At 61.0% G+C, this 229,991-nt stretch carries 203 protein-coding genes, 3 tRNA genes, 1 pseudogene, 2 riboswitches and 1 other annotated feature (1 of these 210 running past the window's edge); of the genes and pseudogenes, 85 read left to right on the top strand and 122 right to left on the bottom strand.

The window, feature by feature from the left end:
- Both pyrB and U0L91_RS02740 read left to right on the top strand, forming a co-directional pair.
- Positions 1–639, top strand: partial view of an aspartate carbamoyltransferase gene (gene pyrB, locus U0L91_RS02745; protein WP_330044687.1) — the 3' portion only. It extends 309 nt beyond the left edge of the window; only the last 639 of its 948 coding nucleotides appear in the window; the start codon falls outside the window, past its left edge; it ends in the stop codon at positions 637–639.
- Positions 633–1,061: an aspartate carbamoyltransferase regulatory subunit gene (locus U0L91_RS02740; protein ID WP_330044686.1), complete on the top strand. Its 429-nt coding sequence runs from the start codon at positions 633–635 to the stop codon at positions 1,059–1,061. Before pyrB ends, U0L91_RS02740 begins: the two co-directional genes overlap by 7 nt.
- 45 nt (positions 1,062–1,106) lie before the next feature.
- Here the strand turns inward: U0L91_RS02740 and U0L91_RS02735 are convergent, their stop codons facing one another.
- The 15 genes from U0L91_RS02735 to U0L91_RS02665 all read right to left on the bottom strand — a co-directional run bounded on the left by U0L91_RS02735 (position 1,107) and on the right by U0L91_RS02665 (position 18,676).
- Entirely contained in the window at positions 1,107–1,931 is an 825-nt protein-coding gene (locus tag U0L91_RS02735) for a C40 family peptidase (protein WP_330044683.1), read from the bottom strand.
- Positions 1,928–2,908, bottom strand: coding sequence for an ABC transporter ATP-binding protein (locus tag U0L91_RS02730; protein ID WP_330044682.1), 981 nt, complete (start codon positions 2,906–2,908; stop codon positions 1,928–1,930). The genes U0L91_RS02735 and U0L91_RS02730 overlap by 4 nt, the downstream gene beginning before the upstream one ends.
- Positions 2,905–3,888, bottom strand: a complete 984-nt coding sequence (locus tag U0L91_RS02725) for an ABC transporter ATP-binding protein (RefSeq protein WP_330044680.1) — start codon at positions 3,886–3,888, stop codon at positions 2,905–2,907. Before U0L91_RS02725 ends, U0L91_RS02730 begins: the two co-directional genes overlap by 4 nt.
- Before the next feature lie 13 nt (positions 3,889–3,901).
- Positions 3,902–4,810 carry an ABC transporter permease gene (locus U0L91_RS02720; protein ID WP_330044678.1) on the bottom strand — a complete coding sequence of 303 codons (909 nt, stop codon included), beginning with the start codon at positions 4,808–4,810 and terminating at the stop codon, positions 3,902–3,904.
- A gap of 3 nt (positions 4,811–4,813) precedes the next feature.
- A complete protein-coding gene (locus U0L91_RS02715) occupies positions 4,814–5,734 on the bottom strand; it encodes an ABC transporter permease (protein WP_330044676.1) in 921 nt (306 codons plus the stop codon).
- A gap of 187 nt (positions 5,735–5,921) precedes the next feature.
- Complete coding sequence (locus tag U0L91_RS02710; protein WP_330044674.1) at positions 5,922–7,589, bottom strand: ABC transporter substrate-binding protein; 1,668 nt, start codon at positions 7,587–7,589, stop codon at positions 5,922–5,924.
- Positions 7,590–7,779: 190 nt separating this feature from the next.
- A complete protein-coding gene (locus U0L91_RS02705; protein WP_330044673.1) occupies positions 7,780–9,282 on the bottom strand; it encodes an IMP dehydrogenase in 1,503 nt (500 codons plus the stop codon).
- Positions 9,283–9,462: 180 nt separating this feature from the next.
- Positions 9,463–10,551, bottom strand: a complete 1,089-nt coding sequence (locus tag U0L91_RS02700; protein WP_330044672.1) for an HAAS signaling domain-containing protein — start codon at positions 10,549–10,551, stop codon at positions 9,463–9,465.
- The gene (locus U0L91_RS02695; protein WP_330044671.1) at positions 10,544–10,867 is read right to left on the bottom strand and encodes a PadR family transcriptional regulator; all 324 of its coding nucleotides are present in this window, start codon (positions 10,865–10,867) and stop codon (positions 10,544–10,546) included. The genes U0L91_RS02700 and U0L91_RS02695 overlap by 8 nt, the downstream gene beginning before the upstream one ends.
- A 241-nt stretch (positions 10,868–11,108) precedes the next feature.
- A complete protein-coding gene (locus U0L91_RS02690; RefSeq protein ID WP_330044669.1) occupies positions 11,109–12,116 on the bottom strand; it encodes an ATPase P in 1,008 nt (335 codons plus the stop codon).
- 109 nt (positions 12,117–12,225) lie between these two features.
- A complete protein-coding gene (locus U0L91_RS02685) occupies positions 12,226–13,710 on the bottom strand; it encodes a carbon starvation CstA family protein (RefSeq protein WP_330044668.1) in 1,485 nt (494 codons plus the stop codon).
- Positions 13,711–13,935: 225 nt separating this feature from the next.
- On the bottom strand, positions 13,936–14,202 hold the full coding sequence (locus U0L91_RS02680; protein ID WP_330044666.1) for a hypothetical protein: 267 nt from the start codon (positions 14,200–14,202) through the stop codon (positions 13,936–13,938).
- Positions 14,203–14,224: 22 nt separating this feature from the next.
- Positions 14,225–15,928 (bottom strand): M3 family oligoendopeptidase, encoded by a 1,704-nt coding sequence (locus tag U0L91_RS02675; RefSeq protein WP_330044663.1) that lies wholly within the window; start codon positions 15,926–15,928, stop codon positions 14,225–14,227.
- Positions 15,929–15,994: 66 nt separating this feature from the next.
- Positions 15,995–17,749: a vWA domain-containing protein gene (locus U0L91_RS02670; RefSeq protein ID WP_330044662.1), complete on the bottom strand. Its 1,755-nt coding sequence runs from the start codon at positions 17,747–17,749 to the stop codon at positions 15,995–15,997.
- Positions 17,750–17,752: 3 nt separating this feature from the next.
- Complete coding sequence (locus U0L91_RS02665; RefSeq protein ID WP_330044661.1) at positions 17,753–18,676, bottom strand: MoxR family ATPase; 924 nt, start codon at positions 18,674–18,676, stop codon at positions 17,753–17,755.
- A 196-nt stretch (positions 18,677–18,872) separates the two neighbouring features.
- Here U0L91_RS02665 and U0L91_RS02660 point away from each other — a divergent pair, with 196 nt between their 5' ends.
- Positions 18,873–19,892, top strand: a complete 1,020-nt coding sequence (locus tag U0L91_RS02660; protein WP_330044658.1) for an alpha-hydroxy-acid oxidizing protein — start codon at positions 18,873–18,875, stop codon at positions 19,890–19,892.
- 71 nt (positions 19,893–19,963) lie between these two features.
- On the opposite strand, the gene U0L91_RS02655 is transcribed toward U0L91_RS02660, so the two are convergent.
- The 11 genes from U0L91_RS02655 to U0L91_RS02605 form a co-directional block, all read right to left on the bottom strand.
- On the bottom strand, positions 19,964–20,782 hold the full coding sequence (locus tag U0L91_RS02655; protein ID WP_330044656.1) for a class B sortase: 819 nt from the start codon (positions 20,780–20,782) through the stop codon (positions 19,964–19,966).
- On the bottom strand, positions 20,772–22,694 hold the full coding sequence (locus tag U0L91_RS02650) for an MSCRAMM family protein (protein ID WP_330044654.1): 1,923 nt from the start codon (positions 22,692–22,694) through the stop codon (positions 20,772–20,774). Before U0L91_RS02650 ends, U0L91_RS02655 begins: the two co-directional genes overlap by 11 nt.
- 340 nt (positions 22,695–23,034) lie before the next feature.
- Positions 23,035–23,463 carry a hypothetical protein gene (locus U0L91_RS02645; protein ID WP_330044652.1) on the bottom strand — a complete coding sequence of 143 codons (429 nt, stop codon included), beginning with the start codon at positions 23,461–23,463 and terminating at the stop codon, positions 23,035–23,037.
- 58 nt (positions 23,464–23,521) lie between these two features.
- Positions 23,522–23,605 (bottom strand) — tRNA-Leu (locus U0L91_RS02640).
- Between the two features lie 52 nt (positions 23,606–23,657).
- A complete protein-coding gene (locus U0L91_RS02635) occupies positions 23,658–24,212 on the bottom strand; it encodes a Fe-S-containing hydro-lyase (RefSeq protein WP_330044651.1) in 555 nt (184 codons plus the stop codon).
- Positions 24,213–24,215: 3 nt separating this feature from the next.
- Positions 24,216–24,434, bottom strand: a complete 219-nt coding sequence (locus tag U0L91_RS02630; protein WP_330044649.1) for a hypothetical protein — start codon at positions 24,432–24,434, stop codon at positions 24,216–24,218.
- Positions 24,435–24,454: 20 nt separating this feature from the next.
- Positions 24,455–25,306 (bottom strand): fumarate hydratase, encoded by an 852-nt coding sequence (locus U0L91_RS02625; RefSeq protein WP_330044647.1) that lies wholly within the window; start codon positions 25,304–25,306, stop codon positions 24,455–24,457.
- Positions 25,303–26,478, bottom strand: a complete 1,176-nt coding sequence (locus tag U0L91_RS02620) for an NAD(P)-dependent malic enzyme (RefSeq protein ID WP_330044645.1) — start codon at positions 26,476–26,478, stop codon at positions 25,303–25,305. The genes U0L91_RS02625 and U0L91_RS02620 overlap by 4 nt, the downstream gene beginning before the upstream one ends.
- Positions 26,479–26,537: 59 nt before the next feature.
- Positions 26,538–27,728, bottom strand: a complete 1,191-nt coding sequence (locus tag U0L91_RS02615; RefSeq protein WP_330044643.1) for a cation diffusion facilitator family transporter — start codon at positions 27,726–27,728, stop codon at positions 26,538–26,540.
- Between the two features lie 140 nt (positions 27,729–27,868).
- The gene (locus U0L91_RS02610; RefSeq protein ID WP_330044642.1) at positions 27,869–29,161 is read right to left on the bottom strand and encodes an adenylosuccinate synthase; all 1,293 of its coding nucleotides are present in this window, start codon (positions 29,159–29,161) and stop codon (positions 27,869–27,871) included.
- A gap of 154 nt (positions 29,162–29,315) precedes the next feature.
- Entirely contained in the window at positions 29,316–29,519 is a 204-nt protein-coding gene (locus U0L91_RS02605; RefSeq protein ID WP_330044639.1) for a DUF896 domain-containing protein, read from the bottom strand.
- A gap of 138 nt (positions 29,520–29,657) precedes the next feature.
- On the opposite strand from U0L91_RS02605, the gene U0L91_RS02600 reads away from it, so the two are divergent.
- From U0L91_RS02600 to U0L91_RS02590, 3 genes are all read left to right on the top strand, one after another.
- The gene (locus tag U0L91_RS02600) at positions 29,658–30,830 is read left to right on the top strand and encodes a trigger factor (protein WP_330044638.1); all 1,173 of its coding nucleotides are present in this window, start codon (positions 29,658–29,660) and stop codon (positions 30,828–30,830) included.
- A gap of 128 nt (positions 30,831–30,958) precedes the next feature.
- Positions 30,959–31,243 (top strand): autorepressor SdpR family transcription factor, encoded by a 285-nt coding sequence (locus tag U0L91_RS02595; RefSeq protein ID WP_330044636.1) that lies wholly within the window; start codon positions 30,959–30,961, stop codon positions 31,241–31,243.
- Positions 31,233–31,895, top strand: a complete 663-nt coding sequence (locus U0L91_RS02590; RefSeq protein ID WP_330044635.1) for an SdpI family protein — start codon at positions 31,233–31,235, stop codon at positions 31,893–31,895. The genes U0L91_RS02595 and U0L91_RS02590 overlap by 11 nt, the downstream gene beginning before the upstream one ends.
- A 56-nt stretch (positions 31,896–31,951) precedes the next feature.
- Here U0L91_RS02590 and clpB read toward each other — a convergent pair whose 3' ends face one another.
- A complete protein-coding gene (clpB, locus tag U0L91_RS02585) occupies positions 31,952–34,561 on the bottom strand; it encodes an ATP-dependent chaperone ClpB (RefSeq protein ID WP_330044634.1) in 2,610 nt (869 codons plus the stop codon).
- A 412-nt stretch (positions 34,562–34,973) separates the two neighbouring features.
- On the opposite strand from clpB, the gene U0L91_RS02580 reads away from it, so the two are divergent.
- The 4 genes from U0L91_RS02580 to U0L91_RS02565 all read left to right on the top strand — a co-directional run bounded on the left by U0L91_RS02580 (position 34,974) and on the right by U0L91_RS02565 (position 39,879).
- On the top strand, positions 34,974–36,263 hold the full coding sequence (locus tag U0L91_RS02580) for an O-acetylhomoserine aminocarboxypropyltransferase/cysteine synthase family protein (protein ID WP_330044633.1): 1,290 nt from the start codon (positions 34,974–34,976) through the stop codon (positions 36,261–36,263).
- 16 nt (positions 36,264–36,279) lie between these two features.
- Entirely contained in the window at positions 36,280–37,221 is a 942-nt protein-coding gene (gene metA / locus U0L91_RS02575) for a homoserine O-acetyltransferase MetA (RefSeq protein ID WP_330044631.1), read from the top strand.
- Positions 37,222–37,230: 9 nt separating this feature from the next.
- Positions 37,231–38,025 carry a glycosyltransferase family 2 protein gene (locus U0L91_RS02570; RefSeq protein ID WP_330044630.1) on the top strand — a complete coding sequence of 265 codons (795 nt, stop codon included), beginning with the start codon at positions 37,231–37,233 and terminating at the stop codon, positions 38,023–38,025.
- Positions 38,026–38,066: 41 nt separating this feature from the next.
- Positions 38,067–38,156, top strand: a riboswitch (ZMP/ZTP riboswitch).
- A 55-nt stretch (positions 38,157–38,211) separates the two neighbouring features.
- Positions 38,212–39,879 carry a formate--tetrahydrofolate ligase gene (locus tag U0L91_RS02565; RefSeq protein ID WP_330044628.1) on the top strand — a complete coding sequence of 556 codons (1,668 nt, stop codon included), beginning with the start codon at positions 38,212–38,214 and terminating at the stop codon, positions 39,877–39,879.
- Positions 39,880–39,968: 89 nt separating this feature from the next.
- On the opposite strand, the gene U0L91_RS02560 is transcribed toward U0L91_RS02565, so the two are convergent.
- A complete protein-coding gene (locus tag U0L91_RS02560; RefSeq protein ID WP_330044626.1) occupies positions 39,969–40,472 on the bottom strand; it encodes a transporter in 504 nt (167 codons plus the stop codon).
- Between the two features lie 243 nt (positions 40,473–40,715).
- Between U0L91_RS02560 and U0L91_RS02555 the strand changes: the two genes are divergently transcribed.
- From U0L91_RS02555 to U0L91_RS02540, 4 genes are read left to right on the top strand one after another with little or no spacing between them, the layout of a single operon-like run.
- Entirely contained in the window at positions 40,716–42,071 is a 1,356-nt protein-coding gene (locus U0L91_RS02555) for a TrkH family potassium uptake protein (protein ID WP_330044624.1), read from the top strand.
- 25 nt (positions 42,072–42,096) lie between these two features.
- A complete protein-coding gene (locus U0L91_RS02550) occupies positions 42,097–42,741 on the top strand; it encodes a potassium channel family protein (RefSeq protein ID WP_330044622.1) in 645 nt (214 codons plus the stop codon).
- Between the two features lie 40 nt (positions 42,742–42,781).
- On the top strand, positions 42,782–44,059 hold the full coding sequence (locus tag U0L91_RS02545; protein ID WP_330044621.1) for an O-antigen ligase family protein: 1,278 nt from the start codon (positions 42,782–42,784) through the stop codon (positions 44,057–44,059).
- A complete protein-coding gene (locus U0L91_RS02540) occupies positions 44,037–44,234 on the top strand; it encodes a ferredoxin-thioredoxin reductase catalytic domain-containing protein (protein ID WP_330044620.1) in 198 nt (65 codons plus the stop codon). Before U0L91_RS02545 ends, U0L91_RS02540 begins: the two co-directional genes overlap by 23 nt.
- Positions 44,235–44,307: 73 nt before the next feature.
- Here the strand turns inward: U0L91_RS02540 and U0L91_RS02535 are convergent, their stop codons facing one another.
- A complete protein-coding gene (locus U0L91_RS02535; RefSeq protein ID WP_330044618.1) occupies positions 44,308–45,588 on the bottom strand; it encodes an NAD(P)-dependent oxidoreductase in 1,281 nt (426 codons plus the stop codon).
- 96 nt (positions 45,589–45,684) lie between these two features.
- Entirely contained in the window at positions 45,685–46,872 is a 1,188-nt protein-coding gene (locus U0L91_RS02530; protein WP_330044616.1) for a nucleotidyltransferase family protein, read from the bottom strand.
- A 138-nt stretch (positions 46,873–47,010) separates the two neighbouring features.
- Between U0L91_RS02530 and U0L91_RS02525 the strand changes: the two genes are divergently transcribed.
- Complete coding sequence (locus U0L91_RS02525; RefSeq protein ID WP_330044614.1) at positions 47,011–48,219, top strand: acetate/propionate family kinase; 1,209 nt, start codon at positions 47,011–47,013, stop codon at positions 48,217–48,219.
- Positions 48,220–48,311: 92 nt separating this feature from the next.
- On the opposite strand, the gene U0L91_RS02520 is transcribed toward U0L91_RS02525, so the two are convergent.
- A complete protein-coding gene (locus tag U0L91_RS02520; RefSeq protein ID WP_330044613.1) occupies positions 48,312–48,950 on the bottom strand; it encodes a type I phosphoribosyltransferase in 639 nt (212 codons plus the stop codon).
- A gap of 239 nt (positions 48,951–49,189) precedes the next feature.
- Between U0L91_RS02520 and U0L91_RS02515 the strand changes: the two genes are divergently transcribed.
- Complete coding sequence (locus U0L91_RS02515; protein ID WP_330044611.1) at positions 49,190–50,089, top strand: DnaD domain-containing protein; 900 nt, start codon at positions 49,190–49,192, stop codon at positions 50,087–50,089.
- Between the two features lie 3 nt (positions 50,090–50,092).
- Positions 50,093–51,064, top strand: coding sequence for an ATP-binding protein (locus U0L91_RS02510; protein ID WP_330044609.1), 972 nt, complete (start codon positions 50,093–50,095; stop codon positions 51,062–51,064).
- A 44-nt stretch (positions 51,065–51,108) separates the two neighbouring features.
- Here the strand turns inward: U0L91_RS02510 and U0L91_RS02505 are convergent, their stop codons facing one another.
- Positions 51,109–53,565: an HAD-IC family P-type ATPase gene (locus U0L91_RS02505; protein WP_330044607.1), complete on the bottom strand. Its 2,457-nt coding sequence runs from the start codon at positions 53,563–53,565 to the stop codon at positions 51,109–51,111.
- A gap of 175 nt (positions 53,566–53,740) precedes the next feature.
- On the opposite strand from U0L91_RS02505, the gene U0L91_RS02500 reads away from it, so the two are divergent.
- Positions 53,741–53,817 (top strand) — tRNA-Val (locus U0L91_RS02500).
- Between the two features lie 216 nt (positions 53,818–54,033).
- Here U0L91_RS02500 and U0L91_RS02495 read toward each other — a convergent pair.
- The 3 genes from U0L91_RS02495 to U0L91_RS02485 all read right to left on the bottom strand — a co-directional run bounded on the left by U0L91_RS02495 (position 54,034) and on the right by U0L91_RS02485 (position 56,390).
- The gene (locus U0L91_RS02495; protein WP_330044605.1) at positions 54,034–54,480 is read right to left on the bottom strand and encodes an Hsp20/alpha crystallin family protein; all 447 of its coding nucleotides are present in this window, start codon (positions 54,478–54,480) and stop codon (positions 54,034–54,036) included.
- A gap of 418 nt (positions 54,481–54,898) precedes the next feature.
- Positions 54,899–55,462, bottom strand: a complete 564-nt coding sequence (locus tag U0L91_RS02490; protein ID WP_330044604.1) for a DUF4830 domain-containing protein — start codon at positions 55,460–55,462, stop codon at positions 54,899–54,901.
- A 79-nt stretch (positions 55,463–55,541) separates the two neighbouring features.
- A complete protein-coding gene (locus U0L91_RS02485; protein WP_330044602.1) occupies positions 55,542–56,390 on the bottom strand; it encodes a glycerophosphodiester phosphodiesterase family protein in 849 nt (282 codons plus the stop codon).
- 184 nt (positions 56,391–56,574) lie between these two features.
- Here U0L91_RS02485 and U0L91_RS02480 point away from each other — a divergent pair, with 184 nt between their 5' ends.
- From U0L91_RS02480 to U0L91_RS02470, 3 genes are read left to right on the top strand one after another with little or no spacing between them, the layout of a single operon-like run.
- On the top strand, positions 56,575–57,264 hold the full coding sequence (locus U0L91_RS02480) for a response regulator transcription factor (protein ID WP_330044601.1): 690 nt from the start codon (positions 56,575–56,577) through the stop codon (positions 57,262–57,264).
- A gap of 17 nt (positions 57,265–57,281) precedes the next feature.
- Positions 57,282–58,796 carry a sensor histidine kinase gene (locus tag U0L91_RS02475; RefSeq protein ID WP_330044599.1) on the top strand — a complete coding sequence of 505 codons (1,515 nt, stop codon included), beginning with the start codon at positions 57,282–57,284 and terminating at the stop codon, positions 58,794–58,796.
- 25 nt (positions 58,797–58,821) lie between these two features.
- Complete coding sequence (locus U0L91_RS02470; RefSeq protein ID WP_330044597.1) at positions 58,822–59,361, top strand: AI-2E family transporter; 540 nt, start codon at positions 58,822–58,824, stop codon at positions 59,359–59,361.
- A gap of 85 nt (positions 59,362–59,446) precedes the next feature.
- Here U0L91_RS02470 and U0L91_RS02465 read toward each other — a convergent pair whose 3' ends face one another.
- The 31 genes from U0L91_RS02465 to U0L91_RS02315 all read right to left on the bottom strand — a co-directional run bounded on the left by U0L91_RS02465 (position 59,447) and on the right by U0L91_RS02315 (position 95,142).
- Complete coding sequence (locus U0L91_RS02465; RefSeq protein ID WP_330044595.1) at positions 59,447–59,920, bottom strand: peptidylprolyl isomerase; 474 nt, start codon at positions 59,918–59,920, stop codon at positions 59,447–59,449.
- The gene (locus tag U0L91_RS02460; protein WP_330044594.1) at positions 59,917–60,858 is read right to left on the bottom strand and encodes a zinc dependent phospholipase C family protein; all 942 of its coding nucleotides are present in this window, start codon (positions 60,856–60,858) and stop codon (positions 59,917–59,919) included. Before U0L91_RS02460 ends, U0L91_RS02465 begins: the two co-directional genes overlap by 4 nt.
- A 113-nt stretch (positions 60,859–60,971) precedes the next feature.
- Positions 60,972–62,324, bottom strand: coding sequence for an MFS transporter (locus U0L91_RS02455; protein ID WP_330044593.1), 1,353 nt, complete (start codon positions 62,322–62,324; stop codon positions 60,972–60,974).
- Positions 62,325–62,447: 123 nt separating this feature from the next.
- A complete protein-coding gene (locus U0L91_RS02450; protein WP_330044591.1) occupies positions 62,448–63,386 on the bottom strand; it encodes a hypothetical protein in 939 nt (312 codons plus the stop codon).
- Between the two features lie 36 nt (positions 63,387–63,422).
- Positions 63,423–63,959 carry a hypothetical protein gene (locus tag U0L91_RS02445; RefSeq protein WP_330044589.1) on the bottom strand — a complete coding sequence of 179 codons (537 nt, stop codon included), beginning with the start codon at positions 63,957–63,959 and terminating at the stop codon, positions 63,423–63,425.
- A gap of 5 nt (positions 63,960–63,964) precedes the next feature.
- On the bottom strand, positions 63,965–64,531 hold the full coding sequence (locus U0L91_RS02440) for a hypothetical protein (protein ID WP_330044587.1): 567 nt from the start codon (positions 64,529–64,531) through the stop codon (positions 63,965–63,967).
- A complete protein-coding gene (locus tag U0L91_RS02435) occupies positions 64,528–65,040 on the bottom strand; it encodes an RNA polymerase sigma factor (protein ID WP_330044586.1) in 513 nt (170 codons plus the stop codon). Before U0L91_RS02435 ends, U0L91_RS02440 begins: the two co-directional genes overlap by 4 nt.
- A gap of 122 nt (positions 65,041–65,162) precedes the next feature.
- Positions 65,163–65,912, bottom strand: coding sequence for an exodeoxyribonuclease III (locus tag U0L91_RS02430; protein ID WP_330044585.1), 750 nt, complete (start codon positions 65,910–65,912; stop codon positions 65,163–65,165).
- A 21-nt stretch (positions 65,913–65,933) separates the two neighbouring features.
- On the bottom strand, positions 65,934–67,280 hold the full coding sequence (locus U0L91_RS02425; RefSeq protein ID WP_330044584.1) for an MATE family efflux transporter: 1,347 nt from the start codon (positions 67,278–67,280) through the stop codon (positions 65,934–65,936).
- Between the two features lie 161 nt (positions 67,281–67,441).
- Positions 67,442–68,743 (bottom strand): ABC transporter permease, encoded by a 1,302-nt coding sequence (locus U0L91_RS02420; RefSeq protein ID WP_330044583.1) that lies wholly within the window; start codon positions 68,741–68,743, stop codon positions 67,442–67,444.
- Positions 68,730–69,422 (bottom strand): ABC transporter ATP-binding protein, encoded by a 693-nt coding sequence (locus U0L91_RS02415; protein WP_330044730.1) that lies wholly within the window; start codon positions 69,420–69,422, stop codon positions 68,730–68,732. Before U0L91_RS02415 ends, U0L91_RS02420 begins: the two co-directional genes overlap by 14 nt.
- An 88-nt stretch (positions 69,423–69,510) precedes the next feature.
- On the bottom strand, positions 69,511–71,436 hold the full coding sequence (locus tag U0L91_RS02410) for an HlyD family efflux transporter periplasmic adaptor subunit (RefSeq protein WP_330044580.1): 1,926 nt from the start codon (positions 71,434–71,436) through the stop codon (positions 69,511–69,513).
- Positions 71,437–71,575: 139 nt separating this feature from the next.
- Positions 71,576–72,565: an ABC transporter permease gene (locus U0L91_RS02405; RefSeq protein ID WP_330044579.1), complete on the bottom strand. Its 990-nt coding sequence runs from the start codon at positions 72,563–72,565 to the stop codon at positions 71,576–71,578.
- Between the two features lies 1 nt (position 72,566).
- On the bottom strand, positions 72,567–73,673 hold the full coding sequence (locus U0L91_RS02400) for an ABC transporter permease (protein ID WP_330044578.1): 1,107 nt from the start codon (positions 73,671–73,673) through the stop codon (positions 72,567–72,569).
- Entirely contained in the window at positions 73,670–75,220 is a 1,551-nt protein-coding gene (locus tag U0L91_RS02395; protein WP_330044576.1) for an ABC transporter ATP-binding protein, read from the bottom strand. The genes U0L91_RS02400 and U0L91_RS02395 overlap by 4 nt, the downstream gene beginning before the upstream one ends.
- Before the next feature lie 102 nt (positions 75,221–75,322).
- Positions 75,323–76,651, bottom strand: coding sequence for a BMP family ABC transporter substrate-binding protein (locus U0L91_RS02390; protein WP_330044575.1), 1,329 nt, complete (start codon positions 76,649–76,651; stop codon positions 75,323–75,325).
- 245 nt (positions 76,652–76,896) lie between these two features.
- Positions 76,897–77,511, bottom strand: coding sequence for a TetR/AcrR family transcriptional regulator (locus U0L91_RS02385; protein WP_330044573.1), 615 nt, complete (start codon positions 77,509–77,511; stop codon positions 76,897–76,899).
- Positions 77,501–81,937 (bottom strand): efflux RND transporter permease subunit, encoded by a 4,437-nt coding sequence (locus U0L91_RS02380; RefSeq protein WP_330044571.1) that lies wholly within the window; start codon positions 81,935–81,937, stop codon positions 77,501–77,503. Before U0L91_RS02380 ends, U0L91_RS02385 begins: the two co-directional genes overlap by 11 nt.
- A gap of 162 nt (positions 81,938–82,099) precedes the next feature.
- Positions 82,100–82,702 carry a folate family ECF transporter S component gene (locus U0L91_RS02375; RefSeq protein ID WP_330044570.1) on the bottom strand — a complete coding sequence of 201 codons (603 nt, stop codon included), beginning with the start codon at positions 82,700–82,702 and terminating at the stop codon, positions 82,100–82,102.
- Positions 82,703–82,790: 88 nt separating this feature from the next.
- A riboswitch (THF riboswitch) is annotated at positions 82,791–82,932 on the bottom strand.
- Between the two features lie 161 nt (positions 82,933–83,093).
- Positions 83,094–83,369: an HU family DNA-binding protein gene (locus tag U0L91_RS02370; RefSeq protein ID WP_330044568.1), complete on the bottom strand. Its 276-nt coding sequence runs from the start codon at positions 83,367–83,369 to the stop codon at positions 83,094–83,096.
- Positions 83,370–83,579: 210 nt separating this feature from the next.
- Positions 83,580–86,819, bottom strand: coding sequence for a carbamoyl-phosphate synthase large subunit (gene carB / locus U0L91_RS02365; protein WP_330044567.1), 3,240 nt, complete (start codon positions 86,817–86,819; stop codon positions 83,580–83,582).
- 1 nt (position 86,820) lies between these two features.
- Positions 86,821–87,951, bottom strand: coding sequence for a glutamine-hydrolyzing carbamoyl-phosphate synthase small subunit (gene carA, locus U0L91_RS02360; RefSeq protein WP_330044566.1), 1,131 nt, complete (start codon positions 87,949–87,951; stop codon positions 86,821–86,823).
- A gap of 61 nt (positions 87,952–88,012) precedes the next feature.
- Positions 88,013–88,609, bottom strand: a complete 597-nt coding sequence (pyrE, locus tag U0L91_RS02355) for an orotate phosphoribosyltransferase (protein WP_330044564.1) — start codon at positions 88,607–88,609, stop codon at positions 88,013–88,015.
- A gap of 74 nt (positions 88,610–88,683) precedes the next feature.
- Positions 88,684–89,592 (bottom strand): dihydroorotate dehydrogenase, encoded by a 909-nt coding sequence (locus tag U0L91_RS02350; protein WP_330044562.1) that lies wholly within the window; start codon positions 89,590–89,592, stop codon positions 88,684–88,686.
- Entirely contained in the window at positions 89,592–90,368 is a 777-nt protein-coding gene (locus U0L91_RS02345) for a dihydroorotate dehydrogenase electron transfer subunit (protein WP_330044560.1), read from the bottom strand. The genes U0L91_RS02350 and U0L91_RS02345 overlap by 1 nt, the downstream gene beginning before the upstream one ends.
- The gene (gene pyrF, locus U0L91_RS02340) at positions 90,349–91,215 is read right to left on the bottom strand and encodes an orotidine-5'-phosphate decarboxylase (RefSeq protein ID WP_330044558.1); all 867 of its coding nucleotides are present in this window, start codon (positions 91,213–91,215) and stop codon (positions 90,349–90,351) included. Before pyrF ends, U0L91_RS02345 begins: the two co-directional genes overlap by 20 nt.
- A gap of 13 nt (positions 91,216–91,228) precedes the next feature.
- Positions 91,229–92,416, bottom strand: coding sequence for a dihydroorotase (locus tag U0L91_RS02335; protein WP_330044557.1), 1,188 nt, complete (start codon positions 92,414–92,416; stop codon positions 91,229–91,231).
- Positions 92,417–92,791: 375 nt separating this feature from the next.
- Positions 92,792–93,067, bottom strand: coding sequence for a zinc-ribbon domain containing protein (locus tag U0L91_RS02330; RefSeq protein ID WP_320865368.1), 276 nt, complete (start codon positions 93,065–93,067; stop codon positions 92,792–92,794).
- A 139-nt stretch (positions 93,068–93,206) separates the two neighbouring features.
- Complete coding sequence (locus tag U0L91_RS02325) at positions 93,207–93,749, bottom strand: sigma-70 family RNA polymerase sigma factor (protein WP_330044552.1); 543 nt, start codon at positions 93,747–93,749, stop codon at positions 93,207–93,209.
- 111 nt (positions 93,750–93,860) lie between these two features.
- Complete coding sequence (locus tag U0L91_RS02320; RefSeq protein WP_330044550.1) at positions 93,861–93,992, bottom strand: hypothetical protein; 132 nt, start codon at positions 93,990–93,992, stop codon at positions 93,861–93,863.
- Between the two features lie 28 nt (positions 93,993–94,020).
- Positions 94,021–95,142, bottom strand: coding sequence for a sodium ion-translocating decarboxylase subunit beta (locus tag U0L91_RS02315; protein ID WP_330044547.1), 1,122 nt, complete (start codon positions 95,140–95,142; stop codon positions 94,021–94,023).
- A 289-nt stretch (positions 95,143–95,431) separates the two neighbouring features.
- Between U0L91_RS02315 and U0L91_RS02310 the strand changes: the two genes are divergently transcribed.
- Together U0L91_RS02310 and U0L91_RS02305 are read left to right on the top strand one after the other, a co-directional pair.
- Positions 95,432–95,518 (top strand) — tRNA-Leu (locus U0L91_RS02310).
- A gap of 198 nt (positions 95,519–95,716) precedes the next feature.
- Positions 95,717–96,394: a DUF4097 family beta strand repeat-containing protein gene (locus U0L91_RS02305; RefSeq protein ID WP_330044546.1), complete on the top strand. Its 678-nt coding sequence runs from the start codon at positions 95,717–95,719 to the stop codon at positions 96,392–96,394.
- 95 nt (positions 96,395–96,489) lie between these two features.
- Here the strand turns inward: U0L91_RS02305 and U0L91_RS02300 are convergent, their stop codons facing one another.
- The 18 genes and pseudogenes from U0L91_RS02300 to rfbF form a co-directional block, all read right to left on the bottom strand.
- Positions 96,490–98,430, bottom strand: coding sequence for a hypothetical protein (locus U0L91_RS02300; RefSeq protein WP_330044545.1), 1,941 nt, complete (start codon positions 98,428–98,430; stop codon positions 96,490–96,492).
- A 269-nt stretch (positions 98,431–98,699) separates the two neighbouring features.
- Positions 98,700–99,842 carry a dTDP-4-amino-4,6-dideoxygalactose transaminase gene (gene rffA / locus U0L91_RS02295; protein WP_330044544.1) on the bottom strand — a complete coding sequence of 381 codons (1,143 nt, stop codon included), beginning with the start codon at positions 99,840–99,842 and terminating at the stop codon, positions 98,700–98,702.
- A gap of 22 nt (positions 99,843–99,864) precedes the next feature.
- Entirely contained in the window at positions 99,865–100,860 is a 996-nt protein-coding gene (locus U0L91_RS02290) for a glycosyltransferase family 2 protein (protein WP_330044543.1), read from the bottom strand.
- A complete protein-coding gene (locus tag U0L91_RS02285) occupies positions 100,853–101,794 on the bottom strand; it encodes an NAD-dependent epimerase/dehydratase family protein (protein WP_330044541.1) in 942 nt (313 codons plus the stop codon). The genes U0L91_RS02290 and U0L91_RS02285 overlap by 8 nt, the downstream gene beginning before the upstream one ends.
- Positions 101,795–103,639 (bottom strand): thiamine pyrophosphate-binding protein, encoded by a 1,845-nt coding sequence (locus tag U0L91_RS02280; RefSeq protein ID WP_330044540.1) that lies wholly within the window; start codon positions 103,637–103,639, stop codon positions 101,795–101,797.
- Positions 103,636–105,378 (bottom strand): hypothetical protein, encoded by a 1,743-nt coding sequence (locus U0L91_RS02275; RefSeq protein ID WP_330044538.1) that lies wholly within the window; start codon positions 105,376–105,378, stop codon positions 103,636–103,638. The genes U0L91_RS02280 and U0L91_RS02275 overlap by 4 nt, the downstream gene beginning before the upstream one ends.
- A complete protein-coding gene (locus U0L91_RS02270; protein ID WP_330044536.1) occupies positions 105,375–107,438 on the bottom strand; it encodes a hypothetical protein in 2,064 nt (687 codons plus the stop codon). Before U0L91_RS02270 ends, U0L91_RS02275 begins: the two co-directional genes overlap by 4 nt.
- Positions 107,431–108,798, bottom strand: coding sequence for a lipopolysaccharide biosynthesis protein RfbH (rfbH, locus tag U0L91_RS02265; protein ID WP_330044535.1), 1,368 nt, complete (start codon positions 108,796–108,798; stop codon positions 107,431–107,433). The genes U0L91_RS02270 and rfbH overlap by 8 nt, the downstream gene beginning before the upstream one ends.
- Before the next feature lie 23 nt (positions 108,799–108,821).
- Positions 108,822–110,348, bottom strand: a complete 1,527-nt coding sequence (locus tag U0L91_RS02260) for a glycosyltransferase (protein ID WP_330044533.1) — start codon at positions 110,346–110,348, stop codon at positions 108,822–108,824.
- Positions 110,349–110,350: 2 nt separating this feature from the next.
- Complete coding sequence (locus tag U0L91_RS02255; RefSeq protein WP_330044531.1) at positions 110,351–111,403, bottom strand: glycosyltransferase family A protein; 1,053 nt, start codon at positions 111,401–111,403, stop codon at positions 110,351–110,353.
- A gap of 26 nt (positions 111,404–111,429) precedes the next feature.
- Positions 111,430–112,584 carry a UDP-galactopyranose mutase gene (gene glf, locus U0L91_RS02250; RefSeq protein WP_330044729.1) on the bottom strand — a complete coding sequence of 385 codons (1,155 nt, stop codon included), beginning with the start codon at positions 112,582–112,584 and terminating at the stop codon, positions 111,430–111,432.
- A gap of 21 nt (positions 112,585–112,605) precedes the next feature.
- A pseudogene (locus U0L91_RS02245) lies at positions 112,606–113,883 on the bottom strand (ABC transporter ATP-binding protein); the annotation flags it as partial.
- Positions 113,883–114,665 carry an ABC transporter permease gene (locus U0L91_RS02240; protein ID WP_330044530.1) on the bottom strand — a complete coding sequence of 261 codons (783 nt, stop codon included), beginning with the start codon at positions 114,663–114,665 and terminating at the stop codon, positions 113,883–113,885. The gene U0L91_RS02240 and the pseudogene U0L91_RS02245, both read right to left, overlap by 1 nt.
- A complete protein-coding gene (locus tag U0L91_RS02235) occupies positions 114,637–115,572 on the bottom strand; it encodes a glycosyltransferase family 2 protein (RefSeq protein ID WP_330044528.1) in 936 nt (311 codons plus the stop codon). Before U0L91_RS02235 ends, U0L91_RS02240 begins: the two co-directional genes overlap by 29 nt.
- 13 nt (positions 115,573–115,585) lie before the next feature.
- On the bottom strand, positions 115,586–116,317 hold the full coding sequence (locus U0L91_RS02230; protein ID WP_330044527.1) for a DUF4422 domain-containing protein: 732 nt from the start codon (positions 116,315–116,317) through the stop codon (positions 115,586–115,588).
- Positions 116,318–116,323: 6 nt separating this feature from the next.
- A complete protein-coding gene (locus U0L91_RS02225; protein WP_330044525.1) occupies positions 116,324–117,352 on the bottom strand; it encodes a glycosyltransferase family 8 protein in 1,029 nt (342 codons plus the stop codon).
- 192 nt (positions 117,353–117,544) lie between these two features.
- A complete protein-coding gene (rfbG, locus tag U0L91_RS02220; protein ID WP_330044523.1) occupies positions 117,545–118,621 on the bottom strand; it encodes a CDP-glucose 4,6-dehydratase in 1,077 nt (358 codons plus the stop codon).
- Positions 118,621–119,397, bottom strand: coding sequence for a glucose-1-phosphate cytidylyltransferase (gene rfbF, locus U0L91_RS02215; RefSeq protein ID WP_330044521.1), 777 nt, complete (start codon positions 119,395–119,397; stop codon positions 118,621–118,623). The genes rfbG and rfbF overlap by 1 nt, the downstream gene beginning before the upstream one ends.
- A gap of 205 nt (positions 119,398–119,602) precedes the next feature.
- Between rfbF and U0L91_RS02210 the strand changes: the two genes are divergently transcribed.
- The 10 genes from U0L91_RS02210 (at position 119,603) to U0L91_RS02165 (ending at position 131,829) form a co-directional block, all read left to right on the top strand.
- The gene (locus U0L91_RS02210) at positions 119,603–120,403 is read left to right on the top strand and encodes an ABC transporter permease (protein WP_330044519.1); all 801 of its coding nucleotides are present in this window, start codon (positions 119,603–119,605) and stop codon (positions 120,401–120,403) included.
- Positions 120,404–120,415: 12 nt separating this feature from the next.
- Complete coding sequence (locus U0L91_RS02205; RefSeq protein ID WP_330044517.1) at positions 120,416–121,162, top strand: ABC transporter ATP-binding protein; 747 nt, start codon at positions 120,416–120,418, stop codon at positions 121,160–121,162.
- Positions 121,159–122,139, top strand: a complete 981-nt coding sequence (locus tag U0L91_RS02200; RefSeq protein WP_330044515.1) for a glycosyltransferase family 2 protein — start codon at positions 121,159–121,161, stop codon at positions 122,137–122,139. Before U0L91_RS02205 ends, U0L91_RS02200 begins: the two co-directional genes overlap by 4 nt.
- Before the next feature lie 39 nt (positions 122,140–122,178).
- Complete coding sequence (locus U0L91_RS02195) at positions 122,179–124,026, top strand: glycosyltransferase (RefSeq protein WP_330044513.1); 1,848 nt, start codon at positions 122,179–122,181, stop codon at positions 124,024–124,026.
- A 30-nt stretch (positions 124,027–124,056) separates the two neighbouring features.
- Positions 124,057–125,811: a right-handed parallel beta-helix repeat-containing protein gene (locus U0L91_RS02190; RefSeq protein WP_330044512.1), complete on the top strand. Its 1,755-nt coding sequence runs from the start codon at positions 124,057–124,059 to the stop codon at positions 125,809–125,811.
- A 49-nt stretch (positions 125,812–125,860) separates the two neighbouring features.
- Complete coding sequence (locus tag U0L91_RS02185; RefSeq protein WP_330044510.1) at positions 125,861–128,164, top strand: YfhO family protein; 2,304 nt, start codon at positions 125,861–125,863, stop codon at positions 128,162–128,164.
- A 1-nt stretch (position 128,165) separates the two neighbouring features.
- Positions 128,166–129,137 (top strand): glycosyltransferase family 2 protein, encoded by a 972-nt coding sequence (locus tag U0L91_RS02180; protein WP_330044508.1) that lies wholly within the window; start codon positions 128,166–128,168, stop codon positions 129,135–129,137.
- 246 nt (positions 129,138–129,383) lie between these two features.
- Complete coding sequence (locus U0L91_RS02175) at positions 129,384–129,692, top strand: ArsR/SmtB family transcription factor (RefSeq protein ID WP_330044728.1); 309 nt, start codon at positions 129,384–129,386, stop codon at positions 129,690–129,692.
- A 37-nt stretch (positions 129,693–129,729) separates the two neighbouring features.
- A complete protein-coding gene (locus tag U0L91_RS02170; RefSeq protein WP_330044506.1) occupies positions 129,730–129,945 on the top strand; it encodes a cation transporter in 216 nt (71 codons plus the stop codon).
- Between the two features lie 27 nt (positions 129,946–129,972).
- Positions 129,973–131,829, top strand: coding sequence for a heavy metal translocating P-type ATPase (locus U0L91_RS02165; RefSeq protein ID WP_330044504.1), 1,857 nt, complete (start codon positions 129,973–129,975; stop codon positions 131,827–131,829).
- A gap of 56 nt (positions 131,830–131,885) precedes the next feature.
- On the opposite strand, the gene U0L91_RS02160 is transcribed toward U0L91_RS02165, so the two are convergent.
- On the bottom strand, positions 131,886–132,638 hold the full coding sequence (locus U0L91_RS02160; RefSeq protein WP_330044503.1) for a M23 family metallopeptidase: 753 nt from the start codon (positions 132,636–132,638) through the stop codon (positions 131,886–131,888).
- A gap of 260 nt (positions 132,639–132,898) precedes the next feature.
- Between U0L91_RS02160 and U0L91_RS02155 the strand changes: the two genes are divergently transcribed.
- The 4 genes from U0L91_RS02155 to U0L91_RS02140 all read left to right on the top strand — a co-directional run bounded on the left by U0L91_RS02155 (position 132,899) and on the right by U0L91_RS02140 (position 137,174).
- Positions 132,899–133,507, top strand: coding sequence for a cytidylate kinase-like family protein (locus U0L91_RS02155; protein WP_330044502.1), 609 nt, complete (start codon positions 132,899–132,901; stop codon positions 133,505–133,507).
- Complete coding sequence (locus tag U0L91_RS02150; RefSeq protein ID WP_330044500.1) at positions 133,504–134,901, top strand: MATE family efflux transporter; 1,398 nt, start codon at positions 133,504–133,506, stop codon at positions 134,899–134,901. Before U0L91_RS02155 ends, U0L91_RS02150 begins: the two co-directional genes overlap by 4 nt.
- A 31-nt stretch (positions 134,902–134,932) precedes the next feature.
- Positions 134,933–135,613 (top strand): DUF308 domain-containing protein, encoded by a 681-nt coding sequence (locus U0L91_RS02145; RefSeq protein WP_330044498.1) that lies wholly within the window; start codon positions 134,933–134,935, stop codon positions 135,611–135,613.
- A 148-nt stretch (positions 135,614–135,761) separates the two neighbouring features.
- Complete coding sequence (locus U0L91_RS02140; protein ID WP_330044496.1) at positions 135,762–137,174, top strand: NAD(P)/FAD-dependent oxidoreductase; 1,413 nt, start codon at positions 135,762–135,764, stop codon at positions 137,172–137,174.
- Positions 137,175–137,257: 83 nt separating this feature from the next.
- On the opposite strand, the gene U0L91_RS02135 is transcribed toward U0L91_RS02140, so the two are convergent.
- A complete protein-coding gene (locus U0L91_RS02135; protein WP_330044494.1) occupies positions 137,258–138,721 on the bottom strand; it encodes a S1C family serine protease in 1,464 nt (487 codons plus the stop codon).
- Positions 138,722–138,942: 221 nt separating this feature from the next.
- Between U0L91_RS02135 and mnmM the strand changes: the two genes are divergently transcribed.
- A complete protein-coding gene (mnmM, locus tag U0L91_RS02130) occupies positions 138,943–139,806 on the top strand; it encodes a tRNA 5-(aminomethyl)-2-thiouridylate-methyltransferase MnmM (RefSeq protein WP_330044491.1) in 864 nt (287 codons plus the stop codon).
- A gap of 48 nt (positions 139,807–139,854) precedes the next feature.
- On the opposite strand, the gene ptsP is transcribed toward mnmM, so the two are convergent.
- From ptsP to U0L91_RS02110, 4 genes are all read right to left on the bottom strand, one after another.
- Entirely contained in the window at positions 139,855–141,537 is a 1,683-nt protein-coding gene (gene ptsP / locus U0L91_RS02125) for a phosphoenolpyruvate--protein phosphotransferase (RefSeq protein ID WP_330044490.1), read from the bottom strand.
- Positions 141,538–141,611: 74 nt separating this feature from the next.
- Positions 141,612–141,869, bottom strand: a complete 258-nt coding sequence (locus U0L91_RS02120) for an HPr family phosphocarrier protein (protein WP_330044488.1) — start codon at positions 141,867–141,869, stop codon at positions 141,612–141,614.
- A 124-nt stretch (positions 141,870–141,993) separates the two neighbouring features.
- Entirely contained in the window at positions 141,994–142,788 is a 795-nt protein-coding gene (locus tag U0L91_RS02115) for an HAD family hydrolase (RefSeq protein ID WP_330044486.1), read from the bottom strand.
- Positions 142,766–143,785: a Gfo/Idh/MocA family protein gene (locus U0L91_RS02110; protein ID WP_330044484.1), complete on the bottom strand. Its 1,020-nt coding sequence runs from the start codon at positions 143,783–143,785 to the stop codon at positions 142,766–142,768. The genes U0L91_RS02115 and U0L91_RS02110 overlap by 23 nt, the downstream gene beginning before the upstream one ends.
- Before the next feature lie 114 nt (positions 143,786–143,899).
- Between U0L91_RS02110 and U0L91_RS02105 the strand changes: the two genes are divergently transcribed.
- From U0L91_RS02105 to U0L91_RS02085, 5 genes are all read left to right on the top strand, one after another.
- On the top strand, positions 143,900–144,436 hold the full coding sequence (locus U0L91_RS02105; RefSeq protein ID WP_330044482.1) for a gamma carbonic anhydrase family protein: 537 nt from the start codon (positions 143,900–143,902) through the stop codon (positions 144,434–144,436).
- Between the two features lie 121 nt (positions 144,437–144,557).
- Positions 144,558–146,171 (top strand): peptide chain release factor 3, encoded by a 1,614-nt coding sequence (locus tag U0L91_RS02100; RefSeq protein ID WP_330044480.1) that lies wholly within the window; start codon positions 144,558–144,560, stop codon positions 146,169–146,171.
- A 309-nt stretch (positions 146,172–146,480) separates the two neighbouring features.
- Positions 146,481–147,851, top strand: a complete 1,371-nt coding sequence (locus tag U0L91_RS02095; RefSeq protein ID WP_330044478.1) for a radical SAM protein — start codon at positions 146,481–146,483, stop codon at positions 147,849–147,851.
- 11 nt (positions 147,852–147,862) lie between these two features.
- On the top strand, positions 147,863–148,981 hold the full coding sequence (locus U0L91_RS02090) for a hypothetical protein (protein ID WP_330044477.1): 1,119 nt from the start codon (positions 147,863–147,865) through the stop codon (positions 148,979–148,981).
- Entirely contained in the window at positions 148,971–151,025 is a 2,055-nt protein-coding gene (locus U0L91_RS02085; RefSeq protein WP_330044476.1) for an AAA family ATPase, read from the top strand. The genes U0L91_RS02090 and U0L91_RS02085 overlap by 11 nt, the downstream gene beginning before the upstream one ends.
- Positions 151,026–151,094: 69 nt before the next feature.
- On the opposite strand, the gene U0L91_RS02080 is transcribed toward U0L91_RS02085, so the two are convergent.
- The 3 genes from U0L91_RS02080 to U0L91_RS02070 all read right to left on the bottom strand — a co-directional run bounded on the left by U0L91_RS02080 (position 151,095) and on the right by U0L91_RS02070 (position 153,493).
- The gene (locus U0L91_RS02080) at positions 151,095–151,811 is read right to left on the bottom strand and encodes an amino acid ABC transporter ATP-binding protein (RefSeq protein WP_330044474.1); all 717 of its coding nucleotides are present in this window, start codon (positions 151,809–151,811) and stop codon (positions 151,095–151,097) included.
- The gene (locus U0L91_RS02075; protein WP_330044472.1) at positions 151,798–152,565 is read right to left on the bottom strand and encodes an amino acid ABC transporter permease; all 768 of its coding nucleotides are present in this window, start codon (positions 152,563–152,565) and stop codon (positions 151,798–151,800) included. Before U0L91_RS02075 ends, U0L91_RS02080 begins: the two co-directional genes overlap by 14 nt.
- A 79-nt stretch (positions 152,566–152,644) precedes the next feature.
- Complete coding sequence (locus U0L91_RS02070) at positions 152,645–153,493, bottom strand: ABC transporter substrate-binding protein (protein WP_330044471.1); 849 nt, start codon at positions 153,491–153,493, stop codon at positions 152,645–152,647.
- Positions 153,494–153,790: 297 nt separating this feature from the next.
- Between U0L91_RS02070 and feoB the strand changes: the two genes are divergently transcribed.
- The 25 genes from feoB to U0L91_RS01945 all read left to right on the top strand — a co-directional run bounded on the left by feoB (position 153,791) and on the right by U0L91_RS01945 (position 181,362).
- On the top strand, positions 153,791–156,172 hold the full coding sequence (gene feoB, locus U0L91_RS02065) for a ferrous iron transport protein B (protein ID WP_330044727.1): 2,382 nt from the start codon (positions 153,791–153,793) through the stop codon (positions 156,170–156,172).
- A 13-nt stretch (positions 156,173–156,185) separates the two neighbouring features.
- A complete protein-coding gene (locus tag U0L91_RS02060; protein WP_330044469.1) occupies positions 156,186–156,356 on the top strand; it encodes a FeoB-associated Cys-rich membrane protein in 171 nt (56 codons plus the stop codon).
- Between the two features lie 103 nt (positions 156,357–156,459).
- Positions 156,460–157,506: an acyltransferase family protein gene (locus U0L91_RS02055; RefSeq protein WP_330044467.1), complete on the top strand. Its 1,047-nt coding sequence runs from the start codon at positions 156,460–156,462 to the stop codon at positions 157,504–157,506.
- A 118-nt stretch (positions 157,507–157,624) separates the two neighbouring features.
- Entirely contained in the window at positions 157,625–158,497 is an 873-nt protein-coding gene (locus U0L91_RS02050) for a PPK2 family polyphosphate kinase (RefSeq protein ID WP_330044466.1), read from the top strand.
- Positions 158,498–158,534: 37 nt separating this feature from the next.
- Complete coding sequence (locus U0L91_RS02045) at positions 158,535–159,656, top strand: glycosyltransferase family 1 protein (RefSeq protein WP_330044463.1); 1,122 nt, start codon at positions 158,535–158,537, stop codon at positions 159,654–159,656.
- Positions 159,653–160,663 (top strand): glycosyltransferase, encoded by a 1,011-nt coding sequence (locus U0L91_RS02040; RefSeq protein WP_330044461.1) that lies wholly within the window; start codon positions 159,653–159,655, stop codon positions 160,661–160,663. Before U0L91_RS02045 ends, U0L91_RS02040 begins: the two co-directional genes overlap by 4 nt.
- 13 nt (positions 160,664–160,676) lie before the next feature.
- On the top strand, positions 160,677–161,891 hold the full coding sequence (locus U0L91_RS02035; RefSeq protein WP_330044460.1) for a glycosyltransferase: 1,215 nt from the start codon (positions 160,677–160,679) through the stop codon (positions 161,889–161,891).
- A 10-nt stretch (positions 161,892–161,901) separates the two neighbouring features.
- Complete coding sequence (locus U0L91_RS02030; protein WP_330044458.1) at positions 161,902–163,185, top strand: glycosyltransferase family 4 protein; 1,284 nt, start codon at positions 161,902–161,904, stop codon at positions 163,183–163,185.
- Positions 163,182–164,222 (top strand): glycosyltransferase family 2 protein, encoded by a 1,041-nt coding sequence (locus U0L91_RS02025; RefSeq protein ID WP_330044455.1) that lies wholly within the window; start codon positions 163,182–163,184, stop codon positions 164,220–164,222. Before U0L91_RS02030 ends, U0L91_RS02025 begins: the two co-directional genes overlap by 4 nt.
- Positions 164,223–164,240: 18 nt before the next feature.
- Positions 164,241–165,245: a glycosyltransferase family 2 protein gene (locus U0L91_RS02020; protein WP_330044453.1), complete on the top strand. Its 1,005-nt coding sequence runs from the start codon at positions 164,241–164,243 to the stop codon at positions 165,243–165,245.
- Between the two features lie 22 nt (positions 165,246–165,267).
- Complete coding sequence (locus U0L91_RS02015; protein ID WP_330044451.1) at positions 165,268–166,254, top strand: glycosyltransferase family 2 protein; 987 nt, start codon at positions 165,268–165,270, stop codon at positions 166,252–166,254.
- A gap of 30 nt (positions 166,255–166,284) precedes the next feature.
- Positions 166,285–167,529: a glycosyltransferase family 4 protein gene (locus U0L91_RS02010; RefSeq protein ID WP_330044449.1), complete on the top strand. Its 1,245-nt coding sequence runs from the start codon at positions 166,285–166,287 to the stop codon at positions 167,527–167,529.
- Complete coding sequence (locus tag U0L91_RS02005) at positions 167,505–168,572, top strand: glycosyltransferase family 2 protein (protein ID WP_330044447.1); 1,068 nt, start codon at positions 167,505–167,507, stop codon at positions 168,570–168,572. Before U0L91_RS02010 ends, U0L91_RS02005 begins: the two co-directional genes overlap by 25 nt.
- 170 nt (positions 168,573–168,742) lie before the next feature.
- Entirely contained in the window at positions 168,743–169,621 is an 879-nt protein-coding gene (locus tag U0L91_RS02000) for an ABC transporter permease (protein ID WP_330044446.1), read from the top strand.
- Between the two features lie 15 nt (positions 169,622–169,636).
- Positions 169,637–170,923: an ABC transporter ATP-binding protein gene (locus U0L91_RS01995; RefSeq protein ID WP_330044444.1), complete on the top strand. Its 1,287-nt coding sequence runs from the start codon at positions 169,637–169,639 to the stop codon at positions 170,921–170,923.
- On the top strand, positions 170,924–171,874 hold the full coding sequence (locus U0L91_RS01990; RefSeq protein WP_330044442.1) for a polysialyltransferase family glycosyltransferase: 951 nt from the start codon (positions 170,924–170,926) through the stop codon (positions 171,872–171,874). It abuts the gene before it with no gap.
- A complete protein-coding gene (locus U0L91_RS01985) occupies positions 171,871–172,608 on the top strand; it encodes a 3-deoxy-manno-octulosonate cytidylyltransferase (RefSeq protein WP_330044440.1) in 738 nt (245 codons plus the stop codon). The genes U0L91_RS01990 and U0L91_RS01985 overlap by 4 nt, the downstream gene beginning before the upstream one ends.
- A 40-nt stretch (positions 172,609–172,648) precedes the next feature.
- On the top strand, positions 172,649–174,223 hold the full coding sequence (locus U0L91_RS01980) for an aldolase catalytic domain-containing protein (RefSeq protein ID WP_330044437.1): 1,575 nt from the start codon (positions 172,649–172,651) through the stop codon (positions 174,221–174,223).
- A gap of 10 nt (positions 174,224–174,233) precedes the next feature.
- Positions 174,234–174,737, top strand: a complete 504-nt coding sequence (locus U0L91_RS01975; protein ID WP_330044435.1) for a KdsC family phosphatase — start codon at positions 174,234–174,236, stop codon at positions 174,735–174,737.
- A 28-nt stretch (positions 174,738–174,765) separates the two neighbouring features.
- Complete coding sequence (locus U0L91_RS01970; protein ID WP_330044434.1) at positions 174,766–177,408, top strand: DUF2142 domain-containing protein; 2,643 nt, start codon at positions 174,766–174,768, stop codon at positions 177,406–177,408.
- Positions 177,409–177,434: 26 nt separating this feature from the next.
- Positions 177,435–178,571 (top strand): glycosyltransferase family 4 protein, encoded by a 1,137-nt coding sequence (locus tag U0L91_RS01965; protein ID WP_330044432.1) that lies wholly within the window; start codon positions 177,435–177,437, stop codon positions 178,569–178,571.
- A 22-nt stretch (positions 178,572–178,593) separates the two neighbouring features.
- Positions 178,594–179,313 carry a glycosyltransferase family 2 protein gene (locus U0L91_RS01960; RefSeq protein ID WP_330044430.1) on the top strand — a complete coding sequence of 240 codons (720 nt, stop codon included), beginning with the start codon at positions 178,594–178,596 and terminating at the stop codon, positions 179,311–179,313.
- A gap of 3 nt (positions 179,314–179,316) precedes the next feature.
- Positions 179,317–179,676: a DUF2304 domain-containing protein gene (locus U0L91_RS01955; RefSeq protein WP_330044428.1), complete on the top strand. Its 360-nt coding sequence runs from the start codon at positions 179,317–179,319 to the stop codon at positions 179,674–179,676.
- A 58-nt stretch (positions 179,677–179,734) separates the two neighbouring features.
- Complete coding sequence (locus tag U0L91_RS01950; RefSeq protein ID WP_330044427.1) at positions 179,735–180,031, top strand: hypothetical protein; 297 nt, start codon at positions 179,735–179,737, stop codon at positions 180,029–180,031.
- 98 nt (positions 180,032–180,129) lie between these two features.
- Positions 180,130–181,362 carry a hypothetical protein gene (locus U0L91_RS01945; RefSeq protein WP_330044425.1) on the top strand — a complete coding sequence of 411 codons (1,233 nt, stop codon included), beginning with the start codon at positions 180,130–180,132 and terminating at the stop codon, positions 181,360–181,362.
- A 55-nt stretch (positions 181,363–181,417) separates the two neighbouring features.
- Here the strand turns inward: U0L91_RS01945 and U0L91_RS01940 are convergent, their stop codons facing one another.
- From U0L91_RS01940 to U0L91_RS01890, 11 genes are all read right to left on the bottom strand, one after another.
- Positions 181,418–181,747 (bottom strand): hypothetical protein, encoded by a 330-nt coding sequence (locus tag U0L91_RS01940; RefSeq protein WP_330044423.1) that lies wholly within the window; start codon positions 181,745–181,747, stop codon positions 181,418–181,420.
- Complete coding sequence (gene bilS / locus U0L91_RS01935; protein ID WP_330044421.1) at positions 181,744–182,253, bottom strand: flavodoxin family protein BilS; 510 nt, start codon at positions 182,251–182,253, stop codon at positions 181,744–181,746. Before bilS ends, U0L91_RS01940 begins: the two co-directional genes overlap by 4 nt.
- Positions 182,250–183,365, bottom strand: a complete 1,116-nt coding sequence (bilR, locus tag U0L91_RS01930; RefSeq protein ID WP_330044419.1) for a bilirubin reductase — start codon at positions 183,363–183,365, stop codon at positions 182,250–182,252. The genes bilS and bilR overlap by 4 nt, the downstream gene beginning before the upstream one ends.
- Positions 183,355–183,783: a bilirubin utilization transcriptional regulator BilQ gene (bilQ, locus tag U0L91_RS01925; protein ID WP_330044417.1), complete on the bottom strand. Its 429-nt coding sequence runs from the start codon at positions 183,781–183,783 to the stop codon at positions 183,355–183,357. The genes bilR and bilQ overlap by 11 nt, the downstream gene beginning before the upstream one ends.
- 108 nt (positions 183,784–183,891) lie before the next feature.
- Positions 183,892–185,118 carry a hypothetical protein gene (locus U0L91_RS01920; protein WP_330044415.1) on the bottom strand — a complete coding sequence of 409 codons (1,227 nt, stop codon included), beginning with the start codon at positions 185,116–185,118 and terminating at the stop codon, positions 183,892–183,894.
- A gap of 76 nt (positions 185,119–185,194) precedes the next feature.
- Positions 185,195–185,668 (bottom strand): CD1247 N-terminal domain-containing protein, encoded by a 474-nt coding sequence (locus U0L91_RS01915; RefSeq protein ID WP_330044414.1) that lies wholly within the window; start codon positions 185,666–185,668, stop codon positions 185,195–185,197.
- A gap of 71 nt (positions 185,669–185,739) precedes the next feature.
- Complete coding sequence (efp, locus tag U0L91_RS01910; protein ID WP_330044412.1) at positions 185,740–186,297, bottom strand: elongation factor P; 558 nt, start codon at positions 186,295–186,297, stop codon at positions 185,740–185,742.
- Positions 186,298–186,418: 121 nt separating this feature from the next.
- Positions 186,419–187,279 carry a TIM barrel protein gene (locus tag U0L91_RS01905; protein ID WP_330044411.1) on the bottom strand — a complete coding sequence of 287 codons (861 nt, stop codon included), beginning with the start codon at positions 187,277–187,279 and terminating at the stop codon, positions 186,419–186,421.
- Positions 187,272–187,778 (bottom strand): YqeG family HAD IIIA-type phosphatase, encoded by a 507-nt coding sequence (locus U0L91_RS01900; protein ID WP_330044409.1) that lies wholly within the window; start codon positions 187,776–187,778, stop codon positions 187,272–187,274. Before U0L91_RS01900 ends, U0L91_RS01905 begins: the two co-directional genes overlap by 8 nt.
- Before the next feature lie 127 nt (positions 187,779–187,905).
- Positions 187,906–188,082, bottom strand: coding sequence for a 30S ribosomal protein S21 (gene rpsU / locus U0L91_RS01895; protein WP_087170910.1), 177 nt, complete (start codon positions 188,080–188,082; stop codon positions 187,906–187,908).
- Positions 188,083–188,245: 163 nt separating this feature from the next.
- Positions 188,246–189,025 (bottom strand): heparan-alpha-glucosaminide N-acetyltransferase domain-containing protein, encoded by a 780-nt coding sequence (locus tag U0L91_RS01890; protein ID WP_330044403.1) that lies wholly within the window; start codon positions 189,023–189,025, stop codon positions 188,246–188,248.
- A 149-nt stretch (positions 189,026–189,174) separates the two neighbouring features.
- Here U0L91_RS01890 and U0L91_RS01885 point away from each other — a divergent pair, with 149 nt between their 5' ends.
- From U0L91_RS01885 to U0L91_RS01850, 8 genes are all read left to right on the top strand, one after another.
- Positions 189,175–190,002 (top strand): Cof-type HAD-IIB family hydrolase, encoded by an 828-nt coding sequence (locus tag U0L91_RS01885; RefSeq protein ID WP_330044401.1) that lies wholly within the window; start codon positions 189,175–189,177, stop codon positions 190,000–190,002.
- Between the two features lie 15 nt (positions 190,003–190,017).
- On the top strand, positions 190,018–191,295 hold the full coding sequence (locus U0L91_RS01880; protein ID WP_330044399.1) for a 2-hydroxyacyl-CoA dehydratase subunit D: 1,278 nt from the start codon (positions 190,018–190,020) through the stop codon (positions 191,293–191,295).
- Positions 191,295–192,971, top strand: a complete 1,677-nt coding sequence (locus tag U0L91_RS01875; RefSeq protein ID WP_330044397.1) for an acyl-CoA dehydratase activase — start codon at positions 191,295–191,297, stop codon at positions 192,969–192,971. Before U0L91_RS01880 ends, U0L91_RS01875 begins: the two co-directional genes overlap by 1 nt.
- A 117-nt stretch (positions 192,972–193,088) precedes the next feature.
- A complete protein-coding gene (locus tag U0L91_RS01870; protein ID WP_330044395.1) occupies positions 193,089–194,321 on the top strand; it encodes a 6-phosphofructokinase in 1,233 nt (410 codons plus the stop codon).
- 153 nt (positions 194,322–194,474) lie between these two features.
- A complete protein-coding gene (locus U0L91_RS01865) occupies positions 194,475–194,852 on the top strand; it encodes a GntR family transcriptional regulator (protein ID WP_330044393.1) in 378 nt (125 codons plus the stop codon).
- Entirely contained in the window at positions 194,849–195,748 is a 900-nt protein-coding gene (locus U0L91_RS01860) for an ABC transporter ATP-binding protein (RefSeq protein ID WP_330044392.1), read from the top strand. The genes U0L91_RS01865 and U0L91_RS01860 overlap by 4 nt, the downstream gene beginning before the upstream one ends.
- A 3-nt stretch (positions 195,749–195,751) precedes the next feature.
- Positions 195,752–196,375, top strand: coding sequence for a hypothetical protein (locus U0L91_RS01855; RefSeq protein WP_330044391.1), 624 nt, complete (start codon positions 195,752–195,754; stop codon positions 196,373–196,375).
- Positions 196,376–196,381: 6 nt separating this feature from the next.
- Positions 196,382–197,065, top strand: a complete 684-nt coding sequence (locus tag U0L91_RS01850) for a hypothetical protein (protein ID WP_330044389.1) — start codon at positions 196,382–196,384, stop codon at positions 197,063–197,065.
- 75 nt (positions 197,066–197,140) lie between these two features.
- On the opposite strand, the gene pckA is transcribed toward U0L91_RS01850, so the two are convergent.
- On the bottom strand, positions 197,141–198,730 hold the full coding sequence (gene pckA, locus U0L91_RS01845) for a phosphoenolpyruvate carboxykinase (ATP) (RefSeq protein ID WP_330044388.1): 1,590 nt from the start codon (positions 198,728–198,730) through the stop codon (positions 197,141–197,143).
- A gap of 210 nt (positions 198,731–198,940) precedes the next feature.
- Here pckA and U0L91_RS01840 point away from each other — a divergent pair, with 210 nt between their 5' ends.
- Positions 198,941–199,474, top strand: coding sequence for a nitroreductase family protein (locus U0L91_RS01840; RefSeq protein ID WP_330044386.1), 534 nt, complete (start codon positions 198,941–198,943; stop codon positions 199,472–199,474).
- A gap of 51 nt (positions 199,475–199,525) precedes the next feature.
- Here the strand turns inward: U0L91_RS01840 and U0L91_RS01835 are convergent, their stop codons facing one another.
- The 7 genes from U0L91_RS01835 to U0L91_RS01805 form a co-directional block, all read right to left on the bottom strand.
- Positions 199,526–200,554, bottom strand: coding sequence for a lysylphosphatidylglycerol synthase transmembrane domain-containing protein (locus U0L91_RS01835; protein ID WP_330044384.1), 1,029 nt, complete (start codon positions 200,552–200,554; stop codon positions 199,526–199,528).
- A complete protein-coding gene (locus U0L91_RS01830; RefSeq protein ID WP_330044382.1) occupies positions 200,551–201,132 on the bottom strand; it encodes a hypothetical protein in 582 nt (193 codons plus the stop codon). The genes U0L91_RS01835 and U0L91_RS01830 overlap by 4 nt, the downstream gene beginning before the upstream one ends.
- A gap of 18 nt (positions 201,133–201,150) precedes the next feature.
- On the bottom strand, positions 201,151–202,167 hold the full coding sequence (locus U0L91_RS01825; RefSeq protein ID WP_330044380.1) for a glycosyltransferase family 2 protein: 1,017 nt from the start codon (positions 202,165–202,167) through the stop codon (positions 201,151–201,153).
- Positions 202,168–202,356: 189 nt separating this feature from the next.
- A complete protein-coding gene (gene pulA / locus U0L91_RS01820; protein WP_330044378.1) occupies positions 202,357–204,303 on the bottom strand; it encodes a type I pullulanase in 1,947 nt (648 codons plus the stop codon).
- Between the two features lie 131 nt (positions 204,304–204,434).
- The gene (gene glgP / locus U0L91_RS01815) at positions 204,435–206,693 is read right to left on the bottom strand and encodes a glycogen/starch/alpha-glucan family phosphorylase (RefSeq protein WP_330044377.1); all 2,259 of its coding nucleotides are present in this window, start codon (positions 206,691–206,693) and stop codon (positions 204,435–204,437) included.
- Between the two features lie 277 nt (positions 206,694–206,970).
- Complete coding sequence (locus U0L91_RS01810; protein WP_330044375.1) at positions 206,971–208,329, bottom strand: citrate/2-methylcitrate synthase; 1,359 nt, start codon at positions 208,327–208,329, stop codon at positions 206,971–206,973.
- 148 nt (positions 208,330–208,477) lie between these two features.
- The gene (locus U0L91_RS01805; protein ID WP_330044373.1) at positions 208,478–210,133 is read right to left on the bottom strand and encodes a putative manganese-dependent inorganic diphosphatase; all 1,656 of its coding nucleotides are present in this window, start codon (positions 210,131–210,133) and stop codon (positions 208,478–208,480) included.
- A gap of 219 nt (positions 210,134–210,352) precedes the next feature.
- Here U0L91_RS01805 and typA point away from each other — a divergent pair, with 219 nt between their 5' ends.
- Positions 210,353–212,182 carry a translational GTPase TypA gene (gene typA / locus U0L91_RS01800; protein ID WP_330044372.1) on the top strand — a complete coding sequence of 610 codons (1,830 nt, stop codon included), beginning with the start codon at positions 210,353–210,355 and terminating at the stop codon, positions 212,180–212,182.
- Positions 212,183–212,304: 122 nt separating this feature from the next.
- Here typA and U0L91_RS01795 read toward each other — a convergent pair whose 3' ends face one another.
- Entirely contained in the window at positions 212,305–212,931 is a 627-nt protein-coding gene (locus U0L91_RS01795; RefSeq protein WP_330044371.1) for a uridine kinase family protein, read from the bottom strand.
- Between the two features lie 31 nt (positions 212,932–212,962).
- Positions 212,963–214,543: an asparagine synthase B gene (asnB, locus tag U0L91_RS01790; protein ID WP_330044370.1), complete on the bottom strand. Its 1,581-nt coding sequence runs from the start codon at positions 214,541–214,543 to the stop codon at positions 212,963–212,965.
- 66 nt (positions 214,544–214,609) lie between these two features.
- Positions 214,610–214,879: a binding site (T-box leader), on the bottom strand.
- A 241-nt stretch (positions 214,880–215,120) separates the two neighbouring features.
- On the opposite strand from asnB, the gene U0L91_RS01785 reads away from it, so the two are divergent.
- Together U0L91_RS01785 and U0L91_RS01780 are read left to right on the top strand one after the other, a co-directional pair.
- On the top strand, positions 215,121–215,861 hold the full coding sequence (locus U0L91_RS01785) for an ABC transporter ATP-binding protein (RefSeq protein ID WP_330044368.1): 741 nt from the start codon (positions 215,121–215,123) through the stop codon (positions 215,859–215,861).
- Positions 215,861–216,787 (top strand): SufB/SufD family protein, encoded by a 927-nt coding sequence (locus U0L91_RS01780; protein WP_330044726.1) that lies wholly within the window; start codon positions 215,861–215,863, stop codon positions 216,785–216,787. Before U0L91_RS01785 ends, U0L91_RS01780 begins: the two co-directional genes overlap by 1 nt.
- A gap of 101 nt (positions 216,788–216,888) precedes the next feature.
- On the opposite strand, the gene U0L91_RS01775 is transcribed toward U0L91_RS01780, so the two are convergent.
- The 3 genes from U0L91_RS01775 to U0L91_RS01765 form a co-directional block, all read right to left on the bottom strand.
- Positions 216,889–218,085 carry an AI-2E family transporter gene (locus tag U0L91_RS01775; protein ID WP_330044365.1) on the bottom strand — a complete coding sequence of 399 codons (1,197 nt, stop codon included), beginning with the start codon at positions 218,083–218,085 and terminating at the stop codon, positions 216,889–216,891.
- Between the two features lie 104 nt (positions 218,086–218,189).
- Positions 218,190–219,341, bottom strand: coding sequence for an AI-2E family transporter (locus tag U0L91_RS01770; RefSeq protein ID WP_330044364.1), 1,152 nt, complete (start codon positions 219,339–219,341; stop codon positions 218,190–218,192).
- Between the two features lie 35 nt (positions 219,342–219,376).
- A complete protein-coding gene (locus U0L91_RS01765; protein WP_330044362.1) occupies positions 219,377–219,670 on the bottom strand; it encodes a rhodanese-like domain-containing protein in 294 nt (97 codons plus the stop codon).
- A gap of 110 nt (positions 219,671–219,780) precedes the next feature.
- On the opposite strand from U0L91_RS01765, the gene U0L91_RS01760 reads away from it, so the two are divergent.
- Together U0L91_RS01760 and U0L91_RS01755 are read left to right on the top strand one after the other, a co-directional pair.
- Positions 219,781–220,221 (top strand): 2-thiouracil desulfurase family protein, encoded by a 441-nt coding sequence (locus U0L91_RS01760; protein WP_330044361.1) that lies wholly within the window; start codon positions 219,781–219,783, stop codon positions 220,219–220,221.
- Between the two features lie 50 nt (positions 220,222–220,271).
- Positions 220,272–221,144, top strand: a complete 873-nt coding sequence (locus U0L91_RS01755) for a patatin-like phospholipase family protein (protein ID WP_330044360.1) — start codon at positions 220,272–220,274, stop codon at positions 221,142–221,144.
- Positions 221,145–221,205: 61 nt separating this feature from the next.
- Here U0L91_RS01755 and U0L91_RS01750 read toward each other — a convergent pair whose 3' ends face one another.
- From U0L91_RS01750 to U0L91_RS01740, 3 genes are all read right to left on the bottom strand, one after another.
- Complete coding sequence (locus tag U0L91_RS01750; protein WP_330044359.1) at positions 221,206–222,084, bottom strand: SPFH domain-containing protein; 879 nt, start codon at positions 222,082–222,084, stop codon at positions 221,206–221,208.
- Positions 222,085–222,127: 43 nt separating this feature from the next.
- Positions 222,128–222,577, bottom strand: a complete 450-nt coding sequence (locus U0L91_RS01745; RefSeq protein WP_330044358.1) for an NfeD family protein — start codon at positions 222,575–222,577, stop codon at positions 222,128–222,130.
- 276 nt (positions 222,578–222,853) lie between these two features.
- Complete coding sequence (locus U0L91_RS01740) at positions 222,854–223,669, bottom strand: SH3 domain-containing protein (protein ID WP_330044357.1); 816 nt, start codon at positions 223,667–223,669, stop codon at positions 222,854–222,856.
- 333 nt (positions 223,670–224,002) lie between these two features.
- Here U0L91_RS01740 and U0L91_RS01735 point away from each other — a divergent pair, with 333 nt between their 5' ends.
- The 3 genes from U0L91_RS01735 to U0L91_RS01725 all read left to right on the top strand — a co-directional run bounded on the left by U0L91_RS01735 (position 224,003) and on the right by U0L91_RS01725 (position 227,355).
- Entirely contained in the window at positions 224,003–225,079 is a 1,077-nt protein-coding gene (locus U0L91_RS01735; protein ID WP_330044356.1) for a 6-phosphofructokinase, read from the top strand.
- A 93-nt stretch (positions 225,080–225,172) separates the two neighbouring features.
- A complete protein-coding gene (locus tag U0L91_RS01730; RefSeq protein ID WP_330044354.1) occupies positions 225,173–226,063 on the top strand; it encodes an AraC family transcriptional regulator in 891 nt (296 codons plus the stop codon).
- Positions 226,064–226,173: 110 nt separating this feature from the next.
- Positions 226,174–227,355 carry an MFS transporter gene (locus U0L91_RS01725; protein WP_330044352.1) on the top strand — a complete coding sequence of 394 codons (1,182 nt, stop codon included), beginning with the start codon at positions 226,174–226,176 and terminating at the stop codon, positions 227,353–227,355.
- Positions 227,356–227,493: 138 nt separating this feature from the next.
- Here U0L91_RS01725 and U0L91_RS01720 read toward each other — a convergent pair whose 3' ends face one another.
- Positions 227,494–229,347: a glycoside hydrolase family 13 protein gene (locus U0L91_RS01720; RefSeq protein ID WP_330044350.1), complete on the bottom strand. Its 1,854-nt coding sequence runs from the start codon at positions 229,345–229,347 to the stop codon at positions 227,494–227,496.
- Positions 229,348–229,544: 197 nt separating this feature from the next.
- Positions 229,545–229,991, bottom strand: a 447-nt coding sequence (locus U0L91_RS01715; RefSeq protein WP_330044348.1) for a glycogen/starch/alpha-glucan phosphorylase, incomplete at its 5' end; no start/stop codon positions are given.

Here is a 229,991-nt window from a genome sequence, read left to right as displayed (position 1 = left end):
AAAGAGGGCGCCCCGCTGCGGGCCAGCCGATACAGCCGGATTCCCGTCATCAACGCCGGCGACGGCGGCCACAGCCATCCGACCCAGACCCTGCTTGACATGATGACCATCCGCCGCCGCAAGGGACATCTGGACGGACTGACCATTGGTTTCTGCGGGGACCTGAAATTCGGCCGCACCGTTCACAGCCTGATCAAGAGTCTGGCCCGGTGCGAGAACATGAAGTTCGTGCTGATCAGCCCCGAGGAACTGCGTGTGCCGGACTACATCATCAGCGAGGTGCTGCAGCCGCGCAACATTCCCTTCATCGAGACGCGCAATCTGGAAGGTGCGCTGCCCGACCTGGACATCCTCTACATGACCCGCGTTCAGCGCGAGCGCTTTTTCAACGAGGAAGACTATGTGCGGTTGAAGAACAGCTATGTTCTCAACGCCGAAAAGCTCAAGCTGGCTCCGCCCGAGATGGCGGTCCTGCATCCGCTGCCCCGCGTGAACGAGATTACTCTGGACGTGGACAATGATCCCCGCGCCGCCTACTTTGAGCAGGCGACCAACGGCGTGTACATGCGGATGGCGCTGATTATGACGCTTCTGGGTCTCAAGGACCCCAAAACCGGGGAGGTGGCTTTCCAATGCTGAATGTGGATGAGATTCTGAACGGTGTGGTCATTGACCATATCACGGCCGGAACCGGCCTGGGGCTGTATCACCTGCTGGAGCTGGAAAAGCTCAGCACCTGCAGCGTTGCCCTGCTGCAGAATGTGCGCAGCCAGAAGAGCGGAAAGAAGGACATCATCAAGATCGAGGGCGACATTTCCCGTCTGGATTTTGATGTGCTGGGCTATCTGGACCCGCAGATCACGCTGACCTTCATCGAGGACGGCCATGTGGTCAAGAAGGTCCGTCCCGACCAGCCCAAACGTCTGGTGAACGTCATCAAATGCACCAATCCGCGCTGCATCACCGCCATTGAGGAAGGATGCGACCACATCTTCGCCCTGACGCCGAGCGGCCGCTACCGCTGCGTCTACTGTGAGCAGGAATTCCGGGTCCGTCCGTAACCATCATACAAAAACTCCCGCACCGGTCTGGGTGCGGGAGTTTTTTTATGTTGCAGGTTTCTCGGCAAAATAGGAGCCGACAGCCAGGATACGGCGCGGCAGGTCCTCGCGGTACAGCGGCGAATCGGGATAGAAGCTGTTGATCGTGACGCCGTCATCCCCGCTGCGGGCCGTGGCATGGATATACAGCCCGTCACCAAGGTACATTGCCATATGTCCCGGGAAATAGACAAGATCTGCCGGGCGCAGATCGGAGATGTGCACCGGGTGGATGGGGTAGCCGTCCCGGAGTTCGGCATCACGCCAGATCGGGATGCCGCAGAGCAGATAGGCCATGCTGCACAGTCCCGAACAGTCCAGCCCGGCCGGGGTCTTGCCGCCCCAGCGGTAGGGCGCCCCGGCATAGAGGCGCGCGGCGCGGACCAGGTCGGCCCGCAGTGCATCGGGGTCCCGCTGTTCCGGAGCATCGGGACAATCCCGCAGCACACCGGATGCAACCACGCCGGTCCGACCGTCGGGCAGCTCGACAGGCTGCCAGCCCCCGGCGTCCGGGTCCCCGGCCGCAATCAGCCGGGCACCGCGGGGCAGTCCCTGCACAAGGGGTTCGCTGCGGACATCCGGACGGGTCAGGACATCGGCAAAATTCCTGGCATAGATCATCCGGCGGGGCCGCGGGTCGGGGCGCGTCGGAACCAGCGCCGTCTGCGGAGCCCAGCCCTCGTAGCCGTAAAAGGTGCGTACCGGAATCCGGCCGTCGCGTGCCGGACCGGTATCCTCGGCCGTCATGCCGAGAAGCAGTTCATCGGTGCGCTGTGCCCCGTCGGCGGATGCAAACAGCGGGCAGACGGGAAGATTGACAGTCCAGTTCATAGGGCGATCTCTCCGATCCGATGGCAGGCCGCCATCCGGTCGCCGTAGGCCTTGAGGACGGGACGCTCGGTGCGGCAGCGGTCGGTAGCATAGGGGCAGCGGGTATGGAAGCAGCAGCCCGAGGGCAGATCCACGGGGCTGGGGATCTCACCGCTGAGCACCTTGCGGTGCTCGTCCCGTCTGTGCGGGTCCGCCTGGGGAATTGCATCCAGCAGGAACGAGGTATAGGGATGCAGCGGCTTGGCGTAGAGTTCTTCCTTGGGCGCGATCTCGCAGATATGGCCCAGGAACATCACGCAGACCCGGTCGGCGATGAAGTTGATCACCGACAGATCATGTCCGATGAACAGATAGGTCAGCCCATACTGTTCCTGCAGATCCTTGAGCAGATTGAGCACCTGACTCTGCACCGAGACATCCAGGGCCGAGACCGGTTCATCGCAGACAATCAGTTCGGGCTGCAGGGCAATGGCGCGGGCAATGCCGATGCGCTGCCGCTGGCCGCCGCTGAACTGGTGGGGGTACCGGTTGAGGAACTCCGCCGGGACGCCCACGGCTTTCATCAACTCGAGTACCCGCCGGGTCGTGGCTTCCCGGCTGTCACAGACATGATAGGTTTCCAGCGGTTCGGCGATGATGTTGCGGACGGTCATCCGCGGGTCCAGGCTGGCATACGGGTCCTGAAAGACCATCTGCATCCGGCGCCGGATCGGACGGAACTGCTTTTCCGTCATGGAGGTGATCTCCTGTCCTTCAAAGGTCACCGTGCCGGAGGTGGCGGGCAGCATCCGGATCAGCGTGCGGCCCAGCGTACTTTTGCCGCAGCCGCTCTCCCCCACCAGCGCCAGCGTCTCGCCGCGGTAGATCGTCAGGTCCACACCGGAAACCGCATGGATGGCCTGACCCTTGCGGCCCGTTTCAAAATTCTTGGTCAGCCCCCGGGCCTGCAGAAGGACTTCCCTGCTTTGTTCGCTCATGCTTTTTCCTCCTCGCAGCGGAAGCAACGTGCCTGGTGCTCCGGTCCCACGGTATACAGCGGCACCTTCTGGGTGCGGCAGCGGTCGGTGGCATAGGCACAGCGCGTACTGAACGGGCAGCCTTCCGGCAGGTGCAGCAGATTGGGCACGACACCGGGAATGGTATACAGCCGGTCGGTATTCTGACCGATCCGGGGAATGGACCCCAGCAGTCCCTGGGTATAGGGATGGGCCGTATGGTCAAACAGTTCAAAGGTTTCGGCCTGTTCCATGATCTGGCCGGCATACATGACATACACCTGATCGCAGATTTCCGCCACAACGCCGAGGTTGTGGGTGATGATCAGCACGCTCATGCCGGTCTCGTCGCGCAGTTCCTTCATCAGGCGGAGGATCTGGGCTTCGATCGTCACATCGAGGGCGGTGGTGGGCTCGTCGGCAATCAGCAGTTTGGGCTTGCAGACCATCGCCATGGCAATCATGACACGCTGCCGCAGTCCGCCCGACAGCTCATGCGGATAGCAGTCATACCGCTTTTCCGGCTCGGGAATCCCGACGCGGCGGAACATCTCAATGACGCGGTTGCGCGCTTCCTCCTTGCTGAGGGAGGCGTCATGGACCAGCAGCGTTTCCCGGACCTGACGGCCGACCCGGAGCACCGGGTTCAGGCTGGTCATGGGTTCCTGGAAGATCATCGAGATCTCCTTACCGCAGATCCGGCGCAGTTCCCGCTCCTTGAGGGTGGTCAGATCCACCCCGTTGAAGCGGATGCTGCCCCCGGCCACCCGGCCCGGATAGCGCAGCAGGCCCATGATGGAGCGGGCGGTCATGCTTTTGCCGCAGCCGCTCTCCCCCACCAGGCCGACAATCTTGCCCTGCGGGATCTTGATATCCACACCGTTGACCGCCGGGACAACGCCTTTTTCGGTGAAGAAACAGGAACGAAGGCCCTGAATTTCCAATATTGTTTTTTCTTCCATGCCGCAGCTCTCCTCACTGATTCTTCATATACGGGTCCAGCACGTCACGCAGGCCGTCGCCCAGGAAGTTGAACGCCAGCACCACCACCATGATGGCCAGGCAGGGTGCCAGGCTCAGCCAGGGCTGGGTGAACAGGAACTGCTTGGACTGGTTGACCATCAGGCCCCAGGATGCAGCCGGCGGCTGGGCACCGATGCCGAGGAAGCTCAGCGAGCTTTCCGACAGGATGGCCGAGGGAACGTTGAGGGTGAAGAGGACGATCAGGGAAGGAATACAGTTGGGCAGAATATGCCGCACCATGATCTTCCACCGGCTGACACCGATGGAGCGGGCGGCCTCCACATACTCGCTCTCCTTGAGGCTCAGCGTCTGGCTGCGCACAACGCGGGCAATACTGGCCCAACTGGTGAGGGAGAGCGCAATGAACAGGTTGAGGGTGGACTGGCCGAGGGTATACATGACGACCATTGCCAGCAGCAGCGACGGGATGGAAAGCATCACATCCGCCAGGCGCATGATGAGGTAGTCCAGCCAGCCGCCGAAATATCCCGCCAGCAGGCCGAACACGATTCCGACGGCCAGCGAGATGATGGTGGGCAGAATGCCGATGGTCAGCGAGAGGCGCGAACCGTAGAGAATCCGGGACAGCACATCGCGGCCCAGCTCATCGGTTCCGAACCAGTGGGCCAGGCTGGGCGGCTGCAAACGCTGGAGCAGGTCCTGCTCCGCTTCGCCGTAGGGTGCCACTAGGGGCGCAAAGATGGCCAGCAGCAGGATGACGAGGATGAGCACCGCCGAAAACGCAGCAAGTTTGTTCTGCCGGCACATCCGGAGCAGCTGTTCCCGCAGGCCGTCCTGCTCCCCGATCTGGCTTTGCAGGTCGGTATTCCAATCCTTTTGTTCGAGAGAATCCTTTGCCACAGGTCACGCCTCCTTCCGAATCCGCGGGTCCATCACCGAGTACAGCAGGTCCGCCGCGAGGTTGCCAGCAATGACCAGCACCGTTGTAAAGAGGACCGTTCCCTGCAATACCGGCATATCGCGGTTCTGGATGGCGCTGGTGGCCAGCCGTCCGATCCCGGGGATTGCAAAAATGCTCTCGGTGATGACGGCACCGGACAGCATGCTGGAGAACTGCAGTGCCATCATCGTGATGACGGGCAGCATGGAGTTCTTGAGGGCATGGCCCAGAATCACCGCGCCGTTGGCAAGGCCCTTGGCCCGGGCCGTATCAATGTAGTCGGCCTGCATGACTTCCAGCAGGCTGGAACGGGTCATTCGGGCGACACTGCCGGCGCTGTTCCAGCCCAGGGCGATGGCCGGCAGGATCATCGAAAGGAAGCTGCCGTCCAGCGTCAGCGGGAAAACCTTGACCTTGAAGGCCAGCAGGTATTGCAGCAGCAGCGAGGTCATAAAGATCGGCATCGAGACACCCATCAGCGATACGCCCATGAACAGCCGGTCCACCAGGCTGTTCTGCCGGACAGCGGCGGCAATGCCGGTGAGCAGTCCCAGCACCCAGGCGAACACCGCTGCCATCAGGGCCAGCACCACGGTATAGGGGAAGGCTTCGAGAATCATCTCGGTAACCGGGCGGTCATACTTGTAGCTGATACCCAGATCCCCGTGCAGCGCATCGATGATGTATTTGAAGAACTGATTCGGCAGGGGTTCGTTGAGCCCCATGGCTTCGGTCAGGCGGTCAATGGTGGCCTGATCCACATGTTCCCCCAGCAGCATGGCTGCCGGGCTGCCGGGAATGATGCGCAGCATAATAAAGATGAGCAGCACCACACCGATCAACACGGGAATGGTTCCAATGATGCGTTTTCCAACGCTTCTCATCCCGTTCACACTCCTTTTTGCGGTTCCTGTACAGAATCTCCGGGCGGGCGACGGTGCCGGTGCCCTGGAAAAACTCTTGTCTATTATAACAAATGCGTGCGGGAATGGCAATTCCCTGCAGCCCATCCGTGCCCGAAAAATGCCGGCCGCTGTGACAAGCGGCCGGCACGGTACGGCGGTAATTCGGTTAGGCCAGTGTTACACCGCTGAACGCAAAGTCACTGTAGCCGGCCCAGTACGGCACAAAGCTGGCGACGCGGTCTCCCAGCACATACAGATGGGTGCGGCTGTACATCGGAACCCAGGCGGCGTCCTCCTGTACAATCTGCTTTTCCAGGGCAGCGTACTCCGTCAGGCGTGCATCGTCATCCACGATGGCACGGGCGGCCGCCACACGGTCCATGACCTCGGTGTTGTAGTAGTTCAGGCTGCGGATCTTGGTCTTTTCCGGCGTCCCAAAGAAGGTGTAGATAAAGTTGTCGGGATCGTTATAGTCGGCGGTCCAGGTGGAAATGTAGCTCACCATGTTGCCGCTCGTGCGCAGGTCCAGCCAGCTGGCGGCATCGTAGCTCTTGATTTCAGCCTGGATGCCCACCTCGCTGAGATCCTGCTGAATGATCTGCAGGGCCAGCAGCGTCGAGGCATCGGCCGAGCTGTCGGCGGCGATCTCCATCGTGAAGCCGTCGGGATAGCCGGCCTCGGCCAGCAGCGACTTGGCGGCCTCGGCGTCATGGGTCAGCCAGCCCTGATTTTCCTGGCTGTAGCCGATCAGGCCCTGGGGGAAGATGCCGTCCGAGATGGTGCCTTCCCCGCTGTAAACGGCGCTGAGGATGCCCTCGCGGTCAATGGCCATCTGGATGGCCTTGCGGACCTTGACATCGTTGAGCGGCTCGACGTTCTCATTCAGCGCGAGGTAGGTCGTGGCCAGACGATGTGCAGTCACAATGCGGTCGGCGTACTGGGTTTTGTAGGTGGAATCCACAACGGCGGCGTCGATGGCGTCGCAGTCCAGCAGGTCGATCTCACCGTTCTGGAACATCATGCTGATCGTGGAGGCATCGGGCACAATGGAGATTTCCACATGCTGCACATCCGGCTTGGTGCCCCAGTAGTTGGGGTTGGCGTCCAGCGTCATGCCGGCGTCGCGGGTCCAGCTGGTGACAACATACGGACCGGAGCCGATGGTCTGGGTGTAATCCTGACCGAAGGCATCACCGGCGGCTTCCACGTTCTTCTCGCTGTAGATCGAGCAGGAAGGCGTCGCCAGCTGGTACAGGAATCCGGCGAACGGAACGCTGAGCGTGACGGTGAAGTGGGTGTCATCCTGCACCTGGATGCCGGTCAGTTCGGTGGCGGTACCGTCCATCACGGCCTCGGAGCCGGCAATGGCGGAGGCGTAGTCGGTCTGCACGCTGTCGGGCAGGGCGAGCATCCGGGTAAAGGTATACTTGACATCGTTGGCGGTCAGCGGGGTGCCGTCCGAGAAAGTCACGCCGCTGTGCAGCGTGAAGTTGTAGGTCAGACCGTCATCCGAGACCGTGTAATCCTCCACCAGGCTGTTGACCAGCTCGGTGCTGCCGTCATCGTTGAGTTTGATCTCAAACAGACGATCGTAGATGTTCAGCGGAATTTCGTAGTTGTCACTGGTCTTGTGAACGTCCAGGGTCTGGATGTCGCGGCTCCAGGCGATGCGCAGCGTCTTATCGGAGGCAGAAACGGCGGACGCGGCGGAAGCACTTTCCGACGTGGCGGCGGTTTCGGTGGACGACGCCGATGCAGAGGACGAAGACCCGCATCCGGCCAGCAGGCCGGCCAGCATCGCTGTGCTGAGTACGGCGCAAAGGAGTTTTTTCATAGGGTTCCCTCTCTCTTCCTGTTCGAATATTCACTGGTAAGGCAAGCAGATAACGAAAACGGCGCAACCCGGAATCGGATTGCGCCGTTGCTTTCCTTGTGCCTTATCTTATCACATTCAGCGGCAAGTTGCAAGCGTTCGTGAAATTTTATGCAGGATTTGCAGCATTTGCGCTGAAAAAGGAATCAAATCAGTTGTTGGGGTTGTTCTTCAGGATGACGTCATGGCTGCCGCCTTCCACAATGGAGGTGGAGGAGACAACGGTCAGGCGGGCTTTCTCCTGCAGTTCGGGGATGGAGAGCGCACCGCAGTTGCACATGGTGGACCGCACCTTGTACAGCGTGGTCTGGACACCGTCCGCCAGAGGTCCGGCGTAAGGAACATAGGAGTCAACGCCTTCCTCGAAGCTCAGCTTCTGAGCGCCGCCCAGGTCATACCGCTGCCAGTTGCGGGCACGGTTGGAACCTTCGCCCCAGTACTCCTTGACGTAGTTGCCGCCGACGCGCAGCTTGTTCGTGGGGGATTCGTCAAAACGGGCGAAGTAACGGCCCAGCATGACGAAGTCGGCCCCCATGGCCAGCGCCAGCGTGATGTGGTAGTCCTGGACGATGCCGCCGTCCGAGCAGATGGGCACATAGATGCCGGTCTGCTTGTAGTACTCGTCGCGGGCCTTGGCAACCTCGATGACTGCGGTGGCCTGGCCGCGGCCGATGCCCTTGGTCTCACGGGTAATGCAGATGGAGCCGCCGCCGATGCCGATCTTGACGAAGTCGGCGCCCGCCTTGGCCAGGAACAGGAAGCCGTCACGGTCCACAACGTTGCCGGCGCCGACCTTGACGGTGTCGCCGTAATGCTCACGAATCCAGGAGATCGTGCGGGACTGCCATTCGCTGAAGCCTTCGGAGGAGTCAATGCAGAGGACATCCACACCGGCATCCACCAGGGCGGGGACGCGCTCGGCGTAGTCGCGGGTATTGATGCCGGCGCCCACAACGTAGCTCTTGTTGGCGTCCAGCAGTTCGTTGACGTTCTCCTTGTGGGAGTCGTAATCCTTGCGGAACACCATATACTGCAGGCGGCCTTCCTCATCGACGAGGGGCAGCGAGTTGATCTTGTTGTCCCAGATGATGTCGTTGCAGTCATGCAGGCTGGTGTCACGCGGAGCCACAACCAGCTTTTCCAGCGGGGTCATGAATTCGGTGACCTTGAGGTCGGTGGACATCCGGGAAAGGCGATAGTCACGGCTGGCCACAATGCCCAGCAGCTTGCCGTGCGGAGAACCGTCCTCGGTGATGGCGACGGTGGAATGGCCGGTGCGGGTCTTGAGATCCAGCACATCGGCGAGCGTCGCCTCGGGCGGCAGGTTGGAGTCGGAGGTCACAAAGCCCTTCTTGTAGGCCTTGACGCGGCGCACCATATCCGCCTCGGACTGGATGGACTGCGAGCCATAAATAAAGGAAATACCACCCTGTTTGGCCAGTGCGATGGCAAGCTTCTCACCCGAAACGGACTGCATGATCGCAGAGACCATCGGGATATTCATCGACAGGGGGCACTCTTCCTCCCCCTTGCGGAACTTGACCAGCGGGGTCTTGAGACTGACAGAAGTCGGGATGCACTGCGAGGAAGAATAGCCGGGTACCAGCAGGTACTCACCGAAAGTGCGGGACGGTTCTTCAAAATAATACGCCATTTCGTATTCTCCTTTTACCTTTTTCTCTTTCACATCGTTTTCCATTTACTTATCAGCTATTGTATCACATTCCGGCAAAAGATGCAAAAATCCGACGGTAAATCTTTTCCGGGCCGCCCGGAAAAAAGTTGTGAAAAATGCACGACTGGGCTGTGCAAGAGTATGACTTCCCGCTGTCAATCAGGTCTGATTCTCAAAATCCAGCGTGATATCGCCCATCGAGGTATTCATCTGGACTTCCCGGCGGGCATTCTGGTTCGCCGTATACCGTCCGGTCTGCTGCTGTCCGTTCACGGTGATCGTTCCGATGGCGGTCAATTCCATCTCATATTCGGTAGGTGAACCTTCCAGCATCAGCGAGGCGCTGCCCATGGCCAGTTTGGCTTCCAGGTCATTTGCTCCCCGCAGGCAGTTGATTTCCAGATCGCCCAGCGCCAGCTCGGCTTCCAGGTCGCGGATCTGCGGCTGGTCGCCCTTGAGCTCCCCGAGCGCCAGTTTGGCGTCCACCGTGTTCGCCTTGAGCGAGCCGAGATCCACACTGCCCAGCGCGATTTCCAGGTCCACTTCATCCAGAAGGACATCGGGCAGCGTGATGGTCAGCACGGCACCGGAAGAGCTTTCGCCCTGGGGGACATCGTAGCTGATCCGGTATTCCTCACGGGTGGCCTGGTATCGCAGCCACTCGGGATTGAAATTCTGGAAATCCAGCTGGGCCTGCGTGGCGGTCGGGTCCTGGACAAAGACAACGTCACCGCAATCCAGCACGATCTTGAGTTCGTTCAGGCTGGCCGGGTCCAACATGACGGGGCCGGAAAGATCCGACGGGGCCGCACTGCTTGCGCCGCCGACGGATGCAGACGCCGCACCTGCCGGCGCGGAAGGGGCTGTGGTACCGTTGGAAGTGACCTGGGGGGTCTTCCCCAGCGTTGTGCTTCCTGCCACGGCGGTGCTGCCGCGGAGTACATCCGCTTTGCGCAGACCGAATCCCAGACCTACGGCCGCCACCAATGCTGCGGCCACCGCTGCCACGGCGATGCCGCGTCCGGCATGGTGGGACGGTGCGGCGGGCGGCGGGGTACTCCCCTGCCCCTGCAGGATCGTGCGGGCGACCTCCTCGGGGCTGCCCAGCTCGGCGATGGTCTCGGCCTCCTTCTCGGGGCCGGCGGCATCAAAGTATTCTTCGTAGTATTGCAGCGCGTCGCGGCGGTCGTTTTCCGGCAAGGAGGCCAGACACTCGGCCAGACGCTCCATGAATTCCTTTCTACTCATCTTCGTTTCCCTCCAACAACTGTGTGATGTTTGCCGCATACTGTCGCCAGTCGGACCTTGCCTGGTCCAGCCGGGTGCGGCCTTGTTCGGTAATCTGATAATAGCGGCGGTTTCTTCCGTTGCATGGTGCATCATGCACGGTCAGGCACCCTTCCGTCTGTAACCGGCGGAGAACCGGATATAAGGTAGATTCGCTCAGTTCCAGTGCCGATTTGACATTCTGGGTAATTTTGTACCCATAGGTTCCCTCTTTTTCCCGTGCCACGACTGCCAGAACAACGGCATCCAGCAGCGCCGCTCCCGTGGAAAAGCTCATGTGGACCTCCCTTGTATAGTTAATTTCTTTATATATTATATATCATATAATATCATTGAAATCAATACATAAGAGAAAGTTTGTGCACTTTCCTCAAACCGGAAGGCCCGGGGTTGGGCTATTTGCCGATCATTGTGGTAGGAGTTTGTTCCCCTGCAACGGAAAAGCGGGCCGGTGCAAAGCAGATTGCTTCACATCCGGCCCGCTTTTCCTGAGAAGGCAGGCGATCCTGAAAACAGGATTACTGATAAGATTCGTTGAGGAACATGGCCTTGATGGCGACCACCTCGTCATATTCTTCCTGGCTGACCTGCACGCTGGCGTTGAGGGCCTTGAGGTCCTTTTTGACGATGTCCAGCGCATCATTGGGCCAGACGGCGCGGCCCTCCTCGATGGCACGCTGCATCCGTTTGAGGACTACAGGGTGCGCATAGCGGGCCGGGACCGGGAAATCGGTATAGGCCATCAGGTAGTTCTGCATGGCGCCCTTGGCCTTTTCGTCGCGGCGGATCACCGAATTGCGGTTGTTGCGGGAGGTGGGCAGCACGCTGAATCCGGCGAACATAAAGATGGCAGCGAGACCGAAGAGCGTGAAATAGATCGCGAACGTACCGCCCCGGAGCAGTGACCAGATGCCGTAAGCCAGCGCAAGGACGCCGGCGATGGTGATGGCCAGTGCCACCCAGCGGTAGGACGGGCTGGTGGTCTGGTAGGCACGGCGGCGCCGGGCTGCCTGGCTGAGTTCCAGCGACAGTTCGGGGCGCTTTTCCAGATACGCCTGGGCGCGCTGCAGGGACTGGATGTTCTTTTGCGCCTGTGCGCTGATCTCGGGCTTTTTCTGGGCCGCGATCTCCGCTTCCCGCTCGGCAAGGCGCTGTTCGGCGGCGGCACTCACCCGCTTGATCTGCGGCTGCTCCTTTTCAAGCACTGCCAGGAGCTGATCGACCTGCTCCTCGTACTTGAAATTGCATTGCTTCTCTTTTCCGTCATCAAAGACCACGACCAGGTACGGCATCGAGGCAAACATTCCTTTGCCGGTAAAGCCGCCCTTGCTCATTGCAACCCGCTTGAATACGCGGCTGATGCTGGAGAACGGAACATAGTAGCAGCGATCAATGTAGAAGCTGTTCAGATAGATGGCTTTTTTGCCGACACCACAGGGACCGATTTTTTTGCAGTGCTTCTTGTCCTCTTCCAGTTCCCGGGGTTCCAGCCTGGCCACGCCAAGCGCAGAGGGTTTGAAGATCATAGCTGTTTCCTCGCAATTTTTTAAAAAAGTCTGCCAGCCGCTGTTTTTGGCAGCGGCTGGCAGGCCGTTGGTTAACTCCGTGCAGTATCCAATGCCGGTACCCGAACGATCAGGCCTTGCTGGTCTGCTTCTTGGTCGCAAACAGGAAGATCGCAAGCAGGGCAATCGCAAAGATCACGCCAATCGGATAAGCAATCGCGGTGGCGTAGCCACCCTCGGGATTGATGAGCTGGCCGAGGCATTCCGGCGCCAGGATGAAGTAGGTGCTGGAAACCGCGCTCATGAAGGTCGCAGGCACAGCCGTGATCCAGTAGTTGCGCTTTTCCTTGAACAGGTACATCGAAGCGGCCCACAGAACGATCATGGCCAGCGTCTGGTTGGTCCAGCTGAAGTAACGCCAGATCACCGTGTAGTCGATGAAGCCCAGCGCGTTGCCGATGCCCAGGAAGGAACCGACGCCCAGAACGGGGATGCAGAGCTTCAGACGGTTGACGTAGCTGCCCTGATCAATCTTGAACCAGTCGGCCAGGGTCAGACGGGCAGAACGGAAGGCGGTATCGCCGGAGGTGATGGGGCAGACAACAACGCCGATCATGGCCAGCGCGATGCCGATGCCGCCCATCGTCTTGGAGCAGACATCATAGATCGCAGCGGACTGACCTTCGGCCAGCGCAGCGGCCAGGCCGGTGTTCAGACCTCCGGTGACCTCGTACAGGGAGCAGCCGGCAGCGGCCCAGATCAGGGCGATGATGCCTTCGCAGACCATTGCGCCGTAGAAGACGAAGTGGCCCTGTTTCTCACTCTTCATGCAGCGGGCCATCAGAGGAGACTGGGTGGAATGGAAGCCCGAGATAGCACCGCAGGCAACGGTGATGAACATAAAGCTCCAGATCGGGGTTCCGGAAGGATGCATGTTATAGAAGTGCGTCCAGAGTTCGGGGATGTTGTAGTCGGGGTTGGTGAAGATACCGAACGCAACGCCGATGGCCATGATGATCAGGCAGATACCGAAAACCGGGTAGATCTTGCCGATGATGGCATCGATGGAAATGAAGGTGGCGATGAAGTAATAGACCAGAATGATGACCAGCCAGAACAGCGTGGTGGTCAGCAGGCCGGAAGCGCCGCTGTTCTTGCACAGCGTGACGATCAGGCCGGCAGGACCGACGGCAAAGACGGTACCGACCATAATCAGCAGCACGACCGAGAAGACACGCATGACGTTCTGCATGACGGGGCCGAGGTACTTGCCGGTGATCTCTGCGATGGAGTCGCCGTCATTGCGCTCGCTCATCATGCCGGAGAAGTAGTCATGCACGCCGCCCGCAAACAGTGTGCCGAAGGTGATCCACAGGAACACCACAGGGCCCCACAAAGCGCCCTGCATTGCACCGAAGATCGGGCCGAGGCCGGCAATGTTCAGCAGCTGGACCAGGAACAGCTTCCACTGGGGCATCACAACGTAGTCAACACCGTCGTTGATGCGGACAGCGGGAGTTTCACGGTCATCCGGGCCGAAGGTGTTGTCAACAACTTTACCGTATGTAAAGTAGCCGACAATCAAAAGTGCCAGGCATAGGAAGAAACTTACCATGAAAAAACCTCCCTTATATTCCAGGTCGGTTCCCACAGAACCAACCTTTTTTGTGCAATTTCATTATAGCCCGATTTCATATTTTTTCAATACTTTTTTAATAGTTTCTCGTAAAAAAGTTTTGAAATATTTATAGAAATTAGGTAAATTGCCCAAAAATATACCCGAAGGTTTGGTAGGATATTCCATGGACGGTGCCAGTCGTCCCGCAGCGGGTCAAAAAATTCATTCGAGGTCTGAAATCACGCGGCGGGCCTGCGCAAGCTGGCTGACCGGAACCTTGATGAAAAACATTCTGCGGTCGATCCGGCCGTTCTTTCCGAAGTCCCGCGGGTCCAGTTTGGCCCCGCAGCCGCAGGCCGGCGGCTCCACGTCATAGGCGCCGCACCGCATCCGGGTGATACCCGCTTCCTCAAGCGCTTCCCGCGCCATCTTCCAGGCGGTTTTGTCCTTTTTGCGGAACACATACTCCCGTTTTTCAAACCATGCCATCCCGTTGCTCCTTTCCGGAGGTTCAGATCTGGTTGGCCTCGATCCAGTCCTCCACGGTGCGGGCCAGTGCCGTCAGGCTGCCCTTGGCGAACGGCGCCTTCATGCCGGCGCTCTCGGCCAGCTCGGTGTAGGTTGCCATGCCGGCCAGGCGGGTCAGCTTGAGATAACGCTGCCAGGCATCCGCCGGGTCCTTGAGGTTGGCCACAAAGAACTGCAGCGCAATGACGGTGGCCAGGCAGTAGTCAATATAATAGAAGGGGCATTCAAAGATATGGAGCTGACGCTGCCAGCCGGCACCGCGGCCGTAGAAGGGCAGATCGCCGAAATCGTTCCAGGGACGGTACTTCTTTTCCAGCTTGAGCCACTCGGCATTGCGCTCGTCGGGCGTCAGGTCGGGATTGCGGTACATGATATGCTGGAACTCATCCACCATGCAGCCGTAGGGCAGGAAAATGAAGCTGTCCTCGGCATGGTACAGTTCATATTTCTGGGTATCTTCCTTAAAGAAGAGATGGTGCCAGGGCGCCGTGAGGAATTCCATGCTCATCGAATGGATCTCGGCGCTCTCCATGCCGGGGCAGAGCAGTTCATAGGGAATCGGACGGCCGCCGACTTCGGCACGGGAGGCCAGATAGCTCTCGAACGCATGGCCGGCCTCATGGGTCAGCACATCCACATCCCCCGACGTGCCGTTCCAGTTGGCAAAGATGAAGGGGGTCTTGTAGTCGGGGATGATGTCCTCATATCCGCCGCTCATCTTGCCGGGACGGCTGAGCACGTCGAACATCTCGTTGTCCTGCATGAAGTCGATGAACTCGGCGGTCTCGGGGCTGAGCTCATGGTACATGCGGCGGGCTCCCGCCATCAGTTCCTCATAGCTGCCGTGCGGTTTGGGGTTGCCGTCCGCAAAGCAGACCGCGCTGTCCCAGAACATCGGGTGCGCAATGCCGGTGCGCTTGCTGCGCAGCGTCATGAGCTTCTGCAGCATCGGCACCACCTGCTCCACGACCTCCTCACGGAAAGCCTCGACCTCTTTGGAGCCGTAGCCGATCCGGTTCATCCGCACATAGCTCAGCTCGCTGTAATCCCGGTAGCCGAGGATGCGGGCCTGCTCGTTGCGGTTCTTGACCATCTTGTCGTAGATGTCGTCAAACTCGGCGCGGTGGGCATCAAAATAGGAAGCCTCCGCTTCATAGGCCGCACGGCGGACCGCCGGGTTCAGGCTTTCCTTGTACAGCGTCAGCTGCGGGATGGTCAGCGTCTTGCCGTCCAGTTCGACCAGCGCGGCACCGTACAGTTTCTGGTAGGCGCTGGAGAGCGCGTTTTCCTCTTTCTGCAGTTCCAGAACCCGCTCGTCCATGCCCAGGACCTTGTTCTTCAGCGAGGGCAGCACGCGGTTGCCGAACTGCTTCTGCAGCGCCTCGGCATGGGGGTTGGCCAGGATGGCCTTGGCGATTTTCACATCGGCGTTGGAGACCGCCGGGCTGTTGGCGTCGAACCAATCCTGTTCGGCGGACCAGTAGGCGTCGCGGGTGTCCTGCGTGTAATGGATTTCCACCAGCACCGCGGCGGTGCGGTAGTGCGCCATGCAATCGTTGACGGCGCAGTAGAGGTCAATCAGTTCCTCGTCACTGCCCGCAGCGGCAATCTTGCCGGCAAAGGTGTCCAGATCCGCCAGGAGATTGTCCAGATCCGGGCGGGAATACGGCATCTCTTTGAATTTCATTGGTATCAATTCCTTTCCTAAACTACTCGTATGATAACACGACAGACGGGAGCTTTCAACCGTGAGTCAGTCCCCCAGTTCGCGGATCTCATTCTGGATGAGCCGTCCGGCGGCGCCGGCCAGCTGGTCCATGCCGCGGATTCGCGCAAGGTCCCGGCCATAGATGGTCTCGGCATCGGGCATCGTCAGGCTGGCTCCCATAAAGACCGCCGCCACCCGGATGCCCTTATGCTGAAGCCGGCGGACCTCGGCAGCGGTGTCCCGCACGCCCACGGTCCCCTCATAGTTGCAGCCCAGCGGATGCTCCGGCCCGGGCAGGACCCGGCGGCTGTCGTTGGGCGCGGCATCGGTGAGGAGAATCAGCAGATGACGTGACGCCGGGCCGGGGTCAAACTGCAGCAGGTCCCCGGCAGCCCGCAGGGCCAGGCCGTCGCGGTTCCAGCCCGAGGCAAAGAATTGGAACGTTCCGTCGAGGTGTTGATCGGCAAAACTCTTGAGGACCCGCAGCACGGTATAGCCGCGCAGGCTGCAGAAGCTGCAGACCCGTACCGGAATGCCGCAGCGGCGCAGACTCTCGGCCAGAATCACGCCCTGCGCGGCGATGACTTCCTGACAATGCAGGCGGGACGCGGAGGAATCCAGCAGCAGGTCCACCGTGAAGGCAGGCTGGTTTTCCTCATCGGCCCGCAGAAAGACACGGTCATCCCGGACGACGGTCGCGCGCCACACCCGGGCCGGATTGAGCGTTCCGCTGCGGGCCGTCAGGGCGTTCGGCTGCTGATGGACCAGGATACAGTTGCGGATCTGCTCGGTCAGGCGGGTGATCGCACTGTTGTGCAGTTCCCGGTTTTTGGCAAAATACTGCCGGTTGAGGTCGGCCTGCCGGGCAGCCTGTTCGGCCAGCTTCCGGGCCTCGCCGGTCTGTGCCTGTTCGGGGCTGGGGACCCCGGCCGTGAACCAGAGATGACATCCCTGATGCAGTCCGGTGCAGAGTTCCCGTTCCGCCATGGCCAGCCGTTCGGGGGAATACAGGGAGCGGCCGAAACAGCTCTGGATATAGCTGCGGTCCTCGGCGGCATTCTGACGCAGATGAATGGCGGCGCGGCGGGTATCCTGCCGCAGGCCGCCGCCCTCCCCTTCCCCGCGGGAGGAATGTTCCACCGTGACACGGTCGATCTTGACCAGCGTCGAAGGCCGGGTTTTGAGCAGAATCCGGGCCATCAGGCCGTCAAAATGCAGGCGGAGAGGCTGCCGCGCACGGATCTTGCCGTCAAACAGTGCGAAGGTGCGGAACAGATCGAGGATCTCCTTGCGCAGTTCATCCGGCGCGGGGATGGTCTGCGGTTCCAGGGCTTCGGACAGGCGGCGCTCGTAGGGCGTCATGACCGGGGCACGGCGCCCCAGAACACGGCGCCACCGCGCCGTCTGCATCGTGTAGGAGAGCTGGTTCTTTGCCATCCATTCCTGACGGGACAGCTTGTGTTCCTTGGCAAAGAATTCTTCGGCGTGTTCGGCGCGCAGCTGTTCCAGCACCGGGCGATGCGGCAATTCGAGGCGGTAGAGAAAGCTCTCCAGCACAAGCCAGGCCAGGTCGTCCAACAGCGGCTGTCGGGCGTCCCCGGCCCAGGAGTCGAACAGTGCGCGGGGAACCTGCTCACCGAAATACCGGTGAGCCAGCCCGACCATGCAGTTCATATAGAAATCCGGAGTTCCGTCGGTCTGCTGGGCCAGAAAGAGCGGTTCAAACCCGTATTCCCCGGCTGCGGCCCAGATCTGATTGACTGCCCGCCGCTGGACGGCGGTATAGGATTGCTTTTCCATAGTTCAATGACGGAACAGTTTGGTTCTGTCCAGCTTCTTGGGGATGCGGGCCTTGATGACATCCCGGATCAGACCCTGTTCATAGCTGTCAAAGGCCTTGTTCGTTATGCCCATATCCAGCGCGGCACCGGCCGGAATCCCGCGGTGCATCAGCCGGATGGCGTCCAGCATTCCGCGCAGGTCCAGGGCCTTGGTGGAGATTTCCGCGCTGGCGCTCTTTTCCTGAAGATCCAGGAAGAGCAGCGCAAACTGCTCGGTATAGCGCGGTTCCAGGTCGGGGAACTGCGCCGCCAGCAGCTTGCGCAGATTCTGCTCGGTGATGGTGGGCATCTGGATGACAACAAACCGGGAGGTCAGGGCCTCGTTGAGTTCCCGGGTACCGGCGTAGCCGTAGTTCATCGTGGCGACAAACCGCGTTTCCTCCGAGAGCGGAATCCGGTCATATCCCGGCACATCAATGGAACGCCGGAAGTCCAGCACCGCATGGAGAACGGCCAGGGCTTCGTTCTTGGCCATATTGATTTCATCCAGGATCCCGATGCCGCCGCACTGGGCACAGCGATAGATTGGGCCGGGGCGGAAGGTGACCCGGCCGCCCTCAAAGGTATCCATGCCGATCAGGCTGGAGGCATCCATATTGACATGGAAGGAGACATTCCACGCCGGACGGCCGAACACCGTGGCAAGGTTTTCGGCCAGCACGTTCTTGCCGGTGGCTTTTCCGCCCGCAAGGAGAAGGTTTTCCCCGCAGAGCAGCGCCGTGACGGCCTGCTCCCAGACCTCCTTGCCATAATACAGATAGCGTGGCGTGGGAATGCGGGCCTGCAGGTCGGCGGGCAGGGAATGCGCGGCGCGGTATTGCTCCAGCGCTTCCACCAGGTCCGGGCTGATCTGTTCTTCCCGCAAAAACTGCAAGACATCGGTCATACATGGCACCTCGGTTTTCCACAGTCAGAACTTCGGGAGCACAGCCAATCCGGCTGTGCTTTCCCTGCCTATCATAGCACAACAGGCGGGATTTGTGTAGCATCATTCCAAAAAAACTGCGCCAATCCCTTGCGGGTTTGTGCAAAAAGGTCTACAATGGCAGTAAAGTCCATATTTCGCAAAGGAGAGATTTTCCATGACATATCAGGAAGTACTGGATGCCGCCAAGGGCCAGATGGGCCCCTGCAAAGTCTGCCCGGTCTGCGACGGCCGTGCCTGCCGCAACACCGTGCCCGGGCCGGGCGCCAAGGGCGTCGGTGATGTGGCAATCCGCAACTACAACGCCTGGCAGCAGGTCCGCGTGAACATGGACACGATCTGCGCCTCCGGCACGCCGGACACCACGCTGACGATGTTCGGGCACAGTTTCCGTCTGCCGGTTTTTGCCGGACCGGTGGGCGCCGTCCAGCTGCATTACGGTCAGAAATACGATGATCTGCAGTACAACGACATCCTGGTTCCCGCCTGCCGCGATGCCGGTATTCTCGCCTTTACCGGCGACGGCACCAATCCGGCCGTGATGGTGGCCGCCTGCAAGGCGGTAAAGGCCGCGGGCGGGTTCGGCATTCCCACCGTCAAGCCGTGGGACGCCGGAACCATTGCGGAAAAGATGGAACTTGTGCGGGATTCCGGTGCCTTTGCTGCGGCAATGGACATTGATGCGGCCGGTCTGCCCTTTTTGAAAAACCTCAACCCGCCGGCCGGCAGCAAGACCGTGGAGGAGCTGGCCGGCATCATCGCCGATGCCAAGGTGCCCTTCATCGTCAAGGGCATCATGACGGTGCGCGGCGCCGAGAAGGCCGTGCAGGCCGGTGCCGCTGCCATCGTTGTTTCCAACCACGGCGGCCGAGTGCTGGATCAGACCCCCGCTTCCGCCGAGGTGCTGCCCCAGATCGCCGCAGCCGTCAAGGGGCGCTGCAAGGTGCTGGTGGACGGCGGCATCCGCAGCGGTGTGGATGTCTTCAAGGCGCTGGCACTCGGGGCTGACGCCGTGCTGATCGCCCGTCCCTTCGTGAACGTTGTCTACGGCGCGGGTGCCGAGGGCGTCAAGGTGTATGTGGACAAGCTGGCCGGCGAACTGGCCGACACGATGAGCATGTGCGGTGCCCACTCTTTGGCGGAGATCAGTGCCGACATGGTCACGGTCATCCGCTGAGGTTTTCCTGGATCAGAAAAAGGACGGCTGCCGCCGGGAGCAATCCCGGACGGCAGCCGTCCTTTTGCATTTCAGGGAAGCGGCGTCATCACCGCATGGACCACGAACCGCTGATTGTTGGAAGCGTAGCTGGACCGGCAGGTGGAGAGTGTCAGCACCCGGCTGTCCGGCTGAAGCTCGGTTCCGGTATCGTAGAAGGAGAGGTTTTTCAGGTCCTCGAGAAAGGCCTGATAGTCCTCCCCTGGCTGGAAATCCAGCCGGTAGCAGTCATCGGTCGCCAGCGCCTCATGGGCGGAGAATACCGTACAGAGGAAATCCCCGTCCGGCGTGTAGAGCGTGAAGGTGGGATTCTGGGCACAGAAGTCCGCATCCCGGTAACGGTCCAGGCTGCCGAACATCGACCCGTCATGGATGTTGTGGCCATGAATGACATGGCAGAGCCCTTCCGCCCAGCTGCCTTCGTCCCAGGAGGGACGGATCAGGCTGCCGCTGTTGCTGTACTCGCCGTCAAAGTTGCGGCGCAGGTAGTAGGTACTGTCCTCGCTCTGCATGACCGGCAGGGACAGGTCCAGGCCAGGCATTTCCAGCCAGGCCGAAGTGTCGGGGTTCCGGGCCTGCAGGGCGGCAAAATCCAGTCGGGAAAGCATACCGCTTTCCGGCGTGGCCTGCACCCAGCTGAGCTGTTCCCGCAGTGTATCATATTCCTGCGCACTGCGGCGGTAACCCTGCCATTGCCAGGCGAAGAGGATCAGGAAGATCACGGCTGCTCCGAAGAGCGGGGCTGCCAGAAAAACCGGGTGCCCCGTACGTTCAGGCCGGCGCGGTGCTTCGTGGTAGTATTTCCGGTTGGCGCGGTAGGTCTCGATTCTGCGCGGTTGCTTATTCGTCATCGAAACCTCCGATCGGCGGTTCATCCCCCGCTCCGCTCTGTTTATGACGGCGGCCCGCGGCGATAACGGCAATGCCGCCGCCCAGGCAGATCACTGCCAGCGCCAGGAAAATCCACATGATCGGGCTGTCCCCGGTGGGGAGCGACGGACCGCCCGGCGTGAAGGGGGTCGGGCTGGGGCCGTTGCCGGGAATCGACGGCGTGGAGGTCGGCGGCGTGGGCGTTACGGAAGGCGGGGTCGGCGTGGGCGTCGGATAGTCCGTCATCGAGACGAGGTGATATCCGCAGTCGGGGATGGTGCCGTCCCCGTTGAAGATGAAGGTCACGTCCGCGGCGGTCTGATACCCCGTCGGGGGCGTTTCCTCATGCAGAACGTAGGTATGGCCGGCTACCAGGACTTCACCGGTATTGCCGGCGTAGACGATCTTCTCCGGTTCGGTGCCGGAAGTCCAGCGATGGACCAGTTTGCCGGTGTTCTGATCGGTCAGGGTCAGGACTGCGCCGGGCAGGCAGTTGCCGCTGGGGTCCACCTTGGCCAGCTTGACTTCCAGCTGTTTGTCGATGACGGTCAGGACGCCATTGTCAAGCGAGCCGTTCTGGGAGGTCATCTTGATGGAGCCGTCCGTGCCCACCGTGAAGGTGATGTCCAGCGACATGGCATAGCCCGCCGGGGCCACCGTCTCGCGCAGCAGGTAGTCGCCGGGCAGCACCTCGGTTTCGTGCTGGGTGTCCGAACTGGTCCAGCGCTCGATCTCGGTCGTGCTGCCGTCCGAGCCGACACTGAACAGAACCAGCGTGGCGCCGGGCAGTTCGTCGGTGCCGGTCGCGGCCTTCTTGCTGATCTTGAGCGGAATGCTGTGCGTGTTGGTGAAGGTGTAGGTCTTGCCGTCATCGCTGACCGTCATGTTGGAGACATAGTCATCCAGGCCGGTCATATCCTCGCTCAGGACACAGTTGGTCATATCCTGACGGATATCAAAGTAGACGGTTTCATCCCCGTAGATGGTACGGGTTGCCGTGCACTGCTGGCCGTTCTTGGTATAGGTCAGCACAATCTTGGCCGGTCCGTGGTCCGAGGTGGTGACCCAGGTCTTTTTGACCGAGATCCGTCCGTAGGTGCTGATGTTGCCGGTATAGTTCTGGCCCACATCCTGGGAGACGACGGTGTCCACGACCCAGTCGGTTTTCTGGCCGAAGAAGTTGCTGATCACCGGGATCTTGATCTGATCGAGGGTCCGGGACATGGTGGCCGTCAGCGTGAAGTAGCCGGAAGTGGCGTAGACATCATTGCCGATGCCGCCGGGGAAGTACACATAGAGATACCGGTTGTTCTCGCCGCCCTGGTAGAAGGAGACCTTCCCGTCGGTGTATTCAATGTTGTAGCTTCCGGGGCAGGAATCCAGCAGCCAGCCAATGTCCATCCGCAGATAGCTGCTCCCGCGGGAGGTGTTTTCCTTCATCAGGCTGGAGTCATCCAGGATGCCCTGCGAACCGGCGGCCACCGTGGTGCCGTCCAGCATCGTCGTGCCGTGGGTATAGGTCACATAGGTGGAGTTGGCCGTATCCAGAAGCGTCGGGTCGTTGGGATCATACGCACGGCCCTGCAGATTGAACAAGAAATTGAAGGAGAGAGTGTCCCCCACCTTCAGGGTCAGCGGATGACCTTCCTGCTTCATCTGGGTCAGCTGATCCAACGTATAGTCATTGCCGTTGGCCGTCACGGTAACCCGCTGAACATAGTTCATCAGATCGACACAGCCGTTGGCCGATGCATCATAGTTGGGATAGTAATACGAGTTGTTCTCCGCCTTGGCTGCGGTTGCCGCAAGCAGCATGCAAAGGAACAACAACATCACAAACCAGAGCCGCCGCAATCGGCCCTGCACTTCCCCCATCACATTCAATTTGATCATCCTCCGAGTCGTCATGCGGCATTCAGCCGCCCCCTATTCCTAGTAGACACATTTTAGCATATTGTTTTTCCAGTTTCAACCTGATTTTCCTTATTTTGACAGAAAATGTATTTTTTCTACCGTCGTCCGGCACTTCGTTTACAATTTATCAATTCTTTTTCGTGTATTCGCGTATTTTTAAGGCTGCAAAAATTCCGAGTGCGTGAATATAGTATACATTTCCATGTTTTGAAAAACAAAAAAATCCCGGCCGACGGCCGGGAATCCGGGATTCAAAAACAGGCCGGGCAACGGCAGAAAAACGTCTGTTGTCCGGCTCAGATACCTTTTCAGGAACGATTCAGGATCGGGTTTTGCGGGCGGCAGTCTGCCAGCTGTACAGCAGGAGCATCAGGGCACCGCCCGTGAGCGCATAGGCTGCCGCCCAGATCCCCTCCCCCGCGAAGAGCAGGAAAGCGAAAAGCATCAGAAGGAAGGTCACTGCAAGGAATCCCACCTGCCCCGGGCTCTGTCGGTCCGGGCTCAACGCCTCCAGGACCGGAATCCGACAGGTCCCGGCGATGGTTCTGCCGGACAGCAATGTGGCAAGGTTGAGAATCAGCAGCACAACAGCAGCCATCATCCAGAGAACCGGGACGAAGAGCAGACCCGCCTGATTGTCCGCCCCGGCAGCGCCATGCTGCATGGCGCGGAAGGACGCAAAACAGAACAGGCCGCCGTTGAGAAGGGAGAGCAGGCACATGGCCCGCCAGAAGTGCATCTTTTTCATGGGAGTGCCTCCACCGGGATAACAAAAAAGCCGCAGGCGAAGCGACACCTGCGGCAGATGGTGCGGATAACAGGACTTGAACCTGCACGTCGTGGACACTGGACCCTAAAACCAGCGCGTCTGCCAATTCCGCCATATCCGCTCAGAACAGATACAGTGTAACAGGCAGGAACGGTTTTGTCAATGCGCGTCCGTCACAGGCTGGCCAGGTAGGCAGCCGGGCCGGATTCGTACAAATCGCCGCCGTGCGCGTCCAGCAGAACGGTCAGCGGCATACGGTCCACCTCCAGGCGGCGGACTGCCTCACAGCCAAGGTCCGGCCAGGCAATGATCTCACAGCTGCGGATGCTGCGCGCCATCAGGGCGCCGGCTCCGCCGATCGCCGCCAGGTAGACGGCACCGTTGCGGACCACCGCCTGTTTGACGGCCTCGCTGCGTTTGCCTTTGCCGATCATGCAGGCCAGGCCCAGGTCCAGCAGACGCGGCGTATACCGGTCCATCCGGCCCGAGGTCGTGGGGCCGGCCGCGCCGATGGCACAGCCGGGACGTTCCGGGGTGGGGCCGACATAGTAGACGGCGGCGCCCTTGAGATCGAAGGGCAACGGGTCTCCGCGGTCGAGAGCCTCCGACATTCTGGCATGGGCGGCATCCCGCGCCGTATAGACGGTCCCGCTCAGCAGCACGGTGTCACCGGCGCGAAGAGGCGCCAGCGTTTCCCGGGTAAGCGGTGTTTTCAGCTCATATTGCATACTTCATTCTCCCTGTCTTGCCCGGCGGTGCATCTCTTTGACTTCCGCGTGGTGGCGGTTGACAATCTCCAGCTCGGTATCCAAAATCCGGCCTGCACCCAGGTTGGGACGATGGGCCGGCGCATGATCCAGCGGGATGTCAATGCGGGAGTTTCTGCGGTCGGAGGGGGTGGTCTTTCCTACCCCATCCAGCGAAATATCAATGTTCGGATGTTCGGCCACAGCAGCGTTCCTTCCTTTCCTCACAATTCCGCGCTGGCACGGCGGGTCACATGGCAGCTCATATTGACGGCCACCGGCAGGCAGGCCACATGGGTCGGCATCTGCTCGATGCTCACCCCCAGGCAGGTCGTTCTGCCGCCAAAGCCCTGGGGACCGAAGCCCGTCGCGTTGATGGCTTCGAGCAGTTCCCGTTCCAAGGCCGCATAGTAGGGGTCCGCATTGGGGCAGTCCAGCGGGCGAAGCAGCGCCCGTTTGGCCAGTGCCGCACACTGGTCAAAGCTGCCGCCGATGCCGATGCCCAGCACAATGGGCGGGCAGGGATTGGCGCCCGCCTGGCGGACCGTTTCCATCACAAAGTCCTTGACGCCCTGCACGCCGTCGGCCGGTTTGAGCATGGCCAGACGGCTCATGTTCTCACTGCCGGCGCCCTTGGGAACCACCGTGATCCGGCAGCCGCTGCCAGGTACCAGATGCACCGTCAGGAATGCCGGGGTATTGTCGCCGGTATTGACGCGGCGGAGCGGATCGGCCGTGACGGATTTGCGCAGGTACGCTTTTTCATAGCCGCGGCGCACTCCCTCGTTGACAGCCTCTTCCAGGCTGCCGCTGAGGTGCACATCCTGGCCCAGTTCGACAAAGACGCAGGCCATGCCGGTATCCTGACAGATGGGAAGTGACTGGTCCCGGGCGGCACAGAGGTTTTCCTGCAGAAGACCCAGCGTCTGCCGGGCCAGCGGCCAGGGTTCGGATGCCTCGGCAGCATCCAGCGCCGCCTTCACATCGTCGGGCAGCCGGGTATTGGCACGGATGCAGAGTTCTTCCACCGTCTGCACAATGCGGTCGGTGTCCAGTTCACGGATGGCTGTACTCATACCCGGGCCGCTCCGCTTTCCCGCGCGGCTTGCGCCACGGCGTCGGCCACAGCCTGCGCCACACGCGGGTCAAAGGCTTTGGGCAGAATGTTTTCCTCATTGAGTTCCTCGTCGGAGATCAGACCGGCAATCGCATAGGCGGCCGCCATCTTCATGCGGGGGTTGATGTCCCGCGCCCGGACCGACAAAGCGCCCTTGAAGATGCCGGGGAAGGCCAGCACATTGTTGACCTGATTGGGGAAATCGCTGCGTCCGGTACCGATCACCCGGACACCGGCCGCCTTGGCGGCATCGGGCAGGATCTCGGGGTTGGGGTTGGCCATCGCAAAAACGATGGCATCGGGCGCCATCGTGGCGGCCATCTCCGGCGTGAGGGCACCGGCCACCGACGTGCCGATGAAGATATCCGCGCCGCGGATGGCATCGGCCAGGCCGCCGGTACGGTGTTCGGGGTTGGTCACCGAGGCCAGCCATTCCTTGTGATCGGCCAGGCCGGCGGGACGGCCCGGATAGAGAATCCCGTGCTCGTCCACCGCGATGATGTTGCGTGCGCCCGCTGTCTGGAGCATCTTGATGATGGCGGTTCCGGCGGCGCCGGGGCCGTTCTGGACGATGCGGACATCCTCCAGTTTCTTGCCCACCACTTTGAGGGCGTTGAGGATGCCGGCCAGCACAATGATGGCCGTACCGTGCTGATCGTCGTGGAACACCGGAATATCCAGGTCCCGTTCCAGCTCCGCCTCAATGTCAAAGCATTCGGGGCTGCGGATATCCTCCAGGTTGATGCCGCCGAAGGTCGGCGCGATGGCCTTGACTGCCGCCACTACCTCTTCCCGGGTGGCGGCGTTGAGGCAGATGGGGAACGCATCGACGCCGCCGAATTCCTTGAAGAGCACACATTTGCCCTCCATGACAGGCAGGCCGGCTTCGGGGCCGATGTTGCCAAGGCCCAGCACCGCCGTGCCGTTGGTCACCACCGCCACCGTGCGGCCCTTGAGGGTATAGCGGTAAACGTCATCGGGGTTTGCCTTGATCCGGCGGCAGGGTTCGGCCACGCCGGGGGTGTAGGCCGTGGACAGGGCGTCCTTGTCGCGGACCTCGACCAGGCTGTTCACCGTCAGTTTGCCGTGATGCTTTTCGTGCATTTCCAATGCGGCTGCGTTATAATCCATCCTTTTCGCGCTCCTTTATGATCAGATTCGGGGGCTGCGGCGTTGTGCCGCGCGTAAGTTCACTTGGTTTTTGCGTAGATCGGTTCCAGCTGGATCACACAGAAGTGATCCTTCCAGCGGTCGGCGACGGCGTTGCGCAGCTCGACCACCAGTTTGTTGGCGCGGTGATCCTTGGCGGCCAGCATATCGGCGGGAACCGCACAGTCAAAGATCACGTTGGTATGCGTGGGACCCGGCACAATGCGCAGGTCATGGATATCGGCATCGGGCGCCAGGGTGGCCAGCTTTTCCTTCAGGAACTGGCGGAGCTCCTGGATATGGGGATCATCCACCACCACAGGGTCAAAATGAATCGTCACCAGAAGATGGTCATGGACCTGGAAGTCCCGCTCGATGGAGTCAATCAGGTCATGGCTGGCCATCACGTCGCTGTTGGCGGGCATCTCGATATGGAAGCTCACCAGCTTGTTGCCGGGGCCGTAGTCGTGGATCATCAGATCGTGGATGCCGAGAACGCCGGGATAGGAGGTTGCCTTCTTCTCAATGTAGTCGATGAGTTCCGGGTCCGGCGCCGCGCCCAGGATCGGGCTGATGGTATCGCGCACCAGGCCGATACCGCTCCACAGGATGAACACCGCCACGGCCAGGCCCATCACGCCATCGATCCGGTCCACGCCGCTGAAATAGGTGGCGATGGAGGCGATGAGGACCGCAGACGTCGAGACAACATCGTTGCGGGCATCGGCTGCGGTGGCGATCAGCGTTTCGGAGTGGATGCGGTTGCCGATCTTGCGGTTGAAAACGCTCATCCAGAGTTTGACCGCAATGCAGGCCAGCAGCACGACCACGGTCAGCAGGCTGAAGGTGACGGGCGTCGGATGCAGGACCTTGAGGAAGCTCTCCTTGAAGAGTTCCACGCCGATGACCAGAATCATCACCGAGACCGCCAGGCCGGCAATGTACTCGTACCGGGCATGGCCGTAAGGATGCTCATCATCGGCGGGTTTGGCGCCCAGGCGGAAGCCCACCAGGCTGACCACATTGGAGCTGGCATCCGAAAGGTTGTTCATGGCGTCCGCCGTGATGGCGACACTTCCGAAGATCGTACCTACAATGAATTTGCCTGCAAACAGCATCAAGTTGCAGAAGATGCAGACAAAGCATGCCAGGTTGCCGTAGGCGGTATGGACCGCGCGATCGGCAATATTGTCCGGATGTTTGATAAAGAGTTTTACAAGGAGTTCTGTCAAAAAAAGGTCTTCCCTTCCCCTACTGGTCTGTGTTCGGATTTTGTGTTTTATAAAAGTGGCGGACCCGGGGGTCCGCCACTTGGTGTTAGGCTGACGGTGTTGCCGGGGAACTGCCCGGTCGCACATTCATGGTATGCGGATCAGTCGCGGACGATGCAGGCATCCCGCTCGGGACCGACCGAAATGTATTTGATCTTGCAGCCGACGGCCTTCTCGATGTACTCGACATAGTCACGGGCGGCCTGGGGCAGCGCATCGTAGCTGCGCACGCCGCTGATGTCGCAGTGCCAGCCGGGCAGCTTGACGACAACCGGCTGGGCGTCGTCCAGCATCTTGCCGGAGGGGAAGCGGTCGGTGACGGTGCCGTCGGGCAGACGGTACTGCGCAACCACCGGGATTTCCTCCATATAGTCCAGCACGTCGAGCAGGGTCAGGGCCAGCTCATCGCAGCCCTGGCAGCGCACGCCGTAGCGGGAAGCGACGGCATCGAACGGACCGACACGGCGCGGACGGCCCGTCGCGGCACCGTACTCATGGCCGGATTCCCGCAGCTGATGCTTTTCTTCCTCGGTCATGGCAAGCTCGGCCGTGAAGGGGCCTTCGCCGACACAGGAGGAATACGCCTTCATGATGCCGACGGACAGATCCAGCTTGCGGCCCGGAATGCCCGCACCGATGGGCGCATAGGCGCCGATGGTGTTGGAGGAAGAGGTGTAGGGGTAGATGCCGTAGTCGATGTCGCGCAGCGCACCGAGCTGGGCTTCAAACATGATCTTCTTGCCGGCGTCGGCTGCATCGGACAGGTAGTCGCCCACATCGCAGATGAAGGGGGCAAACTCTTCCTGATAATGCTTGCACCAGTTCCACATATCCTCGACGCTGACCGGCTTCTCGCCATAGATGTTGACCATCGTCAGGTTCTTGGATTCCACGATGGTCTCCAGGCGCTTGCGGACGCTCTCGTCCAGATGGACCAGGTCACCCATGCGCAGCGTCTTCTTCATGAACTTGTCGCCGTAGGTGTAGGCGATGCCGCGCTTGGTGGAACCAAACTGGGCACCGGTCTTGGAAAGGCGCGCTTCCTCCAGGCCGTCCTGCTCTACATGGAACGGCATCGTGATGGTTGCGCGGTCAGAGATCTTGAGGTTGTCCGGCGTGATGACAATGCCCTTCTCACGCAGGGAAGCGATTTCGGTTTCGAGATGTTCGGGGTCGATGACCATGCCGCCGCCCATGACGCAGACGACTTCGGGACGCAGGATGCCGGACGGGATCAGGTTCAGCACGAACTTGCCCCGCTCGTTCTTGACGGTGTGTCCGGCGTTGTCGCCGCCCTGATAGCGGGCCACGATGTCATAATCGCGGCTGAGCAGGTCCACCATGCGGCCTTTACCCTCGTCGCCCCAGTTGATTCCGGTGATTGCAGTAAGCATAACGATTACCTCTTTCTGGTAATTTAAGTACAGCCTTTTCCGTTCGGTCCCGCGGACGGAACCGATTTATTGTAGCCGGGATTCGCCGCCGATGATATTATAGCAGATACCGCCGAAAAATCCAACCCTAAATTTCAGGTTTCCGGCCGGTGATTCAGCTGCGGTTGAGCAGCTTGTGGCGGGTGCCGTCCGGCTCCACCACCGTGGTGTGTTCCAGCTGGTTGATCAGCGAGGCCCGGACATCCGCCAGGTATTCCTTGCGCAGGGCTTCCCGCTCGGCCAGCTCCGCCTCGGTCAGGCCGGAGGTCTTGGCTTTGTGGGCCAGCTCGTTGATGCGCTGGATCTTTGCTCGTTCCATTCGGAATTCTCCTTCCTATCACAATCTGAGTCCAGTATAGCAGATCCGGCCGCTTTTGAAAACTCGCCTCTGTACAATTTTGAAAAAAGTTGTATAATGGGAGTGTATGTATCAAAAAACACGACAGGAGAAAAACCCATGAAACGTACACTTTTGTTCCGTTCCGCGGCCGGCATGCTGGCCATTGGCATGGCGCTGGGTCTGACCGCCTGCGGCAAGACCGCCACTTCCGACAGCTCTTCCTCCGCCTCTTCCGACGCCACGACCTCGGATGCTTCCACTGCCGAGGCTGCCTCTGACGCCTATGCCTATCTGGCGGATTTCTCGCTCAGTGATGCCTTCGACGAAAACGGCTATCTGAAAGGCGTGACGGCGGCCGATTACGTCACGCTGCCCGATCTGTCCACCCTGACGCTCTCCGATGAAGCCAACACGGTGAGCGAGGACGACGTGAACAGCTACATTTCCGACAACATTCTGGCCAACTTCGCCACCTCCAACCAGGTGACCGACCGCGCCGCCGTGGACGGCGACACCGTCAACATCGACTACGCCGGCACCATCGACGGTGTGGCGTTCGACGGCGGCACCGCCACCGGTTACGATCTGACGCTCGGCAGCGGCACCTTCATTGACGGCTTCGAGGAGCAGATCGTCGGCCACACCCCCGGTGAGACCTTCGATGTCAATGTCACCTTCCCCGAGGATTACCAGGCGTCCGACCTGGCCGGCAAGGATGCGGTGTTCTCCACGACGCTGAACTACATCACCGAGACCGTCACCCCCGACCTGACCGACGAGTGGGTTGCCAGCAACCTGAACGATTCCATGGGCCTGGACAGCGTGAATGCGCTGAACACCTATGTCAATGATCTGCTGCTGTTCGATCAGCAGGCCAACGAGCTGTACGGCGAGCTGGTGGACACCGCCGAGGTCAAGGACGGTCTGCCCGAGGATGTGGACAAGTTCTTTACCGATTATTATCTGTACCAGCCCTACATGTACAGCCAGATGTACGGCTCCACCGTGGAGGATTTCCTGGTGCAGAGCGGCTTTGCCAGCGTGGACGATTATCTGGAGCAGGTTGCCTCCCAGAAGCAGTCCATGATCAACCAGATCCTGATTCTGCAGGCGCTTGCCGAGCAGTCCGGCAAGGTGTGCGACACCGACACGATGAACGCCGAGTTTGAGCGCTACTTCGGCACCGCCGACACCAGCAGCTACATCCAGAACTACGGCGAGAACTACCTGAAGATGAACATTCTGCACGACCTGGTCATGCAGGACCTGATCGCAACCGCCAACGCCTGACCGGCGCACCAAAAAGGTTTCTGCCACCCGTTCGCTGCCCCCTTGACAGGGTTCCGGGCGGGTGGTATACTTGGGGCAGATATTTAGAAGTTTATCTAAATATCTCATTATGAAAGGAGGAACACGGTATGATCGGTGACGCCTTCAAGGCACTGGGAGACCCGACACGGCGCAGGATTCTGGAGCTGCTGAGCGGCGGCGAGATGACGGCCGGAGAGATTGCCGACCATTTTGATATGGCCAAGCCTTCGGTCAGCCATCATCTGAGCATCCTGAAAAATGCCGGGCTTGTCCGGGACGAGCGGCGCGGGCAGAACATCGTGTACTGTCTGAACATGACGGTGTTCCAGGAAGTGATGAAGTGGTTTTACGATTTCGGGTTCGTCAAAGGAGAGAGTCAAGATGAAAACTAAACTGTTCTGGATTCTGGGCGGCCTGTGTGTCGTCAATTTTGCAGCGCATCTGTGCTGTTATCCCCTCCTGCCCCAGACCATTCCGACCCACTGGAACGCCGCCGGCGTTGTGGACGGCTGGGGGCCCAAATACATGGCACTGGTTCTGGCGGCACTGCCGGCACTTCTGCTGGTGCTGCTCCGCGTTGTGCCGATGATCGACCCCAAAAGCGAGAACTACGGACGGTTTGCCGTGATCTATCAAGGGTTCACGGTAGGGATCACGCTCTTTATGGTTCTGATGACCTGGCTGACCGAGCTCTGGGTGTTCGGGTTCCTGCCCGACGGCAGCAGCCTGATCGGGATTCTGGTCAGCGGCGGCATCGGAGTGCTGTTCATCCTGCTGGGCAACTATATGCCGCGCATCCGGCAGAATTATTCCTTCGGATGCCGGACGCCCTGGGCCCTGGCGGATGAACACAACTGGAACCGCACTCAGCGGATGGGCGGCATCGTTTTTGTGGTGCTCGGCGTCTTTCTGCTCCTGCTGGGACTGTTTTCCACCTGGCTGGGCAGCACGCTCACCTTCGGTCTGCTGATGGGCAGCATCATCGGTGGTTCGCTCTGGATTTATCTGTATTCCTTCCTGGTCTTCAAGGGCCTGATGAAATGAAAAAAGCCCCTTCGGGCACCGCACAAAATGCGGCCCGAAGGGGCTTTGTTAACGGATCAGCGCAGGACAAGCCGGCCGTTGTCGGCATCGACGGTCAGGGTATCCCCTGCCGCATGGGTGCCGGCGATGATTTCCTTGGCGATCATCGTCTCGACATTGGCCTGGATATACCGCTTGAGCGGACGGGCACCGTAGATCGGGTCGTAGCCGTCATTGACGATCACGGCCTTGGCGGCGTCGGTGATGACCAGGTTGAGCTGCTTATCCGCCAGACGGCGGCGCAGGTCAGCCAGCATCAGATCGACAATGCTGCCGATCTCCTCCTTGGTCAGGCTCTTGTAGTAGACAATGTCATCCAGACGGTTGAGGAACTCGGGACGGAACTGGCGCTTGAGCAGCGCATCAATGCGGCTGCGCGCGTCGTCGGAGATCACGTTGCTGCCCTTGGCACGGCTGGCTTCGAGGTCTTCCAGAATGATGTCCGAACCCAGGTTGGAGGTCAGGATGATGATGGTGTTCTTGAAGTCCACCGTGCGGCCCTGGCTGTCGGTGATGCGTCCGTCGTCCAGCACCTGAAGCAGGATGTTGAAGACATCGGGATGCGCCTTTTCGACCTCATCGAAGAGCACGACGCTGTACGGATGGCGGCGGACCGCCTCGGTCAGCTGGCCGCCCTCCTCGTAACCCACATATCCCGGAGGGGCACCGATCAGACGACTGACGCTGAATTTTTCCATATATTCCGTCATATCAATCCGGACCATGTTCTTCTCATCATCGAACAGGGCCTGTGCCAGCGCTTTGGCCAGCTCGGTCTTGCCGACGCCGGTGGGGCCGAGGAACAGGAAGCTGCCGATGGGACGGTTCGGGTTGGCAATGCCGGCACGGGAACGCAGGATGGCGTCCGAGACCTTCTGCACCGCTTCGTCCTGGCCGATCACCCGCTGATGCAGAACGTCGGGCAGGCGGAGCAGTTTTTCACGCTCGCCCTCCACGAGTTTCTCCACCGGGATGCCGGTCCAGCGCGCCACAATGCGGCTGATCTCCTCCGCGGTCACACGGTCACGCAGCAGGCTCTGCTCCTTGCGCTCGGCCGCGATCTTCTCCTCCGCTTCGAGGCTGCGCTGCAGCTGCGGCAGTTTGCCGTACTGCAGTTCGCCGGCGCGGGCATAGTCGCCGTTGCGGGTCGCCTTTTCGATCTCGGCCTTGGTGGATTCCACCTCGGCACGCAGACTCTGGACCTTGTTGATGGCGTTCTTCTCGTTCTCCCACTGCGCCTTCTTGGAGTTGAAGGAATCCCGCAGTTCGGCCATCTCTTTCTCCAGCGCGGCAAGGCGCTCCTTGGACAGCTGGTCGGTCTCCTTCTGCAGCGAGGCTTCCTCAATCTGCAGCTGCGTGATCTTATGGTTCAGGTCATCCAGTTCGGCGGGCATGGAATCCAGCTCGGTCTTGACCATGGCGCAGGCTTCATCCACCAGGTCGATGGCCTTGTCGGGCAGGAAACGGTCGGTGATATACCGGTCAGACAGGGTGGCAGCGGCAATTAGCGCGCCATCCTGGATCTTGACGCCGTGATACACCTCATAGCGCTCTTTCAGACCGCGGAGAATCGAAATGGTATCCTCCACGGTGGGTTCCTGCACCATGACCGGCTGGAAACGACGTTCCAGGGCAGGGTCTTTCTCGATATATTCACGGTACTCATCCAGCGTGGTTGCACCGATGCAGTGCAGCTCACCGCGGGCCAGCATGGGCTTGAGGATGTTGCCGGCGTCCATGGCGCCGTCCGTCTTGCCCGCACCGACGATGGTGTGCAGCTCATCGATGAAGAGGATGATCTTGCCTTCACTCTTCTTGACTTCGTTCAGAACCGACTTGAGGCGTTCCTCAAACTCGCCGCGGTATTTGGCACCCGCGACCAGAGCGCCCATATCCAGACTGAACACCGTGCGGTCCTTGAGGTTTTCCGGCACGTCGCCGCGGACAATCCGCTGCGCCAGGCCTTCGGCGATGGCCGTCTTGCCGACGCCGGCTTCACCGATCAGCACGGGGTTGTTCTTGCGTTTCCGGGACAGAATCCGGATAACGTTGCGGATCTCGGTGTCACGTCCGATGACCGGGTCCAGCTTGTTGGCACGGGCCGCCTCCACCAGGTCCTGCCCGTATTTCTTGAGGGCATCGTAGGTGGATTCGGGGTTATCGGTGGTCACGCGCTGGTTGCCGCGCACCGCCGAAAGCGCCTGCATGAATTTTTCCTTGGTGATGCTGAACTGCTTGAACAGTTCGCCGGCCACCCGGCCGGGGCGCTGCAGCATGCCCAGAAAAACATGCTCGACACTGATGTATTCGTCCTTCATCTGCTTGGCCTGGTTCTCGGCAGCGGAAAGCGCCTGATCCAGTTCATTGGAGATATACACCTTTTCGGGGTCACGGCCCGAACCGGTCACATGAGGCAGCTGGGCCACCTTTTCGGCGGCGGCGGTCTCAAACGTGCCGGGATTCACGTCCATTTTGGTGAGCAGCTGCGGAATCAGTCCGTCCTGCTGCTGGGTCAGCGCCACGAGCAGATGCTCCTGCTCCAGGGCCTGATTGGAATATTCAATGGCCAGACGCTGGGCGCTTTGCAGCGCTTCCAGCGTTTTTTGTGTAAATTGATTGGTATTCATATCGCAAACCTCCTTGCATGGGCAACGATAACGGTATATTAGCAAACGGAACCATATGAGTGCCATTCCCGCCCGGCGGCTTGCAGCCTGATCGGCTTCAGGGCGTTTTGCGGGAATCGTTCTCTGAATTAGCACTCTCTGCTTCCGACTGCTAATATTGTAGCACATCCCTGCACTTTGTCAATGGGATAAAATGAAAAAAAATTGTGAACATCCGGAACCGCTCTTTGGTAGCGCCGCAGCAGCCAAACAGGCCGGCCGATGCGCATTTTCGCCCTTCTGCAAGAAATTCTCCATTTTTTGGCTGGATTATTTTTCCTTTTGACGCTTTGTACCCTTGATTTTACCTTACAAAAACTATACAATAAGAAGGTATCTATGCAGTATTCTTTCTGAGAGGAAGTTTCAAGCTATGGCAGATCAAAATCTGAGCATCAATACCTTGTGCGTGCAGGGCGGTTACACCCCGGGCAACGGCGAACCCCGCCAGATTCCCATCGTCCAGAGCACTACCTTTAAATATGACAGTTCCGATGAGATGGGCAAGCTGTTTGACCTGGAGGCCAGCGGCTATTTCTACTCCCGTCTGCAGAACCCCACCTGCGATGCCGTCGCGGCCAAGATCACCGAACTCGAGGGCGGCACGGCCGGCATGCTGACCAGCTCCGGTCAGGCAGCCAACTTCTTTGCGCTGTTCAACATCTGCAACGCCGGGGATCACATCGTCTCCTCCAGCTCGATCTACGGCGGTACCTTCAACCTGATCTCGGTCACGATGGCCAAGATGGGCATCTCGGTGACCTTTGTCTCCCCCGACTGCACCGAGGAAGAGCTCAACGCCGCGTTCCGCGACAACACCAAGGCCGTCTTCGGCGAGACCATCGCCAACCCGGCGCTGACCGTGCTGGACATTGAAAAATTTGCCCGCGCGGCCCATGCCCACGGTGTGCCGCTGATTGTGGACAACACCTTTGCCACGCCGATCAACTGCCGGCCTCTTTCCTGGGGTGCCGACATTGTGACCCATTCCACCACCAAGTACATGGACGGCCACGGCGGCTGCGTGGGCGGCGCCATTGTGGACGGCGGCAAGTTTGACTGGATGGCTCATGCCGACAAGTTCCCCGGCCTGACCACCCCCGACGACAGCTATCACGGCATCACCTATGCTGAGCGGTTCGGCAAGGAGGGTGCCTTCATCACCAAAGCCACCGCACAGCTGATGCGTGACTTCGGCTGCACCCAGAGCCCGATGAGTGCCTATATGCTCAACCTGGGCCTGGAGAGCCTGCATGTCCGGATGGCCCGTCATTGCGAGAACGGCCAGGCCGTGGCGGAATTTCTGGCTTCCCATCCCAAGATTTCCTATGTGAATTATTGCGGTTTGCCCGGCGACAAATACCACGAGATCGCCAAGAAGTACCTGCCCCACGGTTCCTGCGGTGTGGTCAGCTTCGGCGTCAAGGGCGGCCGCGATGCTGCCAAGGCCTTTATGGGCCATCTGAAGGTAGCGGCCATTGAGACCCATGTGGCCGATGCCCGCACCTGCTGCCTGCATCCCGCGAGTTCCACCCACCGCCAGATGAACGACGAGCAGCTGCTTGCCGCCGGTGTGCAGCCGGATCTGGTCCGGATGAGCTGCGGTCTGGAGGACAAGAACGACCTGATCAACGATATTGCTCAGGCCCTGGACCAGATCTGAGATCAGGAGCTTCGCTATGCCTCTTATCATTCCCAAAGAGCTGCCCGCGTATGAAGAGCTCTCCCGCGAGAACATCTTTGTCATGCACCGGCAGCGCGCCCAGAGCCAGCAGATCCGGCCGCTGCGCATCCTGATTCTCAATCTGATGCCGACCAAGATCGTCACCGAGACCCAGCTGGCCCGCCTGCTTGCCAACAGTCCGCTGCAGGTCATGCTGACCTTCTTGCAGACGGCGACCCATGATACCACCCATACGCCGCAGGAACACATGAAGGCGTTTTACAAGACCTTTGATCAGATCCGCAACGAACGGTTTGACGGAATGATCATCACCGGTGCGCCCATTGAGGACCTGGACTACGAGGATGTGGACTACTGGCCCGAGCTGTGCCGGATCATGGATTACAGCAAGGAAAACGTCTACTCGACGATCCATCTGTGCTGGGGTGCCCTGGCCGGACTGTATTACCACTTCGGCGTGCGGAAGGTGCATCTGCCCAGCAAGATGTTCGGCGTGTTTGAGCACCGGGTCGTCCGCCCTTCCAACCCGCTGGTTCGCGGCTTTGATGAAGTATTCTATGCGCCGCACAGCCGCTGGGCAGGTCTGAACCGCGCCGACATCGACGCCCATCCCGAGCTGCGGATGCTGGCCGAAAGCGATGTTGCCGGTCCGATGCTGCTTTCCACCGAGTCGGGACGCCAGATCTTTGTGATCGGTCATCCCGAATACGACAAGTATACGCTGGATGCCGAATATCGCCGCGATCTGCAGGCCGGCAAGGAGATTCACGTTCCGGTGAACTATTACCCGGACGATGATCCCAGCCGTGACCCGCTGTTCCGCTGGCGTGCCCACGGGCACCTGCTGTACACCAACTGGCTGAATTACTATGTCTATCAGAATACCCCGTATGATCTCGGGGATCTGAAAGCCGTGGTTGACCCGCTGCGCGGGTAAGGAGTTTTTATGGCAAAGATCAGTGCCTGCATTGTGTCATACTGTGATTACGAAGAAGTATGTGCCGCTGTGCGCAGTGTGCTGGCTCACACGCCGGGGCCGGATTTTTCGCTGTATGTCGTGGACAATGCCAGTCCTGACCAGTGCGGGGAGCGCCTGGCCCGGACGGATTTTTCGGACAGCCGTGTCACGGTGATCTGTCTGCCGCAGAATGTCGGGTTCGGCAAGGGACACAATACCGTGCTGGACCGGCTGGACAGTGACGTACATTTTATTCTCAATCCCGATGTCGTGATTGACGATACCATTCTGCCGGCCATGTCTGACTGGCTGCTGCGCCATCCCGATGTGGCGATGGCAACGCCCCAGCTGTTTTTCCCGGACGGCCGCATCCAGCACCTGCCGCGCCGCAAGCCCCAGATTCTGGCCATGGCCGTGCGTCAGTTCCCGAAACTTGTCAAGAATGTGGGATTCTGCCGCCGTCTGAACGCCCATTACACGATGCAGGACGAGGATCTGAGCATCCCGCAGCCCATCGAGTTCTGCACGGGCAGTTTCATGGCTGTGCGCACCGATGTGTTCAAGAAGGTGGGCGGATTTGATCCCGACTACTTCATGTATGTGGAGGATGCCGATCTGACCCAGCGCGTCCTGCAGGAGGGCAAGGTGTATCTGCTGCCGCAGTTCCATGCCACCCATGCCTGGCACCGTGACCCGGTCCGGGACCGCAAGAAGTTCTGGATGCAGATGGAGAGCATGTTCCGCTTCTGCCGCAAGTGGGGATTCCGCCATTTCGTGCTGTGAAAAGACTTGACAAATCCCCCGCTGCTGTGCTACTGTAATATCGTAAAGCTGCTGACTGACGGAATATGGTGGGTACAACCACCGGGGATGCAGCTCGTTATGCATGAAAGTCGACCGTCTGGGCTGCATACACCGTTGTCGCGGTGTATGCAGCCCTTTTTTGTTTGACCGAAAGGAGCCCTTTGTATGCTGAGTGATATTGAAATCGCACAGGCTGCCAAGATGCAGCCCATCACCGAGATTGCCGCCAAGGTCGGACTGACCGCGGATGACATTATCCCCTACGGCAAATACAAGGCCAAGATCGACCACAAGCTGATCCACAGCGACCGCCCGGACGGCAAGCTGATTCTGGTCACGGCGATCAGCCCCACGCCGGCCGGCGAGGGCAAAACCACCACCAGTGTGGGTCTGGCCGATGCGATGAACGCGCTGGGCAAGCGCACGATGCTCTGCCTGCGGGAGCCCTCCCTGGGTCCCGTGTTCGGCATCAAGGGCGGCGCGGCCGGCGGCGGTTACGCCCAGGTCGTTCCGATGGAGGACATCAACCTGCATTTCACCGGTGACCTGCACGCCATCGGCACTGCGAACAACCTGCTCGCTGCGATGATCGACAACTCCATCCAGCAGGGCAATCCGCTGAACATTGATCCCCGGCGCATCACCTGGAAGCGCTGCATGGATATGAATGACCGTCAGCTGCGCTTCATTGTGGACGGTCTGGGCGGCAAGGTCAACGGCACCCCCCGTGAGGACGGCTTTGACATCACGGTTGCCAGCGAAATCATGGCGATCTTCTGCCTGGCCACCGACCTGAAGGATCTGAAAGATCGGCTTTCCCGCATTGTCTGCGCCTACACCTACGACGGCAAGCCCGTCACAGCCGGCGAGATCGGCGCCGCGGGTGCCATGACCGCGCTGCTCAAGGATGCCATCGACCCGAACCTGGTCCAGACGCTGGAAAACAATCCGGCCATCATCCACGGCGGCCCGTTCGCCAACATTGCCCACGGCTGCAACAGCGTGACCGCCACCAAGCTGAGCCTGAAGCTGGCGGACTACGTTGTGACCGAAGCCGGATTCGGTGCCGATCTGGGTGCCGAGAAGTTCCTGGACATCAAGTGCCGCATGGCGGACCTGCATCCTTCCGCGGTGGTGCTGGTTGCCACGGTCCGCGCTCTCAAGTCGCACGGCGGCGTGGCCAAGGCGGATCTGTCCAAGCCGAACGCCGAGGCAGTCCGCCGCGGTGCTGCCAACCTGGAACGCCACATTGCCAACATCAAGGATCAGTTCGGCCTGCCGGTCTGTGTGGCGATCAACGCCTTCCCCACCGACACGCCGGAGGAGATGGCCGTCATCTCGGAGGTCTGCGAGTCGGCCGGTGTGAAGTGCGCCCTGTCTGAGGTATTTGCCAAAGGCGGCGAGGGTGGCAAGGCCCTGGCCGAGACCGTTCTCTCCATCCTGCCGGAGGAACCCAAACCCATCCGCTTCACCTACGATCTGGATGCTTCGCTGACGGAAAAGATCGAGGCCATTGCGAAGAAGATCTACCGCGCCGATGGCGTGGCGTACTCGGCCGCTGCCAAGAAGACGCTGGCCGAGCTGACCGATCTGGGATACGGCAACCTGCCGGTCTGCATCGCCAAGACCCAGTATTCCTTCAGCGACGATGCCAAGCTGATCGGTGCCCCCACCGGCTTCGAGATGAATGTGCGGGAAGTCCGGCTGTCTGCCGGTGCCGGCTTTGTGGTGGTCATCTGCGGCAACATCATGACGATGCCCGGTCTGCCCAAGCATCCGGCCGCCATGGACATCGACTGCGATGCCAACGGCCGCATCACCGGACTGTTCTGAGAGAAATTACAAAGGCAAGAGGCGCTTTCCCCGGCCGTAAAAAGCCGAGAGGAAAGCGCCTCTTTGGATTTCTTTCTGATCTACCGGGTTCAGTCGTCGGCCGTGCAGGTCTCCTCCTGGTTCGGTTCCAGGTCCGGGGCGGGCTTGCCGCCGGGCATCGTGGCACCGAAGGAAGGGACAAAGAAAAACTTCCGCACAATAAAGATCAGGGCAATGGCCGCCACACTGAGCAGGTTTTCCAGCGCGCTGTCATGACCGACGATCATATGCCGGGCGATGGCGTACAAAAGCACTTCGAGGCTGCTGCCCGGGCTGTGCTTGGCAAGCATCTTGATGAACTCGATGCCGATGACCACATCGAGCGCCCGTTCCAGAAAGGTGCGCACATCCACCTCGTTGCCGTCCACCATCAGGCCGGGCATCCACTGGATCAGCGGTACAACGCAGAAGATCAGCCCCACCAGGACCAGGATGGCAAGCAGCACTTCGAGCAGGCTGGCGACCTCCGCCACCTGATCCCGGAACGCATGCTTGACGCGCTCTTCCTGGCGGCGCAGTCCGGCACGGCTCAGGCGTCTTGAATTGTTCTCCATGCAGTCTTCCCCCTTTGGATGGTTCCGTTGCCATTATACCAGAAAACCGTTCCGCGCGCCCGACAAAATTGAAAGATTTTCTTTAGTCATTCTGCCAAATGCTTCCGTTTTGCCATCGGGCACCGCATTTTCCGGCCATTGAAGGCGACTTTTGTCGCAGCGGCTTTATTTTTTGGAGAGAATGTGCTACAATAGCCCCGTACTGCTTTCCAACAATTCCAATCAATTCAGGAGGAATCGGATTTGATAGCAACACAGACCGAACGGCTCCGTCGTTTCACCCCTGCACAGGTGATCGTGGTGGGCTTTATGGTTATGATCTTTGCGGGCACACTCCTGCTGATGCTGCCGTTTTCCAGCCGCACCCGGAGCGTAACGCCCTTCCTGGATGCCCTTTTCACCGCCACCTCCGCATCCTGCGTGACCGGCCTGGTCGTCTACGACACCTGGACCCACTGGTCACTGTTCGGGCAGTTTGTCATTCTGATGCTGATCCAGATCGGCGGCATGGGTTTTGTGGCCGTCGCCGTTGCCATCAACATCCTGCGCGGCACCAAAATCGGACTGCGGCAGCGGTATCTGATGCAGGAAACTTCCGGCCTGCCCCAGATGGCGGGCATCCTGCGGGCCACCGGCAAGATCTTTTTGTATACGGCCCTCTTTGAAGGGTTCGGCGCCGTCCTGCTGGCCACCCGGTTTGTGCCGGAATACGGCATCGCCAGGGGCATCTGGTATGGCATTTTCCACAGCATCTCGGCGTTCTGCAACGCCGGCTTTGACCTGATGGGCCACGGCGGCCCCTTCTCTTCGCTGACGCACTGGGTCGGCGATCCCGTCGTCAACCTGACCATCTGCTTTCTGATCATTGTGGGCGGCCTGGGCTTTTCGGTCTGGCTGGATCTGCAGGAACACCACCGCCATCTGCGCCGCTGCCGGCTGCAGACCAAGCTGGTGCTCTCCACCACGGCTTTCCTGCTGGTGGTCCCCTTCCTGTTCTTCTTCCTGTACGAATTTCGTCTGCCCCAGTGGGGAGACTATACGCTGGGGGAGCGTTTCCTGGCGTCCATCTTCCAGTCCGTCACGCCTCGTACCGCCGGTTTCAACACGATGAACTACAGTCTGTTCAGTGACACCGGTCTGATGCTGACCATCTTTTTGATGCTGATCGGCGGCTCGCCCGGATCGACGGCCGGCGGCGTCAAGACGACCACCCTGGCGGTTTTCTATCTCTCGGTGCGCAGTGCGCTGCGCCGCCGTCAGGACACCGAGGCCTTCGGGCGCCGACTCAGCCACGATGTGCTGAGCCGGGCAACGGTGCTGATTTTTGCCTATCTGGTACTGTTCCTCTGCGGTGCGGCTGCCGTGAGCATCCTGGACGGTGTTCCGCTGTCCGCCGCGCTGTTTGAGACCAGCAGTGCCATCGCCACGGTCGGCCTGACGGTGGGCATCACGCCTACTCTGTCAGCGCCCTCGCTGGTCATTCTGATTTTTCTGATGTATTTTGGCCGTGTGGGTGGTCTGACGATGATCTACGCCCTGGCCGACCCCCACAACCGGGTTCCCGGACGCAAACCGCTCGAACCGGTGATGGTAGGCTGACATAGAGCCGGAAAGGAACAAGTATATGAAATCCATTCTTTTGATCGGTCTGGGCCGTTTCGGCCATTACATGGCGATGAAGCTGCAGGAGCTGGGTCATGATGTTCTGGCCGTCGACAGCAGCGAGGAAAAAGTCAATGCCGCGCTGCCCTTCGTGACGGATGCCCAGATCGGCAATGCGGCCGATGAGTCCTTTATCCGGACACTGGGAGTCCGCAACTTCGATCTCTGTGTTGTCGCCATCGGCGAAGATTTTGAGAGCAGCCTGGAGGCGACGGCCCTGCTGAAGGACAACGGTGCCGCCTTTGTGCTGTCCCGTGCCGCAACCGACCTGCATGCCCGTCTGCTGCTGCGCAACGGCGCGGACCAGATCATCTATCCCGTCAAGCAGTCCGCCGACTATGCGGCTGTCCGCTACACCATCGGCCATGTGCTGGACTTCATGGTGCTGGGCGATGACTATTCCATCTGTGAAGTGCCCGTGCCCGAAGAGTGGGCCGGCAAAAGCATTGTGGAACTCCGCGTGCGGAGTCTGTACCATATCAACATTGCCGCCACCAAGGTGGACGGTCATATGTATCCGCTGCCCGCGCCGGAATATGTTTTCCAGGGCAACGAAACCCTGCTGATTATGGGACACAACAGCGACCTGAAGAATTTCATCCGCTGAGTCTGTCCCCACACGATACCGCGGAAAGGAGGTCTTGCCCATGGACACCGCGCTGCAGAGCAGCCGGCGTACCCATCTGTTCCGTCAGGTCATGCCCGGCGACAGGGTTTTCTGCACCGCCGTGGTCATGCTGCTGATCCTTTCCGAGGTGTTCAGCTCCAACATTCAGACAACGCTGCCCACCTTCAGCTACGTCTGCCGGCTGGCCCTGACCGTCGGCACGACGGCGCTGCTCATCGGCAAGCTTCTGTTTTTCACCGACTGGGATTCCCGTCGCCAGCCGGTCATCGCCGCAGTTGCCGTGCTGTATGCGGCAGCCGCCGCCTGGTACGGCAACGATCAGTGGTTCTTTCTGGCCGTTCTGATCGGAACCGCCGCCAAGGGCGTGGATCTGCGCCGGGCGCTGCGCGTCTATCTGGCAGCGGCTGTGGCCGGTCTGGTGGTGGTTCAGCTGCTCCACTACACGACCGATCTGATTCCTTTCAGCTACTACTGCCGCAACTGGGACTATGGTTACGGTCATTACAACGGGTACGGCGCCCGTCTGGCCGGTGTGTTCTTTGCCTGGGGCTGGCTGCGCTGGCCCCGGCTGAAACTGTGGGACTGGGCCGGGCTGACGGCCCTGGCTGTCTACACGCTGCTGGTGCCCGGAAGCCGGGGCGCCGGCATGACGATGGTGATGCTGCTGGTCCTGTTTGCGGCGCAGAAACTGCTGCCTGCCTTTTTTGAAAGCCGGGTCTGGCACGGTATTGTGCTGGCTCTGATGCCGCTGGCCACCGCCGGCAGTCTGGTGGCCGGCTACCTGTTCGATCCGGGAAATCCGGGAGCCACCCCGCTGCTCGAAAAACTCAACCGTCTGCTGTCCGGTCGGTTCGAGGTATGGCATCATGTGTTCTGGCGGTTTCCGATCTGGCACGTCGAGGAGGACGGCACCACCTGGTACCACGGGGAGATGCCGGCCACCTTCTCTCTGTTCGGCGGGGTTGCCACCGACGGGGACGAGCACCATGCGATTGACAATGCCTTCCTGGCCCTGCCGATGAACAAAGGGCTGGTGGGGGCTGTCCTGATCGGGGCGATGTTCCTGTTTTTGCTGTGGAGGCTTTGCCGCCGCGGCCGTACCGGCGAGACGTTGTTCCTGGCCGCAATTCTGTTGTATTTTCTGATGGAGAACAAACCGTTCCTGTTCTCGGCAGATCCGTTTGTTTTTCTGCTGCCCGCTGCCCTGCTCACTCCGCGGGGTGCGCCGCTGCCGGTGGTTTGTCCCCGTCCGCAATCTGATGAGGAGGTATCTTATGGCAAAGTTTCATCTGAATGACGACACCGAGCTGGTCAACAGCATCCGGGAAGGTCTCAAAAAGACCGGCGGGTACTGCCCCTGCCGGCTGGCCCGCACCGAGGAAAACCGCTGCATCTGCAAGGAATTCCGCGAACAGCTGGAAGATCCGAATTTCCACGGCAGCTGCCACTGCGGCCTTTACGTCAAGGACTAAAACGAATACGCCCCGGAGTCTGTCTCTCGGACTCCGGGGCGTATTGTTTGGAGGAGGCTGTGCGGCAGGCGAATCAGTTGCCGTCATCGTTCTCTGCCACAGGAACATCTGCATATTCATCCGGCGGGTCGGGAGGCAGCGTCTGCATGTACTGATGCATGGCCTCTGCCACCTTCTTGCTGTATGCCACGGCTTCCACGACGGTGCGGGCGCCGTTGACGGCGTCGCCCGAGGCGAAGATGCCGGGTCGTGTGGTGCGCCCCACCTCATCGGTCACAAAGAGGCCGCGGGCGTTGGTTTCCAGTCCTTCGGTGCTCTCGGTGATCGTCGTGCAGGCGCCCTGGCTGATCGAGACAATCACACTGTCCGCCGGGTAGAGCATCTCGGTGCCGGGGATCTCGGTCAGCGTGCCGTCCTCGGCCTCCTGGAGATCGCGGAACACCACCCCGCGGTCGGTGATCTCCACCGGCTTTTTGTTGAAGACAAAATCCACGCCTTCCAGCCGGGCATAGCTCGCCTCATACTCACTGGCCGCGATCTTTTTGGACAGCGAGAAACACTGCAGATGCCGGGTTCCGTGCCGGATGGCCGTGCGGGCCACATCCATGGCGGCGTTGCCGGCACCGATGACGATGACGCGGTTGCCCAGGTGATAGACATCGGGGTTCTGCAGGTAGTTGATGGCAAAATGTACGTTGCCGTTGCTTTCGCCCTTGATGTGCAGCGCATTGGGGCGCCAGACGCCGGTACCGATAAAGATGGCCTTGTAGCCGTCGCGGATCAGGTCATCCACCTTGAGCGCCTTGCCGACATCGGTATTGGGGCGGACCTTGATGCCCTTGAGCCGGAGATGGCGGTATTCAAAGTCATCCAGGACGCTCTTGGGCAAGCGGAATTCCGGGATTCCGTACCGCAGCACGCCGCCGATTTTATCATGGCTTTCAAAAATCGTGACATCGTATCCGTAGCGGGCCAGAATGACCGCGATGGTCAGTCCCGCCGGGCCGGACCCGATGATGGCGGCCTTCTTGCCGTTGGAGGGCGCGGGGCCGTGGGTCATCTGGCTGGCGTAGGTGGAGGAGATATAGTTTTCAATGACGGAAAAGTGCACCGGTGACCCCTTGATGCCGCGGACACAGTGTCCTTCGCACTGCTTCTCATGGTTGCAGACCAGGCTGCACACCGTGGTGAGCGGGTTGTTCTCGAACAGCATCCGTCCTGCCTCGTTGAGGCGGTTCTCCTTGAGCAGCCGGATGACTTCCGGGATGTTGGTGTGAATCGGACAGCCCTGCTGACAGCGGGGATTTTTACAGCCGAGACAGTGGTTTGCTTCATCCATTACATGCAGTGCCATGGTTCTCCTCATTTCCAAGCGCAGATTTCGCAAGGATTTTGCGCAGTGTTGCTGCAACAATCCTGCAAGTTTGCGTCCGTTTTATCCATACAAGTATTATAATAGCACCACCTGCCCGGTGTACGCAAGCCCCACCGGCTGGGTTTTGACGCGGCAGAGTGCCGAAAAATCGACTGCTCTGCTGTGCAATCTGACAATCGCCGCAGCCTCCGCACCGGATGCCTTGAGCCGGGCCAGCGAAGTTGACGCCGGGAGTGTGGCTTTTCCCAGCAGCGGCAGCGCACTGCGGCGCGCCCCGAGCAGATGAAGATAGGGCGGCAGGGTGGGCAGACCGTCGGCGGGAATGTCCAGCACGGCATCCAGCACAAACCGACGCAGGCGGGCGGTGGGATAGCGTTTGGTCTTGAGCCGCTCCATCAGGTCCGGCAGGGTTTCGGCCGCAGACACCGCCGCGGCAAGGCGGTTTTCCAGCCCCTCCCCTGCCCCGCGCACACCGGCAAACTGTCGGGCCGGACAGCCGCGCAGGCGGGCCAGAACGGCGGTACTGGTCTTGGCGGGATCGCTCAGCAGTCCCGCCGCCGCAGCATCCCGGTAGAGCGCCATGGCCGCGTCGGGCAGATAGGGTGCCGCCGCTTCCAGCCCTTGGGCAGAAAGGCAGTTCCGGATCATCGTTGCCGACGCCATGGGCCGGCCGGCACCGAACCCGGCGGACTGTTGCCCATGTCCGGCACCCAGCCGCGGCAGCGGGAGCGGCTGCATCCGGGCACCGCTGCGCAGAATGGCCTTGCAGTATTCCACCCCCAGCGTATTGTTGGGGCTGGTCAGCAGCGCCGCTGATGCGGGGTCCAGCGTTTCCATCGCCGCCGACCGGGCCGCCGCAAAGGGCAGTCCGGCATCCAGACGGCTGCGCAGGGCCGCCGCAAATGCCGGAGAATCCAGCCGCCGGGCCGTTTGCATCAGCAATGCGGCATCCGGGGTTTCGGCACCAAAGGCGAGGGTATCGCACCCCAGCGCCTGCAGAAGATGCACCCCCGCAGCGGCAAAGGTCTCGGCACTCGCGTTGGCATAGGGCACCGGCAGCGCCACAACAAGGTCGGCCCCCGCCTGCAGTGCGGCCCGGACCCGGACCGATTCGGGATAAACCGGAAGGCTGCCGCGCTGCACTGCACCGGTGCTCATGCAGACCGCGATGGTCTGTGCGCCGCGCTGCCGCAGTTCGGAAAGCTGCCAGGCATGGCCGTTGTGGAAGGGGTTATACTCGGCGATAATTCCCGCAAATTTCATAAAAAGTTCCTCTGGTCTGCGCAATTTTAGTTCGATCATGACGAAAAGAGCCTTGCAATGTTTTCGTCTTCATTATATAATAAATCTGTATGAAACAAAAGGGTCAAAGCCCATATGAAATGAAGGAGGATATCCCCAATGAAGATCCTTGTTATCAATTGTGGCTCTTCCAGCCTGAACTATCAGCTGATTGATATGGACGGCGAAAAGGTGCTGTGCAAGGGCCTGTGCGAACGCATCGGCATGGAAAGCAGCATGATCACGCACGAAGCCAACGGCACCAAGGCCACCACCCCCGCGATCTTCCCCACCCACACCGAGGCATTTGCCGAGGTCGTCAAGAAGATGACCACCGGTGCCGGCAAGGTCATCGACTCGCCTTCCGAGATCGATGCCATCGGCCACCGTGTTGTCCATGGCGGCGAGAAGTTCCAGTCCAGCTGCCTGATCACCCCCGAAGTGATCGCCACGCTGCATGAGCTGAGCCCGCTGGCGCCTCTGCACAACCCCGCCGGCATCCTGGGCATCGAGGCCGCGAAGAAGGTGTTCGGTGACATCCCCAATGTGGCTGTCTTTGATACCGCCTTCCATTCCACCATGCCCCCGAAGGCCTACATGTACGCCATTCCTTACGAGTACTATGAGAAGTACGGCGTCCGCCGCTACGGCTTCCACGGCACCAGCCACAAGTATGTGAGCCATCGTGCCGCCGAGTACCTGGAAGAGCCCATTGAGCGCCTGAAGCTCATCACCTGCCATCTGGGCAACGGTTCCTCCATTGCCGCTGTCGACCAGGGCAAGGTTGTCGATACTTCCATGGGCATGACCCCGCTGGCCGGTCTGATGATGGGCACCCGCTGCGGTGACCTGGACCCGTCGGTGGTCAACTACCTGAAGTATACGCTGAACATCACCGGCCATCAGCTGGACGAGATCCTGAACAAGAAGTCCGGCCTGCTGGGTGTTTCCGGCGTTTCCAGCGATATGCGCGACGTTGAGAAGGCTGCCAAGGAAGGCAACAAGCGTGCACAGCTGGCCAGCGATATGCTGAACTACCAGATCAAGAAGACCATCGGCAGCTACATTGCCGCGATGGGCGGCGTGGATGCCATCGTCTTTACCGGCGGTATCGGCGAGCATGATGCCGAGTCCCGTTCCAAGATCTGCCATCACATGGATTGGCTGGGCATCCGCATCGACACCGAGAAGAACGCCACTGCCAACAAGCAGAACAAGGACGTTGTGGAAATCACCGCCTGGGGCGCCAAGGTCCGTACGCTGGTTATCGAGACCAACGAGGAGCTCATGATCGCCCGCGATACCAAGGAAGTCCTGGAGTCCAAGTAAGACATTCCCGGAATCCGAAACAGAAAAAGAACACCGGCGCTTTCCCGGCCGTACTGGCCACCGGAAAGCGCCGGTGTTTTGGTTTTTTCGGATTACAGGCTGGAATAGCCGTAACTGTTGACGAGTGCATCAATCCGCTTCCCCGCCTTGCACCAGGGGCAATCGTGGGAATCGTAGCTTTCGTAGTGATCCAGGTCATTGGGATTGAAGATCGAGACCACCGGATAGCCTTCGCACTCCTCCACGGTTGCGAAGATGGCGGCAATGCCCGCCACCAGGCCGCCGTAGTAGTTCACCGCTTCGACTGCCGCCTGCACGGTGTAGCCCGTCGTGACCGATGCCGCCAGGATCAGCACATGCTTGCCGGAAATCATCGGCGCCGTATTCTCCCGGAACAGCAGCTGGCTGCCCGAGGTGTGCTCCGGCCGGACAATGTAGATGGTCTGGTGCGCGTTCATGTTGGCGTACCCGTCGCGGGTCAGCTCGCTGGCGACGCAGGTGCCGATCACCTCGGTGCCGTCCAGACAGAGGACCGTGTCAATGATGGTATTGTGGGTATAGGCAGCCACCAGCTCCTGCGCCACGGCGCGGGCCTCGGACAGACGGGTCTTCTGCATGGTCACGTCAATATAGTAATTGATATGGCTATGGCTGGTCGCAAAATGCCCATGCGCAACACGCAGCAGCAGATTTTTCTTTTTGGTGGGGAGTTTAACAAGATTGATCGCCATGGGAACCACTCCTTTGTGCGGCTGGCAGCCGTAATATTCATCCTTACTATTTTATTCTAAAGAAATCCGCCCGGAGGCGCAAGTCAAAACCGCCAAAATGTTCACCAAACTCTTGCAAATCTTTTTGTCAGTTTCCACAATAGGCGGCCGTCTCCCGGGCCGGGCCGCGCTTTACACGGTCGGGCCGCGATGGTATAATAGGACTGTTGTAAACTGGAATGTTGGAGGCTTTGCACACGATGGGATACAAACTGGCCGAGCAGAACGGGGACAGCGTGGCCGTACCGCGCCTGGTTTTTGCCCACCTGACCCGGGCGGACGGCGACACGGTACGGGTCGCGCTCTATCTGCTGGGCGGCGGCGCACCGGAACCGCGGACCATCGCCCACGACCTGGGTCTGCCCAGTGTGGAAGCCGCCAAGCGCGCCCTGCAATACTGGGCCGGCGCCGGGCTGCTCGTGAGTGAGCGCGGCGTGACGCTGGCACAGACCGATGTACAGAAAGCCGCCGTGATTGATCTGTCGACGATCAACGACCCCTATGTATCGGTGCTGTGCGAGGAGGCCCAGACGGCATTCGGCAAGGCGCTGAGCCGCGGCGAGATGCAGCGGCTGGTGGGGCTGTACCTCAACGAGGGCTGGCAGCCCGACGTGGTACTGCTCTGCTGTGCCGAGGTAGCCCGGCAGGGACGCCGGACCATCGGTGCGCTGAGCCGGGAACTGATCCGTTGGCGGGAAGCCGGTGTTGAAACCGGTGAGGATGCCGAGCGGTATCTCAAGCGTCAGGCACTGCGTGAGGACTGGTGTGCCGAGGCCGCCAAACTGTTTGGCGTTGAGCCGGCCCAGCTGTCCCGCTGGGAACGGGGTGCCGTGGCGCGCTGGCACGAGGATTGGGGCTACGGCGCCGACATGATCGAGGAAGCCCTGCTCCATGCCGAGAACCACCGTACCGTCCGGTATGTGGACGGCATCCTGCGTTCCTGGCACGCCCAGGGGCTGGCCGGGGTTCAGGCCGTACGCGGCCAGGGACAGCTTTCGGGCAGCAACATCCTTTCGACGGGTGCCAAACCCGCCGCCCCCAAGACCGATCTGTTCCAGACCGACTGGAATTCTGTTTTTGATGACACGACGGAGGAATAAGCCATGCGCACCAAAGATGAGCTGTACCGTGAAGCGCTGCGCCATGTGGCGGGGCGGCGTCAGCGTGCCGTGATGGAGGCGCAGCGGGCCCGGGCTTCGGCCTATTCCGTCCATCCCGAACTGCGCGAGGCCGAGGAGGCCCGCACCCGCGCCGGGCTGGCCCTGACGATGGCTGCGGCCCGCGGGGCTGATCTGGACAAGGCCAGCGCCGCGCTGAGCCAGGCGGATGCCAAACTGCAGGCAGCTTATGCGGCCGCCGGCTACGCCCCCGCCGATCTGGAACCGCGGTTTGTCTGTCCGCTCTGCCGGGATTCCGGCATCCGGGACGGCAAGCCCTGCAGCTGTGTGGCTGCGGTGGCGCGGAGTCTGCGGCGGGATGAAATCAACGCCGCCAGTCCGCTGGCCTTGTGCGGGTTTGAAACCTTCTGTCTGGACCGCTATCCCACCGAGCCGGACCCCGAACTGGGCGGTTCTCCGCGGGAGTATATGAGCAAGGTACTGCGGTACTGCCGCAGCTATGCGGAAAATTTCAACGGGTCCAGCCGGGGCCTTATGTTCATCGGCAGCGCGGGGCTTGGCAAGACCCACATGGCGCTGGCCATCGCCGACACCGTGCTGAACCGCGGGTTCGATGTGCTGTACACCAGTTCAGCAGCCCTGGCCGCCCGGCTGGGCCGCGAACATTTTGACCGCGATGCCGGGGACACCTGGCTGGATGCCTGCAAGGAGGCCGATCTGCTGATTCTGGACGATCTTGGCACCGAGTACATCACCCAGCTGACCATCAGCGTATTGTATGAGCTGATCAACACCCGGATGCTCTGCCACCGTCCGACGATCTACACGTCCAACATTGTGGACCAGTCCATCTTTGAGGCGCGGTACACCGAAAAGGTGGCCAGCCGGATTCTGGGCAGCTGCAAGGTCCTCAAATTCTTTGGCGAGGACCAGCGTCTGCGCCGGGCACAGAAATAACAAAACAAGGCGGTATTCCGATCGGGGAATACCGCCTTGTTGCTTTATTGGGGATCGGAGCGTCTGGGCAGCCGGCGATACAGCTCGTTGCCTGCCCGGGTCAGCCATTGCAGGCCGCGCTCGATGGAGTTGAGCGTCTGCACGACCAGCAGCAGGAACACCACCAGCACCAGCATTCCCTGGGTATCGAGCGGCGTCAGTTCCAGATACCGCCCGACCACCGCCAGCGAGAGCAGGGTCAGGGCCGCCATACCGCCCCACAAGGCCGCATGGGCCGGGGTGAAGGGTTTGCAGACATCCCACAGAACCGCCAGTCCGACCGCCAGCAGCAGGACCGTCGTGATGGTGGTCAGGGTCTGGTTAGGCAGATCGAAGGCAAAGACAAAGGCTTCGATGCCGAGGACCAGCAGCAGATCGGTCAGGCCGCCGGGCAGTGCCGCCCGCAACACATTGAGGATGAACTTGCCGCGGATGAGTTCCCGGTTGGGTTCCAGCGCCAGGGCAAAGGACGGGATGCCGATGGTGACCGCCGAGAGCAGCGTCAGCTGCAGCGGCTGCAGCGGGTACGGCATCGTGACGAAGAGTGTCACAAAGGTCAGCAGGAAAGAGAAAATATTCTTGACCAGGAAGAGCGATGCGGACCGCTGGATGTTGTTGATGACGCGTCGGCCTTCGGCCACCACGGCGGGCAGGCCGGAGAAGTCCGATTCCAGCAGCACGAGCTGTGCCACCTGGCTTGCGGCCTGGGCCCCGGACGCCATCGCAATGCCGCAGTCCGCATCCTTGAGGGCCAACACATCGTTGACGCCGTCGCCGGTCATGGCCACGGTATGGCCCTCCGCCTGCAGAGCCTTGACCAGCTTGCGTTTCTGGGCGGGGGTGACGCGGCCGAACACGGTACAGCGGTTCGCCGCTTCCCGCACAGCGGCATCATCGGTCAGCGTGGCGGCGTCCACATAGTGTTCCGCGCCGGGAATTCCGGCCTGCCGCGCCACCTCACTGACCGCAACCGGGTTATCCCCCGAAATCACCTTGATCTGGACACCCTGCTCGGCAAAATACCGGAAGGTCTGCGGTGCCTCGGGACGAATCCGGTTGGCCACCGGCAGCAGGGCCACAAACTTCAATGCGGCAGTATCCAGCCCCGTCCTGGGGTCGGGGGTCTGGTCGGTATGGGCAAGAAGCAGCACACGGCTGCCTTTTTCCAGGAAGGGGCTGACCTGGTCGGCCAGTTCGGGATAGCGGTCCGCCGCGACAAATTCCGGCGCCCCCACCACAAAACTGCCGTTGTCACCAAAGGTGGCGGCGCTCCATTTATAGGCGGAGTCAAAGGGCACGGCCGCGGTCCGTTCCCAGCTCCTGCCCGGTGTACCGGCAAATTTCTGGACCAGGGCCCGGGCCGTATCGTTATCGGGTTCCGTTCCGGCATAGATGCTCCGCAGTGCGGTCAGGACCTTGTCGGCGGGCCAGGCGTCGGGTGCCAGCAGCAGCGGGTCGGCGGCCTCCATCCGGGCTTCGGTGATCGTACCGGTCTTATCCACGCAGAGCACATCAACGCGTGCCAGTGTCTCGATGCAGTTCATATCCTGTGCCAGCACCTTGCGCCGGGCCAGGCGGATCATACTGACTGCCAGCGCCACGCTGGTCAACAGGTAAAGTCCTTCGGGGATCATGCCGATCAGGGCGGCCACCGTCGCTTCCACCGAATCCCGCAGGGGCAGTTCCAGGCTGACGTACTGTTTGCAGAACATGACGATGCCCATGGGGATCAGCGCAATGCCGATAACGCGGATCAGCTTGTCCAGCGAGCGCATCATCTCCCCTTTCGGCACTTTATGGCCGCCTTCCCGGGCTTCGGTGGCCAGCCGGTTGGCGTAACTGTCCGCCCCCACCCGGGTCAGCCGGGCGGTGCACCGGCCGGAAACCAGAAAGCTGCCGGAACGCAGCTGGTCTCCCGGTGCCTTGCTGACCGGTTCGGCTTCGCCGGTGATCAGCGCTTCGTTGGCATGCGCACTGCCACTGCAGACAACCGCATCGGCACAGATCTGTTCCCCTGCGGTGAACTCCACAATATCATCCCGCACCAGGTGGTCACTGGGCAGCATCTGGATTTCACCGCTGCGCAGGCAGCGGACCTTATGGGCCGCCACCAGGGTGAGCTGGTCCACCGTGTGTTTGCTGCGCAGCTGCTGCACAATGCCGATGACGGTGTTGGCAATCACCACACCCAGAAAGGTCATATTGGCATAGGAACCGACCAGCGCCAGGCAGACAGCCAGCACAACAAAGACCAGATTGAAAAAGGTAAAGATATTGTCGCGGACAATCTGGCTGTCGCTGCGGGTGGGAGACTCGGCGGCACGGTTATCCAGCCCGGCCGCCATCCGCTCCTCGACCTGTACGCCGGTCAGGCCGACGGCAGGATCGGTTTCGAGCGGCGGCACCTTGCAGACCGGCTGCGGCACTTCCTCCGGTTTCTGCGGTCGATGTAAGTTCAGCAAAGGACTCCCTCCCTTTTTTATTCCTGTTATTATAGACGAATGGATATGAACAAATAAAGCATTCCCAAGGGATTTTCGGTGGAATCCGTCCGGGAGGCGGGGTTCCTGCAAAAAAATCCATTTAACCCTTGACAAAATCACCTTCTGCGCTTATAATATCATTTGTCAGCCAAATGGATGATTAGCTCAGCTGGTTAGAGCGCTGCGTTCACATCGCAGAGGTCGAGGGTTCGAGTCCCCCATCCTCCACCAGAACATAAAGATCCGGGTCCCGGTTTCGGGGCCCGGATTTTTTGGTATATCCGACAAAAAGCCGGGGCAGCTGCTTTCCTGAAGAAAGTCGTCTGCCCCGGCTTTCGCTATTTCTTTGCTGCCATGGTGCGATCAGATTTGCGTTCCGGCCGCCCTTCCGACAGAAAATCAAAAAAGGGGGAGAGCCCCCACAGCAGGGCCCTCCCCTTTTGAGAATCACTCGATCGTGATGCTGCTTTCAGCAGGAAGCTGCTGCTTGGCCACTTTGGGCAGCGACAGCTTCAGAATGCCATCCTCGAAGTGCGCCTTGATGTCCTCCGGCTTGACCGTCTCGCCCACATAGAAGCTGCGGCCACACTCGCCGGAGTAACGCTCCTGACGGATATAACGGCCTTTCTTGTTCTGCTCGTCCTTATCCAGGGCCTTGGCAGCATGGATGGTCAGATACCCATCCTTCAGGTCAACCTTGACCTCGTCCTTCTTGAATCCGGGCAGGTCAACGTCCACCTCATAGCCGTTGTCCGTTTCGCGCACATCGGTCTTCATGATCGCCTTTGCATGCTTGCCGTACAGCGCATCGCGTACACTGTGCATGTCAGAAAGGTCAAAGGGGTCATTCATAACATCATCGAACAGGTTCTCACCAAAAATGATAGGCAACATAAGTCATTCCTCCAATCCGTTACTTGAACGGCTCGTAGCTGTGTGGGAGAAAATCCATCGCGCGGTCGCGAGCTTTGTTACCCGTTTCATCCGTTTGTGGCGGATGCTCACTTTTGCCAGCCGGAACACACCGTGACGGCATCCCCCGGCTGTATATTTACTATAGCACCCGATGGAAGAAAGTCAAGACATCCGGGGCCAGGATTTGAATTTTTCACAAATGAAACCTGCAAAGAATTATCGTAAACACGATTATATTTCCGAGTTTCCGGCACAGTTCCGGCTCTTGTCGTCCGGAATGCAACCGTATGCAGCTTTTATTCAGAAATGACATGATTATGCATGAAATCAGAATAAATATACGTTATTCCCGGCTGCAAAGGCGGCGGAACATCCCGGGATGCTCCGCCGCCTTTGGTCATTCAGTCGGATACAGGCTCTCATCGATCAGCGCTTCGGTCTCAGCCGCGGTCTCGGATACCGAATCGGAGGCGGACTCGGCGGTTTCGGGTGCGGCTGCGCTGAGCAGGCCGGTCACCTCTCCGGACGGTTTGGCGAGCAGATAGGACCCCACCGGCTTGGTCTTATACACGAGCAGCACACAGTAGGTGTCATTCTCCCCGTCCGACAAGGTGGGGCACAGTGCCGTCCACTTTTCCACCGTCTTGCCTTTATAGTCGGCAAGGGAAAGCCCGCTCTCCCCCACCACCTGGTTGAAGGCGCTGAAGCTGTCATCCCACTTTTTGGGGATCTTGACCTTATCCACCGCCGCCGTGCTCAGGTCAATCTCAAAGCCATAGCCGGTAAAATAGGTCGCAATGTCCTGGGTCGTATCGATGGTGGTTTCCACCGTGGCGCTGGCGGTCACACTCTGGCCGGCCAGATGCACCGCCGCCGTGACGGTACCCGCCAGACACACCGCACACAGAGCAAGCGCGCCCGCCTGCCGAAGGCCCGGTTTGGTAACAGTAAAGAGAAACATAGACGCAGCCCCCTCATGATGTAGCAATGGTCGTTTTTCATTGCCAATCTATGAGGGGGCCGCGGTGATTAGAACTGTTTCAATGTCCGTACCGGATCTGCGGCATGTACCACTGGAAAATCACGGCCTGATACCGCGCTTCGAGCGCGCTGCTGTCGTAGGTGGGCAGCGCGGTCCACATGACCATCATGGCGCCGAGGAAACGGCAGAGTCTGACCGCCCAGTTTTCCTGATCGGGGCACCAGGCGATGAAATCGGGCCGGCCCAGGAAGTTGCCCAGGCAGTGGCTGATGCAGAAAGCGCTCAGCAGGCCGGCACCCTCGGCACGGTAGGAACGGCAGCTGTCCACCAGCTGGCCGCGCAGGACATCGGGGGCCAGCTTGCGGATCCGATGCAGCACACGAGGATCAAAGCTCTCGATGCAGTAATCCCCGTTGTACTCCCGGAGGGCGGCGAGGGTGGCGCGGCAGAGCGCATCCAGGTAGGCGCCGCTGAATTCGCGGCGGCTCTTGATCTCGACGATCAGCGGAACCCGGCCGGCAACGGCGGACAGGACCTCCGAGAAGAGCGGGGCGTGTTCCCCGGTTCTGGCCAGCGGCATCCGGCGGATCTGCGAATAGTCAAAGCTGCGGACCGAGCCGCAGTTGCCGGTCATACGGTCCAGCGAATCGTCGTGAAAAACCAGCAGTTTGTGGTCCCGGCTGAACTGGACATCCAGTTCAATGCCGTAGCCGGCCTGTGCGGCTGCCTCAAAGGCGGGCAGGCTGTTTTCCGGCGGGTCCTGACGCAGGCTGAACAGTCCCCGGTGCGCATAGTTCCGGTTTTCAAACGGCGTGCGCAGTCTGCCGCGCCGGAAGGAGGGTGCCGTCAAAAAGAACACGACCAGCACCAGCAAGATCAAAACCATCCATACGACCATCCATCCCATCACTTATCCCCCCAAAAATCAGATTCCTGTTTTGTCATTATTGTACAGCGGTCGATGGGGCAATGCAAGGGGCAAAGGCCGCCGCAGACAAAGTTTGAAAAAGTCTTCAAAGATTTTTCACAAAAATACCACGCGGAACGAGTATTATGATATAGTAGAAATGGAATCGACAGGGGGTTTTTCTATGGCAAAGATTCTGATTGTTGACGACGAGCCCCGGATCCGGGATCTGATCCGCGAGCATCTGCAATATGCTGGTTTTACCTGTGCGGAGGCCGGCGACGGCACCCAGGCCCTGACCGAACTGGCCAAGGGCGGCATTGATCTGGTGATTCTGGACATTATGATGCCGTTTATGGACGGCATGACCTGTCTGCGCGAGATGCGTACCCGCAAGATCATGACCCCCGTTATCATGCTGACGGCGCGCAGTGAAGAATACGACAAGCTGGCCGGACTGGAAGGCGGCGCCGACGACTATGTGGTCAAGCCCTTCAGCCCGCGCGAACTGGTGGCCCGGGTCAAGGCCGTTCTGGCCCGCACCATGCCGGCTCAGAACAGCGAGGGGTCGGTGTACACCTTCGGCGATCTGAGCATTGACACGGCAAGCCACAGCGTCAAGGTGGCCGGACAGGAGGCCTCGCTGACGCCCAAGGAGTTTGATCTGCTGGTCTTTCTGGTCAACAACAAGGGCATTGCTCTGAGCCGGGAAAAGATCCTGCAGAAGGTCTGGAATTATGACTACTACGGTGAGGACCGCACCGTGGATACCCACATCAAAATGCTGCGCAGTCATCTGGGAAGCTGCCGCAGTTACATTGTCACCGTCTGGGGTGTGGGCTACAAATTTGACCCCGACACGGCCACAGCGTGACAAAGGAGGCCGCGGTTTTGGCAAACGCGACGGAAAACCGGCATTTCAGCATTCCGGTGGGGGTGCGGGGCCAGCTGATGCTGTTTCTGTGCGGCATCACGGCCCTGACCCTGGGGCTGGTATGGGTGCTGATCACCTATGCCCTGCAGCCCATGTACAACCGCAATATTTATCAGAAGCTTGAAAAAGAGGCCAGCGCCATTGTCGGGATGATCGATTCGGCGGACGGGCCCATCTCAAGCCGGGATTTCGGACCGCTGGAGCTCCAGAACGACGAGTTCTGGGATCAGCTGAACACCGCCCTGAGCAACGGCACCATCAATGTGGACAACTGCTGCATTGACATCAGCGACTCCACCTGCCGCAACGTGCAGTTCCTGGAAGGGCTGTACCCCTGCATCCTGCACAAGAGCATGGTATCCTTCGGTGGGGTTCCGGTCTATGCCAAGGATACCGCGACGGCCGTCCGCATGCGCCAGGTCCTCTTTTCGCAGGGAACGCTGTACGAGATTGTCGAGTCCGGCGGCAACCGCCAGATGATGGTGGGACGCTGCTCTCGTGACGGCAACTACGGCGTCATTGTCTCTTCCAGTCTGGCGCAGATCGAGACGGCCGGCGAAGTCATGCGGACCGTCCTGCCTCCGGTGGCGGTGCTGCTGATCGGTATGAACCTGCTGGTGGCTGTGCTGTTCAGCAAATGGTTCACCAAGCCGGTGCAGCAGCTCTCGGCCGGTGCGCGGGAGATTGCCGCGGGCAACTATGACGTACAGGTGGATGTGCGTCGTCGGGATGAGCTGGGACTGCTGGGCCGCGAGTTCAACCACATGGCCCAGGAGGTCAAGCACAGCGCCCAGCTGGAAAAGGACATTCTGGCCAATGTCAGCCACGATCTGCGCACCCCGCTGACCCTGATCAAGGGCTATGCCGAGACGGTGCGGGACATCACCGGCGAGGACCAGGACAAGCGCACCGAACAGTGCAACATCATTGTGGACGAGACCGACCGGCTGAGCGCGCTGGTCAACAGCGTGATGGAGCTGAGTAAGGTTTCCTCCGGTGCCGAAAAGCCGAATCTTGTGAACTTTGATATGAGCGAACTCTGCTTTGAGGTGGCCGGGCGGTATGACGCCCTCTGCGAGCAGAACGGCTGGACGCTTCAGCTGGAAGCCGACCACGCCTGCCCGGTCAGCGCCGACCCGGCGATGATGGAGCGGGTGCTGCACAATCTGCTGGGCAACGCCACCCACCACATCGGGCCGGACGGCATCTTTATCCTGCGCGCCATTCCCAAGGACAACGGCATCTGCCGTATTGAAGTGGAGGACCACGGCCCCGGGATTCCGCCTGAGGATCTGCCGCATATCTTTGACCGGTATTACCGTTCCCGCAAGGACGCCGGCAAGACCGGAACCGGACTGGGTCTGTCCATCACCAAGGCCATCCTGCAGCAGCACGGTTTTGCCTTTGGTGTGGACAGCACGCTCGGAAAAGGTTCGGTCTTCTGGTTCGAGATGAAAGCCCCCAACAAGTGAAATCACGAGAAGGAGGAGTTCCCTGATGAGCAAGATGGACCGAGAGATGGACGAATCGCTGCGCGCCAAGGTGGAAGCGCTGCACGCGGCGGACGACGAGAGCGGCGACGGGCAGATCAACCTGCCCGACCTGAAACTGCAGCTCGACCGGCTGGAAGCCCAGCTGGAACTGCAGGACGCACAGAACCGGCGGCTGCTGCGCAACCAGAAACGCAGTCTGGTCATTGCCGCGGTGCTGGTGCTGATTCTCTGCAGCCTGATGGGGCTGATGATGTTCCGGTTCAGCATTGCCTACCGCGAAGTGCTGGATGTCTGCAGTGAAGTCAACGCGCTTGCCGACACGCTGCAGGACAGCCTGAGCACGCTGGACAGCGACGAGCTGGACGCCATGATGCAGACCCTGCCCGAGATCGCCGACAAGCTGAGCAAGATTGATGTGGACGCCCTCAATGATGTGATGCAGAAACTGCCCGACACGATGGACGCCGTGACGAAGCTTCAGCAGCAGACCGAGAGCATCACCCAGTTTTTCGGCAATCTGGGCTCGGTGTTCGGGCAGTCTTAGCCGCACAATTTCCGAACCTACCAAAAGGGACCGGTGACAATGTCACCGGTCCCTTTTCTGTGTGTTCTGATATTCCGACGGCGGATCAGTCGATGACCTCGACCTTTTCCATCACGACGGGCGTGCGGGGCTTGTCGTTCCAGTCGGTCGCGACGGCCGCGATCTCATCCACGGCATCCATGCCGCTGACCACATGGCCGAAGGCCGCATACTGGCCATCGAGATGCGGGGCATCCTGGTGCATGATGAAGAACTGGCTGCCGGCCGAGTTGGGGTCCATGGCGCGGGCCATGCTGATGACGCCGCGGGTGTGCTTGATGGGGTTGTTGACGCCGTTGGCGAGGAACTCACCCTTGATGTTCCAGCCCGGGCCGCCGGTGCCGTTGCCGCGCGGGCAGCCGCCCTGGATCATGAAGCCGGGAATGACGCGATGGAACGTCAGGCCGTTGTAGAAGCCCTGTTTGACCAGCTTGACGAAGTTTTCGCAGGTGATGGGGGCTGCGGTGGGGTCCAGCTCGATGTCGATGGTTTTGCCGTTCTGCATGGTGATACGAATCATGATAGTTCTCCTTCCGGATGCGTCTGTGCATCGTTTTGTATGGTTTCTCCCCTGCTCTGCGGGGTCTCGGTTCCGGTTGAATAGCTCCTGCTGCCGAGGGTCTGTTCCAGAACCTCCTGGCTGACCTTGCCCATCCAATGGCCGAGAGCCGCCGTCATGAACAGTTCGCTGCGGTGCTGGCCGTCCTTGAGCAGCGCAAAGGCGCCGCCGTGATGCGCTTCCCCGGTGGTGGTATCGGTCCAGTCCTCGGGCAGGTCCAGCCGCAGGTGCGCCGGCGAGACATGGCCGGTGATAAAGCCGCGCCCGCCGAAGAAGGTTTCGATCAGCCAGAACAGAGCCTTGCGGAATCCGTGCCGGCTGGCAAACAGGCTGCGCAGGCGGTAGGTGTAATAGAAGCTGTCCGCCAGGATTTCCTGGCTCACATCCAGCCCGTAGGCTTCGAGCAATGCCTGGTGCAGCAGTGCGGCGATGTCGGCCATCTCCTCCCCGACCGGCAGCGGGCTGGAATCGGTGGCGGGGACCCGGGAAACGCCGGTGTCCTCGGCATGAAGGGTGGAATCCAGCGCGATCTCGAAATAGCCGTGGCCGCCTTTCCTGCCGTAGGGCTGGCCGGGCTGCGTCACAAAGAGCACATAGGGGTGCATGACGGTGTCCAGCGCATAATGGCTGACAAAGCCGAGCGCATACTCGATCTGAGCGCGGGTGTGGACGTTGCGCAGCAGCGCCTGCAAAAAGGCACCGGTCTTTTCGTCATGCATCCGCTCGCCGAGGGCCGGCAGGTTGAAGCGGCGTTTGGATGCCCTTTTCCAGACCTCAAAGCAGAAAAAACTGTCCGGTCCGTTGGCGCCGGCCGCAAATGCCGCCGGGCACTGTATCTTATAACGGATGGCCGCAGCTGCTTTTTTTGCTGTGCGGACGTGGGTATAGCCTTCCGGCATGATTTCACTTCCTTGCGTAAATCAAACAGGGGTGCGCCTGCAGGTCTGCGAGAGAACGCTGCAAGACGCACCCTTATTTTAATGCGATACCATGCGATTGTCAAGAAACCGGCTCATCGCTTCTCGGTCCGCGGCAGAACGGCGAAATAGAGCACCGCGCCCACCGCGATGATGAGGATGATGGACAGGATGCCGTAGTGGCTGGACGAGGCGTTGATGAGGTCGATCTGTTCCGCGGTGGCGGTCTCGGCCGTCAGGCCCTGGGAACGGAGCATCCCGTTGGCCACTGCCGAACTGACCACGCCGACCAGCGCGGGACCCATGATGGAGCTGAATTTGCCGAAGATGTCAAAGAAGCCGAAGAACTCGCCGGAGCGGTCCTTGTCGGGGATGAGTTTGCCGAACATCGAGCGGGACAGCGCCTGGATGCCGCCCTGGCTGGTGGCGCAGAGCACTGCCAGCACCCAGAACTGCCACAGGCTGTTCATGAAGTAGCCGAAGATACAGATGAACATATACACGCAGATGCCGAACCCGACCATGGCGCGGGCGCCGAACTTGTTGGCAAAGCGGATATAGAGCAGGCAGAACGGCAGGCCCAGGATCTGCACGAGCAGCAGGGCCAGCATCATGCCGGTGGAATCGAGGCCCAGGTTGGTGCCGTAGGTGGTGGCCATACTGATGATGGTATGTACACCGTCAATGTAGAAGAAGTAGGCCAGGATATAGACCAGCATGGGTTTGTTGGCAATGATCTCCTTGACCGTCGAGCCGACGCCGCGGATGTTGCGGGCAACGTCCCCCTTCTCATAGGGTTTGCCCGAGGTCTGTTCACAGTTTTTGAGCAGCGGCAGACTGAATACCAGCCACCACACGGCCGTGAGGGCAAAGATGAAGGCCAGGCAGGTCAGCATCGGCACGCCCACCAGGTTCATGATGAGGAAGATGAGCAGCGGAATCGTGGAGCCGCCGATATAGCCAAGGCCGTATCCCATCGTCGAAACGCGGTCCATCCGGTCCTCGGTCGTGATGTCGGTCAGGAAGGCATCATAGTAGATGGCCGAGGCGTCAAAGCCGATGACGCTGACGATGTACAGTACAAGAATCAGCGCGGCAACCTTGTCCGCCACCGCCGTCGAGGAGGTGAAGTCCATTCCCGGCGTGAATGCCATTCCGGCGCAGGCAACCACACCGATGAGCATGAAGATGGTGAAGAGCTTTTTGCGCATGCCGCGGATATCGCCGAACACACCGAGGAACGGCGCGGCCAGGGCGACGATGGCCATGGCAATGCTGGTGGCGTAGCCCCAGGTGGACATGCTGGAGACGCTGTCCGCCGTATAGCTGGCGACCGTGTCAAAGAAGATGGGAAGCAGTGTCACGATGATGACCGAGTGCGCACTGTTGGCCCAGTCGTACATCATCCAACTGATTTCCTGTTTGGTATACCCTTTTAGAAAGTTCATGGAATGGCCTCCTGTTGATTTAACAGATACGAGTTTATTGTACCATTCCTTGCGGACAAAAACAATACGGCCCGCCGGAGCGGACCGTAAAATTTCGGTCAAAAATGGTTCCTGTCATAAAAATCAAAGGCTGCCGCTGGCCGTTTCGGCCGTCATCACGACGCCCGCCTGCGCCAGACGCCCGGTCATGAACTCCTGACGCTGCCGTGCATCCGGCGATGTACCGGTCTCATTGCGATAGTCCTCATCGGGGTCACTGTCGAACACCGAACGGTACAGCTCTCTCTGGGCTTCTTCCAGGGAGTCATAGACTGCGCCGTCATAATTGTACCGGGTTTCCACCAGGCCGGCCAGCGTTTCCACATCCGCTCCGGCACTCCAGCTGTTCACTTCGAGGTCCCAGACCGGAACGACCGCTTCATCGAAACTGTCATAGCTCTGCCAGACATCAAACCGGTATTTCCAGATGTCCAGGCCCTGCGAACGGCAGGCATCCATCACGGCCTTGCAGTCGGCGGCAAATTCCTCGGCCGAGGACTGGGCACCGCGGTTCATCGTCAGATAGAGCGTCGCCACCGACTGGCTGTCCGCCAGAAGCTCATCCACCGTGCTGGAATCGGTGTAAACGTTGAAATCCCGGACGGTGCTGTGCGCTTCGGGAATGGTGTCCAGCACCTGAGCCACCTGTTTTTCCAGTGTCATCTGCCGGACCATGTAGCTGTCATAGTTATCCCAGATGCGGGCCACAAAAGAGGAAGTTCCGCAGGCCAGCGTCATGACAAGGATCAGAAAAATCGAAACGCCGTCATATTTGAGCCGCACGTCCGGTCGCGCGGCATAGCAGAGCACCTCGATGCCCAGCACGATCAGCACCGCCGGGGCAAACCGAAAAATCAGGGATACGTTGAGGGCCGGGAAAATCATGCGGGCCACCAGCAGCACACCGATGACGACCAGCATCACCCCGAGGCTGAAGGTGCCGACCCGACGGACCTTGACCGGCCCGGCAGGCTGTGCGGGTTCGGGTTTCCGCGGTTGCGTTGTATACTTCTGTTCATCCATGAGAATCATCTCCTCTGTTTCTGCGTAGGGACCCGGTCACTGTCCCTGGTAGGGCGGCAGATCGTCGGCATCGTTGTGAGGCGGGTTCTTGCCGCCGAATCCCAGCAGCCGCACGCCCACATAGACGAGGATCACGGCGACAATGACGGAGGGCAGGACCTGGTCAAAGAACCAGTACGCCCGGATGCCCAGCCAGCTCAGCATCGCGTAGAGCACCGGGCGCAGCAGGTTGTCGTAAATCAGCCAGACACCCAGCGCAATGCTGCCCCAGCCCAGGATCTTGTTCCGCTGGGAGACCTCCATCTTGATGCGGCTCACATCCTCAAAGAAGAGGAATTCGTCCGGCTTGGGGTCCCCGGCCACCAGATAACGGATCAGGTCATAGGTGTCAAAGAAGCTGTACATCCAGACAATCAGCGAGAGGATGACCAGCGGGCTGGCAATCATTCCCGCGATGATCGCCAGGCAGAAATAGCAGATCAGCGACAGACCGCGTTTCATATAGCCGTAGTACATCTGCCCTGCACCGGGGATGCAGGCGAATACAAATGTCAGGAATCCATTTTTCTTCATAGTGCTCACTCTCCATCAGCGGTCTCTCCGCCGTTATTCAGGGTGTTGTTGAGAATTTTTCCGGGGTCCGACAGTTGGTCAAGGCCGCTGCTGACCGTCGTCTTGAGGCCGTACAGCGCATCGCCGATGCCGTTGGTGAAGCGGTCCAGTGCACCGCTGATGCTCTGGCTGATCGTTGTGCGCGGGCCGGTGGGCTGCCCCGCCGTCTGTTCCCGGTCGGGTGCCGGAACGCCGCCGAAAAATCCGAACCGCCACAGTGCGAAGGCCAGCACCACCGCGGCAGCCGTCGAGACATACCGGTTGGTCATGACCCGGAAGCTGCGCAGCCGCATCAGGTTCTGCACCTGGGGGATCAGGTCCCGCATGGGCTGCTGCAGGCGTTCGGGGGCCGCCTCGATGAGGGCGGTGTAACGCGCAAGACAGAAATCGCAGAAGGTCAGGTGCTCGGCCGCCTCGAGGCCTCCCAGATCGTCCAGAAGCCCGTCCTGCAATGCGTGCAGGCCGCTGTCCGTCAGATGCCCGGCATGGTCAAACAAAAAGTTATTGTCAAATCGTTCGAGTTGTTCCATCATTCCTGCCTCCTTTCGAGGATCTGTTTGCGCAGAATCGCTTTTGCCCGGAACAGCTGGTTCTGCACGGTGGGAGCCGGCCGCCCCAGGACCCGGGCAATGGTCTGGACCGGTATTCCTTCCAGCAGGTACATCGTCGCCGCACGCCCGTAGGGTTCCCGCAGGGTGCGGATCATCGTTTCCAGTTCCGCCTGATCGGTCCGCCGCAACAGCTCATCCTGCGGGTCGGGTTCCGCCGCCTGCAGGCCGCTGCCCGGCGGCGGGGTGCCGCGGGGTTCGGGCAGCGTTTCGTCACTCTGCGCTTCCACCTTGCGGGACCAGGCACTTTTGAGGTGATCCTTGCATTTGTTGGCCGCCACACGGACCAGCCATTGTTTGTAGTAGTTGGGGTCGCACCGGTCAATAGAGGCCCACGCCGACAGGAATGTGTCCTGTGTGAGGTCTTCGGCGGTGTGGTGGTCATGTACAAACTGCAGGCAAACCGTATAGACAAGCTTCTGATACTGCCGCATCAGATCACTGAATTCTGTGTTTGTCAGAGCCCCACACCCCCTTTTCAAAAGCGCTTTCTGTATATAGATACGAGAAGGGCCCGCGGCATTTTGCAGCGGGCCGGAAAAAAATTCGCGCTTTTTTACAGTTCCAGCGTGACCGGGCAATGATCGGAGCCCATCACATCCATCAGGATACCGGCACTGCGGATCTGCGGCACCAGACGGTTGGAAACCAGGAAATAGTCAATCCGCCATCCCGCGTTGCGTTCCCGTGCACGGAACCGCATGCTCCACCAGCTGTACATGCCGGTGGCATCGGGATAAAAGTGGCGGAAGGTATCGGTGAAGCCCGCCGCCAGCAGTTCCTCGAATTTGCCGCGTTCCTGATCACTGAAGCCCGCCGCACCGCGGTTGGGACCGGGATTTTTCAGGTCGATGTCCTGGTGGGCGACATTCAGATCCCCGCACAGAATCACCGGCTTTTCGCGGTCCAGGCCGGTCAGGTAGCCGCGCAGATCGTCCTCCCACTGCATCCGGTAATCAATGCGGGCCAGCTCGTTCTGCGAGTTCGGCACATACACATTGACCAGATAATACTCAGGGAACTCCAGCGTGATGGCACGGCCTTCGTGGCTGTGCGCCTCGATGCCGATGCCGTTCCAGGCGCGCAGCGGCTTGACCCGGGTATAGATCAGCGTGCCGGAGTATCCCTTCTTCTCGGCACTGTTGATGTATTCGGTATAGCCTTCGGGGGCAAAATCCGCCTGTCCGGGCTGCATCTTGGTCTCCTGGATGCAGAACACATCGGCATCCAGCGTGCGGAAGGTCTCCTCAAAGCCCTTTTTCAGGCAGGCCCGCAGGCCGTTGACGTTCCAGCTGACAAACTTCATCTTGGTCTCCTTTCCGCCGGTTCAGCGGGCAATACACTTTTTCTTCCAGCTGCCGCGGGCAAAGCGGGCAACAAAGCAGAGGGTACGGAACACCCAGTCCACCACCATGGCAATCCAGACACCCACGGCGCCCATGCCGAGCCGCACGCAGAGGATGTAGGAGAAGCCGATGCGCCAGACCGCCATCGAGAAGATGGCCGTCACCATGGTAAAGCGCACATCATTGGCCGCACGCAGCGCGTTGGGCAGCACAAAGGAGGCGGGCCAGAGCAGGATTCCCGATCCGGCGTGGATCAGCACCAGCAGACGGGCAAGTTCCCAGGTTTCCTGCGAGAGGGTATACATGTTGAGCAGCTGGGGCAGAAGCAGCAGAACCAGTGCGTTGGTGGCGCCCTGTACCACATAATCCCAGAGCAGCAGTTTTTTGGTATAATAGGCAGCCTGGTCAAGGTCCTGGGCACCGACACAGCGTCCCACAACGGTGATCATGCCCAGGCCCACGGCCTGGCCCACAATGCAGCCGACGCTGTCGAGGTTGTTGGCGACGGCATTGGCCGAGATATGCACCGTGCCAAAAATGCTGATCATGCTGACCACCAGCACACGGCCCAGCTGGAAGAGGCTGTTTTCCATGGCCGAGGGGATGCCGATATACAGGATATTCCGGATCATGGCAGGCTGCAGGTGCCGTACCCCGGACAGCGTGACACGGGCCACGTTTTCATGCCGGGTGGTCAGGGCCAGAATGACCAGCGCGCCGACAATGCGGGAAACCAGCGTGGGGATGGCAACGCCCTCGACACCCATATGCAGCACAAAGATGCACAGCGCATTGCCGCAGACGTTGATGAGGTTCATCAGCAGTGATACCTTCATCGAGACCGCACTGTTGCCGGTCGAGCGGAAGATGGCGGCGCCGGCGTTATAGAGGGCCAGGAAGGGGTAGGACATCGCCGTGATCGTGAAGTAGGTCATGGCAGCGGCCATGACATCGTCGGTGATGGAGCCGAAGAAGAGCCGCAGCATGGCTGCCCGGAAGCACAGACAGAAGGCCATGACCAGCGCACCGAGCAGTACACTGAGCGAGACCAGCTGGCCGGCGCTGCGGGAGGCGTCCTCGGGCTTTTTGGCGCCGAGGAACTGGCTGGTGATGACGGCACCGCCCGTGGCCAGCGCCGCAAAGATATTGAAGATGAGCACGTTGATCATATCAACCAGCGACACGCCGGAGATGGCGGCCTCGCCCACGCTGGAAACCATGACCGTATCGGCCATGCCCACAAGCACCGACAGGGCCTGCTCAATGACCAGCGGCCAGAGAAGCGTGATCAGCGCACGGTTGGAAAACAATTTTGACTGGGTTTGCATTCTTCTGATTCCTTCCTTTTCCTATCCAAAACGATACCTTTTAGTATAGCATAAAAAGAATGGCCATGCAATGCGGCGGACCCCGGAGCGCCGGCAGGATAGTTGCGACACAAAAAGACGCTGCTCAGGGAGCAACGTCTTTTGGCGGAGTGATAACTGTTTTATTCGTAGCGCAGCGCGTCGATGGGGTCCAGCTGCGCTGCCTTTTTGGCGGGATAGTAACCGAAAAAGACACCGATGCCCATACTGAAGCCCACCGCAATGACGATGGACGCAAGGCTGGGCCGGGCTGCACAGCCCATGACCTGGCTGAGCACACTGCCCAGCGTCACGCCCAGTGCCACACCGATGACGCCGCCGATGGCGCACAGCACAATGGACTCGATGATGAACTGGGTCAGGATGGCGCTGTTGGTCGCGCCGAGGGCTTTACGGGTGCCGATCTCACGGGTGCGCTCGGTGACCGAGACCGTCATGATGTTCATGACGCCGATGCCGCCCACCAGCAGCGAGATGGCGGCGATGGCCGAAATGGCCATGGATACGGTGTTGAGCATCTCGGTCATGGTTTCCACGAGCGAGGAGAGGCTGGAGGCATTGACGGTCCAGGTATCGTTGCGGGTATAGAAGCTGGCAAAATAGCTGCCGGTGGTATCCACGAAGGCATCCACATCGGTGCCGGCAGACGCCACCACGGTCAGGCTCTGGTAGCCGTTCCCTGCCCCGCTGATCCGCCGGGCTGCTTCGAGCGGGATATACAGGTCGGTCTGGATGCTGTCGTCATCCGTGGCACCGAGCAGGCTGGAATAGCTGCTCTCGACATATTCATAGACACCGGCGATATAGAAATCGTAGGGCATCCCGTCGATGGTCAGCGTGATCTTCTGGCCCACCGCGTCATGGACGCTGCCGCCCACCGCCTGTTCCACGAACTTTTCCGACACCACGCAGACATTGCGGTCGGCGTCCCGGGTATCGTCCAGCCAGCGGCCCGAAAGGATGGGGGTGTCCTTTTCCTTGGCCTCAAGGGCCGCATGGTTGATGCCGGTGACCTCGGCCGAGATGGTCGTATCGGGGTCGCCCACCTTGTCGATGGTGCCGAGCCCCACCGATCGGGTCAGCTCGATATGGTCGATCTTGTCCGGGAAAGCGGCGGTGTACTCGGCGATCATCTCATCGGTCATCAGATCGCTGTCATCGGGGGCGGAATCCATGAAGAGCCGCACCCGGGTTCCCGAAGAGTCCGAGGAGCTGCTGTCCTTCTGGGTCAGGCTGACCGTGATCGCGTTGACGCCCATGCCGGACATGCTCTCATTGACCGAGCTGGAAAGACTGCCGCCCACCGTGACAATTGCAATGACGGCGGCAATGCCGATGATGATGCCCAGCATGGTGAGCAGACTGCGCATCTTGTTGCTGCGGATGCTGGCCAGCGCCATGGAGAGATATTCAAAGAGTGCCACGCACACCACTCCCCTTTCGCTGGGCCACAATGCGGCCGTCATGCAGTGTCAGCACCCGCTGGCATTCCTCGGCCAGCGCCGTGTTGTGGGTGATGAGCACAATGGTCTTGTGATACTTCTCGTGCATCTCATGAAACAGGTCCATCACGACGCGGGAGGTCTCGGAGTCCAGTGCGCCGGTGGGTTCATCCGCCAGGATCAGCGCGGGGTTGTTCACCATGGCGCGGGCAATGGCCACACGCTGTTTCTGACCGCCGGAAAGCTCGTTGGGCTGGTGACGCGCACGGTCGGCCATGCCCACCCGTTCCAGCCATTCTTTGGCGCGGCGGGCCCGTTCCGGTCCCGGCACCCCGGCGTAGAGCATCGGGAGTTCCATATTCTTCTGGGCGCTCTGGCGTCCGATCAGGTTGTAGGTCTGAAAGACAAAGCCGATCTTGCTGTTGCGGATCTCGGCCAGGTCATCATCGGCGGCGGCATGGATGTCCACACCGTCCATCCGGTAGGTGCCCGAGGTGGGTTTGTCCAGTACGCCGAGAATGTTCATCAGGGTACTTTTGCCCGAACCGGATTCGCCGACGATGGCCACAAACTCGCCGGGCCAGACCGTCAGGTCAATGCCGTGCAGGATCTCAAGTTCGTTGGGCTGACCGATAAAATAACTTTTTCGGATATTCTTCATCTGAATCAGCGGACGCGGTGCGGCCGCCGGTTCTGCGCCCAGGCTGCGGGCGATCGTCCGGGCGAAGGCTTTTGTATCCTGCGGCATATCACATTCCTCCCGGGCCGCCGGCAGGCGCGTCACCCGCGGCACCTGCGCCGCCGCCCATGTCACGGCTGCCGCCCATCTCGGTGCGGCCGCCCTGCATATCGCCGCCGGGAACCATCGTCATATCCCCCATCGGGAAGGAATCGGAGGAATCCGCTGTCTCAATGCCCTCGCTCAGGTCGGCGCTGGAACGGATCACATCGCCCTCGGCCAGAGAATCACCGGAGATGATGATGTAATAATCGTTGGATTCGCCGGTGGTGACGGGGACCTCCTCAAAGGTCATATCGGTGCCTTCGCCGCCGGTCTTGCGCAGCACATAGCTGCTGCCGTCCTCGGCAGTGCTGACCGCGTCGATCGGGACGGTGAACACCCCGTCGGTGGCGTTCTTGACGATCTCCACCCGGGCCTGAATGCCGATCAGCAGATCATCGGCCTCGCCGGTCACCCGGACCTTGCCGCCGAACGTGCCCTGGTCGTTGGCCACCGGGTCAATCTGGGTCAGCGTGCCGGCAATGACGGTATCGCCGGTGGCGTCGCTGGTGATGTTGCAGCTCATTCCCGTCGAGAGGCTCGGCACATCATCCGCCGCCAGCGTGATTTCCACCACCAGGGCGTCGGTGTTCTGGATGGTCGCCACGGTGCCGGTGCAGACCGAGCCCACCGTCGCATTCAGGGCGGTGACGGTACCACTCATCGTCGCGGTCAGCGTGCATTTTTCCAGCGTTTCCTGCAGCGTCTTGAGGTTGTCGGGCGTTTTTTTGGCGTCCTCCAGCTTGGTCTTGGCGTCCTCCACGCTCTGGGCCTTGGTCTTGATGGTGGAGTAGTTCTTCTCCTGGTCGTAGCTGTCATGAGCCGCCTTGACGGACTGCTCGCAGGTTTCCACCTGGGTTTCGGCGGTATCCACGGCGTTGTTGGCCTGGGTCAGAGCGGATTCGGCGCTGTTTCTGGTCTGTTCGGCGTTTGACAGTGCCTGCTCGATGGCCGCGAAGCCGTACAGGCTCATTTCGCTGACCGAGCAGCTGTTCTTTGCGTCCTCCAGCGCTTTCTGTGCGTCATTGTACCCCTGTTGGGCAGTCTGCAGGGCTGTCTGGGCTGCATCTACCGCCGCCTTGTTGGCATCGGACGGATCGGCGCTGTACGCGGCATTGGCATCGTTGAGAGCGGTCAGCGCCGCATTCTGGGCATCGGCCGCCGCGTTGAAGGAATCGGTAAAGCTGCTGATGCTGCTCTGGGCGGTGTCGTAGGCCTGGCGGATCGTGTTGTAGCTGGCGTTGGCCGCGTCGTAGCTGCTCTGGGCCGCATCACGGCTGTTTTTGGCATTGGTGACGGCGTCCTGGGCATCGCTGAGCTTCTGGTCGGCGTCATCAATCTTGGCCTGCAGATCAATCAGGTTGTTTTCATGCTGGACCACCGAGGTGTTGTAATCATCCACCGCGCGGTCATAACTGGTCTGGGCGGCTTGGAGGTTGTCGTTGTAATCCTGCTGGGCCGTCTGGATCTGCTCTTCAAGGGTGGTGGTGTCCAGCGTGGCGATGACATCGCCCTCCTGCACCACATCGCCCACCTGCACATCCACGGTGGCCACCTTGTAGGTCTTGGCGGCATCGTCCACCGTGACGGTGGCTTCCTCACCGGATTTGACGGTGCCGTCCACCGTGACCGAGTCGTTGAGGCTGCCGGTATGCAGCGTGGTGGTGCGGACAAACTGATAGCTTGCGGAGGCGGAGGCCGCCACAGCCGCCTTGCGGACGCGCCAGACCGCAACGACGGCGACTGCCACGATCACCAGGAACAGCACCGTGAGTTTTTTATGGCGCTTGAACCAGGATTTGCGCCGGGGCTTGACCGGCTGCCCGGTCGGCTCTTCGGGGAGCTCGGTTTCGGAAATGGCCGGCGTTTCGGCCGGGACTTGTTTTTCTTCCATCGGGGATTCCTGCCTCTCTGTTTATGTAAAATATGAAAATACCGTTATTCAGTGTATTCTGCAAATGTGTTGATTTGGTGGGGAAAATGTGAAAATCGCCGGCCCCGCTGCCAAAAGCAGGGCCGGCGACAGAAAAGACTCAGCGTTCCTCGCGGAAATAGGCAAGGCCCAGATGAGCGGGCGGCTGGTTTTCTTTTTTCTTGCGCAGGGACACGACGATCAAAACCACGATGGTCACCACATAGGGCAGCATCTGGATCAGATCGGTCATATAGCTGGGAACCGTGATGCCCAGCAGGCTGGGCAGGAACTGGTACAGCCAGTACAGCACGCCAAACAGGTACGCGCCCCAGATGGCGTTGAGGGGTCTCCAGACCGTGAAAATGACGAGGGCGAGGGCAAGCCAGCCCAGCGCTTCAATCTGGCCGGTGGTGGCCCAGATGCCCTGGTTGTAGTCCAGCACATAGTACAGGCCGCCGATGCCGCAGATGGCCGCACCGATGCAGGTGGCCAGGTACTTGTACTTGGTGACGTTGATGCCGGCAGCGTCCGCCGTGGCGGGGTTCTCACCGACGGCGCGCAGGTTGAGGCCTGCCCGGGTACGGGTGAGGAACCAGTGCAGGACCACGGCCAGAATGATGGCCGCATAGGCCAGGAAGCCGTAGGAGAACAGCACCTCCCCCACCGTGCCGAGGCCCGACAGGCCGGGGATCTTGGCGGAGAACGCCTTGTAGGCCAGCGGGGCGGCCGTGTAGCTGGCGCCGTTGAGGATAAAGACGCCGAAGAAGTTGGCGACGCCCATGCCGAAGGTGGTCAGGGCAAGACCGGTCACGTTCTGGTTGGCACGCAGCGTGATGGTCAGGAAGGCGTAGATCAGGCCGCCCAGTGCCGAGGCCGCCAGCGCGCAGACCAGCGCCAGCAGAACGCAGATCACCGCACTGGGAGAGGCACTGAGCTTTTCGTAGTAATAGGCGCTGGCAAACCCGGCAAAACCGCCGAGGTACATGATGCCCGGAACGCCCAGGTTCAGGTTGCCGGATTTTTCGGTGATGGTCTCACCCAGGGCGCCGTACATGATGATGGTCCCGAAGGGGATGGCACGCAGAATCCATGCGATCAGACTGCTCATATTACTTCCCCTCCTTGTTGGTGTGATGGCCGCGCCAGATCAGGCGGTAGTTGATGAAGAATTCACTGCCGAGAATGAAGAACAGGATCACGCCGGTGATGATGTCGGCCGCATACTCGTTGAGGGAGTAGGCGGAAGCGATCTCGGAGGCGCCGCGTTCGAGGAAGATCAGCAGGAAGGAGATCAATGCCATATAGAAGGTATTGAACTTGGCAAGCCAGGCCACGATGATGGCGGTGAAGCCGTCGCCGCCCGCCGAGGTGGTGGAGATGGTCTGGTCCTTGCCGGCGACGATCATGAAGCCGCACAGGCCGCAGAGCGCGCCGGAAATCAGCATGGTGCGGACCATGACGCGGCGGACATTGATGCCGGCATAGCGGGCCGTGTTCTCGCTTTCGCCCACGACGCTGATCTCATAGCCCTGTTTGGAGAACTTGAGGTAGGCGTACATACCGAAGGTGAGCACAATGACGATGATGATGTTGATGGTGTAGCGCTGACCCGCCACGATGGGGAGCCAGCCGGCGCGGGTCGCCTTGTTGAGGGTGCCCAGGCTGGATGCCTGTCCGCGCATGATGTTGGTCATGCAGGCCACAATGCTGGTGGCCACATAGTTCATCATCAGGGTGAAGAGGGTTTCGTTGGTGTTCCAGCGGGATTTGAACCAGGCCGGCACAAAGCCCCAGAACGCACCGGCCAGCAGGCTGCCCAGCACCATGGCGGCAAACAGGGCCGGAGCCGGCAGGCTGTTGCCGAAATACACCATGATCAGGGCGGTGACCAGGCCGCCGATCAGGACCTGACCTTCGGCGCCGGTGTTCCAGAAACGCATCTTGAACGCAGGTCCGAGGGCGATGGCGATGCACAGCAGGCTGGACAGGTCACGCATGGCCCAGGAAAAGCGGGTGGTGTTGAGGAAGGTGCCGCTCCACATGACGCCGTAGACGTTCAGGGGATTCAGGCCGGTGACAAAGTAGATGAACAGTGCATCCACCACCAGGGCCAGCACGATGGCCACGGCGCGGACCACCACTTTCTGCACGAAGGTGGCGCCTTCCCGCTTGGAGATACGAACCAGCGGTTCGGCATTGACAACTTGGCTGGTCATTGGGCTGCCTCCTTCTCATTCATCAGGTTGGTCATACGCAGACCCACTTCCTCCTTGGTCGTGGTGCGGGCGTCCAGCATCCCGTTGGCCCGGCCGCCGCAGAGGACGAGAATCCGGTCACAGAGTTCCAGCAGAACGTCCAGGTCCTCGCCGACATAGATGACGGCGACGCCGCGTTCCTTCTGCTCATTGAGCAGGTTGTAGATCGTGTAGGAAGTGTTGATGTCCAGGCCGCGCACGGCATAGGCGGTCATCAGCACGATGGGCGAAGCCGCCAGCTCACGGCCGACCAGCACCTTCTGCACGTTGCCGCCCGACAGACGGGAGACCGGCGTGTTGAGGCTGGGCGTGACGACGCCGAGTTCACGGCGGACCTTCTCGGCCAGTTCATGGGGCGTCTTGTGGTCCACGATGGGAGAATGTCCCTCGCCGTAGCTCTTGAGCATCATGTTGTCGGTCATGCCCATCGAGCCCACCAGGCCCATGCCAAGGCGGTCTTCGGGGACAAAGCTCAGATGCACACCGGCATCGCGGATTTCCTTGGGGGTCTTGCCCAGCAGCGGCATGGGCTTTTCCTCGGCGCCCGGCGCATAGAACCGCACGTCGGAACCGCCTTCGGTCTGCTGCAGACCGGCAATGGCTTCCAGCAGTTCCTTCTGGCCGTTGCCGGAAATGCCCGCAATGCCCAGAATCTCGCCGCCGTACGCATCAAAGCTCACGTCGTCCAGCACCTTGTTGCCCTCGGGGCTGCGCACCGTCAGGTGTTTGACGGACAGCCGGCGGGTCGGGTTGTTGGGCATCGTGCGGTGGATGTTGAGCTCCACCTTCTGGCCCACCATCATCTCGGTCAGGCTGGCCTCGGTGGCATCGCGGGTATCGACGGTGCCCACATACTCACCCTTGCGCAGGATGGCCACGCGGTCGGAGATTTCCAGCACCTCGTGGAGTTTGTGGGTGATGATGACGACCGCCTTGCCGTCCGCCTTCATGTTGCGGATGACCGCAAAGAGCTTTTCGGTCTCCTGCGGGGTCAGAACGGCGGTCGGCTCGTCGAGGATCAGGATGTCGGCGCCGCGGAACAGCACCTTGACAATCTCCAGCGTCTGCTTCTGGCTGACGCTCATCTCATAGACCTTCTGGTCCAGGTCGAGGGCGAACTGATATTTCTCGCAGATGGCACGGGCCTTGTCGCGGACGCGGCGCAGGTCAAACTTTTCGCCGGCATCCATACTCAGGGCAATGTTCTCCACCGCCGTGAAGACATCCACCAGCTTGAAATGCTGGTGGATCATGCCGATGCCCAGCGCAAGCGCATCACGCGGGGAACGGATGTCCACAGGCTGGTCGTTGACGATGATCGTGCCGCCGTCCGGGTAATAGATGCCGGCAATCATGTTCATCAGGGTAGTTTTGCCGGAGCCGTTCTCTCCCAGCAGGGAGAGGATCTCGCCACGGCGGATGTCCAGCGAGACATCATGGTTGGCCACGACCTCGCCGAAGGTCTTGGTCACATGTTCCAGCCGGACGGCATATTGGGTTTGCGGCATGGGAAGGACTCCTCTCATGGTACGTCGTAAAAGGTGTGTAACGTCAAAGAGAGGGAAGCTCCCCGTTGGACAGAGCTTCCCTCCAAAATCTTCGGTTCAGGATCAGGCAACGGGCTCGGCGTCTTCGGTGATGCCGTCGATGCGCAGGGCAAAGTACGGAGCGCTGCGCAGCGTGGACTCAGAGAAGTAGCCGTCGGTGATGGCCTCCTCGGTGGGGCCTTCATACACGGCAACAGGAGAGCCGGTGGAGTAATCGTAGTAGGTCAGGTCGATGGGCGCGGTGGTCACCGTCTGGCCGCCGACCGTGAACTTCGAGGTATCAAAGACATGCAGGCTGCCGTCCTTGAGGGCCGCTTCCACTTCGGCGACCTTTTCGGCAGTGCCCTCGGCGCACTCGGGTCCGAGCGCGGTGATGGCAACGGCACCGTCGTCATAGCCCTTGGACCAGTCGGTCGGGATCTCTTCGCCGTTCATCATGGCGGTGAAGGCTTCCTCGTAGTAGACCTCCCAGACGTTGGTGGCGGAGGTCAGGGCAGCGGTGGGAGCAGTCTCGAGCATGTCGATGTTGTAGCCCACGGAGTAGCAGATCTTGCCGGCATCCTTCTGCTTCTGGGTGGCAGCGGGAGCACCGGTGGAGTCGGCGTGCTGGCCGATGATGACACAGCCGTTGGCGATCAGAGCCTCAGCGGCAGCGCCTTCCTTGTCGATATCGAACCAGGAGTTGGTGTACATGACTTCCATGGCAACGTCGGGATAGACACTCTGGACGCCGAGGAAGAAGGCGGTGTAGCCGGAAACGACTTCGGCGTAGTTGAAGGCGCCGACGTAGCCGATCTTGACCTTGCCGTCAGCGGTGAAGCTGTCGGGCTGGGTCTCGGGGGTCAGGGTGCCGGATTCGACGAGCTCCTTGACCTTCATGCCGGCCACAACGCCGGAGACATAACGGCTCTCGTAGACGTTGGTGAAGGCATTCTTGAAGTTGCTCAGGCCGGTCAGCGCGGCGAAGTCACCGGTCATCGAAACGAAGGTGACATCGGGATAACGCTCGGCGACCTCGACCACATAGCTCTGATGGCCGTAGGAGTTGGAGATGATCAGGTTGCAGCCCTGACCGACCAGGTCTTCAGCAGCGTCGGAGCACTCGGCGCTTTCCGGAACCTTGTACTTCCAGACGATCTGGTCATCGGACAGGCCCAGCTTTTCAGCGGCGGCCTTGATGCCGTTGATGTGCGCGGCGGAGTAACCTTCGGTCTCGTCACCGACCAGGATGACGCCGATCTTCAGGTCGCTGGCAGCCGTCGTATCGGCTGCGGAGGACTCCTGCGTGGCACCGGAGGTGACAGACGCAGCTTCACTGCTGCCGGTTGCACCGCAAGCGGCCAGCGAGAACAGCATCACGGCGGACAAAACAATGCCCAACAGTTTTTTCATGTGTGATTTGCTCCTTCCCTCAAAATAAGCAAAAACGACAAAAATGCGCCGTTCTGGAATCGCGTTTTCGGGAACGGTCGCATTTTTTTCTGACGAGTCCTATTGTAGCCGCGGGCGCTGAAATTTGCAATGCCTTGGGGAAAAAATGTAAAAAGTTTGTGAATTATTGGTGAATTTGCGGGAATGAAGTTGCTTTTGCCCGTTTTTTCGCACAAAGTTTTGAGGTAAAAGTCATACTTTTTCAGTCAGGTATTGCCGGTGGGCAGCGGCTGCAGGGCCCGATGGAGCAGTTTGCGCAGCTCGGTGAGGATGCCTTCGGGGCTGGCAATCCCGCTGCACTGGCCCACGCTGAGGCAGACAAGGCCCCCGAGCGCCGCGCAAAACAGCGCCAGATCGCAATAATTCCGGTCAAGGGTTTTCTCTGTCCGGCCGGCCTGCCGCAGACGGTCCACCGTCTCGCCGGTGATGGCGCGCAGTTCCCCGATCCGCCGGGCCACTTCCGATGCCATCCCGGCATCGGGGGTATTGATGTTTCCGGCAATCACCCGGTAGGCGGCCATGCGGGTCTGCATCAGGTCGGAGAGATACGTCGTGACCGCCTCTTCCAGGTCCTCCAGCGTCATGCAGCGGGCCATCAGGGTGCGGACGCGGACAATCTCGGTGTCAAAGCTGTGCAGCGCCACACCGCGCAGGATCTCCTCCTTGGAGGAAAAATACTCGTACACGGTGCCCTTGCCGATGCCGGCTGCCTCGGCAATCTGCTGCACCTTCATGGTCATCGGGTCCTGCCCCGACCCGATGAGCCGCAGCGTTGCCTCATAGATGCCGATTTCTCGCTCTTTGCGCAGATCAGGTGTCATTGCGGGTTCCCTCCTCGCTCGTGTCCGGTCCGGCACCGGACGGCAGATGCAAACGGCGGTGGCGGTCATCGCGGGGCGGCTCTTCCCGGTGTTTGCGGGCCTCAAATTCCGCTGCGAATTCCGCGGCATCGTCCGGCAGCTCGTCCATTCCTTCATCATCCACCTGAATGTTGAGCGGCGGACGGCGGTAGAACAGGTCATACAGCACCGGAACAATGAGCAGCGTCATCAGGGTGGCGTAGGACAGGCCGCCGATGATGACAATGGCCATGCCCCGGCCCATCTCGCTGCCCGGATCGGTGCTGATCAGCATGGTGACCATGGCAAGGACCGTGGTGAGGGTGGTCATCAGGATGGGGCGCATCCGGGTCCGGCCGGTCGCCACCAGGGCTTCGGTGCGGTCCAGGCCGCCGATCCGCAGCTGGTTGGCGTAGTCCACAAAGACAATGCCGTTGTTGACCACAACACCCATCAGCACAAGGAAGCCCATCAGCGTAATCAGCGAGAGCGGCTCGCCGGTCGCCATCAGGCCGAGCATGCCGCCGGTGAAGGCCAGCGGAATGGTGAACAGCACGATGAAGGGAGACAGCAGACTCTGGAACTGCGCCACCATAATAAAGTAGATAAAGGCCAGCGCCAGCAGCATCATCTTGACCATCTGCTGGATCATATCATTGATCTGGGTGGTCTCGCCGCCGATCTCGGCCGTACAGCCTTCGGGCAGGTCCAGCGCCGCCAGCTTGCCTTCCACCTCGCGGGAAATCAGCGTCGTGTTGTAGCCGTCCATCGTGTCGGAGGTGACGGCAATCATCCGGGAGGAATTCTCACGGTTGATCGTCGCATAGCTCTCGCCGGTCTGGCGGGTCGCGAACTCGCTGAGCTTGTGGGTTTCCTTGACGGTGGAGCCGTCCTCCGCCATGACGGTGGTCTCAAAGGGCAGATCAAAAATCTCATCAAGATCGGGGGTCTCGGTGGGATCGACGATCGTCACATCAAAGCTGTCGCTGCCCACCGTCAGCGTGGTGGCGGTGGATTCCGAGGTCAGGGCCTGGGCAATCTGCTGATAAACCTGCGCGACTGTCAGCCCGTAGCGCATGGCCTGGTCCTTGTCCACGACGATGCGCACCTCGCTGTCGCCGGCTTCCTGGCCGTTGGAGACATTCGTGATGCCCTCCACCCCGTTGAGCATCTGCATGACCGTCTCGCTCGCGGTGAGCAGGTCATCCAGATCATTGCCGTACACGTCGATCTCCAGGCCGCTGCCCGTCAGGCTGGTCATATCCATCGAACCGCTGGAGGCCACCGTGACCTCGCAGGGCAAACCGGCCGTCTTGTCGGAGATTTCCTGTTTGAGCGCATCCTGATGGCGGGCGCCGTCCTCATTGAGGAGCAGATAATACAGGAAGCTGGTCGTATCCTGCTGGGCGCCGCTCATGGCGGACAGGCCCGCCATGGCACCGGTGGCCGCACCGCCGGACATGGCACCGACCGAGTCGATGCCGTCCACCGTGAGCAGCGCATCCATGACCTGGTCGGCGGTCTGGAACGCCTGCTGGGATTCGGTGCCGTCCGGCACTTTGACCGTCACCGAAAGCTGGTTGGTGCTCATCTCGGGGATCAGCACAACGCCCATCGTGGCGACACGCCAGACCGAGAGCGCCAGCAGAACGACTGCCAGCGTCAGCGGAACGGCCTTGACGCGCAGGCAGAACCGAAGCACTTTTTCGTAGAAATTCAGGAACCGGTCAAACCAGGGATGGCGGATCTCTTTCTGTCTGCGCAGCACGGTGGAACCCGCACAGGGCACCACGGTGAGGGCCACAATCAGCGAGGCAATGAGGCTGTACGCGATGGTCAGCGCCATATCGGAGAGCAGGTCCATGACCATACCGCTGGTAAAGACCAGCGGCAGGAAGACGCAGATGGTGGTGAGCGTCGAGGAGATGATGGAGCCGGCCACCTGCCGGGCCCCCTGCACCGCTGCCCGGGGCGCGGGGACGCCGCGGTTGCGCAGGCGGTAGATGTTCTCGATGACAACCACCGAGTTGTCCACCAGCATACCGATGCCCAGCGCCAGGCCGGACAGGCTGAGAATGTTCAGGTTGATGCCGGTAAAGTACATCAGGACGATGGCAAACAGCACGCTGAGCGGCATACTGATGGCCACCACGAGGGTGGGACGCACATCCTTGAGGAAGAAGGCCAGCACGATGACAGCCAGGATGGCGCCCTGGATCAGGTTGGACAGGACATTGTTGACGATGAGCTCGATGTAGTCGCCCTGGTCCATGATCGCGGTCAGATGCAGGCCCTCATGCTCGGCCATGAGCTCCTTCATGGCCTCGGTGCTGGCCTTGGCCACCGTGGAGGTGGAGGCCGTCGAACTCTTGTAGACTTCCAGCACAACGGCCTGGTTGTGGCCCATCTTGGTATAGCTGTCGCCGGCGTTGTCCACGACCTCCACATCGGCCACATCGCTGAGCCGGACATCGCCGATGCCGTCCATGCTGCAGAGCAGCATATCCTGCAGTTCCTCTACGCTGGAAAAGGCATCCCCGACTTTGAGGACGTACTGCTCGTCATCCCCTTCCCCACCCTGGATATAGCCGGCGGGCATCGAGAAGTTCTGGGCACCGATCATGGCCGTCAGCGTGGACATGTCCAGCAGCTGGTCGAGGTTCGCCTTGCCGAGTGCTTCCTCACGGGCGGACTCATACTCCTGCCGGGCGGCATCCAGCTGGGTCTGTCCGGCTTCGAGCTGGGTGCGGCCGCTGTCCAGCTGGAACTGGCCCAGGGAAATCTGGGCCTGGGCGCCGCTGAGCAGCAGCTGGGTCGCCATACCGATCACGTCGGAATCGTTGGGGTTGGCTTCCAGCGATTCCAGGCTGCTCTGCAGCTGGGCACGCTGGTCATTGAGCTGGGAAAGCATACTGCGCGCCTTGTCCAGCTGTTCATTGAGGCTGTCCAGCGACCGCTGCAGGGCTTCCCGCTGGGTCTGGGTACTGGTGTTGAGGCTGTCCTCCGCTTCCTGGCGGGCCTGCACGAGCAATTCGGCATTCTTCAGGGCCGTCTTGGCCGTTCCCAGGCTGGTCAGGGCCTGGGCGTAGGGGTCCAGCGTGTCCCGGGTGGTCTGTTTGTCGCTGCGCTGGGTTTCAAGGGAGGTCTTTTCGTCGGTGGCAGTCGCAATGGCCTGCCGGGTCTGTTCCTGCTGGGCCGGGTCGGTCTGGGTTTCCAGCGTCTGCTGCATCTGGACGATCTCATTGTCCTTCTGCTGGATCTGCAGGGTCAGGCTCAGGATCTCGTTGTCCAGGCTGCTGCAGACCGTATCCACCGGCTGGCCGCCGGTGAGCGGCGCGGCCAGCTGCTGGAGATTCTGTTCGGCGCGCTCCACCGAGGAGAGCATGGCCGTGAGCTTTTCGAGGTGGGTCTCGGCATCCTCGAGGTTGGCGGGCATCGCCGAGGCGTCATACTGCGGGTCATACTGCGCCAGCAGGTCCCGGGTCTGGGCCAGCATGGCGTCGTCGATGGGCAGTGTGATGACCGGTGTGCCGCTGCCGTCCGCAGGCAGGCTGCTGAGCTTTTGCTGGATGTCGGCAATCTGCCCCTCAAGATCGGAAATTTTGCTTTCCAGCGCGGGAATCTGATCATTGAGCTTGGCAACGGCATCCCGCAGCTGCTGGGTCAGCGAAGCCTTCTGGCTGTCCAGCTGATCCTGACCGGCATCCAGCTGTTTCTGGGCTTCATCGAGCTGGGCCAGGCCGGCCTGCACCTTCTGTTCATTGTCATCCAGCTGCTGTTTGGCGTCGGCCAGACGGTCGCTGACCGTGACCAGCAGCCGGTCATTCACATCGTCGATCTTGTCCTGGTTCAGCGTGATCTGGACGGTCTGTTTGACCAGGCCCGTGGTGGAGACATCCGCCACGCCGTTGACACGTTCCAGGCGCGGCACAATGGTCTCCTCGGTCAGCTCGGACAGGTCATAGATGTCCATTCCCTCGCAGTCCACCGCCACATACTGGGTGGCCATCATGTCGGGGCTCATCTCGATGAGCGTCGGCGTCGAGGCCAGGTCGGGCAGCGAGTCCTCCATCTGGTTGACCGCCGTGCTGGCCTTGACCATCGCGCTGTCCATATTGGTGTCCTCTTCAAATTCCAGCACGATCATGCTGTAATTCTCGTTGGACTGGCTGGTCACATTCTTGACGCCGTTGATGGTGGAGAGCGCACTCTCCACCGGTTCGGTGACATCGGATTCCACCCGTTCGGGGCTGGCGCCCGGGTAGGTCGTCAGCACCAGCAGGTAGGGCAGGTTCATGTTGGGAAGCAGGTCGGTCTGCATCCCGAACAGGCTGACAAAGCCCAGCACCAGAACCAGAATGACGGCAACCAGCACGGTAAACGGCTTCTGTACACTGAATTTTGACATGGATTCAATCCCCCCGCAGCGGCTCTCCCCTGCCGGGATGGGCAACGAGGCACCGGCTGCGCATCTCTGAAATCTGACCGACCGGTCGGTCGGAAACTTTTCCAAGTATAACACAGGGCCCGCGCCTTGTAAAGGCCGGGCCCTGTGCCGAATGATCGGGATTCAATGGATGCCGGGTCGATTGTGGAGGAAACGACGGTCAAGATCGCGTTTTTCGGCGGCCGAAAGCACCAGCCACATCAGAACGACTTCCAGCGGGAGCAGGATGGTATTCTTGACAATCCCTGTGGTGAGGTAATAGAGGTATCCTTTGCCGTAGAGCATGGCTTTCCAGACGCTGCCCAGCAGCACATTGCTGCCGAAGTCGATGAGCAGCCGGGTGATGATGAGGCGCAGCACGGTGGGACGGCGGCGGTACAGCATGACGCCGTAGATCAGGCCGGACAGCATGGCAGTGATGAGGTATCCCGGGAAATAGGGTTCGCCGTAGCCGGCCAGCAGGAAGCCCACCGTGTCGATGACTGCCCCGGCGGCCATACCAACCACCGGGCCATAGCAGGCACAGCCCAGCCCGACCACGAGGAAGCTGAACAGGATCTTGAGGCTGTGGCCCATCAGATAGATCGGGAAGCTTTCCAGAATGATGGCAAAGGCACAGATCAGACCGGAAAAGGCCAGCACACGGACGTTCTTGAGTTCATCCGCCGCTGTGCGCCAGTAGGCGGCGGAGATGACGGGAAGCGGTTTGTGATCGCGGTTGCACATAAAAAATTCCTCCTTTTGTGCGTGTTGCCGCACAAAGGAGGAGACAGACCGGGTGTGCAACCACACCCGCCGTTGCACACCATCATGCAGCAGTGGGATGCGGGGCCAGCACCGCGGGCGCCGGAAGATGCACAAGGCACCTTCCGCGGCCTCTTCGTCCTGCCACAACTCCCCGTTGGTCAGGCACTGCGGCGGCTGATAGCCGCCAACGCGCGGGTCCCTACTCTGCGTTAAAATTCTGAATCCGTGTCCGGAATTCTGGTATCAGTATACCCCTTTTTCGCCAAATTGCAAGAGGGTATGCACCGTCTGGCACCGGACAGGCAAAAATATACCGCCCGCAGGTCCTGAAACCCGGGGCGGTATACCGTATCACAGCATCAATCAGCGTTTATTTGCTGACCTTTTCCTTCAGTCGGCCGCTGGCCTTGAAGCCCGGAATGGCGGTGGGCTCAAGCTGGCTGGTGACCTTCGTCTTGGGGTTGGTGAAGTTCTTGGTCTGGCGCTCACGCATCTCGAACCGGCCAAACCCGGCGATGGTAACCTTGTCACCGGACTTCAGCACATCCCCGATCGTCCCGAAAATCCCATCCATGATCTTTTCGACTTCGGCGGCGGAAACTCCCGTATCGTTTGCAACTTTCGTAATCAACTGTGATCTCGTCATTGTTCCTTTTCTCCTATTATAATGGGTGCCGCACAAAGCACCCCGTCTTTGTACGCAGATAATTATAGAGAAAATATCTCGCAGAATCAAGCGATTTTCCCAAAAACGCAAATCCATCTGCAAAAATCGTCAATTCTCACAAAAAGACGCTGCTTTCGGCGCAAACTTTGTCAGATAGGTGTACATCTGTTCAATTTTTGAAAATCGCTGTTATTTTTCCGCGGCAGCTTCCCGGTGGAGATGTGCAATATCCACCAGTTCCATCTTGCTGATATCATGGTCACTGCGCATAGCATCGACAAGAATCCGGGCGGTGTCCAGCGCCGTGATGCAGGGGATGGAAAGCTCCGTGGCTTTGCGGCGGAACTTGACGGAATCGCGGTGCGGGTCACGGCCATGGGGCGAGGTGGAGATGATGTAATCCACCAGACCGCTCTCCAGCAGGTCGATGACGTTGGGGCGCTCGCCGCTCATCTGGCGCACGACGCTGCAGGGAATCATCTGGCTGTTGAAGTAGCGGGCCGTGCCGGGCGTACCGTAGATCTTATAGCCGTAATCATGCAGCCGCCAGGCAAGTTCGGCGGCCTCCTTCTTGTCGGAATCCTTGACCGAAATGATCACGCAGGAGCCGGGGCCGGGCGTCTTGAACTGGTAGCCCGCGGCAACCAGGCCCTTGATCATGGCTTCGTGGAAGGTGGGGGCAATGCCCAGAACCTCGCCGGTGGACTTCATCTCGGGTCCCAGCATGGTATCCACGCCGTGGAGTTTGAGGAAGCTGTACACCGGCACCTTGACGGCCACATAGGGGCTCTTGCCGCCACGCCACAGGCCGGTGCCGTAGCCCATATCGCGGAGTTTTTCACCCAGCGTGCAGCGGACAGCCAGATCCACCATCGGAACGCCGGTGACCTTGGAGATATAGGGCACGGTACGGCTGGACCGGGGGTTGACCTCGATGACGTAGACCTTGCCGTCCTGCACGGCGTACTGGACGTTGACCAGGCCGACGACATGCAGTTCGCGGGCAAAGCGGCCGGTGTAATCCACCAGCGTGTCGATGACGCTCTGGGGGAAGTCATACGGCGGGTAGACACAGATGGAGTCGCCGGAATGGACACCGGTGCGCTCGATCTGCTCCATGACGCCGGGAACCAGGTAGTCGGTGCCGTCGCAGATGGCGTCGACTTCGCACTCGGTGCCGTAGATGTACTTGTCCATCAGCACCGGGTGGCTCATATCGACATGGGCCGTGATGACGCCCATATACTCGATGACATCGGCAGAGTTGTAGGCCACGATCATATTCTGGCCGCCGAGGACATAGCTCGGACGCATCAGGACCGGGTAGCCGACCTCCTGGGCAGCCTTGAGGGCCTCGTCCAGCGTAAAGACCGTGCGGCCCGCCGGGCGGGGAATGCCGCAGCGCTCCAGCAGCTCGTCGAAGCGCTCGCGGTCCTCGGCCTCGTCGATGGCATCGGCGGGCGTGCCGTAGATGGGCAGACCGATCTCATCCATGTGCTTGGCCAGCTTGATGGCGGTCTGGCCGCCGAACTGGACCAGGCAGCCGTCCGGTTTCTCGGTGGCGATGATGTTGTCCACGCTCTCGGGGTTCAGCGGATCGAAATACAGACGGTCGCCGGTATCAAAGTCGGTGGAAACCGTCTCGGGGTTGTTGTTCACGAGGATGGCCTCGCAGCCGTGCTTCTTGAGCGTCCAGACGGCATGGACCGAGCAGTAGTCGAACTCGATGCCCTGACCGATGCGGATGGGGCCGGAACCGAAGACCAGGATCTTCTTCTTGTTGCTCTTGTGCTCCTCGATGAACTGCTCGGCCTCGTTGACCTTGTCGCAGGTGGAGTAGAAATACGGCGTCTTGGCAGCGAACTCCGCGGCGCAGGTATCGACCATCTTGAAGCCGGCAACGTAATTGTCCATCGGCAGCTTGTCGGCGCCGGACAGGCGGAGGATCGTCTTGTCCAGGAAGCCGTAATGCTTGGCTTCCAGATACTTCTCACGGGTCAGTTCGCCGACCTTGAGGCCCTTCTCGATGTTGGCCAGGTGCTGCATCTTATCGAGGAACCACCAGTCGATCTTGGTGATGTCGTAGATGGTCTGGTGCGGCACGCCGCGCTTGAGGGCTTCATATACGCAGAAGGCACGCTCGGAATCCTGCACATGCAGATGTTCGATGACTTCCTCATCGCTGAGTTTCTCGAAGTCCGGCAGGGTCAGCGTATCCATTCCCAGCTCGATGGAAGAAACCGCCTTCATCAGGGCATGTTCAAAGTTGTTGCCGATGGCCATGACCTCACCGGTGGCCATCATCTGGGTGCCCAGGGACTTGTCGGCATAGACAAACTTGTCAAAAGGCCATTTGGGGTACTTGACCACCACATAGTCCAGGGCAGGCTCGAAGCAGGCGCAGGTCTCGCCGGTGACGTCGTTGGTGATCTCGTCCAGGGTATAGCCCAGCGCGATCTTGGTGGCCACCTTGGCGATGGGATAACCGGTGGCCTTGGAGGCCAGCGCCGAGGAACGGGACACACGAGGGTTGACCTCGATGACCGCATACTCGAAGCTGTCCGGCTTGAGGGCAAACTGGCAGTTGCAGCCGCCTTCGATGCCCAGCTCGGTGATGATGTCCAGCGCGGCGGTACGCAGCATCTGGTACTCGCGGTCGGACAGCGTCTGGCTGGGCGCCACAACGATGGAGTCGCCGGTATGCACGCCGACGGGGTCGAGGTTTTCCATGTTGCAGACCGTGATCACATTGCCCTTGTGGTCACGCATGACCTCGTACTCGATTTCCTTCCAGCCGGCGATGCACTTTTCCACCAGAATCTGATGAATGGGGGAAAGACGCAGGCCGTTGGTGGCAATCTCGTGCAGCTTTTCGGGGTCTTCGCAGATGCCGCCGCCGGTGCCGCCCATCGTGAAGGCGGGACGGACGATGACGGGATAGCCGATGACCTCGGCAAACGCCATGGCGGAGTCGAGATCCTCCACAACCTTGGAGGGAATGACCGGCTGATGCAGCTTCTCCATCGTATCCTTGAAGAGCTGACGGTCCTCGGCACGGTCAATCGTGTCGGGGCGGCAGGCCAGCAGGCGCACGCCCGAGCGATCCAGGTAGCCGCTGCGGGCCAGTTCCATCGAGAGGTTCAGGCCCATCTGGCCGCCCAGGTTGGGCAGGATGGCGTCGGGATGTTCCTTTTCAATGATGCGCTCCACCACTTCCGCGGTGAGGGGCTCAATATAGACATGATCGGCAATATCCGGGTCGGTCATGATCGTGGCGGGGTTGGAGTTGACCAGCACCGTCTCGATGCCTTCGGATTTCAGCGCGCGGCAGGCCTGGGTGCCCGAATAGTCGAACTCCGCGGCCTGGCCGATGATGATGGGACCGGAACCGATGACCAGTACCTTCTTGATTTTGGGATCTTTCGGCATCTCAGCGGCCCCCTTTCACACGGTTGATGCGGCGGACATTCTGCAGGAAACGGTCGAACAGGAACTCGGTGTCCTTGGGACCGCCGTTGGCTTCGGGATGGAACTGCACGGTAAAGCAGTTCCACTGCAGGTATTCAATGCCCTCGCAGGTCTTGTCATTGGCGTTCACATGGCTGACCCGGCCGACACCGGCAGGCAGCGTATCGCCCAGAACCGCATAGCCGTGGTTCTGGCTGGTGATGAAGGTGCGCTCCATCGCGAAATCCGTGACAGGCTGGTTGGCACCGCGGTGACCGTACTTCATCTTGGCGGTCTTGGCGCCGGCCGCCAGCGCGGTCAGCTGATGGCCCAGGCAGATGCCGAAGGCAGGGATGCCGGTTTCCAGCATTTCACGGATGTTCTGGATGATCTGCACGTTCTCGGCCGGGTCTCCGGGACCGTTGGAGAGCATGAGTCCGTCCGGCGCCAGAGCGGACAGCTCCGCCGCCGTCGTATGGCCGGGCAGCACCGTCACACGGCAGCCGCGCTTGGTCAGGCACCGCACAATGTTTTTCTTGCAGCCCAGGTCGAGCAGCGCAATATGCAGCGGCTCCTCCCCTTCCGCCACGCCCGCCGTGGGGGCGAAGCACTTGGGTTCGGTGCAGGTGACGGCGTCCACGGCGCCGACCACCGCATAGCGCTTGATTTCGGGCATGAGCGCTGCCAGACGGTCAGGCTCGGTGCGGGGATCAAATTCGGTGGTGATGGCACCGTTCATGACACCGCTCTCCCGCAGGGTACGGGTCAGGTCACGGGTATCAATGCCCTCGATGCCGATGATGCCGTTCTCCTTCAGGAAGGTGTCCAGCGTCTCTTCACTGCGGAAGTTGGACGGCGTTGTGCACGCCTCCCGCACAATATATCCTTTGGCCCAGATCCGGTCGCTCTCCTTGTCCTGGCTGTTCATGCCGTAGTTGCCGATGAGCGGATAGGTCTGGGTGATGATCTGACCGTAGTAGCTGGGGTCGGTGAGGGTTTCCTCAAAGCCGACCATGCCGGTCGCAAAAACGACTTCCCCGACGGTGGTTCCCGGGCAGCCGATGCTCTTGCCGCTCAGGATCTTGCCGTTGGCCAATATCAGAAATGCCTGCATGTGTTGCCTCGCAATCCTTGGTGTTGCTTCTGTCCTTCTTACATTTTCCATGAACGCTGCCTTACAGCGTCTGCTTGGCGGCCTGCTTCATCTTGCGGCTGCCCAGGTGCACCAGCGGCAGTTTGCCCTCCTTGCACAGCGGGCACTCCTCCGGCGCATAGTTGGGCAGATCCAGCTTCAGCGCGCTGGCCAGAATGGGAATCGGAGAGGGAGCTTCGGGGCGGGTGCGGTCCACCACGCAGGTGATGCCCAGGCAGATGCCGCCGGCTTCCTCGATGACACGCTTGGTCTCCAGGCTGGAGATACCGGTGGTCACAACGTCCTCGGCAATGATGCAGCGCTCACCGGGATGGATCGCAAAGCGCTTGAGCGTCATCACATTGTCCACGCGCTCGGTGAAGATCGCGCGCTTGCCCAGCTGACGGCCCAGCTCGTAGGCATAGACGATGCCGCCCATGGCCGGTCCCACGATGACGTCGATCTGCTGATCGCGCAGCTTGTCCGCGACGGCGGTCATGACTTCGGCACACTTGTCAGGATACTGCTGCAGATAGGCCATCTGGCAGTAGGCGCCGGAATGGCGGCCCGAAGAGAGCAGAAAATGCCCCTCCAAAAATGCTTCACATTCCTTCAGAACTTCGATTGCTTCTCTTGCCATGGTTGTTCCCTCCGTAATTTGCTGATTCAATATAGCACAATTTGTATATTTTTTCAATATTTCAGTATAAAAATTCAGTTCCGGGCACAGCCGCGGATCTCGTCCAGCGTGGCGACGCCGTGGGCGTCCATCCACTCACCGATCTCCCGGGTGATGCGCACGCAGGCCGTCGGGTCCAGGAAGTTGGCGGTGCCGACCTGAACGGCGGCGGCACCGGCCATGATGAATTCCAGCGCATCGGCGCCGGTCAGGATACCGCCGAGCCCGATGACCGGAATCTTGACGGCGCCCACCGCCTGCCACACCATGCGCAGGGCGATGGGACGGATGGCCGGGCCGGAGAGGCCGGCAAAGATATTGTCAAACACCGGGCGGCGCTTTTCGAGGTCGATGGCGCACGCCTGGAAGGTGTTGCAGAGGCTGATGCCGTCGGCACCGGCGGCTTCCACCGCGCGGCACATATCGGGCAGGTTTTCGGCCTGGGGGCTGAGTTTGACGACGAGCGGAACGGTGCAGACGCCCCGCACCGCCGAGACCACCTGTTCGGCGTCCACGGCACGGATGCCGAAGGCCAGACCGCCCTGCTTGACGTTGGGACAGCTGATGTTGAGTTCCAGCACATCCACACCCGCTTCGCAGAGCATCCGGACACCCTCCACATTTTCCTCAACGGTATGGCCGCCGAGGTTGGCCCACACCGAGGTGCCGCACTGCTTCATGGCAGGCAGCTCATGCCGGATGAAATGCTCCACACCGGGGTTCTGCAGGCCGATGGAGTTCATCAGGCCGGAAGGCGTTTCGAGCAGACGCTCGCCGGGGTTACCGGGCTGGCCGTACAGCGTCAGTCCCTTGCCGGAGATACCGCCCAGACGGGTCAGGTCCTCGATGTCGGCATATTCGGGGCCGAAGCCGAAGGTGCCGGACGCCGCGATCACGGGGCCGGCCAGCTGACGGCCGAAAAGATTCACACGCAGATCTGCCATCAGTCAAACACCTCCTCCGCCGGGAAAACCGGGCCGTCACGGCAGACGGTCTTGGGGCCCACCTTGGTCTGGCAGGTGCAGCCCAGGCAGGCGCCGAGGCCGCAGGCCATCTTGCGTTCCAGACTGGCATAGCAGGGAACGCCGTGCTCGGCGCAGAGTTTGTAGACCCCGCGCATCATCACCGTGGGGCCGCAGGTCAGCACCATCGCATACTGTTCGGGATGCAGAATCCCGGTGACAAGGCCATGGTAGCCCACCGCGCCGGAGTCGGTGGCAATGTTGATGGTCCGGCAGTAGGGCAGGAACTCATCCAGGCCATAGGGTTCATCCCGGAAACCGCAGTACAGGTCGGGCCGGCAGGCCAGCTGTGCCAGTTCCTTGCAGAGCTGCAGCAGCGGCGCCGTGCCGATGCCGCCGCCCACAACGGCGATGCCCTTGGTATCCGCCGCCTTGTCGGCAGCGGCCGCATCGAACCCGTTGCCGCAGGGGCCGGTCACCGTCAGTTCGTCGCCGGGTTCCAGCGCGGCCAGTTTGCGGGTCCCCTCCCCTTTGACCTGATACAGGAAGGTCAGGCGGCCCGTCTCGGGATCATAGTCCCGCACGCTGATGGGGCGGGACAGAATGGGGGTCTCGTTCGGCGCCCAGGCGCGGAGCATGAAGAACTGTCCGGCATGGGGCTCATGATCCTCGAAGGACCAGTCCACCGTCAGGCTGCGAATGTCCTCCGTCAGCACTTTGCGGTCCAGCACCTCGGTCTTACAGCTTATTGCACTCACCCTGAATGTCCTCCCTCATGCGTACACATTCCCGATAGGCCGCCTCATCAAAGGCGATGCCGGGCTGTTTGCGGTATGCGAGCAAGATGCCGCGGCTGGAGTTGACGACGCCGCCGTTGCCCTTGTTCAGATACTGGGCGATGTCCGCTGCCTTGCCGCCCTGCGCCCCGTAGCCGGGGATCAGGAAGAAGGTATTGGGATAGGCCGCACGGATCTCGGTGGCTTCCTCGGTGTGGGTGCCGCCGATGACCAGACCGATGCTGGAGTAGCCGGACTCGCCGGTATACTCCCGGCCCATCTCGGTCAGGCTGTCCGCCACCAGATCATACACATGGCGGCCGTCTTCCAGCTTCTTGTACTCAAAATCCATCGCGCCGGGGTTGGAGGTGCGGCAGAGCACAAAGACGCCTTTGCCCTGCTCGGCGCAGTACGGCAGGTAGGGACGGATGGAATCCAGACCCATATAGGGAGCCAGCGTGATGAGGTCCGCCTCAAAATCGCCGGTAAAGTGCGCCTTGGCGTACATCTCGGCCGTCTTGGCAATATCGCCGCGCTTGATGTCGGCAATCACCGGCAGGCCGGTGGCGCGGGCCATCCGCAGCGTTTCGGCGTAGGCGCGCATACCGTCCAGGCCCAGCGACTCATAGTAGGCAATCTGAACCTTGTAGCAGCCGGCGGCCGAGCGGGTCGCATCGATCAGGCGGCGGTTGAACGCCACCACGTTCTCACCGGGCGTTTTGGTGCTGTCCACGAAGTCCTCGGGCAGATAGCTGAACTCGGTATCCAGACCGACGCACACCGGGCCGTTGGCCGCCACACTGGCGTACAGTTTATCCATATTGGTCATGGTTTCTTCCTCCTTAGTTTTCCGCGCGATAGGTTACCTTGCCGCCCTTGAGGGTCAGCATGATTTTTCCATACAGGTTTTCCCCGTCATAGGGGCAGTTCTTGCTCTTGCTGTGCAGCGCATCGGCATGCACGGTGAACATCTGTTCGGTCTCCACCAGGACAATGTCGGCGTCATAGCCCGGCGCCAGACGGCCCTTGCGGTCGTCCACCCCCAGAATCTGGGCGGGGCCGGAGCTCATCAGGAAGCTGAGCAGTTCGAGCGGAAGGCCTTCCATCCGGCAGAGTTTTGTATAGCAGACGGCAAAGGCCGTTTCGAGGCCCACCATGCCGGCGGCACCCTTGGCCTTGTCCTCGGCCGAGTGGGGGGCATGGTCAGTGCCGATGCAGCTCACCGTGCCGTCCTTGATCGCCTCCACCAGCGCCGCCACATCGTCGGCTTTGCGGATGGGGGGATTGACCTTATACTGCAGGCGGGAGTCGTCAAACCACAGATGGTGCGGCGTCACCTCGCAGGTGACCCGGGCGCCGCGGCGGCGGCTCTGCCGGACCATATCGACGGCTTCGCGGGTGGAGACATGGCACATATGCAGCCGAGTGCCGTAATACTCGGCCAGGTGGCAGTTGCGCACCGTCTCGATATTCTCGGCCAAACGGTAGTCCCAGGGGCTGATCTCCCGGTCCTCCGCATGGGACATGACGGTCAGGCCGCGTTCCGCCGCAATCGCAAAGACGCGCGCCATTGTGGCGTTGTTCATGACGCCGTTGCCGTCCTCGGTGATAAAGCGGACATCCTCGGGCAGAGAAAGCAGGTGGTCGATGGTATGGCCGTCAAAGTTTTTCGTGATGGAAACCGTCTGGTTCACATCGCACAGCCCGATCTCGCGGGCCTTGGCCTCCACGGCGTGGGCAATCTCGGCATCCGAGCAGACCGGCTTGGTGTTGGGCATCAGGTTGACATAGGTATATCCGCCCGCGGCGGCCGCTGCCGAACCGGTGGCGATGTCTTCTTTATATTCATAGCCGGGCGTGCGCCAGTGACAGTGGGTATCCAGGAACGCCGGCAGGATGGTCAGCCCTTTTGCATCGAGCACTTCCTCGTCGCCGGGAAGCAGGCCGACACCCATCGCCTTGATCTTGCCGTCACGGATCAGGTAGTCATACACCTGGCCTTCAAAGTCCTTTGCGTTTTGAATCAGCATGGCGGTTGGTCCTCCTTCGGAATCGATCGTCGCCTGGGAACGGAATGCCGCTTTCCCGACCGCACGGGCAAAAAAATAACTTTTCCCCTAAAGGAAAAGTTAAATCAAATCTTCTTGCGCAGTGCGGGGAGAAACACTGCACCGTGGATTTTTTCGCATGCATTCTGTACTGCACGGCACCGCACCATGGCACACCGGTCCCCTCTCACATAATTTTTATTATTTTACCATGCCCGGTGCAGTGTGTCAACATTCGTCGCGAAAGTTGCAGAAGAGAGGATTTTTTGTATTTTTGTCGCAACTTTAGTCAATATGAACAAAAAACGCCGCTCCCTTTTTGGAGGGAACGGCGTTCACAGATGAATTCAGTTACAATCAGTTCTGCTTCATCTTGGCGAAGCACTCGCTGCAGTAGACCGGGCGGTCCTCACGAGGCTGGAAGGGAACCTTGCAGGCCTTGCCGCAGCTGGCGCAGACGGCGTCAAACATCTGACGCTCGCCGCGGGTGGCATTCTTGCGGGCATCGCGGCATGCCTTGCAGCGCTGGGGCTGGTTCTCGAAACCACGGCTGGCGTAGAATTCCTGCTCGCCGGCGGTCCAAACGAACTCTTTGCCGCAATCTTTGCATACCAAAGTCTTGTCTTCGTACATAGTGGGTATCTCCTCTTTGTTTAATTGCCCGCGGAAGAATTTCAACCAACGCTTGGGTTCACCAATGAACTGATTGCTAAGCTACTTGGGGCAGATTTATATATGACCAGGCAGATCTGCCTGAATCCTAAAGAAAGCCTTACGCTGTGCTCCGCAGCTTCCTGCGCGCACGGGAAAGCGCATTTTCCACCGCCTTGGGGGAACAGCCCAGCGTCCGGGCCGTCTGGGCAACGGTGCTGCCTTCGAGACTGGCCAGCAGGGCGTCCCGTTCCAGGGGGGAAAGATCCGTTTCGATCCGGTGCAGGACCGCTGCATGGCGTTCGCTGGCAATGGCCAGTTCCTCCGGTCCGGGTGCCGCAGAATCCTCCGGAAGCGGAACGCTGTCGTTGAGCGGCGCATGCTTTTTGCGGGTTGCGCGGCGTCGTGCATCCTGCTGCGCGTTGGCAATGCAGGCGGCAGCATACGAGGCAAACGGCACCTTTTTGTCGGGATCATAACCGCGGACCGCCTTGAACAGACCGATCAGGCCCTCCTGCACGGCATCCTCAAAGTCCAGGCCCGGTGCAACGGCACCGGCAGCTCCTTTGCGGATGGCAGGCATCATCCGGGCGATCAGGGCGGCAAGGGCACTTTCCTCCCCCGCCTGAGCTCTGCGCAGCAATTCTTCTTCCTTTTGCTGCATGGCGGCTCCTCCGTACGGCATTCCGGGCGATTGCGGTTGTCCTCATTTTACCTTTTCAAATGGCGTTTGTCAATAAACATTTGGCGTATTCCCCCCGCAAAGCAGGGATTTTTACTTCTTTCCGCCGCTGAAATGTTCCAGGGCCTCCACCATGGCCACAATAATCAGCGTCACGATAAACACGCCCATCCAGCCGATGCCGGCCTTGGGCAGAACCTGCCAGAACAGTTCGAGATTCATCATATCATCAAGCTCCTTTCTGTACCGCCGATCAGCCGAACAGCGTCAGGATCATGCCGCCGGCAATGACCGAGGCAATCTGACCCGAAACGTTGACGCCCACCGCATGCATGAGCAGGAAGTTCTGGTTATCCTCCTGCAGGCCCATCTTGTTGATGACGCGGGCGGACATCGGGAACGCCGAGATACCGGCCGCACCGATCATCGGATTGATTTTGGTCCGGGCGAAGATGTTGTAAACCTTGGCCACCAGAACGCCGCCCACCGTATCAAAGATGAAGGCGATCAGGCCTAGGCCGAGGATCATCAGCGTTTCGGGCGTGAGGAAGTACTCGGCGCGCATCCGGGAAGCCACGGTCAGGCCGAGCATCAGCGTGATCAGGTTGGCGAGCACTTTCTGGGCGGTTTCGGACAGGCTGTCCAGCACGCCGCATTCCCGGATCAGGTTGCCGAACATCAGGAAGCCGACCAGCGCGACACTGCGCGGCACAAAGATGCCGGCAATGACGGTGATCACAATGGGGAACAGAATTTTGGCCGTCTTGCTGACATCATTCTGCGCATAGGGCATCCGGATCAGGCGTTCCTGCTTGGTGGTGATCAGACGGATCACCGGGGGCTGGATGATGGGGACCAGCGCCATATAGGAGTAGGCCGCGACAATGATCGCGCCCAGGTAGTTGGATTCCAGGAAATTGGCAACAAAGATCGAGGTGGGACCGTCGGCGGCGCCGATGACCGCAATGGACGCCGCATCCTTGAGGTCAAAGCCGAGCAGGGCTGCCATGCAGAGCGTGAAGAAAATGCCGAACTGAGCCGCCGCACCGAAGATCATCAGCTTGGGATTGGAGAGCAGCGGCGTGAAGTCGATCATCGCGCCGATGCCGATGAAGAGCAGCAGCGGGAACAGTTCATTGGAAATTCCCGCATCAAACAGCACATCCAAAGCGCCGACCTCGGTGCCGGTCTCGAGGTTCTGGGTGACGGCGCCGGACAGCGGCAGATTGACCAGAATGGCACCGAATCCCATGGGCAGCAGCAGCGAGGGTTCCATCTCTTTCTTGATGGCCAGCCAGATCAGCGCCCCGCCGATGACCCACATCACAACCTGCTGCCATTGCAGGTTGAAAACATTTGCGAACAGTTCCTCCATAGCACGTTTCCTTTCTGAATGTTCTGAACGGCCGCACATCGCAAAAGAAAAAGACCCCTGCCGTCGAAGGACTGATCGCCTCCGGCGGCAAAGGTCTTGCTTGTTTCATACAGTCCACGGGCCGTTCGCCGTACTGACGTGGTCTGCAGGCATCCCCACGGGAGAGATGCCAGCTACTCCCCTTTGCTTACCCCTATGATACGGGATTCCCACCGCCTTGTCAAGGCGCCCGCCGAAAATAAGGGTTGATTTTTTTACATTTTGGGAGTATACTGATTGAGTAATTTTTGCCGGTGTGTTGGAATTGGCAGACGAGACGGACTCAAAATCCGTTGGTGGTGACACCGTATGGGTTCGACCCCCATCACCGGCACCAGAATGCCGCGAACAGTCTTGCTGTTCGCGGCAATTTTTTAGGTCCGGCCGCAGACCCCGGAGGCAGTCTGCGGCCGGACCCTGACAAGTGAAGCATCCGGACCCGGGCACGGGTTTCTTTGGCCTCCGCTGCGGCTGCGGAGGTTTTTTTCTTGTTAAAAATCTGTCGCACCGCGCAATCCAGGAAGGAGTGTTTTTGATGAACAGGCTCAGTGGAATTGTGATTGTCCTTTTGTCAGCGGCCGTGGTGCTGCTCGGTACGGCGCTGCTCTCCCGGCAGACCGGTGCCCCGGAGGCCGGCGCGCCAAGTGAGTCCCGGGAGACTGCAACCGCAGCGCCGGACGGCAGCTCCGGGGAGACAGCGGACCTGAACTGCATGGTGCAGTCCGGTGCCCTGCAGATCATCCGCGGGGAAGCCTTCGGGATTTCGGAGGGAGCAGACGCCTGTGAAGCCACCTTTGCGGACGGTGTATACACGGTCACTGCCTTTGGCACCGGTGAGCCGGTTGTGGTGACCGTGCCGCAGGAGATGACCTTCAGCCGCATCACGCTTTCCTCGACCGGCGGCAGCCTTGATGCTGAAGATCTGGACACCGAAGAGTTGTCGGTCAGCTGCGGGCAGGGTACGCTGCGTTTTTCGGGCAGCGTGACCTCCGGTGCCGAGGTGGAGCACACCCAGGGGGAGACAAGCCTGGAACTGGACGGTGACCCCGCCGCGTTCAACTACGACCTGTCCTACGAGATGGGACATATCCAGGTGGGAGAGCAATCCTATGCCGGCAGTCACGGCAGCCAGTCGATTGACAACGGCAGTGAAAAGACCATCCGCGTACACTGTTCGATGGGCAGTGTGGACATCAGCTTCTCGGCGGCATGACAAAAGCCCGGTTCCCGAACCGTTGCGTCGGGAACCGGGCTTTGATTCTGTATGCGATGGAAGCGCCGCCGGTGTGAAGCAGCTTTCTCTATCGTTCAGGACTGCATGGCACCGGTGACGGGATCAAAGTAGTGCGAGACCCCGTCAATGACGGCTTCCCCTTTGGCCATGGTTCCATACTGGGGATCAAAATAGTAGGTTCCGTTTTCCGTGGTCTGCCAGCCCTTGACCATGTGGCCGTTCTCATCGTAACGGACCCATTTGCCGGTTCCGTCCGGACGGTCCGCCCACTGGCCGGCCTCGGATTCCTGGTAAACATCCTTGCTGACCGCTTTCTTTCCTTCATCAATGTTATCCAGCCAATACCAGGCGTCACTGGCGGGATCATAGATTTCCTTGCCACGGAAGTTGGCATCCTGCGGATCATAGCCCTGGCGGACCGCATTCTCATACCAGTATTCGTTCCCGTCAATCTCCACCCAGACTTTATTCGCACCGATGCCGGTTACCGGGTCAAAGTAACAGGCTTTCCCGTCAATGACGGCTTCGCCTTTGGCCATCGTTCCATAGACAGGGTCAAAATAGTAGAGTCCGCTGTCGGTGGTCTGCCAGCCCTTGACCATGTGACCGTTCTCATCGTAACGGACCCATTTGCCGGTTCCGTCCGGGCGATCCGCCCACTGACCGGCCTCGGATTCCTGGTACACGTCCTTGTTGACGGTCTTGGCGCCGCCCTGTGTCGCATCCAGCCAATACCAGGCATCCGTATCGGGGTCATGAATCTCTTTGCCACGGCCTTCGGTGCCCTGTTTCACGCCGTTTTCGTACCAGTACGGCACACCGTCTTCCATCACCCAGCCGTTTTGCAGTTCGCCGGTACTCTTGATCTGGAACTGAATCCTGCCCTGGATGGGCGCACCGGTCTCGGAATTCACGGCGTCTGTCGTATAAAGGTAGCTGACATCCGTGCTGTCGCTGATATTCTCGATGGTGCCGGTCTGTTCATTCCAGGTGGCACCATTGGTCAGCGTCACCTCGGAAATTTTCGACACTTCCAGCCCCGGGACCTGCTCCGGCAGGCAGAAGGACGTGCCGGCCATCTCAATGACTTTTATCGGATAGACAGAGCTGTCGACGTTGGGCAGCTGGTGGCTGCCTTCCAACGCCACGGCCAGTGCGTCATGTTTCAGTCCCGTCAAGGTCACACCGGAATCTGCACCGAGATCCTGCAGCTTGGGATTGTGGGTGAGGTCGAGGAACAGGATGTTGGTATCGTAACACCACAGTGCTTCAAGGTTCGGGTTGTGGCTCAGATCCAGAGAGCTGATCTCGGATTCCCAGCAGACCAGGGATTTGAGAGCCGGGCATCCGCTCAGGTCCACCGAGGTCATATTGCTGCGATTGCAGGCAAATTTGGTCAGGTATTCCTTCTGTCCCAGGTTGACTTCCACGAGGGCCAGGCTCCAGCCGGTTTCGAGATCCTCGAGCTTGTCATTCTGGCTGACGTCCACTCTGGCAATTCCGGTGGACCAGCATTCCAGCTTCACCAGATTTTTATTGTGGCTCACATCGAGTTCTGTCAGATCGGTAGCAACACAATTCAATTCCCGCAGATCCGGATTGTTGCTGACATCCAGACTGGAAATGTCGGTTCCCCGGCAATTCAGGTACTGGAGTTTTGTATTCTTGCTGACATCCAGACTCGTGATTTTTTCCCCTGTGAAAGAGTTCTCACAATCCAGAGACTGCAGATTGGAGAAGAATTCAATTCCCTGCAGTGATGTACTCCCGCTGAAGAATGCGATATCCAGTTGGGTAATGGCATCAATTTCTTCTGCCGACAGGACCAGGTCATCATTCCGATCAAAATGCTTCTGGATATATTCCCGGAATACTTCATCCGGGAAGTTGGTCTCGTTCAGTTCCACGGGACCCGAAGCCGTCTGGGCGGCTGCCTGGGTGGCCAGCATGGTTCCGAACAGGCATGCAACCGTAAAGCCCAGGATCAGTGTGCGGGAGCAGTTCGTTTTTTTCATCATCTAATCTCCTTTTCTCGATTTTCTGTAGTCTGTGTCTTGGCTATCACACTCCTGTCGCTGTCAGATGGTGGGATTTTGGATCGTCACTGCGGGGCCGGAAAAGGCAGAAACCATCCTATTTTTTCAATTATATCATCGCTCCCCACTTCATTTCATTGAAGAATGTTAATTGGAGAAAAAAATCCGCTGATCCCACCGTCAAAAAAAGCCCCGGACACACAATCGGTGTCCGGGGCTTTGGAGAATTCCGGTGTAAAAAAGTTCCGTTATGCCTGGTAGTTGAAGAAGGATTTGATGGTATCCACCACATAGTCGATGTCCTCATCGGTCAGACCGTAGTAGAGCGGCAGACGGGCCAGTCGGTTGCTCTCCTTGGTGGTATAGACATCCTCCCCGTCAAAGCGACCGTATTTGAGGCCGGCGGGGGCGCTGTGCAGCGGCACATAATGGAAGACCGAGGACACGCCGTGAACCTTGAGGTAGGCAATGAAAGCCGTGCGCTGACCGAGGTCACGCAGTTTGATGTAGAACAGGTGCCCGTTATGGACGCAGCCTTCCGGCACGGTGGGCAGTTCCAGCAGTCCGGCCTGTGCCAGCGGGGTCAGCGCCGTATAGTACCGGTTCCAGCTGCGGGTACGGTCCGCGCTGATCTTGTCGGCCTGTTCGAGCTGCGCCCAGAGATAGGCGGCGTTCAAGTCGCTGGGCAGGTAGCTGGAACCGTAGGAGACCCAGGTATACTTGTCCACCTGGCCGCGGAGGAAACTGGCGCGGTTGGTGCCCTTTTCCCGCAGGATCTCGGCCTTGGTGATGTACTCGGGATCACGGATGACCAGGGCGCCGCCCTCCCCCATCGAGAAGTTCTTGGTCTCATGGAAAGAATAGCATCCGAAATCGCCGATGGTTCCGAGTGCCCGGCCTTTATAGCTGCTCATGACGCCCTGGGCCGCATCCTCGACGACCATCAGGTGATGGCGGCGGGCAATCTCCATGATGGTATCCATCTCGCAGGCCACGCCGGCGTAGTGCATGACGCAGATCGCCTTGGTTTTTTCGGTGATGGCGGGCTCGATCTTGGTCTCATCAATATTCATCGTGTCGGGGCGGATGTCCACAAAGACCAGTCTGGCACCGGCCAGGACAAACGCCGTGGCACTGGAAGAGAAGGTATAGCTGGGCAGGATCACCTCATCCCCCGGCTCAAAGCCGCACATCAGCGCCGCCATTTCCAGCGCCGTGGTGCCGCTTGTGGTCAGAAGAACCTTGGGGGCATGGAACCGCTGTTCCATCCAGGCGTCGCAGCGCCGGGTAAACGGCCCGTCGCCGCAGATCTTGTTGTTGGCCATCGCCTGGCGCATATATTCCAGCTCGGTCCCGACCTGAGGGGGTACGTTAAAGGGGATCGTTTTCATCTAAGATTCACACTCTTCTCACTCATAAAGTTACTGTTTCGGTCTCGGATTCCTCGGACGGCGCGGCCGATTCGGGGAAATTGAGACGTTCTTCTTCCACCACAAGCGGGCGGTTCATGATGCGGGTATTCATCGCCATGACATACTCGCCCAGAAAGCCCAGGAAAACCAGCTGCACACCGCCCATGAAAAAAACCGCAATCATCGTGGGGGCATAGCCGGCCGAAAAGCTGTTCCAGGCGACCAGTTTGGCCACCAGGAAAAACAATCCGAACAGAAAGCTGAGCGCGGCCACCAGGAATCCGAAGAATTCCGCCATCCGCATTCCGACTTTGGTATAGCTTGTGAAGCTCAGCATTGCGGCATCAAACAGGCTGTACCAGTTGTTGTGGGTTTTGCCGGCACGGCGGCGGGGCTGCTCGTACTCGATCTCGCTGCGCTCGGGGCCGAGTTCCGCGACAATGCCGCGGATAAACGGAGTGGGATCGTGAAGATCCCGCAGCGTCTGGAGGAAACTCTGGTCATACAGCCCGAAGCCGGTGAACTGCTCGATGAATTCCACGGTGCTCATCTTGCGCAGGATCTTATAGTACAGGCCCCGCAGCGAGTAGACAATCGGATTTTCCCGGCTGCGGGTCTTGCGGCCGATGACGATCTTGTATCCTTTTTCCCACTCGGCAATGAAGCGGGGGATCATCTCGACCGGGTCCTGGAAGTCCGCACAGAGGGTGATGCAGCAGTCCCCCGAGGTGTGGATCATACCGTAATAGGGACTGTTGAACTGCCCGAAATTCTTGCAGTTGAAGATGGCGCGGACGTGGGAATCCGCAGCGCAGATCTGCCGGATCAGTTCCCGGGTCCGGTCCCGGCTCTTGTTGTCAATAAAGAGGATCTCATAGTCATACGCCGGGCAGGACCGGAGAAGTTCCTCCCTCACGGCGGTGTAAATTGCGCAGACATTGGCCTCCTCGTTGTAGGTCGGGATCATGACAGAGATTTTCTTTTTGCGTTCAGACATGGTTTTCTTTCCTCAGCCAGCAGACGGTCTCGGCAATGCCGTGTTCAAAATCGGTCTGCGGCACAAAGCCGGTATCGTGTTGCAGGGCGGTCAGGTCCGCCTGCAGGAACATGACCTGACCGGGCGGGTACGGAATCCGGCCGAACCCGAGCGGCAGGGCGGGGTCAACGGCATCGCGGAGCGTTTCGACGTACCAGCGCAGCGGATGCACCGTCCCACTGCCGAGCGGATAGACCGCGCCGTCCCGGCCAAACCGGGCGGCCAGCAGGAAGGCCCGGGCAGCGTCGGCGGCATACAGGTAATCCCACTGCTGCTCCCCTGCCGTCAGGGCCGGGCATTCCTTATGCAGCAGTGCCCGGCCGGCGGACGAAATCAGCGTGTTCGGGCCGTCGTGCGGTCCATAGACCGAGAGGACCCGCAGCCAGATCTGGCCGAGTCCCAGGCGGTGTGCCTCGGCGCGGGTCATCTGGCCTGCACAGAGCTTGGCCATTCCGTAACCGGTTTCGGGAAACGTCGGGGTATCGGTGCCAAGCGGCACCGCGCTACGCCCGTACTCCGCCTGGCTGCCCGCACCCACAAAGAGCCGGCAGCCCAACGCCGCCGCAGACCGGACTGCCTGCAGGGCGGCGCGGACATTGTCCAGCTGGGCCGGCATATCGTTGCGGCCGGCGCCGGTGGTATGGGCCCAGGCCAGATGAAAAAACACATCCGCCGGGGCGGGAATGCGGTCGGGCAATGCATCAAACTCCGACGCATCGCAGAAAACCGGATGCAGCCGGGGATGCCGCGGCAATGACGCGGCGCGGGGCGAGCCGGGGCGGCACACCGCATAGACGGTGCAGCCCTCTGTCAGCAGCAGGCGGCAGAGCGCCGTGCCGATGGCACCGGTGGGGCCCGTAACCACGGTGGTGCGGATCAGACGTTCAGGTTTCATTTATTGCTCCGGTAGCAGCGGGATGAACATATTGCGCTGGAGTTCCTCCCGCGGAAGGAAGGGGGCCAGATCCTCCAGCGGCGGGCTGACAATCCTTCCGTCCGGCAGGCGTCTGGCACTGCTCTTGGGTTCCCAGACCTGATCGGTGTCGGTGAAGATCTCACAGAAAACCGGTCCTTCGGCCGCCAGGGCGGCATCCACGGCCTGTTTCATGCCGGCATTGTCGGAGGCCGAAAAGTAGGGATACCCGAACGCCGCGGCCAGCTTGCCGTAATCCGGGAAGGAAAGGTCCCCGCTCTCCGGTCCGATGCCCACCTTGGCGCGGTCCCGGAACAGGTTGCGCTGGGTCAGCCGGATGGAGTGATACCCACGGTTGTTGATGACAAACAGTTTGATGGGCAGGCGGTTGGTCAGCACCGTCTGCAATTCCTGCAGGTTCATCATCAGTGAGCCGTCCCCTTCGAGGCAGACGGTGGGGCGGCGTCCCGACGCAATGCACAGGCCGATGGCCGCCGGCAGACCATAGCCCATACTGGCAATGGCGCTGTTGATGATGAAGCGTGTTCCCTGCCGGATGCGGTAAGCCTGATGACCGACCACGCAGCAGGCGCCGTTGGAGACAGCGGTCAGGCTGTCGGGCGGGAGGCTGTCGCTGAGATACCGAACGAACGCATAGACGTTGGCGCCCTGCGGGCTCCCTGCCCAGTGGCGCGGCAGTGTGACGGGATAGCGCTGTTTCCAGTCCCGGCAGGCTGCAAGCCACTCTTTACTATTAAACAGTGGCCCGGTGTGATTGTCAAGTGCCGCTCCCAGCTTTTCCAAAAAGATCCTGGCATCGGCCCAGACGGGCAGATCCACATGGAGGGTGGGTTTGCGCAGCTCGGCCCGGTCAATGTCCACCATGATGACCCTGGCAGCCCGGGCCCAGGAAGCGAAATCGTAGCCGGTCTGGCGGATGGAGATCCGTGTTCCGATGGCCAGCACAAGATCGGCGTTCTGCACCGCGAAATTGCCGGCGCGGTCCCCCATATTGCCGCCGCGGCCCACATAGAGCGGGTCGTCATCCTCGATCAGGTCGATGGAATTCCAGTAGGTCACGACCGGAACACCGAGCCGCGGAACCAGGCGGCGGAAGGCCGGATACCCGCCGGAAAGCCGGATGCCGCCGCCGGCGTAGAGCACGGGGCGCCGGGCCTTGCGCACGGCCTCGAGAACGGTCCCGATGGTCTCGTCAGAGATCGTCGGCGGCAAAATGGCGTCATCCTCAGCCGGATCATAACCGGGCAGCCGGTCGGGGTCCACCTGGCAACCCTGGAAATTGACTGGGATGTCCAGCCAGACGGGGCCGGGCCGGCCTGTGACGGCCAGATGCCAGGCACGTTCCAGATGGTACCGGATTGTGGCGGGGTCCTCGATCATGACGGCATATTTGGTCATCGGCGCCACCGAGCGGACGATGTCATACTCCTGGTCACCGACAGCCCGCAGCGGCAGGCCGTCGGTAAAGCGCATGGCATAGCGGGCCGTGGTGTCGTACCGGACCTGACCGGACAGCACGAACATCGGGATGGAATCCAGCCAGGCCCCCGCCACCCCGGTGAGGGCATTGAGGCCGCCGGGGCCGGTGGTGACGCAGAGCACCGCCATCCGGTTGTCCAGCCGGGCATACGCTTCGGCTGCCATCGCGCAGGCCTGTTCATGGTGCTGATAGGTCACATGGAGCGCCGGATGGTGGCCCAGCGCGTCATTGAGGTGCATTGCCCCGCCGCCCACGACGGAAAACACATCGGTGACACCGCGGGCAGCCAGAAAATCCGCAACATAATCGGCCAGTCTCTGTTTCATGATGTGGTCTTGCCTCCGTTTCCGGGTACTTCTTCGGGAAGGCGCCGGACCGCCGTATAGTAGGTCAGTTCGGTGCCATGGCCGTCCGTGCACCGGAAAGACCGGATTTCCTTATAAAAGGTCTGCATGGCCTGCTGCATCTCGGCGTTGGCATCCTCCTGACCGGGAACCTCGATAAAGACCGCTGTGTCCCGCAGCGAGAAGATCTCATACCGGCGGCGGAAATAGTTGGCGCTGCCCAGGTTGACCAGATTGAGCCGCACCGTGTTGGGCGAACCGACCGCGCTGTACTGCTGCCAGATCAGGTTCCAGCCGCACAGGTCGGGGTCCAGGTCCAAAGCGTTGCGGACATTCCACTGACCGGCCAGGATCAGGTCCTGGCTGCCGTCATAGTCGGTCTCCTTCAGGATGCGCTTGAGGCACTCCTGCAAGCCGCTGTCCTGGCCGATGCAGGCGTGGAGCGGTGCCGCGGCGGCAGGCTGTGCATCGGGCAGCACGGCCTGCATCACCGGGTCGGTCACCCAAAAGGTCTGCACCGCACACAGAACCGCCAGGAGGGTGCAGAGAACCGCCGTCAGTCGTTTGTGGGGAAGTGCCGTCAGCACTGTGACGGCGATCACCGCCGCCAGCAGCTGAGGCACCGCATCCGCCGGGTGGTCTTTGGCCGTCAGTGCGGCCAGAACCGCCGCGACGCCCCAGGCCGCACAGGGAACGGCAGGCCAGGAAACGCGGCGGATTGTGCCGTACACTGCCCCGGCAGCCCCGACGGCAAGGAAAAGCCAGGTGAATTCCGACCCGAGCACCCGCGGCAGCCATTCGGCCGGGCCGGCAAGGGAAAGTTCCGGCAGATCCCGCACCGCCGCGGCCGCGCAGGCTGCCGCACTGAGCAGGGCGGCGACTGCACCGGCAGGATGTTCTTTCCGGCGCAGCATCCCGGACAGGCCGGACGCCGCCAGCACGAGGAACGCCCCCGCCGCAGGCAGGCCCGACCCGGTGCATCCGAAACAGAGCAGCAAATCGAGGGCGCCGAGCACAAGCCAGAGCCTGCGCTGCCAGGCCCAGACGGCCAGAATCAGCAGTGCGCCGGGCACAAAGGCGGCCTGCTGGGTTCCGGCCTGCCCCGCAAAGAGCGGCACGGCCAACACGGCCAGCGCACCGGTCAGCGCCGGGGCCCGGCCGGCCGTCTGCAGCAGGTCATACACGGCAAAGACTGCCAGCGCCGAGAGCGCCACCTGGAAAATCCAGCTGCTGGCAAAGCGTCCGGAGAAGAAGAACTCCGCCACAGCGGCCAGGGAGTTGAGGGCCCAGGCTGCCCCGCTGCCGGCAAAATAGTGGGTCCAGAACGGCCCGTCGAACCGGAAATTGTTGGTCATATAGTACCAGTCATGGTAGGCGTTTTCGGCAGTCTGACCCACCGGGACAACGCCCCGCATCGGCCAGCGCAGCGCCGCACAGGCGGCGAACAGCAGCAGATACGGCCACAGCCTGGAGGCTGATGCCCGCAGGGAAACCGGGCGGCGCAGTCCCCGGGTTAGGAGCCAGACGAGAACCGCCATGACGAACCCGGCCTGCAGCGCAAACAGCGCCAGCAGGGCCGGCGTGGGAATCCAGGCGCCGATGCGGCAGCTGACCGCCACACCGCCCAGGAAGAACAGCCAGAGCGGCAGCAGCACGGCCGCGGCCTGCAAGAGCCAGCCGGGGCGGGCGGCGGTTGAATTGTCGGTGAGGTTGCTGGTCATGATGTTTCCTCGGTTCCTTCCTCGGTGGTCAGTTCATCGGGCGGCAGTTCGGCGGCTTCCTCGGCGTCGGCAAAGGATTCCAGTCCCCTGGCCCGGGTTCCGGGATAGGCCGCTCCCACCAGCAGGTTGCCGTCGGTGTCCAGCACGCGGATTCCGCTGAGGGAAAAATACAGGTCGCGGCCATAGCTGGTGCCGTCATACTTTTCGCGGTCGGAGGTGAAGGCCACCCAGTTGGAACCTGCCTTGAGGGTGACCGGCACCTCGACGACCTGATACTGCTCTTCGATCCGGTAATCGGTCGGGCCGTTGTTTTCCACATTGACCGTCAGGGTGAACGGTTCGCTCAGGTCCTCTACGTTGCCGGCCCGGAATTGCAGCACCACATCCATATCGTCCCGGACATAGACCGTGATGCCGGAAATCTGTTTGCACCAGCGGAAGGTTTCCTCGGGGGCGCCGGCCTCGTCGGCATACTCTTCCCAGTCATAAAAGCCCACATCGTAAGCGATGGTCGCCTTGCTGTCCAGCCGGGAAAGATATTTGAAAAAGACCGAGCTGGGATAGGTGCCCGACACAAAGTTGCCGGCGCTGTCGCGGTGGGCGAGCGTTTTCATGTAATCGTTTTCAAGGGCCGGGTTGCCGTGGACGGCCGCCTGCAGAATGGCCCGGTTGATTTCCAGTGCCGGCGTACAGGCACCGATGAGCAGTGCCGCCGTCAGGGCAGCGTAGCGCAGTCTGGCGCCGCGGCGAAGCGTTGTCCAGCGGCCGAAATCCCCCACGATGACCTCGGCGCTCCAGACCATCAGGATGAAGATGGCGGGAATGGAGGCCCGCATACAGAAATCGCGGGAACTGCCGATGACAAACCGCGGAATGACCAGCAGCGAGACAAGGATGCCGTAGAACAGCGGTTCACGGCGGTGCCGCCCCCACAGCAGGATCAGGTAGATGCCCGCATCCAGCAGCAGGAACAGCAGCTCGTAGGGGGTAAGGTAGCCGAACAGCGTCTGCAGCAGGGAGTCCGCCTGCGAGGTGGTTTTGCCGAGCGATTCAAAGGCCGGGTTGGTGAGGAAATAGAGTCCCAGCGCCGGGAAGATACAGAGCAGCAGGATCAGGTTGGGCGGCGAGAAGGTCTGCCGCAGTGCCTGTCCGAGCCGATGGGCACGAGCGCTGGAAACCAGGCGGCCGGCTTCCCGGACGATCATGCAGATGACCAGCCCGACGAACGGGAAGGGTCCGCAGCAGATGCAGCAGATGCCCAGGATCAGGTAATTGCGGGCATCCTGCTCAAACAGGAAGCAGAGCACCGTCAGCCAGGGCACAATGACCTGATTGAACACCCAGTAGACGCAGGTGGTCATCGAGCTGTACTGGTCGCCGTTGACCGTCCACCATTCCAGGTGGTAGGCTGCGCCGGACAGCACATATTGCAGCCGGCCGGTGCAGAGTGCGCCGACAATATCCAGCCCGCTGAAAAATACAAAGACCAGCACGGCCAGCAGTTTTTTGCGGGGGGTGGCGGCCCGCAGGTAGATCATCAGCAGCACCACCGTCAGGAACAGTCCCAGCGAGGTCCAGACCCAGAGGGCGTTTTTGCCGGCGATCCAGGCAATCTCGCTGCTGCCGGTCAGCCAGCCGGCCACCTTGCCGACGAGGGCGGGCGGCATCCAGAAGCCGATATAATAGGTAATGGTGCTGCCGGTTTCGGGATAGACCACCGGCCAGCGGTAATTGATCAGGTCATGGAAAATCGCATTGCGCCACGGCCAGTCACTGTTCTGGTACAGAAAGCCGTTCATGCCGCCCAGGAAGGTCCAGAGCAACACGGTGCCTGCGATGAGCAGCAGGGAGACCGGAGAGAACGGCACGGCCCGCCGGTGCATCAGGTCGGCGTTGGGTTTGCGCAGGGCCCACCAGGCAGCGAACCCCAGCAGGAACAAAGCCGGCAATGCCGCGTACCAGCGCAGCAATGCCAGCAGGAAAACAACCACCGGCAGCAGCATATAGGCAAAGGCCCACCGGCTGACTTTCTGATAATCCAGCTGAATTGTTTTACCCATTCCGTTCCCGTCCGTTTGCGAGGCCCACGGCCTCGAGAATGCTTTGTGCCATATAGTCCAGCATGGCATCGGTCATACCGGGATAGACGCCCACCCAGAACGTGTCCCGCATGATGCGGTCGGTGACTTCCAGAGAGCCGACCACCCGGTAGGCATCGCTGCCACGGATGCCGTCAAAGCAGGGATGACGGATCAGGTTGCCCGAGAAGAGCAGCCGGGTCTGGATGTTTCTGGCTTCCAGGAAGCGGGTGATGGCATTGCGGTCCAGTCCGCTCTCCGGCCGGACCGTGAGCAGGAAGCCGAACCAGGAGGGGTTGCTGTTGGCGGCGGCCTCGGGCAGGATCAGCCGGTCGGCGGCGGGTTGGAGTGCCCGGCGCAGCCGCTCCCAGTTGCGGCGCCGGCTTGCGGCAAAGTCGGGCAGCTTGCGCAGCTGCTCGCAGCCGACGGCAGCCTGCAGGTCGGTCAGTTTGAGGTTGAAGCCGAGATGGCTGTAGACATATTTGTGGTCATAGCCGCGGGGTAGTTCCCCGAACTGGCCGTCAAAGCGGTGGCCGCAGAGGTTGTCCCGGCCGGAGGGACAGACGCAGTCCCGGCCCCAGTCCCGGAAGCTCTTGATCATCCGGTCCAGCAGCGGGTCGTTGGTATAGACGCAGCCGCCCTCCCCCATCGTCATATGGTGGGGCGGATAGAAGCTGGAGGTGCCGATGTCGCCCCAGGTGCCGGTATAGCGGGTGACACCATCCATTGTATATTCCGAGCCCAGCGCATCACAGTTGTCCTCGATGAGCCAGAGCCCGTGGTCCCGGCAGAAGGAGCGCACCGCGGCAATGTCAAAGGGGTTGCCCAGCGTATGGGCGATCATGACCGCCTTGGTCCGGGGTGAGAGTGCGGCCTCGAGCCGGCTGACATCGAGATTGTACTGCGGAATTGTCACATCCACAAAGACCGGGACCGCACCGTACTGCAGAACCGGCGTGACGGTGGTCGGGAAGGCACAGGCCACCGTGATGACCTCGTCCCCGGGACGGATGCGCCGCTCACCGAGTTCCGGCGCCGTGAGTGCCATGAACGCCACCAGATTGGCCGAGGAGCCGGAGTTGACCAGGTTGGCGTACCGCACCCCCAGCCACCGGGCAAAAGAGTCCTCAAAGGACCGGGCAAAGCGGCCGGTGGTGAGCCAGAAGTCCAGCATGGCATCGGTCAGGGCGCACATTTCCCGCTCGTCGTAGACACGGGCCGCGTAGTTGATGCGGTCGCCGGGCCGGAACTCCTTCCGGTCCTCCTTGAACTGATGGTAGTAGCGGGCCACCAGGGCCTTGATCTCCTCCCGGGCCTGCTGCTCGGAATTCCAGTTTGCCATTACTGTTCCCCTTCCTGCCGCGGTCACTTGAGTGCCAGTTTTCTGAGCCGTCGCATGGCCGCCGCGTCGCGGTTCCTGGCCTCGGGCCGCGGACGCCGCATCCAGCGGACCAGCGACGGCCAGCCCATATACAGGGCCAGGTAGTATTTCATATCGTCAAAGGATGCGCCGTAGCGCAGGATATACGCGCCTTCCCAGAACCGGAAGTTGGAGCGCACATCCGCCTTGGCCCGCAGGCAGTATTCCCGCAGGAATTCCGGGCGGATCTTTTCCAGCGCATAGCGGTGGGTATGGATCTTGACCACCTGCAGATTGTCCAGCTGTTTGCGGTCGGTGGAGCGGCGCAGGAAATCATCCAGATACCGGAAGATCGGAAAATGCACATAGAGCCGCTCATCATCGGCCGAGACATCCTGTCCGGGCCGGGCCAGACGGTAATAATACAGATATTCCGGCACCGCGGCCACGCTGCGCGCCTTGGACAGCACCTCGATCTGGAAGGGCAGGTCATCGAAGCGGCGCAGATCGGTATAAAAGCCGATGCCGTTGCGGGTGAGCAGGTCCCGCAGATAAATCCCGCGCCAGATCGCGATGCGCAGGTTGGAGATCAGCTCGTTGATGCGGTCGGAATTGCTCGTTCCCTCGCTGTACACGCCGCCAAGCATATCGGGGATGTCCCGGGTGCCGCCGGTGCTCTCGTACAGTTCACGGTAGCCGCAGTAGCACACCTCATAGCTGCCGGTCAGCGCACGGCCGAGCAGCTTGCGGTACATGCTCGGGTCGATATAGTCATCGGGGTCCACAAAACCCACATACCGGCCGCGGGCGTTTTCCAGGCCGTACTGCCGCGCCGAGGCGCAGCCGCCGTTGGGTTTCTGCAGCAGCCGGACGCGGGGGTCCTTCTCCGCATAGCGGCGGATGATGTCGGCGCAGTTGTCGGGGGAGCCATCGTCCACGAAGAGGTATTCCACAAACGGGGCCTGCCAGGCCAGCACCGACTCGACGCACTGCGGCAGGTAATCGGCGACTTTGTACATCGGGAAAATGACGCTGAGCTCGATGTCGCTGTCCTCCCGGCGGGTCCAGTCCAGGCACTCCCCGCCGTGCTGTGCCGACAGCAGGTACATCTGGCCGACATTGGCGCGCCATGCCTGCCAGAGCGTGAAGGCCTCGGTGCGGCAGCCGCCCAGGCTGCCCACCAGGAAGGCGGGATGCAGCGCCGTGAGTTCCATCAGCCGGTCACCGGAATCCGGTTCATCAAAGACCAGGGCATAGCCGGGATCGGCGGGCTGATAGGCAAGGACCTGCTCCCAGTCGGCCAGCGAGATGGCGGCGGGCATCCGTCCGTCGTCGCGGCAGCGGCAGATGTCCAGCATCTCCCGGGCCGCGGTCTGCATGGCCGGGGTGGGCAGAAAGATCGTCAGGCGTTCCAAGCTGGTCTGGCAGCAGAGTTCCCGCACCAGGCCGAGATCGCTGCCGGTGCCGAGGATCAGAAGCACTTCCCGGATCTGCGGCCGGGAAGCCAGAAACAGGATCATCTGTTGATTCATCTTCAATGCCTCCTCAGTCGTTCCAGTCGATGGAAATTGCGTTCAAAGAAATCCACCACATGGGCGTTTTCCAGCAGGTGATACAGTCCGGGGCGGCGCAGGAAACTCAGGAACAGCCGGGTATCGGCGGAGGGACGCCGCTGCCGCAGATAGGCCCGCAGATAATGTCCGGGAATACCGCCGAACATCCCGTGCAGGCTGCGGACCAGTTCGGTGCGCACCTTGGGCTGCGAGACATAGACCGACCAGCGGATGAAGTCCATCATCATCTGCAGGATATAGGAAATCTCGGTTTCGGTCCACTGGTTTTCCATCGCGTAGAGCAGCGCCGTGGAAAAGACCGGCACAATATCCAGCCGCGCCGTGCTGGACAGCGAGGTAATCTGGTTGCCCGAGTTGATCCGGTAGAAGAATCCTGCCTGCTCGACCATGATGCAGCGGCGGGCCAGATGGAACAGATAGAAATGCGGGAAAACATCCTCCCACTTGACGCCTTCGGGGAAGGCGAAATGGTTCCGGCGCAGGAATTCGGTGTTCCAGACCGAGCGGTTGACGCTGGCTTCCAGCGCATACATATCGGGGCATTCCGCCGGGCTGGTCACGGTGCGTCCCTCAAAAATCCGGGCGAGGCGGTCATTGTCGCTCCACTCCGAGAAGGTGCGGGTGGCCATATCGAAGACCGTGGGCGCCGTAAAGACGATGTCCACCTCCTCGGTCTGCGCAAGCAGGGCCCGCTCGACGTTTTCGATGGCGCGGGGTTTGAGCCAGTCGTCGCTGTCCAGGAATTCCAGATACGGGGTTTTGACCAGGCGCATGCCGGTATTGCGCGCCGCGCCCAGCCCCGCATTGGGCTGTTCCACATAGGTGAAATGTTCGGGGTCCCGCTCGGCGTAGCGCCGTGCGATGGCACCGCTGCCGTCGCGCGAACCGTCGTTGACGAGAATGACCTGGAAGTTGCGGGTGCTCTGGTTGACCAGGCTGTCCAGGCATTCCTCCAGATACCGCTCCACATTATAGATCGGCACCACGACGGTAATGAGCATAGGATTCGACATCTTCTCAGCTCCTCACAGATTTCTGTTTATCCCAGCAGGTCCTCGGCCTTCTGCAGGGCCGCTTCGATGACCTGATCCATATCGTAGTAGGTGTAGCTTCCCAGTCTGCCGCCGAAAACCACCGTGGATTCCTGCTCCGCAAGAGCCCGGTACTGCCGGTACAGGGCATCGTTGGTCTCGTCGTTGATGGGATAATAGGGTTCCTGGCCGGGTTTCCACTCGGCGCTGTATTCACGGCTGATCACCGTGCGCGCCTGGGTGCCCCCGGTAAAGTGCTTGTGCTCGATGATCCGGGTGTAGGGCGTGTCGGCATCGGTATAGTTGACCACCGCATTGCCCTGGAAGTTCTCCTGATCCAGCACCTCGGTCTCGAACCGGACGCTGCGGTACTGCAGCGCGCCGAGCCGGTACCCGAAATAGGCATCGATGGGACCGGTATAGATGACCACGTCGGCCAGTGCATCCAGCGCAGCCTTGTCCTGCAGGTAATCCACGCCGAGACGCACTTCGGTGCCGTTGAGCATGGCTGCGACCATCGCCGTATACCCGTCCACCGGAATGCCCTGATACCGGGCATTGAAATAGTTGTTGTCGTAGGTCAGCCGGACCGGAAGCCGCCGGATGATGAAGGCCGGCAGCTCGGTGCAGGGGCGGCCCCACTGCTTTTCGGTATAGTGCTTGATGAGCTTTTCATACAGGTCGGTGCCCACCAGGCTGATGGCCTGCTCCTCGAGGTTGCGCGGATCGGTGATGCCGGCCGCGCGGCGCTGCTCGTCGATCCTGGCCCGCGCCTGTTCCGGCGTGGTGACCCCCCACATCCGGTTGAAGGTGTTCATATTGAAGGGCAGATCAAAGATCTCCCCTTTATAATTGGCCACCGGCGAGTTGGTGAAACGGTTGAACTCGGCAAACCGTCCCACATAATCCCACACCTGTTTGCTGTTGGTATGGAAGATGTGGGCGCCGTAGCGGTGGACGTCGATGCCCTCCACCTTCTCGGTATAGACATTGCCCGCAATGTGGGGGCGTCTGTCGATGACCAGGCACCGTTTGCCGGCATCCTTGGCCTGACGTGCAAACACCGCACCGTACAGGCCCGCACCGACGATGAGGTAATCGTAGGGGCGGGAGGAGCTGCGGCTCACCGTGCGGGCATGTTCGGCATTCCAGAGGTGGGGCATCGTGATGAGCCCTTCCTCGCCGCGCCAGGGGGCGGTGACCTCGATGCGCAGCAGTTTCTTGAGCTGATCCTGCACGCGGCCCTCGCTGTCCAGGATGCTGAAGCTCAAAAAGTAACAGCCTGCCAGCAGCGGCAGTTCCTTGATCTCGCAGCTTGTCTCGTATTCGCCGTCATCGTCGGCCGGCGTGCGCACCAGACGGCCGGTGCGGTAATACAGCACGCCGTTGTCGTCGGTGATGGCAAAGAAGATCCGCGCCTCGTGTTTTTCTTCTCCGTGCGCCTCGGCGGGTTCCAGCGCCCTGGCATCGGGACGGTACCGGAACCGGAAGGTCAGCGAGGAGCCGGTCTCAAAGCGCTGGGTCTCGTTCCCATCGGCGCCGAGCAGCGAAATCCCGGTAAACCGCAGCCCGAGCAGACCGCTGCGGCGGGCATCGGTTTCGCTGTGCTCGTTGACGGCACGGCAGGCCTCCCGGCTGCAGAGCGTTTCACGGTACTGTTCCGCCGGGGTCTTCTCTTCCCTGCCCTCGGTCTGGGCCTTTTCAAAGTTTTCGCGGTCAATGCGGCGCTCGCCCATATCCTCCAGATAGTGGGCACAGACCTTGGCCACCGCGCCTTCCTCCCGGATCAGGCCGTCGGCAATCCAGATGGCACGGTCGCAGATTGCCTCAACCTGTCCCATCGAGTGCGAGACAATGACAATGGTGACGCCCTTTTGCCGCAGCGACTGCAGCTTTTCAAAGCATTTGGCCTGGAAGGCCGCATCGCCCACCGCGAGGATCTCGTCAATGAGCAGGATGTCGGCATCCACATTGATGGCCACCGCAAAGGCCAGGCGCATATACATGCCCGACGAGTAGGTGCGCACCGGGTTGTCAATGAAATCCTCGAGTTCGGAGAAGCGGATGATCTCCTCCATGCGGCGGTCCACCTCCCGGCGCTTGATGCCGAAGATGGAGGCGTTGATGTAGACGTTTTCCCGGCCGGTCATGTCGGGATGGAAGCCGGCGCCCAGCTCGATGAGGCTGGAGACGCGGCCGCGCATATCAATGGTGCCCTTGTCGGGGCGGAGAATCTTGGTCAGCAGTTTGAGGGTGGTGCTCTTGCCGCAGCCGTTGCGGCCGATCAGCGCGATCGCTTCGCCCCGGCGGACGTTGAAGCTGATGCCGCGCAGCACCGGGCGTTTCTGGATCTTGTTGCGGTTGTGGAAGATGACCGCATCCTTGAGCTGGTGCGAGGCTTCGAGATGAACGCGGAAGGTCTTTTCGACGTTGCGTACTTCAATGGCGTTTTCGGGTTTCATTACAGTTCCTCCGCGAAATGACGTTCCAGCCGGATAAAGACCAGTTCCCCGATCACCAGCAGCGCCACGGCCACCACCGCACTCTGCCACAGGGAACCGGCTGCCGGGAAAGTCTTGTAGTACAGCACCTGATGATAGCAGTCAATGATGGGGGTCATGGGATTCAGACGGATCAGCCAGGCCAGCGAGGGCGGCACGATGTCGATGTCATACATGATGGGGGTCAGCCAGACCCAGGCCATCGTGATGACGCCGGTCATGTACTCCACATCCCGGAAATAGACATCCACCGCGGCCAGGATCAGCGAAAGGCCCAGGGCAAAGGTGTACTCGATCAAAAAGAGGATGGGCAGCCAGCAGAGCATGAGCAGCGGCCGGAACCCGAACCCCGAAACCAGGATGATGACGAACGCCACCAGATAACTGAGCAGGAAATTGACAAACCGGCTGGTGACGGTGGAAATCACAAGGACTTCGCGCGGGAAGTAGATCTTTTTGACCATATCGGCCTGGGCAAACACGCAGCCGGCGCCCTGGCAGATGGATTCATTGAAGAAGTTCCAGGGCATCATGCCGACGATCAGGTAGATATAGTAATGATCCAGGTTGGATTTGTAGATCATCGAAAAGACCAGGATATAGACGATGATCTGGCACAGCGGGTTGATGAAGTTCCACAAAAAGCCCATGAAGGACCCCTTGTAGCGTCCGCGCAGGTCGCGGTGGACCAGTCCCGCCACCATGTCGCGGTACTCATAAATTTCTTTCAGACGGCTGAGCATAACGGATCGGTTCTCCTTGTGTTGGATTGGCGGGGGATTCCAGCTTCTGCACGCGGGGGGCAAAGGACAGTCCGCTGCGGACGCCCTGCCACAGAACGGCAAGGCGGCGGGCCTTGCGGTCAGACACCAGCAGAATCCGCACGGCGTCCCCCAGGGCACGCCAGGCATAATACCCCAGGGACAGCACACCGGTGCGTCGGGATATGTACAGTTCGTTGCGGTATTTGTAACGGTAACGGTCAATGCGGTCGGCATCGTCCCGCACCAGGTCGGAACCATGGTTGGAGGCGGTCTTGTGGACGGCCACGCTCTGCGCTGCATAGTAGCAGGGCCAGCGCCGGCTGATGCGGTCGGTGTATTCCTGGTCATCGCCCCAGATGAAGAACTCGGCGATGGGCAGGCCCACCTGTTCCACGACCCGCCAGGGAATGAGCAGCGAGACAAAGGTCGCCTTGCGCAGGCGGGGCAGGCCGTATTCCTCCCCGCCGGCAAAGAGCGGTACGTTCATCCGGCAGGGAGTTCCGTCCGTCCAGAGCACCCGTCCGGCCAAAAAGCCGTACTCCCCCACCCGCCCGGCGGCCTGCAGCAGCTCTGCCAGGGCGTCGGGGGCACAGACGGTATCATCGTCCATCAGCCAGACGGCGTCGGGGGAAAATGCGGCAGCGCAGCGGATGCCCCAGGCATAGCCCCCCGCCCCACCGAGGTTGGACGGCGTGCGGAACGGATGAACCCGGTCATCCGCCGCGGCGAACGACTGCGCTACGGCGGGCGTGTCGTCGGTGCTGTGGTTGTCCACCAGCACGACGGCAGCCGGGGCCACGGTCTGGCGCAGCACGGCGGACAGACATTCCCGCAGCAGGGCACTGCGGTTGTAGGTCACAATGATGATGACGATTCGGGCAGGCATGGGATTCCTCCGGTTACCAGGGCGTGCGGTCAATCCGCTCGGTGTTGACGGACAGGCTGACGGCGGTACGCAGGCCGTTGGCCCGGGCCCACACATCGGGCATCCGCTCGCCGAGCATCCCCATGGCGCGGTCCATCGGGGCGTCGGGACAGCGGGCGCGGATTCTGCGCTCGGTCTCGCGCAGGACCGCAAACAGCCAGGCGGCATACCGGTCGGCCAGGGGTTTGGGGGCAATGAACATATTGAGCAGGTGGACCGTGTGCCCCTGCATCACCCGGTCAAACGCATCCGCGTAGGCCGGCCCCTGCTCCGCAACGACCTGACGCAGCACCGCCAGATTGGCAGCGCTCTGGGTCTGCTCGAACTGTCGGCCCACCCCCTGCGCAAAAAAGGTCGGATTGTGCAGAATCCAGTCATGGTTCTTCAGCAGGCGGCGGATCGTCTCTTCGGTGAGAAAATCCCCCACGGCACCGCTGACCAGGTTGCGCAGTTTGCCCCGCGGTGTGACGAAATAACGGCGGTAATGGCACAGGCCCACGATGTCCTCGGTGCTGTTTTTCCACATCCAGTACAGGGCCGTCAGCTCATTGTAGGTGGGGTTGTCCGCCGAGATGGTGTCCCCGGTATCGTCGCCGGGCCAGCCGATGGGTTCGTGCAGCGCCGCACCGACCTGAAGGGGGCTGTAAAAGGAAGGCAGTCCGGGCGGCAGATCGAACCGCCGGTGAGCAGCGATATAGACTTTCATCGGGGTTCACATCCAGTCGTTGTTTTTTCCCTGTTCAGAATCCCGCCAGCAGCGGTTGATGAAGGCATCATAGGCGATCTTGAAGATCAGCAGGAAGAGCCACCGGGGCAGGAAGCGGTACATCCACCGTTCGAGCCGGAACACAAGGCCGCTCTGGGACGCCGGAACCCGCTCATATTCCGCCCAGGGCGAGAGTGCCAGATAGGTGTCGAAGATTTCCCGGTCGGGATGAAGGGTATCCGCATGCCAGGGGAACTCCCCGAGAAAGCGGAAAAAATGGTGAATGACCGGGCTCCGGGATGCGGCCCGGAGCTGGTCCGCGGTGTAGTAGTTCTTTGGCCGGAACAGCAGCCCGTAGAGCGTCGGGCCGCAGACGGTGTGGATGGGCTGAAAATTGTATTCGGGCGGCAGCAGCGCAATCTGGCCGTGAAGCACCACGTTGAGCAGGTCCTGGTCGGGGGCCATATAGTGTGCACGGACATGGCGGACATGCTCGACGATCCGGTCGGTGCAGTTCATCTGCCGCCAGCGGCGGACATCAAACAGAATGACCCCGGCGTTGAAATAGCTGTCCCCCGGCTGCAGCCCGATCAGCCGCGCATGGCGCCGGCCCAGAGAGTCGTAGGCCATGGCCACCGGCTGGCCGTTCATCGGCCAGGTCAGCAGCGGGGCCAGGCTGCCGGTGATGAGGGTGTCCGAGTCGATATAGAGAATCCGGTCGGGCTGGTCCTGCCGGAGCAGTTCCGGCAGAAACATCTTGAAGTTGGAGGCATAGGAGCCGCGGTAGTCCGGAATGCCCATCTGCTGCATCCGGCGCACCAGGGCCGCCGTGTCCACAAACCGGATGGCGCGCTCATACCGGCGCACCATGCCGAGAAACCGGTCCTTGGTTGCGTCGGTCAGATGTTCCCCGAGGACATAGACGCAGATCTCCTCCAGGTCGCGGTTGTTCCGGAACAGCGAGACCATCGAGGTGCCCGCAAACGGGGCATACCCCTCGTCAAACTGATACAAAACATTCAGCCGTTGCGCCATACGTTTCCTGCCTTACTCCTTGTCCGTTGTGTCTTTGGCCGGAGGACCGGCCGCGGATTCGGGTCCAAATCATAATATTATACCATTTCCGACGGAAAGTGTAAACCGTTGCATCTGTCAGAAATTCCTGATTTTATCCTTGTACAAGAAAGGGACGGCGACATTCCCATCCGGTCTGTCCCGCCCTTGTCATCATCCTTCAAAATATGCGCGGATCTCCCGGTCCATCTCGTCGCAGAGGTCGCCGCCGGCCAGCCAGATTCTGGAAAACCGGACCGTCTGTTCCATGGCGGTCTCCATATTCCAGCGGGGTTCCCAGCCAAGGCGGTCACGGATTTTGCCGCAGTCCAGTTTGAGGAAGTTGGCCTCATGCGGGGCGTTGGGCTCTGCGGCGGATTCCCACGCGGCATCCTCCCCCCACAGGCGGCAGAACAGCGTGACCAGTGCGCCGGTGGTCAGGCAGTCGGCGTCCCGCGGGCCCACATTGTAGGCCCCTGCCAGGGTGGGGTCGTCGTACTGGAGCTTTGCCAGCAGCAGATAGGCGGAAAGCGGTTCCAGCACATGCTGATAGGGCCGGACCGAACCGGGATTGCGCACCCGGATGGTCTGGCGGCGGGCCGCTGCGCGCAGGCAGTCCGGCACAATGCGGTCGGCGGCAAAATCTCCGCCGCCGATCACGTTGCCGGCCCGGGCCGTCGAGACCGCCGTGCTGCCGAAAAAGCTCTGGCGGTAACTGTGCACAGCCAGCTCGGCACAGCTCTTGGAATTGGAATAGGGATCGCGTCCGTCCAGAGGTTCTTCCTCCCGGTAGCCGCGGGCCTGTTCGCGGTTTTCATAGACCTTGTCGGTGGTGACGAACACCGCCGAGCGCGGCGGGCCGCCGGGGGCGGTGCGCATACATTCCAGCAGGTTCACCGTTCCCATGACGTTGGTCTCGTAAGTCGAGCGCGGGGTACGGTAGCTTTCCCGCACAAGCGGCTGGGCCGCCATGTGAAAGACAATCTCGGGCTCTGCTTCCCGGTAGGCGGCCGACAGCTGCTCCCAGGAGCGGATGTCTCCCCGCACGTCCCGGATGCGCCCGGTCAGGCCGGCACGGTCATACAGGCAGGGGTGCGTCGGCGGGTCCAGCGCATAGCCGGTCACCTCGGCGCCCGCTCCGGCCAGAATCCGGCAGAGCCAGCTCCCTTTGAAGCCGGTATGCCCCGTGACAAAGACACGGCGCCCGCGGTAAAAGTCCAGCAGACCGCTCAGAGTTTTGTATTGCGCCATCAGTCGTTCCACACTTTCCAGGGGGCGTTGCCGGCGCTCCACAGCGCTTCCAGCTGGCGTTTGTCCCGCACGTTGTCCATACATTTCCAGAACCCGTCGTGTTCCCGGCTCTGCAGTTCCCCGCGGGCGGCCAGGGTTTCCAGCGGCTGCTTTTCCAGCACCGTGCTGTCGCCGTCAATCACATCAAAGATACCGCTGTTGCACACCATGAAGCCGATGTTGATCAGGCTGCCGTCCAGATCCTGCTTTTCGCGGAAGCCGGTCACCCGGCCGCCGTCATCCACATCCAGCACGCCGTACTGCTGCCCGACATTGTAGCTGGAGATCGTCACCGTCCGGCCGCACTGCCGGTGGTAGCGCTCGAGTTCCCGCAGGTCAATGTCCGAGACACCGTCGCCGTAGGTCAGCATAAACGGTTCCTCCCCCACATAGCGCTGGATACGCTTGATCCGGCCGCCCGTCATGGTATCCCGCCCGGTATCCACCACGGTGACGTTCCAGGGTTCGGAGTAGCTGTTGAGCACCGTCATCGTGTTGGTCTTGAGGTCAAAGGAGACATCGGCATTGTGCAGATAATAGTCAAAGAAATACTGTTTGATGACCTCCTGCTTGTATCCGGCACAGATGATGAAATCCGTATAGCCGTAATGGGCATAACCCTTCATGATGTGCCACAAAATAGGTTTGCCGCCGATTTCGACCATGGGTTTGGGCTTCAGCTGGCTTTCCTCGCTGATGCGCGTGCCGTACCCGCCGGCCAGAATCACCGTCTTCATGTTCGTCCGCCTTTACTTTTTGGTAGTATCCTTATATTAGATCATTCTAACATGTTCCTACCAGAGGCGCAAGGCTTTGAAATTAAGATTTACAAAACACCGGTTTTTTACAATGAATTGCATTTTGTGCGCCGGTATTGTATAATGTGGAAAATATGCGCCTCTGCGGGCGCCGCCAGTAACTACAACAGGGAGGACCCTTTTCATGGCAGAATCGATGCAGTATTCCGCACAGCGAGCCTGGACACACCTGAAAAAGTACCGCCCGCTGATCAACGAGCTGGTCAGCCGCGACCTGAAGGTCAAATACCGCCGCAGTTTTCTGGGCTACATCTGGAGCATCCTCAACCCGCTGCTCATGATGCTGCTGCAGAGCCTGATTTTCTCGTATATGTTCCGCAACGACATTCCGAATTTCCCGCTCTACCTCATCTGCGGCAACACGCTGTTCACCTTCTTCAACGAATCCACCAACATGGGCATGACTTCGGTCATCCAGAACGCCTCGCTCATCAAGAAGGTCTATATTCCCAAATTCATCTTCCCGCTCAGCCGTGTGGTGTCCTGCTTTGTCACCACACTGTTCAGCTGCGGGGCCGTTCTGCTGGTCATGGTACTGACCCGCTCGACCTTCTACTGGACGATCTTCCTGTGCTGGATGCCGCTGGTGCTGATGTTTCTGTTCTGCAGCGGCATGGCGCTGCTGCTCTCGGCGCTGGCGGTGTATTTCCGCGATATGATGCACCTGTACAGCATTCTGGTCATGGGCTGGATGTACGCCACTCCGCTGTTTTATCCGCTTTCCGCCCTGCCGGCCGCCCTGCAGAAGCTCATGAAGCTCAATCCGCTGTACCACTATATCAACCTGTTCCGCAACCTGGTGATGTACGGCAACATTCCCGGGCCCAACACCTGGTTTGCCTGCACGGCCTGTGCACTGGTTTCGATGGCGGCGGGCCTGCTGGTCTTCCGCAAACTGCAGAAAAACTTTATCCTGTACATCTAAAAGGGGTGCCCTATGGACGAGATCATTCGGGTCAATGACGTTTCGATGCGCTTCAATCTGGCGCAGGAGAAAACCGAGACCCTCAAGGAATATACCGTCAAGCTGCTGACCCACAAGCTGTTTTTCAATGAATTTTTCGCGCTGAAGCATGTCTCCTTCAACGTGCACCGCGGAGAGTCGGTGGCGCTGATCGGCCGCAACGGCAGCGGCAAGAGCACGATGCTCAAGGTCATCGCCGGCGTGATGTACCCTTCTTCGGGCAATGTCCGGGTCAACGGCGAGATTGCCCCGCTGATCGAGCTGGGCGCCGGGTTTGACATGGATCTGACCGCGCGGGAAAATGTGTTTCTCAACGGCGCCGTGCTGGGCCACGACCGGGACTATATGATGGAACACTTTGACCGCATCATTGATTTTGCCGAACTGCGCGATTTCGTGGATGTTCCGGTCAAGAATTTCTCCAGCGGCATGATTGCCCGGCTGGGCTTTTCCATCGCTACCGAGGTCCAGGCGGACATTCTGGTGTGCGACGAGGTGCTGGCCGTGGGCGACTTCATGTTCCAGCAGAAATGCCACCGCCGCATGGAAGAGATGCTTTCCGGCGGCACCACGCTTCTTTTTGTCAGCCATGACATCAACCAGGTGCAGGAGCTCTGTCAGCGTGCCGTCTGGCTGGATCACGGCAATCTGCGGGCGGACGGTCCTTCGCGGGAAGTCTGTGCCGAGTATGTTGAAGCGATGAAAGCCGGTCAGGCATGATGGAAAAGCTGCTGACCGTCTCGGTGGCCGCCTACAACGGGGCAGACACCCTGGCCCGGGCGCTGGAATCCTGTCTGGTGCCGGACTGCGGGCTGCTGGATGTGGTGATCGTGGACGACGGCTCCACCGATGACACCGCCGAGCTGGCCCGGCAATGGACACAGCGCCACCCCGAGTGTTTCCGCCTGATCCGCAAGGACAACGGCGGCTACGGCACCACGCTGAACACCGCGCTGCCTGCCGCCCGGGGCCGTTTTTTCCGCACACTGGACTGTGATGACTGGTTTGACCGCGGCGCGCTGCAGACCCTGCTGCACCAGCTGCAGGACTGCGAGGCCGATGCGGTGTTCACCGATTACCGCACGGTATCCCCCGAAGGACCGCTGCGCCGCTACGATGTCTGCGGCCGGTTTGCCCCTGAGCGTCTGTATTCCCTGGACGAGACCGGCCCGGAGCTGTGCCTGGAAATGCACGCCCTGACCTTCCGCACCGATCTGCTGCGCAGCGCCTGGCGGGAACTGCCGGACCATTGCAGCTACACCGACATGGCGTACACCTTTTTTGGCATGAGTGCGGTACAGCGGGTCTGTTTCTGCCCGGTGGTCCTCTACCAGTACTGGCAGGGCCGCGAGGGGCAGAGTGTGAGCATGGACAGCTACCGCCGCCACACCGCGGATTACATCCGGGTGGCCCGGATGCTGCTGGATGCGGCGGAACCGCTGGCCGGGGATTCGGCCCGGGACCGGCTGCTGCAGCTGCGGGCGCGGGATGTTGCCCAGTACCTGATTGAGCTGTATCTGCGCTTTCCGCCCGGCAGCGATGTGGCCCGGGAACTGCGCCGTTATGATACCATGCTGTGCCGGGAATATCCCAATATTGCACAGCGGATGCAAAACAAAAACACCCGGCTGCTGCGCGCCGGACAATATCTGCCGTATCGGCTGCTCAGTGCCTGGGCGCGGAACAAACGGGCCTGAGTTTCGGGAAGAAAAAACGAGTTACGAGGTTACGATCTGATGGAACTGCAAAAACTTTTATGGCCGCGCGTCGGCATCTGCACCGAAGAAACGCTGTATTACCGGATCGGTCCGAATCTTCACCGTGCCGGTATGCGCCAGAGCGATTATCTGCCCGTTCCCGCGGCGTTCCGCGAGGAGGGGGATGTGCTGGTCCTCTCGGCGGGGTCCCAGGTGGCCTTTGACACCTATTTCAACAGCCTGAGCTCCGACAAGTGGCGCCTCTACACGACGGCCCACGACTTCGGTCTGGAACTGCAGCTGTCCGGCCGTCTGCGCGTCCGGCTGTGCAGCCGCCAGCTGGTCAATGACATCAGTGTGCCGACCGTGCTGGAAGAGACCGTCGTGGACTGCGAGGCAGAGCAGAGCTTCCGCTTTGCCTTCCCGGCCAATGCGGGCGGCATGCTGTATTTTGAGCTGCAGGCACTGCGCGACGATGCCCGGTACTACGGCGGCCGCTGGACCTGCGAGGCCGGCGAGGAGCAGAACGTCAAGATCGGGCTGGATATCTGCACCTTCAAGCGCGAGCCCTTTGTGATGGGCAACATTGCGCGCATCCGCCGCGCCATCCTGGACAACCCTGCGTCCCCGATGCACGGCCATCTGGAAGTGTTCGTCTCGGACAACGGCAAGACGCTGGACCGCGCGGCGCTCAATTCCGACACCGTCCATGTGGTGGCCAACGCCAACCTGGGCGGCGCCGGCGGCTTCACCCGCGGCATGATCGAGGTGCTCAAGGCCAACGAGGCCGGCGCCGGGATCACCCATGTGCTGGTGATGGACGATGACATTGTGCTGGACACCGAAGTGCTGGTCCGCACCTACAACCTGCTGCGGCTGCGCCGGCCCGGTTACGAACAGCTGTTCGTCGGCGGCGCTATGCTGCGGCTGGACCGTCCCTGGCAGCAGGTGGAGTGCGGCGCCGTCTGGAATGCCGGTCAGCTGATCAGTCACAAGGCAAACTTCAACCTGAGCGATGCAGATTTCTGTGTGGCCAACGAGCTGATTGAAGCCCACGAGTACAACGCCTGGTGGTACTGCTGCATTCCGATCCAGGTCATCCGGCCGGACAACCTGCCGATGCCCATCTTCATCCGCGGCGACGACGTCGAGTACGGGCTGCGCAACTGCCGGCAGCTCGCCACCCTCAACGGCATCTGTGTCTGGCACGAACCGTTCGAGAGCAAGTATTCTTCCTCGATGTACTATTATATCCTGCGCAACCAGTGCATTGACAACAGCCTGCACTATCCCGAATACAACGCCGCGTCCCTCAAGGCCGATCTGCGGGCCCAGGTCATGGGCGAGGTCAACCGCTACCGCTACCGCAATGCCGACCTGCTGATCCGCGGTGTGCGGGACTTCCTGAAGGGCATCGACTGGCTCAAGCAGGTGGATGCCGAAGCGCTGCACAAGGAGATCATGGCCTACGGCTACAAGTCCGTTCCGGTTGAAAAGCTGGATCTGCCCTTCGACTACTCCCGGTATCGCTACACGGTGCAGGAAGAGCCTGCCACGCTGACTGAGAACAAGCAGCTCAAGGTCAAGCTGACCCGCAACGGCTGGCTGGTGCCGCCCACCCGCGAATACGCGATGGTGAGCATGGTCAACATGACCGCTTACAGCGCTTACCGTGTCAAGAAGATCGTCAACTATGACGTCAACACCCAGAAAGCCTTCATCACCGAGCGCAGCCTGGAAGAGTATCACCGCTGCCGCCGGGAGCTCAAGGCCTGCCTGAAAGAGATCGACGCCCGCTTTGATGCGGCGGCCGCAAGCTATCATGACCGCTGCGGCGAACTGCAGAATCTTTCGTTCTGGAAACACTACCTGGGGCTTGAAGACTGAGTCCCGGTCATCGTCCGGGAGGAACCGCACATGATGCCAAACCGCAAACCCAACAAAATCCTACTGATCCTGGCAGGGGTCGCCGCCGCCACCGTCATCGGAACGGCGGGGTATCTGCTGTCCCCTGCCCCGCATGTCATTGTCTCGCTGGCGCCCAAGGCGACGCCGGTACCGACCCAGGAACCGCTGGGCACCGTCTTTGATGAATCCGCACTCCATGTTGTGGACTTCACCGATGAGAATGCCACCCAGTACCTCGAAGTGCTGGACAGCGACCGGCAGAGTCTGTCGGAGCGCTACGCGCTGCCGGCACTCGAGCGGATGAACGAGACGGACACCGCCGAACTGGCTGCCCCGCTGCAGGCATTGCAGCGTATCCAGGCCCTGGGCATCAGTCCCGAGACCTTTGAAACGCCGGAGGCCAACTGGAAAGACCTGTACAATTCCGTCAGGACCTCACTGGAGCCGGTCCTGACGGCCACCGGCGAGACCGCCGCCTTCTCGGGCAGCACCACCGGCGAGCTGGCCGACTTCCTGGATGAGCATGCCGGCAGCGTGGTGGAGGTGCTCTCCCCCGCTTTGCAGATGGATGAGACCGTCACGGTTCCCTCCGGCACCGTTCTGCACGGCAACGGCGTCGAGCTGCAGCCCGGCGCCGAGGTGCTGAACAAGGCCATCGTGCTGGACGGCGCCTCCGACACGGCGGTGACCGGGCTGGTCATCTCGGGCGGATGCAATTACGGCATCTATGTGAAGAATTCCTCTTTCTATGCGCTGACCGACAACGAGATCACCGGTACCTCCCTCAAGGCCATCACGATCATGGGGGAGAATTCCCGCTTTGCTCTGCTGCGCAACGAGGTGTCCGGCAACGGCAACGGCGGCGTCTTTCTGAACGGTGACATCGGCTACGGGATCATCGAGGGCAACCGGATTGTGGACAACTCCGGCGCCCGCAACCTGACCGCCGGGCTGGTGTTCTGCTCGATGCCCATCGAGGACATCGAGACCGCATACAATCCCTTCCCGGACGAGATGCTCTATGACATTCAGGATTCCCCCCACTGCCTCGTGGTGCGGGACAACACGGTGTCGCAGAACCATTCCTCCGGCATCTATTCGGAGAGCGGTTATCTCAACTATTATGTGGAAAACACCGTCTACAAGAATGAAAAAGAGGGCATGTGCCTCGATTACGGCTCCTTCGGCAACTATGTTGCCAACAACGTCATCCGCCAGAACGGCGGGCGCAACCGGATGAGCGACGAGGATCTGGAAGCGGATTTTGTGCTGGATCTGGGCCGTGAGGAGGACGGGTCCTCGCCCGCCAAGCTGCCCGGCATCTCGCTGGACAACGCCGCCTACAACACCCTGTACCACAACCTGATTCTGGACAACTACGGTTCCGGCATCAAGGCGGTGCGGTCGGCCTTCTGCAACACGATCCTCTGCAACGAAATCACCGACAACAACCTCGGCGCGGGGGAAAAGTTCTACTTCTTCGGGGTGGAACTCAGCACCGATCTGAACGCCGACGAGGAGGTCCAGGGTCTGGACTTTACCCCCTGCTATGAAAACATCATCGCACGCAACACGATCAGCGGCGGCCATTTTGCCGGCGTGTTCCTGGGCGAGGATGCCTTTATGAACGATATCTTTGACAACACGATGATGGGCAGCACCGACTGGGCCATCGAGAGCCTGAGCGGCCGGCACAATGCCACCCTCAACAACCGGGCCGACAAACCCACCCGCGGCATCGACCTGAACAATACGGCGGGCTGATCCGCCATCCCGCCCGTGTGCGGGTTACCCAGCAACGAGAGGTTTGGGAATGCAAAAGTTTCTGCAAAAAATCACGCCCCGCACATCGCGGCAGTGGCTGCTGCTCGCTTTCGGGCTCAATTTCGCCATTGCGGCGGTCAGTATTCTGCCTTACCTGATCCGGGACGGCGGGTTTCTGACCATCGCGGCCGACTTTGACGCCGAACAGCTCTCCTACAACATGCTGTGCAACAATGCCATCAAGAGCGGCGAAGTGCTCTGGAACTGGCGGACCGATATCGGCTCGGACTTTGTCTCCTCGTACAGCTTTTACACGCTGGGAAGTCCCTTTTTCTGGCTGAGTCTGCTGTTCCCCGCCGGGGCGTTCCCGTATCTGGTGGGCTGGATCTACATGCTCAAGTATGCCGTGGCGGGACTGACCTCCTTCTGCTGGTTCCGGCGTGAAGTCCGTCCGAGCAACGCGCTGATCGGGTCCATCCTCTATGCGTTCTCCGGTTTTTCCTGCATCAACCTGGTGTTTTACCACTTCCATGATGTCATTGCCTTTTTCCCGCTTCTGGTGCTCGGGCTGGACAAGCTGGAGCAGGAGGGCAAAAAGGCCCCCTTCCTCTTTGCCGTTGCACTGAACTGTCTGCTCAACTACTATTTCTTTGTGGGCGAAGTGCTGTTCCTGGTGCTGTACTACTGCATCCGGTTCTTGCTCTGCGGCTGGAAGGACAAATCCCCGGCGGAGCATCTGCGCAGAATCCTGCACTGCTTTGTCTGCGGTGTGCTGGGCGTCGGGATCGCGGGCATCCTGTTCATCCCGAGCATTGCCAGCGTGCTGAGCAACCCCCGCGTTTCGGACCATCTGAAACTCGGCGATTCGCTCTTCTTTGACTGGCCCAACTATCTGCAGATGCTGCGCGCGCTGTTCTTCCCGGCTGAGAACATGTTCAATTTCTCGGCCGGCATGCACGACAACTGGTATTCCATCGCGGCCTATCTGCCGATGGTGGGCGTCTGCCTCGTGATCGCCTATCTGATCCGGCGCCGCCGGGACTGGCTCTGCCTGCTGCTGTACAGCTGTGTGCTGATTGCCGCCTGCCCGTACCTCAACGGCGTCTTTGTCATGATGACCACCGAACCCTACCGCCGCTGGTACTATATGGCGGTCTTTTTCCTGGTCCTGGCCACCATCCGGGTGCTGGAGGAACCGTCCGCCTATCCGTGGCGGATCGGCTGCGGAATTTCCCTGGCTGCGATTGCCGCCATTACAGGGTATCTGCTGCTGCACCCGGACCAGATCTTCCACGCCAAATGGCTGGCTGTCCTGACGCTGATTGCCGCAGCCGGCGTGGTGCTGCTCTGGATCGCCCTGGGCCGGCTGCGGGGCCGCCGTCTGGCCGCCGGGCTGACCGCCTGCACCGCAGTCTTTGCCGCCGTCACCACCGGCTTCACCCTGTTCACCTACCGGGCGGCCTACTCGCGGACCATCGGGCTGGGACCCGATGAAATCTATTACGATGTGGTTCACACCGGCGACGGGCTGAGCGATGCCCTGCCCTACCGGTATCATTTCTGGGAACACTATTCCAACCGCGGCATGGCGGCCTATCTGCCCGAGCGGAACAGCTTTCTGAGCACGCTGAGCAGCTCCATCTTCGAGCTGTACTCGACGCTCGGGGAGGAACGCCACGCGATCAGCCCCGAAGGGCCGGACGGCACCAACGAGCTGCTGTCGGTCAAATACTACGTGCGCAACGACATCTGGCCCGATCCGCTCTACACCACCTACAGCAACGGACACGAACAGATCCGGGTCTATGAATCGGACAGCGCACTGCCCATCGGCTTCTGCTATGACACCTATATGACCCGCAGCGAGCTGGAACAGATCGACCCGTCGGCGCGGGGTTACGCGCTGCTGAAGGCGATCATCGTTCCCGATGATCAGGTTTCCGCCGTTGCGGACGTGCTGCGGCCCTACGATCCCGCCGTGGACGGGGAATGTGTACAGCAAAACAAGCAGACCGATCTTGACAAACGCCGCGAAGCCTGCAGTCAGGTGTTCGAGTACGGCACCGATTATTTTTATTCCGAGATCACCACCGACCGGGATCAGTACGCCTTTTTCAGTGTGCCGTATGACAAAAGCTGGCATGCCACCGTCAACGGCGAACCGGTCGAGATCTTGAATACCAGCGGCCTGATGGCCGTTGCCGTCAAGGCGGGCACCAACTGCATCCGCTTTGATTACTCCCCCACCCCGCTGTGGGCCGGCATCTGGGTGAGCGTGGTGAGCCTGGGGGCTTCCGCCGCTTATCTGCTGCTGGGAAATCGCCGCAAGAAAGTGCAAAAAGAGGTGCTGTAACGTGAGAAAGACTCCCATTCTGTACATCGTCATCCCCTGCTACAATGAGCAGGAGGTCCTGCCCATCACCAGCAAGATGTTCCTGAAGAAGATCAACGACCTGACCGCCGCCGGCAAGATCAGCGGCGAGAGCCGCATCCTCTTTGTCAACGACGGGTCCAAGGATAACACCTGGCAGATCATCTGCGATCTGGCGGCGTCCGATCCCCATTACCTGGGCATCAGCCAGAGCCGCAACCGCGGGCATCAGAACGCCGTGCTGGCCGGCCTGATGGAGGCACGGGACAAGTGCGACATCACCATCTCCATCGACTGCGACGGTCAGGATGACATCAACGCGATGGACAAGATGGTGGACGCCTACCGTGAGGAGGGCTGCGAGATCGTGTACGGCGTGCGTTCCAAGCGCGACACCGATACCTTCTTCAAGCGCTTCACGGCGGAGAGCTTCTACAAGCTGCTCAATTTCATGGGCGCCGAGGTTGTCTTCAACCATGCGGATTACCGTCTGATGAGCGCCCGTGCCCTGCGGGAGTTTGCCAACTTCCATGAGGTCAACCTCTTCCTGCGCGGCATGGTCCCGCTGGTCGGCTTCAAGTCCACAAGCGTCGCCTACGAACGTCACGAGCGCATCGCCGGCGAGAGCCATTATCCGCTCTCCAAGATGCTTGCCCTCGCCTTTGACGGCATCACGAGCCTTTCGGTCAAGCCCATCCGGTTCATCACGGGATTCGGCGTGCTGGTGGCCCTGATCAGCTTTGTGGGCGTGATCTGGGCCGTTGTGGAAGCCATCCTCGGCGCCACGGTCTCGGGCTGGGCCAGCACGACCAGCATCATCTGCTTCCTCTCGGGCGTGCAGCTGATCTGCCTGGGCGTCCTGGGCGAGTATATCGGCAAGATCTATATGGAGACCAAAGCCCGCCCGCGCTATATCATCAGCGAACGTACCTGGGAACACCGGGACGACGAATAACTTCTGCCCTGCGGCATCCGGTCTGTCCGGCCTGCCGCAGGTTTTTTATTTTTGTGCGGATTTTTTGCGTTTGCCCATTGACAAACCTTCTGCGGCGTACTACTATAATAACAAATGAGCAGATGTTCATATGAAAGGATGATTGCCATGTCACACTCTCCCCCGCGGATGGCCGCAGACGGCGGGACGGTGCCGGTCATGCCGGCTGTTCCGGTCTGCGAGCCGGATTGCAGCGGACGGCCCGAGATGGTGGCCCGCCTGCAGGAAAACCTGCCCGATGACGAACTGCTCTGCGATCTGGCGGAGCTGTTCCGGGTTTTCGGGGATTCCACCCGCATCAAGATCCTCTATGCCCTGCTGGAAAGCGAACTCTGTGTGGGGGATCTGGCCAAGGTGCTTGGGCTTTCACAGAGTTCGGTCAGTCACCAGCTCCGGCTGCTCAAGGCGAGCAAGCTGGTCAAGTTCCGGCGGGAAGGCAAGGCCGTCTTTTATTCGCTGGACGACGATCATGTACGCAGCATCATAGCGCTCGGCATGGAACACATGGAAGAGTGAATCCGGCCGGGACCGATCAACAAAGGAGTGTATTGTCATGCAGAAGAAATTCAAGATTGAAGTGGACTGCGCCAACTGTGCCGCCAAGATTGAGGATGCCGTGGGCAAGCTGCCCGGCGTCAACCGTGCCACGGTCAGTTTCATGACCCAGAAGATGGTGCTGGACATCGCCGATGATCAGTTTGACGAGGTCATCAAGTCCGTCGTCAAGACCGCCAAGCGCATTGAACCGGATTTTGAGATTGAGCTGTAATCTTCGGGGAAAGGTGAGGATGGACTCATGACGAAGAAGCAGAAAAAAATGCTGTACCGCATCCTGGCATCGGCGGTGCTGTATGCGGCGGCCATTCCGGTCAGTGAGGTTACCGGTCTGGCGGTGCTGTACCTGATTCCCTATCTGCTGATCGGCTACGATGTTCTGCGCAAAGCCGTGCTGGGTGTGATTCACGGCGAAGTCTTTGACGAAAACTTTCTGATGTGCGTTGCCACCCTGGGTGCGCTGGCGCTGGGCGAATACAGCGAGGCGGTGGCCGTCATGCTGTTCTACCAGGTCGGCGAACTGTTCCAGAGCTATGCCGTCGGCAAGAGCCGGCAGAGCATCAGCGCCCTGATGGACATCCGTCCGGACAGTGCCAACCTGGAGGAGGAAGGCGGCGCGGTCCGCACCGTCGATCCCGATGAGGTGCCGGTGGGGTCGGTGCTGGTGGTCCGGCCCGGCGAAAAGGTTCCCATTGACGGCGTGGTGATCGGCGGCGAGAGCACGCTCAACACCGCGGCCCTGACCGGCGAGAGCCGTCCCCGCACCGTGCGTACCGGCGATGAGATCATCAGCGGCTGTGTCAACGGCGAAGGACTGCTGCGTCTGCGCACGACCAAGCTGTACGACGAATCCACCGTGGCCCGCATTCTGGACATGGTGGAGAATTCCAGCCTGAAAAAGGCCCGTGCCGAAAACTTCATCACCAAGTTCGCCCGCTACTACACGCCGGCCGTCTGTGCGGCGGCGCTGGTGCTGGCCATCGTTCCCCCGCTGGCGCTGGGCGTCGCCACCTTCCCGGTCTGGATCAAGCGTGCCCTGACCTTCCTGGTCATCAGCTGTCCCTGTGCGCTGGTCATCAGCATCCCGCTGAGCTTTTTCGGCGGCATCGGCGGGGCCTCCCGGTGCGGTATCCTGGTCAAGGGCGGCAACTATCTGGAAGCGCTGGCCCACACCCGCACCGTTGTGTTTGACAAGACCGGCACCCTGACCGAGGGCAGCTTTGCGGTGGCCCGCATCCGTCCCGCCGGGGGCGTTGCCGAGCAGGAAGTGCTGGAACAGGCCGCTCTGGCGGAGAGTTTTTCGAGTCATCCGATCAGCCGGAGCCTGCGCGAAGCCTGCGGCACCGCCGATCCCCGGCGTGCCTCCGATGCCCAGGAGATTTCCGGGCGGGGCGTCCGCACGATGGTGGACGGCAAGGTCGTTCTGGCCGGCAGCGCCCGTCTGATGCAGGAGTCCGGCATCCCGTGGGTGCCGGATGACGGCGTCGGCACCGTGGTCTATGTGGCGCGTGACGGGGTCTTTCTGGGCTCCATCCTGATCGCCGACCGCATCAAGGAGCACGCCGCCGAGGCGGTCTCGGCTCTCAAGTCGCACGGCATCCGGACGGTCATGCTGACCGGCGATACCGAGGCGGTGGCCGCCGACGTGAGCCGCACGCTGGGGCTGGATGCCTACCATGCCCAGCTGCTGCCCGGCGACAAGGTTGCCCAGGTGGAACGTCTGCTGGCCGACAAGAACCCGCAGGACAATCTGGCCTTTGTGGGAGACGGCATCAACGACGCGCCGGTCCTGATGCGGGCCGATGTGGGCATCGCGATGGGCGCGATGGGCAGCGACGCCGCCATCGAGGCCGCCGATGTCGTGCTGATGGACGACGATCCCGCCAAAATCGGGCTGGCCATGGGCATTGCCCGCAAGTGTATGCGGATCGTGTATGAAAACATCGTGTTTGCGCTGGGCGTCAAGGCCCTCTGCCTGATCCTGAGTGCGTTCGGCATCGCCAACATGTGGTGGGCCGTCTTTGCGGACGTGGGCGTCATGATCCTGGCGGTTCTCAACGCCATGCGGATGCTCGCTGTCAGAAAATACCGTTCCTGAAAAAATCCGACAAAATGGCCCCGCACAGAGCCTGCGCTCTGGTGCGGAGCCATTTTTTATGAGTCGGACTGGGTCTCGGGGTCCAGATAACCGCCCTCGGCATCCAGACATTCGAGATGCAGATGCGTGCCCTCCTGCGCTTCGGCCGGTACGCCGGACAGCGTCCCCAGATCGGCGCCGGCGCGGACGGACTGCTTTTCCGTGACCTGCGGGTCTGTCAGACCGCAGTAGCGCCAGACACGATCCTGCGCATCGGTGATCTCCACGATGCCGCCCCAGACGGCATCCTCGAGCACCGCCGTCACGGTGCCGCTGCGGACGGCCATGACGGTTTTTCCGGCCTCGGCGGCGTAGTCGGCGCCGTTGTGGGTGCGCCAGTCGCCCAGCGTCTTGTTGTAGACCAGTTCATCCCCGCTGAAAGGAGCCGTGAGTTCACCGCCCGAGACAGCCGCCGATGCCGCGGCCGACGAATCGGATGAGGCGGCAGAGGGCGCGGTCACGCCGGAATTCGCGCCAGATCCTTGCGACGCCGAAGACGACGACCCCGATGCAGAGGACGAGGCTGACGGCATTGACGAGGGCTGCGGTGTCTCCACCGGGACGTCCTGCGCCTCCTTGTTCACGGCTGCATCGGGTGTATCCCATGCGGTTCCCTCCTCCAGTGCTCTCTGTTTGGCTTCGGTCAGTTCTCCCACGCCCCGGACCACGCTGCGGATCGCCGCCACGCCGGTGATCGTTGCGGCGAACACCAGTGCCAGGCAAAGCAGGTACAGACCTTTCTGTTTCAAAAATGCTTTGATGCTGTTCATCTTCCCCCGTCCTTTTCCGCGTAAGTTTTGTGTTGCTCCTAGTGTGACACATCCTCCGGGGTTTTATTCAGCCGCAGACAATTTTCGGCAAACGGAATCCCCAACACCGGGTCCGCCGCTATTTTGACAACTTCCGCTTGTGCTTTTTGTATAATTGTTGTACTTGCGTTTTCGGTATTTTCCGTTTATACTAACTATAGTAGGACTATTGCGGCCACCGGGGCCGCTGTATTCCTGAAGATTGAATGCGAGGTGGAATTATGGAACCTATGGTAATTACAATGGCTCGTGAATACGCTTCCGGCGGCAGTGAGATTGCCCAGCGGGTGGCGGAACTTCTGGGAGTTCCTCTGTACAACAAGGAACTGATCACCATCGCCGCCAAGAAGAGCGGTCTGACGGAGGAAGCCATTGCTGCCAGCGAGACGCAGCGCAGCGGAAGCCTGATCTACAGCCTGTACATGATGGGCAACACCATGCCTCTGGCTGACCAGGTGTACATTCTGCAGTCCAACGTCATCAAGGAAGTTGCTTCCAAGAGTTCCTGTGTCATTCTGGGCCGCTGCGGCGACTACGTCCTGCGTGACCGCCCCAATGTGCTGCGCACCTTCGTGTATGCACCGCTGAACCTGCGTGTCGAGAATGCCAAGGTGCGTCCCGACGCCAAGGATATGCCCGACCGTATGTGGGAAACCACCCTGGCCAAGCATGACCGTGCCCGTGCGAGCTATTACAATTACTACACCGAGAATCGCTGGGGCGAAGCCAAGAACTACGACCTGTGCCTGAACGCTGCTCTTGGCCGCGAAGCCTGCGCCCAGCTGATTGTGCAGGCTGCAAAAGCGATGGAGGCCGCCAATCGTTCATGAGGAAATCTCACGACATTTCCGCGGCCCGGATGGGCACGGCACCGGTCGGTCCCCTGCTGTTGTCCTGTTCGGTGCCGATGATGATTTCGATGCTGGTACAGGCTCTGTACAATGTGGTCGACAGCATCTTTGTCAGTCACATCAATGAGGCCGCCCTCTCGGCCGTCTCGCTGGCATTTCCCCTTCAGAACCTGATGATCGCCTTTGCGGTGGGTACCGGTGTCGGCGTGAATGCCCATCTTTCCCGGTCCCTGGGCGAGGGAAACCAGGCGGAATCCAACCGCGCTGCGGCCAACGGCATTGTGCTTTCCATCTGCACGGCCGTGGTCTTTATCCTTTTCGGTCTGTTCGGGGTCCGGCCCTTCATGGAATCCCAGACTTCCGATCCGCTGATTCTGAAGTACGGTGTGGACTATCTGACGGTCTGCTGTGTCTGGGGTCTGGGTTTGTTTGTCCAGTGCATGCTGGAAAAGATCCTGGCTGCCACCGGTCGGACTTCCTTCGCGATGTTCAGCCAGCTGATCGGCGCCGTGATCAACATCATCTTTGACCCGATCTTCATTTTCGGTCTGTTCGGCGCGCCCAGGATGGATGCCGCCGGTGCAGCCATTGCCACCGTCATGGGCCAGTGGATCGGCGCCTGCTGCGGCATCGTGATGAACCTGGTCTGGAACAAGGACGTACAGTTCCACCTGAAGAACTTCCGTCCGTCCCGGCGCACCGTGGCGCGGATTTACACGGTCGGCGTCCCGTCCATCGCGCTGAGCGCCATCGGCAGTGTGATGACCTTCCTGATGAACAGCATCCTGATCGCCTTCTCCAGCACGGCCGTGGCGGTGTTCGGCGTTTATTTCAAGCTGCAGAGCTTTGTGCTGATGCCGGTTTTCGGACTGAACAACGGCATGGTGCCCATCGTGAGTTACAACTACGGCGCCCACAAGCCTGAACGGATCATCAGGGTCTTCAAGCTGGCCGGCATCACCGCGACCTGCATCACCTTCATCGGTTTCCTGCTGGCGCAGTTCATCCCCGGTCTGCTGCTCAGCGTCTTCAATGCCAGCGATGACATGCTGGCGATGGGTGCCATGGCGCTTCGCATCATCTCGATCCACTTCATTCTGGCCGGGCTCGACATTGTCATGACGGCAACCTTCCAGGCGCTCGGCAAGGGCCTGATGGCGCTGTGCGCCAGTCTGATCCGTCAGCTGGTCGTCCTGATTCCCGTGGCCTGGCTGCTGAGCCTGTCCGGCAATGTCAACATGGTCTGGTGGAGTTTCCCGATCGCCGAGCTGTTCTCGCTGACCGTCTGCACGATCTTTACCATCAAGATCTATCGCGAAATTCTCAAACCGATGATGAATGCCCCGAAAGCTGCAGAAGCTGTGGCTGTGTGAGGCTTTCTTCCGTTCCAAAGGAGGCGCTGTGATGCTGCGCCATGTTCGACCGGGTCTGCTCGCCTACAACGTAGGCTGTATTCTGCTGGGACTGCTCGTTCTGCTGCTGCCCCAGCAGATGGCCCGTCTGCTCTTTTCCTGTCTGGGCTTTTTTCTGGCCGCAGGCGGTGTGATCCACATTGCAGGGTATCTGCGCACAGAATCCCCCGGTGTTTCGGAGACCGGCCGGATGTTCTCCGGTCTGGCGCTGCTGCTCTTCGGGATTCTGTGGCTGCTGCGTCCCGATCCCCTTTCCTCCGGCAGTTTCCTGCCGCCGCTCTTCGCGGTACTGATCCTGGCAAGCGCGTTGATGCGGTTCCAGGCCGGGCGTGCCCTGGCACGGGCCAAGGGCCAGAAGGCATGGGTCATCCTGCTGCTGGCGCTGGTATCGCTGGGATTCGGGCTACTGCTCTGTGCCTCGCCGCTGCTCAACCGCCGGCATGTGGACCTTGTGATGCTCTCCGGTATTTTTCTGCTGGCAGAGGGCATTGTAAGTCTGTGCTGCACGATGTACACCGCAATGGAATTCCATGCGCTGGACCGCGTTGCCGCCGCCCTGGCGGAGCAGGCATCCGGCAAGGAAGCGGACACGGCACCGGAGGAGGCAACCTCTTCGTCCGATCCGTCCCCTGCACCGACAGACGGAGAAAGTTCCGAACTTCCTTTGAACTGAAGGTTTTGTTCCCGTAAGGAGCGGCCCCGTGCGGCCGCCCGGGAGATATTCCCGCAAGGGTATCTCACGAGCGATCGCCGGGGTCTTTTTGCGGGGTTTTATTCCCCGCTGTCCTATTCTGATCCCATATTGATGAAGGAGAACCCCCATGAAGTACGACCTGATTATCGTCGGAGCCGGCCCGGCCGGTATCTTTACGGCGCTTGAACTGCTGCGCAAAAGCGCCGATCCCCATGCACTGAAGATCTGCCTGATTGAGAAGGGCAAGCCGGTGGAAAAGCGCCATTGCCCCAAGGACAAGACCGGCCACTGCGTCAACTGCAAGCCCACCTGTTCCATCACGACCGGATTTTCCGGCGCCGGTGCGTTTTCGGACGGCAAGCTGTCCCTGTCCTACCAGGTGGGCGGCGAACTGCCCGAGCTGATCGGGGAGGAATTTGCCCAGCAGCTCATCGACTACACCGACAAGATTTATCTGGAGTTCGGCGCCGATCCCCATGTGGAGGGCGTCTATGAGGGAACCGAAATCAAGGAAATCCGCCGCCGTGCCATCCAGGCCGGTCTGCAGCTGGTGGATTGCCCGATCCGTCACCTGGGGACCGAGAAGGCCCAGCAGCTCTATCTGAACATCCAGAACTATCTGCTGGATCAGGGCATTGAGATGCTCTTCGAGACCGAATGTGAGAACATTCTGCTGGAAGACAATGTCTGCAAGGGCGTGATTCTCAACCGCAACGGGGAACGCACCGAACTGCATGCCGACCAGGTCGTGATTGCCACCGGGCGGCGCGGCGCAGACTGGCTGGAAAAGCTCTGCGCTGAGCACAACATTGCCCACAAACCCGGCACCGTGGACATCGGTGTGCGCGTGGAGTGCCGCAACGAAGTGATGGAGACCATCAACAAGGTGCTGTATGAGGGCAAGCTGATCGGCTATCCGAACCCCTGGAAGAACAAGGTCCGCACCTTCTGCCAGAATCCGGGCGGCTTTGTGGCCCAGGAAAACTATGACAATGACCTGGCCGTTGTCAACGGGCACAGCTACAAGGATCTGAAATCCGGCAACACCAACCTGGCCATTCTGGTCAGCCACAACTTCACCGAGCCGTTCAACCAGCCCATCGCCTACGCCCAGAAGGTCGGCGAGCTGACCAACATGCTGGGTGCCGGGCACATCCTGGTGCAGCGCTACGGCGATATTCTGGACGGCAAGCGCACCTGGGCCAAGGAGCTTGCCCGCTCCAACGTCCGCCCGACACTGCGGGACGCCGTGGCCGGCGACATCACCGCCGCCATGCCCTACCGCGCGATGGTGAGCATCATTGAATTCATCCGGATGGTGGACCATGTGGCGCCCGGCTTTGCGGCACCGGAAACGCTGCTGTACAGCCCTGAGCTGAAATTCTACTCCAACAAGGTCCGGATGGACACCGATCTGGAGACCAACATTGCGGGTCTGCACTGTCTGGGCGATTCGTCCGGCTGGACCCGCGGCCTGATGATGGCATCGGTCATGGGTGTGCTGATGGGCCGCAAGCTCATTGAACTGCACGGATTCTGATCCGACGGTTTTCAAACCTTGTCATGACAGCAAAAAAAGGGAAGGCAGTCAAACTGCCTTCCCTTTTTTGTATCAAAACGCGATCACTGCGTCTGCGTGCTCTCGCCCAGGACCACCTGATAGCTGGCAATCTTGCCGTCGCGTTCAATCTGCAGCGTGACGGTATCGCCGACCTGCTTGCTCTGGCAATACTGGATCACATCGCTGGAGGAGGACACCGCGACATCATCGATCGAGACGATGCGGTCGCCCGCTTTCAGACCAGCCTTCTCGGCACCGCTGCCGGTGCTGACCTGGAAGATGTAGACGCCGTAGTTGCTGACGCCGTACTGCATGGCGGTGGTGGCATCGGTGATTTCACGGACCGTGATGCCCAGCACCGGGCGCTTGACGTAACCGTTCTCGATCAGTTCCTTGGCCGTGCTCATTGCGGAGTTGATGGGGATTGCGAAGCCGAGGCCTTCCGCCTCATCGGCGCCGCTCTTGGCGTTGACAATGCCGATCAGCTCGCCGTTGGCATTGAACAGGCCGCCGCCCGAGTTGCCGGGGTTGATGGAAGCACTGGTCTGGATCAGGTTCATATCGTTGTTCTCAACCTGGACCTGACGGTTCACGGCGCTGATGATGCCGTCGGTCACCGTGCCGCCCAGCGTACCGAGCGGGTTGCCGACGGCAATGCTGACTTCACCGACGGCCAGCTTGTCGCTGTCGCCGATGACGGCCGGCGTGAGGCCGGTGGCCTCCACCTTGATGACAGCAATATCCGAAGTGGAATCCGAGCCGACCAGCGTGGCGGTGTACTCGGTGTTATCGGACATCTGGACCTTGATGTTGCTGGCGCCTTCCACGACATGCGCACAGGTCAGGATGTAACCATCCTGAGAGATCACAACGCCGGAACCAGCGCCGCTCTGCACATAGCTGCCAAACCAGATGTTGGAGCTGACCATCTGCTCGGTGGTGATGGCCACCACGCTGGGCTGGACGATCGCCGCGACATCCTGAATGGACAGCGTAGAACCCGACGCACTGCCCTGATTGACGGAATCCGCCTCTCCGCTGCGGTCGACGGTCTGCACAACCACCTGATTGCCCATCAGGCCGGTGCGGCTGGCTACCACGGTGCCGGCCAGGCCGCCGCCGAAGCCCAGAACCACAACGCCGACGCCGGCCACCACGCGGAGCAATACCTTCTTGGCGTTGCCCTTCTTCTTGCGCGGCGGCTCCTGGGGCTGCTGCGGTGCGCTGGAATAGCTGTATCCGTTATAATTGTGAACGGTGCCGGTCTGCTGCGGCGCGGCACCCGCGTTGGCACTGCTGCCGGAAGCGGCCTGTGCATCCCCCGGCACGCCGGAATAATCGGTCCGTGCCGTGTTGGCGGTGTTGGCGCCGCTGCTGCCTACGTTGGGATAACCGCCCTCGTTCTGGGAAGCCTGCGGTGCGGTGTTGGCCTGCGGCTGACCTGCGGTCTGGCCGTTCTGACCATTCTGGTCATTATGATTTTGCGGGCCGTTCTGATACAGACCCGAATAATCGTATTCACTCATACTATCTTCTCCTTTTTCATGCGCATCCCGGAACGCTTGGGGGCCGCTCCGCGGTGTTTCCAGGTTTCTTTCAACCTTGTGACTACAGTATAACCGTCAATTGTGAAAACAGTTTCTCGCCGCCGTGAAAGAAATGTGAAAATCCATCGGCTTTTTCGTTGACATTGTACGCCCCCTGACGTACAATCAGAACAAATCCTGTCAGGAAAGGAGCATCCCGGATGGAAGTACAGTGTGACGGCGGGCGGTATATCCTCTTCAAGGAGCGGACCGTCATCGGACAGGCGGTCCTTGCCGGCGATCGGATCACCGGGCTGGCGATTGATCCCCGGTGGCGGCGGCACGGATACGGCAGTTTTCTGCTCAAGGAGCTGCTGCGCCGCAACGGCGGATATGACCGGGCGGCACCGTCGCTGTTCTATGCGCCGCTGCCCCGTCCGGACGATGCGGCAGCCCTGGCGCTGGCACAAAAATTCGGGTTCACGGTCCAGGGGGATGCGCTGTGCCGGCGGCGGGTTCCCGACCTGACCGCGGTGGAACTGAGCCACCGGTTTCTGCGGGATTCCCTGCCGTCCGGCGGGCTGTATCTCGACGCAACCTGCGGCAACGGACACGACACGCTGTTCCTGTGCGGGCTGGCCGGAGCGCACGGCCGGGTGATCGGGCTGGACATTCAGCAGCAGGCGGTGGACGCCACCAATGCCCTGCTGCACGACAACGGCATGTCCGGCATCGGCCGGGCCGTCTGCTGCGATCACCGGGAACTGCTGCGGTTTGCCCCGCCCGGCAGTGCCGATTGTGTGATGTTCAATTTCGGATGGCTGCCCGGCGCGGACCACGCAATCCATTCGACAGCGGGGTCCACCCTTCCGGCGCTGCGCGCCGGGCTGGAAGCGCTGAAACCGGGCGGTGTCCTGGCTGCCGTGCTGTACAGCGGCAAGGTGATCGGCAGCAGCGAAAAGCAGGCGGCACTGGATTTTTTCCGCGCTCTGCCGCTCAAAGATTACACCGTGCTGATCTGTGAGTTTGCCAACTGGAGCGACACCGCTCCCCTGCCCTGCTTTGTCCTTCGCCGCCAACACTGACAAAAAGGAGCCGATGACTTAAGTCATCGGCTCCTTTGCTTTTGAGAATCAGACGCTGGGGGAATATTCGCCCAGAATGGAATCCAGCAGGCGTTCGGCGCTTTCGCGGGTATCGGTCATGCGGACCGCATTGCGCAGCGGCAGAACGGCGCGGGGGCTGACGGAGAGCTCGTCCACACCGATGGCGAGGAAAGTCTCGGTCAGGGTCAGGTCGGCGCCCAGTTCACCGCAGATGCCCACCCAGATGCCGTTCTTGTGGGCATTGTCGGTGACCAGCTTGATGAGGCGCAGCACCGCCGGGTGATGCGGGTCATAGAAGCGGCCCAGGTCATTGTTCTGGCGGTCACAGGCCAGCGTATACTGCGTCAGGTCGTTGGTGCCGCAGCTGAAGAAGTCCACTTCCTTGGCCAGGCGATCGCTCATGACGGCAGCCGCCGGCGTCTCGATCATGATACCGATTTCCACATCCTCGGCGTAGGGAATGCCTTCCTTCTTCAGGTCGCGCTTGACTTCCTCGCAGATCTTCTTGGCTTCGCGCACTTCCCAGACGCTCGTCACCATGGGGAACATGATGCCCAGCTTGCCATAGGCGGAAGCACGGTACAGGGCACGCAGCTGGGTCTTGAAGATTTCGGGCCGGGTCAGGCAGATGCGCAATGCGCGCATGCCCATGGCCGGGTTGTCCTCCTTGGGGAGGTTGAAATAGCCGATCTGCTTGTCGGCGCCGATGTCCAGCGTACGGATGATGACTTCCTTGCCGTCCATATCGGCCAGGACCTTCTTGTACGCCTCAAACTGCTCGTCCTCGGTGGGGAAATCCGGGCTGTTGAGGTAGAGGAATTCGCTGCGGAACAGGCCGATGCCGCCGCCGTCATTGACCTGCACGGCGTGGACATCATCCGGCGAACCGATATTGCAGTAGATGCGCAGGCTCTTGCCGTCCTTGGTCACATTGGGCTGGCCCTTGAGGGTCTCCATCAGGCGCTGCAAGCGCATCTGCTCTTCCCGCTTTTTCATCAGGCGGTCACGGGTCATGTCGTCGGGATCAATGACCACATTGCCGGTGGCGCCGTCAATGATGCAGGGGCGGCCCGCATACTCCGGCTTGAGGGCGTCGCCGACGCCGACAATGGCCGGAATGCCCATCGTGCGGGCCAGAATCGCCGTATGGCTGGAACCCGAACCGCCGGCGGTGATGAAGCCCAGAATCTTGGACTTGTCAAGCTGCACCGTCTCGGAGGGTGCAAGGTCGTCCGCCGCCAGCAGGACCGGAACATCGGAGGCAATACCGCCCTGCACGGCACCCGACAGAATGGCCAGGATGCGGTTGGAGACATCCTTGACATCGGCGGCGCGGGCCTGCATATAGCTGTCGTTCATCGACTCGAACATCGCCGCAAACTGCACCGCCGTGTCGGCAATGGCGCTCTCGGCGTTCATCTTGTCATCGTTGATATGTCCTTCGATGGCTTCCTCGTAGTCCAGATCCTCCGCCATCATCTGGTGGGTCTCGAACAGCATGGCCGCGTCATCGCCCGCTTCGGCACGGGCCTTCTCCGCCAGCTCGCCGAGCTGCTCGATGGCCGCCGTCTGCGCACCCTTGAAGCGATGCCATTCGGCGTCGGTGTCCGTGACGGTATAACGCGGAATTTCATTCTTGGCGCGCTGATAGAAGTACAGCGGGCCCACTCCTACGCCGGAAGAAACGCCTTTTCCCTGAATACTGATCATCGGATCACTCCTTTTTTGTAAAGCGGAACGGCCGCCCGACTTGATACAGGCGGCCGTCCGTAAGATCGTATCGATTACAGATGCTCTTTGAAGAACTGCTCCATGGCCGGCGCCGCAACATCCTCGTCCTCGCCTTCGACGGTGACGGTGACGGTATCGCCGCACTTGATGCCCATGCCCATGAGCGCCATCAGCTTCAGTGCATTGCAGGATTTGTCATCCTTGGCAACGGTGATCGTGCTCTTATACTTCTTGACCTCTTTCACCAGCAGGCCCGCCGGACGTGCGTGGATGCCAACGGCTTCCTGAATGGTGTAAGTAAACTGTTTCATAGATGTGCGCCTCCTGTACGGGTGTTCTTTTTTTGATCAACCCGTATAATTTTATCATTGTCATAGTATCATTTTTTTATTGGAAAGTCAATCCAAAAGCCCCGGGTTCCCCCGGCATTTTTGGTCAGTCCTTTTTATCGGACAAGCCTTCCGTGCGCAGCAGCTCCCGCAGTGTCTGTTCGGGGGCGGGGGTCTGCCGGGGATACCGCTCCCGGAGCGGCTCGGCGGCCGTCTGCATCAGGTAGGGATGACCGACCAAATCCAGCATGGCAACGTCATTATAGTTGTCCCCGAACGCCATCACGTCGGCCGGGTCAATGCCCAGCACCCTGCACAGCGCCTGCACGCCCGTGCCCTTGTTGGACAGGGTGGTGTCGATCCATTTGGGGCCGGCCACCGCGCAGTTGGCCTGCTGCCAGCGGGGCACAAAGCGGTCGGCGTAGGCGTCCACGCCCTCGTCAAGATAGACCGAGACCTTGACGATCTCCTCGGGAATCTCGGCGGGGTCGCGGATGATCCGGTAGTTGTTGCCGATGAACCGGATCCGGTCCACGATGCCGCGGCCGCGGTCCATGAGGTAGGATGTGTTCTCCCCCGAGAGCATGATCTCGCCCTTTTCGTCGGTGCGGTTCCAGAAATCCCAGGCGATCTCCTCGGCCAGGGCACGCGGCATCGGGGTCTTGGCAATCACCCGGCCATCCCGGAAGATGACGGCGCCGTTCTCGCACAGATACACGCACTGGTCCGCCACCGGCGCAAACAGCCTGCGCAGGCTCGTGTACTGTCGGCCGCTGGCCGGGCAGAACAGGATGCCGCGGGCATACAGCGCCCGGATCTGGTCAAAGATCTCGCCTTCCAGCGATTGTTTTCCGTATTGCAGCAGCGTACCGTCGAGGTCACTGCAGACCATCTTGATCATCGTGATTCCCTTCCTTTACACAGGCATGCAGCCGGTCCAGGAGCTGCATCACCGTCAATGTGCGGGCACGGGCCTCCGCCTCGGCGGCGGGGTCCCGCTGCCGGACCAGGCGGGCAAACTCGGCGAACTCATACGCCATGCGGTGGCGCACCGGTGCCGGCCCGTCCACCCGGGTTCCGCCGCCCCGGATGCCGCCCAGCACCGCATAGACGGTGGGCAGGGCGTTGGTTCCGCCCTCGACATGCAGGTGCCCGCCGGGACCCTGGATCACACAGCCGTTGACGCCCTCGGAGTCCTTGGCCGCCAGGGCCGCCGCCGTGAAGCCGGGATAGTGCAGCAGCGCCAGGCCGGCGGTGTCAACACCGTTGTACCCGAGGCTGGGGTGATATGCGCAGCTCTGCGGCATTCCCAGCAGCCCGGTCAGCAGGTGGAGGTTATAGACATTCATATCGTTGAGCGCACCGCCCAGGCAGGCGGGGTCAAAGGTGGTGTTCCAGATTCCCTGCAGGTACTCATCATACCGCGCACTGCGGGCACAGAAGCTGGCCATGACGCCGCGCACAGGCCCGATGGCGCTGAGCTGTTCCTGTAAAAACCGGTACTGCGGCAGGTAGGGCGTGGTGATCGCTTCCATCAGCAGCAGGCCGCGGCGGTCCGCCAGGGCATACAGGTCCTGCGCCTCGGCCAGCGTGCCGGTGAAGGGCTTTTCCAGCAGGACCGGATAGCCCGCTTCCAGCGCGCGCCGGGCCGCCGCATAGTGCAGATGGTTGGCTGTACCAATATAGACCGCATCAAATCCGCCCGTGCGGTAACAGAGGTCCTCGTCGGTATAGACGGCGGGAATCCCGTACGCATCGGCCCAGCGCCGGGCCTTGGGCTCGCTCTGGGGGCGGCAGCACAGAGCGGTGACCCGGACTTCGGGCCAGTCCCCGATCTGCGTCATCAGTTCCGCCACAATCCGGCTGGTGGAAAGAACGGCAATCCGTAAAGGGTTCATGGCAGGCTCCTTTCCTGATACCCATTTGCTCCAGTATAGCAGAGCCCGCCGGGTTTTGCAATTTTGAGTGAAAAGTTGTATGATGGGGGCAGTATTCCGACAGGAGGGATTGGAATGTCGATTTTGACGGTGGATGGCAAAACGCCCCGGGTGGACCGGGATGCCTTTGTGGCGGACAACGCCACGGTGGTGGGCGCAGTGGAACTTGCGCCCGGCAGCAGTGTCTGGTACGGCGCGGTGCTGCGGGGAGATACCGGCTGTATTCATGTCGGCCGTGACACCAATATTCAGGACGGCGCGGTGCTGCACACCGGGCCGGAGATGGATGTGACGATCGGGGATCGTGTCTCGGTGGGGCACTGTGCGGTGGTGCACGGCTGCACCGTCCGGGAGGATGCCCTGATCGGGATGCACGCCACCGTGATGAACGGGGCCGTGGTGGGACGCGGCGCCGTGGTGGCGGCGGGCGCCCTGGTGACCGAGGGAACCGTGATTCCCGACGGGATGGTGGCGATGGGCGTGCCGGCCAAGGTGCGGGGCGCCGTGTCGGAGGAGCTGGCACGCAGCAACCGCGAAAATGCCGTTCACTATGTCGCGATGGGACATCTGCACGCCGAAGCGCAGAAAAAGGCGGCCGACACGCAAAAATAACGTTGCAATCCGGTGCGAAACAGAGTATGATAGGAAGGTATTTGATACAATAGAGGAGTGTGCCCCCATGTGATGCACCTTGTGCAACCGGTCACATTGAAATTGAAGGAGTTTTGACCCAATGGCATCTTTGCGTGAAGAAATTGAACGCCGCCGGACTTTTGCGATTATCTCGCACCCTGACGCCGGCAAAACCACCCTGACCGAAAAACTGCTGCTCTACGGGGGCGCGATTCAGACCGCCGGTTCCGTCAAGGGCAAACAGAGCGCCAAGCACGCGGTTTCGGACTGGATGGATATTGAAAAACAGCGTGGTATTTCGGTCACGTCCTCGGTCCTCCAGTTCAACTATGAGGGCAAGTGCATCAACATTCTGGACACACCGGGACACCAGGACTTTTCCGAGGATACCTACCGTACCCTGATGGCGGCGGACTCCGCCGTCATGGTCATTGACGCGGCCAAGGGCGTCGAGGCCCAGACCATCAAACTGTTCAAGGTCTGTACCCTGCGCCACATCCCGATCTTTACCTTTATCAATAAGATGGACCGCGAGGCGCGTGATCCCTTTGAACTGATGGAGAACATCGAGACCATCCTGGGCATCAAGACCTATCCGATGAACTGGCCCATCGGCTGCGGCAAGGAGTTCAAGGGCGTATTTGACCGCCAGAGCCGTCATGTGCTGGCCTTTGAGAGCGACGGCCGTGCCAACGGCGTCAAGCGGGTCAACGAGGTCGAGGCAGAACTGGGCGACGCCAGCATGGATGATCTGATCGGCGCCGCCAACCATGAAAAGCTCGCCGAGGACATCGAACTGCTGGACGGCGCCGCTGAGGAATTCGATCTCGAAGCCGTGCAGCACGGAGAACTTTCTCCCGTGTTCTTCGGCTCGGCGCTGACCAACTTCGGCGTGGAACCCTTCCTGAAAGAGTTCCTGCGGCTGACCCCGCCTCCCCTGCCCCGCACCGATTCGCTGACCGGCGAGACCGTGGACCCGATGAGCGATCATTTCAGCGGTTTCATCTTCAAGATCCAGGCCAACATGAACAAGAATCACCGGGATCGCATTGCGTTCCTGCGGATCTGCTCGGGCAAGTTTGAGCGCGGCATGGAGGCTTTCCATGTCCAGGAGAACAAGAACATCAAACTCGCCACCGGCACCAGTCTGATGGCTGACGACCGCGCCATTGTGGACGAGGCCTATGCTGGAGACATCATCGGCCTGTTTGATCCGGGGATTTTCTCGATCGGCGACACGCTGTGCACCGGCAAGCCCCATGTCCAGTTTGCCGGCATCCCGACCTTCGCGCCGGAACACTTTGCCCGGGTGACCCAGGTGGACACCATGAAGCGCAAGCAATTCGTCAAAGGCATGGAGCAGATTGCCCAGGAAGGCGCCATCCAGATTTTCCGTGACCTGGGCGCCGGCATGGAGGAAGTCATTGTCGGCGTTGTGGGCGTGCTGCAGCTGGAAGTGCTGGAATACCGTCTGCGCAACGAGTACAATGTCGATATCCGGATGCAGACCCTGCCCTATGAGCATCTGCGGTGGATTCTCAACGATCCCGATGAGCTGGACCCGCACAGCCTCAATGTAACCAGCGATACCCGCTGCATCGAGGACCTCAAGGGCAACCACCTGCTGCTGTTCGGCAGCCCGTGGAGCATCGACTGGGCCACCCAGCACAACGAGACACTGCGTCTGTCCGAGTTCGGCAACCTCACCTTCTGAGCCGAACGGCAAGGAAAATAGTACCTTTTTTGAAGTTTCTGACAGCGTATCCTGCGCCTATCATAGCGCACGGAGAACGGTCTGTCGTATGATTTTGATGCGGACCTGTCCGGAATCCACCGGGCGGGTCCGCTTTTGTATGGGGGAGCCTCGACGGATTCTGACGATGCCCGATTGTATTTCCCCACGCCCTATGATATAATGTACAAAAATCGCCGCCTTTTCGGTCCGGAATTTGGCAAAGCCTGCCTTTTCCCGGCCGGCGGCGGATGTCTGATTGCTATGCCTACAAACTTTGGAGTGGTTGTGATGAATCTGCTATCCTATGCCGAGCGGGCGTACCTGCGCCGCCACCTGGACACGGTCCGACACGTCACCCTGGACCCGGGCGGTCCGGAAAGTCTGCGCATCCATCTGATTCCCTGCACGCGTCAGCTGACCGACGTGCCGTATATTGTGCTTCTCAACGGGCGGGACCTGCTGCCGCTGAGTATCTCCTGGTCCATTCTGCTGTCCGGCCTGATGGATGCCCTGCAGCCCTTTGAGGGGCAGCAGATCACCCCCGAACAGTGGCAGACCGTGCTGGACCAGGCGGTTGCCGCCACAAGGCAGGTGTATAAAAAGGAATCTGCCGCCCAGATCCGCAGCGACCTGAATTCCATGCTGGCGTCCTTCCGGGCGGTTGCGGCCGGCAAGAAGCCGCCGGTTGCGGTCAAGCCGATGGACCTGGGCAGCTATGCCCCCTATATGCGGACGCCGCACCGGATGGACCTGATGGTGAGTTCCATGCAGAAGGACGGCGCCTGGCACTGCAACCAGAAATGTCTGCACTGTTATGCCGCCAACCAGCCCCTGGGCGCCGTGCCGGAGCTGGACACCGACCAGTGGCTGGCGGTGATCCAGAAATGCCGGACGGCCGGTATTCCCCAGCTGACCTTCACAGGCGGTGAACCGACGCTGCGCCATGATCTGGTAAACCTGATTCAGGCGGCACAGTGGTTTGTCACCCGGCTGAACACAAACGGCCGGCTGCTGACCAGCGCCCTGTGCCACGAACTGTTTGAGGCCGGGCTGGACAGCGTTCAGGTCACACTGTATTCTGCCGACGCCGACATTCACAACGAACTGGTCGGGGCGGCCGGCTGGAATGACACGGTCAGCGGTATCCGCAACGCCGTGAAAGCCGGGCTGAATGTGAGCATCAACACGCCGCTGTGCACCCGCAACCGGGATTATCGCGGCACGCTGGCGCTGGCACAGGAGCTGGGCGTGCGGTATCTGACCTGCAGCGGACTGATTCCGGCGGGCGGTGCGGTGACCGATTCCAGCAAGGCCACCCGGCTGAGTGCGGCGGAACTGACCGACGTGCTGCGCACGGCCATGGCCTATGCCCGGGAGAACGGGCTGGATGTGGACTTCACGAGTCCGGGCTGGCTGCCCGACGAGACGCTGGAATCGCTGGGATTCAAGAGCATTCCCAGCTGCGGGGCCTGTCTGTCCAACATGGCCATTGCGCCGGACGGCACGGTCCTGCCCTGCCAGAGCTGGCTGGATGCCGACGCCGGACTGGGCAATATCCTGCATGATTCCTGGTCCCACATCTGGAACGGCTCCGCCTGCCGACGCATTCGCAGCGTGAGCGCCCGGATGGAACACCGCTGCCAGCTGGCCGACCGATAAGGAGGAAATCGATGAAACTGTTGCATCTGCGGATCAGACATTTTTGGGCTGTCCTGGCACTGCTGTTTTTGCTTCCCCTGCTGGCAGTGCCCTCCCATGCCGACGCGGGAGACCTGGACCAGATCTCCCGCTATGTGGTGACGGTGGACCCGCGGGAGGACGGCACGGCGGATATTACCTATGAGATTGACTGGGACGTGATCGGCGGCGACGCCGGGGACGCCCTGAGCTGGGTGAAAATCGGCCTGCCCAACGCCCACAACGACAGCTTTGAAAATCTGACGCCCAAGACGGTGAGCAGCGTCACGCCGCTGAACGAGAACGGCTCCTTTGCCAAGATCGTCTTTCTGCAGCGCTACTATGCCCCCGATGTGGCCGCCGGAAACGGAGGCCAGAGTTCGGTGCAGTTCGCCTTCCGGGTTCATCAGTCCCATCTGTTCGTGTACAACAGCGACGGGTCGGCGGATTTCACCTTCACGCCGGGCTGGTTTGAGGATCTCTGCATCTCGGAGCTGGTGATCCGCTGGCGGGCCGACGAGGGGCTTTCGGCGGACAACACCGACACGGAAGACGGGTATCTGGTCTGGCGGGCCGAAGATCTGGGACACGGGGAAAAGCTGACCGCCCAGGTGAAGGCGGATGCCTCGCTGGCCCTGGGATTTGACAGCAGCTCCGCCGCCACCGAGGATGAAATCTATTACACCACCACCGAGGATGACTCCAATGCCCCGCTGATCGGGGCGGCCTTTTGCGTGATGCTCGCCTTCCTGGTGATCGGGCTAGTCCGCCGCTCCCCGGTCTGGCGCGGCGGATTCGGGCAGGAGGATGACGAAAACTGGGCCTGGTATTCCAACGGCGTCAATGTCATTCATATGGCGCCGCACCTGCCGCCGCCCTCCGGCTATCATCCGGTGGAACCGCCCGTCCACACCGGCGGCGGTTCCACCCGGGGCGGCGGAGCGGGGCGCAGCTCCCACCATGCGGGCTGTGCCTGCGCCTGTGTTTCTTCCTGTGCGTGCGCCTGTGCCTGTGCAGGCGGCGGACGTGCGGGATGCAGTGTGAAGAATTTCTACCGGGTTTCCATCCGGCCATCTTCCGAGGAGGAGAACGGAGGTTGCCATGAGTCTTGAAGACCAATATGATGCCTGGGTGCGCAGCGTGACCGGCGGGCGCCGATACGGGGCCACCCGCGAGGAGAGCGATGCCGCCCGCGAGAGCCTGGATGAGATGCAGGCGCAGCTGGACGCCCTGAACGCCGCCCAGAAACGCCAGCGCGGTGCCGCCGATGCCCTGGATGCCGTTCAGCGGGCCGGTGCTGCCACCGCCGAGAGCGTGCGCCGGATGAGCAGCGAACTGACCCAGAGTCTGCGCCAAGACGGGCTGCTGGGCGGCAAGATTGCCCAGCCTTCGGCCGCGCCGGCGCCCCGCACCGACGCTTCGGGTTTTGCCGGCCTTGCCGACCGGGTACGCAGCCAGGTTCTGGGGCAGGATGCCTTTGTCCAGCAGCTGGTCAAGGCGTTCCGGCGTCCGTTCATACTGGGCGGCGTTGACAAGACCCACGCCCGCGGCACGATGCTGCTCTGCGGTCCGGAAGGCACGGGACGCCATTTTGCACTGCGTTGCGTGGTGGACGAGATGGCCGGGCGCGGGCTGCTGGGGAGCAATCTGATCGAGACGATGGATCTGTCGCTCTATCCGGGTCCTGCGCAGGAAAAGCTGTTTTTGCAGGACCTGTATGCGGCGCTGCAATCCTCGGCCGAGGTCATCGCGTTTGACCGGTACGAAGGCTGCGCGGCGGGGTATCTGAACATGCTGGCCACACTGGCCATAGACGGAACGCTGCCGCTGTCCAACCGGTATGTGCTGCAGCGGGGGATTCTGGTCGACGTGGGCACCGCGCTGGCCCCCGGTGCGATCGGGGAACTGCAGGCCGCGGGCAAATATTTTGTCTTTTTCAGCACCCGGGATGAGTCTGCCCTGGCGGACAAGTTCGGGGCACGGTTTGTGGATGCGCTGGAGGGGGATATCTGCCGCACCCAGCCCTTCACGCCCGAAAGTCTGACGGCCATTGCCGCACGGGAACTCAACGACCTGGCCCAGCGCACCAAAACGCAGTGCGGTCTGACGCTGACGATGGGCGCTGATGTGCGGGATCTGGTTGCCGCCCAGTACGGCAAGACCAGCGGCATGACGGCGATGCGGGAGTATGTGGACACCATCTTCCGCGCACTGGCGGAGTATCTGCTCGACGCCGATCCCCTGCCCGCTTCGGGTGCGGCGGTGGTTCTGCAGGTGCGGGACGGCCGTCTGACCGCGGCGGTGGCCGGTGGGGAGCCTTTTGATCTTTTCTCCCTGCTGCCCCAGCAGTACCGCGGCGATGTGGAAGCCGTGGAGTCCGAACTGAATGCCATTGTCGGCTTGGAAGAGGTCAAGAATTTTGTGCGCGACATCGCCGACAATGTCCAGGCCCAGCAGCGGCGCAAGGCGCAGGGGCTCAAGGCCGCTGCCGTCAATATGCACATGATCTTCACCGGCAATCCCGGCACCGGCAAGACCACCATTGCCCGGATACTGGCCAAGTATCTCAAGGCGATCGGTGCGCTGCGCGGCGGGCAGCTGGTTGAGGTGACCCGCGCCGACCTCGTCGGCCGGTATGTCGGCCACACGGCGCCGCTGGTCAACCAGGTAATCCAGAGTGCACTGGGCGGCGTTCTCTTCATTGACGAGGCGTACAGTCTCTACCGCGGCGGCGAGGACAGTTTCGGTCTGGAAGCCATTGATACCCTGGTCAAGGGCATTGAGGACCACCGCGACGAGTTCGTGGTGATCCTGGCCGGATACAGCAAGGAGATGGCGCTCTTTCTGACTGCCAATTCTGGCCTGGCGAGCCGGTTCCCCAACCAGATCGAATTTCCCGACTACACGGGGTCCGAGCTGCTGGCCATCACCCGCAGTCTGGCGATGAGCAAAGGTTACCGGCTGGAGGAGAGCTGTTCCCTGCCGCTGGTGACCTACTATGACCGCAAACAGGCCGAGGATGCCGCCGGCAACGGCAACGGACGGATGGCGCGCAACACGCTGGAAAAGGCGATTCTGAACCAGTCCAAGCGTCTGGTGGCCGATCCCTCCGCCGCTCTGGACCTGCTGCTGCCCGGGGATTTTGAGCTGGACTGATCTGCGATTTCAAAAAAGCAAAAGACGCCTTCCGGACCCTGCGGGTCCGGAAGGCGTCTTTGTTTTGTATTACAGGACCTTGGAGAGGAAGGCCTTCAGACGCGGGTTTTCGGGGTTCTTGAAGAACTCCTCCGGCGGCTTGTCCACCTTGATGACACCCTCGTCAATGAAGATGACGCGGTTGGCAACCTCGCGGGCAAAGCCCATCTCGTGGGTGACCACCACCATCGTCATGCCGTCCCGGGCCAGCTCCTTCATGAGTTCCAGAACCTCGCCCACCATCTCGGGGTCCAGGGCGCTGGTCGGCTCGTCAAAGAGCAGGACTTCCGGTTCCATGGCCAGCGCACGGACAATCGCAATGCGCTGTTTCTGGCCGCCGGACAGCATATTGGGGTAGGCATCGGCCTTATCGGCCAGCCCGATGCGGCGCAGCAGGTCCATGGCCTTGGCGTCGGCGGCTTCCTGACTCATCCGGCCCAGGCGCACCGGCGCCAGGGTGATGTTCTTCTTGACGGTCAGGTGCGGGAACAGGTTGAAATGCTGGAACACCATTCCCATCCGGGCGCGGATCTTGTCGATGTCCTTCTCGGTCACCGGGGTACCGTCCAGCGTGACGGTTCCGCCGGTGGGCTCTTCCAGACGGGTCAGGCAGCGCAGAAAGGTGGATTTGCCGCAGCCGGAAGGGCCGACGATGCAGACCACATCTCCCTTGTTGATGGTCAGGTCGATGCCGTTGAGCACCGAAAGACCTTTGTAACTCTTCTTCAATCCTTTAACGACGATCACTCTGCGCCATCCTCCTTTCCAGTTTGCCCAGCAGCCAGGTGAAGATCATGACCAGCACGAGGTAGATGGCCGCCGTACCCAGCAGCGGGAACATGGCCTCATAGGTGCGGGTCGTGATGGCCTGGGCCGCATACAGCAGCTCCTTGCCGCCGATGACCGTGATGAGCGAGGTATCCTTGAGCAGGACGATGAACTCGTTGCCCAGCGAGGGCAGCACCGAGCGCAGTGCCTGCGGGATGATGATGAGCAGCATGGTCGTCATATAGTTGAGGCCCAGGCTGCGGCCGGCTTCCATCTGGCCGGGATCGACGGCCATCAGGCCGCCGCGGATGATCTCGGACACATAGGCGCCCGAGTTGATGCCGAGCGTCAGGGCGCCGACCATCGTGAAGGCGCGGGAGTTGATGAAGATAACGCCGCTCATGATGAGAAGCTGGACCATCATGGGCGTGCCGCGGATGACGGTGGCATACACACGGCAGATCAGGTTGAAGAATCCGAGCACCGGGTTGCGGTGGCTGCCGCGCTGCTGATCATGCGCCACGCGGACCAGCGCCACGATGCTGCCCAGGACGATGCCGATGGCCAGCGCAATGGCGGTTACCATCAGCGTAGTGCCTACGCCGCCCAGATACTGCTGCCAGCGGTTGGAAAGCAGAAACGCCTGATAGAATTTTACGAACATGTCCTGCCAGAAGCTGAGCCTGACGCCGCTTTTGGCCAGCTCCGACAGCATTTCAAACTGTGCGGCCATTCACACCCTCACCTTTCCTGTTTCACGAAAAGGGAGGCGGCCCGGTCCGGGCCACCTCCCCGTGGTTATTCCGCAGAAATTAGTCCGCGTTGATGTACTTGTCCACAATGGCCTGCAGCGTGCCGTCCGCCTTCAGCTCCTTCAGAGCGTTGTTGACGGCGTTCAGCATCGCGGTGTTGCCTTTGGCAACGCCGATGGCGTAGTCTTCCTCAACGTAGTTGGTGTCGAGGATCTTCAGGCCGGGGTTGGAAGCAACGAACTCCTGGGCGGGAGCGTTATCAATGACAACGCAGTCCACCTGGCCGTTGTTCAGGGCACGGACGGCGGTCAGACCGTCATCGTAGGCAACGACGCTGTCCTCGCCGTAATCGTCGGTGCAGTACAGCCAGCCGGTGGTGCCGCGCTGGGTGCCGATCAGATGGCCGGCCAGGTCATCGATGGAGGTGATGTCGGAATTTTCCGGAACGATGACGGACTGGATGCCGGTGGCGTAGCTGTCGGTGAAGTCCATGACGGCCAGGCGGTCATCGGTGACCGAAACGCCGGCCATGACGATGTCGCTCTTGCCCTGCTGGACGGCCAGCAGCGCGCTGTCAAAGTCCATATCGTCGATCTGGAGCTCCAGGCCCAGCTTGTCGGCAATGGCCTGAGCGGTCTCGACATCAATGCCCTCGAAATCACCGGAGTCGGTGGTCATCTCGTACGGAGGGAAGGCAGCGTTGGTGGACATGGTCAGCTTGCCCTCCACCACGGTGGTCAGATCCTCGGAAGCGGTCTCGGCAGAAGACACGGCCTCGGAGGAAGAAACGGTCTCGGTGGAGCTGACGGTGCTGTCAGCGGAAGAGCTGCTGCTCGTGCCGGTGGCGCCGCAGCCGGCCAGGCTCAGCGTCAGGGCCGCAGCGGTCATGACAGAAAGTACTTTTTTCATTGTTCTTTACCCTCTTACTCTTTGTTCTTGGCGGAGAATTTCCCTCACTCCGCCCTACCATTACGGTATAGGATTAAGTATAGTACATAAATATTCAAAGTCAACGCATAAATATCAATTTCAGCGAAATGTGGCAACACTGCCCCCCTTTGTGCGATAAATTGTGCATTTTTCCGCAAGGCTCCGGGCAGTATTGACAGGGTCAGTTAGTTGTGGTAAACTTTGTCCGTATTGGATGGGTTTCCTATTATAATACACATAGAGATTGGGAAATTTTGACGGAGGAATGAGGTTATGTTGACACTTGCAGAGCTGCAGGTCGGTCAGGACGCCCTGATCGAACGTGTGGGCGGTACCGGCGAATTGCGGCATCATCTGCTGGACATGGGGCTGACCCCCGGCACCGAGGTCACGCTGCGCAAGGTGGCGCCGATGGGCGACCCCATCGAGGTGGAACTGCGCGGCTACGAACTGACGCTGCGGCTGGACGATGCCCGGAAGATTGAGATTGAGGGCATCCATGCGACCGACCGTGCCGCCCGCAGCGAGGAACGGCACAAGATGGTCGCGCATCCCGGTGTCGGCGAGCTGGGCAAGGCGCCGAGCTACCGGTCCCGCAAGGCCGGTGCCCCGATTCCGAAAGGTGCCAAGCTGACCTTTGCACTGGTCGGCAACCAGAACTGCGGCAAGACGACGCTGTTCAACCAGCTGACCGGCTCCAACCAGCATGTCGGCAACTTTCCCGGCGTGACGGTGGACCGCAAAGACGGTGTGATCCGCGGTCATGCCGAGGCGACGGTGACCGACCTGCCCGGTATCTATTCCCTCTCGCCCTATTCCAGCGAGGAGATTGTGACCCGGGACTTCATCCTCAACGAGAAACCCTGCGGTCTGATCAACATTGTGGATGCCTCCAACATCGAGCGCAACCTGTACCTGACCATGCAGCTGATGGAGCTGGGCACCCCGATGGTGCTGGCCCTGAACATGATGGATGAGGTCCGCGCCAACGGCGGCACCATCATGGTCAACCAGCTCGAAGAGATGCTGGGCATTCCGGTGGTGCCGATCTCGGCCGCCAAGAATGAGGGCATCGACGAGCTGATCGAGCACGCCATCCATGTGGCGCGTTACCGCGAACTGCCGGGCCGCATCGACTTCTGTTCGGCCGGTTCCGATCCCAACGACCCCAAGGGCGCCGTTCACCGCTGCATCCATGCGGTGGCCCACCTGATTGAGGACCATGCGGCCGCCGCCGGGCTGCCGCTGCGGTTTGCCGCCACCAAGCTGGTGGAGGGCGATCATCTGATCGAGCAGGCCCTGCAGCTGGACAGCAACGAGACCGAACTGCTGGGCCACACGATCACCGAGCTGGAGACCTCCACCGGGCTGGACCGGGAGGCCGCTCTGGCCGATATGCGGTTCACCTTCATTGAAGGACTCTGCGAGAACACCGTCGTCAAGCCCGGCGAGAGCCGCGAGCACAAGCGCAGTGTGGCGATTGACCGCATCCTGACCGGCAAATACACGGCCCTGCCCTGCTTCTTGGGCATCATGGCGCTGGTGTTCTGGCTGACCTTCGGTGTGATCGGCGCTGTGCTGGCCGACCTGATGACGCTGGGCATCGATGCGCTGACCGGTCTGACCGATGCCGCCCTGACGGCCTACGGCATCAACCCGGTGGTACATTCTCTGGTCATTGACGGCGTGTTTGCCGGTGTGGGCAGCGTGCTGAGCTTCCTGCCCACCATCGTGACGCTGTTCTTCTTCCTGTCCATCCTGGAAGATACCGGCTATATGGCCCGTGTTGCCTTTGTCATGGACAAGCTGCTGCGCCGCATCGGCCTGTCGGGGCGCAGTTTTGTGCCGATGCTGATCGGCTTCGGCTGCTCGGTCCCGGCCATCATGGCCACCCGGACGCTGTCCAGTGACCGCGACCGCCGGATGACCATCCTGCTGACCCCCTTCATGAGCTGTTCCGCCAAGCTGCCCATCTATGCCCTGTTCACCACGGCATTCTTCCCGCGGGTGTGGCGGGCTCCCGTCATGATCTTCCTCTATCTTTTCGGCATCCTGTGTGGTATACTGTATTCGCTGCTTCTCAAGCGCACCCGGTTCCGCGGTGAGCCGGTGCCCTTTGTGATGGAGCTGCCCAACTACCGTCTGCCCTCCGCCCGCAGTGTGGGACAGCTGATCTGGGAAAAGGCCCGCGACTTCATCCAGCGCGCCTTCACCATCATCTTTGTGGCGGCCGTCGTGATCTGGTTCCTGCAGACCTTTGATACCCGTCTGAATGTGGCCGCCACGCCGGACGCCAGTCTGCTGGCGCTGGTGGGCAGCTGGATTGCCCCGCTGTTTGCCCCGCTCGGTTTCGGCGACTGGCGCGTTTCCACCGCCCTGATCACCGGCTTTACCGCCAAGGAGAGCGTCGTTTCCACCCTGACCGTCCTGCTGGGCGGCAATACGGCGGCGCTGGGTTCCCTGTTCACCCCCTTCACCGCGATGGTATTTCTGGTCTTTACACTGCTCTACACCCCCTGTGTGGCGGCCATCGCCGCGGTGCGCCGGGAACTGGGCAGTGCCCGGGCCGCGGCCGGCGTTGTGGTGGTCCAGTGCGTCATTGCCTGGATCATGGCATTCCTTGTCCACACCGTGGGCGTGCTGTTCGGCTTGATTTAAGGAGGCGTTTCGTATGAACGTGCAGAGTATTATCATTCTGGTTGTCGTGTTTGTGCTGCTGGGAGCCGCCATCGGCTTCATCTGCAACAGCAAGCAGGGCTGGCAGGGCGGCTGCACCGGCCATTGTGCCAGCTGCCACCAGCATTGCAGCGACGATGAAAAAAAGAGAAAAACGCAGGGCTGAGTTTGCCTGCAGGGCCGTCCGCCGTTCAGCGGGCGGCCTTTGTTGACAGGGTGTCCGGTTGATGGTACACTGAGAGGAAAGTCCACGCCTGGGAGGAAATGTTATGGTTGCCGTGCAAGAGGAACGCTCCGCCGCGGTATCGGCGCCGGTCAGGGCCGGCAGTCACAAGCGCATCGAATGGGTCGATGTCGCCAAGGGTCTGTGCATGATGCTGGTCGTGCTGGGACATACGCTGCCCTACGGAAATCTGCTGCGCAACTTCATCTTTTCGTTCCATATGCCGCTGTTCTTCTTCCTGACCGGGTACACCGCCCGCCTACCGGACAGCTGGTCCGCCTTTGCCCGACGGGTCCGCAAGGATTTTGTCGGCCTGATTGTGCCGGTACTGGGGGTAGTTCAGGTCTTCAACGTCCTGCTGAACTACGCGCTGGCAGACGACAAGAGTCTTGCCTCCCTGTGGGAGATCGCCCGCTACAACGCACTGACCCTCTTCTGGGCCAGCGGCAACCCCGCCGACGGCATTCCCTCCTGCGGTATGCCCTGGTTCCTCTTTGCGATGTTCTGGGGCAAACTGATCTGGGAAGCCCTGGCGGTCGCCTTCCCCAAGGGCAGCTTTGCGCTTTCGATGATTGTGGCGCTGTTCGGCGCCTACATCGGGCAGGTCCGCTATCTGCCCCAGTGTCTGGACGTGGCCATGCTCGTGGTTCTCTATCTGGCACTGGGTCACTGGTTCCGCGGGCTGCAGGAGGTGCTGGAACAGTTCCGCATCCCGCTGCTTCTGGCCATGGTGGTGCCGTGGGCCTGGTGCTGTCAGGCCGGCATTTACATTGAGCTTGCCTCGCGCACCTATGAAAATTTCATTCTCTGTGCCCTGGAAAGCGTCTGCGGCATCTGGATTTTCTGCCAGCTCTGCCGGGAGCTGAGCGCCAACCTGGCGCTGCGGCGGTTTTTCTCCTTCTGGGGACGGCACAGTCTGTGGCTCTTCTTTGTCCACCACATGGATGTCTTTACCGCCCCGCTGTGGCAGGGTGACAATCTGGTGCTGACCTGTCTGCGCCGGTTTGCCCTGGACCTGCTGCTGACCGTGCTGCTGCTGGGCAGCTGGACGCTGCTGCGTCAGATGCTGCGCCGCACGGCAAATCGTTCTTAATAGCGCTGTTGTTCCGCGGAGTGCCTGCCGGCCTCCGCGGATTTTTGCTTGCATGAATCCCGTAAAACGGTTATACTGATTTTGTATATCCCCGTAATCCGGGCAGGAGGTGTTTGTCTTGAAAGCAGATCATTACCGGTTCGACGGCTCGCATCCCTGCGAGATCCGCAGCCTGCCCACCGATGCCGGTGAGGCGGATGAGGAAAAGGCAGCGATCCTTCGCAAAACGGAGGAGAATCTGGAAAAAATGGCCGCTTTGCAGGACGCCTTCTACGCCGACGGCCGGGAAGGTCTGGTCATCGTATTGCAGGCACTGGATGCCGCGGGCAAGGACAGCATCGTCAAGCATGTGATGGGCGGTCTGAATCCCCAGGGTGTCCGGGTGACGAGCTTCAAACAGCCCACCGCCGAGGAACTGTCCCATGATTTTCTGTGGCGGGTCAACCGTGCCCTGCCTGCCCGGGGCAGCATTGCAATCTTCAACCGCAGCTACTATGAGGACGTGCTGGTTGTCCAGGTCCATGACCTGCAGAAAACCTACCGGATGGCCCCCCGTGTTCTGCAGGAGGACCGGAAGGAGTTTTTCAGGAAACGGTACCGTCAGATCCGCAATTACGAGGAATATCTGTATGAGAACAGCTACCGTGTGGTCAAGATTCTGCTGAATGTGTCCAAACAGACACAGAAAAAGCGGTTTCTCGAACGGCTGGAACGGCCCGAAAAGAACTGGAAGTTTTCTGCATCGGACCTGAAGGAGCGCGCGCTGTTCGATCAGTATCTTGATACGTTTGACGAGGTCATCTCGGCGACGGCCACCGAGCACAGCCCCTGGTTTGTGCTGCCCGCCGATCAGAAATGGTATACCCGGTATCTGGTCAGCGAGGTCGTCGTGGATGCCCTCGAGAAGAGCTGTCACGAATATCCCGAGGTCTCCGACCGGATGCGTGACGAGCTGAAGGAATGTCGCCGTCTTCTGGACGAGGAGGGCTGAGCGCATTCCGATCCTATCCCGGAAAGGAGGGGGCGTATTGCCGCCAATTCGCGTTTTACAGATCATGCCCGCCATGGATACCGGCGGGATGGAAACGTTTGTCATGAACATCTATCGGGCGATTGACAAGAGTCGGGTTCAGTTCGATTTTCTGTACCACTATGACAAGCCCTGCTTCTATGACGAGGAGATCCGCTCCCTGGGCGGTCAGATCACCAAGCTGACCATCCGGCAGGACAACAATCTGCCCAAGTATCTGTACGATCTGCACAGGTTCTTCTCCTCTCATCCCGAGTACCAGATCATCCACGGCCATTACAGCGGTTTTGGTATGTTCTACAATGCCGAGGCGCGGCGATGCGGCGTTCCGGTGCGCGTGGGGCACAGCCACAACACCGCCTACGAGCATAATCTGGTCGGCACGCTGGACCGGCTGATGAGTTCCCAGTTCAACCGCGGGCTGACCCACCGGTTTGCCTGCAGCCGAAAGGCCGGCGAGATGCTGTTCGGGCACAGTCCTTTCACGGTCCTGCCCAACGGCATCAACACCGATCTGTTTGCCAAGCGTGATCCCGAGGACCGCCGGGCACTGCGCGCCGAGCTGGGCGTGCTGCCCTCCGAGACGCTGTTCGGCCATGTCGGCCGGTTTACCGAGCAGAAGAACCACGCCGGATTGCTGGAAATCTTCCGTTCGGTGCGTCTGCGGATGCCTTCCGCCCGTCTGGTCCTGTGCGGCGGCGGGGCCCTGGAGGCTGAAATCCGGGCACTGGCTGACAAGATGGGTCTTGGCGACAGTGTGATTTTTGCCGGGGTCCGGGGCGAGATGTACCGGTACTACCGTGCGATGGATGCTTTTTTGCTGCCCAGCCTGTTTGAGGGGATGCCCGTGGTGCTGATTGAGGCCCAGGCGGCGGGGCTGCCCTGCTTTGTGTCCGATACCGTGGACCGCGGCGCGGCCTTTGCCCGCAACGTGCATTTTCTGCCGCTCGGCGACCCGTCCCTGTGGGCCCATGTGATTGCCCGGTCCAATCTCAAGCGGGACCCCAACGCCCAGGCCATGGCCCGGGCCGCCGGGTTCGATGTGCGCACCAGTGCGCGGAAACTGCAGAAGTTCTATCTGGAGCAGTCTTTCCGGTACGGGAAGGCGGTGAAAGGATGAGCGACCTGTGCGCGGAATTTCACAATCCCTGCATTGCAGTGATCGTTCCCGTCCACAATGCGGCGGCGTTCCTGCCGGATTGTCTGCGGGCCATTGCCGTACAGACGTTCCGGGATTTCGCCTGCATCCTTGTGGATGACGGTTCCACCGATTCCTCGGGCGCGATCTGCACCCGCTATGAGGAGCGGGACAGCCGGTTCGCGGTGATCCACCAGCGGCAGAGCGGTGTTTCGGCCGCGCGGACCGCCGGGGTACGCGCCGGGCTGAATCTGGGCGCCCAGTGGTTCGCCTTCTGTGATGCCGACGACCTCTACCACCCCCGCTTCCTGCAGACGTTGTACGAGGCGGCGGTCTCCACCCACTGCCAGGCGGCCTGCTGCCGGTACGACTGTTTCACCGACACGGTGCCGTCCGAGAGCGCCCCGCCCTCCGAGACCACCGTCCTGCAGCCCCCCGCCCATCTGGACGCGCTGCTGCATGACCACCGGGTGGATTATGCGCTGTGGAACAAACTGTATTCCCAGCAGATCATTGCCCCCGAACTGTTCGACAACGGGTTTGCCCACAACGAGGATCTGCTGGCCAACTGGAAGGTTCTGACCCAGGCCAACGGCTGCGCCTATGTGGATTTTGCGGGGTATCATTACCGGCAGCATCCCGATTCGGCCAGTCACCGGGCACTGCCGCCCGAGAGCATTGACGAACAGCGCCGCACGGCCGTCTACATACGCGAACACGCCGCCCCGGAGATTCAGCAGTCCGCCAACGCCTTCTACTACGAAAAACTGGTGTATCTGTGCAGCATGATCCTGCGCCGGGACGACGCCGCCAACTATCGCGCCCAGTTCAACGAGCTGGGCGTGGGCATCCGGTCGGGGCTGCGGGACCCCAATCTGGGGCGCAATCCGCGGCTGCCGCTCTCCATCCGGGCCGCGGCCTGGGCGACCGTCTACTGTCCCGACCTGTGGTGCCGTGTCTGCCGCCGGCTGCTCAAAGACCGCCGATAAAGGAAGTTGTCCCATGCGTATTTTGTTCATTCTGGACAGTGTGGAAAACCCCACAAGCGCCAACGTGCTGCTGGGGCACCGTCTGGCAGCCGCCCTGGCCGGCTGCGGGCATCAGGTCCGGCTGCTGGAACTGTGGGACGGTGCGCGCCGCCCTGCCGTGCCGGAGGGGCTGAAGGCGGAGTATCTGGCCTTTCCCGACGAGCGGATGATGAACGCGGCGCTGGAAAACGGTGCCCGGCAGGGGTCCGCCCTGCCGCTGCGGCTGCTCCGGCTGATGGCCCATCCGACCGCGGTGGCGGCGGCCTTCCGCCAGCTGATCCTGCACCGGCCCCACCGCGTCATGCGGACCATCCGCGAACTGGAAAAACTGGATGCCGCCGAGCCGCAGGATGTGGTCTGCGCCGTCTGTGCCCCCTACCGCAGCGCCTTTGCGCTGGAACAGGCCCGGATCACCGGGCGGCGGGTGCTGTGGCAGCTGGACCCCTATGCCTCCAACCGGGATTACCGGGCCCCGGGCGGGTATCCCCGTGAGCTGGCGCTGCTGGACCGGATGGATGCCTCCTTTGTGACGCGGCAGGCGCGGAAGGACTATGAGCCGGGGGCTCCGCTGGCCGCGGCATCGGCGAAAATCCATCTGCTGGATTTCCCGGCCCTGGTCCCGCCCGCCGAGGCGGTTGCCGACCGTTCCGGTTCCCGGCGCTGCGTTTTCTGCGGCTCGCTGTATCCGGGGCTGCGGGAGCCGGGGTTTGCGCTGGAACTGTTCTCGGCTCTGGGGGCGCAATCCGGCTGGACCCTTGTCATGGCGGGGGGCGGCTGGAAGCCCTTTGCCGCCCAGGCCGAGCGCGCCGAGCAGGCAATGGGCGGGCATCTGCAGATTCCCGGCCCGGTGCCGCTGGCGGACGCCCGTGCTCTGCTGGCCGGGGCCGATGTGCTGCTCAACCTGGGCAACGCGGTGGAAAACCAGTTGCCCAGTAAACTGTTTGAGTATTTTGCCGCGGGCAAACCGGTGCTGCATCTGGCGATGATCGAGAATGATCCGGCCCTTCCGTATCTGGCGCGGTATCCGCTCAGTCTGGTGCTGCACCGCGGCCAGCCCGACGCGGCAGACCGTCTGGCCCAATGGCTGGACCGGGTGGCCGGGAAACGGCTGAGCTTTGCCGAGGTGGAAGCGCTGTTCCCCGAACTGCGGCCCGATGCGGTGGCCCGGCAGTTTCTCAATGCCCTGTAAGGAGGATGTCATGAAGGTTCTGTGGCTGGTGAGCGTGACCATTCCCGCGGCTGCGGCAGCCTGCGGGCTGGATGCGCGGGAGATCGGCGGCGGATGGCTGACCGGTGCCATGCGGGGCATCCGCGAAGCACCGAACGCCCCTTCCCTGCTGCTCTGCAGTGTGGATGCCCGGGTGACCTGTCTGACGACCGGCAGCCGGGAGGGCGTACAGTATGCTCTGCTGCCTGACGGCAGTGCCGAGGGTTTTGCGGCGCTGCTGGCCGACCGGAAGCCGGACCTGGTGCACATCTGGGGGACCGAGTACCCCGCCGCCTCGGCGATGCTCAAAGCGGCGCGGCAGGCGGGAATTCCGGTGCTGGTGGGCATTCAGGGTGTCATGCGCGCCTGTGCCGAGCACCTCAATGACGGTGTACCGGCCAGATACCTGCACACCGGATGGCTGGAACACCGCATTGACCGCGTGGTGCCGGGCTGGCTGCCCGATGTGTGGCAGGCACGGTTTGATGACCTGGCCGCCCGGGAAGCCAATCTGCTGCGGCAGGCCGGGTATGTGACGGGGCGCACCGGTTTTGACCGGCAGGCCGTCGCCGCCCTGGCCCCCGCGGCCCGGTACTATCCCTGCAACGAGACGCTGCGGCCGGAGTTCTACCAGCCGCCGGTCTGGCATCCGCGTACCTTCGGCACCGCGCCGGTGCTGCTGCTCAGCCAGGGAAACTATCCTCTGAAAAACCTGCACACCCTGCTGCAGGCCATGCCGGCGGTGTTGGAGCGGTTTCCCGGCGCCGTGCTCCGGGTGGCGGGCTGGCCGCCGCTGGACAAGGGGCCGCTGCTGCGCCCTGTGATCCGCCGGATGTTCCCGTACCAGACCTACTGCCGCCGTCTGATCGACCGGCTGGGTCTGGCCGGTCATGTGCAATACACCGGCCCGCTGGACGCTGCCGCGATGCGGCAGGCCTATCTGGACGCCGACCTCTATCTGCTGACCTCCTTCACCGAGAACAGTCCCAACAGTCTCGGGGAGGCCATGCTGCTGGGGCTGCCCTGTGTGGCGAGCCGGGCCGGCGGCATTCCCGACATGATGCTGGACGGCAGCGAGGGCCTTGTATACGGCGAGGCCGGCGACGCCGAGGCGCTGGCCGCCGCCATCCTGCAGGTGCTCTCGGCACCCGACCACGGCGCGGAATTCGGGGAAGCGGCCCGGCGCCGGGCGCTTGTGACCCACGACCCGGCCAAGAACGCGGCCGATCTGCTGGCCATCTATGCCGAGATCCTGAACCGGGAGGAACCGTCATGAACACGACACTGCCGCCTGTCTCGGCGGTCATCCCCTGCTACAAGGCGCAGGACACGCTGCGGCGGGCGGTGACGAGTCTGCTGGACGGCGCACCGGACAACCTGCAGGTGCTGCTGGTGGAGGACGGAAGTCCCGACAAAACCGGTGCGCTGTGCGACGAGCTGGCAGCCGGGGACCCGCGCATCCGGGTCATCCATCGCCCCAACGGCGGGGCATCGGCTGCCCGCAACACCGGTCTGGATGCCGCCGCCGGAGACTGGGTGCTCTTTCTGGACGCCGACGACGAGCTGCTGCCCGGTCTGTGGCAGGCCCTGCCCGAAGCCCTGAAGAGCCGTCCGGCGCTGATTCTTTTCGGGATGACGCGGGCCAGCGGTCCGGCGCCCTGTCCGCTGGCGCCGGGCCGGTATGACAGCCCCGCAGCGCTCGGAGAGGCATTGGACCCGCTGCTGTTTGAGAGCGGTTATCTGGCGGCGCCGTACCCGAAACTGTTCCTGATGGAGCCGATCCGCCGCACAGGTCTGCGGTTTGACGAGACGCTGCAGATCAACGAGGATGTGCTGTTCAATCTGGAATTTTTGCAAATTTTACAATTTTCACAAATTTCCTCTGCCATTTATTGCCTGCCGGGTGTATACTATAGGCAGAATGATATGCTGGCGGGGAGTTTGTCCCGGCGGCTGCGGGGAGACCTGCTGGACGCCGAGGAGACCACCCGCCCTGCGCTGTGCCGTCTTGTGCAGGCGATGAACCTGCCGCCGGAGGAGCAGCGCCGTCTGACGGAAAAAAGCCGTGTGCGCGCCGCCCTGAACCAGTACGGACTGCTGACCGGCTGTCCGGGGCCCATGCCGCTGAGGCAGCGCCGCGAACTGTTCCGCCGCATTCTGGCCGACCCGGCCGCCCGTGCTGCGCTGCGCAGCCGTCTGGCGTGTGACCCCAACCGGCTGCTGGCACTGCCCTATCGTCTGGGCGTTGCCCTGCATCTGCCCGGCTGGCTGGCCGTCTATACCAAATTCAAAAACCGATTCTTGCCGAATTGATCGGGAAAGGATTTTTCCATGCCGAATCCCACCATCTCCATCATCACCACCGTCTATGATGCCAAGGACTATCTGCCCGGCACCGTGCGGAGCATTCTGGCGCAGACCTTCCGGGATTTTGAACTGCTGCTTGTGGAGGACGGAAGTCCCAACGGCTGCGGGGAACTGTGCGACGAACTGGCCAGGACCGATCCGCGCATCCGGGTGTTCCACAAACAGAACGGCGGACCGGCCTCGGCGCTCAACGTCGGACTGGAACACGCCCGGGGGGCATACATCGGCTTTGTGGATTCCGATGATCTGATCGAGCCGACGATGTTTGAAACGCTGCTGGGTGCAATCCGGGACAACGGTGTTCGCCTGGCAGCCTGCAATGCCGACGCCGTGGATGAGCACAATGCTCCGGTGCCCGGCGCGGGTGTACAGATCGAACCCACCGGCCGGCGGGATGCGATGGAGCTTTTGTTGGATACCTTCCGCACCGGCGGATTTTACGGGCTGCTGTGCTGGAACAAGCTGTTTGACATCCGCCTGTTCCGGGACAAGGGCGTCCGTTTTGACGAGAGCATGTTCTTCGGCGACGACGCCAGCGAACTGCACCGCGTTTATGACGGGGAACAGGTCTACTGCCTGCCCCTGACGCTGTACCATTACCGCCGCCGCAGCGGCCAGATGACCGAAGCGGTTTTTCCGCCCCGCAAGCTGGATGATCTGAAGATGTACTGGAACTGGCTGCGGTGGTTTTCCGACCGGCCGGAGCGCCGGGACTATTACCGCTGGGCCGTGGCCTGGTACTGGAAGGCCTTCTATCTGTTCTGGTGTCAGGCCGCCGAGGCCGGCAATCTGAAAGAACTGAAGGACCGGTTCCTGGCACACAAGAAGCATCTGGACTCGATATTGCCGGATATTCTGCGCTGTCCCTATGTGGCGCCGTTTGAAAAGATCCGCGCTGTGGCCTTCTGCGCCGCGCCGGACCTGACCTATCGGCTGGCCGCTGCACGGGGCCGGATGCAGAAACCGTGAGAAAAATGAGGGGGAAGTTTTGATGGAACATATCGCTGTGAGCGTGATTGTACCGATCTACAATACCGCGCCGTATCTGGAGGAGTGCATCCAGAGCATCCTGGATCAGGATTTCCCGGCCGAGAACGGTGCCATGGAAGTCCTGCTGGTGGATGACGGCTCCACGGACGGATGCGGCGAGATCTGTGACCGTTTTGCCAAGCGGGATGCCCGGGTCCGGGTCATCCATCAGGAGAATCAGGGGTTGTCCGGTGCGCGCAACACCGGCATTGACGCTGCGCGCGGTAAATATTACGCCTTTGTGGATTCCGACGACGTGGTCCGCCCGGCGTACCTGAAAAAGATGTTCGACGCCTGTGAGGCGCATGACGCCTACATGGCCATCTGTGCGGTCGAGGACGTGCAGGAAAACGGTCAGCCGCTGGACGAGCCCGCCTACACGCCGCCCACCGAAGTGGGTGTGTTTGTGGGCAAGGAGCTGCTGAACAACTTCTACACGCCCAACGGCACCTATTACACCGTGGCATGGAACAAGCTGTACCGCGCCGAGGTGTGGAAGCTGCTGCACTACCCCGAAGGGCGGCTGCACGAGGATGATTTTGTGGCGCACCGGCTGTTCTGGCGCTGCGACAAGGTTGTCTGCCTGCCCGATGTGCTGTACAATTACCGGCTGCGCAGCGGCAGCATCTGCCGCACCACGATGAAGCCCGCCGCCTTTGACGCGGTGGACGGTCTGGCCGACCGGTACCGCTTCTATGTGGAAAACGGCGCTGACCGCTCGGTCATTGATGCCGCCTACGCCGCCTGCTGGCGCCGGTATCTGTTCCTGTGCGCCAAGGTGCGCCAGAACCCCACCCATGAGATGGTCAAGGCCATCAGCAAAGAACAGTTCCTGATGCAGGGGCTGATCAGCTACCTGCCCAACTGCCGTCATATGAAGATGGGCGAAAAGCTTTCCGCCGCGCGCTGGTCCATGATGCCGGCCGAAAGTCTCTGCCCCGTAAAATAACGGCGGTTCTTCGATCAAAGAAAAGAAAGGGTGTCCGCCTTGCCGCTGCTCTCCTCCAATACGCCGCGTCTGCCGCGGGTCCTGCTGATCCCGCCGCCGGAACTTCCGGTGCCTGCCGTCCAGGGCGGTGCGGTGGAAACGCTGGTCTCCCATCTGATCCGGGAAAATGAGCGCGAAGGCAAACTGGACCTGCTGTGTGCGAGTATTCCCGACCCCCAGGCCGAGGAACTGGCTCAGGATTTCCGGCACACCAAGATGCTCTATGTGGCCAAGCCCCGGGGCGTGCGCCGCTACTGGCCGCTGGTGTTTCTTGAACGCTGTCTGGGCGTTGCGGCCCCGTATGATCCCTGGTATCAGAAAGTACAGCTTTCTCTCGCACTGGAACTGCCCCCGCCCGACCTGATTGTGGCGGAGGGCGGCACACTGACCCAGTGCAGTGCCATCAGCAAGATGTTCGGGCGGCGCCGGTGTCTGGCACACCTGCACGGGCTGACCAGCTGCGGGCATGAGATGGATCAGATTTACGGCGGTATTCTGGCGCTGAGCGAGTTCATCCGCGACGAGTATCTGCGGACCAGCGCCCTGGACCGCAAGCACGCCTATATCCTGCACAACTGTGTGGACACTTCCCACTTTGTACCGGGTCCCGCCGACCGGACGCTGCGCACCTCCCTGGGATTTTCCAAGGAGGATTTTGTGGTGCTCTTCTGCGGACGGCTGGAACCCGACAAGGGCATCCACAAACTGCTGGAGGCCATGGAGTCGGTGAGTGATCCCCGCATCAAGCTGCTCATTGTGGGCAGCCCGTTCTTCGGCCGCACCCAGCAGAGTCCCTTCCTGCGCAAGCTGGAATTGCAGGCGCAGGCACTGGGAGACCGCGTTCACTTTACCGGCTACGTTCCCAACGAATCCATGCCGGAATACTATCGTCTGGCCGATCTGGTCTGCGTGCCAACCCTGGTGGAGGAAGCCGCCGGTCTGGTAGCCGTCGAGGCCATGGCCTGCGGCCGTCCGGTACTGGCCACCCGCAGCGGCGGCATGCCGGAATATCTGGAAGGTAGCCAGGCCGTGCTGGTGGACCGCGAGGGTGATGTGTCCGGTCAGCTGAGCTGGGCCATCCGGATGCTCTTTGAACACCCCGAGCTCTGTTTCCAGATGGGAGAAGCGGGGGTCCGGACGGCACAGAAGTTTTCGACGGCCCGGTTCTACCGGGAGTTTGTCCGCATCGTCAATGATTTTGGAGGCAACCTATGGAGCAGCCCGCCGTCTGCGTGATCGTACCGGTTTACAATGCCGCTGCCACGTTGCCGCGCTGTGTGGAGAGCGTGCTGACCCAGACCGTCCAGGGCGGGCTGCGGCTGATCCTGGTTGACGACAACAGCCCCGACAACAGCGGCGCCATCTGTGACGAGTATGCCCGCCGGGATGCCCGCGTGACGGTGCTGCACCGCCGGGAAAGCGGCGTATCCAGTGCGCGCAACGCCGGCCTGGACGCCGCCTTCGGCCGGTATGTGGTGTTCTTGGACAGCGACGATGCCCTGCGGCCGCAGGCGTTGCAGACCGCCCTGCTTGCGCAGGAGGCCGATCCCGATGCCCTGATCGTCTGGAATTACACCACCGACGAAAAGGACACCGCCGCCGTGACCGCAGCCTGCCACACGGCGCAGCAGCCGGCGTTGGCACGGTTGTATCTGGACTGTCTGATCGCGATGCCCTGGAACAAGCTCTACCGCTGGGACTGGGCCAGACAGCTGCGCTTTGACGAAGCGTACACCCTTGGTGAAGATTTACAGTTTGTACTGGATTATCTGGCACTTTTAGGGCAAAAATGCCCGGATTTTCATTACACCGTGCTGGAGAGTCCGCTGACCTTTTACGACTGCAGCCGGACGGGAACCCTCTCGACACGGTATCATGCGGATTACTGTGAGATCTGGCCCAAGCACTTTGCCAGACTCAATGACGCCTGCGGCAAGGCCGGGTGCCCGGACAGCGACCTGCTGCCGCTGCACCGCGCCGAACTGCGCGTGTATGCCGAAGGCGTGGCGGACATTCTGCGCCGCGATCCGCTGCAGGCCGGTGGACTGCGCCGCGACAAGGCCCGCCGGGCGCTGTGCCATCCCTGGCTGACCGCGCTGCTGGACCGGATGCGTCGCGAGCGGTGTTACAGCCCCTACTACCTGCCCTGCCGCTGGCACAGTCTGCGGCTGCTGTGGATGCTCTCGGAATCGCAGCGAACCGGCAGTGCCTGGTTCGGCAAGCTGGACTGGGCGGGATATTATCTGCTGCTCGGCCGGATGCGCCGGGACGCACTGTGAAAAAACGGACGGTCCCTGTTTTCCGCCCTAAAGGCGGGGACGGGGACCGTTTTTCTGTCGGTATGGATGCCGCCAATGTTCCCGGCGAGAATTGCATTTTACCGCCAGACATGGTAGAATAGCACTGAATAATGCATAACTATACCGTATGACAACAGAAAGGGCTGTTTATGGCAGAACAACATGAAAATCGCGGCGCCGCCCCCCAGGGCTGGACAACCGTGATCCGGCCGCGCACCGGCTGGTTTGACATCAATCTGGAAGAGCTGTGGCGCTACCGCGACCTCATTGTCATGTTTGTCAAGCGGAACTTTACCGTCATGTACAAGCAGACCATCCTGGGACCGCTGTGGATCATCCTGAATCCCCTGATCACCACCGTCCTGTTCAATGTGGTGTTCGGCGGCATTGCGGGGCTTTCCACCGACGGCACGCCCTCCTTCCTGTTCTACATGGCGGGCAACACGGTATGGACCTTCTTCGCCTCCTGCATCAACAACACCGCCAACACCTTTGTGGCAAACTCCCAGGTGTTCGGCAAGGTGTATTTTCCGCGTCTGACCACCCCGATCAGCCAGGTGCTGACGAGTCTGATCAACTTCTTCATCCAGTTTGCGATGTTCGCGGTGTTCTGGCTGTACTATGCGCTGACCGGGGCCTCCATCTCGCTGACGCCCTGGGTGGCCGCGCTGCCGCTCGTCATTCTGGAAGTCATGCTGCTGGGTCTCGGCGTCGGCATCATCGTCTCGGCGCTGACCACCAAATACCGCGACCTGGCCATCGCCGTCAGCTTCGGCGTCCAGCTGTGGATGTATATTTCCCCGGTGGTCTATCCCCTGTCCAGTCTGGAAGAATCGCCCCGGCTGCAGGCCCTGATGCGTCTGAATCCCATGACCGCCCCCATTGAGGTGTTCCGCATGGCAACGCTGGGTACCGGTACCGTGGAAGTCGGCAACCTCGTGTACAGTCTGATCGTGACGGCCGCCGCCCTGGTGCTGGGCGTGGTGCTGTTCAGCCGGATTGAGAAAACCTTTATGGATACGGTGTAAGGAGGCGCACGAACCATGCAGAATCCGTCGGACGGGCGCATTCCCGTCATTCAGGTTTCGGGACTCAAGAAACAGTACAAGCTCGGCCAGATCGGCGGCGGCACGCTGACCCACGATCTGCAGAGCTGGTGGGCCCGGGTGCGCGGCAAGGAGGACCCCAACACCGTCATCGGCACGGATGCCCGGCTGTTCGGCAAGACCTTCATGGCCCTCAACGGCGTTGACCTGACGGTCTACCAGGGCGAGGCACTGGGCATCATCGGGCGCAACGGCGCCGGCAAGAGCACGCTGCTCAAGATCCTGTCCCGCATCACCGCCCCCACCGAGGGCGAGATCCGGCTGCGCGGCCGGGTGGCCTCGATGCTCGAGGTGGGCACCGGTTTCAACAACGAGATGACCGGCCGGGAAAACATCTATATGAACGGCGCCATTCTGGGCATGACCCGCGCCGAGGTGGATTCCAAGATCGACCAGATCATTGAATTCTCCGAGTGTGCGGATTTTATCGACACCCCCGTCAAGCGTTATTCCAGCGGCATGTTCGTCAAGCTGGCGTTTGCGGTGGCGGCCCATCTGGACAGCGAGATCATGGTCATGGACGAAGTGCTCGCCGTGGGCGACATGAAGTTCCAGCAGAAATGTCTGGGCAAGATGGGCGACATTGCCAATCAGGACGGACGCACCGTTCTGTATGTCAGCCACAACATGAGCACCATCCGCCAGCTCTGCACGCGCTGTGTCGTGCTGGACAAGGGCCGGGTGATTTTCGACGGGGATGTGGAAAAGGCCATCGCCGTCTATATGGAGACCACCGATGTCAATGTGGTGCACTATGATCTTGTGGATGTCTCCCGCATGAATTCCAGCGCCGGCAAACGGCTGCGTCTGGAGACGCTGGACTTTGTGGGCAAGGAATCCAGTGTCTTTGCCGACACCGAGAAAGTCCGCGTCCGCATTACCTGGCGGGTCTCGGAACCCTTTGCCGGGGTGCATCTCAAGCTGAACCTGCATTTCCGGGATTCCTCGCCGGTGGGCATCACCCATCCGGTCAGCCTGGGTGCCGCCGAGCCCGGACGGCTGTACACCACCGAATTTGAATTTGACCCGAGTCTTTTGGGCGAGGGACAGTATTTCTTCTATATTGATGTGTTTGACGGCGCACTGGCCCGGGCGACCTGTCTGGACAAGCCGGTGACCGAATTCGCCTTTGAAGTGACCTCCGGCGACCTTTCGATGCCGGAATGGGCGGCCGGATGGGGACGCATCCACTTCCCGCCCGTCAAAGTGCTGGAGAACGGATAAATGGATCTGTATATCTGCCATACGCTGTATCATGTTCTGATCGCGCTGATCCGTGCGCTGCGCAGCCGCCCGGCCCCTTCGGCGCTGGTGCTGAGCCAGACGGTCCCCGAGGCCGCCGCGCTGCGCCAGAAACTGCTGGACGCCTGTCCCGGACTGTGGGACAGCATCCGCATTGTGGACGAGACCGCACTGGACGCCCAGAATGCCGAGAGCATGCTGTACCGGCTGCGGCATCCCGGCCGCAAACCGGTGTTTTCCCTGCCGCGACAGGGCGTGCGGATCTACATCAGCAACGACTGGAGTGCCCTGGGCCGCTATCTGCAGCGGGAGCGCCGGGTTTACACCCTGTGCGAGGACACGCTGGGCGGTACGCTGGACCCCGACCAGCATCTGCTGGACCGGCAGCGCGCCGCCCCCGCGGGGCGGTACCGCTACTGGGGGGACAGCCCCTGCTGCTGCACCGTTGAGAGCGAAGATGCCAGCCGGTGCACGATCTTTCCGCCGGACAAGCTGGTCACCTTCTCCAAGGCGGAGCTGCTGGCCCATCTGTCCGAGGAGGAAAAGGGTGTGGTGCGGGCGGTCTTTCTGAGCGAACCGCTTCCCGAACACGCCGAGGGAGCCTGTCTGCTGCTGCCCCGCAGTTTTGTGCAGGACGGACTGATGGACCAGGCCGAGCAGGACGCCATCTTCCGGGCCGTGGCAGACCGGTATTGCGGCAAACCGCTGTTTATCAAGACGCATCCGCGGGATACCACGGATTACCATACGCTGTTTCCGGACGCTGTGATCCTGCCCCGCACAATGCCCAGTGAGGTGCTGAATTTCTGCCTGCCGTTCAAGTTCCGGCGGGCTGTGACGGTACAGAGCTGGGTGCTGCGCGGCTTTACCGCGGCGGAGGAAACAATCTTTGTAAGCCTGGATGAGGCAAAGGAATTGGTGAAACAGTCATGAAAATTTTAGGTGTGATTCCCGCACGCTATGCCAGCACCCGGATGCCCGGCAAACCGCTGGCCGATATCCTGGGCCGGCCGATGATCTGGTGGGTCTATCAGGAAGCCAAACGGTGCGCCCGGCTGGATGATGTGCTGATCGCCACCGACGACGATCGGATCGCCCGGGCTTGCGAGCAGTATGACATGAAATACTGCATGACCAGCCCTGACCACGATACCCCGACCGGACGGATCTGGGAGGTTTCGACCCGGAAAGAGGCGGACCTCTACCTGCAGATCATGGGCGACGAACCGCTGATCCAGGCGGCTGCCTTTGACCTGATTCTGCCCGGGGAACTGCCCGACGACCCGTACTATGTCGCCGTGCTGACCAACCGGATGGAACATCCGGCGGATGTGATCGACTTTTCCAATCAGAAAGTCGTGACCAACGCCGCACGGGAAATCCTGATGATCTCCCGCAGCCCCATCCCCTACCCCAAAGGAACCCTGGATTTTGAGTATGAGAAGGTGACGGGAATCCAGCTGTATTCCCGTCAGGCCCTGGCCTTTTATCATGAGACCCCCAAGTCCCTGCTGGAAAAGGCCGAGGAAAACGACATGATGCGCTTTGTGGAAAACGGCCACAAGGTCCACGCGATTCTGAGTCCCTACAAGACGGTCAGCGTGGACACCCCCAAGGATCTTGCTCTGGTCAGTGAGGTCCTGCGCAAGAAGAACCCTGCCGTCTGACGACGGGGCCAACCGGGATACAACCCGAACAGGAGGTACTATGGCAAACGTAAAGCTTCTGGACTGCACGCTGCGTGACGGCGGCTATGTGAACGACTGGAAATGGGGCCATTCCACGGCCCGGGATATTGTCTCGACGCTGACCCGCGCCGGCACCGATATTGTCGAAGTGGGATTTCTGCGCAATGTCGAGGCCTATGATCCCAACATCACCGTGTGCAACACCATTGAAGAACTGAACCGTCTGCTGCCCGAACATACCGGGCACACGATGTACAGCGGCATGGCCATGCGCTCCAACTACGACATCCGCAAGCTGAGCGCCTACGAAGGGCACGGCATCGAGATGATCCGCATCACCGCCCACGACTACGACATCCGGGAAGGCATGGATTTTGCACGGGAGGTCAAGGCCCGCGGCTACAAGCTCTCCATCAACCCGATCAACATCATGGGCTATTCCGACAAGGACCTGCTCTGGATCTTTGACCAGGTCAACGCCATTGAGCCGTATCAGTTCTCCATCGTGGACACCTTCGGCAGCATGCGGCGCCGGGACCTGGAACGCATCGTGAGTCTGGTCGATCACAACCTGGCCCCCGAAATCCGCGTGGGTCTGCACCTGCATGAGAACATGGCGCTGAGCTTCTGCCTGGCGCAGGAATTCCTGGACAAGCATCTGAATCGTGACACGACGGTGGATGCCAGTCTGATGGGCATGGGCCGGATTCCGGGCAATCTGCCGATCGAGCTGGTCGCCGACTATATGAATGAGACGCTGGGCTGCCATTACGACATTGACGAGCTGATGGACGCCATCCAGGATCACATCGCACCGCTCAAGGGGGAGACCGCCTGGGGCTACACCCCGGCCTATTTCCTGAGCGCCCGGTACAACCTGCACCGCAACTATGCCGAGCATTATCTGGGCAAGGGCGATCTGACCAACCGCGACATCAACCACATTCTGGCCGGCATTGACCGTGCCAAGGCCACAGTGTTTGACCGCGAGTACGCCGACCGGCTGTACCGGGACTATCAGAACCGTGCCATTGACGACCATGCGGCACTGGAGGAGCTGCGCCGCGCATTCGGCGGCAAGACCGTCCGGGTCCTGGCACCGGGTGCGAGCCTCGGCACCGAGGAGGGACAGGCAGCTGCGGCAGCCGCTGACGCCGACTGCACCGTTTCGGCCAACTTCTGCCCGGAGTTCTGCCGTCCGGATTACGTCTTTTTCACCAACAGCAAGCGGTTTGAAAAGCTGGATACCGCTTCCCTGCCCTGCCCGGCCATCCTGACCTCCAACCTCCGTCCGCTGCCGGACGGGGCCCTGGCTGTCGGGTATGACCGGCTGTCCGGCCCCGACGCGCAGGACAGCACCCTGGGCGGCAACAGCGTGCTGATGCTGCTGCGCCTGCTGCGTCTGTGCGGCGCGGCCAAGGTTCTGCTGGCCGGCGCGGACGGATACCGTCCCGGCGAGCGCGCCTACGCCGACGACCGGCTCCACACCCACACCGGACGCGGTGCGGCGTACAACACCGCCATGGCGGGTGCCATCCGCGCCTGCGGCATGCCGGTGGAATTCCTGACCCCCAGCGAATACGAGAAACTCTGAGGAACGACCGATGATTGAACTTCTGGTTTTGGATGTGGACGGTACCATGACGGACGGCGGCGTCTATTACGATGCCACCGGCAACGAACTGAAGAAATTTGCCATCAAGGACGGGGCCGGGCTGGTGATGGCCCATGCCGCCGGGCTCCGGGCGATGATCTGCACCGGCCGCAGCTGCGAGGCGGTGAACCGCCGGGCCGCCGACCTGGGCATTGAGGTGTTCCAGGGCGTCCGCGACAAGGCGGCTTTCCTGCGCCAGTATCTGGCAGAACACGGACTCAGCCGGGACCAGGTGGCTTACTGCGGCGATGACCTGAACGATCTGGCCGCGATGGCGCTGTGCGGATTTGTGACCTGTCCTGCCGATGCGGTGCAGGCTGTGCGCAGCCGGGCGGATTACATCTGCCCCCAGAAGGGCGGCGAGGGAGCCGTGCGCGGTGCCGTGGAGGAGATTCTGCGCCGGGACGGACGGCTGAAGGAGGCCGCCCTTGCCGCGTTCGGTGCCGTACTGTGATACCAACTGAGACTCCGGGAGGGTCCTTATGACCAAGACACAGCAATTTGCAAAGCGCCCGCTGCTGCCGGCCCTGATCGCCGCCGCGGTCTGTCTGATCGCGGTGGTGCTGGTCTGGGTGGCGGCGGTCCGGCCCAACGCCTCCAAAAGTCTGGCTGAGTATATCAGCGACGACTACACGCTGACGAGTGAGGCCATCCAGCCCGGGCAGAGCGCCGAGCAGACCTTCCAGACCGACAACGATCTGCTGGCGATGGCGTTCGTGTTCGGAACCGAGAACGGCCAGCCCGCCGGCGATCTGGAACTGGTCCTGTCCGATGCCGACACCGGCGAGGTTCTGGCCCGGTCCACCGGCGACATGGCCAACATTGTGGCCGGACAATACACCGGCATGGGGCTGGATGCGGCCGTGGCCGGCCAGGAAGGACGGCATTACCGTGTGACGCTGACCCCCCGCTACACCGGCGACGGGCGGCTGAGCATCGGCCAGAGCGACGGCGCCGTGCTGTGGAATGAGAGCTATACCGTCAACGGTCAGACCCTCGACGGCACAATGGCCCTGATGGTCACCTACCGGCAGATCGGCGGGTTCCTCTCGCGCTTCTTCCTGGCGGTGGGCGGACTTGCCTGCGTGGTGGTTTTCTTTGCCGTCTGGGCGGCCATCGGCAAAAAGATGGCGCTGCATCGCCTTGTCTTTGTGCTCGTTCTGTGTTTCGGCATGCTGTACAGCGTCGTGCTGCCCCCCTATGCCGCGCCGGACGAAAAATATCACATCAACCAGTCCTTCACGCTGGCCTGCCGCTGGGCAAACACGTTCAGCAGTGAGGACTGGCGGATGGGCAATGTGCCCCTGACGATGAGCTATCGCCGGGAACATGATTTTGACCCGCTGCTGCAGCAGGAGCGCACCACGGTGTTCAGCTGGCAGGAACTGAGTGACCAGTTCTTCACCGTGACCACCGACAGTTTTGACAGCCATGTGGCGCTGGAAGAGCTGCAGACCGACCGCAATCCGACTTTGTATCTGGTCAGTGCGGCCGCCGTCTTTGTGGGATTTGTGCTGCATCTGGGCTTTGTGCCGACGCTGATGCTGGGACGAACGGCCAATCTGCTGGTCTTCGCACTGCTCGCGGCGCTGGCCGTCAAGCGTGCACCTTTCGGCAAACGGGTATTCCTGACCGTTGCCCTGCTGCCGATGACACTGCATCTGGCAGCCAGCTTCAGCCGGGATTCGCTGCTGCTGGGCCTGAGCTTTGCTTTTACCGCCCTGTGTCTGCAGGCCATCTTCGGATGCCGGGACGGGCAGGTACTGCCGGTCTCGGTCTGGCTGCCGCTGGCCGTCTTCGGTGTGCTGCTGGCGCCGGCCAAGCTGGTCTATCTGCCGCTGGCTGCACTCTTCCTGCTGATTCCCGGTTCCCGGCTGGGCCACAGCGCCGTCAGCAAAAAGGCGGCCTATCTGCTGGCCTGTCTGCTGCTCGCCATGAGCGTCAACCGCGCGATGCTGACCAGCTCGGTGCTGGGCGGTTCCACCGCCGCCACCGAACCCGCCGCAGCCAGCGAGACCGCCGCCCAGGACACCGCGCCCGCCGAGGCACAGACAGTCGCTGCGCGTTTGGTCCATGCCGCCCCCGCTGCCGCGTCCGAGCCGGAAACGGCCGAGGCGGTTCCGGTGAGCGCTGATTTCTTCAACATGCCGGCGGAATACTATGAGAACACAGCATCCAATTTTGTGCGCCGTCTGTACTACTGTGCGGCCGGTGTGACCGAGATTCCCCAGAAGGAACTGGAATTCTGGGTCCAGGCTCTCCAGGAGGGCGATGTGACCGCCGCCGTGCTGGGACAGAGTTTCTTCTTCAGTCCCGAGGAAGTGGAGAACCCCACGCTGACCGATGAGGAATTCATGCGGGCCACCTCGCTGGTCTATCTGGACCGCGACCTCTATGAGGCCGACCCCGAAGGGTGCCGTGAACGGCTGGCCAAGAGCGACCGCCGGGATTTCTTCAAATCCATGTACGCGAGCGAGGAATGTGCCGAGCTGCTGGCGGCCTGCCAGATCTATCCCGGCATCGAGGATGACCGGTATCCGCTGGACCGCAACGACCTGATCGAAGAGATTGAGGCCGCCCGGGCTGTCCGGGCCAGCCAGAGCACCCCCAGTGCCGAGGACCAGACCTGCTACACGCCGGGCTATGTGCTGACCCATCTGCCCCAGACTTTCCTGCTGGTGGTGCGCAGTGTCCTGCAGGATGCCGATGACTGGGTCCGCGGCCTTGTGGGCGGAAGTCTGAGCTACAATTCGCTGGACCTGTCCTGGATCTGGGTCATTGCCCTGTATCTGATGCTGTTCTATGCCGCCATTCCGGCCCAGGACGTGGAGGCGCCCGGCCTGCCGCAGGGGCGGTACCGTCTGTGGTGCGGTGCGGCGGTTCTCTGCTGCGGGGCGCTGGCGCTGGCCGGCTGCATCGTCTGGACCCCCACCTACTATGAAACCGTATACGGCTTCCAGGGGCGGTATCTGCTCCCGGTCCTGCCGCTTCTGCTGCTGACCTGCCTGCCCCGCCGGCTCAAGACGGTCAGCGGGGAAAACGCCGCCATGGAACTGGTCTGCGCGCTGAGCGTCCTCAATGCCGGCGTGCTGGTCAATGCCATGCTGGCCATCATTGCCCGCTGAGCGCTGCGGAGGCTGAGAGTTTGCCTATGACGATCTGTTTTTTCTCGGCGCAGTACCTGCCCACGATGGGCGGTGTGGAGCGCTATACCTGGAACCTGGCAAAGCGGGCCGTCGCGGCCGGGCACCGGGCACTGGTGGTGACCAGCGCGCTGCCCGGTCTGCCGGAGCGGGAGACGGACGCCGACGGCATCGAGATTTTCCGTCTGCCGGTCTGGCCCGTCATGAAGGGTCGGTTTCCCGTTCCCCGCCCCGGGCGCCGGTTTGTCCGGCTCAGTCGGGCGATCTGGGATCAGCACCCGGATTTCTGTGTGATTCAGACCCGGATGTACCTGCAAAGTGTCTGGGCGGCCCGGGCCGCGCGGCGGCGCGGGATTCCAGGGCTGGTGATTGACCATTCCACCGGCTATATGCCGATGGGCGGCGGTGTGACCGGGGCGGCCGGGCGTCTGTATGAGCATACGGCCTGCCGTCTGGTGCGGAAATGCGGGTTTCCCTTTTATGGGGTGTCCCGGGCGGTCTGCCGCTGGCTGACCACCTTCGGCATCACGGCGGCCGGCACGCTGCCCAACGCCGTGGACCCCGAAGAGCTGCGCGCCGAGGCGGACACAGCGCCTGCCGTGGACTGGCATACCCGGCTGGGAGCCCGGAAACTGGTGCTCTTTGCCGGGCGTCTGATTCCCGAAAAAGGGGCCGGGCTGCTGGCCGAAGCCGTGGCCTCGCTGCCCGGCGTGGTCCTGGCAGCGGCCGGGACCGGGCCCGAGGAGGAAGCACTGCGTGCCCGGGGGGTCCGGGTGCTGGGTGCCCTGCCCCACCGGGAGCTGATCGGGCTGATGCGGCAGGCGGACGTCTACTGTCTGCCCACCCGGTACGCCGAAGGATTTCCCACGACGCTGCTGGAAGCCGCGGCCTGCCGGTGTCCCATCGTATGCACTGCGACAGCCGGCACCGAGGAGCTGCTGCCCGGGCCGGAGTACGGCGTGGTGCTGCCCGGGGCGCCGAAGGATGTGACGGCACAGACGCTCCGGGCCGGGATCTGCCGGCTGCTGGACGACCCGCAGGGAGCACAGCAGTGCGCCGATGCCGCTTACCGCCGCCTGTGCGGACACTTTACATGGGATGCGGTATTTGCTAAAATAATGGAGATCATAAAGGAAAACGGCTGAGTGGAGCCGTCAGGAGTTGCCAATGTCTAAACTGCTCATTGTGATTCCCGCCTACAACGAGGAAGCCAACATTATCCGGGTCGTACAGAACCTGATTGACAAATATCCGCAGTATGACTATGTGGTCGTCAATGACGGCAGTCGGGACAAGACCGCCGCCCTTTGCCGGGAACATGGATTCCGGCTGATTGACCTGCCGGTGAATCTGGGTCTGGCGGGCGCCTTCCAGACCGGGCTGCGCTATGCGGCGGAAAACGGGTATGACTGCGCCATGCAGCTGGATGCCGACGGTCAGCACCGGCCCGAGTATATCCCGGCCATGCTGGCCGAACTGGAGGACGGCGCCGATATTGTGATCGGCAGCCGCTTTCTGACGGTGAAGAAGCCCAAAAGTCTGCGGATGCTGGGCAGCTACATCATCAGCTGGGCCATCCGTCTGACCACCCATCGCGCCATCTGCGACCCCACCTCGGGGATGCGGATGTTCAACCGTGCGATGGTGGAGGAGTTTGCCCAGAATCTGAACTACGGGCCGGAACCCGACACGATCAGCTATCTGATCAAGAACGGGGCCGTGGTCCGGGAAGTCCAGGTCACCATGGGGGAGCGTGTTGCCGGGCAGAGCTATCTGACGATCTGGCGCAGCGCCGAGTATATGGTCAAGATGGCCATCTCGATCTTGCTGATCCAGTGGTTCCGCAAGCGGGACACCGAAACCCCTTACCCCGAAAGGAGCCTGTAATCCATGCTCGATCAGCCTATCATCCGCGTCTGCCTGGTTCTGGGCAGCCTGATTACCGCCTTTTACATTCTGCGCCGCGTGCGTCTTGCCAAGGTCCAGATTGAGGATACCATCTTCTGGCTGCTGTTCAGCGCCATCCTGCTGATTCTGGCCATCTTCCCCGGCATCGCCTACGAGGCGGCTTTTCTGCTGGGATTCCAGAGCCCGATCAACTTTGTCTACATCGTCATCATTTTCCTGCTGCTGGCCAAGCAGTTCTTCATGTCCATCCGGCTGAGCCAGCTGGACAGCAAACTGCGGATTCTGACCCAGCGGGTGGCGCTCAATGAGGAAAAGGTCGAGCGGGAAAAATTAGATTTGTAATCCCTTTGCCCCCATGTTATAATACTAATGTGAATGAATCCGAAAGAAGGTTTGACCGATGGCTTTTACTCCGAAACTCACGTATAAAGGGCGGCCTCTCGTGCGCTGCGGCAACGATATTTACTATGGTTCGATGACGGACCCGTATGTGGTTTATCTGCAGGTTCTGACCACCAAGAAGGAAAACGGTGCGGATGTTGCAGACAAGGTCCATATTGTGCTGCTCTCCACCGATGAAACCAAATCGCTGCCGGAGCGCGTGGTGCGCCAGGCCAACAAATCCGGCGGGCTGTTCAATGCGCTGTCCTTCGGGGACATCATGCTCCGCAGCCAGATGAAAAACGAAAAGAAGTAACCGTTCTGTTTGACGGCCCGGTAGTTTCGGCAAAAGGGGTCTTGACCGCCTGCGTTGCCGCTTCCGGGCCGATTTTTTATCAAAGGATGTGTAGACTGATGCCCTCCTCTCACCGTTTCCGTGACCATGCAGCCGCCCTGGCCACCGTCCTGTGCTGGTATGCCCTGGCGCTGCTGCTCTTTCATTCGCTGGCGGGCGGCACACTGCTGGACCCCAACCCCTACGACAGCTACACCCTTCAGGCGCAGAACTGGCTGGCCGGACGCAACTACATTGCCGACGGGGAATCCTATTCCTGGCTGGAGCTGGCCATCTACAACGGCCGCTACTATCAGTCCTTTCCGCCGGTCCCGGCTGTTCTGCTGCTGCCCTGGGCGGCGGCGTTCGGCAGCGCGGTGCCCAGCAATCTGTTCATTGCGCTGTGGGGGCTGCTGGCGGCCGCCGGCGTGTACGCCTGCTTCTGGAAGCGCGGTGCCGAGCCGTCCCGGGCGGCCTTCTTTGCGCTGTTCTGTCTGATGGGGTCCAACCTGTTCTGGCTCTCGACGAGCGGCGGGGTCTGGTTCCTTGCCCAGGTCTGCGGCTTTGCCCTGGCGGTCTGGGGCATCTTCTGGGCGCTGTGCGGCAGCGCCTGGGGGCAGGCGCTGGCCGGGCTGTGTCTGGCTGCGGCGGTCGGATGCCGGCCTTTCTACGCCGTACTGCTGGCGCTGTGGGGCTGTTCCCTGCTGCTGCGGGCATACCGCGGCCGGGTCCCGCGGCGCTGGCTGGCTGCGGCGGCGGTGCCGGTGGCGCTGGTGGCCGCGGCCATGATGGCCTACAACGCTGTGCGGTTCGGGTCGGTGCTAGAATTCGGTCACAACTATCTGCCGGAGTTCCAGCGCGAGGAAACCGGTCAGTTCAATCTGGAATACCTGCTGCCCAATCTGCTGCAGCTGCTTCGTCCCGTCACGCTGGACAGCCGGCTGCAGCTCCACTTTGAAGTCTTCAACGGGTTTCTGTTCTTTGTGGCCAACCCGCTGTTCCTGTACTGGTTCTGCTCCGGGGTGGCGCAGCGCCGGCATCCGCTGCCTGCGGCGCAGGACGCTCCCCTGCCCCGCAACGGTCTGCTGCTGGCAGGCTGCTGTCTGGCCGTGACGCTGATGACCTGCATGCACCGCACGCTGGGCGGCTGGCAGTTCGGAGCCCGCTATCTGGTGGATCTCTTCCCTCTGATCCTGCTGTGGTATCTGGGGCGGGAACCGTCCGGGCGGCGGCCGGGAACCGGCGGCTGGGCCCTGTGCGGAATGGCCATGCTGTTCAACCTGTACGGCGCCGTCTATATGCTGAATGCCTGAAAAAAAAGCGCATCGCCCCTTGCGGAGCGATGCGCTTTTTGATAAGGGAGGAACCTTATCGGAGGATATTCCATTCACTGCGCAGGACCAGGCCGGTGATGACCGGAACCAGGGCTGCGCCGAACAGCGACATACCGATGGCGAGCGGAGCGCTCATCCCGTTGAGGATGCTGCTCACGGCGCCAATCAGGAAGGAGAACACGGCACAGACACAGACGACCTGAAAGCCGCGTTTTTTATGCTGGAACAGCAGCGACGCCAGTCCGGCCAGCGAGATGATCGCCACCGCGACGGTCAGCCAGCGTCCGCTGAAAGCATTGAGGATGGTTGTGCAGATGCAGAGGACAAAGGCCGTCCAGAGCCAGAGCGTTGTCGTTTTTTTCATACGTTGGTTTCCTCCTTGTGTACCGCAGCGGCCAGTGCCTGGAGATCCGCCGCATCGGGATGGGTCAATGCCTTGTCGAAGTTCTCGATCATGGCAGGCAGGTTGGGCATATGGACCGGCGCCTTGAGCATGGCTTCGTACCGGTCACGGACCGACATCGGCATCTTGCCCTGGCACATATAGCCGCCCAGGACGGTGACGCTGCTGTCGAGATGTTTGCGGACATTGGTGAGAATCCGGTCATAGTAGGCCGGGTCTGCCCCGAAACCTGCCGTGCCGAACAGGAACACCTCCTTGCCGCGGATCTGTTTCAGGAAGGCGGCGGTGTCGGCGTCGCAGGTGCCCTTATCGGTCCAGAATCCCACATACAGGCGGTCGGCGTTCAGCGCCTCGGCGGCGGGTTCCCCGAAATAGAGGCAGCTCCCGGCAGGCAGGGTGGTGTGCAGGGTATCGGCCAGCATCCGGGTATTGCCGGTGCGGCTGCTGTAAACGATGGCGTACGTCATGTTCTGTTTCCTCCTTCATAGATGCAGTGGACGCCCTGGTGCTGCTGGATGCCGCCAAGGCATTTCCGGTTGCAGCGCAGGCAGCGGTGGATGTCACCGGTCTGACCGTGCAGGGTTTTGTTGACCCAGTCGGGGTCGGCGATGAGCTGACGGCACATGGCGGCGCAGTCGATGCGGCCGTCGGCCAGCTGCTTTTCCACAAAATCCGGCGACGTCAGACCGCCTACCCCGCAGATGGGCAGCGAGGTGTACTGACGCACCGCATCGCAGAACGGCAGGAAGCAGCCTTCCGCCGAGAATTGCGGATGTTTGGCCCCGGGAATGGTATCCTCGAGGTTGGAATGGTTGGCCAGCGTGACATGGAAGCTGGTGACGCCCGCCTGTTCGAGCAGCGGGACAAAGACGGACAGCTCCTCCACCAGGACGCCGGCATTGCCGTAGTGCGGATTTTCCTGCCGGACGGCCAGCTTGTAGTCGATGGGCAGATCGGGCACGCTGCGGTGCACGGCCTGCACGCACTCGACGGCGAACCGGGCACGGTGTTCGGCACTGCCGCCGTACTCGTCGGTGCGGTGATTGAAGACCGACGAGCTGAAGCTGCCGCACATCCGGTCACCGTGGACCTGCACCATATCAAAACCGGCCTGACGGGCCAGCTGAGCGGCCTTGCCGAAGCCCTCGGTGATTTTGCGGATCTTGCGCACCGGCATGCCGGTGATGTAGGGTCCCACCTGCTGGTTGAGCAGAACCCGCAGGTCCTGCATGCTGATCTTGTGGGTGAGCACCCCGGGCAGGTAACGGATCATCGCTGCCAGGTTGGAGTCCGACTGGTGAAGCTGCGCACAGATGCGGCAGTCCTCCTTGTGGACGATCTCGGCCAGGCGGCGGTAGAATGCAAAGCCTTTGCGGGTGTACAGCGACGGCCCGAATCCGCCCTTGAGGACCGGCACGTCCCCGATGATGATCATGGCACAGCCGCCGGCGGCGATGCGGCGGATTTTTTCAAAGTATTCGTCCTGCGTCAGGCCCATGGAAGTCGGCGCAAAGATGATCCGGTTTTTCAGCTGCAGTCCGCCGTAGGAGATCGGGCTGCCAATGGTTTCATACTTCATAGCGTTCCTGTTTTGCCTCTCGGATTTTCTGAAGGATCTCCAGCAGGTGGGTGCGATCTTCCTCGCTCAGGGTGCACAGCGTCTCTTCATCCCAGCTGTAGAACACTTCATGGCTGACCTCAAAGGCTTTCTGTCCTTTCTCGGTCAGGTGCAGATGATAGGTCCGCCCGCCGTCGGCACTTTTCTCCTTGGTCAAGAAACCGCCGTCGGCCAGGCGGGTGATGGTCCGCTGCGAGTGGCCCCAGTCCATCCGCAGCGCTTTCGTCAGTTCAGTCGGCGTACAGCCCGGCTTTTTGCCCACAAACACCAGAAACGGAAGCGCTCCGAAACTGAGTCCCAGTTCCTGCAGACGCTGTGCCGTATAGGCAGAAAAGTCCTTGTACAGCAGCGTGGTAAAAAATGAGAATGTTCTGAACATACCGGTTGTTCACCTCCTTCACTTGACTTGGTCAAGTATAACGCATGTACTTGACCAAGTCAAGTATCTTTTCAAAAAAAAGAACAGTCTTTACAGACTGTTCACAATTCAGTAGATTCCGTCCCGGCGCAGGAACGCGGCGAAATAGACCAGCCAGAGCACGGCCAGGGCGCCGGCGACCGCTCCCCTGCGGGATTCGCGCGGGGTGATGGTGCAGAGTGCGGGGGCCAGCGGCGCGATGCCAAGTGCATACCGCTGGGCGCTGATGAGCCAGATCTGGCCATTGGCGAGCGCGAAACCGGCCAGACCGAGCAGCAGCCAGGGAACCGGCAAACGGCGGCAGGCCAGCAGCAGAATCAGCACCTCGGCCAGCATCACGGCAATCCCCCACCCTGCCATATAGATCCGCACCCCGCCTTCCAGGTAGCCGCAGGCATTCCAGAGGGTCCGGATGGTGGTGCCGAAGAATCCGAGGCCGTTGTTCCAGTTTTCCCGCTGGTAGATGGTAAACTGCCAGGGGTTGCCGTAGACGGCCTGATTGATGGCCAGGTAGACACCGAACCCCGCAAAGGGCAGCAAAATGGGCAGGCTCCAGCACGGCGAGGGGTGCCTGTGCTGGCGCAGATGCAGGATCAGCAGGGCCGCGGCACAGCCCGCCAGCAGCACACCGTTGGCGCGGCAGAGTGCCGCAAGCAGTCCGAAAAGCCCGGCCCGGACGAGGCGGCGATCCTGCAGTGCCTGCAGAAAAGCCCAGCTCAGGCAGTAGAAGAGGGCCTCGGTCTGGGGCATGACGAAGAAAAAGCTGCCGGGAATCAGGAACTGGAAGAGAACGGTCCCGCAGGCGGCGGGTTCGCCGAGCAGCCGGGCGACGGTGCGGTATTGCAGCACCGCGCCGCAGACCGTGAAGGCCGTGCTGAGGGCCATGCCCGCAAACCAGAGGTTTTCCCCCAGCCAGACAAAGGGGCGCAGCAGCCAGGCGTAGAGCGGGAAAAACACGATGAGAAGATGCCGGCCCTCCACAAGGTCCTGGGTGCCGTAGCCGTACCGGGCAATATTCAGGTAGTGGCGGGTGTCATTGTTGACGCCGAAATACTCCCACATGGCGGCGCCGGGGCGAAGGCCCGGGCATTGCCGGGCAGCCCAGACCAGCAGGATGCACCACAGCACGCCGCACCAGATCAGCACACAGAGGCCCACCCGGAACTGGCCGGCGGGCGGCGGCAGGGCGTGGGTGCGCATTCCGCCGCCCGCAGGTCCCGCGAAGAGGCGCCACAGCGCCACGGCGGCCGCCAGCACAAAGGGCACCACCACAAGGACGGAAAGCAGGTTTTCCATCAGAACCTTCTTTCTTGTTGAAAAAATCCCCCGCCCAGCGGGACAAAGCCTGCCTGGCGGGGGAATGGAGCATCTATCAGTCGATGCGGATATTCTTGGGCGCGGTTTCGTCAGCCTCGGGCTGCTCTTCCTCCGGCTCCTCGGCAGCGGCTTCCTCGTTGTCTTCGGGAAGCAGCTCAACGTCAAAGGACGCGCCGCAGTTCGGGCAGACGAGTTCCTTGTTCATCAGGGTCTCCTCGTCCACCGTGCTCACGGCACCGCAGTTCGGGCAGGTGACCTCATACTCGGTCTCGCCGTCCTCCTCGTCTTCCTCGTCATCGTCGAGGTCGTACAGATCGCTGACCAGATCATCCATATCCTCATCCAGCGCATCCAGCTCATCGTACACCTGATCCAGCGCATTGTCGTGCTCGGTGACGGTGGCGGCCATCTCTTCGAGAAGGTCCATCATGGCGGCAATGATCTTGCCGTTCTTGCTGGTGGGATCAAATTCCATGCCGGTCATCAGGCCCCGGATATAGGCGGCCTTTGCATTCAGGTCCATAGCCATGGGAAAACCCTCCTTTTAAACATAAAAAGCCGGGCAGACGCACGTCAGCCGTGCGGCCCGGCAAAGATTCATCAGACGCGCTCCATATACTCGCCGGTGCGGGTATCGATGCGGACTTTGTCGCCTTCGTTGATGAACAGCGGCACACGGATCTCGGCGCCGGTCTCAACCTTGGCGGGCTTCAGGGTGTTGGTGGCGGTGTTGCCCTTCACACCGGGCTCGGTCTCGGTGACTTCCAGCTCGATGAAGTTGGGGATTTCAACGCTGAACACCTTGCCCTTGTAGGACAGCAGCTTGCAGACTTCGTTCTCTTTGCAGAACTTGAAGTTCTCGGGCACGTCGGAGGCGGCCACGGGGATCTGCTCGTAGGTTTCGTTGTCCATGAAGTAGTACAGGCCGCCATCCTCATAAGAGTAGGTGACTTCCTTGCGCTCAATGAAAGCCTGAGGGAACTTGGCGGTGGGGTTATAGCTGGTTTCGACCACGGAACCGGTAATCACGTTCTTGGTCTTGGTGCGCACAAAGGCAGCGCCCTTACCGGGCTTGACATGCTGGAACTCGACGACCTGAAGAACCTGGCCGTCCTGTTCAAACGTCACACCGTTGCGAAATTCGCCTGCAGAGATCATATAGGGATTCCTCCAATGATTGAAAAATTGTTTAGTAGTCCATACCTGTAACCATTTTACCCGAAAAGCCCGGGCAATGCAAGAGTCTTGGGGGGAGTTTTCATCATTTTTTGCGCAAAAGTCAGCTTTGCGCATACAATTCGGCCAGCACGGCAGCGTCCTCCGCTTGGGTTCCGGCGGATTCACAGATCACCGTGGGCGTCAGGCCGCGGCTGCGCAGCAGCGCCATCAGCGGCGCGGGCGGCGGGCCGTACTCGGTATCGGAAAAGGTCAGATGGCACTTTTCCCCGCCTTTCGTGTAGGCGATGCGGGAAAAATGCACATGGAAGCTGCGGGCCCGTTCATCGGGCAGCGCCGCCGCGATGCGGTCGAGAATGGCGGCGTAATCCTCTGGCGCCTGCTGGGACAGGATGGTGCCCTGGCTGCGCGCATACAGATGCCCGAAGTCAATGCAGGGGGTGATGCGCGGGTCCACGCTGCACAGCGTCAGGACCTCGTCCAGGTTCCCGAGCTGGTTGACCTTGCCCATCGTCTCGGGGCAGAGGATGCAGTCCCCGTAGCCGGCCTCATCCACGGCCGCCACGGCGCGGGCCATCGTGTCCATCGCCTTCTCGAGCGCCGCTTCCCGCGACTGTTTGCCGCAGCTGCCGGCATGGAAGATCACCCGGCGTCCGCCCAGCGCCCGCACCAGCGCACAGCTTTGCAGCAGGTAGTCAATGCTGTGCAGGCGTTTGTCCTCCTCCAGACTGCTCATACTGATATAGTAGGGCGCATGGACCGACAGGACAATGTCGTGCGCCGCACAGGCGGCTCCCAGCGCCCGGGCCTTGTCCTGCGCCAGCCGCACACCGCGGCCGCACTGGTATTCAAAGGCGGTCAGTCCGAAGGAGGCCGTGTAGGCGGCCATCTGTTCGGGGTCGAATTTTTTGGCCGGGTAACTGTCCGACAGACCCGCCGGGCCAAAGCGCGGCCGATCACTCATACAGTTTCCCGCCCTTCTTATAATATTGTGCAATCCAGTGGGGTTCAAACCGGCGCTTCCAGCGCACACCGCGCTGGGTATCCTCGCCGCGGGGCATCGTGTACAGGCAGGGTATGCCGTACAGTCCCGCCGCCAGGCGGTCGGTGAAGATCTGGTCCCCCACCATGGCCATGCTGTGCTTGCTGACGCCGAGACGGTGCCGGGCAACCGACAGCCCGATGGGCAGCGGCTTGGCGGCCAGCGGAACCCAGCGCAGACCCACACGCTCGGCAAACGGCCGGACGCGGCGTGCCGTATTGTTGGACACGATGGTCAGGCTGACGCCCGCCTTACGCATGGTATCCAGCCAGCGGCAGACCGAGGGTTCCAGCGTCTGGCTGCCGTCGCCGGTCAGGGTATTGTCCACATCCAGGACCAGGGCCGTGATGCCATGGTTCTGCAAGAATTCCGGCGTGATGCACTCGATGGATCGGAAAATATACTCTGGGGTTAGCAGCATACACAAAACACCTTAACTGAACAAAAAAAAGAAGGAACAGGCCCGCTGTGCGGACCTGTTCCTGCCGTTCCTGTTGGTAAACACGGTTATCGAAAACGACGGCGTAGCCGCTGCGATGGTTCCGGGATTACTTGTACTTGCGCTTGCGGGCGGCTTCGGACTTCTTCTTGCGGCGCACGGACGGCTTCTCATAGGCCTCGCGCTTACGCACCTCGGCAAGAACACCGCTGCGGGCAGTGCTGCGCTTGAAACGGCGCAGGGCGCTCTCAAGGGATTCGCCCTCTTTGACACGGATCTCCGACATCTTTTTCCCTCCCTTGGTCTGAGACAGGAGTTTGCCGGTCAATAAATAACAATCAACCAGTAACTGAAATTATACTATACTTTGCCCACCTGTGTCAACCGCGTTTTGGTCAGTTCCCTCAAACTTTACAAAATTTCATAAAAAGTTCAGGACTTTGCCGGTGTTATCCGGCCAGTACCGCCGCGCGGTCACAAAGCCACAGTATACCGTAAAGAACCGGCTGATGGAGCATATAGATCAGCAGCGTCCGGCTGCCCGCCGCACACAGCGGCGCAAGCGGCCGGGGCGGGGCGGTCATGTACCGGCGGAGCACCGGCCAGAACCGCCGGCCGAGGAAGTAGCCGGTCCAGAACAGAAAGAGCCAGGGCACCAGCGGGAAATAATCCGACGAGAAAAAAACACTCAGATCGGGCAGTCCCACAACAAACCAGTTGCAGCGATACCACGCGGAGGGAAGTTCCGCAAGGCAGAGGTTCTCAAACCCGAGCTGCCCGTAAGGGAACTGGTTGAGCAGAAAGAACAGCAGTGCCGAGCCCGCGGCGCCGGCCAGCGGCGGAATCCGGTCGAGCGCCGGACGGAGCAGTGTGGTGAGCAGCATGGCGGCTGCCAGCAGATGCAGCACGCCGAACAGTATCTTTTCTTCGGGGATCACCAGCAGCGTGACGGCCGTGAGCACCGCCGCACAGCCCGCCGTCAGCAGGCCGTTGCGCACAAGGCGGCGGGAAATCACGGCGCTGAAGCCCGACAGCAGCAGGAAGCTCCAGCAGATATACTGCTGCCACACATGGCAGTGGGGCGACCAGATATCGTACCACGCCACCGGATGGCCGAACACATACACCCAGTCATACAGACCATGGTAGACAATCATGTTGAGCAATGCCAGGCCGCGCAGGGCATCGATCTGCCACAGGCGGGCGGCAGCCGGTCCGGTTTTGTGCATCAAAGACATCTCCCCCGGGGATCTATTGGGACTGACAGCACCTCAGTTTACCACATTTTTGCCCCATTGTACAGCCGGGCACTGTTGCAAAGTGTCTTAAAATGCGCTAAAATCTTTGTTGAAGCTGTATATTGACGGAGGGAATTTCTATGCAGGACATTCGTTTGATCGCGCTGGATCTGGACGGTACGGTTTTCAATGATGAAAAAGTGATCACGGCCCGCACGCTGACGGCCATGCAGCAGGCCATTGCCCGCGGCGTGGACGTGATTCCTGCCACGGGGCGGACCGTGGCGGGCGTACCGCAGGAATTTCTCAAGCTGCCGGGGGTACGCTATGCGCTGACCTCCAACGGCGCCAGCGTGGTGGAACTGGCCACCGGCCGCCGCATCGCCGGTCTGCCCTTCAAGGCGGAACTGACCGGGCCGATCTACGATCTGGTGGCCCATTCGGGCGGTGCGCTGAGCGTGTTTGTGAACGGGCGCTCCTACACCGACGAGTTCAGTTCCGAAGCCGCCCTGCAGTTTTTCCCCGCCTCTTTGCATCCGTACCTGCGCAGCAGCCGGACCGTCGTGAAGGATATGCACGAACTGTTCCGGCTCTACCCCCACGATGTGGAGAAATTCAGCATCGCCTACCCCGACGCCGCCACCCGCGACGCCGCCTGGAAGGCCGTTGCGGACCGGTTTGATGTGGAGATTACCTCCAGCATTCCCAACAACATGGAGATCAACGCCCCCGGCGTGAGCAAGGGCCGCGGCCTGGAGCTGCTGGCCGAGACGCTGGGATTGTCCATGAATCAGGTCATGGCCTGCGGCGATTCCGGCAATGACCTGACGATGGTCCGTGCGGCCGGGCTTGGGGTGGCCATGGCCAACGCCACGCCGGATGTGCTGGCGGCGGCCGATTACATCACCGACGACAACAACCACGACGGTGTTGCCAAAGCGATTGAAAAGTTTGTTCTGCAAGATTGAGGAGCTGACTGTATCATGTCTCAGATTGTCACACAATTCGGGAAAACGGTGGAGCGGGCCATTCCCCGCCCCACCCTTGCCAGAGCACTGCTGCTGACCGGGTATCGGGTCAAGAGCGTGCAGCTGGCCATGGCGCCCGACAAGCGCCTGCCGCCTGCCCGGCAGTATGCTGCCCAGGCAGCCATGGAAACCATCATCGGACCGATGGCCCACCCGGGCCGTTCGGCGATTGTCAATGTCTTTATGCCCTGCGAGCTGCTGCAGGCCTTTGATATTCTTCCCTTCTTCGCGGAGGCGGCCGCCTGCTACCTGAACGGTGCGGAAGCGGAGCGCGGTTTCATCCGCTATGCCGAGAATGCCGGTGTCTCCCCCACGCTGTGCAGCTACCACAAGGCCCTGCTGGGTCTGGGGCTGTCCGGCGCCGTGGGACGCCCGCTCTTTACGGCGTGCACCTCCCTGGCCTGCGACGCCAACAACCTGACCTTCCGCAAGATCGCCCAGGAGCTCAAGATTCCGTCCTTCTATCTGGACATCCCGTATGACCGGGACGAGGATGCAGTCCGGGATGTGGCCGACCAGCTGCGGGAGTTTGCCTCCTTCCTGGAACGCGTGACGGGGCGTCATCTGGACAAGACCCTGCTGTCCGACGCTGTCGGCCGCAGCGGGGAGACCCTGTCGCTGCTGCGGGAGATTCAGGCCGCCAAAGTTGATCACGCTCTGCCGACCGATGTAACCTCGGAATCCTACGAAGTCTTTCTGACCCATCCGCTGCTGGGCACGCCCCAGGCCCTGCGCTATGCGCGGCAGATGCGGGATGACCTGAAGAGCGCGCCCGCCGGCAAGGGTCTGCGGCTGCTGTGGGCCCATACGATTCCCTTCTTCCAGGCGCCTGTGCGGGAGATGTTCAACTTTGCGCCGGATGTCCAGATCGTGACCTGCGACATGAACATCGACACGCTGGACTGCGTCATGGACCCCGATCATCCGTTTGAGAGCATGGCCCGGCGTCTGGTGTACAACAGCTTCAACGGCAGCTCGGAGAACCGCATCCGCCGGGATCTGGAGCTCTGCCGGTCCCAGAAGCTGGACGGCGTGGTTTACTTCTGCCAGTGGGGCTGCAAGCAGACGATGGGGTCCGCCCAGCTGTTCCGCCGCGCCTTTGAAGAGGCCGGCATCCCGGTTCTGCTGCTGGACGGCGACGGCTGCGACCGTGCGAACACTTCGGACGGTCAGACGGCCACCCGTCTGGGGGCCTTCCTGGAGATGCTGCGGGCCCAGAAGGAGGCAAAGTGATGAAAACCCTGTACTATTCCTGCAAATACGCGCCGCTGGAACTGATTGCCGGCTACGGGCTGGAGTTTTCCGCCCTGGACCCGCTGGCCGAGAGTTTTTCCTGCGCCGAGCGCTGCGCCCACGCCAACCTGTGCGGCTATGCCAAGGCCGTGCTGGAACAGATTGAACAGTCCGACATCCGGGCGCTGGTCCTGACGGACTGCTGCGACGCCATGCGCCGCGTGTACGACGTGCTGAAGGCCGGCGGCAAGATGGAGTTCCTGTATCTGCTGCCGGTGCCCCATCAGTCCGATGAGATTGCGCAGGCCCGGCTGACCCGCGACCTGGCCAAGTTCGCCGAGGCGCTGCATCAGGCCACCGGGCGGGACTTTGACCCTGCCCGGGCGGAGTCCTTCTTCACCCAGGCGGAAAAGGTTTCGGGGCCTCATCTGACGCTGCTGGGTGCCCACGGCGGCAGTGTGCTGGCCGATACGGTGCGCAAGGCCTTTTCGCTGCCGGTGGAGGACGGAACCTGCACCGGCAACCGGTCGGTGAAGACGGTGAAAGCCGCCGCGCTGGAAGAGTTTCTGCCCGCGTATGCGGCAGCCCTGCTCGGCCAGACGCCCTGCATGCGGATGCACGTTCCCGCCGAGGCACGGGCCTCGCTGGTGGACAAGGACACCGTGGGAATTCTGTACCACACCATGCAGTTCTGTGACTACTACGCTCCCGGCTTTACCTCGCCGGAGAGCTACGGCGTGCCGGTCCTGAAATTTGAGACGGACTGCACGCGCCAGACCTATACCGGCGGCAGCGGCCAGCTCCGCACCCGACTGGGTGCCTTTGCCGAGAGTCTGCACGCCGTACCGAACCAAAACGAAGGAGGAATTCAAGTGAATCCGGAAGCGGAATATGTGGCGGGAATTGACAGCGGCTCTTCCAGCACCGATGCGGTGATCCTGGACCGGGCCGGACACATCTGCGGGTCGGCCATCGTGCCGACCGGCGCCGGCGCTGCCACCGGTGCCCGCAAGGCGCTGGAACAGGCGCTGGCCGAAGCGCGCATCCCCGAATCGGCGCTGGGTGCGCGTGTGTACACCGGATACGGCCGGGAATTCCTGGGTCAGGACGGTTCCGCCGTTACCGAAATCACCTGCCATGCGCGGGGCGCCCATTTCCTGGACCCGGGCATCCGCACCGTCATTGACATCGGCGGACAGGATTCCAAGGTCATCCGTCTGGGCGAGGACGGCACCGTGGAAGGCTTTATCATGAACGACAAGTGCGCCGCCGGCACCGGCCGGTTTCTGGAGATGATGGCCCGCACGCTGCAGATGCCCATTGACCAGATGAGCGAGCTGGGCCTGTCCTGGAAGCGGGACGTGACGATCTCCAGCATGTGCACAGTCTTTGCCGAGAGCGAAGTGGTCAGTCTGATCGCCCGCAGCACCGCCCCGGCCGACATCATCCACGGTCTGAACAAGAGCGTGGCCACCAAGACGGCCTCCCTGGTGCGGCGCGCCGGCGGCGGTCCGCGGTATATGATGACGGGCGGCGTGGCCCGCAACCGCGGCGTTGTGGAGGAGCTGGAAAAGGCCATCGGCGCCTCTGTTGCGGTGAGCGAATACAGCCAGCTGTGCGGCAGTCTGGGCGCCGCCCTCTTTGCCCTGGATAAAATCGGCGGCCTGCAGCGCTGAACATCTTGCCAAATTGCGCGCAATCGCATACAATGAATAAGATAAGGGGAAGTTCCCCGCAGGCATTTACGGAATCCGCGCGCCGCGCGGCTGGGAAAATACAGGGAGGATTTTTCTATGGCATGGGCAACCAATGTACTCGTAGGGCAGTCCGGCGGGCCGACCGCCGTCATCAACTCCAGTCTGGCGGGTGTCTATGAATCCGCCAAGGCGCTGGGTGCGGCGCATGTGTACGGCATGCAGTACGGCATCGAGGGCCTGCTCAAAGGCAAGATTGTCGATCTTGACCAGTATCTCGGCGACAAGATGGAGATCGAGCTGCTCAAACGCACGCCTTCCAGCTATCTGGGCAGCTGCCGTTTCAAACTGCCCGACCCCGACACCGACGAGCGCCCCTTCCTCAAACTGTTTGAGCTCTTTGCCAAGTACGGCATCGGCGCGGTGTTCTACATCGGCGGCAACGACAGCATGGACACCATCGCCAAGCTGGCTGCCTACGGCGCGGCCCGCAACAGCGAGATCCGCTTCATCGGCGTGCCCAAGACCATCGACAACGACCTGATGTACACCGACCACACCCCGGGCTACGGCAGTGCGGCCAAGTACATTGCCACCATTCTGAAGGAAGTCATCTGCGATTCCAGCGTCTACGACATCCGCAGCGTCACGGTGGCCGAGATCATGGGCCGTCACACCGGCTGGCTGGCCGGTGCGGCCAGTCTGGCGACCGGTGCGGACTGCAGCGGGCCGGACATCATCCTGCTGCCCGAGCGTCCCTTTGACGAGGATGTCTTCCTGCAGCGGGTATCCGAGCTGGAAAAGACCCGCCACAACGTCATCATTGCCGCCAGCGAAGGCGTGAAGAACCGTGACGGCGTCTTCCTGTGCGACTTGGTCAGCACGGCCGGTCAGCTAGACGCCTTCGGCCACAAGGCGATTCTGTCCGGCACCAGCCGGTATCTGGCCGACCTGATCCGCGTCCGGCTGGGCTGCAAGACCCGCGCCATCGAGTTCTCGACGCTGCAGCGCTGCGCCTCCCATCTGGCCAGCCGCACCGACATCACCGAGGCCTATCAGGTCGGCGGCGCCTCGGTGGAAGCCGCTGCCCACGGCGAAACCGGCAAGATGTGCGCCATCCGCCGCATCTCCGACCAGCCGTACCGCACCGAGACCGAGATGGTCGATGTCTCCAAGGTAGCCAACCTCGAAAAGAAGGTTCCCGACAGCTGGATTACCCCGGACGGCATGCATCTGACCGACGATTTTGCCCGGTATGCCCGCCCGCTGATCCAGGCGGAACTGACGCCCATCTACATTGACGGTGTCCCCCGTCACCTGCATCTGGTCTGAGCGATCCTCTGCCCCGCACCCTGTGTGCGGGGCTTTTTTTGTGCCGGGGATTGACAAGGGCAGCTTTATGTGCTATGGTTAGTTACAGAAGTAATGAACCATAGAACCTACTGCGGTTCCTTACCGGATTTCCGAGAAAAGGAGGGCAGGCCAGTGAATGGCATATTGAATGACCAGCATCTGATCTATCGGCAGATCGCCAAAATGCTGGAGGACGGCATCCTGAGCGGTGAATATGCAGAAGACGAGCAGGTACCGAGCACCAACGAACTGGCGCGGGTGTTCCGGATCAACCCGGCCACCGCGGCCAAGGGCATCAACCGGCTGGTGGATGACGGATTGCTGTACAAAAAACGCGGGATCGGCATGTTTGTGATGCCCGGCGCGGCCGCCGCCCTGCGCAAACGGCGGCAGGAAGTGTTTGCGCGCGAAAAAATAACGGCCCTTGTGGAGGAAGCCAAAAGTTTGGGGATCTCTGCCGACGAGCTGCTTCGTCTGGTGGAGGCACAGGCAAAGGAGGAGTCACTATGACACAGCAAAACACCTTGCAGGCGCAGGGCGTCTGCAAACATTACGGCAAACTGACCGTGTTGCAGGACCTGGACCTGACCATTGAACCGGGGTGCATCTACGGGCTGATCGGGCGCAACGGCGCTGGCAAGACCACACTGCTGAGCATCCTGACCGGGCAGAATACGATGGACGCCGGCACGGTATGCTACAACGGGGAGCCGGTCTGGGAAAACCAGAACGCCCTGCGCAACCTCTGTTTTTCCCGCGAGCTGAACGTCACCATGACCAACGGCAATACGTCCAGTCTGCGGGTCAAGGATTATCTGCGGGCGGGCAGTCTGTTTTTCCCTTACTGGGACAGCGCCTATGCCGACCGTCTGGTCGAGAAGTTCGGCCTGGACCGCAAAAAGAAGATTTTCCGGATGAGCAAGGGCCAGTCCAGCATGGTCACCATCATTCTGGCATTGGCCTCCCGTGCCCCCATCACGATTCTGGACGAGCCGGTGGCCGGGCTGGACGTGGTGGCGCGGGAACAGTTCTACCGGCTGCTGGTGGAGGACTACACCGAGACCAACCGGACCTTCATCATCTCGACCCACATCATTGAGGAGGCCGCCGGCGTCTTTGAGCGGGTGATTGTGCTGGACGAGGGCCGGGTGGTTGCCGACAGCCCCGTGGACGCCTTTGTGAACGGGTTCCGGTATCTGTCCGGGCCGGAGGAGATCATCGATGCAGCGCTCTCGGACTATGGTCTGACGCCGCTGCAGACGCAGCTGCTGGGACGGCACAAAATGGTCGCCGTCCGCGGAGATCCGCAGATGCTGGAACAGCTGAGCGGCCGGCCGGGGCTGGAAGTTTCCACAATGAATCTGCAGAATGCCTTTGTGGCATTGTGCGGCCACGGGGAGGAATGAGTCATGCGCCATACGCTGCGGCTTTACACACCGATTTTTCTGCAATCCTACGCCGTGATCCTGTGCTTTGCGCTGATTGTCTGCATCGGCGTGCGGTGGACGGATTCGCTGGACAACCTGTTCGGGTCCTATGTCCGGATCTTCCCGTTTCTCTTGATCATCCTGTCCTGGGTCACTGTGCCCAGCCTCTCGGACTGGACCAACGCCGCTGTGGGGATGGGGGCCAGACGGCTGCACTGTTTCTGGTGCATTGAGCTGGGGTCCCTCGGATTCTGTGCGGCACAGGCGGTTGCGGCGGCCCTTGTGACGGTTTTTTCCCGGAGTTTTGATGCCAAGCAGCTGCCGTTCCTGACGGTCCCCTGCCTTCTCTTTGCGCTGCTGGTGGGGCTGCTCTGCGGGCAGATGGCATTGCTGGCAGACTGCCTGCCGGTCGGCAATGTGAAGAAGCTGGTGACCACCGCCGTCTTTGTCCTGCTTCTTTTGGTCGGCATTTTCCTGACCGTCCTGGTGGGAATCTGGGACACGGCAACGGCCCTGCTGCCGTATCTGTCCGCGGGGGTCCTGGTGTCTGTGCTGGGAGTGGCGGCGCTGTACCGGCATCGGATGATGCTGTTTGTTGTGAGGTGATGTTCCATGAAAAACACGTCTCTCCCGTGTCTTACCTTCAATCTGGTCCGGCTGCAGCTCCCCTTTTTCATGCCGCTGTTGCTCATCGAGGCCGGGCTGGCCGTTCTCGCGGTGGCGGCGATGCAGATTCTCTTTCCTGTACTGGCTCTGGCCGATTTCAAGGAACTGCTGAGCGTTCCGTCCCTTCTGCTTCTGCTGTTCGGCATGATCCTCAATCTGCTGGCTTCCATCTCCCTGTTCAGCACCGGGTGGTCGCTGGGCGTTGAGATGAGCATTTCCCGCCGGCGGATTCTGGCGGCGGCCTGGGGCGCGGGGCTCCTCTTCTCGGCTCTGCTTCTGGTAATTCCGCTGCTGTGCGAAACCGTTCTGGCGTTCCGGTGGGACGGCTTCGGCTCGATGCTGCTCTTCCGGATTCCCTGGTGGGGCTGGGCGGCCATGCTGTTCCTGGCGGTCAGCACCGCCTGTTTTCTCTGTGCGATTGTGCAGGTGTTCCGGTCCGCCGGCGCCCTGGTTCTCTGGGCGCTCTTCATGGGCGTCTGTCTGCTGGCACCGAGCAAGTCTCTGCGGCCGACGCTCGAGACCATCCGGCTGGAAGATCTGCTGGCTGTTCTGCCATGGCTGCTGCTGGCCTTCTTTGTTGCGGAGGCCGTGGCCGGGACCGTGATGCTGAGCCGGGCTTCCATCCACTGAATATTTTACATAAAAACACCCGGGCGGTGCAGACCGTCCGGGTGTTTTGGGGTTTATGTTGCGAAGCGGGTCAGGTCAGATGGCCTTGGGGCCGGCTTCCGCGATTTCCTTGGGCATGTTGGGATACTTCTTGGCGAAGTTGTCGGCGAACATCTGAGCCAGCTTGTTGGCCTGCTCGTCGTAGGCAGCCTTGTCGGCCCACATGCCGCGGGCATCCAGCATCTCAGAGGGGACGTTGGGGCAGCTGGTCGGGTAATCGACATTGAAGACGTCGTGATGCTTGAACTCGACGTTGTCGAAGGAGCCGTTCAGAGCGGCGGTGACCATGGCACGGGTGTAGCTGAGCTTCATGCGCTTGGCGCCGGAAGCGGCGCTGCCGCCGGCCCAGCCGGTGTTGACCAGGTAGACCTTGGTGCCGTACTTATCCAGCTTCTCGCCGAGCATCTCTGCGTAGACGGAAGGATCCATCGGCATGAAGGGCTCGCCGAACAGGGTGGAGAAGGTGGGCTGCGGCTCGGTGACGCCACGCTCGGTGCCGGCCAGCTTGGAGGTGAAGCCGGTCACGAAGTGATACATGGCGGCCTCGCGGCTCAGGCGGCTGATCGGGGGCAGAACGCCGAAAGCGTCGGCCGTCAGGAAGATGACAACCTTGGGAACGCCGCCGATGCCCGGGATGGCGCTGTTGCTGATATAGTTGACAGGGTAGCCGACGCGGGTGTTCTCGGTCAGGCTGCCGTCGTCGAAGTCCAGCTCACGGGTCTCGGGATCCATGACAACGTTCTCCACCAGAGAACCGAACTTGATGGCGTTGTAGATGTCGGGCTCGTTCTCCGCGGACAGGTTGATGCACTTGGCATAGCAGCCGCCCTCGAAGTTGAACACGCCGTCGGGGCTCCAGCCATGCTCGTCGTCGCCGATCAGCTTGCGGGCGGGATCGGCAGACAGGGTGGTCTTGCCGGTGCCGGACAGGCCGAAGAAGACAGCGGTCTCATGGGTCTCGGGGTCCATGTTGGCGGAGCAGTGCATGGGCAGGACCTTCTCCTTGGTCATGACGTAGTTCATGGTGGAGAAGACGCTCTTCTTGATCTCGCCGGCATACTGGCTGCCGCAGATCACGATGGTATGAGCTTCGTAGTCGATCATGATGGCGGCTTCGCTGTTCACGCCGTCCACTTCGGGATCGCACTTGAAGCCGGGAGCAACCAGCATCGTGTAATCGGGCTCGCCATACTCAGCCAGCTGCTCGGCCGTCGGACGGATCAGCAGCTGATGGATGAACATGTTCTGGCTGGCCAGCTCGTTGATGATGCGGAATTTCTTGGTGTACTTGGGATCGGCACCGGCAAAGCCGTCGAAGATAAAGATCTCACGGCCCTGCAGGTACGCAGCCACCTTGCCCTTGATGGCATTGAACTTTTCGCGGCTGATGGGGCGGTTGACCTTGCCCCAGGCAATCTCATTGTGAACGCCTTCGGTGTCCACGATGAACTTATCGTTGGGGGAGCGGCCGGTATACTTGCCGGTGGTGACAACCAGGGCACCGGTGTTGCTCAGGCTGCCCTCACCGCGGCGCAGTGCAGCTTCGGTCAACTGCGCGGGAGTGAGGTTGCGATACACAGCCTTGGGGCCGATGATCCCCAGTTTTTCGATTCCATAGGTCTCCATGGGATATACCTCCTTAAATGCCTTGTTACCCACTATAAGAATCTATAATGGTACTATCATCAGTATACCGGAATTCCTACAAAAGCGCAATACCAGAAATGAAAAATTTGACAAAAATTTATCGGACGATTTTGAGGATCTGAACCAAAGAAATTCGACACCGCGCAACGGAATGTGGTATAATAGGACAAAGAAAGGCAGGTAATGGATATGACAAACGAAGTATTGAAGACGATGCAGACCCGCCGCAGCTGCCGCCGGTATCAGGACCGCAAACCCGATCCCGAAGCCCTGCAGGCCGTGCTGGAAGCCGGCACCTGGGCCCCCACCGGCATGGGCCGTCAGAGCCCGGTGATCGTGGTGGTGCAGGACCCCGAGACCATCCGCCGGCTGTCCGCCATGAATGCCGCCGTCATGGGCCACGACGGTGACCCGTTCTACGGTGCTCCCTGTGTGGCCATTGTGCTGGCCGACAAACGCATTCCGACCTATGAGGCGGACGGCAGCCTGGTGATGGGCAATCTGCTCAACGCTGCCGAGAGCGTGGGGCTGGCCTCCTGCTGGATCAACCGCGCCCGCGAGGTGTTTGACACCGAGGAGGGCAAGGAGCTGCTGCGCCGCTGGAACGTGCCCAACGCCGACTATCTGGTGGGCATCGGCAACTGCCTGCTCGGCTACGCGGCCGAAGGCGGCACCAAGGAACCGGCGCCCCGCAAGCAGGATTACATCGTCTATGTGCGCTGACCGCACCGGATTGCAAAAGGAGGAACGGAGAGATCTCCGTTCCTCCTTTTTTCAGTTCCATCGCCGGCAGCGGCGGTTCCAGGCTTTTTCGGCCAGCAGAACCACCGCGCTGACTACGAGCGGGAAATAGAAGTTGGCGCCGTGGCTGACCAGCAGCGACGGGACGAGCAGCGCGCTGCCGAACACCGTCGCAAAGACTGTCTGGTACACCAGTTCGGTGACGCCCTGGGCGCCGGGCACCGGCAGCATATCCACGGCGATATAGACCGACGCCTGCAGCAGAATCACCGTCACTGCGCCGGTCTCGTGCAGGCCCAACCCGCGATAGACCGCATAGGTCAGGAAAAACAGGGTACTGCGCTGCACCAGGGTCAGGAAGAACAGTCCGACCAGCAGGGCTTTCTGGCGGCCGAAGAAGCGGGCCACCCGGCCGTACTGGTACACAAACCCGTCCAGGCGGGTCTCGGCGGCACCGTCGGCGGGCAGCAGGTGCACGCCCCGGAGCAGCCGGATACAGCCCTGGCCCAGGCCGCGAATCCAGCCGGGGCGGCGCATAACGGCGAGCAGCAGCGCGATGACCACCAGGTTGAGTACCAGACCCAGCAGAAAGAGGGCAAAGTACTGGCGCATATACTGCCGCAGCGGCGAAAGCCAGAAAACCAGCATGAAGGCCCCCACCACGACCAAAGCGAGCTTATACAGGAACGCAACCGTCATCAGGGTGAGCGAGCACTTGGCCAGGTCCAGCCGGTCCCGCTTCATATAATAGAGCTGGACAGGCTGGCCGCCGGTGGCGGACGGCGTGATGGCGGAATAGAAGAATCCCACAAAGGAATAGACCACGCACCGCCCCAGTGAGATGCTCTCCCCCGCTTTGCGGAGCATGATCCAGATCATCGTGCCTTCCAGCGCCACAAAGGCCAGCGCCGCCCCCAGGGCCGGGAGCAGGAGCAGCGGATTCATCGTGCGGACCGCGCCCCAGACCTGGCCCAGGTCCTGTTTGGAAAAGAGGGTCCAATAGGTCAGGACCAGAATCAGCGCAAAGAGAAGCAGCGATCCCGCGCGTTTGCGGCCGCTCATGCATGGGTCTCCGCCAGGCAGGGACGCAGCGGCATGGCCGCCCGCCGTCCGCCGGGGCCGACCAGTTCCTCGAGCCGTCCTTCAAAGATCACCCGTTTGCCGGGCATGTGGTAAAAGTCCCGGGGCGTAACCAGCGAAAAGTGTTTGTCAAACCCGCAGACCCCCGCCTGCTCCAGCAACCGCGCCAGCAGCGACGCACAGGTATAATGGTTCTTCTGGTAGAAAGGCACGTTGCCGAGCAGGAAGGGCAGCCCCAGCACGGCATAGTGGTACCGGAAGCGGCTGTCATACAGGCGGGCCAGCTCATTGCGCAGCCACTGTTTCTGTTCCGGCGTGCAGGAGACGGCACAGATCATGTATTCGGCGGTGGGAAAGGCCCGGAGGATTTTTTCCTTGTCCTCCCGCTCAAAGCCCGCGATGAGGGGGACGGCGGGATTGCGGCGGCCCATGCTGTAAGCCTCGTTGAGGGAGGCATCCATGGACAGGACCACATGGACATATTTCTGACGGATGGTGTGCCGGATCATGCCGGCAAACAGTCCCGGCGTATCGACGAAGGCAAGATAGATTTCAGCCATAGGTAGTTCCTTTCCCCGTTACTGGAATTGATAGACCCGCTTGGCCAGCCGATATCCGTTGAGGGTGAGCCAGTCGCCCAGCGGTCCGGGCAGGTTGGTCCAGCCGCACAGGCTGGCGTACCGCAGACGGCGGTACAGCGCGGGGTTGCGGCGCCGGATGCCGTTCCAGAGCTGGCGCCGTTTTTCGTCCGCTTCGGCGGTGTGGATCAGCAGCAGATGGATGTCCGAGATGGCCATCATGATGGAGATGTTGCGCACCAGGTAGCGTTCCAGCTTGGGCGAGGTGCGCCGGACCGCCTCGAGGTCGGTGCAGAAGCTGACGTACTCGGTGACATAGATCTGCTGGTCAATCCGCCGCATCAGGACCTGCTCATTGACGGACTGATCGCTGCGGCCCAGATAATAGTGGTAGAGATCGAGGTCCAGGTAGCGCAGCGTCCGCACCCAGGGCAGCGGTTCGTTGGCAAAGATATTGTCCACATAGAAGGTATGTTCGGGCAGCTGCACGCCGCTGCGGCGCAGCACCTCGGTCCGGAACACCTGGGCGTGCATGATCAGATACTGGGACGGGCGGAAATGGCCCAGATCCTGCCAGCCGCAGACGCGGTCCGCGGGGAACAGATTGCGGTAATCCATGACGGTGCTGCGGCCCTGGTCCAGATGGTCATAGACATAATTGCAGATGTAGAGGTCCGGTTCCTCCCGCCCGCCCCGGCGGATGGCTTCGAGCAGAAACCCCAGCGATGTGGGGTCCAGCCAGTCGTCGGAATCCACAACCTTGAAATACCGTCCGGTGGCCAGTTCCAGACCCTTGTTGACGCCGGAACCGTGGCCGCCGTTTTCCTTGTGGACGACCCGGACAATATCGGGATAGGCCTCGGCATAGGCATCGGCCATGGCCCCTGTGCGGTCCCGGGAACCGTCATCGATCAGAAGGATTTCGACGTCCCGGCCGCCGGTCAGCAACGATTTGACGCACCGGTCCAGGTAGTCCTGGGAATTGTAACACGGCACGGTAATGGTCAGATACTTCATGCGCTTGCCTCCGTTTTTGGTTTCTATCTAATGGAACGACCGGTCGCGGCAGAATTTGGCAGGCGAACAGAAAAAATCCGCGTCCTGGTTCCGGCATCCGGGGCGCGGCAAAGAAAAATACCGCTGATCCGCATTTTTTCGGACCGGCGGTATTGGAAATTCCGGGGCAGAGGAAGTGCCATCCCCGGCTCACAGTCCGGGGCGGCAGAGGATGGTGACGCTGACCGGTTCCAGCAGGACCGTGCCGGACAGCACGGGGCCGAAGGGATCGGCGCTGGCGCTGCGTCCGTCGCAGAGGCAGCGCCAGGACCCGGCGGGCAGCTCGACCTGCTGGGCGGTGCGCTCGGGATTGTAGTAGATGACCAGCCGTCCGGGGGTGTTCTCCCCTTCCCGCTCGGGCACAAAGCCGATCAGCCAGCCGGGCAGCGGAAGCAGACAGGGCTCGGCGCCGTCCTCGCCGGACAGTTCGGGATAGGCACGGCGGATGGCCAGCAGGCCGCGGTAATACCGGACCAGCTCGCTGAGCTGGGCGGCACGGCCCCAGTCCAGCCGGTTGAGCGCCAACGGGCCTTTGTAGGTATTGGGGCGTCCCCGCTTGGTGCGGGCGAACTCCTCACCGGAGAGCAGCAGCGGCATTCCCTGACAGGTCATATAGATGCCGGCCGCCATCCGGTTCTGGGCCAGCAGATCGGGGTCGATGACCTCATACCGGGCACGGCCGCGATCTGCTGTGAGTTTGAGTTTATCCCAGAGGGTGTAATTGTCGTGCACCGAGACATACTGCACGACCTGGCCGGGGCGCTGCGGCGTGAAGCCGGCCGCCCCGCTGCGCCAGGCGGAGATGGCGTGCAGGATATCATAACCGCGGCGGCTGCCGCCGTTGACATAGCCGGCATCCCCGGCGCTGAAGACCCCGCCCTTGATGGCATCGCGGGTGTCATCGCAGAAAAAGCCGATGCGGGCATCCAGCAGGCCGGCCGCCGCCTTGTTGGCGGGGACGGCGCCGCCTTCCATCCGGGTACTGCCCCCCTGCCAGGGTTCGCCGTACATCAGGATTTCCCGACCGCCGGGCAGCGCGTCCAGCGCGGCGCGGATGGCGTTCATCGTCTCGACATCCAGTACGGCCATCAGGTCAAACCGGAAGCCGTCCAGATGGTATTCCCTGGCCCAGTAGACGCAGGAATCCACCAGATATTTGCGCACCATTGCGCGCTCCGTGGCGAGGTCGCACCCGCAGCCCGAGCCGTTGGTCAGCGCGCCGTTTTCCCACCGGCGATCCCAGTAGCCGGGCACGATGCGCTCCATCCAGCTGTTGGCGAAGTAGGTGTGATTGTACACCACATCCATGACGACGCCCAGGCCCGCTTGGTGCAGGGCTGCGATCATGGCGCGGCATTCCCGCACACGCACCTCCCCATGGAACGGGTTGGTGGCATAGCTGCCCTCGGGGACATTGTAGTTGAGGGGATCATAGCCCCAGTTGTAACCGCCGGGGGCCGTCTCGTCCACGGTGGCGAAGTCAAAGATCGGCTGGAGCTGAACGTGGCTGACGCCCAGCCGTTTGAGATAGTTCAGGCAGGTCGGGTGCAGGCCGTCGCCGTCCAGCGTGGTGCCGTCCAGCGTGGTGCCGTCCACCGTGAAGGCAAGGAACTTGCCCCGCAGGGGTTCCGGAACGCCGCAGCGGGGATCGGCGGAAAAGTCTGCGACATGAGTTTCCCACACGCTGACGGCATGCGGGGAAACGGCGGGGCGGCGGTCCTGCTGCCAGCCATCCGGCTCGGTGCCCGGCAGGTCCAGCACCATGCTGCGCTCCCCATTGGCGCCGGCCGCACGGGCATACGGATCGGCGGCCGTGGTGGTGTGTCCGTCGGGAAAATGCAGCTCATACTGGTAATACTGCCCCCGCAGGTTCCCGTCCAGCACTGCCAGCCAGGTTCCCTGTTCGGCGCGCTGCAGGTCGGTACGGCCCAGAAAGGCCGCCCCGGGTTCGGCATCGGTGCCGGTGGCGTAGCGGCAGAGCGTGACCGCATCGGCCGTGGGAGCCCAGAGGCGGAATGTCGTCCGGGAGGGCTGCCACACCGCCCCCAGATCGCTGCCGTCATAGACCGGCAGGGCCCGGGCCTGTTGTTCATTCATACAGCATCTGCCTCCTTCCGGCGGACAAAAATCGCGCGGCCATTGGCCGTTTTCCTCGGTCAGCCGCGCAATCCCGCGCTTTTTCTCGGTTTTATTGTAACAGGTGACGGATGGGAATGCAAGAGCAACGCTCAGCCCAGATGCCAGATCCCGGCATTGTATTCGGCCACGGTCCGGTCGGAGGAGAAATACCCCGCCTTGGCGATATTGACAAGACATTTGCGCCGCCAGCCCAGCGGGTCGCAGGCATAGTCGGCCATGGCCTGATTTTTGCGCACCAGGTAGGCATTGAAATCCGGCAAGGTCTGGAACCAGTCCTTGCCGATCAGCTCGTCACGCAGCCGGTTCAGCGACTCGGCATTGCCGGCGGCCAGCATTTCGGGGCCGGTGAGGAAATCCAGGGCACGCTGCAGGTTGGGGTCCCCCTCATACCATTCCCGGGCGCAGTAGTCGCCCGACGCATACCGGCGAAGCACCTGCTGCGAGGTCTGCCCGAACAGGTAGATATTGTCCCGCCCGACCCGCTCGGCAATCTCAACATTGGCGCCGTCCAGCGTACCGAGGGTGACGGCGCCGTTGAGCATGAATTTCATGTTGCCGGTGCCCGATGCTTCCCGCGAGGCCAGGCTGATCTGTTCGGACAGGTCACAGGCAGGGATGAGCTTTTCGGCCGCCGTGACCGTATAGTTTTCCACAAAAGCGATCTGAAGCCGTGGAGAAACGCGCGAATCGGCCGCAATGACCCGGGACAGGGTGAGCAGCGCATGGATGATATCCTTGGCAATCGTGTAGGCCGGTGCAGCTTTGGCGGCAAACAGGCAGCACAGCGGCACCGGCAGCGCATGGCCGGCGCGCAGCTCGAGGTATTCGTGAATCAGGTACAGCAGGTTGAGCTGCTGCCGTTTGTACTCATGCAGGCGTTTGGCCTGTATGGAAAAGATGGCATCCGGCCGGATGGTGATGTTCTGGGTGCGCTGCAGCCAGTCGGCAAGTGCCTGCTTGTTGGACTGCTTGATGGCGGAGAACTTTTGCAGCACCGTGTCATCCCCGACAAAGGGCAGAAGGTGTTCCAGTTCGGCGGCATCGCGGCGGAAGCCCGGACCGATCAGTTCCTCGATCTGGGCGGTCAGGGCCGGGTCACAGACCAGCAGCCAGCGCCGGAAGGTGATGCCGTTGGTCTTGTTGTTGAACCGCTGGGGGTAGAGCTCAAAGAAATCATGCAGTTCGCTCTGTTCCAGAATCCGGGTATGCAGTGCCGCCACGCCGTTGGTGGAGTGGGTGAAATGGATGGCCATGTTGGCCATATGCACACGGCCGGCGCCGTCCATGATGGCCACCGACTCCCGGCCGCTGCGGGAGCGGGCCACCCCGTTCAAAGAGTCCAGAATCGGCATCAGGTGGGGCACCACCCGTTCGAGCTCGCCCCGGGACCAGGTTTCCAACGCTTCGGCCAGGATCGTGTGGTTGGTGTAGGCGCAGGTATCGGTCACGATGGAAACCGCCTCGTCAAACCCGATGCCCGCCTGCTGCAGCAGGCGGATGAGTTCGGGGATGACCAGGCTGGGGTGGGTATCGTTGATCTGGACGGCGGCATAGGCGGCAAGATCATGCAGATTGCTGCCCCGGGCCCGGCATTCGGCCAGCAGGTGCTGCGCCCCCGCCGAGACCAGCAGATACTGCTGATACAGCCGCAGCAGGCGGCCGTTCTCGTCGGAGTCATCGGGATAGAGGAAGAGGGTCAGGCCGTGGTCCAGATCGGTCTTGTCAAAGGAGATGCCCTCCCCGATGATGGATTCCTCGACGGTATCGAGGTCAAACAGGTCCAGCCAGTTTGTGCGGCCGTGGTAGCCCACCACCGGCATCCGGTACAGCCGCGCCGTGAAGGTCCGGTCGGACAGGCGGACCGGATAGGTGATCTCGGTGCGTTCAACCCAGGAAGGGCGGTCCAGCCAGGGGTCCGGCATCTCGCGCTGGAATCCCTGCGAGAGGTCCTGCCGGAACAGCCCGCAGTGGTACCGAAGTCCGATGCCGTCGCCGGGCAGGTTGAGGGTTGCCAGCGAATCCAGGAAGCAGGCAGCCAGACGGCCCAGCCCGCCGTTGCCCAGCGAGGGTTCGGGTTCCAGTTCCTCGAGGTCGCTGAGATGTTTGCCGGCCTGTTCGAGGGCATCGCGCACCTCGTCGTACAGGCCGAGGTTGATGAGGTTGTTGGAGAGCAGCTTGCCGACAAGGAATTCGGCGCTGAAATAGTACAGTTTGCGGCCCTCGGCCGGGCGGACTTCGCGGGAGGCGCAGTTCCGCACCAGAAGCAGAAGTGCCATGTACAGTTCCCGGTCACTGCATTCCGCCGGGGCTTTGCCCGCCAGTTCCTGCAAAACGGCTGTCATATTCATAGGAAAAGATCTCCTTTCGGAAGTTCCATGGGACGGTGGTCGTGTTCGATATCAGTATTCACACCTTTTGCACCGCATAGCCTGCCGGTTCGGGACGAAGTTTGGCAGGTCCGGCAGCCGTCTGTCGCCGCACGGCAGGAAAGACAGCCGCCGCTTCCTCTATCGTATGCGCCGCAGCGCCAAAACGGACCGGAATTCCTGCCAAGGCTCCCGAAAAAACAAAAAGCCCCGGCCGGGGCGGGGGTCCGCCGGGGTCGGGGTACGGGTTGCGGATGGGTCAGACACGGTCTTCCATCTGGCGATATTCGCGCGGTTCCATGATGCTCTGGTAGGCGGGGCGGATGATCTTGTCCACGTTGACAAGCTCCTCCATGCGGTGAGCGCTCCAGCCGACGATACGCGCCACGGCGAACATCGGGGTGTAGAGTTCCACCGGAATGCCCAGCATGTTGTACACGAAGCCGGAATAGAAGTCCACGTTGGTCGAGACGCCCTTGTAGATATGGCGCTTTTCGGCAATGACCTGCGGGGCCAGCCGCTCGACGCTGTTGTAGAAGTCAAAGTCCTCCTTGCGGCCCTTGGCCATGGCCAGCTGCTGCACGAAGCTCTTGAATACCACGGCACGGGGGTCGGACAGCGAGTAGACCGCATGTCCCATGCCGTAGATCAGGCCCTTGCGGTCAAAGGCCTGTTTGTCCACGATTTTGCCCAGGTAGGTTTTGAGTTCCTCCTCATCGGTAAGGTCGGATACATTCTCGCGGATGTCCTTCATCATCTCCATGACCTTGATGTTGGCGCCGCCGTGTTTGGGGCCCTTGAGGCTGGAGAGCGCCGCCGCGATGACCGAGTAGGTGTCGGCCCCCGACGAGGTGACCACGCGGGTCGTGAAGGTGGAGTTGTTGCCGCCGCCGTGCTCCATGTGCAGCAGCAGCGCAATGTCCAGAACGTGCGCTTCGAGCGGCGTATACTGCCGGTCGGGGCGCAGCATCTGCAGCAGGTTTTCCGCCGTGGACAGCTCGGGCTGCGGACGGTGGATATACATGCTGCTGTTGTTGATATAGTAGTTATAGGCATGGTAGCCGTAGATGGCCAGCATCGGGAAAACGCTGATCAGCTTGATGCACTGCTCCATCTGGGTCTGCAGGCTGTTGTCCCCCACCGAATCATCGTAGGAGGCCAGCGTCAGGACGCTGCGGGTCAGGCTGTTCATCAGGTCCTTGCTGGGCGCCTTCATGATGACATCCCGCACAAAGTTGCTGGGCAGGTCCCGGCATTTGGTCAGGCAGTCGTTGAAGGTTGCCAGCTGTTCCCGGTTGGGCAGGTCGCCGAGCAGCAGCAGATAGGCCACTTCCTCAAACCCGTACCGCTTGCCGCGCAGGCCGCGGATCAGGTCATATACGTTGTAGCCACGGTACCAAAGGCGGCCGTCACAGGGTGTTTTTACGCCGTCGCGGTCCTCGAACGCGTCGATGCGGGAGATGTTGGTAATGCCGGCCAGGACGCCCTTGCCGTCTTTGTCGCGCAGGCCGCGTTTCACTCCGAACTTATCAAACAGCGACGGATCGATGACGTCATTCCTGACGCAGGTGTCGGTAAAGACCTTGGCTTCCTTTTCAATCGCAGCGTATTCACCCATGGTGATGCCTCCTTCATGATCAAAGTGTACCTTTTTATTATACACTTTGTATAACTGTCAAAGAATGAAAAAAACGTAAATTTTTTCCGCACAAAGAAGTCCAATTGTCTGAATTTCTCTGCCGGAATACGTTCTTTTCCTCTCCGACTCAGCCCTGCCGCGCCTGCATGGCCGCCATCAGCGGCGGGATCAGCTGCTTTTTGCGGCTGACAACGCCGGGCAGAACGGCCTTGCCCTGCTCGGGCTCAACATGGAAGGCTTCCCGCACGATCTCGTCGGCGTCATGGCCATAGAACAAAAGATCGGTGGTTTCCTGCAGCATATCGGTGCACATGAAGAAGACCAGCGGCACCCCGGCCTCGCCCATCGCCTTGGGCAGATACGGCGCCACCAGGGCTTCGGCGGCGGCCCGGGATTTGGCCGTCATATAGATGGACTGTCCCACGCCGAAGCGGGCATCGCCGCGGCTGAACACCTTGAAGTCCGAGAAGAAGACATCGTCCGCCGTGCGGCCGGTCAGGTCCGACCCGGCTTCAAACATCTGTTCGGCGTAGGTCGGGATATCCTCCCCGGCAATGCGGGCCAGTGCCTCGGCCGCCGCCTTGTCCAGGAAGGTGGAGGTGGGAGAGCGGAACATCAGCGTATCGGACAGAATGGCCGAGAGCAGCAGTCCCGCAATCTCGCGCGGAATCTCGATCTGCTTTTCGCCGAAAATCTGGTAGATGATCGTGGCCGTACAGCCCACCGGCACGTTGCGGAAATAGACGGGGCCGGCAGTTTCCAGCGCACCCAGGCGATGATGGTCGATGATCTCCAGGATCTCGGCCTCCTCGAGGCCGTCCACCGCCTGGCTGCGCTCGTTGTGGTCCACCATGATGAGCTGTTTGCGGTGGACATTGAGCAGGTTCCGGCGGCTGATGACGCCGCAGTAGCGGCCGTCCGTGTCCAGGATCGGGAAATAGCGGTGGCGGACGCTCGCCATGACCTTGCGGGCATCCTCGACGGGCGTATTGACGCTGAAGGTCAGCAGATCCTTGGTCAGCATGAAATGCCGCACCGGGGCCGCCGTCGAGATCAGACGTCCCGCCGCGTAGGTGTCGAAAGGCGTGGTGATGACAAAGCAGCCCTTTTCCTGGGCGCGGGCCAGAATGGTGCGGGGCACCGCCGACCCGCAGCAGACCACGATGCAGCCGGCGCCGCAGTCGATGGCGCACATCTGCACCTCGTAACGGTTGGACACCAGCACGATGTCCCCCGGCTTGACGGCGTCATCCATGATCTCGGGGCTGGTTCCGACGACAAGGCGTCCCTGGGTGATGCGGGCATCGGGATCACCGAGCAGCATCTCCCCTTCCAGCGTGCCCAGCACATTGCGGTAGCTCGTGTTGGCCTTGGCCAGCACGGCCGTGTCGAACAGGTCCATGTTGGCGTTGGCAATATCCTTGACGGTGATCAGGCCAAGCAGTTCCCGGTCATCGTCCACGGCGCACAGGGTGTCAATCTCGGCATCCCGCATCATGGTCCAGGCCGCGCGGATGCTCATTTCGGCGTCGATGCCGGGCTGGCGGCGGATGTCGATGTCCTTGACCTGCGGGCTGACATCGGTGCAGAGCCGCGGCGCCTTGACGCCAAAATGCTTCAGCACAAACGCGGTTTCCCGGTTGACCTGACCGGCGCGGCGCGCTTCATAGGTGGCGTCGCCGATCTGATTTTTCAGGTATGTATAGGCCAGGGCCGAACAGATGGAATCGGTATCCGGATTGCGGTGGCCGATGATATTGACCTTATGGCGTGTGTTTTCCATACAAACGTCCTTTCGCGGGGAGTTTTCAGCACTTTTGGCGGATTTTACCAGAAAACCCGCGTCTTCTCCCGGATTATTTTTTATTATACCACAGGAAAAAATAATTTGCGATTCTTGACAATTTTGCCATAGTGCCGTAGAATATATTACAAGTGTGCAGCTGCACACGACTTTTCGTTTTTTGAGGATATTTGAAAGTATAAAGAGGTATCGGTTTTTATGATCCAGGAAAATCTTCGCAACATTGCCATCATCGCGCACGTTGACCATGGCAAGACCACGCTGGTTGACCAGATGCTCAAGCAGTCCGGTGCGTTCCGCTCCAACCAGCAGGTTGCCGAGCGCGTGATGGACAGCGGTGCCATTGAACGGGAGCGCGGCATCACCATTCTTGCCAAGAACTGCTCCTGCATGTACAACGGCGTCAAGATCAACATCGTCGACACTCCGGGCCACGCCGATTTCGGCGGTGAGGTCGAGCGCGTGCTCAAGATGGTCAACGGCGTTCTGCTGCTGGTCGACGCGGCCGAGGGCTGCATGCCCCAGACCCGCTTTGTTCTGCAGAAGGCACTGCAGCAGAACCTGTCCCTCGTGATTGCCGTCAACAAGATCGACCGTCCCGACGCCCGCATCAAGGAAGTCATCGACGAGATCCTGGAACTGCTGATGGATCTGGGCGCCACCGACGAGCAGCTGGACAGCCCGATGGTGTTCTGCTCCGGCCGCAACGGCACCGCCAGCTATGACTGGGTGCATCCCGAGAACGGCACCGACCTGAAGCCGCTGTTCGATACCATTCTGAAATACGTCAATCCGCCGGAGGGCGAGCCCGACGAGCCGATGCAGATGCTGGTTTCCAGCGTGGACTACAACGAGTTTGTGGGCCGCATGGGCGTGGGCCGCATCCAGAACGGCGTCATCAAGGTCGGCCAGCAGGTTCAGGTGTGCGACTGGCACAACCCCGATCTGCACATGACCGGACGCATCACCAAGCTGTTTGACTTCAAGGCCAACGGCCGCGAAGCCATCGAGGAGGCTTCCGCCGGCGACATCGTCGCTTTCGCGGGTCTGCCCGACATCACGATCGGCAACACGGTGTGCGATCCCGCCAAGGTCCAGCCCCTGCCCTTCGTCAAGATCAACGATCCGACCGTGGAGATGACCTTCTCGGTCAACGATTCTCCGTTTGCCGGCAAGGAAGGCAAGTATGTGACTTCCCGCCAGATTCGTGACCGTCTGAACCGCGAACTGCTCAAGGACGTGGCTCTGAAGGTTGAGGATTCCTCCACCACCGACAGCTTCCGCGTGATGGGACGCGGTGAGATGCATCTGTCCATCCTGATCGAGACGATGCGCCGCGAAGGCTATGAGCTGCAGGTCAGCCCCCCGCACGTTCTGACCCATGAGGAGAACGGCAAGACGATGGAGCCTATGGAGCGTGTGGTCATCGACGTGCCCGAGACCTACCAGGGCAACGTCATGACGGCGCTGGGTTCCCGCAAGGCCATCCTGATGAACATGCAGATGATGAACAACCGCACTCGTCTGGAGTTCCGGATGCCCAGCCGCGGCCTGTTCGGCTACCGCAGCCAGTTCCTGACCGACACCCACGGCGAAGGCGTCATGAACACGATTTTTGACGGCTACGACGAGTGGTGCGGCGATATTGCGACCCGGTCCACCGGTTCGCTGATCAGCTTTGACACCGGCGACGCCGTGACCTACGGTCTGTTCAACGCCCAGCAGCGCGGCACCCTGATCGTGACCGCCGGCGAAAAGGTCTACGAGGGCGAAGTTGTGGGCTACACCCCGACCGGTGAGGACATCACCGTCAACGTCTGCAAGACCAAGCACCTGACCAATACCCGTGCTTCGGGCAGCGACGATGCCCTGCGTCTGATCCCCGTAACCAAGTTCAGCCTGGAAGCCTGCCTGGAATTCCTGGCGCCCGACGAACTGCTGGAGGTCACTCCCCAGAGCCTGCGTATCCGCAAGCGCATCCTGGACCATGACCTGCGCATGAAGGCCACCAGCAAGAAGAACAAGTAATTCCGTACTCCGCCGCCCGGACCGTCTGGTCCGGGCGGTTTTGCTGTCCCGGTCCTGCAAAAAGGCCGCCGGCACGATGTTGCACCGTGCCGGCGGCCTTTTGTATCGGAAATCTGAGCGGGTCAGCCCTCGCAGAGGAGGTCGCACCGCCGGGGCAGATCATACTGCGCAAAATAGCGTTCTTCCATCGGAATCCACCGTGTACGGAAGGCGTCCAGCTTTTCGGGGCTGCGGCGGGCAAGCCGGCGCAGCTGTTCCTCCGGATCCACCGTGAGGAAGATGTGCAGGGCACAGAAATCCCACAGTGCCGGATGGCAGGCATAGGAACCCTCGAGCAGCACCACCGGGCCGGAGGGCAGCGGCAGGCGCTGCGGCCGGAAGGCCATGGTATGGCAGTCAAAGACCCGGTAGCTGCCGGGTTGGCCCTGCTGCAGCGGGCACAGCACTTCCTGAATCAGCCGTTCCCGGTCCAGGTTGCCGCCCGGTTCCGTGAGACGCTGCGGCGTGCGCTGTTGCGGCTGGAGAAAGAAATCATCCAGATGCACCACCTCCCAGCCGCACTCCGCCTGCAGGCGGGCTGCCAGGGTGGTTTTTCCGGCGGCACAGCGGCCGTCCAGCGCCAGCAGCAGCGGCGCGGCGGTATGAGGCAGCGCCTCGGCGGCGCGGCGGATCAGTTGGGCATTGCGGCAGACGGTTTCCATGGTTCCTCCCTGGGGCGGGCAGATTTCCCGCCGGTATGATACTTCCATGATACCCGATCTGCCGCCGGTTTGCAAGAAGTTACTGGCCCGAGGCGCCGTAGTTGACCAGGACGCGGGCGCTGGGATCGTTGACATTGCAGTTCGGCCAGCTCTTGTTGGGCATCCAGTAATCGGCAATCATCTCGGCCTGGCCCGGATAGTACTTCTCGAACAGTTCGCGGTAGAGCAGGCTTTCCTTGGTAAAGGGCCGGCAGTAGGTGTAGCGGCTGCTCTTTTCGGCAAATTCCTCGTCGGTATACAGGCCCTCGGCGTACTGTTTGATCTCGTCCACCATGGAGTGGCCCACCGCGTCGGAGAAAGCGGCCTTCTCGCGCCAGAGAATGCTCTCGGGCAGCCAGTCCCCTTCAAAGGCCTTGCGGAGCAGATACTTGCCCTTGCCGTAGTGGTTGCGCTTGCGGGCCGGGTCAATGGCCATGACGTACCGCACAAAGTCCAGATCGCCGAAGGGCACCCGCGCTTCGAGGCTGTTGGCGCTGATGCAGCGGTCGGCACGCAGCACGTCGTACATATACAGTTCCCGGATACGCTTCTGGCTCTCCTCCTGGAAGGCTTCGTCGGTGGGGGCAAAGTCGGTGTATTTGTAGCCGAACAGCTCATCCGAGATTTCACCGGTCAGCAGGACCCGCAGATCGGTATGCTCGTGGATATAGCGGCAGACCAGCGCCATACCGACCGAAGCCCGGATCGTCGTGATGTCCCAGGTGCCGAGGATCGAAACAACCCACGGCAGCGCTTCCAGCACGGTGTCCCGGTCAATGACAACCTCGGTATGGTCGGCGTGGAGATAGTCGGCGGTTTCGCGGGCATACTTCAGGTCAATGGCGTCGCGGCTCATGCCGATGGCAAAGGTCCGGATCGGGCGATCCAGGCTGCGGGCGGCAATCGAGCAGACCAGGCTGGAATCCAGGCCGCCGGACAGCAGGAAGCCCAGCGGGGCATCTGCGTCCAGCCGCTTCTCGACGCCCGCAATGAGCTTGGTGCGGATGGAGGTGAGCATGGTATCCCAGTCATCCTGGCTGTAAGACGAAACCTGCGCGGGGTCGTCGTAGCGGACAAACTTGCCATCGCAGTAGTAGCTGCCGATCGGGAAGGGATAAATCTTGCGGCACAGCCCCACAAGGTTCTTGGCTTCCGAGGCAAAGGCAATGTTGCCGGAATCGCTGTACCCGTAGAAGAGCGGCCGGATACCGATGGGGTCCCGCGCCGCAATCAGACGCTTGCGGCGGCTGTCATAGAGAATCAGCGCGAACTCGGCGTCCAGATGGCGGAACATCTCGAGACCATACTTGTCATAGAGCGGCAGAAGCAGCTCGCAGTCCGAATCCGAGGTGAAGGTGACGCCCTCCGCCTCCAGTTCCCGCCGCATCGCGCGGAACCCGTACAGCTCACCGTTGCAGACCACACAGTCGCCGTTGCGGTAGAAAGGCTGCATGCCCTCCTCGGTCAGGCCCATGATGGCCAGACGTCCGAATCCGATCAGACCGAATTCCGTCTCGGCCACCCGCTGTTCATCGGGACCACGGGTCTGGGTACGCAGCAGATAAGATAAAAATTCTTCCTTTGAAAGATCGTGCCCCGCATAGCCCATAATACAACACATAACCAGATCACTCCTTGTACCCTCTGTGCGAAATGGTAAAAAAAGAAGCAGCCCATTCGCCCTTTTGTTTAGGACGAATCGCTGCTCAGATCCGCGGTGCCACCTAAATTATCGCATACCTATCCCGGTATACGGTCACTTTTTCCGTACACGTTCACCTTTGAAACGCTGCCGCGATAACGCGCGGCCGGCGGCGCCCTTACTGACGGGTTGCCCCGCGTTCGGTTTGCAGCTCCCGGGTGTTCTTTCGCTCCCCTTCCCCGTCCCGGCTTTCAGCAAAACGCCGGGCTCTCTGTGCGGATCGTGGAAGGTACTTTTCCCGTTCAATGCTTTTAACAGGTAAAGGATACCACCATCTGCGGCCACTGTCAAGCCATCCGCCCGCAAAAGAGGCCTTGCTTTTTGCGCTTCGTTGCTGCGGCAACATCCTTTCGCGGCAAAACCCGTTATCCTGTATGCGTAAGGTTCCCGACAGAACAGCCTGCTCCCCCGACCCGGCAGCCATTGCGCTTTTCGTCGCTTCGTGGTATAGTAATGTAGGTTTTCTGTTATGAATATTTGAATATGGAGGCATTCCATGCTTGAACTTCGTCACGTCGGCTATGAAACCGACGACAATAAAGAAATTCTGCACGACATCAACCTGACCGTGCAGGAACGGTTTGTTGCCATCACCGGTCCCAACGGCGGCGGCAAATCCACGCTGGCAAAAGTCATTGCCGGCATCTATCAGCCGACTTCCGGCCAGATTCTGCTGGACGGGGTGGACATCACCCATCTGTCCATCACCGAGCGCGCCAACCTGGGCCTGAGCTATGCGTTCCAGCAGCCGGTGCGCTTCAAGGGTCTGCGCGTCAAGGATCTGCTGAGCCTGGCCGCCGGCAAGAACACCAGCGTCAACGAGGCCTGCGAATACCTGAGCGAAGTGGGCCTGTGCGCGCGGGATTATGTGGACCGCGAACTCAATGACAGCCTTTCGGGCGGTGAGCTCAAGCGCATTGAGATTGCCATGGTCCTGGCCCGCGGCACCAAGCTCTCCATCTTCGACGAGCCGGAAGCCGGCATCGATCTGTGGAGCTTCCAGAATCTGATCCGCGTATTTGAAAAAATGTACGAGCAGACCAAGGGCAGCATTCTGATCATCAGCCACCAGGAGCGTATTCTGAACATCGCCGACACCGTGGTTGTGATCAAGAACGGTCAGATCTCCAAGTGCGGTCCCCGCCAGGAGGTTCTGCCGGCACTGCTGGGCAGTGCGGATGCCACCAACCCGGCCTGCAGTATCCTGACTGACAAAGTTGAGGGGGTGCGCAAATGATGGACGCCATTGAAAAGAACCTGCTGCACGAGGTGGCCGATCTGGACGCCCTGCCCGTCGGCGCCTACAACATCCGCGCCAACGGCAAGCTGGCCAGCCGCAACACCACGGCCAACATTGATATTGTGACCAAGACGGACAAGCCGGGCATCGACATCTTCATCAAGCCCGGCACCCGCAACGAAAGCGTACACATTCCGGTCATCCTGAGTGAGGCCGGACTCAAGGATATGGTCTACAACGATTTCCACATCGGGGAAGACTGCGACGTGACGATCATCGCCGGCTGCGGCATCCACAACTGCGGCGGCTCGGTCGGCAACGAGGCGCGCCATGACGGTATCCATACCTTCTGGCTGGGCAAGAATGCCAAGCTCCGCTATGTGGAAAAGCACTACGGCGAGGGTGACGGCCGCGGCAAGCAGGTCATGAACCCGACCACCATCGTGCATCTGGGCGAGGGTGCCCAGATGGAGATGGAGACCACCCAGATTGCCGGCATTGACGACACGCTGCGCAAGACCAGCGGTGATCTGGCCGCCGGCGCCAGCCTGGTCGTCCATGAGAAGATCATGACGACGGGCGATCAGCACGCCGTGACGGACTTCAATGTGGACCTGAACGGCGACGGCTGCAGCGCCAACGTGGTCAGCCGCAGCGTGGCCAAGGATGTGAGCCGCCAGGAGTTCATCAGCCGCATCAACGGCAACTGCGCCTGCGCCGGTCACACCGAGTGCGATGCCATCATCATGGACCACGCCTGCGTCCTGGCCAGCCCGCAGCTGACCGCCAACAGTGTGGACGCCAGCCTGATTCACGAGGCCGCCATCGGCAAGATTGCCGGCGAGCAGCTCATCAAGCTGATGACGCTGGGCCTGACCGAGAAGGAAGCCGAAGATCAGATTGTCAACGGATTCCTGAAATAAACGATTCCCCCATCCCCGGCTTCCCGCCGGGGATTTTCTGTTGCATGCAAAACCGCCCCCTGACCGGACTGGCCGGCCAGGGGGCGGTTTGTTGCAATGATTCAGACGGTGGCGGTTTCCCGCTCCTCCTCTTCTTCCGTTTCGGCCAGAGCGTCGTCCAGCGGACGGCCCTGGGCGTCAATTCCGCGGCGGCGCAGGCACCAGTGAGCGAACTGCCGGACCAGGCCGTAGACCGTGGCAAAGACCGGGACACCCAGCACCATGCCCACGACGCCCATCAGGTCGCCGCCCAGCACAATGGAGAACAGCACCCACAGCGCCGAGATACCGATGGATTTGCCGAGGATTTTGGGACCGATGAAGTTGCCGTCAATCTGCTGGATCACGATGATCAGAATGAGGAACTTGAGGGAATCCCAGGGATTGATGAAGAGCAGAATCACCAGACAGGGAATGGCACCGATGAAGGGGCCAAACACCGGGATGATGTTGGTCACACCCACGACAACGGCGATGAGGGCCGCGTAGCTGATGTTGAGGACCAGGCAGCTGAAGAAGGTCATCACGCCGATGATCGCGGAGTCAATGACCTTGCCCACAAAGAAGCCTTCAAAGTTGCTGTTGGCAAAGCTGCAGATGTCCAGCATCGTGGCAGCCACCGGGCGGGGCAGGAAGGCATGGACCAGCGTGCGGAGCTGGCGAAGGAGCATATCCTTTTCCGCCAGCATATAAATGCTGGAGGCGATGGCGGTAAAGACATCCACCACATTGGAGGCCAGTCCGCCCACATAGGCGACGGCTTTGGGGGCGTATTCGGTCAGCAGCGCGGTGACCTGGCCCATGACATCCTCGGTGCTTTCTAACATCTCCATTGCGCCGGGGAGCTGGACGCCGTACTGATCCTGCACCATCAGGATGGTATCCTGCAGGTTGTTGATGTAGCCGGGGATATTGGCGATCAGCACCGAAACGCTGCTGAACACCTGCGGGATCACCAGAGATCCCAGCACCCCGATGGTCGCGGCGGCCAGAATGTAGGCAATCAGGATGGAGAGCCATCGCAGGCGGGGGTTGTCCCGCATGACCTTATGTTGCAGCGGGCGGACAATGCAGTCCAGCACATACGCCAGCACGATGCCGGTGGCAAAGGGGGCCAGAATATCCAGGATGCGGCCCAGCGCCCCCATGAAGATATCCAGGTACCCCAGCATGATGTAAAAACCGATGCTGAGCAGGATAATGCCCAGCCAGTCCAGAACGCTTTCCGGCCTCTTTTGCAGCCAGAGATGATTACTCATACCAAAACTCCCATCCTGTTCGATGTGCGATCCTATCGTCGTACTTACCCATTGTATCACCGAACAGGGTCAATTCAAGTGGGAAATTCTGAACAATTAAGAAATTATAAAGATTTTTCCGATTTTTTACCGGAAAGCTGCCGATTGCCGTCGGCATCGATGCCCCGGGCACTCAGTCCCGCCCCGACGAAGGATTTGGCCAGTGCGGCAACGACGCCCAGCAGCGGCACCCCGATGACCATGCCGGGAATGCCCATGAGGCCGCCGCCCACCACGATGGCCACCAGCACCCACAGGCCGGAAAGGCCCGTGGCATCCCCGAGGATGCGGGGCGCAATGAAGTTGCCGTCCACCTGCTGCACCACCAGAATGATGATCAGGAATTCCGCCATCTTGATGGGGTTGCCGCTGAGCAGAAGCAGAACGGCGCCCGGCACCGCGCCCAGATAGGGACCCAGCACCGGGATGATGTTGGTCACGCCGACAATGACGGCGATCAGCGGGGCGAAGGGGATGCGAAGAAGCAGCATGAGCACAAAGGTTTCGATGCCCACGAGGACGGCATCCAGCAGCTGACCGCCGATATACCCGCAGAAGGTGCGGTTGGCCAGCGTGAACACCGACAAAACGCTGCCGGCCGTGCGGGGCGGCAGGGCGGCACGCAGCGCCGCCCGGGCACCGGTGAGCAGGTTCTGCTTTCCGGCCAGCAGGTAGATGGAGGCGGCCAGCGCCACGAAGAAGTCCATCAGCTGACCGGCCGCTCCCATGGCTGCCCCCGCCAGCGAGGGTGCCATCTCGGAGAGCAGCGACTCGATGTTCTTGCCGGAATTGTCCAGCCAGACCAGAATGGCCGAGGTGTCAATGCCGTATTCCTCCTGTGCCCGTTCGAGCAGGAGTTCGGCGTTGTCCAGATAGCCGGGCAGTGCCGCGGCAAAGGTGCCGACGCTCTCGACCAGCTGGGGCACGACCAGACCGATCAACGCCGCCAAGACCCCGAAAAAGACCAGGTAGGACAGTGCGATGGCCGGGATGCGGCGGCCGCGGAAGATTTTCTGTGCAAACCAGCGCGTCGGGATGTCCAGGACATAGGCCAGCGCAATGGCCAGCAGGAAGGGCGAAAACAGCGAGAGGACCTTGCCCACCCCGTTTGCCAGGGCCGGCAGATAGAGCACGGCCGCCAGTGCCAGGCCTGCCATGACGATCAGCAGAATCCAGTCCCGCATCAGCCGGGGCGGCCGTTCATACCAGTGGTTCATACCATTCTCCTTTTATCTTTTCACATGGTTCCCGGTCAACGCTCCAGCGCGCCGTCCCATTCATAAATTCCGCCCAGGTCCAGCACATGGGCCCAGCCCAGCGCCTCCATCGTTGCGGCCGCCACGGCGCTGCGTACACCGCTGCGGCAGTAGACGATGACGGTCTGCTGGCGGTCGGGGACGAGGCGTTCCACTTCGGAAATCCGGTCCACCGGCAGGTTGACGGCTTTGGGAATATGGCCTTCCCCATATTCGGCGGGCGTGCGCACGTCCAGCAGGACCGCGCCGTGTTCCAGTTCGAGGCGAGCCTGCGCAGCATTGATCTTCATACAGTTTTCCCCCTTTGTTCGGATTCAGAAACCAATCTATGTTCCGGTTTTGTTTTTTATGATATAATAGCATGTATGACGTATTTGGGCAATATTGGGAGGGAACGCAAATGAAAATTCTGGTCAGTGCCTGTTTGCTGGGCATCGCCTGCAAATACTCCGGCGGCGACAACCTGTGTCCCGCCCTGGTGGATGCCCTGCAGCGGGGCGGGCACGAGATTGTGCCGGTCTGCCCCGAGGTATACGGCGGTCTGCCGACGCCCCGGCCGCCCGCCGAGCGCTGCGAAAGCCGGGTTGTGACCTGCGAGGGCACCGATGTGACCGAACAGTACCGCAAGGGCGCCGGCATTGCCCTGACGCTGGCACGGCTGACCGGCTGCGACGGGGCGATCCTCAAAGCCAACAGTCCGAGCTGCGGGCATGGGACAATCTATGACGGGACCTTCGGTCATCGTCTGGTGCCCGGCAGCGGCATGGCGGCGGAGCTTCTGGCCCGCAACGGCATTCCGATCTGCAACGAAAACAACTATACCGCACTGTTGGAGGAGTGAGTGCGGCGGGCGGCGGCCGTGACGGCGCCGCCGGGATGGGAGGTATTGATATGGCTGCTGTAACGCCTTTTGGAGAACGACTGGGTCTTGTGCTGGAAGGCGGTGCGATGCGGGGCATCTACACCGCCGGTGTGCTGGATGTATTCATGGAGGAAGGGATTCTGGCCGATGTGGTGGTCGGCGTATCGGCAGGTGCGCTGCACGGATGCTCCTATGTTTCGGGGCAAAAAGGGCGTTCCATCCGGTTCTACCGGAACTATCGCCGTGACAAGCATTTCATGGGGCTGTATTCCCTGCTGACCACCGGCGAACTGGTGGGATCGAAATTCTGCTACGAGGAAATTCCCATGCGGCTGGACCCCTTTGACGAGAAGGCCTTTGAGGCCGCGCCGATGGATTTCTATGTGACGGTGACCAACCTGTACACCGGCAAGGCGGAATACATTCTCTGCGATGAGCTGCGGCTGGACTCCAAGATGAAGGTGATCCGGGCCGGTGCCTCGATGCCGCTGTGTTCCCGTCCGGTGGCCTGGAACGGCGGGCTGTATCTGGACGGCGGCGTGGCGGACAGCATCCCCTATGCGAAGATGCCGGACTTCGGGTGCCGGCGCAGCATTGTGGTGCTGACCCAGCCGGAGCATTATCTGAAAAAGCCCGTCGCCATGGCGCCCTTCCGGATGGCCTACCGGCGGTATCCGGCCTTCATTGAGGCAATGCACCGCCGCGACCAGGTATACAACACCGAGGTCTGTGCCGTCGAGCAGGCCGCCCTGAACGGCGAGGCGTTCCTGATCCGTCCGAGCCGTGCTGTACCGATCAGCCGCATGGAACGCGACATTGAGGTCATTGACACACAGTACGAGCTGGGTCGCCGCGATGCAGCCGCCGCAATGCCGGCGCTGCGCCGCTGGCTGGCAGACTGACCGTTCGCTCAACACAAAACGGCGCCCTCCCCGGTTGGGGAGGGCGCCGTTTTTTCATTTCTTACAGGGCTTCCTTGACGGCAGCCACCGTGGATGCGAGATTCTGCATCTCGGACGGGACAATGATCTTGGTGGCCTGGCCGTCGGCGACCTTTTCCATCGCCTCCAGGCTGCGCAGGGCCAGCATGTTCTGGGTCGGGGCGGCTTCGTTGATGAGGCGGATGGCGTCCGCCTTGGCCTTCTGCACCATCAGCAGGGCCTGTGCCTCGCCTTCCGCTTCCCGGATGCGCTGCTGCTTCACGGCCTCGGCGCGCAGAATGGCGGATTCCTTCTCGCCTTCGGCGCGGGTGATGGCCGCCTGCTTCTCGCCTTCCGCCAGCAGGATGGAAGCGCGCTTCTCGCGGTCAGCCTTCATCTGCTTTTCCATTGCCTGGCGGATCTCGGCCGGCGGCTCAATGTTCTTGAGTTCCACCCGGTTGACCTTGATGCCCCAGCGGTCGGTGGCTTCATCCAGGCTGGCGGTGATCTTGGTGTTGATCAGGTCGCGGCTGGTCAGCGTCTCGTCCAGCGACATCGAGCCGATGATATCGCGGAGCGTGGTGGCGGACAGGTTCTCGATGGCCTGGATGGGGCGGTTGACGCCGTAGGCATAGGCCTTGGCGTCAAAGACCTGGAAAAAGACCACCGTGTCAATCATCATCGTGACGTTGTCGCGGGTGATGACGGGCTGGGGCGGGAAGTCCGCGGCTTCCTCCTTGAGGCTGACGCGGCGGGCAATGCGCTCCACAAACGGCGTGCGCAGATGCAGACCGGCCCCCCAGGTTTCGCGGTAGACGCCCAGCCACTCGGTCACATAGGCGTTGGACTGCGGAACGATGACAATGCACCGGACCAGGCCGATCAGGATGACGACCAGCAGGACAGCTAGAACAATGAACATGATTTCCTCCTTTTCAGATACCTTTTTTCGGACGCTGCGGAACTCAGAGGGTCCCGGCAGCCGTTTCGGCGGGAACGGGGTGCACAATCAGCACGGCGCCGTCCACGCTTTCTACCTCACACTTGACGTTTGCCTCCATGACAACCTCGCTGCGGGCCTGCCAGTCCAGTCCGTCCACGCGGACACGGCCCAGCTCCCCCGGATGGATCGGCTGCAGCACGATTCCGCGTTTGCCGATCGTGAGCGGGGAACCATTGGTGACGGGAACCTTGCGCGATTTGCGGCGCTCGGCCAGCAGCGGCACCATGATGGCCAGTGCCACCGCCGAAACCACCGCGAACACACCGAACTGCAGCGTCAGGGAATCGTTGAACAGGCTGGTCACCAGCGCGGCGGCACTGCCCACCGCGAACCAGACCGAAACCAGCGCCGTTGTGGAACCTTCGACAACCACAAACGCGGCAAACGCCACAAGCCAAAGAATGCTGTTCATACGGACAACCTCCCTTTGTGTCCATAAACCAAAATCCGCCGCGAAATGCCTGCGGAATTTGTTCATACTGTAACGGATTTGCGGGGCTTTGTCAAGAGAGCGCCGGGAATTCCCAGTCCCCTGCTGCCGTTGTATCCCTGAACGGTCCGGTTTATGACAGCGGGAGATCCAAAACGGAACCCCCGGCCCCGTCTGCCGAAGCAGTGCGGAGCCGGGGGCGATAAGGGGAAGAGAGATTCCGGTTGTACGGTGTCAGAAGATCAGGCGCGACCCCTATCAGAAGGGAATGCCGCAGGCCCACAGGTAATAGCAGCGCAGCGTGTCACCGAACTTGGTTTCCAGGTCGGGGTGCTCGTCGCGGTAGGTGTAGACATTGAAGCTGGAGATGGCCTGACGGCCTTCATCCATTCCGTAATTGACAAAGTGCTGCAGGTAGGCGTCGGCGTTGTTGCCGAAAGCCTTGCGCAGATCGGCATTGTTGTTGCGGTAGTAGTTGTAGTCGTACACGTTGGCGTAATTGTATCCGCCGTACCAGGTGCTGCCGTTGGGGGTGGAGGACGAGGTGGTGGATGCGGAGGTGATGTTGGCAGCGGGCAGGCCGTCGATCAGCCGGGTGGCGATGTAGCCTTCGGTATCACCCCAGACCACATGGGCCCAGCCGTCCGCGTAGCTGTCCACCTTGACGGTGAAGCCTTTGGGCACGACGGTCAGGACCGAGTGACTCATGCCGGGTCCGCTGCGCAGATTGGAATTGCTGTTGAGGGTGGCTTCCACCGCGTCGCCGCGGTAACTGGTATACTGGGTGGATGCGGTCTCGAGCGTCGTGGCAATGTACTTGGTACTGACCCAGCCGACGTTGTCGGAGGTTTTGACATACGCCCAGCCGCTGCCGTCATCCGGCGTTTCGATGGTAAGCTGTGTACCGTGCGGGAGCACGGTGATGATCTTGAACTTGGTTCCGGGTCCCTGACGCATGTTCACGTTGCCGCCCCCTGCGCTGATGTAGGCGGTAGTACCCGCAGCGAGCGCCGTGGTGGCAAACAGGCAGACAACCGCTGCCAGGGTGACAAGTGTCATCAAAATCTTTTTCATGGCAGTGCCTCCTCTTTTCACGAGCGGTTTCAGTCTTACATCCCGGTTCTGGGATTGTCTAAATTATAGCATATCAGGGGCAAAAATTCAAGGAATTTCAGTAAATGTGACGGGTCCGGAACCTCAAAATCAGAAAATTTACAATTCTTGTGCTAACCGCACAAAATTCTCATTTTTTCTTTGGGCAGAGTGCCCCGATGCCTGGAGTTCCTGCGGCCGGCGGCGAAAAAAATGACGGCTGACGGCGTCGGAATGATTGACAAAAAGGTTCGGTGGTTGTACATTGTAAACAGGAAAGAAGTTCTGGCTCTGCCATGATCTGGGAGGTTAGTTATGAAAATGCGTGTCGGTATTCTGACGTCCGGTGGCGACTGCCCCGGTCTGAACGCCACCATCCGCGGTGCGGCCAAGGCGCTGTATCAGCGCATGGGCGATAAAGTGGAGATCGTAGGCATCATGAACGGCTACGACGGTCTGATCCGCGGCAACTACCGTGAGATGGACCCCAGCGAGTTTTCCGGAATCCTGACGGTGGGCGGCACGATTCTGGGCACCAAGCGCACCCCCTTCAAGATGATGCGGGTTGTGGGCGAGGACAACGTGGACAAGGTCGCCGCCATGAAAAAGACCTACAAGGAAGCACGGCTGGACTGCCTGCTCTGTCTGGGCGGCAACGGCACCCACAAGAACGCCAACCTGCTGAGCCAGGAGGGTCTGAACGTCATCGGTCTGCCCAAGACGATTGACAATGACATCTACGGTACCGATGTGACCTTCGGGTTCCACACGGCCGTCGACATTGCCACCGAGGTCATCGACCGCATCCACACCACAGCCGGCAGCCATAGCCGCGTGATGTGCATCGAGATCATGGGCAACAAGGCCGGCTGGCTGACGCTGTATTCCGGCATTGCGGGCGGCGCCGACATCATCCTGATTCCCGAGCATCCCTATGACATCAAGAAGGTCGCGGCCGCCGTGGAGCGCCGTGCCAAGGCCGGCAAGAATTTCTCGATTCTGGCTGTGGCCGAGGGTGCCCTGTCCACCGAGGAATCCAAGATGAAGCGCAAGGAATGGACTGCCAAGCGTGCCGAGGCCGGCTATACCACGGCCACCAACCGCATTGCCAAGCAGATTGAGGAGCTGACCGGCGCCGAGACCCGCATCTGCGTGCCGGGCCATATGCAGCGCGGCGGCAGCCCCAGTGCCTACGACCGTGTGCTGGCCACCCAGTTCGGCGCCTATGCGGCCGGTCTGGTGGCGGACGAGCATTACGGCGTGACCGTCGCAATGGTCAACAACCATGTGACCGCCAACCCGCTGATTGACATTGCCGGCAAGACCCGCGGCGTGCCCGATAACTGCGACATGCTCAACGTGGCGCGTTCGATGGGCATCAGCCTGGGCTGATCTGTTCTGTTTTTCTGCCGTCGCGGACCCCGCGGCGGCTTTTTTGTGTCTGCCCGGGAGAAAGCGGGCATTACCGAAAGAGAGAAGATTGCTGTGCCTGTCATCGTAAACCGGCATCTGCGCGAGCAGATCACCCATGAAGAAAGTCTGTTCCCGATCAGTTACTTTGAAAATGAACTTTCCGGGCTCCCCAACCGGGAAGGGCCGCTGCACTGGCATCCGGAGTTTGAGATTGCCAGGGCCGAGACCGGTACCCTGGAGTATCAGGTGGGACAGAACCATATCTTGCTGCAGGCTGGGGACTGTCTGCTGGTAAACGGCAATCTGCTGCACGGTGTGAGGCAGATTGCCGGCGACCGGCCGGACCCGATGCCCGTCATTGTGTTTTCCGGCACTCTGATCGCTCCGGAAGCCAGCACACTCCATCAGAAATACATTGCACCGATTGCGGAGTGTGCCTCCCTGCCCTGCATCGTGTTCCGGCGGCAGGAGCGGCGGTACGACGAGATTCACCGCCTTGTGGACGACATCTTCACGCTGCTCAAGCAGCGGCCGGACTGTTATGAAATGGTCGTGCAGCGCGACCTGAATCGTCTGTTTGAATATCTGTACCGTCACTTTGAAGAGCTGCCGAGATGGCAGGCCACCCGCATCCAGCTCCGCACACAGGTGCGGGTGCAGAAAATGCTGTCCTACCTCTATGCCCATTATGCGGAGCCGATCACGGCGGCGGACATTGCCCAGGCGGCCAGTATCAGCCGCAGCGAGGCGGCACGCTGTTTCCGGGACTATATGGATTGTTCCCCCGTCAACGCCCTGATCCGGTACCGGCTTCAGACAGCGCATCGCCTGCTGCACGATACCTCCTGGACGGTTCAGCAGATCAGTTCGGCCTGCGGATTCCGTTCGACCAGCTATTTTACCCGCCAGTTCCGGAAAGTCTACGGATACACACCGGGTCAGATCCGGAGTTTGGGTAAATAGTGCTATGTTTTGGCGGGATTCTCCCTTATGGCATCCCCTTTTTGCTGTTATAATGCCATACGGCACGATACCTCGCGCCGTACTTTACTGCCTATCAGAAAGGGATTGCCATGACGATTCAAGCCAACTACCGAAAGACCCTGCGTGCCTGTTATCTCGGCTATGTGACGCAGGCGATCTGTGCAAACTATGCGCCGCTGTTGTTTGTGATGTTCCAGAAAACCTACCACATCTCGCTGGCAGAGATTGCGCTGATTCCCAGTGTATTTTTTCTGACGCAGCTGCTGGTGGACCTTGCCGCCGCAGAATTCGTGGACCGGATCGGGTACCGCACCTGTGTGGTCGCAGCGCACCTGTTGTCCGCCGTGGGGTTGGGGATGCTGGCCTTTCTGCCGGATCTGCTGCCGGTTCCCTTTTTGGGAATCCTGATTTCGGTGATGGTCTACGCCGTGAGCAGCGGCCTGATTGAGGTTCTCGTCAGTCCCATTGTGGAGGCCTGCCCGTTTGAAAACAAAGAGAGCCGGATGAGTCTGTTGCACTCTTTTTATTGCTGGGGCATGGTCGCCGTCGTTCTGGGTTCGACGCTCTTCTTTGCCGTGTTCGGGCTGGAAAACTGGCGGATTCTGACCCTGCTGTGGGCGCTCGTCCCGTTTTACAACCTCTTCAACTTCCTGACCTGCCCGATCGAGCGGCTGGTGGAAGACGGCGAGGGAATGCGGATCGGGGAATTTCTCCGGCTGCCCGTATTCTGGCTTCTGATTCTTCTGATGGCCTGCTCCGGGGCCGCCGAAACCTCCATGGCGCAGTGGGCGTCCACCTTTGCCGAAGCTGCGATGGGGGTTCCCAAGACCATCGGCGACCTTGCGGGGCCGTGTCTTTTTGCGGCGCTTATGGGGACGTCCCGCGTGCTCTGCGCCAGAGTGAGCCGCAAGGTGGATCTCCGCAAGCTGATGCTGGCGTGCGGCCTCCTTGGGGTCGGCTGCTATCTGCTGGCCTCCTTGTCGGTCTCCCCCTTTTGGGGCATGGCCGGCTGTGCCCTTTGCGGATTTTCTGTCGGCATCATGTGGCCGGGAACCATCAGCCTTTCTTCCCAGACCTGTCCCACGGGCGGGACGGCCATGTTTGCATTCCTGGCACTGGCCGGCGATCTCGGCGGGACGGTCGGCCCGCTGTCCGTGGGGTTTGTGTCCGGTCTGGCGGGCAATGATCTGAAAAAAGGGTTGTTCGTTGCCACCGTTTTTCCCATTGCGTTTGTGCTGGGGCTGGCGGCACTGCGAAAGAAACGCCGGTAACGGGTTTACCGGGTGCCTGTGAAAAAACGGCTTTGAGAAGGTGACGCGCAAGCCAAGAAAAAGCCCCGGCGCTTTTCCGGTCAGAGATGGCCGGAAAGGCGCCGGGGTTTTTGCAGTTCGGGAGTTTTCCTTCCCTGCTCAATAATACTTGAAGTAGCCGATATGGTGCGGGAAGCGATCCTCGACCAGGATCGTGAAACCGCCGGGGTTGACCTCGGTCTGCTTGCCGAAGGCCGTGCGGACCAGCAGGTGGGAACCGCGGTTCAGGATGATCTCGGCGGCCTGGGTCTTGCCCTCGCGGCGATAATGCAGCACGTCGCCGGACGCTTCGAGCATCTCGATGCTGCCGCCGTTGAAGGCATCGCAGCTGCGGCGCAGCCGGGCCAGATTGGCCAGCGGGGCGCGCAGGCCGCGCTCGGTGGAGTTCCAGTCATAGTACGCGCGGTTGAAGGGATCGCGGTACCCCTGCATGCCGATCTCGTCGCCGTAGTAGATACAGGGCGTTCCGGGCAGGGTGAAGAGCATGGCATAGGCCAGCAGCACCTTGCGCAGTGCCGGCTCCACGAGATCCGCCGGAATCCGCCGCTTGCTCTGCCAGTAGCGGTCGCGGCCGTTGGCCGGTTCGCCGGCGATGGCGGTGATGCCGCGCTCGGTGTCATGGGTGGAGAGGAAGTTCATCGCACAGTCCAGAGCCGGTTTGGGATAGTTTTCGCAGATGGACATGATCCGGTTGCCGATTTCGGCCGCATCGGTGCCGCGGACATAATCGACGGCGGCATTGCGGAACGGATAATTCATCGTGGTATCCAGGCCCTTGCCGCGCAGATAGGTGCGGCGGCGGTTGTACGCCTCCTTGGTGGTGGCGTCCTCCCAGACCTCGCCGATCAGCAGCTTGTCCTCGCCATGGGCCTTGACGGCGGCGCGGATCTGTTCGATGAACTCATCGGGCAGTTCGTCCGCCACATCCAGGCGGAATCCCGAGGCGCCCAGCGAGAGCCAGGTATCGATGACGCCGCCCTTGCCGCAGACAAATTCCACATAGGAAGGCGATTCTTCCTCCACTTCGGGCAGCGTGTCAAACCCCCACCAGCTGCGGTAGCCGCAGGCATAGCCGGAGTCGAAATCGTACCAGGAGCGGTAGGGCGAATTGCGGTCACGGTAGGCGCCGCCCGGCCCGTACCGGCCTTCGCGGTTGAAGTACAGCGAATCCGAACCGGTATGGCTGAACACGCCGTCCAGGATGATGCGGATGCCGCGCTTTTTGGCCTCGCTGCACAGGTTGGAGAATTCTTCGTTGGTGCCGAGCAGCGGGTCCGCCTTGAGGTAGTTGGCGGTGTTGTAGCGGTGGTTGGCGTGCGCCTCGAAGATCGGATTGAGGTAGATGCAGGTCACGCCCAGCTCCTGAAGATAGGGCAGTTTCTGGCGGATTCCCTCAAAGTCGCCGCCGTAATAGTCCATATTCAGGTAGCCGTCATCCTGCTCATTGGGCCAGAAGTAGGGTTCGCCGGTCTTGTCGGGGCGATAGATCCGGTCCGCAAACGGCATGGGTTTATTCGGAACGCCCTCATAGAAGCGGTCCGGGAAGATCTGGTACATGGTGCCGGATTTGATCCAGTCCGGGGTCTGGAAGTCCGGCTCGTAGACCGTGAGCTGCCAGCTTTCGCCGTCCACCCAGGTCAGGTAGCCTTCCCCGTCCTCCCGGCGGAAGATCTTGCGGAAATCCGTGTACAGGTCAAAATAGTAGAAATAGAGTCCCGGCGTCGTGGGGGCCAGCGAGAAGGAAAAGTGATTGACCCCGGGGGTCTGCCCTTCAAACTGCATCCGATAGTGCACCGGATCTTCCCGGTCCTTGGTCAGGACCAGGTGCGGGTCCACATATCCGAGGTTTTCCGGCACAGTGAGGTGCCAGGTGACCGTCTCGCCGGCACGGGTGGCACCGAAAGGCGTTTTATATTCCTTCGCCCGGGAATTGAAATAGGTATGTTCTGCCACGAGCTTCAGTCCTTACATCATTAAAAAACGCTGTGCTCCTGGTGACCGAATGAAAACGGAACGCCGGGGGACACAGCGACAGGTTTTGAGAGAAAACTCCCTTGGGGGAGAAAGGCATCCGGCCGCATGCGGAATCCGGCAGGCGGCAAAGCCCCTCCGCGCAGCTCAGCGCAGGGCGGCGGGGTTACGGCATGGCCTTATTTTACGGGCGTGGCGCCCCAGATGTCGCGGGCGTACTCCATAACAGCGCGGTCGGCCGAGAAGATGCCGGCATTGGCAATGTTCATCAGGCTCATGCGGTTCCAGGTTTCCTTGTTCTTGTACAGTTCCTGGACCGTGCGCTGGGCGCGGCGGTAATCCTTGAAATCTGCCAGGACCATATACGGGTCGCTGTTGCGCAGGTTGCTGGTCACTTCGCTGAAGTTCTCACCGTTCCAGCCCTTCTCGAACAGATCCAGCACGGCCATGGCGACGTTGTCGTCGGCAATGAAGGCCTGGGGATGATAACCCATGCCCTTGAGGGCATTGACTTCCGGCGTGAGCATGCCGAAGATGATCTCGTTGTCCTGACCGGCGGCATTGGCGATCTCGACGTTGGCGCCGTCCAGGGTGCCCAGCGTGACCGCACCGTTGAGCATGAACTT

Source organism: Gemmiger sp., from assembly GCF_036306485.1.
GTDB lineage: Bacteria > Bacillota > Clostridia > Oscillospirales > Ruminococcaceae > Gemmiger.
Note: the sequence above shows the minus strand (reverse complement) of the source record. Positions and strands in the feature narration are given on the sequence as shown.

What these genes read in the sequence shown, in the direction of transcription:
- U0L91_RS02740 (WP_330044686.1), top strand. Translation starts at nt 633, where the DNA reads ATGCTGAATGTGGATGAGATTCTGAACGGTGTGGTCATTGACCATATC.
- U0L91_RS02735 (WP_330044683.1), bottom strand. Translation starts at nt 1,931, where the DNA reads ATGAACTGGACTGTCAATCTTCCCGTCTGCCCGCTGTTTGCATCCGCC.
- U0L91_RS02730 (WP_330044682.1), bottom strand. Translation starts at nt 2,908, where the DNA reads ATGAGCGAACAAAGCAGGGAAGTCCTTCTGCAGGCCCGGGGGCTGACC.
- U0L91_RS02725 (WP_330044680.1), bottom strand. Translation starts at nt 3,888, where the DNA reads ATGGAAGAAAAAACAATATTGGAAATTCAGGGCCTTCGTTCCTGTTTC.
- U0L91_RS02715 (WP_330044676.1), bottom strand. Translation starts at nt 5,734, where the DNA reads ATGAGAAGCGTTGGAAAACGCATCATTGGAACCATTCCCGTGTTGATC.
- U0L91_RS02710 (WP_330044674.1), bottom strand. Translation starts at nt 7,589, where the DNA reads ATGAAAAAACTCCTTTGCGCCGTACTCAGCACAGCGATGCTGGCCGGC.
- U0L91_RS02705 (WP_330044673.1), bottom strand. Translation starts at nt 9,282, where the DNA reads ATGGCGTATTATTTTGAAGAACCGTCCCGCACTTTCGGTGAGTACCTG.
- U0L91_RS02700 (WP_330044672.1), bottom strand. Translation starts at nt 10,551, where the DNA reads ATGAGTAGAAAGGAATTCATGGAGCGTCTGGCCGAGTGTCTGGCCTCC.
- U0L91_RS02695 (WP_330044671.1), bottom strand. Translation starts at nt 10,867, where the DNA reads ATGAGCTTTTCCACGGGAGCGGCGCTGCTGGATGCCGTTGTTCTGGCA.
- U0L91_RS02690 (WP_330044669.1), bottom strand. Translation starts at nt 12,116, where the DNA reads ATGATCTTCAAACCCTCTGCGCTTGGCGTGGCCAGGCTGGAACCCCGG.
- U0L91_RS02685 (WP_330044668.1), bottom strand. Translation starts at nt 13,710, where the DNA reads ATGGTAAGTTTCTTCCTATGCCTGGCACTTTTGATTGTCGGCTACTTT.
- U0L91_RS02680 (WP_330044666.1), bottom strand. Translation starts at nt 14,202, where the DNA reads ATGGCATGGTTTGAAAAACGGGAGTATGTGTTCCGCAAAAAGGACAAA.
- U0L91_RS02675 (WP_330044663.1), bottom strand. Translation starts at nt 15,928, where the DNA reads ATGAAATTCAAAGAGATGCCGTATTCCCGCCCGGATCTGGACAATCTC.
- U0L91_RS02670 (WP_330044662.1), bottom strand. Translation starts at nt 17,749, where the DNA reads ATGGAAAAGCAATCCTATACCGCCGTCCAGCGGCGGGCAGTCAATCAG.
- U0L91_RS02665 (WP_330044661.1), bottom strand. Translation starts at nt 18,676, where the DNA reads ATGACCGATGTCTTGCAGTTTTTGCGGGAAGAACAGATCAGCCCGGAC.
- U0L91_RS02660 (WP_330044658.1), top strand. Translation starts at nt 18,873, where the DNA reads ATGACATATCAGGAAGTACTGGATGCCGCCAAGGGCCAGATGGGCCCC.
- U0L91_RS02655 (WP_330044656.1), bottom strand. Translation starts at nt 20,782, where the DNA reads ATGACGAATAAGCAACCGCGCAGAATCGAGACCTACCGCGCCAACCGG.
- U0L91_RS02650 (WP_330044654.1), bottom strand. Translation starts at nt 22,694, where the DNA reads ATGATCAAATTGAATGTGATGGGGGAAGTGCAGGGCCGATTGCGGCGG.
- U0L91_RS02645 (WP_330044652.1), bottom strand. Translation starts at nt 23,463, where the DNA reads ATGAAAAAGATGCACTTCTGGCGGGCCATGTGCCTGCTCTCCCTTCTC.
- U0L91_RS02635 (WP_330044651.1), bottom strand. Translation starts at nt 24,212, where the DNA reads ATGCAATATGAGCTGAAAACACCGCTTACCCGGGAAACGCTGGCGCCT.
- U0L91_RS02625 (WP_330044647.1), bottom strand. Translation starts at nt 25,306, where the DNA reads ATGAGTACAGCCATCCGTGAACTGGACACCGACCGCATTGTGCAGACG.
- U0L91_RS02620 (WP_330044645.1), bottom strand. Translation starts at nt 26,478, where the DNA reads ATGGATTATAACGCAGCCGCATTGGAAATGCACGAAAAGCATCACGGC.
- U0L91_RS02610 (WP_330044642.1), bottom strand. Translation starts at nt 29,161, where the DNA reads ATGCTTACTGCAATCACCGGAATCAACTGGGGCGACGAGGGTAAAGGC.
- U0L91_RS02605 (WP_330044639.1), bottom strand. Translation starts at nt 29,519, where the DNA reads ATGGAACGAGCAAAGATCCAGCGCATCAACGAGCTGGCCCACAAAGCC.
- U0L91_RS02600 (WP_330044638.1), top strand. Translation starts at nt 29,658, where the DNA reads ATGAAACGTACACTTTTGTTCCGTTCCGCGGCCGGCATGCTGGCCATT.
- U0L91_RS02595 (WP_330044636.1), top strand. Translation starts at nt 30,959, where the DNA reads ATGATCGGTGACGCCTTCAAGGCACTGGGAGACCCGACACGGCGCAGG.
- U0L91_RS02590 (WP_330044635.1), top strand. Translation starts at nt 31,233, where the DNA reads ATGAAAACTAAACTGTTCTGGATTCTGGGCGGCCTGTGTGTCGTCAAT.
- clpB (WP_330044634.1), bottom strand. Translation starts at nt 34,561, where the DNA reads ATGAATACCAATCAATTTACACAAAAAACGCTGGAAGCGCTGCAAAGC.
- U0L91_RS02580 (WP_330044633.1), top strand. Translation starts at nt 34,974, where the DNA reads ATGGCAGATCAAAATCTGAGCATCAATACCTTGTGCGTGCAGGGCGGT.
- metA (WP_330044631.1), top strand. Translation starts at nt 36,280, where the DNA reads ATGCCTCTTATCATTCCCAAAGAGCTGCCCGCGTATGAAGAGCTCTCC.
- U0L91_RS02570 (WP_330044630.1), top strand. Translation starts at nt 37,231, where the DNA reads ATGGCAAAGATCAGTGCCTGCATTGTGTCATACTGTGATTACGAAGAA.
- U0L91_RS02565 (WP_330044628.1), top strand. Translation starts at nt 38,212, where the DNA reads ATGCTGAGTGATATTGAAATCGCACAGGCTGCCAAGATGCAGCCCATC.
- U0L91_RS02560 (WP_330044626.1), bottom strand. Translation starts at nt 40,472, where the DNA reads ATGGAGAACAATTCAAGACGCCTGAGCCGTGCCGGACTGCGCCGCCAG.
- U0L91_RS02550 (WP_330044622.1), top strand. Translation starts at nt 42,097, where the DNA reads ATGAAATCCATTCTTTTGATCGGTCTGGGCCGTTTCGGCCATTACATG.
- U0L91_RS02545 (WP_330044621.1), top strand. Translation starts at nt 42,782, where the DNA reads ATGGACACCGCGCTGCAGAGCAGCCGGCGTACCCATCTGTTCCGTCAG.
- U0L91_RS02540 (WP_330044620.1), top strand. Translation starts at nt 44,037, where the DNA reads ATGGCAAAGTTTCATCTGAATGACGACACCGAGCTGGTCAACAGCATC.
- U0L91_RS02535 (WP_330044618.1), bottom strand. Translation starts at nt 45,588, where the DNA reads ATGGCACTGCATGTAATGGATGAAGCAAACCACTGTCTCGGCTGTAAA.
- U0L91_RS02530 (WP_330044616.1), bottom strand. Translation starts at nt 46,872, where the DNA reads ATGAAATTTGCGGGAATTATCGCCGAGTATAACCCCTTCCACAACGGC.
- U0L91_RS02525 (WP_330044614.1), top strand. Translation starts at nt 47,011, where the DNA reads ATGAAGATCCTTGTTATCAATTGTGGCTCTTCCAGCCTGAACTATCAG.
- U0L91_RS02520 (WP_330044613.1), bottom strand. Translation starts at nt 48,950, where the DNA reads ATGGCGATCAATCTTGTTAAACTCCCCACCAAAAAGAAAAATCTGCTG.
- U0L91_RS02515 (WP_330044611.1), top strand. Translation starts at nt 49,190, where the DNA reads ATGGGATACAAACTGGCCGAGCAGAACGGGGACAGCGTGGCCGTACCG.
- U0L91_RS02510 (WP_330044609.1), top strand. Translation starts at nt 50,093, where the DNA reads ATGCGCACCAAAGATGAGCTGTACCGTGAAGCGCTGCGCCATGTGGCG.
- U0L91_RS02495 (WP_330044605.1), bottom strand. Translation starts at nt 54,480, where the DNA reads ATGTTGCCTATCATTTTTGGTGAGAACCTGTTCGATGATGTTATGAAT.
- U0L91_RS02490 (WP_330044604.1), bottom strand. Translation starts at nt 55,462, where the DNA reads ATGTTTCTCTTTACTGTTACCAAACCGGGCCTTCGGCAGGCGGGCGCG.
- U0L91_RS02485 (WP_330044602.1), bottom strand. Translation starts at nt 56,390, where the DNA reads ATGGGATGGATGGTCGTATGGATGGTTTTGATCTTGCTGGTGCTGGTC.
- U0L91_RS02480 (WP_330044601.1), top strand. Translation starts at nt 56,575, where the DNA reads ATGGCAAAGATTCTGATTGTTGACGACGAGCCCCGGATCCGGGATCTG.
- U0L91_RS02470 (WP_330044597.1), top strand. Translation starts at nt 58,822, where the DNA reads ATGAGCAAGATGGACCGAGAGATGGACGAATCGCTGCGCGCCAAGGTG.
- U0L91_RS02465 (WP_330044595.1), bottom strand. Translation starts at nt 59,920, where the DNA reads ATGATTCGTATCACCATGCAGAACGGCAAAACCATCGACATCGAGCTG.
- U0L91_RS02460 (WP_330044594.1), bottom strand. Translation starts at nt 60,858, where the DNA reads ATGCCGGAAGGCTATACCCACGTCCGCACAGCAAAAAAAGCAGCTGCG.
- U0L91_RS02455 (WP_330044593.1), bottom strand. Translation starts at nt 62,324, where the DNA reads ATGAACTTTCTAAAAGGGTATACCAAACAGGAAATCAGTTGGATGATG.
- U0L91_RS02450 (WP_330044591.1), bottom strand. Translation starts at nt 63,386, where the DNA reads ATGGATGAACAGAAGTATACAACGCAACCGCGGAAACCCGAACCCGCA.
- U0L91_RS02445 (WP_330044589.1), bottom strand. Translation starts at nt 63,959, where the DNA reads ATGAAGAAAAATGGATTCCTGACATTTGTATTCGCCTGCATCCCCGGT.
- U0L91_RS02440 (WP_330044587.1), bottom strand. Translation starts at nt 64,531, where the DNA reads ATGATGGAACAACTCGAACGATTTGACAATAACTTTTTGTTTGACCAT.
- U0L91_RS02435 (WP_330044586.1), bottom strand. Translation starts at nt 65,040, where the DNA reads ATGCGGCAGTATCAGAAGCTTGTCTATACGGTTTGCCTGCAGTTTGTA.
- U0L91_RS02430 (WP_330044585.1), bottom strand. Translation starts at nt 65,912, where the DNA reads ATGAAGTTTGTCAGCTGGAACGTCAACGGCCTGCGGGCCTGCCTGAAA.
- U0L91_RS02425 (WP_330044584.1), bottom strand. Translation starts at nt 67,280, where the DNA reads ATGCAAACCCAGTCAAAATTGTTTTCCAACCGTGCGCTGATCACGCTT.
- U0L91_RS02415 (WP_330044730.1), bottom strand. Translation starts at nt 69,422, where the DNA reads ATGAAGAATATCCGAAAAAGTTATTTTATCGGTCAGCCCAACGAACTT.
- U0L91_RS02410 (WP_330044580.1), bottom strand. Translation starts at nt 71,436, where the DNA reads ATGGAAGAAAAACAAGTCCCGGCCGAAACGCCGGCCATTTCCGAAACC.
- U0L91_RS02405 (WP_330044579.1), bottom strand. Translation starts at nt 72,565, where the DNA reads ATGAGCAGTCTGATCGCATGGATTCTGCGTGCCATCCCCTTCGGGACC.
- U0L91_RS02400 (WP_330044578.1), bottom strand. Translation starts at nt 73,673, where the DNA reads ATGACCAGCCAAGTTGTCAATGCCGAACCGCTGGTTCGTATCTCCAAG.
- U0L91_RS02395 (WP_330044576.1), bottom strand. Translation starts at nt 75,220, where the DNA reads ATGCCGCAAACCCAATATGCCGTCCGGCTGGAACATGTGACCAAGACC.
- U0L91_RS02390 (WP_330044575.1), bottom strand. Translation starts at nt 76,651, where the DNA reads ATGAAAAAACTGTTGGGCATTGTTTTGTCCGCCGTGATGCTGTTCTCG.
- U0L91_RS02385 (WP_330044573.1), bottom strand. Translation starts at nt 77,511, where the DNA reads ATGACACCTGATCTGCGCAAAGAGCGAGAAATCGGCATCTATGAGGCA.
- U0L91_RS02380 (WP_330044571.1), bottom strand. Translation starts at nt 81,937, where the DNA reads ATGTCAAAATTCAGTGTACAGAAGCCGTTTACCGTGCTGGTTGCCGTC.
- U0L91_RS02375 (WP_330044570.1), bottom strand. Translation starts at nt 82,702, where the DNA reads ATGTGCAACCGCGATCACAAACCGCTTCCCGTCATCTCCGCCGCCTAC.
- U0L91_RS02370 (WP_330044568.1), bottom strand. Translation starts at nt 83,369, where the DNA reads ATGACGAGATCACAGTTGATTACGAAAGTTGCAAACGATACGGGAGTT.
- carB (WP_330044567.1), bottom strand. Translation starts at nt 86,819, where the DNA reads ATGCCGAAAGATCCCAAAATCAAGAAGGTACTGGTCATCGGTTCCGGT.
- carA (WP_330044566.1), bottom strand. Translation starts at nt 87,951, where the DNA reads ATGCAGGCATTTCTGATATTGGCCAACGGCAAGATCCTGAGCGGCAAG.
- pyrE (WP_330044564.1), bottom strand. Translation starts at nt 88,609, where the DNA reads ATGGCAAGAGAAGCAATCGAAGTTCTGAAGGAATGTGAAGCATTTTTG.
- U0L91_RS02350 (WP_330044562.1), bottom strand. Translation starts at nt 89,592, where the DNA reads ATGGCAGATCTGCGTGTGAATCTTTTCGGCCGTCAGCTGGCCGGCCCC.
- pyrF (WP_330044558.1), bottom strand. Translation starts at nt 91,215, where the DNA reads ATGACCAATATGGATAAACTGTACGCCAGTGTGGCGGCCAACGGCCCG.
- U0L91_RS02335 (WP_330044557.1), bottom strand. Translation starts at nt 92,416, where the DNA reads ATGCTGATTCAAAACGCAAAGGACTTTGAAGGCCAGGTGTATGACTAC.
- U0L91_RS02330 (WP_320865368.1), bottom strand. Translation starts at nt 93,067, where the DNA reads ATGTACGAAGACAAGACTTTGGTATGCAAAGATTGCGGCAAAGAGTTC.
- U0L91_RS02325 (WP_330044552.1), bottom strand. Translation starts at nt 93,749, where the DNA reads ATGCAGCAAAAGGAAGAAGAATTGCTGCGCAGAGCTCAGGCGGGGGAG.
- U0L91_RS02320 (WP_330044550.1), bottom strand. Translation starts at nt 93,992, where the DNA reads ATGATGAATCTCGAACTGTTCTGGCAGGTTCTGCCCAAGGCCGGCATC.
- U0L91_RS02315 (WP_330044547.1), bottom strand. Translation starts at nt 95,142, where the DNA reads ATGGAGGAACTGTTCGCAAATGTTTTCAACCTGCAATGGCAGCAGGTT.
- U0L91_RS02305 (WP_330044546.1), top strand. Translation starts at nt 95,717, where the DNA reads ATGAACAGGCTCAGTGGAATTGTGATTGTCCTTTTGTCAGCGGCCGTG.
- U0L91_RS02300 (WP_330044545.1), bottom strand. Translation starts at nt 98,430, where the DNA reads ATGAAAAAAACGAACTGCTCCCGCACACTGATCCTGGGCTTTACGGTT.
- rffA (WP_330044544.1), bottom strand. Translation starts at nt 99,842, where the DNA reads ATGAAAACGATCCCCTTTAACGTACCCCCTCAGGTCGGGACCGAGCTG.
- U0L91_RS02290 (WP_330044543.1), bottom strand. Translation starts at nt 100,860, where the DNA reads ATGTCTGAACGCAAAAAGAAAATCTCTGTCATGATCCCGACCTACAAC.
- U0L91_RS02285 (WP_330044541.1), bottom strand. Translation starts at nt 101,794, where the DNA reads ATGAAACCTGAACGTCTGATCCGCACCACCGTGGTTACGGGCCCCACC.
- U0L91_RS02280 (WP_330044540.1), bottom strand. Translation starts at nt 103,639, where the DNA reads ATGAAACAGAGACTGGCCGATTATGTTGCGGATTTTCTGGCTGCCCGC.
- U0L91_RS02275 (WP_330044538.1), bottom strand. Translation starts at nt 105,378, where the DNA reads ATGACCAGCAACCTCACCGACAATTCAACCGCCGCCCGCCCCGGCTGG.
- U0L91_RS02270 (WP_330044536.1), bottom strand. Translation starts at nt 107,438, where the DNA reads ATGGGTAAAACAATTCAGCTGGATTATCAGAAAGTCAGCCGGTGGGCC.
- rfbH (WP_330044535.1), bottom strand. Translation starts at nt 108,798, where the DNA reads ATGGCAAACTGGAATTCCGAGCAGCAGGCCCGGGAGGAGATCAAGGCC.
- U0L91_RS02260 (WP_330044533.1), bottom strand. Translation starts at nt 110,348, where the DNA reads ATGAATCAACAGATGATCCTGTTTCTGGCTTCCCGGCCGCAGATCCGG.
- U0L91_RS02255 (WP_330044531.1), bottom strand. Translation starts at nt 111,403, where the DNA reads ATGTCGAATCCTATGCTCATTACCGTCGTGGTGCCGATCTATAATGTG.
- glf (WP_330044729.1), bottom strand. Translation starts at nt 112,584, where the DNA reads ATGCCCCACCTCTGGAATGCCGAACATGCCCGCACGGTGAGCCGCAGC.
- U0L91_RS02240 (WP_330044530.1), bottom strand. Translation starts at nt 114,665, where the DNA reads ATGCTCAGCCGTCTGAAAGAAATTTATGAGTACCGCGACATGGTGGCG.
- U0L91_RS02235 (WP_330044528.1), bottom strand. Translation starts at nt 115,572, where the DNA reads ATGCCTGCCCGAATCGTCATCATCATTGTGACCTACAACCGCAGTGCC.
- U0L91_RS02230 (WP_330044527.1), bottom strand. Translation starts at nt 116,317, where the DNA reads ATGAAAGTCTATATCGCTGCTCACCGGCGGTTCGATCTGCCGCCCGGA.
- U0L91_RS02225 (WP_330044525.1), bottom strand. Translation starts at nt 117,352, where the DNA reads ATGGCGCAACGGCTGAATGTTTTGTATCAGTTTGACGAGGGGTATGCC.
- rfbG (WP_330044523.1), bottom strand. Translation starts at nt 118,621, where the DNA reads ATGGCGCAATACAAAACTCTGAGCGGTCTGCTGGACTTTTACCGCGGG.
- rfbF (WP_330044521.1), bottom strand. Translation starts at nt 119,397, where the DNA reads ATGAAGACGGTGATTCTGGCCGGCGGGTACGGCACGCGCATCAGCGAG.
- U0L91_RS02210 (WP_330044519.1), top strand. Translation starts at nt 119,603, where the DNA reads ATGGCAGAATCGATGCAGTATTCCGCACAGCGAGCCTGGACACACCTG.
- U0L91_RS02205 (WP_330044517.1), top strand. Translation starts at nt 120,416, where the DNA reads ATGGACGAGATCATTCGGGTCAATGACGTTTCGATGCGCTTCAATCTG.
- U0L91_RS02200 (WP_330044515.1), top strand. Translation starts at nt 121,159, where the DNA reads ATGATGGAAAAGCTGCTGACCGTCTCGGTGGCCGCCTACAACGGGGCA.
- U0L91_RS02195 (WP_330044513.1), top strand. Translation starts at nt 122,179, where the DNA reads ATGGAACTGCAAAAACTTTTATGGCCGCGCGTCGGCATCTGCACCGAA.
- U0L91_RS02190 (WP_330044512.1), top strand. Translation starts at nt 124,057, where the DNA reads ATGATGCCAAACCGCAAACCCAACAAAATCCTACTGATCCTGGCAGGG.
- U0L91_RS02185 (WP_330044510.1), top strand. Translation starts at nt 125,861, where the DNA reads ATGCAAAAGTTTCTGCAAAAAATCACGCCCCGCACATCGCGGCAGTGG.
- U0L91_RS02175 (WP_330044728.1), top strand. Translation starts at nt 129,384, where the DNA reads ATGGTGGCCCGCCTGCAGGAAAACCTGCCCGATGACGAACTGCTCTGC.
- U0L91_RS02170 (WP_330044506.1), top strand. Translation starts at nt 129,730, where the DNA reads ATGCAGAAGAAATTCAAGATTGAAGTGGACTGCGCCAACTGTGCCGCC.
- U0L91_RS02165 (WP_330044504.1), top strand. Translation starts at nt 129,973, where the DNA reads ATGACGAAGAAGCAGAAAAAAATGCTGTACCGCATCCTGGCATCGGCG.
- U0L91_RS02160 (WP_330044503.1), bottom strand. Translation starts at nt 132,638, where the DNA reads ATGAACAGCATCAAAGCATTTTTGAAACAGAAAGGTCTGTACCTGCTT.
- U0L91_RS02155 (WP_330044502.1), top strand. Translation starts at nt 132,899, where the DNA reads ATGGAACCTATGGTAATTACAATGGCTCGTGAATACGCTTCCGGCGGC.
- U0L91_RS02150 (WP_330044500.1), top strand. Translation starts at nt 133,504, where the DNA reads ATGAGGAAATCTCACGACATTTCCGCGGCCCGGATGGGCACGGCACCG.
- U0L91_RS02145 (WP_330044498.1), top strand. Translation starts at nt 134,933, where the DNA reads ATGCTGCGCCATGTTCGACCGGGTCTGCTCGCCTACAACGTAGGCTGT.
- U0L91_RS02140 (WP_330044496.1), top strand. Translation starts at nt 135,762, where the DNA reads ATGAAGTACGACCTGATTATCGTCGGAGCCGGCCCGGCCGGTATCTTT.
- U0L91_RS02135 (WP_330044494.1), bottom strand. Translation starts at nt 138,721, where the DNA reads ATGAGTGAATACGATTATTCGGGTCTGTATCAGAACGGCCCGCAAAAT.
- mnmM (WP_330044491.1), top strand. Translation starts at nt 138,943, where the DNA reads ATGGAAGTACAGTGTGACGGCGGGCGGTATATCCTCTTCAAGGAGCGG.
- ptsP (WP_330044490.1), bottom strand. Translation starts at nt 141,537, where the DNA reads ATGATCAGTATTCAGGGAAAAGGCGTTTCTTCCGGCGTAGGAGTGGGC.
- U0L91_RS02120 (WP_330044488.1), bottom strand. Translation starts at nt 141,869, where the DNA reads ATGAAACAGTTTACTTACACCATTCAGGAAGCCGTTGGCATCCACGCA.
- U0L91_RS02115 (WP_330044486.1), bottom strand. Translation starts at nt 142,788, where the DNA reads ATGATCAAGATGGTCTGCAGTGACCTCGACGGTACGCTGCTGCAATAC.
- U0L91_RS02110 (WP_330044484.1), bottom strand. Translation starts at nt 143,785, where the DNA reads ATGAACCCTTTACGGATTGCCGTTCTTTCCACCAGCCGGATTGTGGCG.
- U0L91_RS02105 (WP_330044482.1), top strand. Translation starts at nt 143,900, where the DNA reads ATGTCGATTTTGACGGTGGATGGCAAAACGCCCCGGGTGGACCGGGAT.
- U0L91_RS02100 (WP_330044480.1), top strand. Translation starts at nt 144,558, where the DNA reads ATGGCATCTTTGCGTGAAGAAATTGAACGCCGCCGGACTTTTGCGATT.
- U0L91_RS02095 (WP_330044478.1), top strand. Translation starts at nt 146,481, where the DNA reads ATGAATCTGCTATCCTATGCCGAGCGGGCGTACCTGCGCCGCCACCTG.
- U0L91_RS02090 (WP_330044477.1), top strand. Translation starts at nt 147,863, where the DNA reads ATGAAACTGTTGCATCTGCGGATCAGACATTTTTGGGCTGTCCTGGCA.
- U0L91_RS02085 (WP_330044476.1), top strand. Translation starts at nt 148,971, where the DNA reads ATGAGTCTTGAAGACCAATATGATGCCTGGGTGCGCAGCGTGACCGGC.
- U0L91_RS02075 (WP_330044472.1), bottom strand. Translation starts at nt 152,565, where the DNA reads ATGGCCGCACAGTTTGAAATGCTGTCGGAGCTGGCCAAAAGCGGCGTC.
- U0L91_RS02070 (WP_330044471.1), bottom strand. Translation starts at nt 153,493, where the DNA reads ATGAAAAAAGTACTTTCTGTCATGACCGCTGCGGCCCTGACGCTGAGC.
- U0L91_RS02060 (WP_330044469.1), top strand. Translation starts at nt 156,186, where the DNA reads ATGAACGTGCAGAGTATTATCATTCTGGTTGTCGTGTTTGTGCTGCTG.
- U0L91_RS02055 (WP_330044467.1), top strand. Translation starts at nt 156,460, where the DNA reads ATGGTTGCCGTGCAAGAGGAACGCTCCGCCGCGGTATCGGCGCCGGTC.
- U0L91_RS02040 (WP_330044461.1), top strand. Translation starts at nt 159,653, where the DNA reads ATGAGCGACCTGTGCGCGGAATTTCACAATCCCTGCATTGCAGTGATC.
- U0L91_RS02035 (WP_330044460.1), top strand. Translation starts at nt 160,677, where the DNA reads ATGCGTATTTTGTTCATTCTGGACAGTGTGGAAAACCCCACAAGCGCC.
- U0L91_RS02030 (WP_330044458.1), top strand. Translation starts at nt 161,902, where the DNA reads ATGAAGGTTCTGTGGCTGGTGAGCGTGACCATTCCCGCGGCTGCGGCA.
- U0L91_RS02025 (WP_330044455.1), top strand. Translation starts at nt 163,182, where the DNA reads ATGAACACGACACTGCCGCCTGTCTCGGCGGTCATCCCCTGCTACAAG.
- U0L91_RS02020 (WP_330044453.1), top strand. Translation starts at nt 164,241, where the DNA reads ATGCCGAATCCCACCATCTCCATCATCACCACCGTCTATGATGCCAAG.
- U0L91_RS02015 (WP_330044451.1), top strand. Translation starts at nt 165,268, where the DNA reads ATGGAACATATCGCTGTGAGCGTGATTGTACCGATCTACAATACCGCG.
- U0L91_RS02005 (WP_330044447.1), top strand. Translation starts at nt 167,505, where the DNA reads ATGGAGCAGCCCGCCGTCTGCGTGATCGTACCGGTTTACAATGCCGCT.
- U0L91_RS02000 (WP_330044446.1), top strand. Translation starts at nt 168,743, where the DNA reads ATGGCAGAACAACATGAAAATCGCGGCGCCGCCCCCCAGGGCTGGACA.
- U0L91_RS01995 (WP_330044444.1), top strand. Translation starts at nt 169,637, where the DNA reads ATGCAGAATCCGTCGGACGGGCGCATTCCCGTCATTCAGGTTTCGGGA.
- U0L91_RS01990 (WP_330044442.1), top strand. Translation starts at nt 170,924, where the DNA reads ATGGATCTGTATATCTGCCATACGCTGTATCATGTTCTGATCGCGCTG.
- U0L91_RS01985 (WP_330044440.1), top strand. Translation starts at nt 171,871, where the DNA reads ATGAAAATTTTAGGTGTGATTCCCGCACGCTATGCCAGCACCCGGATG.
- U0L91_RS01980 (WP_330044437.1), top strand. Translation starts at nt 172,649, where the DNA reads ATGGCAAACGTAAAGCTTCTGGACTGCACGCTGCGTGACGGCGGCTAT.
- U0L91_RS01975 (WP_330044435.1), top strand. Translation starts at nt 174,234, where the DNA reads ATGATTGAACTTCTGGTTTTGGATGTGGACGGTACCATGACGGACGGC.
- U0L91_RS01970 (WP_330044434.1), top strand. Translation starts at nt 174,766, where the DNA reads ATGACCAAGACACAGCAATTTGCAAAGCGCCCGCTGCTGCCGGCCCTG.
- U0L91_RS01965 (WP_330044432.1), top strand. Translation starts at nt 177,435, where the DNA reads ATGACGATCTGTTTTTTCTCGGCGCAGTACCTGCCCACGATGGGCGGT.
- U0L91_RS01960 (WP_330044430.1), top strand. Translation starts at nt 178,594, where the DNA reads ATGTCTAAACTGCTCATTGTGATTCCCGCCTACAACGAGGAAGCCAAC.
- U0L91_RS01955 (WP_330044428.1), top strand. Translation starts at nt 179,317, where the DNA reads ATGCTCGATCAGCCTATCATCCGCGTCTGCCTGGTTCTGGGCAGCCTG.
- U0L91_RS01950 (WP_330044427.1), top strand. Translation starts at nt 179,735, where the DNA reads ATGGCTTTTACTCCGAAACTCACGTATAAAGGGCGGCCTCTCGTGCGC.
- U0L91_RS01945 (WP_330044425.1), top strand. Translation starts at nt 180,130, where the DNA reads ATGCCCTCCTCTCACCGTTTCCGTGACCATGCAGCCGCCCTGGCCACC.
- U0L91_RS01940 (WP_330044423.1), bottom strand. Translation starts at nt 181,747, where the DNA reads ATGAAAAAAACGACAACGCTCTGGCTCTGGACGGCCTTTGTCCTCTGC.
- bilS (WP_330044421.1), bottom strand. Translation starts at nt 182,253, where the DNA reads ATGACGTACGCCATCGTTTACAGCAGCCGCACCGGCAATACCCGGATG.
- bilR (WP_330044419.1), bottom strand. Translation starts at nt 183,365, where the DNA reads ATGAAGTATGAAACCATTGGCAGCCCGATCTCCTACGGCGGACTGCAG.
- bilQ (WP_330044417.1), bottom strand. Translation starts at nt 183,783, where the DNA reads ATGTTCAGAACATTCTCATTTTTTACCACGCTGCTGTACAAGGACTTT.
- U0L91_RS01920 (WP_330044415.1), bottom strand. Translation starts at nt 185,118, where the DNA reads ATGGAAAACCTGCTTTCCGTCCTTGTGGTGGTGCCCTTTGTGCTGGCG.
- U0L91_RS01915 (WP_330044414.1), bottom strand. Translation starts at nt 185,668, where the DNA reads ATGGCTATGGACCTGAATGCAAAGGCCGCCTATATCCGGGGCCTGATG.
- efp (WP_330044412.1), bottom strand. Translation starts at nt 186,297, where the DNA reads ATGATCTCTGCAGGCGAATTTCGCAACGGTGTGACGTTTGAACAGGAC.
- U0L91_RS01905 (WP_330044411.1), bottom strand. Translation starts at nt 187,279, where the DNA reads ATGAGTGATCGGCCGCGCTTTGGCCCGGCGGGTCTGTCGGACAGTTAC.
- U0L91_RS01900 (WP_330044409.1), bottom strand. Translation starts at nt 187,778, where the DNA reads ATGCTGCTAACCCCAGAGTATATTTTCCGATCCATCGAGTGCATCACG.
- rpsU (WP_087170910.1), bottom strand. Translation starts at nt 188,082, where the DNA reads ATGTCGGAGATCCGTGTCAAAGAGGGCGAATCCCTTGAGAGCGCCCTG.
- U0L91_RS01890 (WP_330044403.1), bottom strand. Translation starts at nt 189,025, where the DNA reads ATGCACAAAACCGGACCGGCTGCCGCCCGCCTGTGGCAGATCGATGCC.
- U0L91_RS01885 (WP_330044401.1), top strand. Translation starts at nt 189,175, where the DNA reads ATGCAGGACATTCGTTTGATCGCGCTGGATCTGGACGGTACGGTTTTC.
- U0L91_RS01880 (WP_330044399.1), top strand. Translation starts at nt 190,018, where the DNA reads ATGTCTCAGATTGTCACACAATTCGGGAAAACGGTGGAGCGGGCCATT.
- U0L91_RS01875 (WP_330044397.1), top strand. Translation starts at nt 191,295, where the DNA reads ATGAAAACCCTGTACTATTCCTGCAAATACGCGCCGCTGGAACTGATT.
- U0L91_RS01870 (WP_330044395.1), top strand. Translation starts at nt 193,089, where the DNA reads ATGGCATGGGCAACCAATGTACTCGTAGGGCAGTCCGGCGGGCCGACC.
- U0L91_RS01860 (WP_330044392.1), top strand. Translation starts at nt 194,849, where the DNA reads ATGACACAGCAAAACACCTTGCAGGCGCAGGGCGTCTGCAAACATTAC.
- U0L91_RS01855 (WP_330044391.1), top strand. Translation starts at nt 195,752, where the DNA reads ATGCGCCATACGCTGCGGCTTTACACACCGATTTTTCTGCAATCCTAC.
- U0L91_RS01850 (WP_330044389.1), top strand. Translation starts at nt 196,382, where the DNA reads ATGAAAAACACGTCTCTCCCGTGTCTTACCTTCAATCTGGTCCGGCTG.
- pckA (WP_330044388.1), bottom strand. Translation starts at nt 198,730, where the DNA reads ATGGAGACCTATGGAATCGAAAAACTGGGGATCATCGGCCCCAAGGCT.
- U0L91_RS01840 (WP_330044386.1), top strand. Translation starts at nt 198,941, where the DNA reads ATGACAAACGAAGTATTGAAGACGATGCAGACCCGCCGCAGCTGCCGC.
- U0L91_RS01835 (WP_330044384.1), bottom strand. Translation starts at nt 200,554, where the DNA reads ATGAGCGGCCGCAAACGCGCGGGATCGCTGCTTCTCTTTGCGCTGATT.
- U0L91_RS01830 (WP_330044382.1), bottom strand. Translation starts at nt 201,132, where the DNA reads ATGGCTGAAATCTATCTTGCCTTCGTCGATACGCCGGGACTGTTTGCC.
- U0L91_RS01825 (WP_330044380.1), bottom strand. Translation starts at nt 202,167, where the DNA reads ATGAAGTATCTGACCATTACCGTGCCGTGTTACAATTCCCAGGACTAC.
- pulA (WP_330044378.1), bottom strand. Translation starts at nt 204,303, where the DNA reads ATGAATGAACAACAGGCCCGGGCCCTGCCGGTCTATGACGGCAGCGAT.
- glgP (WP_330044377.1), bottom strand. Translation starts at nt 206,693, where the DNA reads ATGAATATGACAGCCGTTTTGCAGGAACTGGCGGGCAAAGCCCCGGCG.
- U0L91_RS01810 (WP_330044375.1), bottom strand. Translation starts at nt 208,329, where the DNA reads ATGGGTGAATACGCTGCGATTGAAAAGGAAGCCAAGGTCTTTACCGAC.
- U0L91_RS01805 (WP_330044373.1), bottom strand. Translation starts at nt 210,133, where the DNA reads ATGGAAAACACACGCCATAAGGTCAATATCATCGGCCACCGCAATCCG.
- typA (WP_330044372.1), top strand. Translation starts at nt 210,353, where the DNA reads ATGATCCAGGAAAATCTTCGCAACATTGCCATCATCGCGCACGTTGAC.
- U0L91_RS01795 (WP_330044371.1), bottom strand. Translation starts at nt 212,931, where the DNA reads ATGGAAGTATCATACCGGCGGGAAATCTGCCCGCCCCAGGGAGGAACC.
- asnB (WP_330044370.1), bottom strand. Translation starts at nt 214,543, where the DNA reads ATGTGTTGTATTATGGGCTATGCGGGGCACGATCTTTCAAAGGAAGAA.
- U0L91_RS01785 (WP_330044368.1), top strand. Translation starts at nt 215,121, where the DNA reads ATGCTTGAACTTCGTCACGTCGGCTATGAAACCGACGACAATAAAGAA.
- U0L91_RS01780 (WP_330044726.1), top strand. Translation starts at nt 215,861, where the DNA reads ATGGACGCCATTGAAAAGAACCTGCTGCACGAGGTGGCCGATCTGGAC.
- U0L91_RS01775 (WP_330044365.1), bottom strand. Translation starts at nt 218,085, where the DNA reads ATGAGTAATCATCTCTGGCTGCAAAAGAGGCCGGAAAGCGTTCTGGAC.
- U0L91_RS01770 (WP_330044364.1), bottom strand. Translation starts at nt 219,341, where the DNA reads ATGAACCACTGGTATGAACGGCCGCCCCGGCTGATGCGGGACTGGATT.
- U0L91_RS01765 (WP_330044362.1), bottom strand. Translation starts at nt 219,670, where the DNA reads ATGAAGATCAATGCTGCGCAGGCTCGCCTCGAACTGGAACACGGCGCG.
- U0L91_RS01760 (WP_330044361.1), top strand. Translation starts at nt 219,781, where the DNA reads ATGAAAATTCTGGTCAGTGCCTGTTTGCTGGGCATCGCCTGCAAATAC.
- U0L91_RS01755 (WP_330044360.1), top strand. Translation starts at nt 220,272, where the DNA reads ATGGCTGCTGTAACGCCTTTTGGAGAACGACTGGGTCTTGTGCTGGAA.
- U0L91_RS01750 (WP_330044359.1), bottom strand. Translation starts at nt 222,084, where the DNA reads ATGTTCATTGTTCTAGCTGTCCTGCTGGTCGTCATCCTGATCGGCCTG.
- U0L91_RS01745 (WP_330044358.1), bottom strand. Translation starts at nt 222,577, where the DNA reads ATGAACAGCATTCTTTGGCTTGTGGCGTTTGCCGCGTTTGTGGTTGTC.
- U0L91_RS01740 (WP_330044357.1), bottom strand. Translation starts at nt 223,669, where the DNA reads ATGAAAAAGATTTTGATGACACTTGTCACCCTGGCAGCGGTTGTCTGC.
- U0L91_RS01735 (WP_330044356.1), top strand. Translation starts at nt 224,003, where the DNA reads ATGAAAATGCGTGTCGGTATTCTGACGTCCGGTGGCGACTGCCCCGGT.
- U0L91_RS01725 (WP_330044352.1), top strand. Translation starts at nt 226,174, where the DNA reads ATGACGATTCAAGCCAACTACCGAAAGACCCTGCGTGCCTGTTATCTC.